The following is a 224,883-nucleotide window of genomic DNA, read 5'->3' on the forward strand; positions in this document are numbered from 1 at the left end:
GCTATAGGCTCAAGGAGGCGGCGGCGCGCTTGGTCATCCAAGCTGACGCGTCATAATCTGAGGGCGCTGCCTGGGGGAATTTGGGGTGGCCACGGGTGGGGGAATTTGGACTGACCATCAGGGCTCTGATCCACTGTTTTTCGCAGCTCTCCGCAATCCGTCAAGCAAACCACAGCCAAAGGTTTTCGTGCTCGTTCAATGAAATTTTTAAGTGCCAACACGGTTGCAACTTGCTGCGTCACAGGCACTGACATTTGAACAATCAGAATATCAGGCAATTGTGTCGTGAAGGACAGCAAAGCATCCGGCATGGATGCCCAAAAAGTCACATCGAATGATTGAGACCATTGCGCCAGCTCATTTTTGAAAGCTGCTGATGTAACTTCCTGATCGGCAATAACTTTGACAATGGGTAAGTTGACCGCTTTAGCTCTGTTGCCGTTTGGTATTTTCAGTTTGTGCTGATAGGCTAACAACGACTTCAAATCTATTCGGCGATGACCTCCTGGGGTTTTCCAGGCTTGAAACCGCCCTTGGTCAACCAACTGTTGCAACATCGTCGTAGACATACCCAACATGCGAGCAGCTTGTGCCGTGCTGACTGCGTGTCGATCATCGACTGCTTCAGTGGTTTCATTGATGGGGTTGATGAACGACATGTGAGCTTGACTTCGAATTTTTTCCGAAAATTCCATTAATTCGAAAAATTTAGCAAAGCTCAATTTTCTGGCAATCTTTACTCACAGAACATCCCATGAAAATGCTAAAAATCATGCACTAGCTAAAATGCACTCCCCATGAATAGGTGTTTTTTACACACAAAAAAACCGCCAGGCCCTTACGGGCACTGGCGGTTTTTTCATGCAGCCGAGGCTGCAATGATCACTTGGCCTTGGGGTAGTCGGAGACGACTTTCCAGCGACCCTCTTGGATCTGCGACATGCGCGAGATGTTGTTGCCCAAACGCTTGGTGGGGCTGAAGGTCATCTCGGGGCTGCCGAAGATGTCCGGTGGGATCTTCATGGTGTCCATGGCCTTGATGAAGGTCTCGGTGGTCAGATTGGCACCGGCTTTTTCCACGGCACGCAAATAAGAGTCCACCGCGCCATAACCATAGGCCGAGAAGACGGTCGGGTCTTCGTTGAACATGGTCTTGTACTTGTTGGCCCAGAAGCGGATCGGCTGCGAAGCCTCATCGAGGTAGGGGTGCTGCGAAGTCATGGTGGCATAGAAACCGTTCATGGCAGGACCGCCCAGCTTGTGGATCAGGTCGGTGTAGGCTGCGCTCGAACCCACAAAGGTGGGGTTAAAGCCCAGACGGCGCGCGGTGGCGATGCCGCCGATCGTCTCGCGGATGATGGTGCCCATGACCACGAAATCGCACTTGGCCGAAGCCAGCTTTTGCATTTGCGATGCGAAGTCGGTCGCGCCGCGTTTGTAGGTGGTGACTTCTGCGAACTGCAAGCCTGCTTCTTTCAAACCGGCTTCTGCGCCACGGAACACTTCCAGACCAAATTCATCGTCTTGGTACATGGTGCAAATTTGCTTGGCACCCTTTTCCTTGACCAAGGCAGGCACCGCTTGGCGCATTTGGTCAAAGTAGGTGGCGGCAAAAGAGTACTTGAGCTTGTGGAAGGGCTCGTACATTTCACGTGCAGCCGTCACGGGGAAGAAGTTGACCACGTTCTTTTGGAACTGCACGGGCATGGCTGCCATGTTCTGAGCGGTGCCGATGTGGGCCACCATGGCGAAAATTTTGTCCTGGTTGACCAGCTTTTGCGCGGCCAGCACGGCACGGCGTGGGTCGTAGCCAGAGTCTTCAATCAAGAGCTTGACCTTGCGGCCGTTGATGCCACCTTGCTCGTTGACTTCGTCCACGCGCAGCATCATGCCCAAGCGAACCTGTTTGCCAAAGCCGGCCAAGGGGCCCGACAAGTCCTGGATGGAACCGATGACGATTTCGTTTTTGCTCACGCCTTGCGTTTGGGCCGTGGCGCTGCCAGCGGCCAGCGCCATCGCTGCGGCGATCAGACTGAGTTGGATTTTCATGGGGCTTGTCTCCTGTTGTGAATGAAAGGTGATTCGGTCAGCGGTACATCGCTTCGATTTGAGGGGCGTATTTTTTCTCCACCAGTTTGCGCTTGAGCTTCATGGTGGGCGTCAACTCTTCGTCTTCGGCCGAGAGTTGGGTGTCGAGCAGCCAGAATTTCTTGAGCTGTTCAACCCGTGCAAACTTTTTATTCACACGCTCCATCTCGCCTTGAATGAGGGCCTGCACTTCGGCCGCATGCGTCAGGCTGGCGTAGTTGGAGAAAGGCACATCGTTGTCTTGTGCGTATTTCTCCACGTTTTCCTGATCGATCATGATGATCACGGTGAGGTAGGCCCGTTTGTCGCCAATGACCACCGCATCGGTGATGTAGGGCGAGAATTTCAATTCGTTTTCGAGTTCGCTGGGGGTGATGTTCTTGCCCCCTGCCGTGATGATGATGTCTTTCATGCGGTCCGTGATGCGGAAAAACCCTTCCTCATCGACCACACCCACGTCACCCGTGTGCAGCCAGCCATCGGCGTCAATGGTCTCGGCGGTTTTCTCAGGCAAGTTCAGGTAGCCCATGAACACATTGGGGCCGCGCACCAAAATCTCGCTGGTCACCGGATCCAAGCGCACTTCATTGAAGTCAGCGGCAGGACCAATCGAGCCGGGCTTGATGTGGCTGGCCGGCACGCCGGTGGCCGCGCCGCAGGTCTCGGTCATGCCCCAGACTTCCAGCATGGGCAAGCCCAAGGCCAAATACCAGCGCACCAGATCGGGCGAGATGGGCGCAGCACCCGTCACCAGGAAACGGGCTTTGTGGATGCCGATCATCTTGCGCACATTGTTGAGCGCCAGCCAGCGGGCCACATGGAACCGCAGCTTCAGGTGCGCGGGCACAGGCTTGCGGGCCAACACCAAGTCGGCCACCTGCTGCCCCACCCCAATGGCCCAGCCATACACGGCTTGCTGAAAGCCGCCGGCTTCCTTGAGCGCGATCATCACGCCAGAATAAAACTTCTCCCAAACACGCGGCACGCCGGTGAACACCGTTGGGGCGATCTCGCGCACGTTTTCGGGCACGGTTTCGGGGTTCTCCACGAAGTTGAGTTTGGCCCCGGTGTAGAGCGAGAAGTACTCGCCGCCCATGCGCTCGGCAATGTGGCACAGCGGCAAAAAGCACATGCACTCGTCGGTCTCGTCACGGGCGATCAAGGTGTTGTAGCCCCGCACGCTGTAGACCAGGCCCCGGTGGCTGTGCATGCCACCTTTGGGTTTGCCGGTGGTGCCCGAGGTGTAGACCAAAATGGCCAGATCTTCGGGGCGGCAAGCCGCTGTGCGTTGTGCCAGCAGGTCGGGGTGGGCCGTCAGGTGTTCGCGGCCCAGGGCGCGCAAGTCATCCAAGCTGATCACCTGCAGGTCTTTGAACTCGCGCAGACCGTCCATGTCGAACACAACGATTTTTTTGAGCAGTGGCAGCTTGTCACGCACCGCCAGGGCTTTGTCGAGCTGCTCATCGTCTTCGACGAACAAGACCGAGGTGCCCGAGTCTTCGCACAGGTAGTGGACCTGGTCTGCGGCATCGGTCGGATAAATGCCGTTGGCCACGCCACCGGCGCTGAGCACAGCCAGATCACACAAGACCCATTCGATGTTGGTGTTCGACAGGATGGAGGCGGTGTGGTGGGCCTCAAAGCCCAGCGACATCAGGCCGTGGCCGATCTCGCGCACGGCCTTGGCGGTTTCGTTCCAGGTCCAGCTGCGCCAGATGCCCAACTCTTTTTGCCGCATCCACACATTGGGGCCGCGTGCGGCCACCGCGTTCCAGAAAATCGCGGGGATGGTCTCGCCCGCCATGACGATGTTTTTGTTGGGCTGGATGCCCGAGGCGTCCCAGAGGTTGCTCATCTCTTATCTCCAGGTTTTCTTCTTTTTCCAGCGGCGGTCGGCGCGCACGCCCTCTTCCTTCATGCCCAGATAGAACTCCTTGATGTCGTCCTTCTCGCGCAGTCGGGCGCAGCTGTCTTCCATCACGATGCGGCCGTTTTCAAGCACATAACCGTAATCGGCGGCATTGAGGGCCATGTTGGCGTTTTGCTCGACCAGCAAGATGGTAGTGCCGCGCTCGCGGTTGATGCGCACCACGATCTCAAAAATCTCTTTGGTCAATTTGGGACTCAGGCCCAAGCTCGGTTCATCGAGCAAGATCAGATCGGGGTTGGCCATCAGCGCCCGGCTGATCGCCAGCATCTGCTGCTGCCCACCCGAGAGCAAGCCGGCGTCTTGCGCGGCGCGCTCGCGCAAGATGGGAAAGTAGTTGAACACTGCCTCCATGTCGCGGGCCACACCATCGCGGTCATTGCGGGTGAAGGCGCCCATGAGCAGGTTGTCGCGGATCGACAGCAACGGGAACACCTCGCGGCCTTCGGGCACATGCATCAGGCCGCGCTGCACAATCAACGCGGGGTCCAAGGCGGTGATGTTCTGGCCTTTGAATTCGACCGAACCTTTGCGTGGATCGATGATGCCGCTGATGGTTTTGAGGATGGTGGTTTTGCCCGCACCATTGGAGCCCAGCACGGTGGCGATCTCGCCATTGCGCACCTTCAGGCTCACGCCGCGAATGGCCTTGATCGGGCCGTAGGCGCTTTCGACGTTGAGCAGTTGGAGGACGACATCCTCATTGACGATGGCGTTCATGCGGCCTCCACTTTGTGGTTTTCGCGGCGCAAAGCGGACACATCGTCCACCGAGCCCAGATAGGCCTCGATGACGCCGGGGTCACTTTGCACTTGGGCTGGCGTGCCGGTGGCCAATTCCTGGCCTTGGCTCATGGCCAGCACGCGGTCAGACACTTTGGACACCAAGCCCATGTCGTGCTCAACCATCAGCACCGAAATGCCCAGCTCGTGCTGGATGTCGGAAATCCAGAAGGCCATGTCTTCGGTTTCTTCGACGTTCAGGCCCGAAGAGGGCTCGTCCAAAAGAAGCAGTTGGGGCTCGGTGCACAGCGCACGGGCCAGCTCCACCACTTTGCGCACGCCATACGGCAAGCCGGCCACCATCGAGTCGCGGTGGTGTTGCAAATCCAGGAAGTCGATGACTTCTTCGACCTTTTCGCGGGCTTCGATTTCGGCCGCACGGGTCTTGGCGCTGAAAAACATTTCGCTCCACAGACCGGTTTTGCGGTGGGTGTGGCGGCCGATCAAGAGGTTTTGCAGCACGGTGGCATGCTCGAACAACTCGATGTTTTGGAAAGTGCGCGCAATGCCCAAACCGGCAATGCTGTGCGCCGGCTGATCGGTCAGTCGCAAGGTGCCTTGAGGCCCTGCATAGTCGATCGTGCCGGTGGTGGGCGTGTAGATGCGGCTGATCAGGTTGAAGACTGTGGTCTTGCCTGCACCATTGGGGCCAATCAGGGTGAAGACTTCGCCGCGCTTGACGTCGAAGCTGACGTTGTTGACGGCCAACACACCGCCGAAGCGGACGCTCAGGTTTTGAGCGGAAAGGAGGATGTCGTCGTTCATTTGAGGCGGTCCGACTTCTGGAAGGATTTCTGGCGCTTGAACATGCCGCGGCGGTAGAACGGGAACAGCTGGAACCAGGTGCGCACCTTGAGCCAGCGGCCGTACAGGCCCAGCGGTTCAAATAACACAAAGGCGATCAACACGATGCCGTACACCGTGCCTTGCAAGCCGGCTGCACCGGCAATGGCTGCAGGCAAAAAGTCTTTGGCCATGGCAATCAGTTGGGGCATGACGATCAAAAAGATCGCGCCCAGAAAAGCCCCGTGCACCGAGCCCAAACCACCGATCACCACCATCAAGAGCAAGTCGATCGACTGGATGATGTTGAACTGGTCAGGCGACAGGAACTGGATCTTGTGCGCATACAAGGCGCCACCAATGCCCGCCAGCGCCGCCGACAAAGCAAAAGACAGGGTCTTGTAGCGGGCCAAGTGGATGCCCATGCTTTGCGCCGAAATCTCCGAATCGCGAATCGCCACAAAGGCACGGCCTGTGGACGAGCGCAGCAAATTGAGGATGGCCAGCGTGGCCCCCACCACCACCACCAGGCACAGGTAATAAAAGGATTCGGTGCTGTCCAGCGTCCAGCCCAGCATGGCCGGTGGGTTAACGCTCAGACCGGCGTTGCCGCCGGTCATGTGCTCCCATCGTGCAATGCCTTCTTCGACGATGAAACCAAAAGACAAGGTGGCCATGCCCAGGTAAATGCCTTTGACGCGCAGCGCGGGCAGACCCACGATGACACCGGCCATGGCCGAGAACAAGCCCGCACAGATCAGCGCCAACGGAAAGGGCACGCCAGCGTTGACCATCACCGCTTCGGTGTAGGCCCCCACCCCCAAAAAGGCCGCATGCCCCATGGAGAACAAACCTGTGAAACCGGCCAGCAGCATGAGGCCCAAGCCCACCACCGCGTAGATCAGCACAAAGGTCAATTGCGCCAGCCAGTATTCGGCCACCACCCAGGGTGCGGCCACCAAGAACAGCGCCAACATGCTGTACCAAAAAACGTGACCGCCATGCTTGGCCAGTGTGACGTCTTGGTTGTATTGGGTTTTGAAAATGAATCGCATGCGAAGGCCTCAGACTTTCTTGCGCAGTTTTTCGCCGAACAAGCCATTGGGCTTGAGCACCAGCATGAGCAAGACCACGATGTAAGGGGCGATGTCTTTGAAGCCTTCAGGCAGGTAAAAGCCCGACAGGGATTCCACAACACCGATCACCAAGCCGCCGACGATGGCGCCCGGCAAACTGCCAAAGCCGCCGACCACCGCTGCCGGGAAGGCTTTGAGACCAATGAAGCCCATGTTGGCGTGCACAAAGGTGATGGGCGCCAACAGCAGGCCCGCCACCGCCGCCACACCGGCGGCCAAGCCCCAGACCAAGCCGTTGAGGCTTTGCACCGGGATGCCCATGTAGTAGGCCGCCAACTGGTTTTGCGAAGACGCCTGCATGGCAATGCCCAGCTTGCTGTACTTGAACATGGCAAACAAACCCAGGCACAGCAAGGTGGTGAAAGCGATCACCACCAACTGCTCAGCCGCCACCACCAAACCGCCCATTTGCAGCACCTGACCGGCATAGGGCACGGGCATGGTGTGGGTGTCGGTGCCCACGTCGGGGATCATGGTGATCAGGCCGCGCAATACATAGCCCACACCGATGGTGAGCATGACGATGGAGAACGCGGGTTGACCCAAGATGGGGCGGATCACCAAGCGCTCGAGCAAGACGCCAAACACCCCCATGGCCACGATGGCGGCAGGCACCGAGACCCAAAATGGGAAGCCCAGCCAGGTCATGGCTCCGAGCCCGGCGAAGGCGCCGACCATCATCAGGTCACCTTGGGCAAAGCTCACCGTTTCGGTGGCTTTGTAAATCAGCACGAAACCCAGGGCGATGAGTCCGTAGATACAGCCCTGAGCCACACCGCTGATGAGCAGTTGCAGCACTTGCACGCTTGTCTCCTTGTTGTACTTCTGTCGTCCTGCCCATGCCGAGATGGAGCCTGTGGTTCATGTCTCGGCATTTGCGAACGGTCGTGCGATTGTGTCTGTCTTTCACGGGACTGACCCTAGGGGTTGTCCCCCATCCACAGTCGCCAGCGCGGCATCAAGATGAGCCCATGACAACCTCCATCCGCATCGGCTCGGGCCTTGGTTTTTATGGCGACAACTGGGAGCCTGTGGCCGCCAGCATTGAACGCGGTGATGTGCAGTACATCGCCAGCGACCACCTGGCCGAACTGACCCTGGCCATCTTGCAAAAAGACCGGCAACGCGACCCCACACTGGGCTATGCGCGGGACGTGATTCCCATGCTCATGCGCCTGTGGCCCTTGATGCACGCACGCGGTGTGAAGTTCGTGTGCAATGCCGGCGGCCTCAACCCCATGGGTGCGGCGCAAGCGGTGCAAGCGGCGCTGGCCAACAAAGGCTGGCACCCGCGCATTGCTGTGGTGTCTGGCGACGATGTGCTGGCTTTGTTGCAAGGCGAACAGACGCGCTTTGACCACATGATGAATGGCAGCGGCGTGGACAGCGTGCGCGAGCGCTTGGTGTTTGGCAATGCCTATTTGGGAGCGCAGCCCATCGTGGACGCTTTGGCGCAAGGTGCAGACATCGTCATCACCGGACGCGTGGCCGATGCGGCCTTGTTTCTGGGACCCTTGGTGCACGGCTTGGGCTGGAAGCTGGCCGATGCACAAACGCCCGAAGACTTCAACCGCTTGGCACAAGGCCTGACCGTAGGGCATTTGCTGGAGTGCTCAGGCCAAGGCAGCGGCGGCAATTTTGGCGACCAAGGCCACTGGCAAAGCATCCCGGATCTGGCGCACATCGGCTACCCGATCGCCGAGGTGCACGCCGATGGCACGGCCATCATCACCAAAGCACCGGACACCGGCGGGCTGGTGAACTTTGACACCGTGCGCCAGCAATTGCTTTACGAAGTACACAACCCGCATGCGTATTTTTCGCCCGATGTGGTGCTCGACATGGGCCAGATCCAGCTGCAAGACGAAGGCCACAACCGTGTGCGTTTGACCGGCGCACAAGGCAGCCCCCCCACCCCACAACTGAAGGTGGTGGCCGGCTTCAAGGACGGCTTCAAGGCCGACATCAGCTGGGGCTTTTCGTGGCCCGATGCTTGGGACAAAGTGCAAGCGGCCGAGCGCATCGTTCGCGAACAATTGCGCGAGCGAAAAATTCCCTTCGACGAACTGTTTGTGGAATACCCGGGCCTCAATTCAGCGCACGGGGCTTTGGCCCCTCTGCCCCCTGCGGCCGAGCTGAACGAGCGCCACGAGATCTGGGTGCGCATGGTGCTGCGCACACCCAGCAAGGCTGCAGCCGATGGCTTTGGTCGGCTTTTCCCATGGATGGCTTTGAGCGGCCCGGCCTACACCTGCGGCTTTCAGGGCCTGAACAACACCAGCGAATTGCTGGGCATTTGGCCGACCTTGATCCCGCGCGAACACGTCACCGCGCAAGTGCACATGCTGGAGGTGCCCGCATGAACCAGACCCTGCGCATACCGCTGGTGCAACTGGCCCACGCCCGCAGCGGCGACAAAGCCGACTGGGTGGACTTTGGTCTTTTCGCTTGGAACGAAGCGGGTTACCGCATTCTCGAGCGCGAAGTGACCGCGGCCAAAGTGCAGGCGCATTTCGCACCCTGGCTGCCAGGCCAGGTCGATGTTTGGGCGCTGCCCAATATCTTGGCCATCAAGCTGGTGCTGCACGGCGCCTTGCAAGGCGGCGGCGCACGCAACCTCCGCTTGGACAACCTGGGCAAAGCCATGGGCGCAGCGCTGCTTCGCATGGAGATCGAGCTCAGCGAAGAAGAATTCGAGCAGGCACAAAAAAGCCCCCGAAGGGGCTGGTGGCCAGCGGCCTAAGCGCTTTAAACGCGCTCGATGATCAGCGCAATGCCCTGACCCACGCCGATGCACATGGTGCACAGCGCGTAGCGGCCGCCCGTGCTGTGCAGGCGGTTGATGGCGGTGGTGGCCAAGCGGGCACCCGACGCGCCCAAAGGATGACCCAGTGCGATCGCGCCGCCCCAGGCGTTCACGCGGGCGTCGTCGTCCTTCAAGCCCAACATGCGCAGCACGGCCAGGCCTTGCGCGGCGAAGGCTTCGTTCAATTCGATCACGTCGATCTGGTCCAGCGTCAGGCCTGTTTGGGCCAACACTTTGAGTGTGGCAGGTGCAGGGCCAATGCCCATGATGCGGGGGGCCACACCGGCGGTGGCCATGCCGACCACGCGCGCTTTGGGTGTCAAACCATTTTTGGCGGCGGTGGCTTCATCGGCCAGCAGCAATGCGCAAGCACCATCGTTCACACCCGATGCGTTGCCTGCGGTCACGGTGCCGTCTGGACGCACCACGCCTTTGAGCTTGGCCAGCGCTTCGAGGCTCGTTTCGCGAGGATGTTCGTCGGTATCGACGATGATCGCGTCGCCCTTCTTCTGGGGAACGCTCACGCCCACGATTTCACGGGCCAGGTGTCCGGCCTTGATGGCGGCCACAGCGCGCAGTTGGCTGTTGTAGGCCATCAGGTCTTGCGCTTCGCGTTCGATTTTGAAATCGGTGGCCACGTTCTCGGCGGTCTCGGGCATCGAATCGACACCGTATTGCGCTTTCATCAGCTTGTTCACAAAGCGCCAGCCGATGGTGGTGTCGTACACCGCGTTGGCGCGGCTAAAAGCCGTTTCGGCCTTGGGCATGACAAACGGGGCGCGGCTCATGCTTTCCACACCACCGGCGATCATCAAACTGGCTTCGCCCGATTTGATGGCACGCGCTGCAGTGCCCACGGCGTCCAGGCCCGAGCCACACAGGCGGTTGAGGGTGGCACCAGGCACATCGATGGGCAGACCAGCGAGCAAGCTGCTCATGTGGGCCACGTTGCGGTTGTCTTCACCGGCCTGGTTGGCGTTGCCGTAGAGCACGTCGGTCACGGCGGCCCAGTCCACCTTGGGGTTGCGGGCCATCAGGGCGCGCAGAGGCACAGCGCCCAGGTCGTCGGTACGCACGCTGGACAAGGCACCGCCGTAACGGCCGAAAGGTGTGCGGATGGCGTCACAAATGTAGGCTTGGTTCATGGTTGTCTCTTGAAGTTGGATGAATTGTCAGGGTTTAACATGCCGTATTTGGCTGACGTCAAGATTTTATTCCATTAACCGACCGATCGGTCGGTTTTGACACGTTTAGAACCATGTTGATACAACCCTCCCAAGCCGATGTGCGGCGATTTTTTTGTGGCGTGTACGCCAAGGCCCAAACCGCGGCCCCGCTGGAGCCAATGGAAATGTTGGTGAGCCAATGGATCGACGAGCACCCCGAATACCACGCCGAACTGTCTGACGTGGACGCGGCCTTGGCCAGCATGCTCAAGGTGGACCCCAACAAAGACAACCCCTTTTTGCATTTGTCCATGCACCTGTCGATCAGCGAGCAGTGCAGCATCGACCAGCCACGCGGCATTCGCCAAGCGGTGGAATTGCTGACGCACAAGCTCAACTCACTGCACGACGCCCACCACCAGGCCATGGAATGCCTGGGACGCATGGTCTATGAAAGCCAGCGCGCTGGTCGCATGCCCGATGGTGCGGCCTACATCGACTGCGTGCAAAGACACGCCACCAAGGACTGATTTTTCAGCGGTGTGTGGCGCCGCTGAATTGCCGCTCTGCGGCCAGCCAAGTCAAGACCGGAATGGTGCCGGGCAGCACCGGCACCACGTCCACAGGCAGTTGCTGCCAAGCATGGGTTTGGGCTTCGCGCATTTGCAAATCGCCTTGCCAGTCCCACACTTTGCAAAAGTGCAAGCGCACCAGGGCGTGCGGGTAGTCCACCATCTGGGTTTTCCAGATCTGGGCTTGGCCGATCACGATGCCCAACTCTTCTTGCAGTTCGCGGCGCAAGGCCTCTTCCACCGTTTCACCTGCTTCGAGCTTGCCACCTGGGAATTCCCAGTAACCCGCATAGACCTTGCCTTCGGGGCGCGAGGTCAACAAGAACTGGCCATCGGCTTGCATCAGCACGCCCACGGCCACATCCACCACCGGACGGTCGGCCCCGCCTTCGCGTTGGCGCTCCCCATCGGCGACCAGCAGGCCGTTCATGCAGCGGCCTGACGGCCCATGTAGTCACGGGCGAACTGGTAGGCCACTCGGCCACTGCGCGAGCCGCGCTCCAGGGCCCACAGCAAGGCATCGGCGCGGGCCGCTTCGATTTGCGCGGGCGAGGCGCCCAAACTGCTGAGCCATTGGCCGGCAATGGTGAGGTATTCGTCTTGCGAGAAGGGGTAGAAGCTGATCCACAAACCGAAGCGCTCAGACAAAGAGATTTTTTCTTCCACGCCTTCACCGGGGTGCACTTCGCCATCTTCGGTGTGTTTGTACGTGAGGTTTTCGCTCATGTACTCGGGCAACAAATGGCGGCGGTTGCTGGTCGCATAGATCAACACATTGGGCGTGGCCGCAGCCACGGTGCCGTCCAAAATGGACTTGAGCGCTTTGTAGCCGGGCTCGCCGTCTTCGAAGCTCAGGTCATCGCAGTAAACAATGAATTTCTCTGGCCGCGAAGCCACCACTTCGATGATGTCGGGCAAGTCGGTCAGATCGGCCTTGTCCACTTCGATCAGGCGCAGGCCTTTCGACGCGTACGAGTTCAGGCAAGCCTTGATGAGCGAGGACTTGCCCGTACCGCGTGCGCCAGTCAACAACACGTTGTTGGACGGGCGACCGCTCACAAACTGTTCGGTGTTGCGTTGCAGCTTTTCTTTTTGCGGGTCGATTTCCTGCAGGTCTGCCAACGTCATCGCCGCCACATGGCGCACCGGCTCGAGCACGCCGTGACCCGACGAGCGCTTGCGGTAACGCCAGGCAATGGCCTGAGACCAATCGGGTGCCGTCAGGGGTTGGGGCAAAACCGCTTCGATGCGGTCCACCAATTGGCTGACTTTGGCCAGCAGTTGTTCCAGGGCTTGGCTCATGAACGGTAATCCGCGTTGATGGTGACGTAGTCGTGGCTGAGGTCGCAGGTCCAAACGGTGTCGCTGGCAGTACCACGGCCCAGCCCCACGCGCACGGTTATCTCGCTGCCTTTCATGACGCGCTGGCCATCTTCTTCGCGGTACTCGGGGCGGCGACCGCCTTGCGAGACCACGTGCACATCGTCCAGGTGCAACTCGATCAGGCCCTGGTCCAAATCGGCGATGCCGGCATAGCCCACGGCCGCCAAGATGCGGCCCAGATTGGGATCGCTGGCAAAGAACGCGGTCTTGACCAAGGGCGAATGCGCGATGGCATACGCCACCAGGCGGCACTCTTCGCCAGTGCGGCCGCCTTCGACCTGCACGGTGATGAACTTGGTGGCGCCTTCGCCATCGCGCACGATGGCGTGGGCCAACTGGCGCGCCACCTGCATCAGACCCTTGAACAATGCCTGTCCGTCTGCGCTGTCCAGCGAGGTGATCTGCGCGTGGCCAGCTTGGTGCGTGGCGATCAGCATGAAAGAGTCGTTGGTCGAGGTGTCTCCATCGATGGTGATGCGGTTAAACGACCCATCGGCCAAGGCCTTGACCAAAGCGGGCAACAAAGCCGGATCGATGTTCGCGTCGGTGGCCACAAAGCCCAGCATCGTCGCCATATTGGGGCGGATCATGCCCGCACCTTTGCTGATGCCGGTGATGTTGACGGTTTTGCCGCCAATGCTCAGCTGCACGCTGGCCGCTTTGGGCTGGGTGTCGGTGGTCATGATGCCTTCGGCAGCCTGGGCCCAATGGGCCGCTTGGGCGTCGGCCAAGGCCGCGGGCAAGCCCGCCACGATGCGGTCCACCGGCAAGGGCTCCATGATCACACCGGTCGAGAAGGGCAAGATCTGCGCAGGTGCGCATTGCAGCAAGCTGGCCAAGGCCTCGCAGGTCTGGCGGGCGTGGGCCACGCCCGGTGCGCCCGTGCCGGCATTGGCATTGCCGGTGTTGATCACCAGCGCACGCACGGCGCTGCCTTGCGTCAGATGCTCACGGCACACCTGCACAGGCGCTGCGCAATAGCGGTTGCTGGTGAACACGCCCGCGACGCTGGCACCTTCGTCCAGCAGCATGACGCTCAGGTCTTTGCGATGGGCTTTGCGCACGCCGACTTCGGCAATGCCCCAGCGCACACCGGCAACGGCATGCAATTGGGCGGGATCGATCAGGGGCAGATTCACAGGCATGGTGATCTTTCAGAAACAGGGTTGAATTCAAAGTCCATAAACAAAACGGGCCGAAGCCCGTTTCATTTGCTGAGCTAGGCTCAGGCCAACTTGCCGTGGCATTGCTTGTATTTCTTGCCACTGCCGCATGGGCAAGGGTCGTTGCGCCCCACCAGGCCCCAGTCTTGCTGGCCAGCCGCCACGGTTTGTGGCTCGCCGGTTTCGTCAGGGGCGCTGTAGGTCACGTTGCTGATGTGCTCGGCACGCGCTTCAATGTCTTGGGCGGCTTGCTCGATCTGGGCTTCGGACTCCACGCGCACCAGCATCAAGGTGCGGGTGACTTCGTTCTTGACCGAGTCCAGCAATTGGCCGAACAGCTCGAAGGCTTCGCGCTTGTATTCCTGCTTGGGCTGCTTTTGGGCGTAGCCGCGCAGGTGAATGCCCTGGCGCAGATAGTCCAAAGCGCTCAGGTGTTCGCGCCAATGGGTGTCGATGCTTTGCAGCAAGACCATGCGCTCAAAGGGCGTGAAGTTCGCAGCGCCGATCTGCTCGAGCTTGGCCTGGAACTGGGCGTGGGCGGCAGCGACCACGGCTTCGAGGATGTCCTCGTCGGTGATGGCATTGGAGGCGGCGACCATCTCGCGCAGGTTCACCTGCAGTTGCCACTCTTCGGTCAACACCTTCTCAAGCGCGACCAAATCCCATTGCTCTTCCACCGTTTCGGCCGGCACAAACTGGCGAACCAGGTCGGTGAAACAGCCTTCGCGCAGGGAAGCGATTTGGCTTTCCATGTCTTGCGCGTCGAGGATGTCGTTGCGTTGCTGGTAGATCACCTTGCGCTGGTCATTCGAGACATCGTCGTACTCCAGCAATTGCTTGCGGATGTCGAAGTTGCGCGACTCCACTTTGCGCTGGGCGCTTTCAATGCTGCGGGTCACCATGCCCGCTTCGATCGCTTCGCCTTCGGGCATCTTCAGGCGGTCCATGATGGCGCGCACACGGTCGCCCGCAAAAATGCGCATCAATGGATCGTCCAGGCTCAGGTAAAAACGCGAAGAGCCGGGGTCACCTTGACGGCCCGAACGGCCGCGCAACTGGTTGTCGATGCGGCGTGACTCGTGGCGCTCGGTGGCGATGATGCGCAAGCCGCCATTGGCTTTGACCTGCTCGTGCGTTTGCTTCCACTGCTCGCGCAGGGCCGCCACTTTGGCCTGGCGATCAGCCTCTGGCATGGACTCGTCGGCCTCGATGGCTTGCACGTCTTTTTCGATGTTGCCGCCCAACACAATGTCGGTGCCGCGACCGGCCATATTGGTGGCGATCGTGATCATGCTGGGGCGCCCGGCTTGCGCCACGATGTCGGCTTCACGGGCGTGTTGCTTGGCGTTCAAGACCTGGTGGGGCAACTTGGCTTGCGTGAGCAATTGCGAGATCAGCTCGGAATTTTCGATCGAGGTGGTGCCCACCAACACGGGCTGGCCGCGCTCGTGGCATTCACGGATGTCGGCGATCGCAGCGGTGTAACGCTCTTCGGAGGTTTTGTAGACGCGGTCGAGCTGGTCTTCGCGCTGGCTCTTGCGGTGCGGTGGGATCACCACGGTTTCCAGACCGTAGATTTCCTGGAACTCATAAGCCTCGGTGTCGGCCGTGCCGGTCATGCCACCGATCTTGTTGTACAGGCGGAAGTAGTTCTGGAAAGTGATCGAGGCCATGGTCTGGTTTTCGGCCTGGATCTGCACGCCTTCCTTGGCTTCGACAGCCTGGTGCAAACCGTCACTCCAGCGGCGGCCACTCATCAGGCGACCGGTGAACTCGTCCACGATCACCACTTCACCGTCTTGCACCACATAGTGTTGATCGCGGTGGTACAGGTGCTGCGCACGCAAAGCGGCGTTCAGGTGGTGCATCAAGGTGATGTTGGCCGGGTCATAAAGGCTGGCGCCTTCTGGGATCAAGCCCAACTGGGCCAGCACTGCCTCGGCTTTTTCATGACCGGCTTCGGTCAGGAAGACCTGGTGTGATTTTTCATCCACGGTGAAGTCACCGGGGGTGATGATGCCCTCGCCCGTGCGGGGATCGGCTTCACCTTCCTGCCGCGAGAGCATCGGAATGACCTGCTTCATGGCCACATAGGTAGCGGTGTGGTCTTCAGCCTGGCCGCTGATGATCAGCGGTGTACGGGCCTCGTCGATCAGGATCGAGTCCACCTCGTCCACGATGGCGTAGTTCAGTGGGCGTTGCACACGGTCTTGCGCTTCGTAGACCATGTTGTCGCGCAGGTAGTCAAAGCCGTATTCGTTGTTGGTACCGTAGGTGATGTCCGAGTTGTAGGCGGTTTGCTTTTCTTCGCGCGCCATCTGCGGCAAGTTGATGCCCACCGTCAGGCCCAAAAAGTTGAACAGCTTGCCCATCCACTGCGCGTCGCGGTTGGCCAGGTAATCGTTCACCGTCACCACATGCACGCCCTTGCCGGACAAGGCGTTCAGGTAGGCCGGCAGCGTCGAGGTCAAGGTCTTGCCCTCACCGGTGCGCATTTCCGCGATCTTGCCGTTGTGCAAGGCAATGCCGCCCACCATCTGGACATCGAAGTGGCGCATCTTCATAACGCGCTTGGAGCCCTCGCGCACCACCGCAAACGCTTCGGGCAACAGGGCATCGAGTGTTTCACCGGCTGCCACGCGTTGTTTGAAGCTCTCGGTTTTGCCGCGCAACTCGTCGTCGCTCAGCCCCTCAAGGCCTGCTTCCAGGGCATTGATGCGCTCCACCGTTTTGCGGTATTGCTTGAGCAGTCGATCGTTGCGGCTGCCGAAAATTTTGGTGAGCAATGGGATGGCCATGTCTACGAGATCCGACTTCAGCTGGAGGGCTGAAAAACAGACCGTCTGTCCTGTCAAGTTAAAGGGTTCAATTGAAGCCGCAACGCGCAAAACCAAGTCTTACGGCGCCAAGGCGTGGCCATGTCAGACCAATGGCTCATTTTAGCCTCTGGCGACGACACCACGGCTTGCCAAGCCTGCCCATGGCCTGCGTGCTACGCGATAATGGACCAGACCCTTTCACCATGCAAAGACGACACCACGCCATCCCCCTGCAACAAGCGGTTCAAGAGTCCCCGACTTTTGCGCTTTTGGCCAGCCGCGTGCGTGATTCCACGGAGCGCTTGCAGGCCATACTCAGCTTGCTGCCGGCCCCTTTGCGGGCCAGCGTGCAAGCAGGCCCCATCGAAGACGGGACTTGGTGCCTGCTGGTCAGCTCTAACGCCGTCGCCGCCAAACTGAGGCAAATGACACCAGCTTTGCAAGCCCATTTGAATCAAAAAGGCATGCATGTTTCGGCCATTCGCATCAAAGTGCACAACCGGACGCTTTGAAGGCCAAGACAAAAGAAAAAGCCCCTGATCTTGCGATCAGGGGCTTTTGATTTTTGGTGCCGCTTGTCGGATTCGAACTGACGACCTACCGCTTACAAGGCGGGTGCTCTACCAACTGAGCTAAAGCGGCACGGGCTAGATTCTAACGTGCCAAAGGCGGCACTTCGGTCTTAGCCTTCTTATTTTTTTACTTCACACGCGTGAGCGCAGGGCGGCCTGTGACAGGTGGCGGTGTGGGCTCATCGTCAGAGTCTTGCGACTCAGGACTGTTCACCGCCGTCAAGGCTTGCGCATCATCTTCGTTTTCAGCCACAGGAAATGCCATGCCTTGTCCGTTTTCACGGGCATAGATGGCCATCACACGCTCGACTGGCACCATGATTTCGCGGGGCTTGCCACCAAAGCGCGCTTTGAATTCAATGAACTCGTTGCCCAACTTGAGTGAGCTGGTGGCATCCATGCTGACGTTCAACACGATTTCACCACCCTGCACATATTCACGCGGCACCTGCACCGAAGCATTGACCTTCACCGCCACATAAGGGGTGAAGCCATTTTCGGAGCACCACTCGTACAGCGCACGGATGAGGTACGGACGAGTGGAGGGCAATTCGGTGTCGCTGAACATGGCGTTGAACACGCGCAATTATTTGCGCATGACCTTTTCAGAAGGTGTCAGTGCTTCGATGTAGGCAGGACGCGAGAAGATGCGTTCGGCGTACTTGAGCAATGGGGCTGCGTTCTTGCTCAGCTCGATCCCGTAGTAATCCAAACGCCACAGCAGAGGTGCAATGGCCACGTCGAGCATCGAGAAGTTGTCACCCAGCATGAACTTGTTCTTCAAGAAGACAGGGGCCAGTTGGGTCAAACGGTCACGGATGTGTGCGCGGGCCTTTTCCAAGGCCTTGTCGTTGCCTTTGAGTGTGCGGTTTTCCAGCGTCACCACGTGCGTGAACAACTCTTTTTCGAAGTTCAGCAGGAACAAACGCACACGTGCGCGGTCCACAGGGTCGCCAGGCATCAACTGAGGATGAGGGAAACGCTCATCGATGTATTCGTTGATGATGTTCGACTCGTACAAGATGAGGTCACGTTCGACCAGGATAGGCACCTGACCGTAGGGGTTCATCACACTGATGTCTTCGGGTTTGTTGTAGAGGTCCACATCACGGATCTCGAAGTCCATCCCTTTTTCAAACAGCACAAAACGGCAGCGATGAGAAAAAGGGCAAGTGGTTCCGGAATAAAGCACCATCATGGTGGGGGGCTCCTCAAAAAATCAAAAAGAGTGGGAGGCCCCAAAGGCCCACCACTCCACAAGACCCGGCAGCAAGGCCGGGTGAAAGATCAATTACTTGATGTCTTTCCAATAAGCTGCATTCAAGCGCCAAGCAACAAATGTAAAGCAAGCCAAGAACAACAGCACCCACACGCCAATGCGCACGCGGCTGTTTTGTGCCGGCTCAGCCATCCACTGCATGTAGCTGACCAGGTCACCCACGGCCGTGTCGAACTGCTGTGGTGTCATGGTGCCAGGCTTGACTTGCTTCCAACCTTTGAAAATTTGCACGGTATGACCATGCTCTTCTTTGTCTTCAAAGACGGGCTGACGCTCGCCCTGGAGTTCCCACAATGGATTGGGCATGCCCACATTGGGGTAAGCCAAGTTGTTCCAACCGGTGGGCTTGGTTTCATCGCGGTGGTAGGTGCGCAGGTAGGTGTAGAGGTAATCTGCACCGGTGCCACCATGGCCTGAGCGCGAACGGGCCATCAAGGTCAAGTCAGGAGGGTTCTTGCCGAACCACTCTTTGGCTTGCAAAGGATCGATCGCGGCCTTCATGGTGTCGCCGACCTTGGCCGATGCGAACAACAGGTTGTCCTTGATTTGTTGCTCGGTCAAACCGATGTCTTTCAGGCGGTTGTAACGCATGAAAGCAGCGGAGTGGCAGTTCAGGCAGTAGTTGACGAACAACTTGGCGCCGTTTTGCAAAGCGGCCAGGTCATTGGTCTTGGATGGGGCCTTGTCCCAGGCGATGCCACCGCCGGAAGCGTGGACACCGGACAGGAGACCGAGGGCCATCACAAAGCCCAGAGCGAGTTTCTTGAGGTTTTTCATGTTCTTGAATCTCCGGATCTCAGTGAGGCGTGAAAGTCACACGGTCAGGAACCTGCTTGGGCGTGCCCAGCTTGCTCCACCAAGGCATCAACAAGAAGAAACCGAAGTAGAACAGGGAACCGACTTGGGAGACGCGCTCACCGATCGGGGAAGGAGGTTGCACACCCAGATAGCCCAGGATCAGGAAGTTGATCACGAACACGGCGTACAGGTATTTGTGCCAGTCAGGACGGTAGCGGATCGACTTGACAGGGCTGTTGTCCAGCCACGGCAGGAAGAACAAGATCACGACGGCGCCGCCCATGACGACCACACCCCAGAACTTGGCATCGATGGCCAGCATCATGGCGGAGACCACCACAGCGGCACCGATCACAGCGCCCTTGAGCAACTGGGGCAACTTGCCCTTGGCCACGGCCAAGACGGCACCGATCACCACGCAAGCGATCAAGGCGTACATCATCTCGCTGGTGATGGCACGCAGCATGGAGTAGAACGGCGTGAAGTACCAGACAGGTGCAATGTGCAACGGTGTGGTCAGCGGATCGGCCGGGATGAAGTTGTTGTACTCAAGGAAGTAACCACCGAACTCAGGCGCGAAGAAAACGATCGCAGAGAACACCATCAGGAACAGGCTCACCGCAAAGATGTCGTGCACCGAGTAGTAGGGGTGGAAAGGAATACCGTCCAAAGGATGGCCATTGGCATCTTTGGGAGCATTGGGGCCCTTGATCTCGACGCCATCGGGGTTGTTGGAGCCCACTTCGTGCAGCGCAATGATGTGCGCCACAACCAGACCCAACAGGACCAAAGGCACAGCGATCACGTGGAAGCTGAAGAAGCGGTTCAATGTGGCATCGCCCACGACGAAGTCGCCACGGATCAACAAAGCCAAATCAGGACCGATGAAAGGAATCGCCGAGAACAGGTTCACGATCACCTGAGCGCCCCAATAGGACATTTGACCCCAAGGCAAGAGGTAGCCCATGAAGGCTTCGGCCATCAGGCACAAGAAAATCGCGCAACCGAAGATCCAGACCAGCTCGCGCGGCTTGCGGTAGCTGCCGTACATCAGGCCGCGGAACATGTGCAGGTACACCACCACGAAGAACGCTGAAGCGCCTGTCGAGTGCATGTAACGAATCAGCCAGCCCCATGGCACGTCACGCATGATGTACTCGACCGAGGCGAACGCCACGTTGGCGTCTGGCTTGTAGTGCATGACCAGGAAAATACCGGTCACGATCTGAATCACCAGAACCAACAAGGACAAAGAACCAAACATGTACCAGAAGTTGAAGTTCTTCGGTGCGTAGTATTCGCTCAGGTGCTCTTTGTACAGCTTGGATGCTGGAAAGCGGTTGTCCACCCAGTTGAGCAGCTTTTCGCCAGCAGGGGCGTTGGGAGAAATTTCTTTGAATTCAGCCATGTCTTTCTCCATCAAGCCTTCTTGTCTTCACCAATGATCAACTTGGTGTCAGACAGGTACATGTGAGGCGGCACTTCGAGGTTATCGGGTGCGGGCTTGTTCTTGAACACGCGGCCTGCCAGATCGAAGGTCGAACCGTGGCATGCGCACAGGAAGCCACCTTGCCAATCGTCAGGCAGCGAAGGCTGAGGGCCTGAAGCAAACTTGTCGCCAGGCGAGCAACCGAGGTGGGTGCAGATGCCCACAGCCACCATGATTTCAGGCTTGATCGAACGGTGACCGTTCTTGGCGTATTCGGGAACGGGGACTGCCGTGCGGTCGGAAGCCGGGTCAGCCAGTTGGCCTTCCACTTTCTTCAAGGATTCAATCTGCTCGGGTGTGCGCTTCATGATCCAAACTGGCTTACCGCGCCACTCGACAGTGAGCTTCTCCCCAGCCTGGAGGGCGGAGATGTCCACTTCCACGGCTGCACCAGCGGCTTTGGCACGTTCGGAAGGTTGGAAGCTGCTGACGAAGGGGGTGGCCACAAAGCCAGCGCCTACGGCGCCTGCGCAAGTGGAGGCAATCAGCCACGTCCGCTTGCTGCTGTCGACTGGGGTGTCACTCATGGGATTCCTCTAGCGAGTCGTTATCGGGGTCAACCCGCGATTGTAGCGGAGTGAAACAGACACTCGACTTACAAAGCCTAATGACGCGCACAGACACCCGGATGAAAATTAAACTTAATGAGTCAAATTTACAAAAGAGGATTGCCATGTCATTTTTTCGAGAATTCAAGTCCTTTGCTGTGAAGGGCAACGTGATGGACCTCGCGGTCGGTGTGATCATTGGCGGCGCTTTTGGCAGGATCGTCGATTCAGCTGTGGGCGACTTGATCATGCCTTTGATCAGCAAAGCCTTTGGGGGCTTGGACTTTTCCAACTACTACGTGGGCTTGGCCGGACAAGCGGCCGGCTTGTCCCTGATCGAAGCCAAAAAAATGGGCGCGGTTTTCGCCTACGGCAGCTTCATCACCGTCGCGCTGAACTTCATCATCCTGGCCTTCATCATCTTTGTGATGATCCGTCAGATGAACAAACTGGTGCCCCCTGCGCCAACGGAAAAAGCCACCATCGAGCCCATCACCCCCGAAAACGTTTTGCTCTTGCGCGAAATCCGCGACAGCCTGAAAAACAAGGGCTGATCGCCCTGCCGCTTAGTGCCCGCCGCTTGCCAGCTGGCGGGCCATGCGGATGGCCTGGACCATGCTGCTGGCGTCGGCCTGACCTTTGCCGGCCAGGTCCATGGCGGTGCCGTGGTCGGGGCTGGTTCTCACCAAAGGCAGGCCCAGGGTCACATTCACGCCCTGCTCCACCCCCAGATACTTCACCGGGATCAAACCCTGGTCGTGGTACATGGCGATCACCACGTCGAACTCGCGCTGGCCATCGGCCTTGCGCCTGGCCCGCATGAACACGGTGTCCGGCGCAAAGGGGCCGTGCACGTTCATGCCCTCGGTGCTGGCTTGTGCCAATGCCGGCTGCAAGATGTCGATTTCCTCACGACCGAACAAACCGCCCTCACCTGCATGGGGATTGACGCCCGCCACCGCCATGCGCGGCGCACGCCCCAAAACGCCCGACAAAGACGCATGGGTGATGCGCAAAGTCTGCAACACCCGCTCTGCGGTGATCGCATCGAGCGCCTCACGCAAAGACACATGGATGCTGACCAGCACGGTGCGCAACTCGTCATTGGCCAGCATCATGCGCACCGGCATCTGCGCCAAGGGCACCCCTGCGTGCAAGGCCGCCTGCGCCTGCAGCAACTCGGTGTGTCCCGGGTATTGGTCATAGGGTGCGCCTGCGGCGTGCAAGGCTTCTTTATGCAAGGGTGCGGTCACCAGGCCCGCCACCTCGCCGCGCAAGGCCGCACGTGTGGCCCACAACACGGCCTCTCCGGCCAACTGTCCAGCACGGGCATCGACCTGCCCCCAGGGCAGCACAGGCGCCACCGGCACCACCTGCAAAACAGGCAAGCACCCCGGCGGAACGCTCAGCGCGTCCTGCGGGGTGGCGATCTCGCACACAGGGAACGTTGGGCTGGACTGCACCAAAGCCATGGCGCGGCGCATCAGCCCCACATCGCCCGCCACAAAACACGCTCGCGTGGCTTCGGGTGCTTGACACCAAGCGCGGGCAATGATTTCCGGGCCGATCCCGCAAGGATCGCCTGGAGTGATGGCCAGTGGCAAAGGGTTGGATCGCATCAGGTATTGGGGCGTTCAAGCCGGGTTGTCAATTTCGATGAAACGGTGCTGCACACCCAGTTGCTGGGCGATGTGCGCCCCCACGGCCGGCGCACCATAACGCTCCGTGGCGTGATGGCCGCACGCCAGAAAAGCCACACCGGTCTCGCGGGCCAAATGGGCTTGTGGTTCTGAAATTTCACCGGTGATGAAAGCGTCCACGCCTTGGGCGATGGCCGCTTCAAAATAGCCCTGCGCCCCCCCCGTGCACCAAGCGACACGTCGCACGGGGCGGGTCGCGTCGCCCACACAAGTGACCGCGCGGCCCAGAACGTTCGTCACGTGCTTGGCCAAAGCCTGTGGGTTGGCCCAAGCCTGATGGGCCTGCCCCACACAGCCTAAATCCTGATCACCAAAACGGCCGTCGGCTTGCAAGCCCAACACCCGGCCCAGCTGTGCGTTGTTGCCCAATTCGGCATGCGCGTCCAGTGGCAAATGGTAAGCAAACAAATGGACGCCGTGGGTCAACAACAAACGCAAACGTTCACGCATCCAGCCCGTCACGCGACCGTCTTGCCCACGCCAGAACAAACCGTGGTGGACCAAGATGGCGTCGGCCTCGGCGTCAATGGCCGCCTCGATCAAGGCTCGGCTGGCGGTCACACCGCTGACCAGCAAGCGCACTTCGCGGTCGCCCTCGACCTGCAGGCCATTGGGGCCATAGTCTTTGAATCGCTCGGGCTGCAGCAGCGCATCGAGCGCCTGGCCCAGGGTTTTGGCATCGGTCATGTGAACTTCTCTTGGCAATGGTTTGTATTGTGGCCCAAGGTCAAAAGAGGATGCCCCTGTCGTGACACACACCGGTGCGGATCTAGGACAATCGGTCGCATGAAACGTTATTGGCTCTTTTTCTCGCAGTGGGTCACGGTCTTGATGGCGGCTTGGTTTGTGGTCGCCACGCTCAAGCCCGAATGGATCCGCAATGCCCAACGCTCTGCCGACGGCATGACGCTGCTGCAAGCCCCTGCAGGCTCGCTGCTGAACCGCCCGGCGGGCAGTCTGAGTGGCCCTGCCCTCAAAGCATCGCCCGCCGTGGTGAGCATCAACACCAGCAAAAACCGCAGCTCGGGCAAAACAGACCAATGGTCGCGCTTTTTTGAAGGGGATGCCGATGACAACTCCGGCGGCTTGGGCAGCGGCGTCATCGTCAGCCCCGAGGGCCACATCCTCACCAACAACCATGTGATCGAAGACGCCGACGACATCGAAGTCACCCTGGCCGACGGTCGACGCGCTGCAGCCAAGGTCATCGGCACAGACCCGGACACCGACTTGGCCTTGCTCAAGATCCAACTCGACAAATTGCCGGTCATCGTGTTGGGCCAGCCCCAAGACTTGCAGGTGGGCGATGTGGTGCTGGCCATCGGCAACCCGTTTGGTGTCGGTCAAACCGTGACCTCGGGCATCGTCAGCGCCCTGGGTCGCACCCATTTGGGCATCAACACCTTTGAAAATTTCATCCAAACCGACGCGGCCATCAACCCCGGCAACTCCGGCGGGGCGCTGGTCGATGTGCATGGGCACCTGATGGGCATCAACACCGCCATCTATTCACGCTCGGGCGGCAACATGGGCATTGGCTTTGCGATCCCCGTGTCGACCGCGCAGCAAGTCATGCAAGACCTGCTCAAGAACGGCAAAGTCTCGCGCGGCTGGATCGGCGTGGAGCCTCAGGACTTGTCCCCCGAATTGGCGGAAAGCTTCCAACTGCCGCCCTCGATCCACAAAAATTTACCGCAAGGCGTGGTCATCACCGGTGTTTTGCAAAACGGCCCGGCCGCCAAAGCGGGCATCCGTCCTGGCGATGTGATCGTGCAAGTGGGCAGCCAAGCCGTGGGCAATGTCTCAGAGTTGCTGACCCAGGTCGCCAGCCTCAAGCCTGGCGAGCCCACCGACTTGAAAATTTGGCGCAGACAAGGCGAATTGGTGGTCAAGCTGACCCCGGCTGAACGCCCCACCCTGCGCAAAAACAACCGCTGATCAGAGATGCCAGCGCAAAAAAGGGAGCCTCGGCTCCCTTTTTTCATGCCATCGCTGCTTTCACGCCTCAGTCTCGTCGGGCGCCTGGGTGTGTGTGATGAAAATTTTCGCGGCCCAGATGCCCAACTCGTAGAGCAAGCACATGGGGATGGCCAAGGCCAGTTGCGACACCACATCGGGCGGCGTGACCACCGCTGCGATCACAAAAGCCAGCACCACAAAGTAGCCTCGGAAATCCTTGAGCTTTTGGATGGAGACCACACCCATACGGGCCAGCACAACCACCGCAACAGGCACCTCAAATGCCAAGCCAAAGGCCAAGAACATCGTGAGCACAAAACTCAAATATGCCTCGATGTCAGGTGCAGCCGTGATGCTCTTGGGGGCAAAGCTTTGGATGAAAGCAAACACCTGCCCAAACACGAAGAAATAGCAAAACGCCACCCCCATGAAAAACAGGAACGTGCTGGACACCACCAAGGGCAACACCAGTTTTTTTTCATGGGCATACAAGCCCGGCGCCACAAAAGCCCACACCTGATAAAGCACGATGGGCAAGGCCAGCAGAAATGCAGCCATCATCAAGATTTTCAGGGGCACCATGAAGGGTGAAATCACCGAGGTGGCGATCAGGGTTGCGCCTTTGGGCAAATGCGCCACCAAGGGCTGGGCCAGAATGTCGTACAACTCCCCCGGACCCGGGAAAATCGCCAGCACCGCTGCTGCGAAACCAATGGCCGCCACGGCGCGAATCAGGCGATCGCGCAATTCAATCAGGTGCGCGACAAATGGCTGCTCAGAGCCTGCGAGCTCGTCTTGGGGATTGGTTTCTGACATAGGGGCAATAAGGTAGACAGCAGGCGAGCGGGCTCACAGGGTGTTGAGTGATTTGGGTCGGTACCGTGCAACACGCGCCGCGCCTGACAGCGCTTTGGTACGGACGCCCGCTCTGGCCTTGTACCACTGAGGCATGGCGCCTCGCTTGATGCGCCAGTTTTTGTCCGGGTTTTTGTAACTGGGAGGCGGCGTCTCCAAGGCGGGCAAATCGCTTGTCAGCCCTGCCGTGGTTTGCGCCCAGTCTTTTTCAAAATCAGAAGCCGTGGTTTGAACCGATTGCTCGACATCGCGGGCAGCCGTCTCCATGGTTTCTTTCATCTTTTTGAGCTCTTCCAGGTCCATGGACCGGTTGACCTCGGCTTTGACGTCGGCCACATAACGCTGGGCCTTGCCAATCAAGCTCCCGAGCGTGCGCGCCACGCGGGGCAGCTTCTCGGGGCCGATGACGACCAGCGCCACGACGCCGATCAGCGCCATTTTGGAGATGCCTAAGTCAAGCACAGCGGAGCGATCGGTCGTTCAAGCGATCAAGACTTGGTCTTGGCTTCGACATCGATGGTGGTTTTTTCAGCCGCAGGCGCAGGCACTTGACCGGCAGGCTTGTCTTCGGCTGTGGCGTTGCCATCTTTCATGCCGTCTTTGAAGCCTTTGACGGCGCCGCCCAGGTCGGAGCCGATGTTTTTGAGCTTCTTCGTGCCAAAAACCATGACCACGATCAGCAACACGATGAACCAGTGCCAAATGGAAAAAGAACCCATGGAAATCTCCTAAAGTGGTTGGGATTCTAAGGGGAGAGACCCCTCAGAACTGAACGGCCTTGTACAAGGCGGGAATTGAACCTTAAAAATACCGAATTAGCCCTTGAGCCAGGGGCGAGGTCCCCCCATCACGTGCATGTGCAGGTGATGGACTTCTTGCCCCCCTTCAGCGCCGGTATTGAGCACAATGCGGTAGCCACCGTCTGGATAGGGCTTGCAACCTTCTTGCAGCGCCAGCTTGGGAGCCAAGGTCATCATGTGGCCCATCAGGCCCTGGTGCTCGGGCGTCAGGTGCGCCATCGAAGGCACGTGCAGCTTGGGGATGATCAGGAAATGCACCGGGGCCCAAGGGGCAATGTCATGGAAAGCGAAGACATGCTCGTCCTCATGCACTTTGCGCGAGGGGATCTGGCCCGCGATGATTTTGCAAAAAATACAGTTCGAGTCGCTCATCGTTCAGACACTTTCGGGATCATTCGGTCACGGGCCGCTGCGCATTCAGACGCACCATGCCCAAGACAATCCGGTACAAAAACCAAATAGAAATCAGCCCCCAAGCCAACCAGCCCGGGAACAAAAAGAAAAACCACAAAGGCAAGGTGATCAGGTAAAGGACGGCCGCCCAGAGCACCGTGCGGATGCGAAAGCTGAAGTGCGTCGCCTCCCAACCACTCACATCGCCTTTTTTGACCAAGTCGATGATCAAGGCCACCACCAGCAAGGCAGGTCCGATCTGACCGCCTGGCGCGACTGCGCTGACCGCCACGATCAGGTGCAGGATGTAGCTGACCCAGCTGACGGTGAGCGTGCTGTCGTCGTTGGAAGGGGTGGTCATCGTTGGTACTTATTCGCCTGTGGCTTCGCGTGCTTGGGCTTTGCGCAGGGCTTTTTCTTCCAGACCGCTCAAGCCTTCGCGCCGGGCCAATTCATTGACCACGTCGGCAGGCGTCAGGCCGTAATGCGACAAAGCGATCATGCTGTGGAACCAGAGGTCGGCCACCTCGTAAACCAGCTTGGAAGCGTCGCCGCCATGGTCCACATCTTTGGCGGCCATCACGGTCTCGGTGGCTTCTTCGCCGATCTTTTTCAGAAAGGCGTCGGGGCCTTTGTGCAGCAGGCGGGCCACATAGCTTTTTTCGGGGTCACCACCGTTGGCCACTTTGCGGCTTTCGATGACGGCGGCCAAACGGGCCAAAGTGTCTGATGAATTGGTCGTCATGGCTTACTTGTAAATGGTTTCAGGGTCTTTGAGCACAGGATCGGCCGCGACCCAATCATCGCCTTGCAGGCTCTGAAAAAAGCAGCTGTGGCGCCCTGTGTGGCAAGCAATGCCCGGCTCGTGGCCCAGCTGCGTGACTTTGAGCAACACCACATCGCTGTCGCAATCGATGCGGATGTCATGCACGGTCTGCACATGACCGGACTCTTCGCCCTTGAACCAGAGTTTCTTGCGCGAGCGGCTGAAATACACCGCCCGCTTGAGCTCAGCGGTTTTGAGCAAAGCTTCACGGTTCATCCAGGCGAACATGAGCACATCGCCCGTGGAAGCTTCTTGGGCTATGGCCGGCACCAAGCCGTTTTCATCCCATTTGATTTGATTGAGCCAGTTCATGGTGTGCGGTCAAAGACGAACAGTGATGCCGCGCTCGCGCATGCGCTGCTTGGCTTGTTGCACGGTGTACTCACCGTAGTGGAAGATGCTGGCGGCCAGCACCGCGTCCGCGCCGCCGATGCTCACGCCGTCGGCGAGGTGGTCGAGGTTGCCCACACCGCCAGACGCAATCACAGGCACGCTCACGGCATCGCTCACGGCGCGGGTCAGTTGCAGGTCAAAGCCGCTTTTGGTGCCGTCACGGTCCATGCTGGTGAGCAGGATTTCGCCAGCGCCGTACTCGGCCATTTGGGCGGCCCAGGCCACTGCATCCAGACCAACGTTTTTGCGACCTCCGTGGCTGTACACGTCCCAGCCCGGGCCCATGGGCAAACCGTGGGTGCCGATGCGTTGTTCGTCTTCGGGCGTGCGGCGCTTGGCGTCGATCGCGACCACGATGCACTGCGCACCGTATTTGGCAGACGCTTCGCGGATGACTTGCGGATTGGCAATGGCGGCCGAGTTGAAGCTGGTTTTGTCAGCCCCGGCGTTGAGCAAGCGGCGTACGTCTTCGACGGTGCGCACACCCCCACCCACGGTGAGCGGAATGAACACTTGCGAAGCCACAGCTTCGATGATGTGGAGGATCACGTCGCGCCCATCGCTGGTGGCGGTGATGTCCAGGAATGTGAGTTCGTCAGCGCCCTGCTCGTTGTAGCGGGCAGCGATTTCGACCGGGTCTCCGGCGTCGCGCAGTTCCACAAAATTGACGCCCTTGACCACGCGACCGCCGGTCACGTCAAGGCAAGGGATGATGCGTTTGGCCAGCATGGGTTCTCTTTTCAATGTCTTTGTAGGTCGCTCAGGCGTTCAGCACTTCAAGGCTTTGCCAACCTTCCCAGCTGCCGTCGGCGGGCAAGGTGATGGGCTCGTACACCTGCGCGGCTTCCACGCACAGCATGTGACGCCACCCCCCATCGGGCATGTCGGCCAGTTTGGCACACAAAGCCTGTGCGGGGTTCCAGACCACGGTGTTGGCCCAACTGGGGCTTTGGCGGATGCGCAGTTGGCCGTTCAGCGTCATGGGCTCAGGTGTCGCTGCGTAGACCCGGTCGAACTCTGCATCAAAGCGCAAGGTGTCTGCTGCCTGTGCGTGGGTGTTGGTCAGGGCATCCCATTCCGCTTGGCCGCCCAGGCCTTGCAAAGTGGCCTGACTTGCATCGTCCACCGCGAAATACGTGTGCAAGGCGCCTGAAAATGCCAAAGGCTGGCTGTCGGTGTTGTGGATGCGCAAGGCCATGTTCAATTGGCCAGGCGAGAGGCTGATTTGGAATTCGGCTTCAAAGGCCTGCGGCCACCAGGCACGGGTCTGGCTGCTGTCGCTCAAGCGCAGTGTGAGCTTGGCCGTGTCGGCGTCCAACGCTTTAACACCGGCTGTCCAGCGAACGTTGCGGGCGAAGCCGTGCTTGGGCAAGCGGTCGGCCATGGGGCCACGTTGGTTGAACTGCGGAAAGCACACCGGCACACCCCCGCGAATGGCGGCCTGACCGTCCATGATGCTTATGGGGCTAAGGTACAGCCGCTCTTGCCCGCCAGAGACCCAGGACAGCACGTGTGCGCCGTGCAAAGACACCACCAAACGGTCACCTTGCGGCAGGGTCAACTCACAGGCCGGCAGGCCCGCGAACACGGTGTCGCGACAGCTGGCCTGCATGCGCATGCTCAGCCGTTCAGTTCGTCGGCGCGTTGCTGGGCCTGGGCAAAGTCCAGGTCGCCGGAATACACGGCGCGACCACAAATCACGCCTTCCACGCCTTCGTCTTCCACCGCGCAAAGTTGCTCGATGTCGGCCATGTTGGACAAGCCGCCCGAGGCGATCACGGGGATGGTCAGCGCCTGGGCCAGCTTGACCGTGGCGTCGATGTTGATGCCGCTGAGCATGCCATCGCGGCCGATGTCGGTGTAGATGATCGACTCGACACCCCAGTCTTGGTACTTCTTACCCAGATCCACCACTTCGTGGCCGGTCATCTTGCTCCAACCATCGGTGGCCACTTTGCCATCTTTGGCGTCCAGGCCCACGATGATGTGGCCACCAAACGCGGTGCAGGCGTCTTTCAGAAAGCCAGGGTTTTTGACGGCAGCCGTGCCAATGATCACGTACTGCAGGCCGCTGTCGATGTATTTTTCGATCGTGTCCAAGTCACGGATGCCACCACCGAGCTGCACAGGGATGTCGTTGCCGACTTCCTTGAGGATGGCTTTGATGGCGGCAAAGTTTTGCGGCTTGCCCGCGAAGGCGCCATTCAGATCCACCAGGTGCAAGCGGCGTGCGCCTTTTTCCAGCCAAGTGCGGGCCATGGCGGCGGGGTCTTCCCCAAAAGTGGTGGCTTGGTCCATATCGCCCTGCTTGAGGCGAACGCAATGGCCGTCTTTGAGGTCAATGGCGGGGATCAGAATCATGGCGAGTTAAAGACAGGTGAAAAAATCGGCAAGCCCGAAATCAAGGCTGCCAGTGGAGGAAATTGCGAAACAGCGCCAAGCCCTGGGTTGCACTCTTTTCAGGGTGAAACTGGGTGGCAAAAATATTGTCACGGGCGACCGCGCAGGCAAAGCGACCACCGTAATCGGTCTCGGCTGCCGCATGCAGGGGCTGGGCCACCTGGGCATAAAAGCTGTGGACGAAATAGTACCAGCTGCCGTCTTCGATGCCGTTCCACAAAGCGTGGCAAGGCTCGCCTTGCCAGACCTGGTTCCAGCCCATCTGCGGCACTTTGTAGCGGGTGCCATCGGGTTGCGTGCGACCTGCCAAATCAAATTTAACAACCTCACCGGGGATCAAACCCAGGCCGGGGGTGTCGCCTTCATCGCTGTGGTCGAGCAACATCTGCATGCCCACACACACGCCAAACAAGGGTTTACGGTCTGCGGCTTCGAGCACGGCCTCCATCAAGCCAGACTCGCGCAGTTCGCGCATGCAGTCGGGCATGGCGCCCTGCCCCGGCAAGACCACACGGTGCGCATCACGCACCACCTGGGGGTTAGAAGTGACGGTGACTTCGGCATGGTCCACGCTGGAGGCGGCATGCATCACCGCCTGCGCCACAGAGCGCAGGTTGCCCATGCCGTAATCCACCACAGCGACGCGATTGACGCTCATGTTCAAAGGCTTCCCTTGGTCGAGGGGATGACACCGGCCGAGCGGGGATCGAGCTCCAGGGCGGCACGGACAGCCCGTGCAAAGGCCTTGAAAATGGTTTCGCACTGGTGGTGCGCGTTGACGCCCTTGAGGTTGTCGATGTGCAGCGTGCACAGCGCGTGGTTCACAAAGCCCTGGAAAAACTCATACACCAGCTGGGTGTCGAGCGTGCCCAATGAGCCCGAGGTGAAGGTCACGTCCATGTGCAAACCGGGGCGGCCCGAAAAGTCCACCACCACGCGGCTCAAAGCCTCGTCGAGCGGCACATAGGCATGGCCGTAGCGGCGGATGCCTTTTTTGTCGCCAATGGCCTGCGCAAAAGCCTGGCCCAGGGTGATGCCGATGTCTTCCACGGTGTGATGGCCGTCGATGTGCAGGTCACCTTCGCAAGCGATGTCCAGATCGATCAAGCCGTGGCGGGCGATCTGGTCCAACATGTGGTCCAGAAAACCAATGCCAGACGACAGCTTGCACTGGCCCGTGCCGTCGAGGTTGATGGCGACGCGGATGTTCGTCTCGGCGGTCTTGCGCGTAACGGCAGCGGTGCGGTTCATAGGGAGACTTTCAGAGCGGCGAGGAGTTGGTCGTTTTCGGCAGGCGTGCCCACCGTCAGGCGCAGGCAATTGGCCAGCAATTGGTGCATTTTAGAAACGTTCTTGATCAGCACTTTGTGTGCCTTCAGACCTTCAAAGGTTTTGGCGGCATCGGGCACACGCGCCAAGATCATGTTGGCTTCGCTGGGGAATGGGGTCACGCCGGGCAAATCGGCCAAAGCATTGTGCAAGCGGGCACGCTGCTCGCGCAAACTTTTGGCCTGTGCGGCAAAGACTTCCGCATGCTCCAGCGCGAACAAAGCGCACTCGCAGTTGAGCACGCTGATGTTGTACGGTGGACGCACCTTGTCGACCTCGGCCACCAACGCTTTGGGGCCGATCATGTAACCCAATCGCACGCCGGCCAAGCCAAATTTGCTCAGCGTGCGCATCAACAGCACATGTGTATGGCGCGTAATGCGGTCCACATAGCTCTTGCTGGCAAACGGCTGGTAGGCCTCATCCATGACCACCAAGCCGCCTTGCGCCCCTTGGGCCAGCACGATTTTTTCGATCGTGTCGTCGTTCCAAAGGTTGCCTGTCGGGTTGTTGGGGTAGGCCAGATAGACAATCGAAGGCTTGTGTTCTTCAATGGCAGCCAGCATGGCGGCTTCGTCGAGTTCAAAGTCGGCCGTGAGTGGCACGCCGTGAAAGGCAAGACCTTGCAATTGGGCGCTCATGGCGTACATCACGAAACCGGGCAGCGGAGCGAGGATCGAAGCACCGGGCACATCGCAGGCCATGGCCAACAAAGAAATCAATTCATCCGAGCCATTGCCCAGCATGATGTCGAAGCCTTCGGGCATGCCCGCATATTGGGCCAGTGCTGAGCGCAGTTCGTTCACGCGCCCGTCGGGATATCGGTTCAGCGCCAAAGCGCCCAAGCGCTCGCCCAGGGCCTTTTGGAGTTCAGCCGGCAGACTGTGCGGGTTCTCCATCGCGTCGAGCTTGACCATGCCGACCGAATCCTGAATCGCGTAAGCGTGCATGGACTGCACATCTTGGCGGATTCGCTGCATGAGTTGGGGGCTGACGGTCATTGAGGCTCTCGCATGGGTGGCACAGGGTTCAATCGCAATTCGGCGGCGCGGGCGTGGGCCTGCAGACCTTCGCCATAGGCCAGCTCGGCGGCGATGCGGCCCAGCGGCTGTGCACCGGCCTCGCTGACTTCGATCAGGCTGCTGCGCTTTTGGAAGTCGTACACGCCCAAGGGGGACGAAAAACGCGCTGTGCCGCTGGTAGGCAGCACGTGGTTGGGGCCGGCGCAGTAGTCACCCAGCGACTCGCTGGTGAAGGCACCCAGAAAGATGGCGCCTGCGTGGCGCAGCAGCGGCTCCCAGCGGTGCGGGTCACGGCTGGACACCTCCAGGTGTTCGGGCGCGATGCGGTTGCTGATGTCACAGGCTTCTTCCATGCTGCGCGTGAGGATCAGCGCACCCCGGTCGTTCAAACTCTTGGCGATGATCTCGCGCCTTGGCATCTCGGGCAGCAGGCGGTCAATGGCGGCTTGCACCTCGGCGATGTAGGCCGCATCGGGACACAGCAAGATGCTTTGCGCCAGTTCGTCGTGCTCGGCCTGGCTGAACAAGTCCATCGCCACCCATTCGGCGGGCGTGGTGCCATCGGCCAAGACCAGAATTTCGGAAGGGCCCGCGATCATGTCGATGCCCACGGTGCCGAACACGCGCTTTTTGGCGCTGGCCACATAGGCGTTGCCCGGGCCGGTGATCTTGTCCACCTTGGGGATGGTCGCGGTGCCGTAGGCCAACGCGGCCACGGCCTGCGCACCCCCCACGGTGAAGGCACGGCTCACACCGGCCACACAGGCGGCGGCCAACACCAGCGGGTTGCGCACACCCTGCGGCGTGGGCACCACCATGATGATGTCCTGCACCCCGGCCACATGGGCGGGCAATGCATTCATCAGCACCGAAGACGGGTAAGCGGCTTTGCCACCCGGCACATAGATGCCCACGCGGTCGAGCGGCGTGACTTTCTGGCCCAGCAGCGTGCCGTCTTCGTCACGGTAAGACCAGCTTTCGCCTGAAGCTTTCTTTTGGGCTTCGTGGTACTTGCGCACACGGGCAGCAGCGGCTTGCAGCGCGTCGCGCTGTGCAGCGGGCAGACTGTCCAAGGCGGCTTGAAGTTCGGCTTGCGTGATTTCGAGCGCCTTCACGTCGGCGGCCTGCAAGCCATCAAAGCGCTGGGTGTAGTCCAGCACGGCTGCGTCGCCGCGCTTTTGCACATCGGCCAAGATGTCGGCCACGCGCTGCTCGATGGCGGCGTCGGTGGCGGCAGACCAATGCAGGCGTGCCGCGAAGGCCGCTTCAAAACCGGCGTCAAGCGTGCTCAGTTGCATTGGTTTGGCGTGCAATCCCATGTTCAGTCTTTCTTCACCGCACCGGCAAAGGCGTCGATGATGGCGCGGATGGGCGCCTGCTTGAGTTTGAGCGCCGCCTGGTTCACGACCAAACGCGAGCTGATGTCCATGATGCGTTCGACTTCGATCAGGTGGTTGGCTTTCAAGGTGTTGCCGGTGGACACCAAGTCCACGATGGCATCGGCCAGGCCCGTGAGCGGCGCCAGTTCCATGCTGCCGTAGAGTTTGATCAAATCGACGTGCACACCTTTGGTAGCAAAGAAGTCGCGGGCAATGGCGGTGTATTTGGTGGCGACTTTCAGACGCGCTCCGGTGCGCACCTGTGCGGCGTAGTCGTAATCGTCGCGCACGGCCACACTCATGCGGCATTTGGCGATGTTCAGGTCCAGCGGCTGGAATAGGCCTTGGCCACCGTGCTCGATCAAGGTGTCCAGCCCCGTGACGCCCAGATCAGCGCCGCCGTATTCCACGTAGGTTGGCACATCGCTGGCGCGCACCAGGACCACGCGCACATTGGCTTGGTTGGTGGGCAAGATCAGCTTGCGCGATTTTTCAGGGTCTTCGAGCACCTCGATGCCTGCGGCCTGGAGCAGCGGCAAGGTTTCGTCAAAGATGCGTCCTTTGGACAGGGCCAGCGTGATCATCGAGTCTCCCGCAGAGCCACCTCAAGGGAGACTCGCGCCCCCTTGGGGGGCAATGAATGAAATGAACGTGGGGTCATCATGCTTTCACTCTTTCAATGTCAGCGCCCACAGCGCGGAGTTTGGCTTCCATGCGGTCATAACCGCGGTCCAGGTGGTAAATCCGATCCACGATGGTTTCGCCTTCGGCGACGAGCCCGGCGATCACCAGGCTGGCAGACGCCCGCAAGTCGGTGGCCATCACCGTCGCACCCGACAGCTTGTCTACGCCTTCGATCACCGACACCTTGCCATCGATCTGGATGTGAGCACCCAAGCGCACCAACTCGTTGACGTGCATGAAACGGTTTTCAAAAATCGTCTCGGTCACCTTGCTGGCGCCTTTGGCGATGCAATTGAGCGCCATGAACTGGGCCTGCATGTCAGTGGGAAAGCCAGGGTATTCGGTGGTGCGAAAGCTCTGGGCTTTCAAGCGGCCTTCGGACTTCACACGGATGAAGCCTTCACCGGATTCAATGGTGGCCCCAGCATCGCGCAATTTGTCGATCACCGCGTCCAGGTGATCACCCCGGCCATGGCGCAGGACCACGTCACCCCCGGTAGCGGCCACAGCGCACAAGAAGGTGCCGGCCTCAATGCGGTCGGCCACAACCTGGTGCACACAACCTTGCAGGCGGTCAACGCCTTGAATGCGAATCTTGCTGGTGCCATGGCCTTCAATCTTGGCGCCCATCTTGATCAGCATTTCAGCCAGGTCGGTGATTTCGGGTTCTTGGGCGGCGTTTTCCAGCACCGTTTCGCCTTCGGCCAAAGCTGCGGCCATCATGAAGTTTTCGGTGCCCGTCACCGTGACCATGTCGGTGGTGATGCGCGCACCCTTGAGGCGCGTGCGCCCCGCTGGCAAGCTGGCCAGCATGTAGCCGTGCTCCACCGTGATCTCGGCACCCATGGCTTGCAAGCCCTTGATGTGCTGATCCACAGGGCGAGAGCCAATGGCGCAGCCACCAGGCAGCGAGACCTTGGCATGACCAAAGCGGGCCAGCAAGGGTCCCAGCGCCAGCACTGAGGCGCGCATGGTTTTCACCAATTCGTAGGGTGCTTCGGGGTTGTTCAGGCCGCCCGCATCGAGGGTCACGCGACCGTCATCGTGGTGTTCACAGACCACGCCCATGTTGCGGATCAACTTGAGCATGGTGGCCACATCCTGCAGGCGCGGCACATTGGCCAATGTCACCGGTTCGGCGCTCAGCAAGGCGGCGCACAGTTCGGGCAAGGCGGCGTTCTTAGCGCCAGCAACGTCGATCGTGCCGTTCAGGCGGTGACCGCCGCGAATTTTCAGTTTGTCCATGAGTCTTGTCGCAATCAGCGAGGCAGCGCCGCCCATTCGGCAGGCGTGTAGGTTTTCATCGACAAGGCATGCACCTCGTCGTTTTGGATTTTTTGGCCCAAAGTGGCGTACACCTTTTGGTGGCGTGCGATCAGGCGCAAGCCTTGGAAAGCTTCGGACACCACCACGGCGCTCCAGTGGCGACCATCACCATCGACTTCGAGGTGAGTGCATGCCAGCCCCGAGGCGATGATGGCGTGAAGTTGCTCAGCGTTCATGGATTTTCAGCTCCGGATTTTGTAGCCGGTGCGCAAGAGGTAAAGGGTCACACCGCTGACCACGGCCAGCGCCGTGGCCACCACGCCCAAACTGATCCAGGGCGAGACATCGCTTTGGCCAAAGAAGCCGTAACGGAAGCCATCGATCATGTAAAAGAAGGGGTTCAAGTGACTCAGCTGCTGCCAAAAACCGGGCAGGGAATGGATGGAATAGAACACGCCCGACAAGAACGTCATGGGCATGATGATGAAGTTTTGGAAAGCGGCCATTTGGTCGAACTTCTCAGCCCAAAGACCCGCGATCACGCCCAAAGCCCCCATCATGGCCGCCCCCATGAAGGCAAACGCCAAGATCCACAGGGGGTAGATGAACTGGATGTTGACCATCCATCCGGTGATGACAAAAACGCCCAGGCCCACGGCCAGACCGCGCACCACCGAGGAACCCACATAGGCCACAAACCAGCTGCGGTGCGACAAGGGCGTGAGCAATAAGAACACCAAATTGCCCATGATCTTGCTTTGCACCAAACTGGACGAACTGTTGGCAAACGCGTTTTGCAACACGCCCATCATGATCAGGCCGGGCAACAAGAACGAGGTGTAGGCGACCTGGTCATAGACCTTGACATGGTCTTCCAGCACATGGCCAAAGATCAACATGTACAAAACGGAGGTCAGCACGGGCGCGGCAATCGTTTGGAAAGCCACTTTCCAAAAGCGCAGCACTTCTTTGTACAACAGGGTTTGCCATCCGGTCATGCGAGGGCTCCCGATTGCGCCTGTTGGCGGTTCATGACTTCCAGGAACACGTCTTCCAGATCGGCTTGGCGAATCTCAACATCTTCGGCCACCAAGCCGGCCGAGCGCACAGTGTTCAGGCACGTCTCGATGTCCAAAGCGTTGTTGACCGGCACCTGGACGATGCGGCCTGTGACACGGGCCACAGCGGCCACAGCAGCGGGCAGGTCGCCATCGAGCTTGAATCGCAGCACCTGGCTGGTGGCGGACTTGAGAAGCACCGATGTCTTTTCCAAGGCCACCATCTGGCCGCGCTTGAGCATGGCAATGCGACCGCAAAGGGCCTCGGCCTCTTCGAGGTAATGGGTGGTCAGCAGCACCGTGTGACCTTGTTTGTTGAGTTTGGCGATGAACTGCCAAAGGGTCTGACGCAATTCCACGTCCACACCGGCAGTGGGCTCGTCGAGCACGATGACACGCGGTTTATGGACCAGCGCCTGGGCCACCAAAACCCGGCGCTTCATGCCGCCAGAGAGTTGGCGCATGTTGGCATTGGCTTTGTCGGTCAGGCCCAAACTGTCTAGCAACTCATCGATCCAAGCGTCGTTTTTCTTGACGCCAAAATAGCCCGACTGGATCTTCAGAGATTCGCGAACGGTGAAAAACGGATCAAAGACCAGCTCTTGCGGCACCACGCCCAAAAGGCGCCGAGCAGCTGCGTAGTCGCTTTGCACATTGTGACCATGCACCAGCACTTGGCCTTGGCTGGCACGGGTCAAGCCTGCCAGGATGCTGATCAAGGTAGTTTTACCAGCGCCGTTGGGACCCAACAAGCCAAAGAACTCGCCCTCTTGCACATCGAAGCTGACCTGGTCGAGCGCGCGAAATGCGGCTGTACCCGCCTGTTTGGCAGGATAGGTTTTGGAGACGGATTGGAATGAGAGCGCAGGCATGGGAGGGCTTTATTTTAAGTGCTGGCCCAAGGCAAGGCAGTCTGACGCCCCCGAACAAGGCAAAAAGAGGGGGATTTCACCCCCAAAAAGGCTCAGGCGGGCTCAAGCAGGTCCAGAACACCGTACAAAGTGGCCAATTCGCGCAAACGGTCGGACATGCCCTCGACAAGCACTGATCGGCCCTGGGCTTTGGCCACACGGCGCAGGCCCAGCAACACCGCCAGGGCGGAAGAATCGAAAACACTCAGCGCCGATGCGTCCACAAGAACAGGCTCAGGCTGAACAGGTCTGACCTTGCCCTGCAACTGGCTGACCCACTGCGAAAGGCAGGCATCTGCATGCTCATGCATCAGCGTCGGGGGCAGCTTGAGTGCTTCCATGCTCTTGGCTCCGTTCAATGCTCAGCCATTGCGGGCGTTGGACTTGTTGCGTGCCGCCAAGCTGGCGATCAGCGCATCAATGCCGCCGGCGTTGATTTCTTTGGTGAATTGGGTGCGGTAGTTTTCAATCAACCACACGCCCAAGACATTGAGGTCAAAAATCATCCAGCCTGCGCCTTCACCAGGTGTTTTTTCCAAGCGGTAATCCAGCTGAATCGGGTCACCCTTGCCGCGCACTTCGGTGTTGACAACCAGGTTTTTGTCCTCTTGACCAGCCTTGACAGGCTTGACCACCACGGTTTGATCACTGACTTGGCTCAAAGCGCCTGCGTAGGTGCGAACCAAGAGAATTTTGAACTCTTCTTGCAAGCGCTTTTGCTGCTCAGTTGTGGCTTTGCGCCAGGCCGGGCCCGTGGCCAAGGCTGTCATGCGACGGAAATTCACATGGGCCATGAGCCTGTCGTCCACCAACTGCATGAGCTTGTTCACATCACCGCTGCGCAATGCCTTGTCGGCTTTGATGGTGTCCAGCGTCTCGGTGGTGATGCGCTTGATGAACACATCAGGCGCTTCATCGGCGGCCCATGCAGACGCCGTGGTCACCGAAAGCAAGGCAGCCACGGTCGTCGCCAAGATCTGCCGGCGGTTCAAGGAAAAACTCATGGAAAAGAAACTCATGCAGGAAATATAAAGGTGATTGAAAGTGCGCGTGTTAACACTTGTAACGGCCATCGGGCTCAAGGCGCATCCGGATCGCTGTAATCAAAGTCTGATGGCGGGTTGCCGTCGTACACATCGTTTTGACGCTTTTGCAGGTATGCATCGCGCACGAAGGTGTAAGGGTCGAGTGAAGCTTCTTTGAGGGTGTCCACCGCCTGAAGCAAACCCACACGAACATCGGTCACGCGCAAAGTTACCAAGCCGTAACGCGTCGCTTCATCGTTGATTTGGCGAATTGGATCGCCTTTGTAATCCACTGGAAAAGCGACTGTGTCACGCAAGGTCGATGGCCCAAAGATTGGCAGCACCACGTAGGGTCCAGGTTTGACGCCCCAAAAACCCAGCGTCTGTCCAAAATCTTCCTTGTGCCGGTCCAGACGCATCTCAGTGGCGATGTCCAAGACACCGCCCAGCCCAAAAAACGTGTTCACGCTCACGCGCATGAAGCTTTCCGCCGCATGCTGCCCCTTGAGCTGCAAAGCGCTGTTGGCCATGGACCAGACATCCCCCAAATTGCCAAAGAAGTTGTGGACGCCAGTCTGTACGAATTTGGGAACCACCTTGTCATAAACACGCGCCACGGGCTTGACGGCGATCGCATCGACGGCATCGTTGAAGTTGTAAACACTTCGATTCATCGACTCCCAGGGGTCGCGCGCATCCGCACTCTTGACCGTGGCGCAGCCCTGCAAGGCCATGACAAGCAAGGCTCCCAACAACAACATGCCAGTGCGCAGTTTCAGCTTCACTTCTTGCCTTCCGTGCTGCCTGCAGGCTCAGCGGCCTTGCTGTAGAGGAATTGGCTGATCAGGTTTTCCAAAATCACGGCCGACTGGGTCGAGCCGATTTTGTCGCCAGCGACGAGGTTCTTTTCGTCGGCACCCGGGGCGATGTCCAGGTATTGCTCACCGAGCAAGCCACTGGTCAAAATTTTGAGCGAACTGTCAGCGGGGAACTGGTTTTGCGACTGCAATGCCAAGGTCACTTTGGCCTGAAAGGATTCACCGTCAAAAGCGATGGTCTTGACGCGCCCCACAACCACGCCCGCGCTTTTGACCGCAGCGCCAGGCTTCAAGCCACCGATGTTGTCGAATTTGGCCGTGACCTGGTAGTCCGAGCTGAAATTCAAGGTGAGCAAATTGGCCGACTTGAGGGCCAAAAACAGCACAGCGACAGCGCCCAGCAAAACAAACAAACCCACCCAAATATCATTTTTTGAACGTTGCATCTCGTCCCCTTCAAATGCTGAACATCATCGCGGTCAGGATGAAGTCCAGACCCAAAACCGACAAGGAAGAAACCACCACACTGCGGGTGGTGGCACTGGCCACCCCTTCCGGCGTGGGCTTGGCCACATAGCCTTGCAACAAAGCGATGAAGGTCACCGCCACCGCAAACACAATGCTTTTCACGATGCCGTTGCCCACGTCTTTGAACACATCGACACCGCCTTGCATCTGGCTCCAGAACGAGCCCGCATCGACACCGATGAGCAAGACGCCCACCACATAGCCACCGAAAATGCCCACCGCACTGAACACGGCCGTGAGCAAGGGCAAAGCAATGACACCGCCCATGAAGCGCGGCGCCAAGATGCGTTGGATCGGATCCACCGCCATCATCTCCAACGCGGTGAGTTGTTCACCCGCTCGCATCAGCCCGATCTCGGCGGTGAGCGAAGCACCGGCTCGGCCCGCATAGAGCAAGGCGGACACCACGGGCCCCAGCTCACGCACCAAACTGAGCGCCACCAACAAGCCCAAAGCCTCGGCCGAGCCGTAGCGTTGCAAGGTGTAGTAACCCTGCAAGCCCAACACAAAACCCACAAACAAGCCCGACACGGTGATGATGGCCAGCGAGTAGTTGCCCAAGAAATGCACCTGGTCACGCACCAAGCCAAAGCGCTTGAGTGCCGTGCCCGACATCTTGAGCAATGTGAAAAACAAACGGGCACCAAAACCCCAATCGGCCAGCGCCTCGCGGGTGCTTGCGCCCAATGCGCCCAACATCTGAATCAGCTTCATCCAGGCCTCCGGTCGTAGTCCTGATCGGCTGTGGGTGCGGGGTAGTGGAATGGCACAGGGCCATCGCTGAGCGCATGCACAAACTGATGAATCATGGGGTCGGTGCTGGCACGCAGCTCGGCCGGCGTGCCTTGCGCGGCCAGACCGCCATTGGCCAAGATCACCACATGGTCGGCGATCTCGAAGGTTTCGGTCACATCGTGCGAGACGATCAGGCTGGTGATGCCCAGGCTGTCATTCAGGCGCCGAATCAAGCGTGCGGCGGTGCCCAAAGAAATGGGATCCAGGCCGGCAAAGGGCTCGTCGTACATGATGAGGTCGGGGTCCAGCGCGATGGCGCGGGCCAAAGCCACACGGCGGCTCATGCCGCCAGAAATTTCCGAAGGTTTCAAATCACGTGCACCGCGCAATCCGACCGCATCGAGCTTCATGAGCACGATGTCTCGGATCAAGTCTTCCGACAGCGCGGTGTGTTCGCGCAAAGGAAAAGCCACGTTGTCGAACACGCTCATGTCGGTGAACAAGGCACCGAATTGGAAGAGCATGCCCATGCGACGCCGCGCTGCGTACAACTCGTCTTGCTGCATCACGGTCACGTCTTGACCGTCAAACAGCGTCTGCCCTTGCTGGGCGCGAATTTGCCCACCGATCAAGCGCAAGACCGTGGTCTTGCCGCCACCGGACACGCCCATCAAGGCGGTGACTCGGCCGCGCGGGATCTTGAAGCTGAGGTTCTTCAAAATCGCACGTTCACCGTAGCCAAAGCTCAGGTCGCGCAGTTCAACGAGTGTGGATGGATGAGGGGTATTCATGAAAAACAAGAGCCGGGAATGCCGGCTCTTGTGATCTTAAAGGTGCAAGGTCAACGCAGTGTTAACCTTGGTGTTCTAGGGATTGTACCTAGAACGAAACAGCCCCTCAGCGTGGCAGGTCGCTGGAGCCCATCAAGAACTCGTCGACAGCACGCGCAGCTTGACGCCCTTCGCGGATGGCCCAAACCACCAGCGACTGACCACGGCGCATGTCCCCTGCGGCAAACACTTTGTCCACATTGGTGGCGTAACCGCCCGTGAAATCGGTGCTGGCCTTGGCGTTGCCACGGGCATCCTTGTCAATGCCAAAGGCGTCGAGCACGGTGGCAACCGGGTTCACAAAACCCATGGCCAACAAAACCATGTCGGCTTTGTATTCCTTCTCGGTGCCAGGCACCTCGACCATCTTGCCGTCTTTGAACTCGACGTGCACGGTGGTCAGGCCTGTGACCTTGCCCTTTTCACCGGTGAAGGCCTTGGTGGAGATGGCGAATTCACGCTTGAGCAGGCCTTTTTCGGCGCTTTCATCGTGGCTGGAGCTGGTGCGCAGCTTCATGGGCCAGTAAGGCCAGACCATCGCTTTGTTTTCTTTTTCGGGTGGCTCGGGCATCACCTCGAACTGGGTCACGCTCACAGCGCCGTGGCGTGTGCTGGTACCCACGCAGTCGCTGCCGGTGTCGCCGCCACCGATCACGATGACGTTCTTGCCGTCAGCGCGCAATTGGCCTTTGAGCTTGTCACCCGCATTGACCTTGTTTTGCTGGGGCAGGAACTCCATCGCGAAGTGGATGCCGTCCAGCTCGCGGCCGGGCACGGGCAGGTCACGCGACTGCTCGGAGCCGCCGGTCAGCAGCACCGCATCAAAGTCTTTCTTGAGCTGTTCGGCGCTGATGGTTTCCTTGGCCCAGTTGGTGACCTTGGAATCCTTGGGCCACTCACCCACCAGCACGCTGGTGCGGATGGTCACGCCTTCGGCTTCGAGCTGCTTGACGCGGCGGTCGATGTGCGACTTTTCCATCTTGAAGTCGGGGATGCCGTAGCGCAGCAAGCCACCCACGCGGTCGTTCTTTTCGAACAGGGTCACGTCGTGGCCAGCGCGCGCCAGCTGCTGGGCAGCAGCCAAGCCTGCGGGGCCTGCGCCGATCACCGCGACTTTTTTGCCGGTCTTGACCTTGGCAGGACGGGGCGTGACCCAGCCTTCGGCCCAGGCGCGGTCGATGATGGCGTGCTCGATCGACTTGATGCCCACGGCGTCGTCGTTGAAGTTGACCACGCAAGCGGCTTCGCAAGGTGCGGGGCAGATGCGGCCGGTGAACTCGGGGAAGTTGTTGGTGCTGTGCAGCACCTCGATGGCGTTTTGCCAGTCGCCCTTGTAGACCAGGTCGTTGAAGTCCGGAATGATGTTGTTGACCGGGCAGCCGTTGTTGCAAAACGGTGTGCCGCAGTCCATGCAACGCGCCGCTTGTGTTTTCGACTGCTCGGGTGTCAAACCGATCACGAATTCGCCGTAGTTTTTCAGGCGCTCGGCAACGGGCTTGTAGCCCTCTTCGATGCGCTCAAATTCCATGAAGCCAGTGATTTTTCCCATGATGTTTCCTTCGATTCTTGTACCGTGGGTTCAAGCAGCCACAGGCTGGGCAGCCTTGGCGGCCTTCTTGGCATTGATTTCACCCAGTGCGCGCTTGTATTCGTTGGGGAACACTTTCACGAACTTGGCACGGGCGGTGGCCCAGTTGTCCAGCAACTCGCGGGCACGCTGGCTACCTGTCCACTTGTGGTGGTCTTCCAGCAGCTTTTTCAGCTGGGCTTCGTCGGCTTGGTCGCGGTGCCACACATTGCGGTCCACTTGCGCCTCTTGCTCGGCCACCGTCAGCACTTTTTCCATGCTGACCATGGCGGTGTTGCAGCGCGAAGCGAATTCACCGTCTTCGTCGTAGACATAAGCGATACCGCCGCTCATGCCTGCGCCGAAGTTGCGGCCGGTCTTGCCCAAGACAGCGACGGTGCCGCCGGTCATGTATTCACAACCGTGGTCGCCTGTGCCTTCCACCACGGCTGTGGCACCCGACAGACGCACCGCAAAGCGCTCACCGGCCACGCCAGCGAAGAAGGCTTCACCCGTGGTCGCGCCGTACATGACGGTGTTGCCCACGATGATGTTTTGTACTGCTGCGCCACGGAATTCCAGGCTGGGGCGCACCACCACGCGACCACCCGACAAACCTTTGCCGGTGTAGTCGTTGGCTTCACCAATCAGGTACAGCGTGATGCCCTTGGCCAGGAATGCGCCAAAGGACTGACCGCCTGTGCCTTCCAATTGGATGCGCAGGGTGTCGTCAGGCAAACCTTCGGGGTGCACCTTGGTCACGGCACCAGACAACATGGCACCGACCGAGCGGTTCACGTTGCGGGCGACTTCCATGAACTGGACTTTTTCGCCCTTGTCGATGGCGGCGCGGCTCTTGGCGATCAGCACGTTGTCCAGGGCTTTTTCCAGGCCGTGGTCTTGTGTGTCCACATGGCGCACGGCCACGGTAGAGGCGACCTGAGGCACGGCCAGCAGGCGGCCGAAGTCCAAGCCCTTGGCTTTCCAGTGTTCCACACCGCTCTTCATGTCGAGCAGGTCGGCGCGGCCCACCAGGTCGTCAAACTTGGCAATGCCCAGCTGGGCCATGATCTGACGCACTTCTTCGGCGATGAAGAAGAAGTAGTTCACGACGTGCTCTGGCTTGCCGGTGAACTTGGCACGCAAGACCGGGTCTTGGGTGGCCACGCCCACGGGGCAGGTGTTCAAGTGGCACTTGCGCATCATGATGCAGCCCTCGACCACCAGTGGTGCGGTGGCAAAGCCGAATTCGTCAGCACCCAACAAAGCGCCAATCGCCACGTCGCGGCCGGTCTTCATCTGGCCATCGGCCTGCACACGGATGCGACCGCGCAAGCCGTTGAGCACCAGGGTCTGCTGGGTTTCGGCCAGACCGATTTCCCAAGGCGAACCTGCATGCTTGACCGACGACCAAGGCGAAGCGCCCGTGCCGCCGTCGTGGCCTGCGATCACGACGTGATCGGCCTTGCACTTGGCAACGCCTGCGGCAATCGTGCCGACGCCGATTTCGGACACGAGCTTGACGCTGATGTCGCTGTGCGGCGCCACGTTCTTCAGGTCGTGGATCAGCTGGGCCAAGTCCTCGATGGAATAAATGTCGTGGTGCGGTGGTGGCGAGATCAGACCCACGCCTGGCACCGAGTGGCGCAGCTTGCCGATGTAGTCGGACACTTTGCCGCCGGGCAACTGACCGCCTTCACCGGGCTTGGCACCCTGGGCCATCTTGATCTGGATCTGGTCGGCGCTGGACAGGTATTCGGCGGTGACACCAAAGCGGCCCGACGCGACTTGTTTGATGCGCGAACGCAGCGAGTCACCGGCTTGCAAAGGCAAGTCGACCTCGACGTTTTCGGCACCGATCACGCTCTTGAGGGAATCACCGACTTTGATCGGGATGCCTTTGAGTTCGTTGCGGTAACGCGCCGAGTCTTCGCCGCCTTCACCGGTGTTGCTCTTGCCGCCAATGCGGTTCATGGCCACGGCCAGGGTAGCGTGCGCTTCGGTAGAAATCGAGCCCAGCGACATCGCGCCGGTGGCGAAACGCTTGACGATGTCGGCCGCAGACTCGACCTGCTCCAGCGGGATGGCTTTGGCGGGGTCGATCTTGAACTCGAACAGACCACGCAGCGTCATGTGGCGCTTGCTTTGGTCGTTGATGATCTGCGCGTATTCCTTGTAGGTGCTGAAGTTGTTGGCACGGGTGGAGTGCTGCAACTTGGCAATTGCGTCGGGCGTCCACATGTGCTCTTCACCACGGGCACGCCAGGCGTATTCGCCACCGGCGTCCAGCATGGTGGCCAGCACGGGGTCATCGCCAAAGGCGGCGGTGTGCATGCGGAAGGCTTCTTCGGCGATTTCGAACACGCCGATGCCGCCCACGCGGCTGGCGGTGCCGGTGAAGTATTTGTTGATGGTCTCGGTGTTGATGCCGATGGCTTCAAACAATTGCGCACCGCAATACGACATGTAGGTCGACACGCCCATCTTGGACATGATCTTGGACAGGCCCTTGCCGATCGCTTTGACGTAGTTGTAGATGGCCTTCTCGGCCGACAGGTCGCCTGGCAGCTCTTTGTGCAAAGCGGCCAGGGTTTCCATCGCCAAGTAGGGGTGGACGGCTTCAGCGCCGTAACCGGCCAGCACGGCAAAGTGGTGCACTTCGCGGGCGGTGCCGGTTTCAACCACCAGACCTGCAGTGGTGCGCAGGCCTTCGGTCACCAGGTGCTGGTGGATGGCCGACAGCGCCAGCAGCGCGGGCACCGCCACTTGGGTGGCGTTGACGCCACGGTCACTGATGATCAGGATGTTGTGGCCGCCCTTGATGGCGTCCACGGCTTCGGCGCACAGCGAGGCCAGCTTGGCTTCAACGCCTTCACGACCCCACAGCGCGGGGTAAGTGATGTCGAGTGTCGCGCTCTTGAACTTGCCTTTGGTGGCTTGCTCGATGTTGCGCAGTTTGGCCATGTCGGCGAAGTCCAGCACAGGCTGGCTGACTTCGAGGCGCATCGGTGGGTTGACCTGGTTGATGTCCAGCAGGTTCGGCTTGGGGCCGATGAAGGACACCAGCGACATCACAATCGCTTCGCGGATCGGGTCGATGGGTGGGTTGGTCACTTGCGCGAACAACTGCTTGAAGTAGTTGTACAGCGGCTTGTTCTTGTCGGACAGCACGGCAAGTGGGCTGTCGTTGCCCATGGAGCCAATGGCTTCTTCACCGGCGGAGGCCATGGGGGCCAACAGGAACTTGATGTCTTCTTGCGTGGTGCCAAAAGCTTGTTGCAAGTCGAGCAAAGGCACGTCGGTGGCAGGTGCGTGCACAGGGGTAGCGGCCACGTCGTCGAGCTTGATGCGCAGGTTCTCGATCCACTGCTTGTAAGGCTTGGCGCTGGCCAGGCCCGCTTTCAACTCTTCGTCGTTGATCATGCGGCCTTGTTCCAAATCGATCAGGAACATCTTGCCGGGCTGCAGACGCCATTTGCGCACGATCTTGCTTTCGGGGATCGGCAGCACGCCGGTCTCTGAGCCCATGATGACCATGTCGTCGTCGGTGATGATGTAACGCGAAGGGCGCAGGCCGTTGCGGTCCAGCGTGGCGCCGATCTGGCGGCCGTCGGTGAACACGATCGATGCGGGGCCATCCCATGGCTCCAACATCGCAGCGTGGTATTCATAAAAGGCCTTGCGGCGCTCATCCATGGTGGTGTGTTGTTCCCATGGCTCAGGGATCATCATCATCACGGCCTGGCTGATGGGGTAGCCCGCCATCGTCAACAGTTCCAGGCAGTTGTCAAATGTGGCGGTGTCGGACTGACCAGCGAAGCTGATGGGATAAAGCTTTTGCAGGTCGGCGGCCAGCACGGGCGAAGACATCACACCTTCGCGGGCCTTCATCCAGTTGTAGTTGCCTTTGACGGTGTTGATCTCACCGTTGTGCGCCACATAGCGGTAGGGGTGAGCCAATGGCCACTCGGGGAAGGTGTTGGTCGAAAAACGCTGGTGCACCAGACCCAAAGCCGAGACGCAGCGCTCGTCTTGCAGGTCCAAGTAATAGGTGCCCACTTGGTCGGCCAGCAGCAAGCCCTTGTACACCGCGGTGCGGCTGGACATGCTGGGGATGTAGTACTCGTTGCTGTGCGTCAAGTTCAAGGCTTGGATGGCGGCACTGGCGGTCTTGCGGATGACATACAGCTTGCGCTCCAAAGCGTCTTGCACGATCACGTCGGCGCCACGGCCGATGAAAATCTGGCGCATGATCGGCTCTTTTTCGCGAACGCGGGGCGACATGGGCATCTCGCGGTTCACCGGCACATCGCGCCAGCCCAGCACCACTTGACCCTCGGCCTTGACGGCGCGCTCGAGTTCTTGCTCGCAAGCCATGCGCGAAGCATGCTCTTTGGGCAAGAAGACCATGCCCACACCGTACTCACCGAAAGGCGGCAGATTGATGCCCTGCTTGGCCATTTCTTCGCGGTACAGCGCGTCGGGCAACTGGATCAGGATACCGGCACCGTCGCCCATGAGCGCGTCCGCACCCACAGCACCCCGGTGGTCCAAGTTTTCAAGAATCTTGAGGGCCTGCGTCACGATGGCGTGGCTCTTTTGACCTTTGATGTGGGCAACAAAGCCAACACCGCAGGCATCGTGCTCGTTGGCCGGGTCATAGAGACCGGTCGATTGGAAATGTTCTTTATCGGCTGCCGTGGACATGGCGCACTCCTAGGGTTTTTACGCAGGGGGGTGAGTTTACTGCACTGCAACAACAATGCCAAGACAATTAATTGGGGTCAGATCCCAATTAATTTAATCTTTGTTTTCTCAAGCTTTTAATTGGGGACAGATCAATCAATCTGTCTTCTTGAATGGCCGCCCGGCCTTGCCAGGCAAGAGGCGGCGCGGTGTCAGCTCTTTGAGCTCAGCAACGAATCTGGGGGAGCCCAGAGCCCAACCGGACAGGGCACTTCGGGTCAACTGCTCTTTTTCGGCAGCGGCCAAGCCCGTCTGGACCAAGGACAGATAAGCCGCCTCTCGAGCGAATGGCGTATTGCCCAATCCCCAAAACAGGGCATGTGGGGTCACCAATTTGTCGCTCAGCTGCCCAATACAGTGCCTGTGGCTAGACCATTTGTAATCGACCGGTTCTTGCACCATGCCCGCCCGGACCGGGTTCAGCTCGATGTAGACCATGCACGCCAAAAGATAGCGCTCACTCTCAATCAAATTGCTGCGGTAGCGCCCTTCCCACAAGGTACCCGTTCGTTGGTGACGCAAATTGAAGTAACGCACATAGCTGCGCCCCACCGCCTGCATGAGCTTGGGCAAACCCTCGTCGGTTTGGGGTGTGGCCAGCAAATGCAGGTGGTTGTCCATGACCACATAGGCATGGATGGCCACTTTGAAAATGGCCGCCTGCTCGACCAACAAGGCCCACAATTTCTCGCGATCGGCATCGTCCCGAACGATGGCCTGTCGGTCATTGCCCCGCTGAATGACATGGTGCGGGTATCCGGCAACGGTGAGTCGGGGCTGGCGGGCCATGAGAGGAATTCAGAAATTCAAAAGTCCAGTTTAATTGGGATCTGACCCCCATTAAATTTGGGGGTATCGAGAGCCCATCAAGTCTTCAATCCCAAACTCTTGGAGCAGCGCCTGCAAGCGCTCACCGGCTGAGCGCTTTTTCTGGCCGGTGTACTTGGCCAGGATCAGCTCGTTTTTCATCGAGTGTTCCCAGCCCACCAATTCGGTCACAGTGACCGAATAGCCTTGGGACTCCAAGTACAGGCAGCGCAGCACATTGGTCAGCTGGCTGCCCACTTCGCGGGTGTGCAAAGGGTGACGCCACAGCTCGGCCAGCGGGGTGCGCTGCAAGTTGAGCGCCTTGTTTTGGTTGAGCGCCCGGGCCAGCTCGGCCTGACAGCAGGGCACCAGCACCATGTACTTGGCTTTCTTTTGCAAGCCAAAGGCGATGGCGTCGTCGGTGGCAGTGTCGCAGGCGTGCAGTGCGGTGACCACGTCGATTTGCTCAGGCAACTCGCTGCTTTGCGTCGATTCGGCCACGCTCACGTTCAAAAAGCGCATGCGCTCAAACCCGAGTCGCTCGGCCAGCGCCTTGGACGACTCAACCAGTTCGCTGCGTGTTTCGATGCCGTAAATCGTGCCTTGACCCAGCGCCTTGAAAAAGAGGTCGTAAATGATGAAGCCCAGATACGACTTGCCAGCACCGTGGTCGGCCAACGTGGGGCCTGTGTCGCTGGCAGGCAATTCGAGGAGCAGCTTTTCGATGAACTGGAACAGGTGGTAAACCTGCTTGAGTTTGCGGCGCGAGTCCTGGTTGAGCTTGCCGTCTCGCGTGAGGATGTGCAGTTGTTTGAGCAGCTCGACCGATTGGCCGGGGCGCACTTCGGGGGGCAAAGTGTCTGAAGGCGATGCAATTGGCGCGTTTCGTTTTTTCATGGCGTAGGCCCCACATCCAGCTGCTTCCAGCCCTGAAGGCCCAGCTTTTCCATCGTCGCCATATTGGTCTCGTAAATCATCTCGGCTTCAGGGAATGCTTCCACCGCCCGATCAATGCTGGCTTCGCGGATCAGGTGCAGCGTGGGGTAAGGCGAGCGGTTGGTGAAGTTGGTGATGTCGTCCGGCTCGGTGTCCGCGAACTGAAAGTCGGGGTGAAAGCTCGCGATCTGGAATTCACCCTCCAGATCCAGCTCCTGCAACACGCCATCGGCTTCATCGAGGAAGTCGTTGAAGTCCAAAAAATCGCGCAGCATCTGCGGCACGATGAGCAGCACTGTCTCGCGCTCTTCGGCCGTCAAGGCGGCCAAGGCTTGCAGTTGCGCGATCAACTCATCGCGCAGGCCTTCCAGGCCTTTGGCCTGGCTCACCGCGTAATGGATTTGGCCCTTCACATGGGGGGCCTTGGCAAAGGGGCACAGGTTCAGGCCGATCACGGCGCGCTCGAGCCAGCGCACGGTGTCGGCGATCTCGATCTGGGGGTAAGAAGTCTCGGTCATGCGTTGATTGTGCCTGCGCGGCGCATGCCCTCAGACGCTTGGCTCAAACGCCTTGACGCGTCAACAAACGCGCAGCCCGCCAAGCCAAGCCCGCACCCACCACGCAGCAGCCCACCGTGACCAAGGGCGTGAACTGCCAGCCCCCGGCACGCGCCGCCACCGCAGCCACCACGGGCGGTCCCACGAACTGGCCCAAGGCCGACATCTGCTGCACCCAGCCCACGGTGGTGGCCACCTGCTGCTCGCCCGGTGCCAGCCGAACCGCCAAACTGAACAAAGTGCCCGGCACCAAGCCACCCATGCCTGAGAACAAAAGCACACCGGCAAAACGCAACCAGGGCGCGCCTTCGGTGAAATAAGCAAAGGCCAGCGTGCTGCCCAGCGCCATGGCACCAAAGCCCAGCCACAAAGTCGAGCGCGGTGCCCAGCCGCGTTGCAACAATCGGCCCGACGCCATGTTGCCCGCCATGTTGACGGCAGCAGCCAAGGCCGTGAGCACGCCGAGCAGCGCACCGCTCACGCCAGCCGCCGCGTAGATGGACGGCAGAAATCCCACCACGGCCAACCACTGGCCGGAATACATGCCAAAAGTCAGCGCCACCCACCAGGGGCCTGGGGCGCTCAAAGTCAGGCGCAATCGGGTCCAAGCGCCCTGCCCGCCTTGGGCCACGTCGGCCACTGGGTCTGCAGGCACCACGCGGTATAGCCAAAGCGCCATGGCCAGCGACACCGCCGCAAACAACCACCACCAAGCGCCCCAACCCCACACCGGAATGAACAAGGGCCCCAGCAAGAGCGCCAGCGCCGTGCCCGTGGGCATGTAAGCACCCCACACACCCAGCATGCCGGGCAACTGCGCAGGCGAAACCAAACGGCGGATCAAAGCCGGTGCTGGCAAAGCCACCAGCAAAAAGCCCAAGCCCTCAACGGCCCGCAACAGCAGCAAGGCCTGAACCGAGGAGGCCAACCCGCCCAAACCGCTGGCCAGCGCCAGCAGGCACAGCCCGCGCACCATGCTGCGCTTGAGCCCCATGCCATCGGCCAGCAAACCCATGAAGACCGCCAGACTCAAGCCCGCGACCTGCACGGTCGACAACAAAAAACCGGACTGCACCAAAGTCAGGCCCAGCTCGGCCTGCAGCGCGGGCAAAGCCGGGGGCAATTTACCCACCTGCAAGGCCGCCACACCACCGGCCCAAACGATCAGCCAGGCGGTCGATTTAGAAGGGTTCATGAAAACTGCTCACAGCAGCTTGCGCCCCGTCAGGCGCTCGTGTTCGCGCAAGGCAAAGCGATCGGTCATGCCCGCGATGTAGTCCGCCACCGAGCGGTGCGCATCGGCACGCAAGGCAAAGTCTTCGCGCATCTCGCTGGGACTGGCCACATAAGCCGCAAACAATTCGCGCACGCCCTGCTGGGCTTGCCCGGTGGTCTGCATCACCTGCGGGTGGCGGTACAAATGGGCAAACAAAAATTTCTTGAGCTCTGCGCTGCGGGCCTTTATGGCAGGACTGAAACCCACCAGCGGCCCCGCCAAGCGCGCCTCGTCCACCGACTGCACACCGGCTTGCGCCACCGCTTGGCGTGTGGTGTCGATCACGTCATAGACCTGGTCGCTCAGCATGCGGCGGATGGTCTCGTACAAAAGCCGGCGCGGCTTGCCCAACAAGTCGGGATGCTCGCCCAGCGCTTGCCGGTGGTAATGCGCGAACAGCTCCACTTCCAACAATTGCTCGGTGCTGATCAGGCCCGAACGGACGCCATCGTCGATGTCGTGCGCGTTGTAGGCAATGGCATCGGCCAAATTGCACAGCTGCGCCTCCAGGCTGGGTTGGGTGCGGTCGATGAATCGCCGCGCCACGCCGCCTGGCTCGGCCTGCTCCAGTTGCTCGGCATTCGTTTTGGAGCAGTGCTTGAGCACGCCTTCGCGGGTTTCAAAACTCAGGTTCAGGCCATCAAAGGCCGGGTAGCGCTCTTCCAATGTGTCCACCACCCGCAGGCTTTGCAGGTTGTGCTCAAAGCCGCCGTGTTCGGTCATGCATTCGTTGAGCGCATCCTGGCCAGCGTGGCCAAAAGGCGTGTGGCCCAGGTCATGCGCCAAGGCAATCGCCTCGACCAGGTCTTCGTTCAAGCCCAAAGCACGGGCGATCGACCGGCCCAACTGCGCCACCTCCAGCGAATGGGTCAAACGGGTGCGAAACAAATCGCCTTCGTGGTTGAGGAACACCTGCGTCTTGTAAACCAGCCGCCTGAAAGCGGTGGAGTGCACGATGCGGTCGCGGTCGCGCTGAAAAGCATTGCGCGTGGGCGCAGGCGGCTCGGCATGCCGACGGCCACGGGATTGAAAAGGATCGCACGCCAAATGGGCCAAACTGCCCGGGTGCTCGGCTTGCAAATGCAGCGTGGACACCATCGCCTCAGGCGCAGCAGGCGTTGATCACGTCGCGCACCAGGGCATCGGGTGCGCCGCACACGGTGGCCTGACCGGGCCCGTCGATCACGACGAACTGGATGTCGCCGCCAATGGCTTTCTTGTCCAGCCGCATGTGTTCGATGTAGTGCCCGGCGTTGTCGGCTGCATCGATGACGGGGCCACGCACCGGCAAGCCGGCCCGCTCGATCAGGGCTTTGAGGCGCGCCACAAAAGCCGCGTCCACTTTGCCCAAGCGCAGCGACAACTCGGCCGCCATGACCATGCCGCAGCCCACGGCCTCGCCGTGCAGCCAGGTGCCAAAGCCCAGACCGGCTTCGATGGCGTGGCCGAAGGTGTGGCCAAAATTCAGGATGGCGCGCAAGCCCGCTTCGCGCTCGTCTTGGCCGACCACCCAGGCCTTGATCTCGCAGCTGCGCTTGACGGCATGGGCCAGTGCTTGGGGCTCTTGCGCCATGAGCGCACCGATGTTGGCCTCGATCCAATCGAAGAACGCCATGTCGGCGATCGGGCCGTATTTGATGACTTCGGCCAGGCCCGCGCTCAGCTCTCGTGCGGGCAATGAGGCCAGGGTGTTCAGGTCGCACACCACACGCACCGGTTGGTAAAACGCGCCGATCATGTTTTTGCCCAGCGGGTGGTTGATGGCGGTCTTGCCGCCCACTGAGGAGTCCACTTGCGACAGCAGCGTGGTGGGCACCTGCACAAAGGGCACGCCGCGCATGTAGCTGGCGGCTGCAAAACCGGTCATGTCACCGACCACACCACCACCCAAGGCATACAGCACCGTCTTGCGGTCGCAGCCCTTGCCCAGCAGCGCATCGAAAATCAGGTTCAGGGTCTGCCAGTCCTTGTGCGCCTCGCCATCGGGCAGCACCACGGTGTGGACTTGTTGGTAATGCGGGCTGATCGCGCTGCGCAAAGCGGCTTCGTAGAGCGGCGCAATGGTCGCATTGGTCACGACCATGGCGGTCTGCGCCTTGGGCAAGCCCGTCCAGGTTTCGGGCCGGCTCAGCAGGCCTTGGCCAATGTGGATGTCGTAACTGCGGTCGTCCAGTGAAATGGCGACCTGTTCAAGGGCGTGTGTGGTCTCAGACATAGCCCTCAAGTGTAGGGCTTTGCCATGACGCTCAGCTGGCAGCTTGGGGGGCAGGGCTCTGTGGCTTGGCGGGCAACTGGCCCGAGAGTTCGAGCTGCATGATGATCATGTTGACCAAGGTGGCCACCGAGGGGCGGCCCGTGTCGATCACATGGTGCGCTGTGGCGCGGTACAGCGGGTCGCGCGATTCAAACAAGGCGCGCAGCCGAGCCATCGGGTCGTCGACCTGCAACAAGGGGCGGCCGGTGTCGTGGCGCACGCGGCGGTAAACGTCTTCGGGCGCCGAGCGCAGGTAAATCACGTGGCCGCGGTCGTGCAGGTGTTGGCGGTTGACTTCGCGCAAGACGGCGCCGCCACCGGTGGCCAGCACGCCCTGATGATTCAGGCTCAGGTCGTCCAGCACTTGCTGCTCAACATCGCGAAAATTCTCTTCGCCTTCGCGGGCGAAAAATTCCCTGATCGAGCAACCCAGACGGGCTTCAATCACATGATCAGAATCCACAAATGGCAATCCCAAGCGACGCGCCAACTGCCGCCCGATGGTGGTTTTGCCCGAGCCCGGAAGGCCCACGAAGATGATGCTCAAAGGGAAATCTCACACAGAAAATTCGGCCCGCCACAGCGAAAAACGGCGTGCCAAAAGAGGCCCCAAGTGTATTCGACCCCAGCACCGCTGTCCCCAGCGGGGACTCAACGGGCTGCAGTAGAGGCTTGATCTGTCACCACACGCGGCGTCAGGAAGATCAACAACTCCGACTTGCGCCGGGTGGTGTTGCGGTTTTTGAACAACCAGCCCAGCCCCGGCACATCGCCCAAGCTGGGCAACTTGGCCTCGTCATTGCGGTCGGCATCTTCGTAAATGCCGCCCAGCACCACGGTGCCACCATCGTCCACCTGGACCTGGGTTTTGACGTGCTTGGTGTTGATGGCGTAGCCCGCCGGAGTGAGCTGCCCCACGCTGTCGCGGTTGACGTCCACGTCGAGCACCACCGCCCCCTCGGGTGTGATTTGCGGGGTGACTTCGAGCTTGAGGTTGGCCTTTCGAAAAGTGATGGCCGTCACGCCTATGCCCGAAGACATCTGGTACGGCAGCTCGGTGCCCTGCTCGATCAGCGCCTTGGTCTGATCGGCCGTGATGACCCGAGGGCGCGACACCACCTTGCCCCGGCCGTCGGCCTCCAGCGCAGAGATTTCGACATTGAGGAACCGGTCTGCCGCCGCATTGAACAGGGACACCGCAAAGCTTGAAGGCACGTTGAGCGTTTGACCGGCCTGGCCCGCAGGCAGGTTGACTTGGTTGCCCGTCACCACCCCTGCGCCGGTGGTGGCGTTGGTGGCACCCAATTGGCCGCTCTTGCCTGCCGCCCCAACACCCCAGCGCACCCCCAGCGATTGGCCAAACTGGTCATCGGCTTCGACGATCTGCGCTTCGATCAGCACTTGGCGCACGGGCACATCCAGCTTCTGGATCATCTGCCCCACCTCGGCCAGCCGGGTGGGCACGTCCATGATGAACAGTTGGTTGGTGCGCGGTTCGGCCAGGGCAGTGCCTCGAGCGCTCAGCCAGCGCGAGGGCGTGGCCCCTTGACCAGCACCGCCGACCAAACGCTGCACCACTTCAGTGGCGCGGGCGTATTTAAGGCGCAAAGACAGCATCTGCAAAGGACTGACCGATTCGAGGGCTGTTTGCGATTCCAGATGCTTTTTCTCACGCAAGGACCATTCATCTCGGGGCGCGACCCACATCACCGTGCCCTCGCGTCGGGAGGCCAGGCCCTTGGACTCCAGCACCACGCCCAGCGCCTGCAGCCAAGGCACTTCCCGCAGCCGCACCGAGACCTGGCCGCTCACCGCATCGGAAATCACCATGTTGAGACCGGTGAATTCGGCAAACACCTGCAGCAAGGACCGGATGTCGATGTTCTGGAAATTCAGGCTGATCGGCTGTCCATCGGCCGTGATGGCGGAACGGATCGCGGGGCTTGCGCCGTCCAGATCCACAACAGGCGGGGTCTGTGCGGGGGCGGCTCCCACGGCCAGGCTGGCCGCCAAGCCCAACAACATGCCTTGACGTCTCATCGACTACCCCCTTTGAGTTCGACCCGCTGCCCTTGTGGCGTTCGCAGCACCAAGCCATCGGGCACGATGGCCGCCACTTTGTGGCCCTCCAGACTGACCCTTTGGCCCACCCGCACCGCGATCCAAGCGCCGCCTGCGCTGAGCACCGCTTGCGGGTCAGCGCCCTGCTGCCAGGAGCCCAGCCAGCGAATGCGCTCCATTGGCCAGGTCAGGGGGTCATCGGTCTGAACGATCGGCTCCTTGGCCTTGGCTTCAGCCGCAACTGGCGGCCAGTCCACGCCTGTCGCCAAGGCAAAGATGTCCGCACCAGAAGCCGCCACAGGTGCCAATGGGTTGTCCGAAGGCCATGACACATCCCCAGTTGAGCCGGGCATGGACCACAGGTTCAGCACCACCTCGATTTGCTCACCTGAAGGCTGGGCCAAGGACAAAACACTCATGCGTTCGATCGACATCACTGGACCGGATGTGCTCAAGATTTGCCAAGCACGTGTCCAATTGGCATAAGCGCCCATCATGCGAACGGCCAGACTTTGCCCTTTCAGGGGCCCGGCGACGACATCGGGCAAAACGCGCAAAGCCACGACCTGAAGGCGCTGGCCGATCAAAAACTGCCGCAGTGACGCCGCCGAATCAGGCGGCCAGCGGCCAGGCAAGCGGCGCCACAGCAGCCCAGCACCCTGGGCCAGGGGGTCCAAGGCTTCAGGCACCGTGACCACGGCGCCTTGAGCGGACCATTGCGCCTGGACTGCTGCCAGTTTTTGCCCCGCTTCGTCATGGGCATCCCACACCTCGCTGAAAGCCCACATGAGCAACGCGGCACCCAAGCAGGCCCCCAGCAAGGTCAAGGCCTGGCGTTGCAGTTGCCGCACACACCAAGTCCCCACAGCAGACCCATGCCAGTGGCCATGCCACAGTGAAGCAAGGCTTGACGCCATCGCGGTCATGGTTGGCCTCGCTGGGGTGGCCCAGAGCCATCGAAAAGTGCCGACCAGCTGGCTTGCCAAGCAAAGGTCACTGCTGGTGCTTTGGTGGCATCTGCCTCGAGGCTTTGAAGCGCCAAGGGTGCACCCCAACGCTCAGACAAAGACTGAGCGGCCAGACCGATGTCTTTGGCATCCAGAGCCTGCCCTTGAAGATTCAGGCGCCCCGCCTCCACCTGCAAGCGTTGCACGCGAAGTCCATGCTGGGACAGCACCGACTGCAGTTCACTTTGCAGCAGCACCCATGCCTTTTGGTGCGTTTGCACTTGGTCCAACTGGCCCAAGACCTTTTGAAGCTGTAGGTTCTGTGCTTGCCGCTGCTGACGCGCAATCACCCGACGCTGTCGTTCATCCCACTGGGCCTGAATGGACTTTGTTTCGGCTTTCAACGCATCGGTGTGCCACGACATGGCACACAACACCAAAGTCGCCAGCAAAATGCCCACCCCCAGCCCGATCACGCCCTGGCGGCTTTGCCGGCGCCAACGTTGCTGACGCTCCAGTGCGGGGTACCGCAGCAGGTTCAAGCCCACCTTCATGGCCACCCCCTCAAGGCCAACCCGCAAGCGACCAAGCGAGGCGCGACGGGCGATGCCATGATCTCCTGGAGCGGCGGATAGGCAAGCTCAGAGAGAACTTTGGGGTCATCCAAGGCTGGATCTTGGACATCGGACACAAAGCGAAATTGCCAGTCCTGAGGCGCCTGTTGCATCAAACTGGGTAAACCGCCCACCAGCATCTTGGACGCGCGTTCAGCCGCACACAAAGCGGGCTCCACACTGCGCAACTGCCAACCCGCCTGTGCGGTCCATTTTTGCAACTCTGCCACCTTGGCTTTGGGGCAACCGGCCCAACGGATGTGTCTGACCCATCCTTGCACGATGGCTTCTGCCTCGAAATCAAAATTGACTTCATCGGGCGGCAGGTTCAAGGCTTGCGCGACCTCCAGTTGAACCTCGGCGGGCCAGGACTCCTCGGGCACATCATCAGGACAGGCCAGTCGCCCTGTCACCAAGTCGGGGGCATCCAGACTCATGGCGACTTTGAGAGGCCAGCCCATCTTGCGTTGGTCAGCATCCAGCAAAACCTGGCGCAAACCGTGTTCACCCGCTTGTCCTTGGAGCCATGTCGTGGATTGAACCTTCAACAAATCGGTGCCCGCTCGGGACAATCCAACCAAGACCCACTCAGGACCATCCGAAGCCAAACCCCAAGCCTTACGGGACGAGGGGGCCGCCATCTTTTGCCAAAGCCGCATCAAAGCTTGCATTGCTTGTCTCCCTGACGGAGCCTCTGGGGCCCTCTGTGCTGGTTTTGTAGCACGGCCACTTCAATTGATCAACTCTTTATGTTTTCTTAAATACTCATTTTTTAAACAAAGATCCCCACAAGCGGGTCAGGTTTTTATAATGCGCTGTGGTGGCCGACCGGCTTGCCCAGCCCATGTCCCTTATGCCATCCCAAGACCCCAACCCTCCATCATCTGACCGCGCCAGCCGCATCCCGTCTTCTGCCTCTGTGCCTGCCTGGCTGATGAAGCTGGCCTTGTGGGGCCTGGGCCTACTGGTCGCCTGCTTGTTGTCCATTTTGTTGGTGGTCGGCGTCGCCATGGTGGTGGCCTACCCCAACTTGCCTGACATTTCGGACTTGGCCGACTACAAACCCAAGTTGCCTTTGCGCATCTTCACGGCAGACGGCCAATTGATGGGCGAGTTTGGCGAAGAGCGCCGCAACCTCACGCCCATCAAAGACATTCCTGATGTCATGAAGAACGCGGTGCTGTCGATTGAAGACAACCGTTTTTACCAACACGGCGGTGTGGACTATCTGGGCATCTTGCGCGCGGGCGTGGCCAACATTGGTCGGGTCAAGAGCCAAGGCGCTTCGACCATCACCATGCAGGTGGCCCGCAATGTGTACCTCTCGTCCGAAAAAACCTACACCCGCAAAATTTATGAAATTTTGCTGACCTACAAACTCGAGCACATGTTGACCAAGGACCAAATCCTTGAGATCTACATGAACCAGATCTTCCTGGGCAACCGCGCCTATGGCTTTGCATCGGCCGCTGAAACCTACTTTGGCAAATCGCTCAAAGAAATCACCATTGCCGAAGCGGCCATGCTCGCGGGCCTGCCCAAAGCGCCCTCAGCCTACAACCCGATCAGCAACCCCAAACGCGCCCGTTCGCGCCAGCTTTACATCATCGAGCGGATGGAAGACAACGGCTACATCACCGCCGCACAGGCCAAAGCCGCCAAAGCTGAACCCTTGAGCTTGCGCTCCTCCGGAGACAAACGCACTTTGCACGCCGAATACTTGGCCGAGACGGTGCGTCAAATGGTTTTTGCCCAATACGGTCAAGAAACCTACACACGCGGTCTGAATGTGTACACCACCGTGCAGTCCACGGAGCAAATGGCCGCCTACAAGGCCCTGCGCCAGGGCATCATGGATTTCGAGCGTCGCCAGATTTACCGTGGGCCAGAAAAGTTCGTGGACCTGCCGTCGGACCCCAAGAAAATGGAAGATGCCATCGATGATGCACTGGAAGACCACCCTGACAATGGTGACCTGATGTCCGCGGTGGTGCTGGAGGCATCCCCCCGCAAAGTGGTGGTGGTGCGCCAAAACGGCGAACAAATCTCCATCATTGGCGATGGTCTCAAGCCCGCGCAATCGGGTCTGTCCGACAAAGCGCCCCCGGCCAAACAATTGCGTGCGGGTGCCGTCATCCGCATCGTTCAAATGCCCAAGGGCGGCTACGAAATCACCCAACTGCCCGAAGTGGAAGGTGCCTTTGTCGCCATGACGCCCCAAACCGGCGCCATCCGGGCCCTGGTGGGTGGTTTTGACTTTGCCAAAAACAAGTTCAACCATGTGACCCAAGCCTGGCGTCAGCCGGGCTCAAGCTTCAAGCCCTTCATTTATTCGGCCTCACTTGAAAAGGGTTTCGCCCCAGCGACCGTGATCAACGACGCGCCCCTGTTCTTTGACGCCGGGGTGACCGGAGGCCAACCCTGGGAGCCCAAAAACTACGACGGCACCTTTGACGGCCCCATGACCATGCGCAAAGGACTGGCCAAATCGAAGAACATGATTTCGATCCGCATTTTGCAATCGGTCGGTGCGCGCAATGCCCAAGAATGGATTGGCCGATTCGGATTTGACGAAGACAAACACCCGGCTTACCTGACCATGGCCCTGGGTGCGGGCTCGGTCACGCCCATGCAAATGGCCACGGGCTACTCGGTGTTTGCCAATGGGGGCTACCGCGTGCAACCCCACCTGATCACCCGCATCTCCGACCACAAGGACCGCGTGCTGGTGGACAGTCCAACGCCCACACAAATGGATGACGCCCAGCGCGCGATTTCCCCGCGCAACGCCTATGTGATGACCAGTTTGCTGCAAGAGGTCACCCGTTCGGGCACGGCCGCTCGGGCTCAAGCGACGCTGCGCCGTCCTGACCTTTATGGCAAAACAGGCACGACCAACGATTCAATGGACGCTTGGTTTGCAGGCTACCAACCGAATTTGACCGCCGTGGTCTGGATCGGTTATGACACGCCACGCAAACTGGGCGATCGGGAAACCGGTGGCGGCTTGAGCCTGCCGGTCTGGATCAGCTTCATGGAGGCGGCCCTGCGCAGCGTTCCTGTCACAGAACCCGCCGTCCCCGAAGGCCTGGTCCATGTGAACGGAGACTGGCTGTACGAAGAATTTGCCAAGGAAGGCAGCATCACATCACTGGGCTTAGGGTCCGGGAGTTCCGCCGCCAAGCCTTCGGCCGTACCACCTGGGGAAGAGAGAAGCCGCATTCTGGACCTGTTCCGCAATTGAAAAAGGGCCTGCAAGAATGCAGGCCCTTTTCGTTGGAGGGATTGGAGATCAGGCGCTGAAGTTCAGCGACAAGCCCGACTGCTCTGAGGCATAGCGCGACAAACTGGTCCAGAACTCGCCTTGGCCTTTGGTGTCTTGCCAGGCCTGGCCATCGAAGCGGTAATGAAAACCGCCACAACGTGCAGCCAGCCACACCTCGTGCAAAGGCTTTTGCAAATTGATGACGATTTGGCTGCGGTTGGCAAAGGTCAAAGTGACCATGCCCCCCACGCGCTGGTTGTCGATGTCGGCATCGGTGTCGTCGTTCAGGCGATCGCAACTCGTCTCTACGCCCGCCAAAAGGCGCTCGGCTTGGTCCATGAATTCAAGGTCGGTCATTACAATCGCTGCATGTTGAAAGTACCGTGGATTCTAGTCAGGACGCTTGCCCTTGTCGGCGGCGCGGTTGCATTGTGCGCCTGTGGCCAAAAAGCCCCCCTGAAAATGCCCAACACGCCGGCCTCGCAAGGTCGTGCCACTTTGCCGCAGAGCTTGAACCCTTGGCATGTGGCGCCTGCACGCGCCCAACGCAATGCCCCTGCGGCCGATGTCACCCTGCCTGCCGACCTGCCGCCCCGGACTGAATCCGACAACGACACCACCCCCTCTTCCTCTTACCTCAAGCCATGACCGCAACTTTCAACGCCATCGCCTTGCCTGGCCAACCCCACATCGCCTACCAAGGCAGCGATCTCATGGTCGAAGGCGTGCGCCTGTCCGATCTGGCCCGCGCGCATGGCACCCCGCTGTTTGTGTACTCGAAAGCCGCCATGCTGTCGGCCCTGGCCGCCTACCAGCGCGGCTTTGCCGGTCGCCAGGCGCAAATTTGCTACGCCATGAAGGCCAACTCCAGCTTGGCCGTGCTGCAGGTGTTTGCCAATGCCGGTTGCGGTTTTGACATCGTGTCGGCGGGCGAGTTGGCCCGCGTCTTGGCCGCAGGCGGTGACCCAGCCAAGGTGATTTTTTCGGGCGTGGGCAAGACCCGCGCCGAGATGCAACAGGCCCTCAAAGTGGGCATCGGCTGCTTCAACGTGGAAAGCGAAGCCGAACTCGATGTGCTGAGCGATGTGGCGGCTTCCTTGGGCCTCAAAGCCCCCGTCAGCCTGCGCGTGAACCCCAATGTGGATCCCAAGACCCACCCCTACATTTCAACCGGCTTGAAAGGCAACAAATTCGGTATCGCGCACGAAGAGGCCCTGCGCGCCTACCGCCATGCGGCCAGTCTGCCCGGCCTGAAGGTCGTGGGCATTGATTGCCACATTGGCTCGCAGATCACCGAGATGACGCCTTATTTAGACGCGATGGACCGTGTGCTGGACCTGGTGGCCGACATCGAAGCGGCGGGCATCCCCATCCACCACATCGACTTTGGCGGCGGTCTGGGCATCAACTACAACGGCGACACGCCGCCCGAAGCCGACGCCTTGTGGGCGCAGCTGCTGGCCAAGCTGGACGCACGCGGCTACGGCCAGCGCCAGCTCATGATCGAGCCCGGCCGCTCGCTGGTGGGCAATGCAGGTGTGTGCCTGACCGAGGTGCTGTACCTCAAGCCCGGTGAGCAAAAGAATTTCTGCATCGTCGATGCGGCCATGAACGACTTGCCCCGCCCGGCCATGTACCAAGCCTTTCACCAGATCGTGCCCGTGACAGCCCAAACGGGCGAAGGCACGGTGTACGACATCGTGGGCCCCGTGTGCGAGAGCGGCGACTGGATTGGCCGTGACCGCCAGTTGCAAGTGCAAGCAGGCGACACGCTGGCCGTGCTGTCTGCGGGCGCTTACTGCATGAGCATGGCCAGCAACTACAACACCCGTGGCCGCGCCGCCGAAGTGCTGGTGGACGGCACCCAAGTCCACCTGATTCGCCAGCGGGAATCGGCGTTCGACACCTTTGCACTGGAGCAGCTGGTCGACTGAACGGCCGTGCATTGCCAAACAAAAGGGGCTGAATTTTCAGCCCCTTTTTTCATGCCGACTGGACCGATCCATCCAGCAAAGCGACCTGCACCAAGCAGTCGTAAAACACTGGGGCACGCCCCAGGTCGGTCAATTTCTGACTGGTCAGCTCATTCACATTCGTGCCGTTCAGGCCCAGCTTGCGCCACCAGATGCCCAAGCCATTGACCACCCCTGGGCGCGCCCGCTGGCTCACCCGCGCCTTGCAGTGGTAGCTGCCGCGGTCATTGAAGACACGCACCACCGCGCCATCGGCAATGCCGCGCTCGGCCGCATCGTGGGGGTGCATCTCGAGCACCGGTTCGGTTTCGATGTCGCGCAGGCTTTTGACGTTGACAAAAGTCGAATTCAAGAAATTCCGGGCGGGTGGCGAAATCATGGCCAGCGGGTAGCGGCCCCCAGCTTGCGGCTGTTCGTAATTGGGCACATGGTCGGGCCAGCCGTCCAGGCCTTGGTCCACCAAGCGCTGGCTGAAAAATTCACAGCGCCCCGAGGGCGTCGGGAAAGCACCTTGTGCAAAGGGCGCATCCGGTACCGGCAAAGAGGCAAAGCCGTGCTTGAGCAGCTCCTCGAAATCCTGCGCATCGCCGATGGCGCTGCGGCAAAGGCTCTCGTCGCTTTCGGCAAAACACGGATCTTCAAAACCCATGCGCTGCGCCAAAGCCCGAAATATGTCGGTGTTGGTCCTCGCCTGCCCCACCGGCGCAATGGCCGAGCGATTGAGCAAGACATCGGTGTGGCCATAGCTGGTGTGGATGTCCCAGTGCTCCAGCTGCGTGGTGGCGGGCAAGATGAAGTCGGCATGATCGGCCGTGTCGGTCTGAAAATGCTCCAGTACCACGGTGAACAGGTCTTCACGGCCAAAGCCCTGCACCACCTTGCCCGACTCGGGGGCCACCGCCACCGGGTTGCTGTTGTAGACGATCAGGGCTTCGATTTGGGGGCCGAAGTCGGGCGATGAAGGTCGCAGCAAATCGTCCCCGATGGTGGACATGTTGAGGGTGCGTGGGCGCCGATCGCCCAGCAAGTCAGGCCGTTGCAAAGCGGCACGCCGCACCGGGAAATGCCCTGAACTGCTCATGAGCAAGCCGCCGCCAGGGTGGCGCCATGCGCCCGTGAGCGCAGGCAGGCAGGCCACGGCCCGCACGGCATTGCCGCCGCCGCGCACCCTTTGCATGCCGTAGTTCAAACGGATCGCGGCAGCTGCAGTGGTGCCCCAATCACGCGCGAGCTGGCGGATCTGCTGGGCCGGCACGCCGCACACCTCTGCCGCCCGCTCCACGGGCCACTGCAGGGCCCGTGCTCGCAAGCCGTCCCAGCCCAGGGTGTAGCGGTCGATGTAGTCCTGGTCGAGCCATTGGTTCACGATCAATTCGTGCATCAAGGCCAAGGCCAAGGCCGCATCGGTGCCCGGACGCAGGGCGATGTGTTCGTGGCATTTGTCGGCTGTCTCGCTTTTGCGCGGGTCGATGCACACCAGCTTGGCCCCCAGGCGCTTGGCCTCTTGGGCGATGCGCCAGAAATGCAAGTTGCTGCCCACCGAATTGCTGCCCCAGATCACGATCAGTTTGGACTGGGCGAACATGCGCACCGGCATGCCCACTTTGTTGCCCAACGTCTGCGTCAGCCCCTCGGCACCGGCGGATGCGCAAATGGTGCGGTCCAGCAAGGAGGCACCCAATTGGTGAAAAAACCGAGCAGCGATCGATTCGCCCTGCACCAAGCCCATGGTGCCTGCATAGCTGTAGGGCAAGATGGCCTGAGGATCGCGGGCTGCAATGGCTTGAAGCCGGGTGGCAATTTCAGCCAGCGCCTCATCCCAACCCACCGGCTCAAACTGACCCGAGCCTTTGGGGCCCACACGGCGCAGTGGTTGCAGCAAGCGCTCCGGGTGGTAGCTGCGCTCGGCATAGCGCGAGACCTTGGTGCACAAAACGCCATCGGTCGCGGCGTGTGCGGCATTGCCCTGCACTTTGATGGCACGGCCGTTTTCAACCGTGGTCAACAAGGCACAGGTGTCTGGGCAGTCGTGCGGACATGCGCCGCGCACCACCTGCGTGTCCACCGCCATCGCTGCATTCATGAGGTCTCCCCTACAAGCTCTTGGGTCAAGATTGTGACCCACTCTGGCCGAAGAAATTCCAAGTCCCCCAAGTGCACAGGGGTGATGGCAAGTGCCATGAAGTCCCGCTAGACTGTGGTGATGAAAATCATCGACGCCATCCTCCACGACGCGGCCAGCATCGCGGCCATTCGCAAAGACATCCACGCCCACCCTGAGCTGTGCTTTGAAGAAGTGCGCACGGCCGACGTGGTGGCGCAGAAACTGATCGATTGGGGCATCCCTGTGCACCGGGGCATGGGCACCACCGGCGTGGTGGGCATCGTGCACGGCCGCGACGGCGGTGCCTGCGGACGCGGTATCGGGCTGCGTGCCGACATGGACGCGCTGCCCATGCAGGAGTTCAACACTTTTGCCCATGCCAGCCAACACCACGGCAAGATGCACGCCTGTGGCCATGACGGCCACACCGCCATGCTGCTGGCTGCGGCCAAACATTTTTCCAAACACCGTGATTTTGACGGCACCGTTTACCTGATCTTCCAGCCTGCCGAAGAAGGCGGCGGGGGCGCCCGCGAGATGATGAAGGACGGCCTGTTTGACCAGTTCCCGATGCAAGCCGTTTTTGGCATGCACAACTGGCCCGGCGCCGAGGTCGGCACCTTTGCGGTCAGCGCAGGCCCGGTCATGGCCTCCAGCAACGAATTCAAAATCACCATCCGCGGCAAAGGCAGCCATGCGGCCTTGCCGCACAACGGCATCGACCCTGTGCCGATCGCCTGCCAAATGGTGCAAGGGTTTCAGACCATCATCACCCGCAACAAAAAGCCGGTGGACGCTGGCGTGATCTCGGTGACCATGATCCATGCAGGCCAAGCCACCAACGTGGTGCCCGATTCGTGCGAGCTGCAAGGCACTGTGCGCACCTTCAGCTTGGAGGTGCTCGACCTGATCGAGTCGCGCATGAAGCAGGTGGCCGAGTCGATTTGCACCGCCTTTGATGCGCAGTGCGAATTCGAATTCGAACGCAACTACCCGCCCACCATCAACAGCGAAACCGAAGCCCAGTTTGCACGCCAGGTCATGACCGGCATCGTGGGTGAGGCCAACGTGCTGGTGCAAGAACCCACCATGGGGGCGGAAGATTTCTCCTACATGCTGCAGGCCAAACCCGGGGCGTATGTGTTCATCTCGAACGGAGATGGCGCGCACCGCGAGATGGGGCACGGCGGCGGCCCTTGCACCTTGCACAACCCCAGCTACGACTTCAACGACGAGCTGATCCCCTTGGGCGGCACCTACTGGGTCGAGTTGGCCACGCAGTGGCTGGCCGCGCCCACGCAAAAGGCATGACCGTGGCACGCCGCATTCTGGTTTTGGGCGGCACGGGCTTTGTGGGCCGGCAAGTGTGTGAGCAATTGGCCCGTTTGGGCTGGCGCGTGACCGTGCCCACACGCCGCGCCGTGAAGGCCGCAGCCATCCAGAACTTGCCCGGTCTCACGGTGGTCGAGGCCTCGGTGCACAGCGATGCCGATCTGGCCCGACTGATGCCCGGCCACGATGCGGTGGTCAATTTGGTGGCGGTTTTGCATGGCGGCGACAAGCGTTTTGAACAGGTGCATGTGGATTTGCCCAAGCGCATCGCCCAGGCCATGCAAGAAGCCGGCATCCGGCGCTTGGTCCACATCAGTGCCCTGGGGGCCGATGCCCAGGGGCCCTCGATGTACCAACGCAGCAAAGCGCGGGGTGAACAAGCCTTGCAACAGACGGGCCTGGACCTGACCGTCTTGCGCCCGAGCGTGATCTTTGGCGCTGAAGACCGCTTTCTCAACCTCTTTGCCGATTTGCAAGCGATCGCGCCCTTCATGCCGCTGGCGGGTGCCAACACCCCGTTCCAGCCCGTGTGGGTGGGCGATGTGGCCCGTGCGGTGCTGCGGTGCTTGCAAGATGAGCACACCACAGGGCAGACCTACGAACTGGCCGGCCCCGATGTGATGACGCTGGGCGAGTTGGTCCACAAATCAGGCCAATGGGCTGGCGTGCGCGGCGGCCTTGGCCGACCTGTGCTGCCTTTGCCCCATTGGGTGGGTTACCTGCAAGCCCTGCTGATGGAGCAGTTGCCTGGCGAGCCTTTGATGAGCCGCGACAACCTCGCTTCGATGCAAGTGCCCAACACGGCCTCAGGCAGTTTGCCCGGCTTGCAAGCGCTGGGCATCACGGCCAGCAGTGCCGCAGGTGTGGCCCCCACTTATTTGGGCCACAAAGGCCCTCGCAGCCGCCTGGATGGCTGGCGAGCCCGCAGCGACCGGCGCTGATCAACGCACCTACCTGCGCACCGATCAACGCGCAGAGGTGCGCCAACGGCGATGCCCTCGCCAAGCCAGCAAACTGCCCAAAATCAAGGCGTAGACGATCACCTCGTTGAAGTTGCTTTTGGCGGCGCGCATCCACCAAAAGTGCAGCACCGCCATGGCAGCCACCGCATACACCACGCGGTGCAAAGCACGCCAGCGCACGCCACCCAGCCAACGCACGGCGCGGTTGAAAGACGTTGCCGCCATTGCACTCAGCAAGAGCCAAGCGCCCACACCCACCCAGATGAACGGTCGCTTGAACACGTCCTTGACGATCTCAGGCCAGTCCAGCCCCATGTCAAACACCAAGTAACAGCTCAGGTGCAGGCAGGCATACAGGTAAGTGAGCAAGCCCACCATGCGGCGAAACCGCGCCAACTCGGGCCAGCCCCATTGCACGCGCAGCGGCGTGATGGCCAAGCCCAGACACAGGCCCCGCAGTGTCCAGTCGCCCGTCGCGCGGATCAGAAACTCGGCCGGATTGGCCCCCAAGCCATCGTTGGCCATCAGCCACAGCAAGTGCGCCAAAGGCCACAAGCCAATGCACAACACCGTCCACCACGCACCGCGCGTGAGCAAGACCTTTCGCCCCCTGGTCAATCTCAAAAGTCCTTCTTCAGGTCCATGCCGGCATACAGCTGCCCCACCTGGGCTTCGTAGCCGTTGAACATCAAGGTTTTGCGCTTTTTGGCCAGCAGGCCGTCTTCACCAATGCGGCGCTCGGTGGCCTGGCTCCAGCGGGGGTGGTCCACCAGCGGATTGACGTTGGAATAAAAGCCGTATTCCTGTTGCGCGGCCTTGGTCCAAGACGATGTGGGCTGCTTGTCCACAAAGCGGATCTTGACCAGGCTCTTGGCACTTTTGAAGCCATATTTCCAGGGCACCACCAAGCGCAAGGGCGCACCGTTTTGTTTGGGCATGACTTCGCCGTACATGCCAAAGGCCAACAGGCTCAAGGGGTGCATGGCTTCGTCCAGGCGAAGCCCCTCCACATAGGGCCAGTCGAGAACGCCCGAGCGCACGCCGGGCATGGTCTTTTCGTCGGCCTGGGTGTAGAACTCGACAAATTTGGCGCCGGGCATCGGCTCCACACGGCGAATCAACTCGGCCAGCGAATAACCCACCCAAGGGATCACCATGGACCAGCCTTCGACGCAGCGCAGACGGTAAATGCGCTCTTCCATGGCGCCCCACTTCATGAGGTCCTCCAGGTGGTAGCGGCCGGGTTTTTTGACCAGCCCCTCGATATCCACGCGCCAAGGATCGGTCTTCAAGGTGTGCGCTCGCCGCGCCGGGTCGGACTTGTCGGTGCCGAATTCGTAGAAATTGTTATACGTTGTGGCGTCTTTGTAGGGCGTGGTTTTGTCCATCACCAGAGCACCTGCGATCGTGGAGGGTACCGCGTTCAGCGCAGGCAAAACGCCCGGGCGCAAGGTTTGCGCCATCGCCTCTCGCGCAGACCAACTGGCCAGACCTGCGGCCGCAGCGTGAAGGGCCAGCCCGCGTATGATGCTTCTGCGTGAAAGGTAGGCTTGCTGGTTGGTGATTTCACTGGCCAGCGGATGGACAAAGCCATCTTCATGTGAGCGAATGATCATGAATGCGTTTCCTAGACAAGATTCAGGTTCATCGCATTGTGACGGTTCGCTTCAGTCCTTGCATTCAGATGCCCATCCCACGGTGAACACATGCACCCAGCGCACGAATTATTGATCCTGCTCGTATTGATTCTTCACATCGCCTTGCCTTTGGCCGCGTGGATCATGCTGACAGGCTATCGCGACACCCCTACCCGGTTTTGGCTGACGGGCATCAGTTTGTACTGTGCGGGCGTCATCATGGCGGCGTTCAACACGGCGGCTTACAGCCACGCCAAGTTCATTCTCCAGGCCCTGCTGTTCATCGCAGCCCTCTTGTTGATGTTGGAAGCCCTGCTGCGCGACCTGAAAAAGACCGAAAGAAGTCCCCAAGTGCTTTGGTTGGCCTTGCTGGTCGGCGGCATCTACTTCAGTTTCATCGCTTTCAACGGGCTTTATCAAACCGCCGGTCTGATGAGCATTTCAGCCATGTTCCTGGCATTTGGGCTCACAGCCATGAACATCACTCGACAATTGATTCAACGCGACCGCAGCCAAAGCATGTGGCTGATCACGCTCGCCCTGGCGCTCATGGTTTCTGGCCATGTCCTGCGCCTGTCCAAAATGGCCATGGGGGCATCACCCTCCCAATTTCAAGTGATTTCCTACACCTGGAACAGTAATTACCTGTTTTTGACCACGGTGATCACCATGATCTTGATCTCGTTTGGCTATTGGGGTTATGTGCTGGACAAGATGGGGCAAAAAAACCAGCGCATGCAGGCCCAAAAACTGGCGGCCGAAATGTTGACCCAAGAATCTCAGGCCTTGCTCCAAGAAAGAGAGCACTTGTTGATGGTCAATGCCAGGGTTTCAGCCATCAGCAGCCTGTCCTCGTTCTCGGCCATGCTGGTGCACGACATCAGCCAACCGCTGCAAGCCTTGGAATTTGGTTTGCATGATTTGCAAAGTCAAGCGACCCCCGATCAAACGGCCGATCGTTTGTTGGAAAACATCCACGAGTTGCAACATCTGTCCAGCAAAGCTGGAGAAATGGTCAGCCACCTGCGTCAATTGATGGGCAAAGGACAAGAACAGGTCAGTGCGATCGGGCCTGACGAGTGCTTGACGGCCATTTTGCCGATCTTGAAAGGCGAAGCAAAACAGCGCGGCATCGCCCTGAACTACTGTGCCCAGCTGCCTGCCCAACCGCAGGTGATGGCCAACGCCGTCATGCTGCAACGCATTTTGTTCAACTCGGTGGGCAATGCACTGGATGCATTCCAAGGTCTTGATCGCAAAGATCCCACCATTGACATTGAGATTCATGAACAAATGGAGGATCAGGCGCCCGGCGTGCTGTTGAAAATCATGGACAACGGACCGGGTTTCTCCCTTGAAATGCTCTCACAACTGGACAAACCCATTCCATCCTCGAAACCCCATGGCTTGGGGCTGGGCTTGTTGCTCATGCAAAGCATGGTTCGAATGTGGGGTGGGCACACACGGATTGGCAACCGCCCGTCAACACAAGGCCCCGGCGGCCTGATCCAAATTTGGTTGCGCGCTGAGCCCATAGAAAATTCACATAGAATTTGAATATGTTGTTTTTATCAATTTAACCCATGAGCAACCCTGTGCTCATTGATGTGATCGACGACAACCCAGACATTCGTCGCATGCTGGGTTTGGTGCTCAAAGCTCAGGGTTACCAAGTCAGAACCCATGAGAGCGCAAACGCTTTCCTGAAGAGCGAGGCAAGCTCTGAACCGAGCCTGTTGATTCTGGATGTCAGGATGCCAGGCATGTCGGGGCTGGAGCTTTACCGCCAGCTGCTGGCCCAAGACCAGAAACACGCGGTGATTTTCATGAGCGGCGAATCCCAACCCCATGAAATCGCAGCGGCCAATTCATCTGTGCCGGTGGATTTTTTGTGGAAACCCTTCAGCACGCAGCAACTGTTGCAAGCCATCGACAAAGGCATCCAACAACTGCGCCAGGCCCATTGAGGCCACCAAGAAGCAGCTTACTGCCATCAAAAAACCCCGCACAGCGGGGTTTTTTGATGGGCGAAAAACACCTTCAAAGCGTGCCGTAACTGTGCAAGCCGCTCAGGAACATGTTCACCCCCAAGAATGCAAAGGTGGTCACCGCCAAACCCGCCAGCGCCCACCAAGCGGCCACGGTGCCGCGCAAGCCCTTCATGAGGCGCATGTGCAGCCAGGCGGCGTAATTGAGCCACACGATCAAGGCCCAGGTTTCCTTGGGGTCCCAGCTCCAGTAGCCGCCCCAGGCCTCGGCCGCCCACAAAGCCCCCAACACGGTGGCGATCGTGAAGAAGGCGAAGCCGACCGCAATGGATTTGTACATCACGTCGTCGAGCACCTCGGGTGAGGGCAAACGCTCGGCAATGCGTCCACGCGCGGCCAAAATGCCCGCCGTGATCAGGACCGACACAGCGGCATAGACCAGCCAGTAGCTGCTGCCGGACTCGGCCACCGCACGCACCCTGAAAGCGATAGGCACAAAGCACATGGCCACGCCCAGCAGCCAGATCGGGGTCAGCTTGTGCCAACGGGTTTCATTGGCCTGCTGCTTGATCAGGTAGGCAAACGCCACCATTGCGGCCAATGCAAAGGTGCCGTAGCCAATGAAGTTGGCAGGCACATGCAGCTTCATCCACCAGCTTTTGAGGGCCGGCACCAAGGGCTGTATGGCGTGCGCCTCACGCACCAAGGTGTACCAAAGCAAAAAGCCCACGGCCGCACTGACCACCAACATCACGAAGGCGCCCATGGCGCGGGTTTTGTAGTGGTCTTCGTAGTACAGGTAAAAGCCCGTCGTCATCCAGCAGAACATGACGAACACTTCGTACAAGTTGCTCACCGGGATGTGGCCCACGTCGGGTCCAATCAGATAGCTTTCGTACCAACGCACCATGGTACCGATCAGCGCCAGCGCCACACCCACCCAAGCCATGCGCGAACCCAACGACTCCATCTGGTCGCCCTGGCCTGGCAAGAGCAGGCCTGCCGCATAAAAAATGGTGCTGATGAAAAACACCATGCTCATCCACAAAATGGCCGACTGGCTGGACAGGAAATACTTGAGCCAAAACACCTGCTCGGCCCGCGCCAGATCGCCTTGGTAGGAATAGATGGCCAGCAAGGACAAGGCGGCGACCACCAGCATCAATGTGCGGGTCGATCGCCAAAACCAGGCCAAGGCCACCGCAGCGGGCACGCTGGCCACCAAAATACCTTGTTCGTACACGTCCATCGCCTGGCTGTAGCGCGCAAAGGCCCACACCATGCCCAGCACGGCCAACAGGGCAAAGCCCCAATCGGCCAAGCTTCGCTTGGCAAAATACCCAGGGTTCAAAGTCACAGTAGAGGTCATGAAGTGCTCTCAGAGCGACCCAGCAATCGGGTCGCCAATTGGTCAAATTCTCGGTCAAGGTCCAGTGTCTGGCGGTTGGCCGACAAGGCCATTTGGGCGTGTGCACCCCCACCCTTGGCAGACAGCCAGACCCACAGGCGCCGCTCGCGCACATAGAGCATCGCAAAAACGCCCAAGATCAGGAAAAAGCAGCCCAGATAAACCACGTTTTTGCCGGGGGCTCTGGCCACCTGAAACACACTGGCCTGCACCTGCTGGAAGTCCTTGAGCAAGAAGGTCATGGGTGCAGGGTAAAAAGGTGCATCGCTGAGCGCCAGCACCGACTGGGACATGAAGCCCTGTATCTTGTCTTCAGGCAAAGGTTGGGCCTTGGCCTGTTCACGCGCCACCTTGTCGAGTTCGAGCAAAGCGCCGTTCAAGATGCGGACAAACATCTCGCCAGCGCGGGCTCGCTCAGCCTCCGGAACGTTGCTTTCCAAAAAGTCCGACAAGGCCTGCAAGCCCGAAACTTGCTGCCCCTTGACCTTTTCCAGGCCCGCAAACAAGCCCAAAGCCCGCGCCGCCGAATCGGCCAGCTGACGGCTCAGGTCCGGCCGCTTGGGGTCCACCGCCTTGAGGGCGTAACGCTGCACAGCGCGCTCACGCAGGGCGGCATCTTCCAAAGCGGCACGCAAGCGGATGAATCCGGTCAGCTCCCCGTTTTCGTCAGCAGGCGGGCGCAAGTAACGGTATGGCTCGCCTGGGTTCTCGCGCATGCCCAGCAAAAACACCGGCACGCCGTCGCCCGCGTCCACAGGCACCATGTAGTTGTTGTATTCACGCGCTTGGCCAGCGGCATCGCGCAGCTTGTAACTCACGCTCGGCCCCACATTGCGCAGCTCTTTGGTTTCGCTGGTTTTGTGGCCTGCGCCCATGCGCTGGTCGATGGCACTGCGCAAGTCCACCTTGCGCACATCCACGGCCTGCCCGGTGCTGCCGGCCATGTTCTCCACGTTGATCACGCGCAGGCCGGTGAACTCCAGACGCATCTTGTCTTTGCCGTTGCTCAGTTCGGTGCTGCTGCCAATGACGCCTTCGACCTCAAAAGGCACGGTGGCGGCCGACATGGGCACGGCCTGAAGTTTGACGGTGGAGCCGCCATCGTCAAAGCTGGACTGGTAAATCTCAATGCCTTTGTAGCTGGCCGGGTGGTTGACTTCGACGCGGGCCTCTTGCTTGGCGCCGCTGGCATGGTCATGGATGACGATGTCGCTGGCAAACAGCTTGGGCATGCCGGTGGAGTAGTACTCGACGATGAACTTCTTCAGCTCCACCGAAAAGGGCAACTCCTGCAACAAGATGCCATCCGACTGGCTCAAGATGGCGGTGCGAGAGGCCGTGTTTTCGGCCACCATCAAATTGCCTCGGAAGGCCGGGTTGCGTTCGGACAGGCGGTGCTGCTCGGGCACATCGGCGATCAAGCCTCCGCCGTTGTAGATGGCTTTGCCGCCAAACCACATTTGGGCGCGCACCATCAAGTCGCCATCGAGCAAACCGCCCACACACACCAACACAATGGCCGAGTGCGCCGCGATGTAACCGAGCTTGTTGGCCGCGCCGGTTTTGGCCGCGATCATCCAGCCTGGGCCCTGAGGCGTGTCGCGGGACTGCAGCTTGACCTTCCAGCCACCGGTGGCCAGCAATTGGCCCAGTCGGTGGGCCGCCGCTTCAGGCGTTTCGTTCAAAACACCTTCTGCTTTGTGGTGAAACGCCTTGAGGCTTTGCTCTCGGATGTTTTCTTTGAAGGATTTCAGGTCCGTCAGGATTTTGGGGGTGTTGCGGGCAATGCACAGGCTGGTGCTGGTGACCAAAAAAGCGAGGATCAACAAGAACCACCAGGCGCTGTAGACCGAATGCAGCTTGAGCGCGGCAAACACCTCGGCCCAAAAGGGGCCGAACTGGTTGACGTAATTGCCAGCGGGCTCGTTTTGCTTGAGCACCGTGCCAATCACCGAGGCGATGCAAATGATGGTCAGCAGCGAGATGGCGAAGCGCATCGACGACAACAACTCCATCACAGCTTGCCTGCGAGGGGAGCCGCGTTCGGATTCGGGACGGGAAGAAACGGTCGTCATGGAGGCGCCAGAAATAAACAAAATAAGACGAGGGCCAGAAACGACAAAGGCCGGAAAACCGGCCTTGTCAGTTCAAGTTCACAGCCGGGTGCCCGATTGTGACCGAGCCTCGCGCTGAAGGGCCAAAGCCCCCATCACCTCAGGGGCGACCCTGAGGCCATGCCATCAACGCAGACCTGCCATGTAGTCGGCAACGGCCTTGATTTCGCGGTCGTTCATCTTGGCGGCCACTTGGGTCATCTGGACACTGTTCTTGCGAACGCCGTCACGGAACTGAACCAACTGGGCAGCGGTGTAGTCCGCATGCTGACCCGACACGCGGGGGTATTGGGCAGGCATGCCGGCACCGTTGGGCGAGTGGCAGCTGGCGCAAGCAGCGATCTGACGGTCTGGGATGCCGCCACGGTAGATGCGCTCACCCAAGGCCACGGTGTCTTTGTCTTTGGCAAAGCCGGGCTTGGCTTGTTTGGAAGCGAGCCAGTAAGCGATGTTGCGCATGTCGTCATCGCTCAAGCCAGCGGCCATGCCGCTCATCACGGCATTGGCGCGCTTGCCAGATTTGAATTCGTGCAATTGCTTGATCAGGTATTCGGGGTGCTGCTGAGACAGCTTGGGGTTGACCGGTGTGGTCGAGTTGCCATCGGCGGCGTGGCAGGAGGCGCACATCGCGTAAGCGGCTTCACCTTTGGCCAGATCGGGCTTGGCAGAAGCAGGTGCAGCAGCGGGGTTGGCCAAAGCAGAACCGGCCACCAAAGCAGACACGGTGGCGGACATCAGGATAGAAACAATTGACTTCATGGGGCGTCGTCCAATAGTTGGAAATGTGAGCGCAAAACCCAAGGATTCTACAATGAGGTCTGCGTCAGTTTCCTGACGACACAAGGTTCCCCCTACTTATGAGCTCCAGCCCCCGCGTTTCCAAGCCCAAGCCCCCAAGCACCACACCCACGCCTGCCACCCCGGCCGCCGTGACCCCCATGGGCTGGATGCACACCGCACGTTTTTTGACCACCGCCGCGCAACTGCACCATTTGCCCGCGCTGGACACCCCCGAGATCGCCTTTGTGGGCCGCTCCAATGCCGGCAAATCCACCTGCATCAACACGCTGACCCAGCAAAAACAGCTGGCTTTTGCCTCCAAAAAACCGGGGCGCACCCAGCACATCAACCTGTTTGCCCTGGGCAAGCAGGGCATCACCGACGCCGTGCTGGCCGACTTGCCCGGCTACGGGTACGCCGCTGTGGCCAAGATGGACAAACTGCGCTGGCAGCAAGTCATGGCCAACTACCTGGTCAGCCGCGAGAACCTGACGGGCATCGTCATGATGTGCGACCCACGCCATGGCCTGACCGATCTGGACGACATCTTGCTGGAAGTGATTCGCCCCCGGGTGGAGCAGGGCCTGAAATTCCTGATCATCCTGACCAAGGCCGACAAGCTCACCCGCGCCGAGCAGGCCAAGGCCCTGTCGATCGCGCGACTGCAAGCCGGCGGGGGTGAAGTCAAACTGTTCTCGGCCCTGAAAAAACAAGGGGTGGACGAGGTGGCCAAACTGCTGTGGGACTGGACCCATCCGGTCGAAAGTGCTGCAGCCCCCGCCCCGGCAGAGCCCCCCGAAGACGAACCCGAAGCGCTGGACGAGTGAGCTGAGTCACCCACGGCGGCTTCATGCACATGGAGCAAGCCATTGAGCCCGAACATCCAGACTTGGCAGCAAGCGCTGCCCCACGGCATCACCCTCAGCTGCCGCGCCTGCGGCGACAAGGGCCGACCCGTGCTGATGTTTTTGCACGGCTTCCCGGAAGCGGCCTTCGTGTGGGACGAACTGCTGGTGCATTTTGCCCGCCCCGAAAACGGCGGCTACCGCTGCGTGGCGCCCAATTTACGTGGCTATGAGCGGTCCAGCGCCCCGGCCGAAGTGAAAGACTACCGGGCCAAATTTCTGGTGCAAGACATCGTGGCCTTGATCGATGCCGAATGTGACGGGCAGCCGCTGGCCGCGCTGGTCGCCCACGACTGGGGTGGTGCGGTGGCCTGGAACGTGGCCAACCAGCACCCAGATCGCATGCGTCAGCTCGTGATCATCAATTCGCCCCACCCTGCGCCCTTCCTCAAGGCCATGCAAAGCGACCCGGCGCAACAAGCGGCCAGCGCGTACATGAGCTTCTTGGTGCAGCCCCACGCCGCGGCTCAGCTCTCGGCCAATGGCTTTGCACAGTTGTTGGGTTTTTTGCGGGGCGACGACGACCAGCTCAGTGGTGCGCACAGCTTGGCCGCCAAAGCCGCGCCTTGGCTCACACCCGAGGTCGAGGAACGCTACAAGTTTGTCTGGTCACAGGGTCTTGACGGGGGCTTGAATTACTACCGCGCCTCACCGCTGCGGCCCGTCACAGCCACCGAAGATTTGATCTCGGACATGGTGCTGCCGGCCGAAATTTTGCGCATTGATGTGCCCACCTTGGTGCTGTGGGCGCAAGACGACATCGCCTTGCGGCCGTGCTTGACCGAGGGGCTGGACCAGCATGTGCCGGACCTGACTTTGGTGCCGATTGACAACGCCACGCATTGGGTGGTGCATGAGCAGCCCGCGCGGGTGATCTCAGAGATCAGCCGCTTCTTGAAGCACCCCGGTCAGTAAACGCTCGGCTCGCCCTCGGGCCGGGTCTTGAAGCGCTTGTGGACCCAATAGTATTGGGCCGGCTCCAAGCGGATGATCTCGGCCAAGCGTTCGTTCATCCGCTCGGTGTCGGCCTTGGCGTCGTCGCTTGGGAAGTCGGACCAAGGCGGGCCCACTTCGATGTCGTAGCCTTGCGCGGTCAGCCGCGTGACCACCGGCACCACTTGAGCGCCCACCAATTTGGCCATGCGCGAGAGCGAGGGCACGGTGGCCGCGGTCACGCCCATGAAAGGCACAAAGATCGAGTCTTCGCGCCCCAGGTCCATGTCGGGCGAGAGGTGCAAACGCTCGCCCCGCTTGAGGCCGACGATGATTTTTCGGATGCCCTCGTGGCGGAAATAAGGTTTGACATGGCCCCAACGCTCACGCCCTTGGCGCACCCAGGCTTCGAGCTCGGGGTTGGTCTGGGTCACATAAATGAAGGCCACGGGCTGCTGCGCATTCATGGCCACGGCAGTGCCACCGGCATCGAGCCCGACAAAATGCGGCGCAAACAAGACCATGGGCGTTTGGGCGGACAGCACCTCGGGCGCGCCGCACCATCGCAAACGCGAACGCACCACCGCTTCAGGGGCATGCCACAACCAGGCGCGATCGATCAAAGTCTGCCCCACCAGTCGGAAGTGTTCACGGGCGAGGGCCAAGCGCTCGGCCTCGGTCAGCTCGGGCATGCACAGCCGCAAATTGGTCAGCACGATGTGGCGGCGAGAGCGCGCAAAGCACCACAGCAACCACCCCAAGCCCGCGCCCACCGCACGCACCCATGACAGCGGCCAGCCGGCCATCCCGCGCATGCAGGCAATGAAAAATGAAATCATGAATCTTGCCGAGGCGATTTGTAGCGGGCATAGCCCCACAGGTACTGCTGCGGGCACGTCAAGATCAACTGCTCCATCGCCTGGTTGATTTGCACCACGGCCACGTCCAGATCGGCCGACAAGTCATGGCCCAGCGTCTGGGTGTGCAAACGAAAACCTCGGCCCCAGCTCAAACGCTCGCCCCAGATCAGCACCACTTGGGCACCGGTTTGTGCTGCCAAACGGGCCGCCAAGGTCATGGTGTAGGCCGGCTTGCCGAAAAACGGGGCCCATTGGCCCATGCCATCCGGCGGCACTTGGTCGGGCAACAAACCCACAGCATGACCCGAACGCAAAGCCTTGATCAACTGGCGCACGCCCGCCAAGGTGGTGGGCACCGCCTCCAGCCCTGGGCGGTTGCGGGCCACATCCATCACCGCGCCCAAGCCCGCGTGGCGCGAGGGTCGGTACAAAACGGTCAAAGGGCCATGGTCACCACCAAAACGCGAAGCCAAGGCCTGCGCCGTGATTTCAAAGCAGCCCATGTGAGGGGTCAAAAACAAGACCCCCTTGCCAGCGGCATAGGCCTGGGCGGCCGCTTGGTCCTCAGCCCATTGCACCGGCGCAGGGCGGCCCAGCCACAAGCGAGGCAACTCGGCCGACATGCACCCAGCCTGCCCCACGGCACCCAGCACGGTGCGCCAACCCAAGCCAGCCTGCTGGATGTTGTCCAGAAAACGGCGGCGGTAAGTGGGCGACAAAGCCCAAGCCAGCCAGCCACCCAGCCAGCCCATGGCATGCAGGGCCCACAAAGGCCAGACCGAAAAGAAACGGAACCATCTCAACATAGGGGGTGATTTTGCCTTGAACTGGGCCACGTCTTGGGGCAACTGGGACAGGCAGCCAGAAAGGCCTACCGGTTTTCAACACAGCGCTACCGGTTCGGCACCCCCACAAACAGGCGCGCACTGCATAACATCTAAACAGGCAAATGCATCCAACACGGCATTTCCATCCACCCAGCAGAGGACACCCCATGAAAAACGACAAACTCTCACCCGCTTACTTCAGCACCAGCGAGGTCGCCAAGGTGTTGGGGCTGTCCGTTGGGACCGTGCAGCGCATGGTCGAAACGGGGGTCTTCAAAGCCTTTGTGACGCAAGGCGGGCATCGCCGGATTTTGGCCAGCTCACTCGACCAGTTCTGCCAAGCGCAAGGCTTTGCCTGCCCCCAAGCCTCGCATGGAAAGCCCTTGATTTGCATCTTGCATGCCAGTGACCAAATGACCCGTGCATTGGCGCAACTGAGCCAGTGGGGCGATGTGCGGGTCATCACGCAACCCCTGGACCTGATGGGCATGCGCCGGGACATCGGGGCTTTGTTCATCGATGCCCGCATCGCCTGGGTGCACGAGGCACCGCTGCACCTGCAAGACACCAGTGCACGGGACGCCCGCATCGTCGTCTACAACAGCGACCACCTGCCCGCGTCGAGCGCCTTGCATGCCGCCGCCCATCTGTTGACCGTGCCTGGCGATATCAGCACCGATTTGGTGTTCGGCTACCTCATGGGCAGCACCGACCGGCACCCGCTGTCGATCGCCACACGCCCCGTTTTGCCCTTGGGCGATTCGGCTCACTTGCAAAGTGCCCATGCACATCACAAGCCATCGCTCACTGTGGCCTCTTGAAAACCGCGCAAAAGGCCTTATGATTAGCACTCGATGGAGTTGAGTGCTAACAACACCCCTCCACAGCGTTCAACGGCACCCTGTGGGTGCTTTCGTTTTAAACCCTTGTTTCAAATCCAGGAGATTCCATGAAACTGCGTCCTTTGGGCGATCGCGTGATCGTCAAGCGTATCGAAAGCGAAACCAAAACAGCTTCGGGCATCGTGATCCCCGATTCCGCTGCTGAAAAGCCCGACCAAGGTGAAGTCTTGGCCGTCGGCCCTGGCAAGACCAACGACAAAGGCGAGACCAAAGCCCTGAGCGTGAAAGTCGGCGACCGCGTCTTGTTCGGCAAATACAGTGGCCAGACCGTCAAGGTCAATGGCGACGAGCTGTTGGTCATGAAAGAAGAAGACCTGTTCGCCGTTGTCGAATAAGTCACCCTTTTCCATTTTTTAAATACATTCAGGAGCTACTCACATGGCAGCAAAAGACGTCATTTTCGGCGGCGAAGCCCGCGCACGCATGGTTGAAGGCGTGAACATTTTGGCCAACGCGGTCAAAGTGACCCTCGGCCCTAAGGGTCGTAACGTGGTTCTGGAGCGTTCTTTCGGCGCCCCCACCGTGACCAAGGACGGTGTGTCCGTGGCCAAGGAAATCGAACTCAAAGACAAGTTGCAAAACATGGGCGCCCAGATGGTCAAGGAAGTCGCTTCCAAGACTTCTGACAACGCGGGTGACGGCACAACGACTGCCACGGTGTTGGCCCAAGCCATCGTGCGCGAAGGCATGAAGTACGTGGCCGCCGGCATGAACCCCATGGACTTGAAGCGCGGCATCGACAAGGCTGTTGCAGCCCTGATCGAAGAGCTCAAGAAAGCCACCAAGGCCACCACCACCAGCAAAGAAATCGCCCAAGTCGGCTCGATTTCTGCCAACTCAGACACCAGCATCGGCGAAATCATCGCCAACGCCATGGACAAAGTGGGCAAAGAAGGCGTGATCACCGTGGAAGACGGCAAGAGCCTGCAAAACGAACTCGACGTCGTTGAAGGCATGCAGTTCGACCGCGGCTACCTGTCTCCTTACTTCATCAACAACCCCGAAAAGCAAGCCGCTTTGCTGGACAACCCCTTCGTGTTGTTGTTCGACAAGAAGATCAGCAACATCCGCGATCTGCTGCCGACGCTGGAAGCCGTGGCCAAAGCTGGCCGTCCTTTGCTGATCGTGGCTGAAGAAGTCGACGGCGAAGCCTTGGCGACTTTGGTGGTCAACACCATCCGTGGCATCTTGAAGGTGGTGGCTGTGAAGGCTCCAGGCTTTGGTGACCGTCGCAAAGCCATGCTGGAAGACATCGCCATCCTGACCGGCGGCAAAGTGATCGCTGAAGAAGTGGGCCTGACCCTCGAAAAAGTGACTTTGGCCGATCTGGGCCAAGCCAAGCGCATCGAAGTAGGCAAGGAAAACACCATCATCATCGACGGCGCAGGCGCTGCTGGTGATATCGAAGCCCGCGTCAAGCAAATCCGCGTGCAGATCGAAGAAGCCACCTCCGACTACGACCGCGAGAAGCTGCAAGAGCGCGTGGCCAAGTTGGCTGGCGGTGTGGCCGTGATCAAGGTCGGCGCTGCCACCGAAGTCGAAATGAAAGAAAAGAAAGCCCGCGTGGAAGACGCCCTGCACGCCACCCGCGCTGCAGTGGAAGAAGGCATCGTGGCTGGCGGCGGCGTGGCTTTGCTGCGTGCACGCCAAACCGCTGGTGTCATCAAAGGCGACAACGCTGACCAAGACGCTGGCATCAAGCTGGTGCTCAAGGCCATCGAAGCGCCTCTGCGCGAGATCGTTTACAACGCCGGCGGCGAGCCATCGGTGGTGGTGAACGCCGTCTTGGGTGGCAAAGGCAACTACGGCTTCAACGCTGCCAACGACACCTACGGCGACATGATCGAAATGGGTATTCTGGATCCTACAAAAGTGACCCGCACTGCTTTGCAGAACGCCGCTTCTGTGGCCAGCTTGATGCTGACCACCGAGTGCATGGTCTCCGAAGCCCCCAAGGACGATGCCCCAGCCGGTGGCATGCCTGACATGGGCGGCATGGGTGGTATGGGCGGCATGGGCATGTAATGCGCCCATGACACCGATCAAGCCTCGGCTTGATCCCAGTGCCACAATCAACCCTGCAGGTGCCAACCTGCAGGGTTTTTTTCTGTCTGAACGGATCGCTCATGAATTTTCAGCAACACCACAGCGCGATGCTGCTCAAGTACTCGGGCATCAGCTTCATTTCAGGGGCCGTGAACCACGGCTTTTTCAGCGGTGAGCGCTCGCTGTGGACCGCCGCCATCGGCATGGTGCTGTTCGTGCTCGGGGCCTGGATGGAACACCGCCTGAACGCGTCGTCCACAGACAGCCAAGCAGCGGGTTTGTTTCAAACCTTGGTACTCGGGGCCTTGCTGTCGATAGGCTTGGGCTTTTTCACCGGCGGTCTGCAACACTTTCCAGACTCACCCGCCCGCAGCGCATGGGTGGTGCCACTGGGGTTTATGGTCTCGGTATTGGCTTTGGCGTTGAGCACGCCTGAGGCCTGGCGGCGCAGTACCACGGTGTATGTGGCCCTGGTGGGCTCCTTGGTGGCTGTGGGCAGTTATGGCGCTTGGCAATGGCTGGCGCAGCACCCTGAGTGGGCAGCGACGGGCCACGCGCATGGCGAGGCCCCGGCTGCAGAACACAGCCATGGGGAACCCACTCATGACGGACATGCGGCTACAGCTGGCCCCTCGTTCATGCTGATCACGCGCAGCATCGGGTTGACGATGGACGACCAGATGCGCTTTACGCCTTCACAGGTGGACGTGCGCGAAGGCGAGACCATCCGCTTTGTGGTGCGCAATGCGGGCCAAACCGCCCACGAAATGGTGCTGGGCTCAGACGCCGAGATCCAAGCCCACGCCCAAGCCATGCAGCAAGGCCAAGCACATGATCAAAGCCACAGCCACGGCAGCGGCGCTGCCATCACGGTGGCGGCAGGCCAAACGGGCGAGATGGTGGTGAAGTTCGATCAAGCCCAAACCCTGCAGATGGCTTGCCTGATTCCAGGCCACTACGAGGCGGGCATGCGCGGCACGCTGAATGTGCGCAAGGCAGGCGCAGCCTCGATGACGCCAGTGCCCGCAGCGCACGACCACAGCACGCACAAGCACTGAGACCTCTGGGCCCACTAGGCCCAAGCCTCAAGCATCGACGATGTCAAAGCTGGTGGTGATCTCGGCCGTCTTGCCCAGCATGATGCTGGCCGAGCAGTATTTGTCGTGGCTCATGGCAATCGCCCGCTCGACCGCGCTGGCGGGCACGCCCTTGCCGGTGACGGTGAAGTGCATGTTGATTTTGGTGAAAACTTTGGGGTCGACTTCGGCACGCTCACTGCTGAGCTTGACGCTGCAGCCGCGCACATCGTGGCGACCGCGCTTCAAGATCAACACCACGTCATAAGCGGTGCAACCGCCTGTGCCGGCCAGCAAAGTTTCCATCGGGCGTGGGGCCAGGTTTTGCCCACCGTTTTCAGGCTTGACCGCATCGGGCGCGCCATCCATCGCGATGACGTGGCCGGAGCCGGTCTCGGCCAAAAAGCCCATGCCGGAGCGGGTGCCGGCAGCGCCGGTCCAAGTGACTGTGCATTCCATGATCGGTTCCTTGTGTTGCTGTGTTCACTTGATCGGGTCAAGCTTCGCGTTTGGCAGCGATCGTAAACGGAATTTCAGGGCGGGCTTTACATGATTTTTGCAATTTGAGACAGGCAACTTGCTGCATTGCAACAAAACGCCGCTACAATTTCGCACATGCGTGCTTTTTTGCATGCACCGTTTGTCTCCTCCACCCTCCGAAAAGGTGGATTTGCCCCGAACCGCAAGGCTCGGGGCATTTTTTTTGCCCCGTTATCATCAGGGTCAGTCCACACTGAATGCGGCAGCCCCATGCTGCCAACTGCACGCCATGTCCAAACACCTCAAGCCCGCCGACTACCTCAAGAAAATACTCAACGCCAAGGTCTACGACGTGGCGACCGAGTCGGCCCTGGAAACCGCCAAGAACCTGTCACGCCGCCTGCACAACAAAGTGCTGCTCAAACGCGAAGACCAGCAACCGGTGTTCAGCTTCAAGCTGCGCGGCGCGTACAACAAGATGGCGCACCTGACACCCGCGCAGCTCCAAAAAGGCGTCATCTGCGCTTCAGCAGGCAATCACGCCCAAGGCGTGGCGCTCAGCGCCAGCAAACTGGGCACACGCGCCGTGATCGTGATGCCCACCACCACACCACAAGTGAAGATCGATGCGGTCAAAGGCCTGGGCGGCGACGTGGTGCTGTTTGGCGAGAGTTATTCCGATGCTTACAACCACGCCGTGCTGCTCGAGAAAAAACAAGGCCTGACATTCGTTCACCCTTTTGACGACCCGGACGTGATCGCAGGACAAGGCACGATCGCCATGGAAATGCTGCGCCAGCACCAAGGCCCCCTGGATGCGGTGTTCGTGGCCATTGGCGGCGGCGGCCTGATCAGTGGCGTGGCCAATTACATCAAGGCGGTGCGCCCCGAGGTGAAAGTGATCGGCGTGCAGATGAACGACTCGGACGCCATGATCCAGTCGGTCAACGCCAAAAAACGCGTCACACTGCCCGACGTGGGCCTGTTCTCCGACGGCACTGCGGTGAAACTGGTGGGCGAAGAAACCTTCCGCGTTTCACGCGCCTTGGTCGATGAATACATGACGGTGGACACCGACGCAGTGTGCGCCGCCATCAAAGACGTTTTTGTGGACACGCGATCGATCGTCGAGCCTGCAGGCGCTTTGGCTGTGGCCGCCATCAAAAAATATGTGGCCCAGCACAAGACCAAGGGCGAGACCTATGCCGCCATCTTGTGCGGCGCCAACATGAACTTTGACCGCCTGCGCTTTGTGGCCGAACGCGCCGATGTGGGCGAAGAAAAAGAAGCCCTGTTTGCCGTGACCATTCCCGAAGAGCGCGGCAGCTTCAAGCGCTTCTTGGAGCTGATTGGCAGCTTGCCCGGCGGCCCGCGCAATGTGACCGAGTTCAACTACCGCATGAGCGACACCGACAAGGCCCATGTGTTTTTGGGCTTGTCCACCCACGGCAAAGGTGAGAGCACCAAGATCACGGGCCACTTCAACAAACAAAAATTTGCCGCCATCGACCTGACACACGACGAGTTGGCCAAAGAGCACATCCGCCACATGGTGGGCGGTCACTCGGCCTTGTCACAAGACGAGCGCTTGCTGCGCTTTGTGTTCCCCGAGCGTCCAGGGGCTTTGCTCAAGTTTTTGAGCCTGATGCGTCCGGGCTGGAACATCAGCTTGTTCCACTACCGCAACCAAGGCGCCGACTATGGCCGCATCCTGGTGGGCCTGCAGGTGCCGCCCAAGGACGACAAAGCCTTTGCCAAATTCATGGACACGCTGGGCTATCCCTACGCAGAAGAGACGAACAATCCGGTCTACAAGATGTTTTTGCGGGCATAAAAAAACGGGCATAAAGCCCGTTTTTTCAAGTCATTTCGCCGATCAAAACGGTGTGCCGTCCTGTTTGCGCGGCTGGTACCAGTTATACGAGCGCATCAAGTTGCGTTGCTCTGCGTCCTTGCCCCAAAGCTCGGAATAGGTCATCCATGTGCGTGGATGAAAATCACCCAACGCATTGACCGCTACCCCAGTAGCGCAATGCGCATCTGCAAGGGATTGCCGACTGCATTTGATCTCGGCAGCACGCAAAGTAGACCGCACGCCCAATTGGTCATCCCAGCCCGTTGCATTCGTGCCTGAGATCCAGGTTTTGTTAGCGTTTTCTTCATTGCGACGACCACTGATCCAAAGCGATGTCATCGGCACAATACTGTCCGTCCATGACAGGCTATAACCCCCAGTCGCAGGAACCGGCACCGGCGATTGCGCTGCATCACATGTCGCATCCCCCGAAAAACAAGGTGTCAGCAAGTTGGAGGACTGCATCTTCAAAGCCTTGATCCCGGCCAAAGCAGCATCGGTATACCTTGGCATCACCGCTTCAGGGCCATTGGAGCCCATCAACTCTTCGACCGTCATCGGACGCGCCACAGACCATGTTTTCTGTATTTTCGTGGTCCCGTCCATGAATACATATTCAATTTCCCACATACCCATGCTGGGATATTCAGCCAATTCTGCCGAAGTCGGGGTAAATGGCTGACCCGAATCATCCAAAGGTCGCATGATTCCCACGTCCTTGATGTCAGACGGCAATCTGGTTTCAGTATCGGAAATGAATTTCTGGGCAAAAGTCAAAGACTTGCTGGTGCCCGAGCAATGGTATTTCGGACTGTTCACCCCATATGTCGTTGTTTCTGTATTTTTGGGGGTCGATACTTGGTTGTCGCTTCCAAAATTCACTTCCGAAACCTTGCAAATAGCAAGATCACGAGAAGCCCCGCCAAGCGCCGATGCCATCAGGATTTTCTTGCGCTTGGGCGTGGTGACTTTGGCATAGTTCACAACGGACTTGCCGCTTTGAATCAAATCACGCACTGAAATCAGATACTGACTTTGCACATAATCGAGCGACCGGTCACTGCGCAAGGGAAACTCGCGCTTTTGACTGTGGGAGACCACCGTCCAAGGATAAATATTCCGATCCCCGGAAAGCCCCAGAATTTCCTCACCGTTGTATGTGTACTTGGTTGTATAGAGCATGATGTTTTCCCGATTGCCCTGCTCATTCACCCATGACATTGCCACGATGGCGCGGCCCACACCATCGCCACGACGAACACCCATCAAATCCTGAACCAAATAAGGCTTAGGCACTGGCTTGAATTCAACAGAACCTGCGTACGTGAACAAGCCTGCAAACTGGGCACTGGCACCCAAACGTTGACCAAAATTCAAATATTGCGTCGGATCATTGTTGAGAAACACTTTTTTGCATGGCGCCGACAACACCGCACTGGCACCATCGGTTCTGACAGACGGCAAGTCCCGGTAGCATGCATTCAGATTGGCAATCAATCCCGTGTAAAGAACCGACGCATTGTCTGGCGTGAGTTCATTCGCATTGAGCGTCCCTAGCCTGACACGCTCTGCATTGGCCTCGGCAAGAGAAGAACGGGAAGTCAAGTTCACAACAGGCAATTGACTCGCAGGATTTTCCGGATCAGTCGCCACCTTGACAACAAATTGAACGTTAGCTGTTTTGACCGTTCCATTCGCGGCATTGGACACAACAGAAATCGAATCAAGCAGTTTGTCTTGTCCCTTTCCATTCGCAACGAACGCCGAAGTAAAAATATCAGCTGAAGCCCCTACGGCGCTACTTACAGGAGAAAGCGCTGCTGAAATGATCTGCCGTTTCTCTTGCACAAGTTCCTTGGTCGGCGCAACGGCATTGGTTTGCAAAGCAGCAACAAGTCCTTCAGCTGCACCGGTCGGGGAGACGAAAGCCGCCACAGCATCAGAAAGAGGTGTGATATTTGACACACCACTTGATGCATCCGTGTGGATGGCATGGAGCACAATTTCATCTTTAGCAAGTTTTAAGGTGTACGGGGCAACACCTTTGGTCGTCAAAGTGACACTGAAAACACCACCCTCACCCGTATTGCCGGATCCAACGACTGCGCCAGTGGCGTCATAAACCGTTATCGATCCAGCTTCAATGGGCGCCCCAACTGCGGCCGTTCCCGATATCACAACGGACTGAGCAGACGTACCAACTCCATTATTCGAGGACCCACCCCCACAAGCCACCAACACCGCCGCCGCAGGCAGCAAGACCAATTTCATCGTTTTCTTCAACATAACGACCCTTTAGGCGAAAAATTACTAAAAAATCATTTTGAAACTGAAAAATATTTTTGAGAAGCATTTATTCTCAGTAGTTACCCTCGAACAACGAAATTGATAAAATCAGCGCTTATGGTTTATTCAAGGGCGGAAGGTTGAGTGTGACCTGTGAACCAAGTGAGGCAAGCCGGGCCTGGCGGTTAGTCAACGCTTCGAGCGTCCAGCCATCAATCACCACTTGCCCCACGCGAAACGGCTTGGGCGCTTGGCCATCGATGGCCAACAGGGCGCTGCCCTCGCCGCTGGGTGCGGCAATGACCCCGAGCAACTGAATGGACTTGTCGTCCGCGCTGGGCAAGCCCTCTTTCACCCGGGTAGCGCCCAAAATGCGGGGCAGCGCGTCCGCTGACGCCCCCAAGGCTCCTTGCGGTGCATCCACCAGCGCAGTCTTCGCCAAAGATGGCCCAGACGGAAAACTCCAGATCCAATAGCCTGCGCTCAAAGCAGCAGCGAACCATATCAGGCCCGTCAGCCAAGGGGTCCATCTGGAACGCGGGGCAAGAGGTAGGCGAAAAGTGGTCATACAGAGATTATGATGGATGGCATGCAAACCTCACAGTCCTCCCGCTCACGCCGTCAACGCGGCTTCACCCTGATTGAACTCATGGTCGTGCTGGCCATCATTGGCGTGTTGGCCGCCTTGATCGTGCCGAATGTTCTGGGGCGCGCCGACGATGCCCGCATCACCGCCGCGCGCACGGACGTGGGCAACCTGATGCAGGCGCTCAAGCTCTACAAGCTGGACAACCAACGCTACCCCAGCGCCGAGCAAGGCCTCAAAGCCCTGATCGCCAAGCCCACCTCCGAGCCTGTGCCGGTCAACTGGAAATCTTATTTGGACAAATTGCCCAACGACCCTTGGGGCCGCGCTTACCAATACATGAACCCTGGCATCAAGGGCGAGGTGGATGTGCTGTCCTTTGGCGCTGACGGTCAAGCCGGTGGCGAGGGCAACAATGCGGACATCGGCAGCTGGCAATAAGCCAGCTCAGACCTCATCCCAAGGCTTTACCCTGCTGGAACTTTTGGTGGTGGTGGCGCTGATCGCCATCGCCACAGCCGGGGTGAGCTTGTCCTTGCGTGGCAGTGCCGACAGCGCCTTGGAGCGCGACGCCACACGGCTGGCCGCCTTGATGGAAACCGCCCGAGCCCAATCGCGCGCCAGCGGCTTGACCGTGGTGTGGCGCAACACACCGACAGGGTTTGTGTTTGAAGGCTTACCGCCTCCTGGCTTGCCGCAAAACTGGCTGAACGACAGCACACGCGCAGCCCAGCCACTGGCGGTGGTGCTGGGCCCCGAACCCTTGATCGCGCCACAAAGCATCGCCTTGGTGAGCACGCAGGGCACGAGCAGCATCTGGCTGGTCAGCGATGGCCTCAGTCCTTTTCAGGTGCAGCGCAGCCCTGGCCGGACGCCGCCATGAAACGCTTGTCCAAGGGCTTCACCCTGATCGAGGTGCTGGTGGCGCTGGGCATTGTGGCCGTGGCGCTGATGGCTGGCCTCCAAGCCACGGGCTCGCTCAGCCGCAACGCTGAACGGCAAAGCCTGAGCATGTTGGGCCAGATGTGCGCCGACAACGAACTGATCCGCTTGCGCCTGCGCAGGCAATTGCCCGACACGGGCAGCAGCGATGTGGAATGCCTGCAGGCCGGGCAAGCCTTGCAGGTCAATCTGAACATCAAGACCACGCCCAACCCCAACTTCCGGCGGGTGGACGCCCGGGTGCTCCAGCAAGGCGAGTTCATCTTGCAAGTGTCCACCGTGATGGGGCGCAACTGATGCACTTCGCGCCTCAACGCCACGCGGGCTTCACCTTGATCGAGGTGCTGGTGGCCATCACCGTCATGGCGTTGATGTCGCTCATGGCTTGGCGCGGGCTGGACGGCATGCTGCGCTCGCAAAGCGGCTTGCAAAGCCGCGCCAACGAGGTGCGCACACTGCAAGCGGGCCTGGCCCAATGGCAAACCGACCTGGACCAGATGGCCGAACTGAACAACACCCCCAGTTGGCTGTGGGATGGCAAGGTCTTGCGGCTGACGCGCCGCGCCAATGCCCAAGACGAAGCCATTCAGGTGGTCGCCTGGACCTGGCGCAGCGATGCGGGCCGGCCCGGTGGTGGCGACTGGCAGCGCTGGCAATCGGCCCCGCTGACCAGCCAAGCCGCCTGGCGTCAAGCCTGGGGCCTGGCAGAGCAGTGGAGCCAAACCCCCACCGAAAACAACCGAGCCCAACAGGTGCAGGTCCACCCTCTGTCGGGATGGCAAATTTTTGTACACCGTGGCGGCAGCTGGGCCAACCCCTTGTCCAGCGATGTGGTCACGGCAGGCAGCACCAATGCACCCACCGCCAAACAGGGCACCCCACCCGATGGCGTGCGCTTGATCTTGAGCCTGCCCCAAGGCCCCGTCGGCACTGGTCCGCTGACGCTCGACTGGATACGGCCCACCTTGTCAGGAGGCACCCCATGAGGCACCAAAAAGGCGCGGCATTGCTGGTGGCCATGTTGGTCATGGCCCTGGTGGCCACCTTGGCCAGCGCCGCCTTGTGGCAGCAATGGCGCCAAGTCGAGATCGAATCGGCCGAACGTGGCCGCAGCCAAACCGGCTGGATGTTGACCGGTGCACTCGATTGGTCGCGCCTGATCTTGCTCGAAGACGCCAAGTCCCAACAAAGCGGCAACGCCGACCATCTGGGTGAACCCTGGGCCTTGCCGGTGCAAGAGTCCAAACTGTCTACCTTTTTGTCGCAAGACCAAAAATGGCAAGAGGGCGACGCCGAAGTGTTTTTGTCGGGCTACATCACCGATGCCCAATCTCGGCTCAACCTGCGCAACCTGATGGACCAAGGCACACTGTCGCTGCCTGATCTGGCTGCTTGGCGCCGCTTGTTTGAGCAATTGGGCCTGCCGCTGGAAGAGCTCAACACCATGGTCCGGCTCTTGCCTTTGGCGTTGACCAGCAACAACACGCCCGATGCCACGCCATCATCGACTGCCCCCCTCATGCCGCAGCTTACGGCGCAGCTGGTCTGGCTGGGCATGAGCTCCCAAACGGTCGCAGCCTTGGAGAACTTCGTCACCGTCTTGCCGGAGCCCACCACCATCAACCTGAACACCGCGCCCGCTGAAGTGCTGATGGCCTGCCTGCCCGGCCTGGACATGGTCAGTGCACGGCAGCTGCTGACGCAACGCCAGCGAGCCCACTGGACCAATCTGCAGGACGTGCGGCAAATCCTCGGGCCTCTGGGCACGTTGTTGAACAACAATAGACACGGCGTTCAAAGCAGCTTTTTCGAGATCAACGGCCGCATGCGCATTGACCAAGTGATGCAACAAGAACGCGCTCTGGTCAAACGTGAAGGCAGCAACGCAGTTCGCATGCTCTGGCGTGTGCGAACACCTTTGTTGATGCCCTCTGCGCCCCTACAATGAATTCCACATGCGCACACTGATTCTTCAACTGCCAATCGGACCGCCTCAGGCCAACACCCTCTACCCGCACGCCTGGGCAGAAGGCGCTTCGCAAACTTCTCCCTTGGCGCTGAAGTGGGCCAGCAGCGCATTGCTTCCCAAACTCGACCGGACATCGGAGTTGGTGGTGATGGTGCCGGCACTGGCGCTGTCCTGGCACCGCGCAGAACTGCCCCCTGGGCTGCACAAACAAAAAGCTCGGCTGCTGGCGGCCCTGCAAGGTCTGCTTGAAGAGCGTTTGCTGGACGACCCTGCCCAATTGCACATGGCGCTGCCCAGACAATGGAAGAACGCCCCATCGGCATGGGTCGCGGTGTGCGACAAAGCCTGGCTGCAAGCCCACCTGAGCGCACTCGAATCCGAAGGGCTGACCGTTCACCGCATCGTGCCGGAATTCAGCCCCGATACGCCTTCACTCCAAATCACAGCCACCGGTGATGCCGAGACCGGATGGCTCTGGACCTGCCAGGCCGAACGCGGCGTTTGGGGCACCCCCTTGGCGAGCGTTGACGCCTCGACATGGCCCCCTCAAGTTTTGGAAGCTGCAGACATCCAGGCCGAACCTGCCGTGGTGGCGCTGGCTTCGCAAAAATTGCAAACGCCGGCTCGTTTGATGTCGCCAGCCCAACATTGGTTGACTGCCATCGCCAGCGACTGGGATCTGGCGCAATTTGAGTTCCAGTCCGATGCACGTGCTCGCCAATGGAAAACCGTGCAACGGGTGACCAGCGATCTCTTGCAGCACCCGCAATGGCGCTGGGCACGTTGGGGCCTGGGCCTGCTGATGTGCAGCCAACTGATCGGCCTCAACGCTTGGGCTTGGAAGACCCGCGCCCATTGGCAAGCCCAACAGCAAGCTTGGTCACAGATGTTGCGCGAGACCCTGCCTGACACCCGCGTGGTGGTCGATGCCCCCTTGCAAATGCAGCAAGCTGTGGCCCGCCTGCGCCAAAATGCCGGGGCTTTGACGCCAGGGGATCTCGAATCGATGCTCCAGGCACTCGGTGAGGCCTTGCCGCCCCAAGTGGCGGGCCCCCGCCAATGGCGCTTGAACGACGGCCAATTGCGGCTGGGCGGCTGGACACTGCCAGATACAGAACAACAAGCCATTCAAAAAGCCTTAGGCCAACAAGGCTACCAATGGCGCGCCGAAGGCGAGGAATGGTTGATGAGCCCACGAGGTACGCCATGACACCGTTGATTCAAACCTTGATGCCCCCGCTCAAAGCATTCTGGCAAGCGCGCAGTTTGCGCGAACGCCGCGCTTTGCAATGGGCCGCAGTGGTCCTTGGCCTTGCCGCCGTCTGGTCAGCGGCATTGGCCCCGGCCTTGCGCACTTGGCAGGACGCCCCCGCCAAACAGACCGAGCTGGACCGCCAAACACAGCACATGCTGCAATTGCAGGCGCAAGCGCGCCAGTGGCAGGCCTCACCGGCGATCAGCCGAGCCCAGGCCATCACATGGCTGCAAGCGCACGCCAAGGATTTGGCCCCCGACGCCAAGCTCCAAGTGCAAGGCGATGTGGTGAACCTGAGTTTTCAAGCCGCACCGGCCGACGCGCTGGCCACTTGGATCGCGCAGGCCCGCGAACATGCCCATGCCCGACCTGTCCAAGCGCAAATGCAGCAAACACCCTCACCCACAAAATCGGGCGCAGCGAGCGCTGCTGCGCAGGTGATGTGGGGCGGAACCTTGCAACTGAGCCTGCCCGGATGAGCCGCCCATGAAACGCACACCATTGCGCACTGCCGCGTCATCGGCCAGCCCTTGGGGCTGGGCGCTGTCGGGCGCTTTGCTGGGGGCCTTGTTGGCCAGTGCCATCTGGGCACCCTCACGCTGGCTGTCTGAGTCCTTGCGCCAAGGCACACGACAACAGGTTCAATTGGACAGCCCGCGCGGCACAGTCTGGCAAGGCTCGGCCCAACTTACCCTCAGCGCAGGGGCTGGTAGCCGCGGCGCGCAAACTTTGCCAGGGCGCTTGCATTGGCGCATCCAGCCGGGCCTGACCACCTGGAAGCTGGAGCTGCTCGCCGATTGCTGCATGGACCAAGCCGCACAAGCCACCGTGCGTCTGGGCTGGGCCACCCAACAAATTCAGTTGGAAGATCACCAATCGCGCTGGCCAGCTGCATTGCTGTCGGGCCTAGGGGCCCCTTGGAATACGCTTCAGGCCGAAGGACAGCTGCAGTTGCGCACCGAAAGCTTGCAATTGCAATGGGCCGACGGTCGACTGCAAATGCAGGGGTTGGCCGAATTGGATGCGCAGCGAATGTCCTCACGCCTGAGCACCTTGAAACCCATGGGCAGCTACCGCGTGCAAGTGCGTGGCACACCGCAAGGCAGCGCCACTCCCCAGGTGCTTTTGAGTACCCTGCATGGTCCGCTGCAATTGCAAGGCCAGGGCCAATGGGTAGGCCAGAGGCTCCATTTTTCTGGCGAAGCCAGTGCCGACGCTGGCACTGAAACCGCTTTGTCCAATTTGCTGAACATCATCGGCCGCCGTCAAGGCACGCGCAGCCTGCTCACTTTGGGATGAACCCATGCACACACTCAACACACTTTTCAGATCAGGCCGCTTGTCGGTCATGGCGCTGGCGCTGACCCTGGGCAGCTCGGGCTTGGCTTGGGCGCAAACGCCTGGGCAAAAAGCCAAAGGCAAAGAGCCCATCACGCTCAACTTTGTGAATGCCGACATCGAAGCCGTGGCCCGCACACTGGCCAGCTTGTCCGGTCACAACGTGGTGGTGGATCCGCGGGTCAAAGGCACCCTGTCACTGTCAAGCCAAGTGGCCGTGCCGCCTGCGCAGGCCCTGCACCTGTTTGCCACCCAGCTGCGCACGCAAGGCTTTGCACTGATCGAATCTGCAGGCCTGTACACCGTGCTGCCCGAATCCGAAGCCAAGCTGCAAACCGGCACGGTTTCTGCCGGCCCAGTGGCCGCCAGCAGCGGTCAGGTGATCACGCAGATTTTTCGACTGAACCACGAAAACGCCAACAACCTCGTGCCCATCTTGCGGCCGCTGATCAGCCCCAACAACACCATCAACGTCAACCCCGGCACCAACGCGCTGGTGGTCACCGACTACAGCGACAACCTGCAGCGCCTGGGCCGCATCATCGCAGCGCTGGATGTGGCCAACGCCACCGGCGTGGAAGTGATCCGGCTGCAACACGGCATCGCCGCCGACATGGCGGTCATGGTGCAGCGCCTGATCGACTCGGGCGCCGCAACGGGTGCCGCCGGTGTGGCCAATGCGGGGCCTGCACAATCGGATGCAGGCTTCAAAACCACGGTGTTGGCCGAAGCCCGCACCAATGCCCTGATCGTGCGCGCCGCCAACCCGGCCAAGCTGGCCTTGACGCGCAGCCTGATCGAGCAACTGGACCAACCCAACGCCACGGGCGCCCGAGCGGCCAGCGGCAACATCCATGTGGTGTATCTGAAAAACGCCGACGCCACCAAACTGGCCGCCACACTGCGCGCCGCCATCAGCAGCAGCGCCATGGGCGGCACCTCCGGTGGCAGCTCGGGCAGCGTGGCGAGCGGCATCAACACCCCCAGCTTGCCAGCCCCCCAGGGCGGCAACGCCACTGCCAACAGCAGTCAGCCCTCCACCGGCGGCCAGATCCAGGCCGACCCGGCCACCAACTCGCTCATCATCACCGCACCTGAGCCGCAATACCGCCAACTGCGCAGCGTGATCGACATGCTCGATCAACGCCGCGCGCAGGTCTTCGTGGAAAGCCTGATCGCCGAAGTCAGTGCCGACAAAGCTGCCGAGTTTGGCGTGCAGTGGATGAGCGGCACAGGCACGGGCAGCAACACCGTCGGCGTGATGGGCACCAACTTCTCGGTGGGTGGCACCAATTTGCTGTCCTTGGCAGCCAACGCAGCCAAAGGCACTTACGCCGCATCCCCCGGCTTCAACATCGCCGCTGGTCAGCAACGCAACGGTGTGCTGGCCTTGGGTGCCCTGGCGCGCTTTTTACAAACCAATGGCGATGCCAACATCTTGTCCACGCCGAATTTGCTGACGCTCGACAACGAAGAAGCCAAGATCGTGATCGGCCAAAACGTGCCCTTTGTGACCGGCCAATACACCGCGAACAACAACACCACCAATGGCGCGGTCAATCCCTTCCAGACCATCGAGCGCAAAGACGTGGGTTTGACCTTGCGTGTCAAACCCCAGATCAGCGAAAGCGGTACCGTGAAGATGCAAATCTTCCAAGAAGTCAGCAGCATCGACAGCAAAAGCTCCAGCACCTCGGGTCTGATCACCAACAAGCGCTCCATTGAATCGAGCGTGCTGGTCGAAGACGGCTCCATCGTGGTGCTGGGCGGCTTGCTGCAAGACGACACCAGCAGCAGCCAAGAAAAAGTGCCCGGCATTGGCGACATCCCCTTCCTGGGCAATTTGTTCAAGGCCGAAACCCGCAGCCGCAAGAAAACCAACCTGATGGTGTTCCTGCGGCCGGTGGTGGTGCGCGATGGTGCGGCCACCGAAGCCCTGTCTTTGGGCCGCTACGAACAAATGCGCCTGAACCAGCTGAACAACCAGCCGGTCGCCACCCCCGCCATGCCGATCGAAGGCGCTGCCGTTTTGCCCAGCCTGACGCCTGTGGTTCCACCGGCTAACAAGCCCTGAGCCATGCGCGCCACGCACCCCCTGCCCTACACCTTTGCACGCAGCCACCGGCTGCTGCTGGAAGGCTCCTCACAAGGCTTGACCTTGTGGCTGTGCGACAGCAGCGAGCATTCCGCACAGTCTGAGGTCACCCGCAAATACGGGCCCCAAGGTCTGAGCTTTCAACACACGAGCTTGTCTGACTTACAAGAACGCATTCACCTGGCCTATGCCGGAGGGCAGGCCCATGGCGCGTCCACGGCTGCCGATGTGGTCAGTGAAGTCGAGTCCGATGCCGACCTCTCGCGCATGATGCAAGAGCTGCCCGCGGTCGAAGACTTGCTCGAAGCCAGCGACGATGCGCCCATCATCCGCATGCTCAACGCCTTGCTCACGCAGGCGGCGCGCGATGGGGCCAGCGACATCCACATCGAGCCCTACGAGCGCCACTCCAGCGTGCGCTTTCGCATCGACGGCAGCTTGCGTGAAGTGGTGCAACCCAACCGGGCGCTGCATGCCGCCTTGATTTCGCGCCTGAAAATCATGGCCGAACTCGACATCGCCGAAAAACGCCTGCCGCAAGACGGCCGCATCAGCCTGCGCTTGGGCAGCAAAGCGGTGGACGTGCGCGTCTCGACTTTGCCCAGCGCCCATGGCGAACGCGCTGTGCTGCGTTTGCTCGACAAGAGCGAGGCACGCTTGACGCTCGAAGCCGTGGGCATGCAAGGCCGGGTCTTGCAACAAATCGAGCAACTCATCGCTCAGCCCCATGGCATCTTGCTGGTCACCGGCCCTACGGGTTCGGGCAAAACCACCTCTTTGTACGCAGCACTGCAAAGGCTGGACGCGGCGCACAACAACATCATGACCGTGGAAGACCCGATCGAGTACGAACTGTCTGGTGTGGGCCAGACCCAGGTCAACAGCAAGATCGATCTGACCTTTGCCAAGGCCTTGCGCGCCATCCTGCGCCAAGACCCCGATGTGATCATGATTGGCGAGATCCGCGACTTTGAAACCGCGCAAATCGCCATCCAGGCCTCGCTCACCGGTCACCTGGTGCTGGCCACGCTGCACACGAACGATGCGGCCAGTGCCGTCACGCGCTTGACCGACATGGGCGTGGAGCCCTTCTTGCTCAGCTCTTCGCTGCTGGGCGTGCTGGCCCAGCGCCTGGTGCGCCAGCGCTGCAAGGCCTGCGCCGGTGCAGGGTGCGACGCCTGTGGCCAGACCGGCTATGCAGGCCGTACCGGCATTTTTGAATTGCTGGTGGCCAGCGACGAAATCCGTGCCCAGATCCACCAAGGTGCTGCCGAGTCCGAACTGCGTGCCACTGCTTTGCGACAGGGCATGGTGCTCATGCGTGACGATGGCCAACGCCTGGTGGATGCCGGCATCACCACCACCGAAGAGCTGCTGCGCGTGACACGCGACTGAAGCCCATGCGCGCTCAAAGCCCCATCACTCGCTCAACGGCCCTGCAGGGCCTGGTGTCAGTGCTCCTTGGGGGATGGGCTTTGAGCAGCTGGGCGCAAGATCCAGCACCAGAAACACCGCCTCCTGCGGCCAGCCCAACACCTTGGACCTACAGCCTGGGGCTTCGCAGCGACATCGCCGACTTGCGCCACCCTGGCACACAAAAACTGCACCTCAACCTCGGCCTGCGTTATGGCCGATGGCGCATTGGATCCACCGATGGCAGCAACTGGCACCGCTTTGGCCAGGTGCTGCAAGACAGCGGCCTGGCTTATGACCTGCGACAAGACTCCAAATGGAGCTTGGCGGTCTCCGGCAGCATCATCAACCTGGACCAGAGCGGCCAATTTGACGCCATCAAAGCCGGGCGCAAAACCCTGCGCGCCAAGGCAGGCGTGGACTACCGCTTGCCCAACCGCTGGTCCGTGGGGCTGATCGCCACGCAAGATCTTTTCATGCGTGGCGATGGGACCACTTTGTCGCCCACACTCACGTACCGCCACCCCCTCAGTGAGGTCAGCACCTTGATGCTGAGCCAATCCATGACCTGGGCGAGCAGCGCCCACTGGCAGACGCAACAAGCCCTCGACCCCTTGGCCAGAACCCACCAAGGCACAGGCCTTGGGGAATATGCCGTTCAACTGGCCTACCGCCAACGCCTGTCGCACCATTGGGCTTTCTTCAGTCAGCTGGGGGCGCAACACACCTTGAGCCCTGTACACCCATCCTCTTTGAACACCATCCCCAGCTGGAACTATTCTGGCCAGTTCGGTGTGGTGTATTTCGCCCATTGATCGCCCATGCCCGCCTACCGTTTTGAAGCCCTGCAAGCCGATGGCGCCACGCGCAAAGGTGTGATCGAGGCCGACAGCCTCAAAACTGCGCGCAGCCAATTGCGCGCTCAATCCTTGGTGCCCCTGAGCGTGGAAGCCATTGCCAGTGGTTCGGCCGATCCCAACACCGCACTGCCCTGGTGGCAGCGACCCGTGGGCCGCTCACGCGCCTTCAGCGGCAGCCAGCGTGCGGTCTGGACCCGTCAACTCGCGGGCCTGGTGGGCAGCGGCCTGCCCATAGAGAGGGCCTTGACGGCCTTGGCCGAAGAAGCCGACGACGACAAGCAGCGCCAGCTGATGGCCGCCATCCGGGCCGAAGTCAATGGCGGCAGCAGCTTGGGCCATGCGCTGGCGCAACACCCCGGTGAATTTCCGGCCATCGACCGGGCGGTGATCGCTGCCGGTGAGCAAAGTGGTCATTTGGGCATGGTGCTGGAGCAACTGGCCAATGACCTCGAAGATCACCAAGCCTTGCGCGCCAAATTGATGGGCGCTGCGCTGTATCCGGCCATTGTTTGCCTGGTGGCGTTGGCCATCGTGATTTTTTTGGTCACCTCGGTCGTGCCGCAAGTAGCCGGCGTGTTTGCAGGCACCAAGAGACAACTGCCCATGCTCACCGTCGCCATGCTGGGGCTGAGCGATTTTGTGCGGCAATGGGGCTGGTTGATGCTGGGCTTGGCGGTGGCGGGGCTTGGGGCCTTTCGCATGGCCTTGCGCCAGAGTGCCTTTCGGCTGCGTTTTGATGCGGCGTTTTTGCGCTTGCCCCTGATCGGCCGTTTGGCGCGGGGCTACAACAGCGCCCGCTTTGCCTCCACCTTGGCCATGCTGACAGCCGCTGGTGTGCCTATCCTCAAAGCCTTGCAGGCGGCAGCCGACACCTTGTCCAACCAGGCCTTGCGCGCCGATGCCCTCGAAGCCTTGGTGCGGGTTCGCGAAGGTGCACCTCTGGGCAATGCCTTGGCACAGCATGCGCGCTTTCCGGGGCTGCTGAGCATGTTCGCCAAGCTGGGCGAACAGACTGGCCAGTTGCCCGTGATGCTGCAACGCGCCGCACAGCAGCTGTCTTCTGAGGTGCAGCGCCGCGCCATGGCCCTGGCCACCGTGCTCGAGCCTTTGCTGATTGTGGGCATGGGTGGTTTGGTCATGTTGATCGTGCTGGCCGTTTTGATGCCCATCATGGAGTTGAACCAATGGGTGAAATGACGCCCCCACGCTCGCCCACTGCGTGTGGCTCTCTGCCCCCCAAGGGGGCCTTCGCGCCTTGGGGCGGCCCGGCGGCGCTCAGAAGACGCCCCCACCCTCGCCCACTGCGTGTGGCTCTCTGCCCCCCAAGGGGGCCTTCGCGCCTTGGGGCGGCCCGGCGGCGCTCATCTTTCAACCCATGAGGTGAACCATGCCCATCACACTTGAAGGCCAATTGGTCGTTGCCATTTCGTCTCGTGCCTTGTTCGACTTTGAAGAAGAAAACGAAGTCTTTGAGCAAGGCGATGACCGCGCCTACATGAAGCTGCAGCTCGACCGACTGGAAGAGCCAGCGCGGCCTGGTGTGGCGTTTTCGCTGGTCCGCAAGCTCTTGGCCTTCAACGATGCGCAAGCCCAGCGCGTGGAGGTCGTGATCCTCTCGCGCAACGACCCGGTCTCGGGCATGCGGGTGTTCCGCTCGGCGCAGCACTACGGCCTGCCCATCCAGCGCGGCAGCTTCACACGCGGGCAATCGCCCTGGCGTTACCTCAAGCCCCTCAACGCCAACCTGTTTTTGTCCACCCACCTGTCCGATGTGCGCGCGGCCTTGGGTGCAGGCGTTCCCGCCGCGCAGGTCTATCCGCATTCGGCCTTGGCCTCTGAGGCGCATCCGCACGAAGTGCGCATCGCATTCGACGGAGACGCGGTCTTGTTCTCCGACGAGGCCGAGCGGGTGTTTCAGTCTGAGGGCCTGTCGGCCTTTCAAAAGCACGAAAGCGACAAAGCGGCGCAGCCCCTGCTGGCGGGGCCCTTCAAACCCTTGCTGGCGGCGCTGCACCGCTTGCAGCAAGAAGGCACACCGGCGATGCGCATCCGCACAGCGCTGGTCACCGCCCGCAGCGCACCCGCACACGAACGCGCCATTCGCACCTTGATGGACTGGAACATCGAAGTGGACGAAGCCATGTTTTTGGGCGGTCTGCCCAAAGGCGAGTTTTTGCGTGAATTTGAGCCCGACTTTTTCTTTGACGACCAGACCGGCCACATCGAATCGGCCGCGCGCCATGTGCCTGCTGGCCATGTGGCCTCGGGCATCTCCAACGACTGACGCTTCAGTCGGGCAAGGCCACGGGCCTGCGACCCTCGCGCCGGGCGATCCACACCGTGGCACCCAAGATGACAACGGCCCCCAGCCAGGTGGACTGGCTGGGCACATCGCCAAAAATCAACCAGCCCAGCAAGGACGCCCAGACCATGTCCAGAAAGCGCAGCGACTGCGTGGATGAGATGTCCACCATGGCAAAGGCACGTGTGAGGCAGTAATGCGCCAAAGACCCGAAAATGCCGGTCAAAAAGAAGCCAAACCATTGCCACAACGTCGGCATCTGCCAATGCGGCAAGGCCATGGGCAAGCTGAGCACGGTCACCGTGATGGCTTGCCACAGCACAATCACGCCCGGCTTTTCATAACGTGTCAGCGCCTTGGTGATGAGGAAAGACGCGGCAAACACCGGCGCCGAGGCCAGCATGACCAGGTTGTACCAACCGCCCGTGCCCGACATCTTGGGCAAGACCACCACCAACACACCGGCAAAGCCGATCAGGGCGGCGATCCAGCGGTCCCCGCGCATGGTTTCGCCCAGAAACCATGCCGCGCCCAACATGATGAAGATCGGACCCGTGAACCCAATGGCCGTCATGTCGGCCAGTGGGATTTGCGGCAAGGCGGTGAACCACAAGATCAAACCCAGCGTGTGCACCGCACCACGCCAGAACTGCCCTTGGATGTTGACCGGCTTGTAGGCTTGCCAGCCGTCGCGGTAGACCCAAGGCAAGATGACCACAATGCCCATCAGGTACCGCAAAAATTGCGCTTGGTAAACATCCAGCTGCATGGACAGGCCACGCGCCACGGTGTTGAGCAACGAAAACAAAATCCCCCCGGCCACCATCCACAGCATGCCGCGCACGGCCACCGGCCAACGGCCCCATTGGCGCAGGCCACGGCGATGAAAGTGGGAGAGGATGCGGATCACCGGCCGATGATAGGCGGGGCCGGTGATGCCGTCAGTCGCTCGCGTTACCCCGCCCCAGCGGGGCGGGCCTCAAGCCTGATTTTGCAAAGCGGCGATGCGCTCTTCGATGGGTGGGTGGGTGCTGAACAGCTGGCCAATGCCGCCGGCAATGCCCATGGCGGCCACGCTCTTGGGCAATTCAGCCGTGTGCACACCGCCCAGACGGGCCAAGGCATTGATCATCGGCTGCTTGCGGCCCATCAACTTCGCGGCACCCGCATCGGCGCGGAATTCACGCTGGCGGCTGAACCAAGCCACCACGATGGCAGCGGCGAAGCCCAACAAGATATCGAGCACGATGGTGGTGATGTAGTAGCCCATGCCCGGGCCAGAGCTTTCCTCGTCGTTCTTGCGCAAAAAGCTGTCCACCGCGTAGCCGACCACACGCGAGAGGAACACCACGAAGGTGTTCATCACACCTTGGATCAAGGTCATGGTCACCATGTCGCCGTTGGCGATGTGGGCCACTTCGTGACCGATGACGGCTTCGATTTCTTCGTGCGTCATGTTTTGCAGCAAGCCCGTGGACACGGCCACCAGGGCCGAGTCACGGAAAGCGCCGGTGGCAAAGGCATTGGGGTCGCCTTCAAAAATACCGACTTCGGGCATGCCAATACCCGCCTTGTCGGCCAGCTTGCGCACAGTGTCCACAATCCAAGCTTCGTCGGCGTTTTGCGGTTGGTCGATCACGCGCACGCCAGAGGTCCACTTGGCCATGGGCTTGCTGATGAGCAAAGAGATGATGGCGCCACCAAAGCCCATGATCAGGGCATAACCGAGCAAAGCGCCCAGGTTCAAGCCATTGGCCGTCAAGAAGCGGTTCACGCCCAGCAAACTGGCCACAATGCCCAGCACCACCACCACGGCGATGTTGGTCAAGACAAAGAGAAAAATACGTTTCATTTCAGGTTTTCCAGGACGCTCTGTTCGGTAGAGCGCTGGGCGAATGTTAGGGGCTCACCGGCCAAAATCAAACGGACGGATCGATTTCCTCAGCGGCGTACGGTTTTTCTGAAGTGCGTTGCGGGCGCTTGGGCCTGAACACCGCGGTGTCGTCGTAAAACGCGGCGACTTCGTTGGCCGCCCACCAGCCGGGCACGCCCAAAACAGGCAAAGGGCTGAAGGGCTTTTGGGCCAATTTATCGGGCGATAAATCCTGCGCCAGCCAGGCGTCCAGATCGGCTGCCTGCACCGTTTGGGGCACACGCCAGAGGTGGGCGGTGATCGACTTGTAGGGTTGCACCAATTTTTCGAGGGCCGCATGGCCGAAGGTCCACAGACGCGTGTTCGCCCATTCACTGCGCCGATCCATCAGGGCTTCTTGCCAGCGGTGCGCGGTCAACGCCGACCACACCGCATCGCTGGCCTGGATCAGCAAGGCGTTTTCATCAAACACCGTGGCCGCATCACGCACCGGGCCGCGCACCTGGCCCACGCCAGCGCGGGCGATCTCGGTCGCCTGCAATTGGTTCAGCCGCTTTTTGGCCAGCGGGAAATGCATCCAGCACAGCGCATTGAAAAAATCGTGCAAGCCTTCTCGCGTGGGCACTTGGCCATGGGCATAGATGAAGTCTTCGTAGGCCTGGCCTTCGGGCAAGTCGGCCTGCGGCACAAAACCGACGGGGGCATGGCCCGCATTGTTCAAGGCCTGGGCTTGCGGGACACCCGCCACCACGCGCTGCGCGATGGGCTCACCCAGCGCACGCCAACGGGCCAGCCAAGGCGCATCCCAATCGATGTCGGCCACACCCAAGGTGGTGGCCGGCTCGCAACGGCCACCAGGGCGGTTGGGGTTCAGGCGCTCACCAGTCGCCACGGCAAGCTCTCGCCCGAGCGCAGGGGTTTGAGTTCGGCCTCGCCAAAGGCAAAGCTCTCGGCGGGCGTCCAGTTTTCGCGGCGCAGTGTGATGGTGCCGCTGTTGCGTGGCAAGCCATAAAAATCGGCGCCATTGAAACTGGCAAAGGCTTCGAGTTGGTCAAGTGCCCCGGCCTGGTCAAAGGCCTCGGCATACATCTCGATGGCCGCATGCGCGGTGTAGCAACCGGCGCAACCGGTGGCGTGTTCTTTCAGGTGCGCAGGGTGCGGTGCGCTGTCGGTGCCCAAGAAGAATTTGGCATGGCCACTGGTCGCAGCCTTGACCAGCGCCAAGCGGTGCGTCTCGCGCTTGAGCACGGGCAGGCAGTAGTAATGCGGCCGAATGCCGCCGGTGAAGATGGCGTTGCGGTTGTAAAGCAGGTGGTGCGCGGTGATGGTCGCGCCCAGCAAATCGTCACCTTCGGCCACGTACTGCGCGGCTTCTTGGGTGGTGATGTGCTCCATCACGATTTTCAAGCCCGGAAAGTCGCGGCGCATGGGCTTGAGTTGCTGCTCAATGAACACGGCTTCGCGGTCGAACAAGTCGATGTCAGAGGAGGTGACTTCGCCGTGCACCAAGAGCAGCACACCTTCGCGCTGCATGGCTTCGAGCACGGGGTAGATGTTGCGCAAATCGGTCACGCCCGCATCGCTGTTGGTGGTAGCACCCGCCGGATAGAGCTTGCACGCCACCACACCAGCGGCCTTGGCGCGGGCGATTTCTGAGGGGGCCAGGTTGTCGGTGAGGTACAGGGTCATCAAAGGCTCAAAGCGCATGCCTTGGGGCACGGCCGCCTGGATGCGCGCTTTGTAGGCCAGCGCCTGCTCGGCCGTGGTCACGGGCGGCTTGAGGTTGGGCATGATGATGGCGCGGCCAAATTGCGCCGCCGTGTGCGGCACCACGGTGGCCAGTGCGGCCCCGTCACGCACATGCAGGTGCCAGTCGTCAGGGCGGGTGATGGTGATTTCTTGGGTCATGGTTGGATTTTCCCATGTCCAAGCGTCAATCCTTGGCGAGCGATCTCTTTAATCCAATCATTCCAGCCTATTTGATTGGTGAAACTTGCTTTTGGTCGAACCGCTGCATGGCCCTAACGGCGAAAAATTCGGCTGGACTCACGCACGATGATTTCAGCCTCAATCAATATGGTTGAAGGTGTTTTCTTTGACAGCAGGTCAATCATGGCTTTTGCAGCACTCGCGCCAATTTCGTAGACTGACTGCCTCACTGTTGTCAGAGGTGGCAATGTGAAAGCCGAGTGGGGCAAATCATCAAAGCCAACAAGGGAGATGTCGTCTGGCACACGCAAACCTGCTCGGTGCAAAGCGAGCCTCGCGCCGTAAGCCATCTGATCGTTCGCTGCAATGACAGCACTGAAATTCACACGCGATTCTAGTAACTGATTCATGGCTCTGAAACCGCCAGACTCTTGGAAATCACTGTAAACCACCAAGGCATCGTCTGACGGCATATCTCGACGCGCCAACTCGGCACGGTAACCCATCAGCCTTTGTTCTGCGTCAGGATGATCAAGCGGTCCAGAAATGAACGCAACGTTCTGATGACCGAGTGCGTGCAGGTGCTTGACCGCCAGGCCTGCGCCTTCAATGTTGTCGAAATCAATGCTGAAAAGGTTGGGCGCCGAGAGTTGTCTGCCCGTCACCACAACAGGCAATTGATTGGCCATGTCAACCAATGTCTGATCCGCCAGCTTGCCCGTGAGCACGATGATGCCATCGACCTTTCGGTCCTGCAACAAGCCAAGTCGTGACCGTTCTTCTTCTTGATTCCAATGGCCACTGACAAACAGGGGTGCGTATTCAGCCTGATGCAGCACATCCTCGATGCCGCGCAGAGCCTCGCCATAAAACGGGCTGTCGATGTACTGAGTCAGCACACCGATGCTCATGGTTCGACCACCAGCCAGACTGCGCGCGGTGGGGTCAGGCCGAAAACCCAGCTCCTCGATCACCTGACGCACCAGGGTCTGTTTGTCTTCGCTGACCTTGGCTGTGCCATTGAGGATTCGCGAAACTGTGCTGGGGGAGACCCCAGCACGCTGCGCCACCATACCCAAGGTTGCCCTGCCTTTGTAAAGAGGTTGTACTTCCGCCCCTTGGCTTGGGGCAGCGGTACTTCCATTGGCTGCCGAAGCTGGTTGTTTAAGCATTTTTCCAAATTTACCGTTGATTTGATCAAGTCATATTAACCTGAGCATGCATCAACGGCTCCAGAAAATATCATCAATGAGGATGGGCGTCGTATCGTTGGTCCAGTTCGCCTTACCTGTCTTTTCATAACGATCAGCCAGAATGAAGGCATTGCTCACACGCCCCATTTGAAGCGCTGCAGGCGGCGAGTTAGAGCCAAAGGAAGATGCGCCGCTCTTGGTCAGTTCAGCGATCGGTATGGAAACCGATTTCCATGTTCCATCGTTGCCATACCCATACTGTCCCGGGCTGAGCACCATCAGCACATCCCAAGCATTGAACTCAGCATCAGCACCGGTTTTGAATCCCACTTCAATCTTGCCCTGGTACTGCGTCTTGATTTTGAAATTTAAATAACCTCCGGAAAACTGGGACAAATCGATCTCTTGCGTACCGAGTGTCCATGCCAGCCCCCATCCCCATTCTGCAGGACTGGGCGTGACTTGCCAGGCTGATGAGCCATCGCCCGAATTTTGCCCGGACACAGACTGCCCCTGCCATCCTGTCCAAGGACCCATCGTCAGCCCACTGATCCGGGTTTCGTCTGAATGGGTCATGTCCGCATAAATGGTGTAGCGCGATGTGGATACCGTCCCCTGATTAAATGGAGCGGTGTAGTACTTGGCATTGACCTCAGCGCAAGCATTGCTCGGGTTGTTGGTGAGTGCCAGAGCAGTGCAACGTGCCGCACGATCACGATCAAACAATCCCCAGCCATCATCGCTCGACTTCCAGCGTTCATCGAATGCCGCGAAGTAGAAGATCGTCTTGGGTCCATTGCTTTCCTGCTTCCAAGCACGCAGCCGATCAAAGTACATCTTCTGGTTCACAGGGCTTGCCCACAAACTTTCACCGCCTGTGGCAACGGCCTTCCAACCTGTTTCGCCCACGATGACAGGCAAACGTCCATAGCCATTGGTGTCGAGATGATTGCGAACCGCTTGGTAATCGGCCTTTGCTTTGCCGATGGCTGCGTCCATCATGGCCACAGCACGCTGTGGGCCTGCCGGTGTTGCAGTCTGTTTCCAGTCCCAAAGGCCATACTTGATGTCTTCGGCAGGGTAGGTATGAAGGGATATGAAATCGATCTGATTGAAGACTGGATGAGGATCTTTCTCATTGCGTTGAGAAGCAAAAAATGCCCAATTGTCGTCGGTCGTAACAGGCTGGTTAACCTGATCGCGAACGCTGCGAAGATACACCGCCATGTTCTGGGTGCTTTGTGGATTCCAACCGTTCCAGGACACAAGGGTTTCATTGCCAACGCTAATGGCCTTGACCACATTCGGATAAGCATTTGCCAGTGCGACAGCACGTGCGATTTCAGCGTTGTTGCGCGCCGAGTTGGCCTCATTGGTTGCAGTGTTAGTGCCGGTGGTACTGGCAATCCACACCCCCATCATCACCTTCATGTCCAATGCTGGCGCCTGCTCGATGGCCGCGACTGTTTTTTGCGCCACTTTGGCATCAAAGACTCGCACCGCGCCAACTCCTGCATTGCTGAGTCATTCAAGATCAGAGCGAATCTGCGAAACGGGCATCGTATCTAACTCCGCCGCTAGGCCTGCCTCAGAAGTAGCCGTCCTGTATGGCGAGTATGCAACTGCCAAACGACTGGTGAAATCAGCGTCCAAACTGCGGACATTGACACCAGGCCATGGCACCTCACCACCACCACCGCAAGCCGTAAGTACCAATGCAGTCAGCCAAGCCAGAATACCCGTACAGAGGGCTGTCCATCGATTGAGTTTTGTTTTCATGTTGATAGATCTGTTGTGTTGCATCAAAAGACGTAGACCGTGCCCAGACCGATCCAATTGCCAGAGCGTGCGATCCGAGAGTCAACCCCAGAGAAAGCGCTGTTAGAAGGCATGGACATGGGGGCCAAACCCAGACGGTCGTACTGAACAATTCCTGCCATTGCATAGACCCGCCATCCCTGACCCAACTCTTTGCCTACACCGGCCGTCATCAAGGTCAAGCCGTTGCTTTGACCACGCTCCGATGGGTTGTTGGTGCTGGCTTTGCCCAATCGCACCAGACCTGCCGAGTAGCTCCACTCCCCCTCTTTGTGCCGCAAACCCAACGACAAGTCTTGCGACGTAGCGGCATAGCCTGGGTTGCCGACACCCCTCAAGGTCCCATTCCAGTTCACGTTGAACATGTTGTTCCACATAGCCGAAGTGGTTGTGGTCGCAGGCTGCGTGATGACCGCGTAGGCACCGCTCCACCGGTTGAATCGCACGCCTGCCGACACCTGCCAGCGCGGGTTGATGTCGTAGCGGACCATCGCCATCGCGATCGCCTGCCCAGACCCACCCAATTTGCTGTCATCTGCGCCAAACGGCGTCAGGCCTGTGAATGGGCTTTGACCCCATGCTGAGGGTGTGCCATTGCGTGAATCCTGCAACACGCCGTCCAAAGCCAAATCACCTTTGCGGTACTGGGCCCACAGCTCCATAAATCGCGGCTTGTTGATCTTGAAATCGGTATTGCCTCGGTCGTAAGTGCCCTCCAGCACCAAATCACCTGAGAAGAGGTCATAGGGTCGGCTGGTGTACCGCACAGCATTTGTCATCAAACCGTAGCCCGCACCACTGCTGGCCCACGGGTAAGCAATGCCAATGTCCGTGCCATAGGGGTAATCCGCCACACTCCATGCACGGGAGGTCATGGCACCGACTCGGATACTCCCCCACTCTTCATGGCTGATGGCCGCATTTTTTTCGAACCACTTGATGCCTTCAACATCGGGCTTGCCATCACGCCAGCGTTGGCTCAGTAAACCGTTGAGTTTGAAGCCCTGCCCCAGATCGAAATTGGCGCCTAACCACGGCTGCATCAAAGCGACACTGGTGTTTTGTGTGCTGTAGGCTTTGCCGGGCACCATTTCATCTGCCCAAATTCTTTGTTTACCCTCAGACGGAAAGCGCTGACAGTCTGTACATTGATTACTGCTGCGCGAAGCCTCCAATTTAACGAAGCCGTTAAGGGTAAATGGCCCGAACTCGACCGCCTGAACACCCCCCACCAAAAGAGTTGTTGTCAATCCGATAACGAGGCGCAACAGAGGTGACGCAGGAGACCGTTTCAATGTTTGTTTATTCATGTGAGCTCATTTTGTTGAAAGCGCTTTCAAATCTTATCAATACCAACTTTGCAAATCAATCGTCTGAGCATCCGTGCTTACCCTTAATTCACTCATCATGTTTGCAAATAATGGTTTACCCCAGCTTATTATGAAAGCGCTTTCATTATGATCTACCACCATACTTCTATGGAGTCTACGAATGCACCGCATGGTTTGGCGATCAATAACTTTCTGTCTGATTTCTGCTTGCATCGGCTTTGCCCAAGCACAAGACGCGGTGACAGCAGGGACCGCGAAATTACTCTCCTCGCCCAAATCTGGTGACAGATCCGCCCCATCTGCGCATGGGCGGGAAGGCGTCATGCTCACCCGTGCAGCCCCCACCAACCAGTGGTATTCGAGCCTTTTGTTCAGCAAGGACCCTCAGCCGCTTTATGCCCAGCCGCTCACGGGACGCGCTACAGCTCAGGGCTTTGAGATGGCTTTGCCCATCAAGGCTGTCGTACCCACCGAACGCAAAGACAACGAAATTCATTACCCTCACCGCCCGGCCCTGACCGTGCGACCCATGGCCTTCGAACCCACCATCGGGCGGCTGGCCCAAGCCAGCGACTGGGCCATCGATATCGCCATGGGGCAGTCTGGTCAGCGCTTTGACCTGACCATGGCGCATGGCAGCCCCTATGTATGGGGCCACATCAGCTCGGGCAACTTGCGCATTGACACCCAAGCCCCTGGACAGCGCATGCCCCACGATGACACTCGCGTGCTGCTTCTGCAGATTGAGGGGCAACGTTATGCCGTTTTTGGACCAGAAGGCGTGCGATTCGAAGCCGTGACACCCCAACGATGGGTTGCCCACATGCCTGCTGACAAGCGTCACTTCGTCCTAAGCGCCTTGCCCGATGACAGCGCAGAAAGCCTTTCGCTGATTTCGCGGCATGCGTACGTCCGTACCAGCGACACACGAGTCAATTGGCATTACGACGCTGCTGATCAGCAGTTGCGCACTCGATATCACATCACGCCGCAGGTCTTAGAAGGTGAAGAACAGCGCCCATTGCAAGCCCTCTACCCTCACCACTGGCATCAGAACACCAGCTTCACACAGTCACTCGGCCCCGCATACGCCACGGTACGCGGCCCACTCAAACTCTTGGCGAGCGCCGAATTCGAAACTCGCCTGCAACACAAAGGCTTTGTGCCATGGTGGCCATCAACCCCCTCAAGCTCGCACAGCGAAACCCTTGTGAACCTGATCAACCAAGACTTGCGTGATGCCCGTCGCAACATGCTACACATCGGCAAAGGGCCCTACTGGCAAGGAAAAGGGCTTCTGCGCACCACCAAACTTCTGGATGTGGTTCAGGTGCAAGGCAGCAAAGAACAAGAGTTGCGCCTGATTGACCTTCTCAAAGGCCGGATCGAGGAGTGGTTTGCGGGGACTGATCGACAACGCTACTTTCACCTGGATCGTTCACTGGGCACCGTGCTGGGTTACCCGGAAGAATATTTTTCGATCGAGCAGATGAATGACCACCACTTCCACTACGGCTATTGGATCCGCGCCATGGCCGAATTGGCCTTGCGTGATCCGGACTGGGCCAGCCCTGAGCGCTGGGGGGGCATGGTGCCGTGGCTGATCAAAGACATTGCCACCGCCGAGCGCGGCAGAGCGGACTTCCCTTTCTTGCGGCACTTCGATGTTTATGAAGGCCACTCCTGGGCCTCTGGCGTTGCACTTGGAGATCTGGGAAACAACCAAGAGTCATCATCAGAGGCCATCAATGCCTGGGTGGGACTGATCCTTTGGGCCGAAATCCATGGCGACACGGCGCTGCGTGATCTGGGCGTGTATTTATACAACACTGAAATCGAGGCCATTCGGCATTACTGGTTCGATGTGAATCGTCTGGTCTTCCCACCTGAATACCCGCACATTGAAACCAGCATGCTCTTCGGCGGGGGTTACAAGCACAACACTTGGTGGACCGATGAACCCCGTCAAATCAAGGGCATCAATTTGTTGCCCATCACCACGGCATCAACGTACCTGGGCCTAGACCCCAAACACACACTGCAAAGCCTGGCCACGCTACCCAAGGACACCGCCATGTTTGAGTCTCGTGGCAAAAAAGCCAATCCCAAGGACATCTGGCAAGACCTGTTTGCGAAATACATGGCGCTGACTGATCCCGCAAAAGCCCTTTCGCAATGGGAACGCTGGGGCTCGGTGGAACTGGGCGAATCACGCACCCACACCTTGCACTACCTGATGAGCCTGCAGTCCATGGGCACGCCGGATTTCAGCATCCACGCCGACACACCCTTGCACGCCGTTTTCAAACGCCCTGACGGGGCACGGCACTACTTGGCCTTCAATGCCGACCGCAAAGCTCCTCGCACGGTGCGTTTCAGCAACGGCGTCACGCTCACCGCACCGCCTGGCACCCTCGCGCAAACATCGCGCTGATTTAAGGGTAAGTCCTAGCCATTCGCTGTTGCATTCAAGATGGCACTTGCATACCATTATGAAAGCGATTTCAGAAAGCGGTTTCATTTCATTCACCATAAGGTCTAAGGAGACAAGCATGCAAGACATCCACAGCAAATTCAAACTGACTGCGACTGCCACAGCACTGGCGGTCTCGGCACTTTTGGCCGCGTGCGGCGGTGGCGGTAGTGCCTCAGCGCCAGCGGACACCACTGCGCCCACGGTCACCATCACGGACAACGTGAGCGGCGCCACCGCCAGCGGCAACGTCACTTTCACCTTCACCTTCAGCGAAGCCGTGACAGGCTTCACGGCAGACGACGTGACCGTGACCAATGGCACCAAGAGCACCTTCACCATGGCCAACGATGGACTGAGTGCCACCTTGGTGGTCATCCCGACCGCCAACGCGGCCGCCACCATGACCGTGGCAGTGGCTGCCAACACCTTCAGCGACCAGGCCAGCATCAACAACACCACCACAAGCTCTGGCTCTCAGGCTTTCGACACCGTAGTCAATGCCCTGTCCTTTGCCAGTGGTTACTCAGCCATCAATCCCGCCAGCGTAGGCTATGCCTACCAAGGCTTGACCACCGAAGGCGGCGCATTCAATTGGACAGTCGCGACTCCCGGCACCTACGTCTGGGACGGTGGTGTCGACTTCTGGTGGTCAGGTGTCGCCGGCAGCGATGCCACCCCCAACTTCTTTTGGGGTGGCAAGGGCAAAGCGGATCAGGACTACATGGAAAGCTGGGTCAATGCACAGTCCAATTCGACCATCACGCTGACGGGGCAAACCGTGCTGCGGATCGCCGTCTGGGGCAACGATGAATTGGTGGGCGCCCCTCGCTTCACCCCGGTGGTGCAACTGGCTGGCAACAACGGTTGCTATGCCCGCGCCGAAGCCCCTGCGCTCACGCCCGCAGCCACCGGTGTTGCCACTTACAACGTTGCGCTGAGCACGTTCACGGTGGTAGAGAACTGCGGCACGGCAATGACCACGGCCCAATTTTTCACCAATGCGATCGGCTCGGTGCGGGTCCGGATCTACAAGGCGAACTACTTCAACGATGGAGGCACCTACACATCGCCCAACGGCATCAACCTCGGCCCCATTTCCTTCCAGCCCTAAACTGCAAAGCGCGCCAGCGCTTTGCGTGTTCAATGACATGGGTCGCCCCGGGATCTTCCGGGACGACCCGTTTCACTGCCTTCTGTAGACCCTGACGAAATCGACCTCCATGCTTGCAGGCAGGCGGCTGTCATCCACCCAGCCGCCCAAAGTGCCGCCTATCGCCACATTCAGCAGCAGGTATTGAGGACGATCGAAAGGCCATTGAGCATACTGACCGTTGTGGGGGTTGGCATAGCTTTGATAGTCGGAACCGTTGACGCCAATGACAATGCGGTTTGCATCCCAAGTCATGTGATAAATGTTGAAGTCGGTGCATGCATTGGGCAAAGACCGAACAGCACTGGGACCTGAACCACCAAAAGCCCCTCGCATGTGCAAGGTGCCCAGCACTTGCTGCTTGTCGGCGTTTGAAAACCCATTTTGCTCCATGATGTCGATTTCACCGTCATCGGGCCACACGCCACCGGTGCCCAGCGTCCAAATGGCCGGCCAGGTGCCCAGGGTGCAGGGCAGCTTGGCACGGATTTCAAAGCGACCATAAGTCCAGCTGGCTTTGCCGCGTGTGATCAGCCGCGCCGAGGTGTAGTTTTGCCCGCCGAAATCCCAGGCGGTGCTCAGGCGCTGGCGACGAGCGGTGATGTGGAGCTTGCCGTCGGCCACCCGGGCGTTGTCCTCGCGATTGCGGCTGTAATACTGAAGCTCGTTATTCCACCAGCCTCGTTGGTTGTACTCCGTGTCGTAGTCCCACTTGGACGCATCGGGTAAACCGGGCACATCAAACTCATCGTTCCAGACAAGGACCCAACCGGGCAAATTGGGCACTGCCCCAGTACTGCCTGAGCTTGGGTTGTTGGGCGAGACCGGGGTTATTGGCGACCGTATGACCGGCGATGAATTTGGGGCATCCCCCCCGCCACCACACCCACACAGCGCGGCGCCTATGGCCACGCACCAAGCTGTCAGGGCGGTACTTTGAACGCGAACACGCTGCGGTGATGTTTTCACGTCGAAACACGCAGACCATCCACAGCAAAAACAAGGCCCCCAATCAAAGGCTGCACACCGACCACGTCGCCGATTTGTACACTGGCCTGTTCACCCGTCAGTTTGACGGTCAGCATTTCCTTCATGACGGGGCTGCGGACGTAAAGCACGCACACATCGCCCAAGTTTTCGATGAATTCAATGACCCCTGGTAAGCCAACACCCGGCTGTGACAGTCGCATGTCTTCAGGACGCCACCCCACGATGTCGCCGCGTTGCAGTGCGTGGACATCGCCATGCATCGGTTGGACAGCCAAAGCACAACCGCCCTGGAAAATCATTTCGGAACTCGATACATTCCAGCGGTAAGGCAACATGTTGATTTTCGGCGATCCCAAGAACTCCGCCACAAACCGGTTGGCCGGATTGCGGTAAAGGTCCATCGGGCGCCCCACTTGCTCAATGCGGCCTTGGTTGAAAACGGCGATGCGGTCGCCAAGGGTCATGGCTTCAGTCTGGTCGTGCGTCACATACACCATCGTTGTACCCAGATCGGCATGGAGCTTGGCCAATTCGATGCGCATTTGCACACGCAAGGCAGCATCCAGGTTGGACAGCGGCTCGTCAAATAGAAACACCTTGGGTCTGCGCACGATGGCACGACCGATGGCCACGCGTTGACGCTGCCCCCCAGAGAGCTGTTTGGGAAAGCGGTCAAGCAGCGCGGTGAGCTGCAATTTTTCTGCAACGTCGTTGACTGCGGTTTCGCGCTCGGCCTTGCTGCGCCCCGACATGCGCAGCGCAAAGCCCATGTTCTCAGACACGGTCATGTGAGGATAAAGCGCGTAGCTTTGGAACACCATGGCGGCGCCTCGATCAGCCGCCGCAGTGTCGTTGACACGTTGCTTGTCAAAGAGGACATCACCGCCGCTGATGGTTTCCAGACCAGCCAGCATGCGCAGCATGGTGGACTTGCCACAGCCCGATGGCCCAACGAAGACCATGAACTCCCCCTCTTCGATGCAAAGGTCAACACCAGGAATGACCAGGTTGTCGCCATAGCGCTTTTGCACTTGCCTCAATTCAATGCGAGCCATGGTTCAGGCTTTCAAAAACTGTTGGTACCACTTGGCACTGCGCTTGGGGGTGCGTTTCAAACTGGGGTAGTCCACATGGATCAGGCCAAACCGCTTTTCATAACCACTGGCCCACTCGAAGTTATCCATCAGGCTCCAGGCAAAGTAAGCGTCCACCGGCACACCTTGAGCCATCGCATCATGGGTTGCACGAATGTGCTCGCGCAAGTACGACTCTCGGCGCTCGTCATCGATTTGCCCATCGACCATCTCATCCTTGAATGCCGCACCGTTCTCGGTCACCCTCAGGCATTGGATTCCGTATTCTTGGTGCAGACGACAGAGCAACTCGGTCAACCCTTCGGGGTAGACCTCCCAACCCATGTCGGTGACTTCGTTGCCGGTGCTGTTCACATCCCAAGGATTCCCGCTCGAGGAAAAATTGCGTGTGTAGTAATTGACGCCCACAAAATCCATCGGCTGCGCGATGGTGGCCATATCCTCAGGGCTGAAGGTGGGCGCATCATCGCCCAAGTGGCTCAGGACGTCTTCGGGATAACGCCCGTAGCAAAGCGGGTCCAAATACCAACGTGCATTCAAACCATCGTCGATTTTGGCTTTTTGCAAATCGGCTTCGCTGTCAGAGGCCGGGTAAATAGGCGAGAGGTTAAGCACAATGCCCAATTCCAGCTTGATACCCGCTTCGCGGATGGCTTTCACCGCCATGCCATGGCTGAGCAGCAAGTGGTGCGACACCAGCATCGCGGTCTTGCGCGATTTCAAGCCAGGTGCAAAAACGCCAAGCTCATGACCCAAAACAGCGATCACCCAAGGCTCGTTATGGGTGCACAAGCTTTGGGTGTAGCGTCCAAAGCGCCGCGCCACTTCCAAGGCGTAGGCCACGAAGTAGCCACATGTTTCCCGGTTGGCCCAACCACCCGCTTCTTGCAAGGCTTGGGGCATGTCCCAATGGTTGAGTGTGATGTGGACTTGAATCCCTCGTTGCAACAAACCCTGAATCAACCGCTCATAGAAGGCAAATCCCGCTTCATTCCATGCACCGCGACCATCTGGCTGAACACGCGGCCAGCTCATCGAAAAGCGGTAAGCATTGACGCCCAGCCTCGCCATCAAATCCAGGTCTTCTTCATAGCGGTGATAGTGGTCACATGCAATGCTGCCATTGCTGCCATCTGCAATGGCACCAGGTTGCTCGCAAAAGGTATCCCATACTGAAGCGCCGCGGCCATCGGTATGCGTAGCCCCCTCAATTTGGAAAGACGAAGTAGCCACTCCCCAGGTGAAGTCGGTCGGGAAATCTTCGCGTGACAGGGTCAGATTGGGTTTGGTTTGCATGAGCATGGCTTAACTCTTCACTGCGCCAGCCGTGAGGCCAGCGATCAGTCGTTTGGATGAAAAAATGAAAATCACCAACAAGGGAAGAACAGCAACCACGGCGCCAGCCATGAGTGCTGCACCCCTTGAACAGGGTCCCAGGCGTTGAACACCAAGTACAGCGAAAAAGCAATGGGAAACAGTCCAAAGACCAGAAACAACAATACAAAGGGCAGGACAAACACATAAGGTGCCCAGTCCTGATGCCAGCGAATCGGGCTCATCGTTGCGCCCGCCTCTGAATCAGTCGATGTGCATCGGCCAGAGCCTGGTCAATCGCCTTCCCCTTGGTCAGCACCAAGTCGAGTTCGGCATTGACAATTTCTTCGGCAATCGGGTCATTGCGAAAAACCTTGGTCGGGGTGATTTTCTGCGCTGTCTCGCGCCATTCGGCACGCGCTTTTTGCCCACCCAGATACTCAACGGCCTGATCAAAGTAAGCGCCAGATTGGGCCTCTTTGAGTGCAGGAAAAGCGTTGAATTTTTGGAGCGCCAATTGCTGCTGCGTTTTGTTGAGTGTGAGGTGCTGAACCAAGTCCCAAGCGAGAGCCTTGTTGCCAGCCTTCTTGGGTATGGCATAGAACGTCCCGCCCCAGGATGTGGCCAAGCCTTCGGGCAGTCGAGTGCTGCGCCACTTGCCTGCCGATTCGGGAGCCAGCCAGTTTTGCAGGTGACCGCCCAACCAAGCGCCCATCATCTGCACCGCCACATTGCCGCGTTTGAGTGACTCCCCCCACTCATTAGACCAAGCGTTGACCTTCGCATCGAGGCCGCCCTGCCGAACTTGTTTGGCCAGTTCGAATGCGCGTTTGAACCGTGGCGAAGTGCCCACCACCGACTGCCCTTGCTGGTTGTAGTAAATACCCTCGCCAGCCGTCAGGCCAGAGCGGATCACGATGTCTTTGATATCCCGTGCATGCGCCACCAAATAGACACCCGTACGAGCCTTGATTTGTTGGCCAGCGGCGATCAGATCCTCCCAACGCCCAGACAATTGCTTGGGTTCGACCTGCGATTTCTGCAAAATGTCTTGCCGGTAGAACATGGCCCCGGGCCCGATGTCTGTAGGTACGGCAGTTTGCTCCTGACTGCCGAACTGGCCCTGTTGCCATGCAAAAGCAACAAATTTATCGGCGTTCAAATCAGCCCTATAAGGTTCAGCTGCGAGGTTTTCCAACCCGCCGCTTTGCGAAAAACGCCCCAGATAACCGTATTCAATGGTCATCACATCTGGCAATCCAGATGAAGCAGCCAAAGCCGTTGTCATGGCCGTGTGATGGTCTGCATATTCCCTGCCCACCACTTTGACTTGGACATTGGGATGTTTTTTTTGCCATTCGGGCAAGGCGTTCTTGATGATTTCGTCAACAGCGGGATAGGCCGACACGGTCAGCACGGTTTGCGCCAAGGCAGGCTTCACTGCGCAAAGCAACAATCCAATCCAAACTGAGGCGATGTGTTTCTTCATATTGAGGTCCTGAAAGCGCTTTCATTTTACTTTCAATAGAACCTCAACCTCTTGGTGTTATCCCTGATTTAAGACTTTTGTTGAGTCAAACGCCGACTCTCGAAGAAGCTCATGGCCAGCTGTGGCCATGCTCAACAGAAAAGATCAGTGTTGCAGGATCTTGTTCAAGAAGTCCTTGGTGCGCGGCTGGCGGTTTTCGGGGTGGTTGAAGAACTCGTCTTTGGAGCAGTCTTCCAGAATGCGGCCACCCACGTCAATGAAGATCACGCGGTTGGCCACTTTGCGGGCAAAGCCCATCTCGTGCGTGACCACCATCATGGTCATGCCTTCATGGGCCAGTTGCACCATCACGTCCAGCACCTCCCCCACCATCTCGGGGTCGAGGGCCGAGGTCGGCTCGTCAAACAACATCACCATCGGGTCCATCGACAGGGCGCGGGCAATCGCCACGCGCTGCTGTTGGCCCCCCGACAGTTGCCCCGGGAACTTGTCCTTGTGCGCCATCAGGCCCACGCGGTCGAGCATTTTCAGGCCCCGCACTTTGGCGTCGTCCAGGCTTCGGCCCAGCACCTTGACCTGCGCGATCGTCAGGTTCTCGGTGACCGACAGGTGCGGGAACAGCTCAAAGCTTTGGAACACCATGCCCACGCGCGAACGCAGCTTGGGCAAGTCGGTGTTCGGGTCGTGCAAAGCAACGCCATCGACGGTGATCTCGCCTTTCTGGAAAGGCTCCAGCGCGTTGACGGTTTTGATCAGGGTAGACTTGCCCGAACCCGAGGGTCCGCAGACCACCACCACATCGCCTTTGTTGATGCTCACCGAGCAGTCGTTGAGCACCTGCACCGGGCCATACCACTTCGACACATTTTTGATTTCAATCATTTCTCTTCCCCCAGTTCAACGCACGATGGCGATCTTGGCCTGCAAACGCTTGACGCTCCAGGACAGTGCAAAACAGATGACGAAGTAAACCACCGCTGCCAGCAGGTAAGCCTCTTCGGTGCGGCCATAAATCTTGCCCGCATTGGTGAAGCCCTTGAGCAGGTCATAGGCACCGATGGCATAAACCAGCGAAGTATCCTGAAACAAGATGATGGTCTGCGTCAGCAGCACCGGCAGCATGTTGCGAAAGGCCTGCGGCAAGATGATCAGGCGCATGTTTTGTGCATACGTCATGCCCATGGCTTGGCCTGCAAACACCTGGCCACGCGGGATGGACTGGATGCCCGCCCGCATGATCTCGCTGAAATAAGCCGCCTCAAACGCGATGAAGGTGATGATGGCCGATAACTCGGCCCCGATGGGTTTGCCGATCAAAAACGGGATCAGCAGATAAAACCACAGGATCACCATGACCAGCGGCACCGAGCGCATGCCATTGACGTAAAACGCCGCAGGGCCCATGAGTGCGGCTTTGCCCGACAGGCGCATCAGCGCCAGCAAGGTGCCAAAGAAGATGCCGCCCAAGGTGGCCACGATGGTCAGCTGCACGCTGAAGATGAAGCCGCCGACGACAAACTTTTGCAGGATGTCCCAGTTGATGAAGGAAAGGTCGAGTCCGAACATCTCAGTGCCCCCCGCCTGTGCTGGCCGCGACAAAGCCGGGCACACGCATCTTGAGCTCGATGAAGGCAAACACCCGGTTCACCGCAAACGCCGACAAGGCATACAAAGCGGTCACGGCCAAGTAAATCTCAATGCCGCGCGAGGTCTCTTCCTGGGCCTGCATGGCGAACATGGTCAGCTCGGCGATCGACACCGCAAAGGCCACCGAAGAGTTCTTGAGCAAGTTCATGGACTCGCTGGTCAAAGGCGGCAAGATGATGCGAAACGCCATGGGCAAGAGCACGTAACGGTAGGTCTGCCAAGTCGAAAAGCCCATGGCCATGGCCGCATAGCGCTGCCCCTTGGGCAAGGCCTGGATGCCCGCACGGAACTGCTCTGCAATGCGCGCAGAGGTGAAAAAGCCGAGCCCAAACACCACCAGCACAAAGCCGGGAACCTTTTGGAAGGCCGGAAAGATTTTGGGCACCACGAAGTACCACAAGAAAATCTGCACCAAGAGCGGAATGTTGCGAAACAGCTCCACCCACGCGTTGCCTAATTTCACCAGCACCGGACGGTCTTGCAAGGTGCGCATGGTGCCCACCACAGCGCCCACCACCATGGCCACCAGCCACGATGAACCCGCCACGGCCAGCGTCCAGCGCCAAGCCTCGAGCATCCACTCGAGGTAGGTGCGGCCACTGCCGTCATCGGTCAGAAAAATCTGCCAATCCCATGTCATGTTCAAACTCCCTCCACGGGCAATTTGCTTGCCCCAATAAGAAACCCCGCCCAAGTTGCCTCGGCGGGGTTGGCCTGGCTGAAGCTGCGAATTACTTCTTGGCGTAATCTTCTGCAGGCTTGTCGTTCAGGTTCGCCCATGCGGCCTTGGTGGCATCGCTGGCTGGCAGGCCCACACGGGTGTTCTTGGGTGGGATGGGTTGCACGAACCACTTGTCGTAGATTTTGGCCAGCTCGCCGCTCTTGGCCAAAGCGGCCACGGTGTCATCGGCCAATTTCTTGAAGTTGGGGTCGTCCTTGCGGATCATGATGGCGATCGGCTCGACGTTGAGCACTTCGCCCACGATCTTGAAGTCAGCTGGCGCCTTGGACGTTGCGATGTTGCCCGCCAGGATCTGTCCGTCCATCACAAACGCGTCAGCACGGCCCGATTCCAGCAGCAAGAAGCTGTCGGCGTGGTCCTTGCCAAAGACTTCTTTGAAGTCGATGCCATTGGCACGCTCGTGCTTGCGCAGCAGCTGGACCGAAGTGGTGCCGGTGGTGGTGGCCACGTTGCGGTCTTTCAATTGTGCAATAGAGGTGATGCCCGAATTGGCTTTTACGGCGATGCGCACTTCTTCCACATAGGTGGTCACCACAAAAGCCACGTCTTTTTGGCGTGCCGTGTTGTTGGTGGTCGAGCCGCACTCGATGTCCACAGTGCCGTTTTGCACCAATGGGATGCGGTTTTGAGAGGTCACAGACTGGAATTTCACATCCAGCTTCTTGCCCACAGCTTTTTCGGCATTGGCGATGATGCGCTGGCAAACTTCGTAGTGGTAACCGGCGTACTTGCCGTCACCCAAGGTGTAAGACAAAGCGCCCGACGAGTCACGCACACCCATGGTGATGGTGCCCGAGGCTTTGACTTTGGCCAAAGTGTCTTCGGCTTGTGCGCCGACGCAGGCCAATGCGGCCACGGCCACAGCAATGAGTTGTTTTTTCATGGGTTACTCCTAATGGGTCGCCAAAGGCGAGGGTTGCGTCACGCACCGTCTTGGGCCGTGACTGTCGTTTCATCCGTGACTTGCACAATCTGTGCCCGACACTTGATACGATCCTACTATAGTCAGCCCGCTGTCAGACGGCCATCAGGGTGTTCCCCATGCTGGTGCGCCGCCTCAAGCCGGTGCACCAGCACTGGCCTGCTTCAAAAATGCCCACAGCTCTTGCGCAGAACGTTTGGGGTTGTGCCGCAAACCGGTTTTTTCACGGTAGGCACGCACTTCCATGGTCAAGGCCAGCGTTTGCCCTGGAGGCAAGATGACCTCGGTCAAGGCCCCGGCTTGCAGCTCTTTCTTGACGGCGCTTTGCGGCAAAAAAGCAATGCCATGGCCTTCCAGCGCCATGACCTTCAGGCCTTCGGCCATGTCGGTTTCGTAAACACGGTCCAAATGGATGGGCGTGACCGCCTGCTTCAAGATCCAATCGGTCACGCCGCCCAGATACGCCCCGGGGGCATAGCCCAAATACGGCAATGGCTTGTGGGCCGCGCCGGGCAGATCCCACACCGGCTTGCCGCCAGTGGTCGCCTTGGCATAGGGCGCGATCACTTCTTGCCCCAAGACCACCATCTCGTAGCGTTCGGTGTCGATTTGCAAGGGCTGTGATGGGTGGTGGTAGGCGATCAGCAAATCACAACCACCTTCCATCAAACGCATGGCCGCATCGTGCACGTTCAGGGCGATCAGTCGGCTTTTGATCGGGCCAAAGCCCTCCCGCAGGCTGGCCACCCAGGCCGGGAAAAACGTGAACGCCAGCGTGTGGGGCAAAGCGAACTCGATGAAGTCCTGCCCGGCCGCGTCATGCCCGCGCAGCATGGCCCGGGTGTTTTGCAGCGACTGCAGCAACTCCAGCGCCTGGGCATACAAGGTCTCGCCCGCAGGGGTGAGGGTGGTGGGGTAAGAACTGCGGTCCACCAGGTCCACCCCCGCCCAAGCTTCGAGCGACTGGATGCGCCTGGAAAACGCCGGTTGCGTCACGTGCCGCAACTGCGCCGAGCGACTGAAACTGCGGGTCTCAGCCAGGCTCACAAAGTCTTCAAGCCATTTGGTTTCCATGCAGGGATTATGGCTTCACACCCATCAATCGGCCGACTGCTGCAGCGCCCACATGCTGGCGTAACGCCCTTGCAGGGCCAGCAGTGCCGCATGGTTGCCGCGCTCGATGATGCGCCCGGCCTCCATGACCAAAATCTCATGCGCATCCACCACGGTGGAGAGGCGGTGGGCAATCACCAGTGTGGTTTTGTTTTGGGACACCCCCGCCAACTCGGCCTGGATGGCCCGCTCGTTGGCCGAATCCAGTGCCGACGTCGCTTCGTCAAACACCAAGATCGGCGGGTCTTTCAGCAAGGTGCGGGCAATCGCCACGCGCTGCTTCTCGCCGCCCGACAGCTTCAGGCCCCGCTCGCCCACCGAGGTTTCATAGCCCTTGGGGGTGGACGCGATGAAATCGTGAATGCGTGCGGCCTTGGCCGCGCCTTCGATCTCTGCCTGGCTGGCGCCGGGGCGGCCATACGCGATGTTGTAGGCCACGGTGTCGTTGAACAGCACGGTGTCTTGCGGCACGATGCCCAAAGCCTGACGCACAGTGGCTTGCTGGACCTGCTTGATGTCTTGCCCCGCCATGCGGATGGTGCCTTGCTGCACATCGTAAAAACGGAACATCAAGCGTGCCAAGGTCGATTTGCCCGAACCCGAAGGGCCGACCACCGCCACGGTTTTGCCGGCGGGGATGGTGAAGCTGATGTCCTGCAAGATGGGGCGATCGCTCTCGTAGGCAAACGAGACACGGTCGAACACCACATCGGGCGCACCGCCCAAAGCGAGCGGCAATGCACCCGGCACATCGGCGATTTCGCGCTCCCGGTCCATCAGCGTGAACATCTTGTCCAGATCGGTCAAGCTTTGCTTGATCTCGCGGTAGAGCACGCCCAAAAAGTTCAGCGGGATGTACAACTGGATCATGAAGGCATTGATCATGACCAAGTCGCCCAAGGTCATGCGGCCATCCACCACGCCTTGGGTGGCACGCCACAACATGGCCACCAGCGCGGTGGCAATGATCAGTTGCTGCCCGGTGTTGAGCAAACTCAAAGAGGTTTGTGCCTTCAGGCGCGAGCGGCGCAAGCGCTCCAAGCTTTCGTCGTAGCGCCGGGCTTCAAACGCTTCGTTGCCAAAATACTTGACCGTTTCGTAATTCAGCAAAGAGTCCACCGCCTTGGTGTGCGCGGCCGAATCAAACTCGTTGGCCTGCCGGCGGTATTTCGTGCGCCACTCGGTGATGCGCACCGTGAACAAGATGTACAGCGACAGAGCGGCCACCGTGATCCATGCAAACCAGACGTCGAACTTCACCGCCAAGATGGTCAGCACCAGCCCCACCTCGATCAGCGTGGGCACGATGCTGTAGAGCGAATAGGAAATCAAGGACTCGATGCCACGCACGCCGCGCTCGATGTCGCGCGTCATGCCGCCGGTCTGCCGCGCCAAGTGAAAGCGCAAGCTCAAAGCATGCAAATGCTCAAAGGTTTGCAGCGCAATGCTGCGGGCGGCGCCCTGGGTGGCTTTGGCAAACACCAGTTCGCGCAGCTCGGTGAATGCCGAGGTCATCAAGCGCAAAGCGCCATAGCCCAGCAACAAACTGGCAGGCACCACCAAGACCAGCTTCGGGTCGCCGGGTCGGATGCTCATTGCGTCGATCAGTTCTTTGAGCAAGAGGGGCACGCTCACATTGGCCAGCTTGGCGCCGACCATGAGCGCCAGCGCGATGATCACGCGCCATTTGTATTGCCACAAATAAGGCAACAAGCGGGACAAGGTGTGCCAGTCGCCAGAACGTTGAGCCGAGGGGACCGGTGGGGAGCTTTCGCCGTGGTGGCGCATAAGGGACAATCCTGTGAATCTTCAACCTTCGATTGTGCCCATGTCTGACGTCGCCCGCCCCTTCACCGTTGCCTTGCCCACAGACCAAGAGTTGGTGCTCAAAGTCATCCCCATGCCGGCCGACTGCAATGCCAGCGGTGACATCTTTGGCGGCTGGGTCATGGCGCAAGTCGACTTGGCCGGTGCGGTGTTGCCAGCGCGGCGCGTCAAGGGCCGCATCGCCACCGTGGCGGTCAACGAGTTCATCTTCAAGCAAGCGGTCAAGGTGGGCGACATCTTGTCCTTTTTTGCCCGCATCGTGAAAGTCGGCCGCACCTCGGTGACCGTGCAGGTCGAAGTGTTTGCCGAGCGCTTTGCGCTGCAAGGCCAGTACATCAAAGTGACCGAAGCCCGCCTGACCTATGTGGCCATCGACAAGCAGGGCAAGCCCTGCCCGGTGCCAGAAGCATGAACCACTCAGGAAACGATGTAGGCCCCTGCGCCGGTGGACATCAAGGTGCCATCGGGTCCGCAAAACTCCATGCGCGATGAACCCACGCGGGAGCCCACACGCAAGGCGTTGGCGGTGATGGTGAAGTGCTCCCCAATGCCAGGGCGCAAATAGTCCACCCGCAAGTCGATGGTGCCCAGCTTGGCAAAGCGCTCCAGGCGTTTGGCAGGTGTCTCGTCCATGTGTTTGGCCGCCAGCGCCGCCATCACGGCCGCGCTGCCGATGGCGTCCAGCACCGCGCTGATGACGCCGCCGTGGATGCGGTTGTAGGCAAAGTGGCCCACCAGTTCTGGCCGCATGTCGATGCGGGCCTCCACCCCCTCGGGCGTGACTTTGACCAGTTTCAGGCCCAAGGTTTTGTTGAAAACGATTTTTTCTTCGTAGATTTCGCGAAAGCCCTCGATGTATTCGGGCTCAAGGATGACGGGGGTGGGGGTGCGGTGGGGCATCCGATCATTTTATCGATGAGCGGACCAGTGCCGTCGGTGTGCATAACCGTCGGGGGCTTCAGCCCCAACACGGGCCTGAGCCGAAGCCGACTATGTCGGACCTGAAGTTACCGACCTGCGGGCTCAGGGCATCACAGCTTGGAAAAATCAGGCTTGCGCTTTTCCATGAAAGCACCAAAGGCTTCGCGGGCAGCAGGTTCACGCAGCATGCGGCCAAAGCTTTGGCCCTCTTCGTCCATCTTGGCCAGCACTTCTTGTTGGTAGCCGCCCTTCATCAAGCGCTTGGTCTCGATCAGCGAGGACAAAGGCTTGCCCGCCAGCTTGCGGGCTTGGGCTTGGGCGTAGCCGTTCACTTCGGTCGGCGGCACCACGCGGTTGACCAAGCCGACTTCTTGCGCGGCCTCGGCAAAGAAGGGATCACCCATGAGCAAGGCTTCTGCAGCACGGTGGTAACCAAACATGCGCGGCGCCAGCACACTCGAGGCCGCTTCGGGGCACAGACCCAGATTCACAAAGGGCATGGAAAATGCCGCGTTGTCGCCGGCATAGACCAAATCGCAATGGAAGAGCATGGTGGTACCGATGCCCACCGCAGGGCCGGCCACCGCGGCCAGCAGCGGTTTTTCAAACGTGGCGATGCCACGCAAAAATCGGAACACTGGCGACTCTTGGGTGCTGGGTGGTTGGTTCAAAAAGTCACCAATGTCATTGCCCGCACTGAAGATGCTTTCATGGCCCTGGAACAGCACCACGCGCACCGACGCATCGGCCGCGGCTTGCGCGACCGCATCGGCCATGGCCGCGTACATGGTGGAAGTGATGGAATTCTTTTTGTCCAGTCGGTTGAAGGTGATGGTCATCACCCCTGCGTCGATGTGGGTCAGGATGTCAGACATGTTGCTCTCATTCCAAATGAAAAGGCCGCCCCAAGGGCGGCACGGTGATGAAAAATCGCGGGCTCAAGGGGCCTTGACCCACAACTGGTTGCGCCAGAACGGGCCCAGAAAACCGCGCACCTGCAGTTTCGCGCCCCCCTCGACGGGCGTCAGTCGCACGCGGTACAGCTTGCCCTCTTCCGGATCGAGGATCTCTCCGCCTTCCCAATACTCGTTGCCCGCCGACTTCTTCACACCGCGGATGATCTCCATGCCGAGGATGGTCTGGCCCTTGCGGTCGTCCGCGCATTTGTCGCACTTGGCCGCAGGGTCTGCGCCCTTGCGCAGGATCTGGCTGACCTTGCCTCGCAAGACGCCACCTGCGTCTTCGATGGTGACAACACTCTTGGTCTCTCCGGTTTTGTCATCAATGGTGTGCCAACGACCCACCGGACTGTTGGCCTGAGCGGCCAAGGCCAAAAAGCCCATGCCGGCCAGCGTCATCGTGCGCAATATGTTTTTCATGGTTCAACTCCTGAAGTGCGCAATCATGCCAAAGCGGCTTCGGTGTCCATCAACGCCTCGCTGCCCGCACGGATGCGGCGCATCAAGGTCGACGTCTCGGGCATCATGCGCGAGAAATAAAAACGTGCCGTCTGCAACTTGGCTTGGTAGAAGGGATCGGGCCGCTGTGCGGCCTCTTCGGCTTCGGCCAGTTTGGCCAAGGCCACTTGGGCCGAGCGCGCCCAAAAATAGCCCATCACCAAGTGACCCACCACCCGCAGGTAGTCCACCGCAGCAGCGCCCACCTCGTCGGCATTGCTCATGGCCTTCATACCGACTTCGCCGGTCAGCTGGGTCAGCTTACCGCCCAGATCGGCCAAGGGCTTGATGAACTCGCCCATGGCTTCGTTGGCCATCTCGGCCTTGACCAATTGCTCGACCAGCTTGCCAAATTTCTTCAGGCTTGCGCCCTGGTTGCCCAGCACTTTGCGACCCAGCAGATCCAGCGACTGGATGGCGTTGGTGCCTTCATAAATCATGTTGATGCGGGCATCGCGCACGAACTGCTCCATGCCCCACTCCTTGATGTAGCCGTGGCCGCCAAACACCTGCTGGCACTCGGTGGTGGACTGCCAGGCATTGTCGGTGGTGAAGGCTTTGACGATGGGCGTGAGCAAAGCCACCATCTCGGCCGCTTCCGCACGCACCGTTTCGTCGGGGTGGTTGATCTCTTTGTCCAGCAGCAAAGCACAAAAGCAAGCCAGCGCACGGCCACCTTCGGCGTAGGCTTTGGCCGTCATCAAGGCGCGACGCACTTCGGGGTGCACGATGATCGGGTCGGCCGGTTTGCCAGGCGCCTTCACGCCAGTGAGAGAACGCATCTGCACGCGGTCTTTGGCATAGGCCAGCGCATTTTGATAAGCCACTTCGGTCAGACCCAGCGACTGGTTGCCCACGCCCAAACGGGCGGCGTTCATCATCACGAACATGGCGGCCAGGCCCTTGTTGGGCTGCCCCACCAGGGTGCCGACCGCGCCGTCGAGCACCATCTGGCAGGTGGCATTGCCGTGGATGCCCATCTTGTGTTCGAGGCCGCCGCAGTAAATGCCATTGCGCTCGCCGATCTGACCGTCAGCCGACACTTGGAACTTGGGCACCAAAAACAAGCTGATGCCTTTGCTGCCCGGAGGCGCGTCGGGCAAACGGGCCAGCACCAAGTGCACGATGTTGGCGGCCAGGTCGTGCTCACCCGCGCTGATGAAAATCTTTTGGCCGGTGATGCGGTAGCTGCCGTCGGCCTGGGGTTCGGCCTTGGTGCGCAACATGCCCAAGTCGGTCCCGCAATGCGGCTCGGTCAGGCACATGGTGCCGGTCCATTCGCCGCTGGTCAGCTTGGGCAAGAACAAAGCTTTTTGCTCGGGCGTGCCGTGCGCGTGCAGGGCTTCATAAGCGCCGTGCGACAAGCCGGGGTACATGGTCCAGGCTTGGTTGGCCGAGTTGAGCATTTCATAGAAACACTGGTTCACCACAAAAGGCAGGCCTTGGCCGCCGAAGTCTGGATCGCAGCTGAGCGAGGGCCAGCCGCCGGCCACGTACTGGGCATAGGCTGCCTTGAAGCCATCGGGAGCCTTGACATCGTGCGTGTCGCGGTTGAGCTGGCAACCTTGGGTGTCGCCCGAAATGTTCAAAGGAAAAATCACCTCAGCGGCGAATTTGCCACCTTCTTCCAGCACCGCGTTGATGGTGTCGGCATCGGTGTCGGCGTGCTTGGGCAATGCTTTGAGTTCGTCGGTGACGTTGAACAATTCATGCAACACAAATTGCATGTCGCGCAGGGGTGGGTTGTAAACGGGCATGGTGTTTTCCTGAAAAAATCAAATGTTGCTGGGTTTGCGTGCGCGTTTGGCGGCAGGCTTTTGGGAAGGGGTCATGGGAGCCTCTGCATAGCGGTCCAGGATGTGGGCAAAGCCCTGGCGTGCACGCTCTGTGGCTGCAGGGTTGCGCAAAAACCGGGCTTCGTAATGCAGCGCCAGGATAAGGCCGTGGATCTCAAAAGCGATCTGCCGCGCATCGGACTGGCGGCTGAGCTGTCCTTCCACCTGGGCCAACTCAACGGCGCGGCGCAATGCCGTTTGCCAACTGGCCACGGACGATGCCAAGGCATCGCGCACCGGACCGCTGCGGTCATCGAACTCGACCGCGCCACTGATGTAGATGCAGCCCGAATCGATCTCGGCCGAGGTCTGCACCATCCAGTTGTCAAACAGGGCTTGCAGGCGTGGCAAGCCCCGGGGCTTTTGCATGGCCGAATAGAAAACATCCGCCTCAAAACGCGTGTGGTATTCGCGGATGACGGAAATCTGGAGTTCTTCTCGCGAGCCAAAATGGGCGAACACGCCCGATTTGCTCATGCCGGTGACTTCGGCCAAAGCGCCTATCGACAAGCCTTCCAAGCCTATTTGCGAGGCCAGGCGCAGCGCCGCATCGATGATCACCGACTTGGTCTGCTGGCCTTTGATGAGCACGCGCCGGCCAGGTTCGGCCACGGGCAGGCTTTGAACTTTGGATGAGATTGGAGATTCGGACATGGTGAATCAAAAAAGAACGATCGTTCTATTTTGCACCAAAACCGGATCCGATCACACAAGCCCTGTACATGTCAGGGTAAATCGGGAGGTCAGCAAACCGTCGGGGCTAAAGCCACCAACCTACAAGACCCTGTAGGTCGGCGACTTCAGCCCCGACATGGTTTTTCTAGATGGCTTGGGTTCAGGCTTTGAATGCCACCACTTTCTGGGTTTGCTCGCCCAGACCGTCAATGCCCAAGCGCATCACGTCACCGCGCTTGAGGAAGACTGGCGCTGGTTTGCCATCGACCTTGACGCCCATGCCCACACCGGGAGGGGTGCCGGTGGTGATGATGTCGCCTGGCTCGAGCGTCATGAACTGGCTCACATAGCTAACCAGCTTGGCCACGCCAAAGATCATGGTTTTGGTGTTGCCGGTTTGAAAGCGCACGCCGTTCACATCGAGCCACATGCCCAAAGCTTGGGGGTTGGGCACTTCGTCGCGCGTGACCAGCCATGGGCCGACGGGGCCGAAGGTGTCGCAACCCTTGCCCTTGTCCCAGCTGCCGCCCAATTCCAATTGATATTCGCGCTCGCTCACATCGTTGACCACGCAGTAACCGGCCACATGGCTGATGGCGTCTTTTTGGGTCACATAACGTGCGCGTGTGCCGATCACGATGCCCAGCTCGACTTCCCAGTCAGATTTTTTGGAGCCTTTGGGCAGCATGACGTCATCGTCCGCACCCTGGATGCAAGAAATCGCCTTGGTGAACACGATGGGCTCTTTGGGGATCGGCATGCCGGACTCGGCCGCATGGTCGGCGTAGTTCAGGCCAATGGCAATGAACTTGCTGGTGGACGAAATGGGCGTGCCAAAACGCTTTTTGCCGCGCACCAAAGGCAGCTTGTCGGTCTTGACCTTGGCCAGCTTGGCCAGCGCCTTGTCGTTCAGCAGATCGGGTGTGATGTCTTTGACCACGCTGCTCAGGTCGCGCAAGCGGCCATCGGCGTCAATCAGACCAGGTTTTTCCTTGCCGGCTTGGCCATAGCGAACGAGTTTCATAAATGCCTTTCAGTTTTCAAAAGAATCAATAGGTGGAACGACCACCCGACAGGTCAAAGACCGCGCCGGTGGAGAAGGAACATTCTTCGGTGCTCAACCAGGTCACCATGGCCGCCACTTCTTCGGGCTCGCCAAAACGGGCCATCGGAATCTTGGACAACATGAATTGGATGTGCTCGGGCGTCATTTGATCAAAAATCGCCGTCTTCACAGCCGCCGGGGTGACACAGTTCACACGCACCCCGGTGTCGGCCAGCTCTTTGCCCAGCGATTTGGTGAGCCCGATGACCGCAGCCTTGCTGGCACTGTAAGCGCTGGCGTTGGGGTTGCCGTCTTTGCCCGCGACAGAGGCGATGTTGACGATGCGGCCGTAGTTGCGCGACTTCATGTGGGCACTCAGTTCGCGGCAGCAGTGGAACAGGCCGTGCACGTTCACATCGAACACCTGCTTCCAGGCGTCCACCGGGTACTCCCAAACTTTGACGTTGGGGCCGGTGATGCCCGCGCTGTTGACCAGCACATCGACGCCTGCCAGCGCGGTGGTTTGCGCCGTGGCCTGCACCACAGATTCGTGGCTGGCCACATCGACCTGCACCGTATTGACCACAGCCCCTGACTGCGCCGCCCGCAATTGTTCGGCGGCGGCGCCCATGCCGGCCGCATCGCGGTCCCAGATGGTGACGCGTGCGCCAGAAGCCAGCATGCGCTGGGCAATGGCGAAACCCAAACCGGTGGCACCACCGGTGATGACCGCGTGGCGGCCTTTCATGTCGAGCAAATTCATAGGGTCTTTCTGAACCATCAAATGGTCATGCCACCATCGACCATGTAGGCGTTGCCTGTGGCGAAGATGGATTCGTCGGAAGCGAGGAAGGTCACGATGGGCGCAATCTCTGCCGCCTGGGCCAAACGCCCCATTGGCTGGCGGTTGATGAAGTCCTTGCGGGCCTGCACCGGGTCGGCATAGCTGTTGATGCGGTCTTGCAGCGAGGGCGTGTCCACGGTACCGGGGCAAATGCAGTTGCACCGGATGCCCTGACGCACATAGTCGGCAGCCACGCTTTTGGTCAGGCCAATGACGGCCGCCTTGCTGGTGCCATAGATGAAGCGGTTGGGCAAGCCCTTGACGCTGGAGCAGACGCTGGCCATGTTGATGATGCTGCCGCCATGACCGTCTTTTTCGAACTGCGCCACCATTTTGGGAATGGCCGCCTGGATCATCCAAAACTGCGAGCGCACGTTCAGGTTGAACGCAAAGTCCCAGTCTTCATCGGTGGCCAGTTCGATGTTGCCGTTGTGCACAAAACCAGCGCAATTGAAGATGATGTCGATGCGCGGCAAGCTGGCCACTTGCGCGGTGATCGCACTCTTGTCGAGCACATTCAGCACTGCGGTGTGCACATTGGCCACGCCCTCGTAACTCTTGAGCAATGCGGCATTCACATCGGTGGCATACACGGTGGCGCCTTCTGCGGCCATGGCCAATGCAGCGGCCTGGCCGATGCCTTGCCCCGCGGCCGTGACCAGCGCGATTTTTCCTTTGAGTCTCATGGGGTTTTGATCTCCAGATGGGTGGTTTGTCTGTGGTTGATGGCGGGCCAGTCCCAGGCGATGCCAAGGCCTGGGGTTTCGGGGGGATGGGCAAAGCCATCCTCGACCTTCATGCGTGAGGTGGTGATGTCGTCAAGCTGTGGGATGTATTCCACCCAAGTGGCATTGGGCACGGCGGCGCACAGGCTCACGTGCAGCTCCATCAAGAAGTGCGGACACACCGCCACATCAAAAGTCTCCGCCAAATGCGCCGTCTTGATCCACGGCGTGATGCCACCGATGCGCGCCACATCGGGCTGCACGATCGAGCAGGCGCCCTGCTCGAGGTATTCACGGAACTGCATCGGGTGGTACATCGACTCGCCCACTGCCACCGGTATGGTCGTGTGCTCGCGCAGCTGCCGGTGCCCCGACACATCTTCGGCAGGCATAGGCTCTTCGATCCAAGCCAGGCCCAGCCCGTCAAAAGCCCGTGCACGACGCACCACCTCGGCCCGGTTGAAGCCTTGGTTCGCATCGGTCATCAGCTCAAAGCTTGGCCCCACCGCGTCGCGCACCGCAGACAGGCGGGCCACGTCTTCGCTCACATGCGGACGACCAATCTTGATCTTGGCGCCTTTGAAGCCTTGGGCTTGCGCCGCCAGTGTTTGGTCCACCAGCGCCTGGGGTGACAGGTGCAGCCAACCGCCCTCGGTGGTGTAAAGCGGCACACGCGTTTGCGCCCCGCCCAGCAAGCGCCACAGCGGCAGGCCTTGGCTTTGCGCCCGCCAGTCCCACAAGGCCGTGTCCACGCAGGCCAGCGCCAGGCTGGTCATGGCCCCCACAGCGGTGGCGTGGGTGTGAAAAAACAGGTCTTTCCAAATCGCCTCGACCCTGACCGGGTCCCGCCCGATCAGTCTCGGCGCCAAATGATCCTTGAGCAAGGCGATCACCGAAGAGCCACCGGTGCCGATCGTGTAGGCATAACCCGTGGCCTCGATGCCATCGCTGCAGTGCAGCGTGAGCAACACCGTTTCTTGCGTCACAAAGGACTGGATCGCATCGGTGCGCAAAACCTTGGGCGGCAAGTTCACTTGCCGAAGGCTCACGCGGTCAATGGTGACTGAAGACATTTGAATTCAAAGCCAGTATTGGGCGCATCAAAGTTTGTGAGCATGCAGGCAGGATGCGCTGCACAGCGTCGTTCTTGCGACAGTCGACATGCGGGTTTGTGTGGAGTCAAAAGCGCTTGACCCATGAATTGGGAGCGTGTGATGATTGTGCGACTGGTCTGACCACTTGTCCAATTCACGTTATCCCTGATCCTGCGCATGCCCATCCAAACCGTCGAACCCCAGCGCCTGTACCGCCAGATTGCCGAGCAACTTCGGCAGCTGATGGCCTCGGGCGAGTTCGCAGTGGGCTCACGCTTGCCCGCAGAGCGCGACCTGGCGCTGCAGCTGGGCGTGAGCCGCCCTTCGGTGCGCGAAGCGCTGATTGCGCTCGAAGTCGAAGGCATGATCGAAGTGCGCACGGGCTCGGGCATTTATGTGCAAAGCACCGCCAAACCCAAGACCCGAAAAACCCCTGCCCAGGCCGACAGCTCAGCCGAATGGGGCCCCCTCGAAGTGATGAGCGCCCGCATTTTGGTGGAATCGGAAGTGGCCGCACTGGCCGCGCAAAACGCCCAGAAAAAAGACATCAAAGCCATCCGCGCCGGCTTGCAGCAAATGAAGCAAGAAGCCGCCCGCCATGAAATGCCACGTGAAGGCGATGAAGCCTTCCATGAAGCCATTGCACAGGCTTGCGGCAACAGCGTTTTGCTCGACACCGTGCAGCGCTTTTGGACGGCCCGCAAAGGCCCTCTGTTTGAGCGCTTAGGCGACTACTTTGAACATCCTGCCTCATGGCAAGCGGCCATTGCAGAGCACCAAGCCGTGTTCGATGCCATCGAGGCGCGCGACGCGCCCGCCGCCCGCAAGGCCATGCAAAAACATTTGAAACAAGCCCACAAAAGATACAGCGCGAGCTGGCGCCGCGCTCCTGCCCGTTAGCTGGCCGCTAAGGGGGTATGCAGTTTTTTTCGCGTCAGTAATTTTCCAACACCATTGAGGAGACAACGATGAGCAAACGATTCACCCTGAAGACCCTGGCCGCCCTGGGCGCCGTCGCCATGGGCACCTTGCTGATGAGCACCGGTGCACAGGCCCAGCAAAAACTCAAATGGGCCCACGTCTATGAAACGTCGGAGCCGTACCACACCGAGTCGGTTTGGGCGGCCGATGAAATCAAAAAGCGCAGCAACGGCAAGTTCGACATCCAAGTCTTCCCGGCTTCCACACTGGGCAAAGAAACCGATATCAACCAAGGCCTGACCCTGGGTACAGTGGACATGATCATCAGCGGCCCCTCTTTTGCGGCCCGCACTTACCCCCGCTTTGGCATTGCCTACTACCCCTTCATCTTCCGCGATGGCGACCACCTGATTGCTTACTCCAAGAGCCCCGTTTTCCAGGAAATGGTGTCCGAGTTCCGGGCCAAGACGGGCATCCAAGTCACGGCCTACACCTACTATGGCGCTCGCCACACCACCGCGCAAAAAGCCTTCACCAACTGCGCTGGCATGAAGGGCATCAAGATCCGAGTGCCCGACGTGCCTGCCTACCGCGCCACACCTGAGGCCTGCGGCGCCAACCCCACGCCCATTGCTTTTGCCGAGGTCTATCTGGCCCTGCAAAACGGCACGGTGGAAGCCCAAGAGAATCCATTGACCACCATCGAGGCCAAGAAGTTCTTCGAGGTGCAAAAAGCCATCATGCTCACGGGTCACATCGTGGACGGTTTGACCACGCAAATTGCACCGCATCTCTGGAACAAGCTCAGCGATGCTGAAAAGAAAATGTTCACCGATGTGACTCAAGAAGCCGCTGTGCGCGCCACCGCCAAGATCAAGGCCCGTGAAGCCGAGTTGGTGGACGAGTTCAAGAAAAAAGGCCTGCAAATCGTGCAGGTGGATCGCAAGTCATTCCAAGACGCCGTCCTGAAAAACAAACCCCTGACCTCCATGGGTTTCACGCAGTCTGACTTCGACAAGATCCAGGCGGCCAAGTAAGGCGCTCTCACATCAGGTTTTGTGCCGATCGCACAGGTCTGATGCTTTGGCTACCTGTTGCAGACCGAACTCACTGAGTTCGGTCTGCACATGCGGCCAAGTTTTCGATCCCAAGGACACCCTATGAGCAACCTACCCGACCTCGATGCCATGCCCAAAGTCATGGGTAACGATGGCCAGTTTCACGCCACCGACGACGAAGTCGACCTCTCTGGCACCCCCATTGAAGCCTGGGTGGCACTGGCTTTCTTTTGGGCTTTGGGTCTGACGGTTTTTTACCAATTTTTCACACGCTACGTGATGAACAACTCGGCGTCGTGGACCGAGGAGATTGCACGCTATCTGCTCATTGCCACCGTCTTCACGGGCGCCACGATTGGCGTGGCCAAAAACAACCACATCCAAGTGGACTTCTTCTTTCGATTCATGCCCGACTGGCTAGGCCGCGCCATGGGGGTGGTGGTCGATGTGATGCGCATCGCCTTTTTTGCTGCCGCCACTTTCCTCACCGGCCAGATGATGGAGAAACTGGGCAGTTACAAGATGACCATCATTGATTTGCCGATGAACCTCGTCTATGGCGTGGTGATGGCCGGGTTTGCCGCCATGTGCTTGCGCGCCGTGTGGGTGGCCAAGGTTCATTGGCAGCGCGGCTACACCGTGCTGCAACGCCCCGAATCCGAAATGACAGACCGCTGAAACGCCCTTAGAAAGTTCTCCATGTTGAAGATCCTTTTCCTCATCCTCATGAGCGGCGGCATCCCGGTGGCCATTGCCATGGCGGGTGCGTCCTTGCTGTATTTGCTTTTTGTCGAAAGCTCGCCACCCTTTGTGGTCATCCACCGCATGGTCTCGGGCATCGACAGCTTCCCCCTGTTGGCCGTGCCCTTCTTCATTCTGGCTGGCAACCTGATGAACAACGCGGGCATCACCAACCGCATTTACAACTACGCGCTGGCCTTGGTGGGCTGGCTCAAAGGCGGCCTTGGCCACGTCAACGTGGTCGGCTCGGTCGTGTTTGCGGGCATGAGCGGCACCGCCATTGCCGATGCGGCGGGCTTGGGCACCATCGAGATCAAGGCGATGAAAGACCATGGCTACAGCACCGAGTTTGCGGTGGGCGTCACGGCGGCCTCGGCCACGCTGGGCCCCATCATTCCGCCCAGCCTGCCCTTTGTGATCTACGGCATGATGGCCAACGTCTCGGTGGGGGCCTTGTTCCTTGCCGGCATCTTGCCCGGCATCTTGATGGCGCTGCTCATGATGCTGACAGTGGCCTATTTCGCACACAAAAACGGCTGGGGTGCCGACGTCAAATTTGAATGGCCCAAAGTCATCAAGGCCCTGGCCGAAACGGCCGTGGTGGTGGGCTGGCCCCTGTCGATTTGGTGGTTGGTGAACACCATGGGCACGCCCGCCCAAATGACGGTTTTCTTGGCGCTGATCGTTTTGTTTGCCGCCGACAAGTTTTTCAACTTCCAGGCCGTCTTGCCCATCATGACGCCGGTGATCCTGATTGGCGGCATGACCACCGGTGTGTTCACCCCCACCGAAGGCGCGATCGCCGCTTGCGTTTGGGCCATTGCGCTGGGCTTCTTTTGGTACCGCACGCTCAACTTCAAGATGTTCGTGAAAATCTGCCTGGACACGGTGGAAACCACCGCCACCGTGCTGTTCATCGTGGCCGCAGCCAGTATTTTTGGCTGGATGCTCACTGCCACAGGGGTGACCACGGCCATCTCCAGTTGGGTGCTGGGCTTTACCAAAGAGCCTTGGGTGTTCTTGCTCTTGGCCAATGCATTGATGTTGTTTGTGGGTTGCTTCTTGGAGCCCACCGCCGCCATCACCATTCTTGTGCCGATTCTGGTACCGATCTGCCAACAACTGGGCATTGACCTGGTGCACTTCGGTTTGGTCATGGTGCTCAACCTGATGATCGGCTTGCTGCACCCGCCCATGGGCATGGTGCTGTTTGTGTTGGCCCGCGTGGCCAAGCTCAGTGTGGAGCGCACCACCATGGCCATCTTGCCCTGGCTGTTCCCCTTGCTGGGCAGCTTGGCCGTCATCACCTACTTCCCCAGCCTGGTGCTGTGGTTGCCCAAGCAGTTTTATTGAGGAATGTCCATGAGCAGTTTCATCCGCTTGCATCCCGCCGATGACGTGGTCATCGCTCGCAGCCAACTCATGAGCGGCAGCGCTGTCGAAGGCGTGCCCGTGCGCGGCCTGATCCCGCCGGGCCACAAGGTGGCCACCCGCGCCATCGCCGTGGGCGAGCCGGTGCGCCGCTACAACCAGATCATCGGCTTTGCCTCGCAAGCCATTGCGCCGGGCGAGCATGTGCACACGCACAACCTGAACATGGGCGCCGAGAAAGGCAACTTCGAACGCGACTACGCCATCGGTCAAGACGTGAAGCCCGAGCCCGCGCGCAAGCAGGCGACTTTCATGGGCTACAAGCGCTCGGATGGCCGCGTGGCCACGCGCAACTACATCGGCGTGTTGTCGAGCGTGAACTGTTCAGCCACCGCCGCCCGCGCGATTGCCGACCACTTCTCCAAACGCAACAACCCGCAAGCACTCGCCAACTTTCCCAATGTGGACGGCGTGGTGGCTTTGACGCACGGCACCGGCTGCGGCATGGACACCGAAGGTCTGGGCATTCAGTTGCTGGAACGCACCTTGGCCGGTTATGCCACCCATGCCAACTTTTGGGGCGTGGTGGTGGTGGGCCTGGGCTGCGAGGCGAACCAGCTCAACACCTGGCTGGCGCACAGCAGCTTGCGCGAGGGCGACACGCTCAAGGTGTTCAACATCCAGGACACTGGCGGCACGCGCCTCACGGTGGAAAAAGGCATTGCCTTGATCGAGGAAATGCTGCCCCGCGCCAACGCCATCAGCCGCGAGCCTTGCAGCGCCGAACACATCACGGTGGGCTTGCAGTGCGGCGGCTCGGATGGTTATTCGGGCATCAGCGCCAACCCAGCACTTGGGGCGGCCGTGGACCTGCTGGTGCAGCACGGCGGTACCGCGATCCTGAGCGAAACGCCCGAGATTTATGGGGCGGAGCATCTGCTCACCCGCCGCGCTGTGAAGCCCGAAGTGGCGCACAAACTGATCGAGCGCATCCGTTGGTGGGAGAACTACACCGCCATCAACGGCGGCGAGATGAACAACAACCCCTCGCCCGGCAACAAGGCAGGTGGCCTGACGACCATCCTAGAAAAGTCACTCGGCGCGGTGGCCAAGGGCGGCACCAGCAACCTGCAAGCGGTCTATGAATACGCCGAGCCGGTCTCCGCCAAAGGCTTTGTCTACATGGACACGCCGGGCTACGACCCGGTGAGCGCCACAGGCCAGGTGGCCGGTGGCGCCAACCTGATTTGCTTCACCACCGGGCGCGGCAGTGCCTATGGCTGCGCGCCCTCGCCCAGCCTGAAGTTCTCGACCAACACCGCGCTGTGGAAAAAGCAAGAAGAAGACATGGACCTGAACTGCGGCGAGATCGTGGACGGCGGCGTGAGCATCGCCGACATGGGTCAGCGCATCTTTGAAATGATCCTGGCGGCAGCTTCAGGCGAGCCCACCAAGAGCGAGCGCCACGGCTACGGCCAAAACGAATTCGTGCCGTGGCAAGTCGGCGCGGTCATGTGAGGGCAGCGTCATGAGCCACACCATTTCTGCAAGCGACCTGCGCGACAAAGTCGCCCGCATCATCGAACAAGCAGGCAGCACGCCTGCCGAAGCCGCACAGGTGGCCGACAACCTGGTCATGGCCAACCTGAGCGGGCACGACTCCCACGGCGTGGGCATGGTGCCGCGCTATGTGGACGCGGTGCTTGAAGGGGGCTTGTCGCCCAACACCGGCGTCAAAGTTTTGCTCGACACCGGTCCCTTGCTCAACTTGGACGGCCAACGCGGCTATGGTCAGATCACCGGCGTTCAAGCCATGCAAATGGGCATTGAACGCGCCAAGCAACACGGTGTGTGCACTGTGGCGCTCAGCCGCTCACACCACTTGGGCCGCATCGGCCACTTTGCCGAAATGGCCGTGGCCCAGGGTCTGGTGTCGGTGCATTTTGTGAACGTGCTCTCGCGCCCCGTGGTCGCCCCCTTTGGCGGTGGCGATGGCCGCTTTGGCACCAACCCCTGCTGCATCGGCGTGCCCATGGGCAACCGCGAACCCTTTGTGCTGGACTTTGCCACCAGCCGCGTGGCGCAAGGCAAGATGCGCGTGGCCCACAACAAAGGCGAGCAAGTGCCCCCCGGCTATTTGATCGACGAACACGGTCACCCCACCACCGACCCCGGCGTGGTGGTGGTGCCGCAGTCCAACGGCCTGTTTGGTGCGCTCATGACCTTTGGCGACCATAAAGGCTTTGGCATGGCCATGGCCTGCGAACTGTTGGGCGGTGCCCTCACTGGCAGCGGCACTTGGCACCGCGAGGCTGATCATCAACGCGCCGTGCTCAACGGCATGTTGACCATGCTGATCGACCCGGTGCGTTTGGGCACGCAGGCCATGTTTGAACAAGAAGCCCTGGCCTTTGCCGACTGGCTGCGCCAAAGCCCCGATGCCCCAGGCAGCGATGGCGTCAAGCTGGCGGGCGAGCCCGAACGCGCTGCACGCACCGAACGTGAGCACTCGGGCATCTGGATCGACGACGCCACCTGGGCCGAAATCGAAGCGTCAGAACACAAGCTCCAAGCTCGATCCTCGATTTGAAGATGACTGGATGTCTTGTAGGAGCCAGCCCTGCTGGCGATGCCATCGCTTGTGGCCTGCAGGCATATCGCTTGCAGGGCAAGCTCCTACAAAGCCCGCGCTGATTGACTGTGTTGTTTTGACCTTCTTTTAAAGATTCACCATGTCACTCTCCTCACTCGCCTTGTCAACACTGCCACCTCATGTAGGCATCCCCCGCTATGCGCGCAACGCTGACGCCCCTGGCGTGGTGCACCTGGGTCTGGGGGCTTTTCACCGCGCCCACCAAGCCATGGTGTTTGACCAACTGCTGGCCAATGGCGACATGCGCTGGGGCATCCATGGCGTGGGCATGACGCGGCCTGACCTGGTCAACCAGCTGAGCGCACAAGACGGCCTGTACGCCGTGCGCGTGGCCGACGGCACAGGGGTGAAGTGGCAAGTGCCCGGTGCGCTGTGGCGCATGAATGTTGCCGCCACCGAGCGCGATGCGGTGGTGCAAGCGATGGCCGCGCCCAGCACCCGCTGGGTCACCCTCACCGTGACCGAAAAAGGCTACACCCCCGCTTTAGGCCAGCTGCTGCTGGACGGCTTGCGCCTGCGCCAGCAAGCAGGCTTACCCGGCATCACCATCGCTTCGTGCGACAACTTGCAAGGCAATGGCCACAAGCTGCAGGCCTTGGTCAAGGCTGCGGCCAATGCCCAAGACACCGCACTGCTGCAATGGCTGGACACGCACTGCGCCTTCCCTTGCAGCATGGTGGACCGCATCGTGCCCGCCGCCACGCCCGAAGTGATGGCCGCCGCCAAAGAGGCGCTGGGCGTGCCAGACCACTGCGCCCTGAGCACCGAAGGCTTTTGGGAATGGGTGATCGAAGACCGCTTTGCCGACCCGACAGACGCCGCCCTGCTGCAAAGCGCCGGTGTGCGCGTGACAGGCGATGTTCACAGCTACGAAGAAGCCAAGCTGCGCATGCTCAACGGCAGCCACACGGCCATGGCGCTCATGGGCGCCATCACAGGCAGGCCCTTCATTGCCAGTTGCATTGGCGCACCGCATATCCGCGAGTTTGTGTTCCGCTTGATGGGCCGAGAAGTCGCGCCGCATCTGAGTCGCAGCGACTGGGCCGATTACCGAGACGCGCTGATCGCCCGATTTGGCAACCCGTATTTGAAGCACAGCGTGCACCAGATCGCCACCGACAGCTCGCAAAAAATCCCGCAGCGCTGGCCACCTTCGGTGCTGGGGCAAATCGCGCAAGGCGCTTCGTTTGAACACCACGCACTGGCTGCGGCCGTGTTCGTGCGCTACACCCTGGCCGTGGACGAAAACGGCCAAGCCTATGCCCTGAACGACCCCCAAGCCGAAAGCCTGATGGCCCTGGGTGCAGCCCAGCGCACCGAACCCGAGGCCTGCGTGCGTGCCCTGCTGGCCCGCGAAGACCTGTGGGGCAGCGCCCTGCCCCAACACACAGGCTGGATCGCCCGCGTCATTCACTGGCATCAACACATCCTGCAGCACGGTGTGGACCACGCCGTCCAGCAACTGACCGAGGCCTGAGCCATGAAAATCACCGCCGCCCGTGTCATCGTCTGCAGCCCCGGCCGCAACTTCGTCACCCTCAAAGTCGAGACCGACCAAGGCGTGTACGGCGTGGGTGACGCCACGCTCAACGGGCGCGAGTTGGCCGTGGTCAGCTACCTCGAAGACCACGTCATCCCCTGTCTGATCGGGCGCGACCCGCAGCAAATCGAAGACATCTGGCAATACCTCTACAAAGGCGCTTACTGGCGGCGCGGCCCGGTGACCATGAGCGCCATTGCCGCCGTGGACACCGCGCTGTGGGACATCAAAGCCAAGATGGCGAACATGCCGCTGTACCAGCTGCTGGGCGGGCGCAGCCGCACCGGGGTGATGGTTTACGGTCACGCCAACGGCCGCGACACCGCTGAAACCGTGAACGAAGTCTTGCGCCACAAGGAAGAAGGCTACTTGGCGATCCGCGCCCAAAGCGGCGTGCCGGGCCTGAACAAGGTTTACGGCGTGAGAGGAACCAACCGCCTGTACGAACCCGCCGACGGCAACTTGCCCAGCGAGCACGACTGGAGCACCGAGAAGTATTTGCGCCACACCCCCGGCTTGTTTGAAGCGGTGCGCGAAGCCGTGGGCCCCGACATCCATTTGCTGCACGACGTGCACCACCGCCTGACGCCCATCGAAGCGGGCCAGCTGGGCAAAGCACTGGAGCCCATGCGCCTGTTCTGGATGGAAGACCCGACCCCGGCTGAAAACCAGGACGCCTTCCAGTGGATACGCCACCACACCACCACCCCGATTGCGGTGGGCGAGATTTTCAACAGCATCTGGGACTGCAAGACGCTGATCGAGAAACAGCTGATCGACTACATCCGCACCACCGTGGTCCACGCGGGCGGCATCACCCACCTGCGCCGCATCGCCGACCTGGCCAGTCTGTACCAGGTGCGCACCGGCTGCCACGGCGCGACCGACCTGTCACCCGTGTGCATGGGCGCGGCGCTGCACTTTGACACCTGGGTGCCCAACTTTGGTGTGCAAGAGTTCATGCCGCACAGCGAGGAAATGCTCTCGGTCTTTCCGCACGACTACCGCTTTGAGCGCGGGATGATGCACTGCGGCGAGTCACCCGGCCACGGGGTGGACATCGACGAGAAGTTGGCTGCGAAGTACCCCTACCAAAGGGCCTATTTGCCGGTGAACCGGCTGCAGCACGATGGGACCTTGTGGAACTGGTGACAGCCCTCAGCCACAGGCCTTAGCCCATGCTTGGGCGCGCCACCGGCTGCACCGATTCGTAGGCCCGCGCCGCACGCAGCACCAAGGCATCGCCAAACATCGGGCCCACGATCTGCAAGCCCATCGGCAGTCCGGCCTTCGTGAGGCCGCAGGGCACGGTGATGGCCGGTTGCTGGGTCAGGTTGAAGGGGTAGCTGAATGGCGTCCAGCCCAGCATGCTGACCGGGTCCATCGGCACGGCGCCCGCAGGGCGCGCCTCAAAAGCCGGAATGGACACCGAAGGCGTGACCAACAAGTCATAGCGCTGCATGAATTGGCGCATGTGCGAACCGAGCACGCCCCGGCGCTGGTGAAGTTGCTGCACCTGCTGCGCACTGAGCTGTGCGCCCAATTGCGCCTCGGCCCGAAAGTCGGGGTCGGCCACCTCCTGCTGCGCGGCCGTCAGGCCCGACCAGACCGTGTAAGCCCCCAGGAACCACAGGCCAGTGGTGATGTCCAGCGGGTCTTCAAAGCCCGGGTCCACTTGCTCGACATGGGCGCCCAGGTCTTGCAGTTTTTGCACCCCTTGCGCCACCGCTGCTGCGATTTCGGGATGCACGTTTTGGGCGTAACCCAGCGTGGGCGAATAGGCGATGCGCAGGCCGCGGATACCGTCTTCCAGACCCACGGTGTAGTCCGTGCCATCGGGCGGCAAGGATGTCCAGTCGCGGGCGTCGGGCTTTTTGAGCACGTTCATCATCATGGCCGCGTCGCGCACGCTCAGGGTGTGCGGGCCCAAGTGCGCCACCGAGCCAAAGGGTGACAAGGGGTAGGCGGGCACGCGGCCAAAGCTGGGTTTGTGGCCCACGTTGCCGCAAAACGCGGCCGGGATGCGCACACTGCCCGCGCCGTCGGTGCCCACGGCCAGCGGCCCCAGACCTGCGGCCACGGCAGCGGCTGCACCACCCGATGAGCCGCCGGGGGTGTGGTTCAGATTCCAAGGATTGCGGGTGATGCCGGTGGCGGGTGAGTTGGTTTCGCCCTTGCAGCCAAATTCGGGCGTGGTGGTTTTGCCCAGCAACACCGCGCCCGCTTCGCGCAGCCGCGCTGTGGCCGGGGCATCCACCTCCCAGGGCTGCTTGGGGTCCACGGTGCGACTGCCGCGCAAGGTGGGCCAGCCTTGGGTGAGGATCAGGTCTTTGATGCTGGTGGGCACACCATCGAGCTCACCCACAGGGGCTTGGGTGTTGCGGTGCGCTTGCCAGCGGGCTTCGCTGGCACGGGCGCTGGCCAGGGCACGGTCGGCATCGACCAGACAAAAGGCATTGATCTGCGGGTTGATGCGCTCGATGCGCGAGAGCACCGCCTGCGTGGCCTCCACCGGGCTGGCCTGCCCGGTGCGGTAAAGCTGCAGCAATGCGTGCGCAGTGCATTGGGTCAGGTCGGTGGTGCTCATGGCGGTCTCCTATCAGTGTGGTGTCACGTTGAACCCGTCAAGGCCATGCATCAAGGTCTGGTGCGTGTTTGGGGGCTGAGTTTTTTCCAGGGCAAATCGCCCGGGTCGGCGGCCATGGGGCCTGCGGCTTTGGCCACCAGCACACGGCTGGCGATGGGGGTGAAGTCTGCCCGAAAATGGTTGGAGCTTTTGACCACCAGCAGCTTCATCTGCTCGGGGTGAATGCCCACGGCGCGGAACAGTTCGCGGTCGAGCATCTGCATCTTGCCGCTGGCCACCGCCACCAGCACGCCGTCGATTTCGAGACATGCACAGGGGCCGATGTGGACCCTCACGCCGGTCATCATCGGGCCTTTGAGTTCGCAAGCATCCGGCCCCAAAGCCCTTACCGTGAAGCGCCCTTGCACAGGCGGGTCGCTCGCCACGCCGGTGAAGGTGGGCACGGCCTTGCCCAACGCCAATTGCAGGCTGGCCCCCACCCCGGCAGCATGTGCCATGCGGGCGGCTTCGGGGTCGCACAACAAACCCAGCGCCACCTGGCCGGGCCATCGTTGGCCCGCACCTTGTTGCAGCAGCGCATGCAGCATGCCGGTGGTGTTGCTGTCGCCCCCAGCGCCCGGGTTGTCTTGGGTGTCGGCCATGACCACAGGGGCAGCAGACACCTCGGCCGTGGCCAGGGCTTGCGCAACGGCCTCACGGGCGGGCAGCACATCAGGGCGCCACTGGCCGGGCTCGGCCACGCGCTCAAACAAGCGCTGCACCGCCGCTTCAGCCTGTGGGCCGTGGCCCCAAACCACGGGGCCACACTCGGCAAAATCAGACGCAGGAAAACCCATGCAAAAACTGAGCATGCAAGCAGTTTGCGACTCCAGCGCGATCATCTCGTCGTACAGCTCTTTGGCAGGGGCCATCCAGGTGCTTTGCGCGTTGAGCGGGATCAAAAACGGCAGACGACGGGCCTGCATGGGGCGCTTGCCACCCGCACGCAAATGTTCACGCAGCAGCAGGGCGGCACGCTCGCCGGTCTCGGCCATGTCGATGTGCGGGTAGGTGCGGTAGGCCACCAAACCATCGGACAGCTTCAACATGCGTTCGGTCACGTTGGCGTGCAAATCGAGGCTGGCCACGATGGGCAGCTTGGGGCCGACCACCGCACGGATGCGGGCGATCAACTCGCCTTCGCTGTCGTCGGCGTTTTCGGCCACGGCCGCGCCGTGCAGATCGAGGTACACCCCGTCCAGACCCTGCACCAGGGCCGCGCGAACATCTTCGACGATGGCCGCGCAGATGCGCTCAAACGCGTCGTGCGTCACATACGACGAAGGTGTGGCCCCGGCCCAAGCCGAGGGCACAAGCTGCCAGCCTTCGCGCCGGGCCGCGTCGATGAAACCGCCTGCCGGGATGTTCACGCCCGACATCTGGTCGATCAGGGTCTGCCCGCGCACATAGGCCGGAAAGGCCTCGCCGCTTTGAAAGGCGGCCCAATCGGCCAAGCTGGGCGCAAAGGTGTTGGTCTCGTGCTGGTAACCAGCGATCAGGATGCGGGTCATGGGTTTTCAAGCTCGGGCAATGCGGCCGGAGCAGCATCAAACAGGCGCCGGGTGTAGTCCTGTTGCGGGTTGGCGTAAAGCTCAGCGGTACGGCCCTGCTCCACGATGCGGCCTTGGTGCATCACGATCACGCGGTCGCACAGCTGGGCGGCCACGCGCAGGTCGTGCGTGATGAACAGCAGCCCCAGCCCCAGTCTCGACTGCGCCTCGCGCAGCAGGTTCAGGATCTGGGCTTGCACACTCACATCGAGCGCACTCACGGCCTCGTCGGCCACCAGCACCTGCGGGCGGCAGGCCAGGGCACGGGCAATCGCCAGGCGTTGGCGCTGGCCACCGCTGAACTGGCTGGGGTAGCGCTTCAAGGCCTCCACCGGCAACCGCACCTGCGCCATCAACTCAACCGCCAGTGCTTCGGCCTGCTCACGCGTCTGGCCAAAGTTCATCGCGCCTTCGACCATGGACTGGCCCACGGTGCGGCGCGGGTTGAGCGAGCGGTTCGGATCTTGGAAGACCACCTGCACGCGGTGGCGCAGTGGTCGTAACTGGCCCTCGGACATGCGGGCCACGTCATCAGCACCCCAAAAAATCTGGCCTTCGGTCGGGTCGATCAAGCGGATCAGGCAGCGCGCAAAGGTCGACTTGCCCGAACCCGACTCGCCTACGATGCCCACCGTCTCACCGGCACGCACAGCCACCGCGGCCTCCATGAGGGCGGCCGTGGGTCGGCTGCGGCCCAGCCAGTCGTGGCTGATGTAGGTCTTGCCCACGCCTTGACCCGACAGGAGCGCAGGGCCTTCGGGCTCGGGCTTGGCAGGTGGCGGCGTCATGCCCGGCACGGCGGCCAACAACTGGCGCGTGTACTCGGCGCGGGGGCGGCGCAGCACCTGGTCGCAGTCGCCACTTTCCACCGCCTGGCCCTGGTTCATGACCAGCACCTGGTCGGCGATCTCGGCCACCACGCCCATGTCGTGGGTGATGAAAAGCACCGCGCTGCCCTGCTCGCGTTGCAGGTCGGCGATCAATCGCAAGATTTCTTTTTGGGTGGTCACATCGAGCGCGGTGGTCGGCTCGTCGCAAATCAGCAATGCAGGCTTCAAGATCACGGCCATCGCGATCACGATGCGCTGACGCTGACCGCCACTGAGTTGGTGCGGGAAGCTGCGCAGCATGCGGGCCGGCTCGGGCAGCTTGACCCGCTCGAACACGCGCAAGATTTCGGCACGGCGCTTTTCGGCGGGCCAGTCGGTGTGGGTGGCCAGCAACTCGTCCACCTGGTCGCCGCAGCTCATGACCGGGTTCAGGGCCGTCATGGGCTCTTGGAACACCATGCCCATGGCCTTGCCGCGCAACTGGCGCAGCCGCAATGGGGACGCCTGCAACAAAGACTCGCCTTGCAGGGCAATGCTGCCCGCCACGGCTTGCAGCTCTTTGGGCAGCAAACCCATCACGGTGGTGGCCATGACGGACTTGCCCGAACCGGACTCGCCGACCACACACAAGGTCTGGCCCGGCAGAATGTCGAGCGACACCTTGGTGATGGCATGGGCCCGGTCACCGCCCGCAGGCAGGGCGACCGACAAGTCACGGATGGACAGAACGGGGGGGGTCATACCCCGCTCCGTTTGGCAAATTTGGGGTCCAACACATCGCGCAAGCCGTCACCCAGCAGGTTGATGGCCAGCACGGTGGGCACCAAAAACATGGCTGGGAACAACACATTGCCCGGGTACTGGGTGAACTGCACCCGGCCCTCGGCCATGATGTTGCCCCAGGTCGGAATATCGGCTGGCAGGCCCAAACCCAGGAAGCTCAAGATGGCTTCGGTCAGCACGGCGCTGGCCGCAATGAAGGTGCCCTGCACGATCAGCGGCGCCATCGCGTTGGGCAAAATGTGGCGCAGCAAAATGACCGGTGTGGGCGTGGCCAAAGCGCGGGCCGCTTCCACAAAAGGCTCTTCGCGCAAGGTCAACACCAACGAGCGCACCAAGCGCGTAACACGGGGAATCTCGGGGATGGCGATCGCCACCACCACGGTCCAGATCTGCGCGCCCAGGGCCGCCACCAGCGCAATCGCCAGCAAGATGGCGGGAATCGCCATCAGGCCGTCCATGAAGCGCATCAGCACCGCGTCTGCCAGGCGAAAGTAGCCAGCCAACATGCCCAACACGCCGCCCACAGCCAAGGCCACCGTGGCCGTGAACAAACCCACCAGCAAAGACACGCGGGTGCCAAACAGCACGCGGCTGTAGATGTCGCGGCCAAAGTTGTCTGAGCCCATCCAGAAGGTGTGGGTGACACTGACGCCACCCGGCAAAGCAAACTGCCCCACCACCCCGGCAGCGGTGTTGATGTTGGCCGAGTCCATGGCCGCAGGGTCCACGGTACCCAGCCATGGCGCCACCAAAGCGATCAAGATCAGCAAGCCCAGCACGCCCAAGCCCAAACGGACGGTGGTGTGCGCCAGAAGTTTTCGGAAGGTGGCGTTCATCAGTAACGGATCCGGGGATCGAGCCACAGGTAGCTCAAGTCCACACACAAATTGATCAAGACATAGAGCACACTGAAAAACAGCACCACGCCCTGGATGACCGGAAAGTCGCGGTTGAGCACCGCATCGACGGTGAGCGAGCCCAAGCCCGGAATGGCGTAAACCGTCTCGGTCACGACCACACCACCGATCAAGAGCGCAATGCCGATGCCAACCACCGTGACGATGGGCACGGCCGCATTGGCCAGCGCGTGGCGCAGCAAAACCGCTTGCTCGGTGATGCCCTTGGCACGCGCTGTGCGGATATAGTCTTCGGTCAGCGCTTCAGACACGCTCGCCCGCGTGACCCGCGCAATCAGCGCCACATAGATGGTGGCCAAAGACAACCACGGCAGCACCAGCTGGTAGGCCCAAGCGCCCACCCCTTGCGAGAACTCGCCCAACAAGCGGCGATAGCCTTGCACCGGCAACCATTGCAGCTGGATCGCAAAAATGTAAATCAGCACGTAGCCGATCACGAACACTGGCACCGAGAACCCCGCCACCGCAAAGCCGGACAAGATGCGGTCCAGCCAGCCCCCCATGCGCCAAGCGGCCAGCGTGCCCAAAGGCACGGCCACCAAAACGGCCAACACCATCGTCCCAGCGGCCAAGGACAGTGTGGGCTCGATGCGCTGAGCGATCAGCTCGGTCACCGGTTTGCCGAGGTAAAAGGAATAGCCCAAGTCGCCCTGCAACACCCCCCCCAACCAGATCATGAACTGCGTGAGCAGGGGCTTGGTCAACCCCAGCTGTTCGCGGATGCGGTCGATGTCTTCGTTGGTGGCGTTGTTGCCCGCGATCACAGCGGCCGGATCCCCCGGCGTGAGCCGAAGGATCAGAAACACGATGACCGCGACCGTGAGCAGCACAGGGATCAGCGCCAGCAGGCGCTGAAGCAAGAACCTCAGCATAAAACTTCAGCTGCTTTTGACTTCAAAAAGTCAGTTCTTCTTGATGTTCCAGTACACCTGAGCACCGCCGGGCACCAGGCCCGAGATGTTCTTGCGCAGGGCTGCGGGGTTGAAGTACTGACCCAGCGGCACGTGGGTGGCCGTTTCCATGGCGCGCAGCTGGATTTGCTCAGCGATCTGCTTTTTCTGCGCATCGCTGGTGGCCTGGGCGAACTTGACCTTCAGGTCTTCGATCTGCTTGTCGTCTTGCCAACCGAACCAGCCCTTGTCGCCTGCAGCGTTCATCATCGCCATGGTCAAGGGGTTCAAAATGTCACCTGCCGTCCAAGCGGTCATGAAGGCGTTCCAGCCACCTTGGGCGGGGGCGTCTTTCTTGGCTCGGCGCGCCACCAAGGTGGCCCAGTCCATTTGCTGCATGTCCACTTTGAAGCCGGCGGCTTCAAGCTGCTGTTTGGCCACCAATGGCAACTTGGCAATCGCAGCCAGGTCGGTCGGGCGCATCAGCACCACAGGAGTGCCGTCGTAGCCGGCCTCTTTGAGCATCTCGGCGGCTTTCTTGGGGTCGGCCATGCCGTTGTAAATGCCCGTCTTGTCACTGGCAAACGGTGTACCGCAGGGGTACATGCTCTTGCAGAAGGTGTACATGCCAGGGGCGCCGACCTGTGTTTTCAGGTGCGCTTCTTGGCCCAGCGCCACCATGGCGGCCTGGCGGATCTTCACGTTGTTAAAAGGCGCATGCAGGTGGTTGAAGCGCAAGATGAACTGCAGGCCTGCAGGCTGTGCGTCCACCAGCTGGATGTCTTTTTGCGCTTTGAGCGAAGCGTACTGCTCAAAGGTGGGTTGCTCGACGATGTCGACTTCACCGGCCACCAGGGCATTGAACTGGGTTTGCGGATCGCGGATGATGACCCACTCCACGCGGTCCACGTTCACATGCTTGCCCCCCGTGGTGCCGTCTGGCGCTTCACTGCGGGGCTTGTATTTGTCGTTCTTCACATAGACCAGGCGCTCGCCGGGCTTGTATTCGCCGGGCACAAACTTGTAAGGGCCGGAGCCGATGTTTTCCTTGATCTGCTCGCTGCCAGGTGTGGCAGCAATGCGCGCGGGCATGATGAACAGCACGTTGGACGAGGGCTTGCCCAGCGCTTCGAGCATCACGCCAAAGGGTTTGTTGAGTTTGATGACAAAGGTCTTGGCATCGGGCGCGGCGTAGCTTTCCACGCTTTTGGCCAGCACCCCGCCAAAGCTGTCGCGGCTGGTCCAGCGCTTGATGGAGGCCACCACGTCTTCGCTGGTCACGGCTTTGCCATCATGAAACTCCAAGCCATCACGCAGCGTGAACGTCCAGGTCAGGTTGTCCTTGCTGACGTTCCACTTGTCCACCATCTGCGGCTTGACCTTGCCGGCCAGATCGGTGCCAAACAGCGTGTCATAAATCATGTACCCGTGGTTGCGCGTGACAAACGCTGTGCTCCAGATCGGATCGAGGATGGTGATGTTGGCATGCGGCACGACACGCAAAGTTTTGGCCTGGGCTTGCGCAGCAAAGGGGGCCAACAAGGCGGCTGAAAGGGCGGCCACAGCAAAAAGGGAACGACGCTTCATCGGATACTCCATTCAAGTCGATGAAGACCACTATAGGGCTAAATACAAGCGTCGCTTATCAGGGCATGCCCCAATTCGAGCGCATTATTATCCGTACCTCCCAGCCACCGAACACGCCGAAAAAAGGCCATTTGGCGCAGCAGTGGCTGCGGTCTGTTACAGCACCCGCGCCAGCGCCGCTTGCAAATGCTCAGAGGGCAGCCGCTTAAAACCCGAGCGGGCAAAACGCTGCAAGCGCCCTTGCATGAAGGCCACCAGCACCGAAGCGGCCACCTGTGCGTCCGCCGTGGGTGTTTCGGACGCCAAGCCCTTGAGCGACTGGCGCAGCTGCGATTCGATCTTGTCAAACAGCAAATTGATGCGCTCTTGCAGGCGCTCGTGCTCCAGCACCAGCGCATCGCCGGTCATGACACGGCACATGCCAGGGTTCTTTTCGGCGAACTGCAAAAGCAGCGCCACGATGCGAGCGGCCTGGTTGGGGCCCACAGGTTCGCGGTCAGTGACCTGACGGATCAAGCCGATCACCGACTGGTCCACAAAGTCGATCAGGGCCTCGAACATCTGCGCCTTGCTGGCGAAGTGGCGGTACAAGGCCGCTTCGCTCACACCGATCTTGGCGGCCAAGCCTGCCGTGGTGACCCGCTCAGCGCCTGGCGCCTCCAGCATGGACGCCAAGGTTTGCAGGATCTGCAAGCGCCGCTCACCCGGGCGCGGGCGTTTGCGCACCGGTGCTTCTTCGGTCGGTTCGGTGTTGTCGTTGTGATCGTTCATGTCTCCCCCCTTTGGCATCGGACCGCTTCAGCGGCTCTTGATCATGGTGCCGAAGGCCTGCTCTGACAGGACTTCCAGCAGCATGGCGTGCGGCACGCGGCCATCGATGATGTGCACCGCGTTCACACCACTCTTGGCCGCATCCAAAGCGCCTGCAATCTTGGGGATCATGCCGCCGCTGATGGTGCCATCGGCGCACAGCTCGTCGATGCGGTGTGGTGTCAGCTCGGTCAGCAAGTTGCCTTCTTTGTCGAGCACGCCTCGGATGTTGGTGAGCATCAGGAGTTTTTCGGCCTGCAACACCGTGGCCAGTTTGGCGGCCACCACGTCGGCGTTGATGTTGTAACTCTCATTGTCCACACCAAAGCCGATGGGGCTGACCACCGGAATGAAAGCGTCGTCTTGCAGGGCTTTGAGGATGGACGGGTCGATGCTTTCGATGTCACCCACCTGGCCCACGTCGAGCTCTTTGCTCGGGTCTTGGGCATCCAGCAAGCGCAGTTTTTTGGCGCGGATCATGGCGCCGTCACGGCCTGTCAGGCCCACGGCCTTGCCGCCTGCGCGGTTGATCATGCCCACGATGTCTTGCTGCACTTCGCCGCCCAACACCCACTCGACCACCTCCATGGTCTCGGCATCGGTCACGCGCATGCCTTGCAGGAACTCGCCTTTTTTGCCCAAGCGGCTCAAGGCATTCTCAATTTGCGGGCCACCGCCGTGCACCACGACCGGGTTCATGCCCACGAGCTTGAGCAGCACCACGTCTTCGGCAAAGGCTTGCTGCAAGGCCGGATCGGTCATGGCGTTGCCGCCGTATTTGATGACCAAGGTCTTGCCGTGGTATTTGCGGATGTAGGGCATGGCCTGCGCCAGGATCTGGGCCTGGTCGCGAGGGGAAACGGCAGCGGTGGTATCGGTCATGGCGCGTTACGGAATTGAAAGGTCATCAAAGTTGAAAGCGATTGTGCCGCAAGCGTCTGACGCTCAAAGGATCTCGGCCATCAAGCGGTCCACGCCCTGCTGCCAATTCGGCAAGGTCAGGCCAAAGCGGTTTTGCAGGCGCTGGGTGTTCAAGCGGGAGTTCAAAGGGCGGCGGGCGGGCGTCGGAAATGCAGACGTCGGCACGGGCGAGATCTCGGTCACTTTCCAGGGGGCGTCGGGTTGGATCTGACGAGCCCGCTCAATTGCATATGAGGCATAGCCATGCCAACTGGTCTCGCCTGCGGCCACCAGGTGGTAAATGCCCGAGAGATGCGCGTCTTGCGCGTGGAGGACGTGACGGATGGCATGCGCCGTCACATCGGCGATCAAATCCGCGCCCGTGGGTGCGCCGCGCTGGTCGTCGATGACCGTCAGGCGTTCGCGCTCTTGGGCCAGGCGCAGCATGGTGCGGGCAAAGTTGCCGCCGCGTGCCGCATAAACCCAGCTGGTGCGAAAAATCAGGTGCTTGCAGCCACTGCCCGCAATGGCTTGCTCACCTTCAAGCTTGGTCTGGCCATACACGCCCAAGGGGCCTGTGGCATCGCCTTCTTGCCAAGGCGTCTGGCCTTCGCCATTGAACACATAGTCGGTCGAGTAATGCACCAGCCAAGCCCCCACATCGGCCGCCGCTTGGGCCAAGGCGGCTGGTGCCGTGGCGTTCAGGGTGCGGGCCAACTCGGGCTCGGACTCGGCCTTATCTACCGCGGTGTGGGCCGCGGCATTGACGACCACATCGGGCCGCATATCGCGCACCGTTTGAGCCAATTTTTCAGGGAACGACAAGTCACCGCAATGCAGCGTGCTGTGGCGGTCCAACGCGATCAACTCGCCCAAAGGGGCCAAGCTGCGTTGCAGTTCCCAGCCGACTTGGCCGTTTTTACCGAGGAGAAGAATTTTCATGAAAGCCCGAATCAGGGTGAGAGGCTGTGAGCTGGCCACAGGGTGCGCGACAAGCGCAGATTTTAGAAGCAATGCCCCATCGCTCAGGTTACAGTGATGCCCATATCAGGAGTTCCCCCCATGGCCAAATCACCTGCCTCAGACAAGACCACCGCTTCGACCGATGCCACCGCTGCCGCCGCCCCCACACACCAGATTTGGCTGGCGGGTTTGGGCGCCATGGCCAAAGCGCAAGAGCAAGGCAGCAAAGCCATCGAAGCCTTGGTCAACGATGGCTTGGCCTTCCAGCGCAAAAGCCAGGCCGAAGCCCAACAACGCTTGAGCGAAGCCACCGAACGCCTGACCCACTTGGCCAGCGACTTTGGCCAACAAACCACGGTGCGCGTGGACCGCTTGGAACACCTGTTTGAAGACCGCGTGGCCAAAGCCTTGCAACGCTTGGGCATGCCCACGCTGTACGACCTGCAAGCCCTGACCGAACGCGTGGCCCAACTGGAAGCACAGTTGGCCAAGGCCACGGCCAAATCCAGCAGTGCAGCGCCAGCCACGCCGAAGCCGAAGGCCCAACCAGCCGCCAAAGCCGCCGGCAAAACGGCCACCAAGGCCACCAGCCCCCGCCGCAAGGCCTGAGCGCACGCTGTTTACCCATGGCCAAAAAAGCCCCACGCCGCACCGCCCAGCGCATCGCTGAGGTCACGCTGGAGCTGTTCAACCGCTTTGGCGAGCCCAATGTCTCGACCACGCTGATCTCGTCCGAGCTCAACATCAGCCCCGGCAATCTGTATTACCACTTCCCCTCCAAAGACGCGCTGGTCAACCACCTGTTTGACGACTACGAAGCGGCCATGCTGGGCTTGCTGGATGCAGCCGCCGATGTGCACGATGTGGAAGACGCCTGGTTCTTTTTGCACTCGCTGTTTGAACAGGTTTGGAACCATCGATTTTTGTACCGCGACCTGAACAACCTGCTGTCGGGCAACCGGCATTTGGAGACGCATTTCCATGCGGTGCTGGAGCGCAAAACACAGGCGTTCAGACACCTGCTGGAATCGCTGGCGGCAGCGGGTTTGATGCGCATCGACCCCGACAGCATCGAGACCTTGTCGGCCAGCATGTCGGTGATGGTCACTTATTGGCTCAGCTACGAATACGTGCGCAACCCACGCCAAGCGCTGGAGCCCGCCAGCGCCAGCCTGGCCTTGAGCCGGGGTGCCAAACACGTGCTGGCCTTGCTCACGCCCTACATGGCCAGCGCCGATCTGCAGGCGCACCTGCAGTCATTGACTGCGGTCTACAGCGACCCAGCGGCTTGAGTTTCGGGCTCAGCCCTTGGCGGCAAAACGCTGTTCGGCCATGGTCAGCAGGCCGTCAAAAATCAAGTTGTCCACCAGCTCAAACTGCAGCGACATGCTGGGCGCCATCTTCCAGCCTGCGCCCCCCGTCATCACGCACATCGGCTCTTGGCCCGTGTGCTCGCGCAGGTGCTGCACCATGCGCTCACAAGCGCCCGCAATCGCATAGGTGCCGCCACTGGTCAGTGCGTCGCTGGTGTTGGTCGGGAAAGGCCGCACTTCACCTGTAGGCACATGCAAACCGGCCGTGCCCGACTCCAGAGCGCGCAGCATGATGCCGTGCCCTGGCAAGATGAAACCACCTAAAAAACGGCCTTCGGTGTCGATGGCCTCGACAGTGACCGCTGTGCCCACCATCACCACCACCAACGGCCGGGCAGGCCCTTGGGCCAGCATGCGTTGACGCGCACCGATCATGGCCACCCATCGGTCTGAGCCTAAACGGGAGGGGTGGTCGTAACCGTTGGTCAAGCCCGCTTCTGAGACACTGGGCACGACCCACTGAGGGCTCACATCCCACAGGTCCATTTGCTCTTGCACACGGCGCTTGATGGCGTCGCCCGCCACAATGCAGCCCAGCATGCGCTCTGGCACGGGCAAATCAGCCCAAGGCCCGTCGGCCAAGCGGTCGATGTTTTCCAAAAATTCCGCACCCTGCGCCAGCAGTTGGGCAAGGGGGTGCGGCCGGTCGTACAACGCCCATTTCAAACGGGTGTTGCCCACATCGATGGCTAAGAATGTCATGCCGTGATGATAATGATTTTCACGGTTTGACCGGGCGAGCCTGTTTGCGCTTGACCAAAGCCAATGCCCTCTAGGCTCTTTTTACTCAGACACACCGGCACTTTGGGCCTTGCGGATGGCATCCTTGGCCTGATTTTGCGGCTCCTGTGGCCCATTCGCATCCACTTGCAAAAGCAATCCCAGCAAGCGCGCACCATGCTCCACCGCGATGGAGCCGTACTTCACATCGCCTTGCACCAACGCGCTGGCAAGCATTTCCACGCGCTCATGGGCATCGATGTTGCCCGAGACCTTGCCCGCCACGATCACTCGGCTGGCGATCACATCGCCTTGAATTTCACCTTCTTGCCCCACCACCACGGTGATCGCCTGGTCTTTGGGCGCCTCGATGTTGCCCACCAACTTGCCATCGATGCGCACACTTTGCATCACGCGCAACGTGCCATGGATTTCCGTTTGTCTGCCAATCAAAGTGTCAAAGCGCTCTGGGCTTTTCACGAGTGGGGTGTTGTTTGTTTTTTTGTTGCCGAACATGCGGGTCTCCTCCTTTAATTCAATGCCCCATCAAGGCTTCAGGTTGAGGCGCGCCCATGCCGCAAATGCCTTGGCAGGATGCATCGCCTGCCCCTGGTACATCACCTCGTAATGCAGGTGGGGTCCCGTTGATCGTCCGGTGTTGCCCAGCAAACCGAGCAATTGGCCTCGTTCAACCTTGTCCCCCTCGTTCACATGGCGGCGGCTCAAATGGGCATAGCGCGACACAAAGCCATCGGCGTGCAACACATCGACCATTTCACCGTAAGCCCCCGAAAAACCGGAGCGCAGCACTTTGCCATCTGCGGTGGCCAACACCGGGGTGCCCACGGGTGCCACAAAGTCGATGCCTTCGTGCATGCTGGGTTGGTGCGTCATGGGGTCGGCACGCACACCAAAGCCACTGGTGATGGAAAAATCTTGTGCCAATGGCAAAGCCGTTGGCAGCTTGCTCACCCGATCAAGGTCCCGCTGCCACTGGGCCTGCTTCGTGATCAACGTCTCTTCGAGTTGCTGAATTTGTTGGGCGGCGAACGCCAGCTCGCTGTGCAGATCAGCCGGGTGCGAAGGCCCAATCGGTACAGCCTTCAACGGACCACCTCGGCCATCGGTCGCTTCAGCCTTGCTGCGCACGCTGCCTGGCACCAGGCTTTCTATGCCAAAACGGCTCAGAAAGCTTTTTCTTTGCTGATCGATGTCACGCAAAAGGCCCGTTACCGAGGAGATCTGACCATGCAAACCCTCGAGCCTGGCACGGTAGTGGGCTTCAATTTTCATTTGTTCGGCCTGACTCGTCACGCCGCCCATGCGGTGCGCCAGTTCGGGGGCATATTCAACCGCCACGCGCAAGCCGATCAAATGGAACAAAGAGCCCAGCAACAACAAGGTCATCGCCACTGCGGCCACCGAGAGCAAGACCTTGCGAGCCGTGATGGACACAGCGACCACCCGGGCTGTGGGCCCGGACACCCAAATCAATTGCATAAACACTCCAGAGACCCGTCCGCAGACGTCCCCAATGGGGCTGATTGAAGCGCCAAAAAGCCCCAGCAAAACCGTTCGGGGTTGACGGCAAGGGGCGTATCTTAAGGTAGCGGCTTGATGAAGATCGAGTCATTTCAGCCAGAAAAAGCGTATTTAATAGTTATTCGACCATTACAAAAGTTTTTTTTGAATTAATTTTGAAAATACGCGTGTGCGCTGACAACTCAAGCCTCAGCGCCCATGCAAGTCCATCGATTGACGAAGCCAGACCTATCCAAAATGCGCGGGACTGCTCAAGCGCAATGCGGCCAAAGCCATGACCTTGGCCGAGTCCACCAGCTCCTGGATGCCCACATATTCATCGGGCTGGTGCGCCAGATCCAGAATGCCGGGGCCATACGCAATGCAGTCGCGCAACTTGCCGCTGCGCACGATGTGCTTTTGGTCATACGTGCCGGGGCTGGCGATGTAGCTGGGCTCACGCCCCAGCACGCGGGCGATGGCCCGGGCCGTGGCATCGACCACCGGCGCGTCCTTGGGTGTGGCCGTGGGCACAAAACTCATGATGTCGCGGATGCCGTAATCAAATCCCGGCCGCGTGCGCTTGAGTTCTTCGAGCATGTCGACGATCTCTTGCTTGACAGCTTCGAGGTTTTCCTCGGCGATGAAGCGCCGGTCCAGCACGGCCTTGCACAAGTGCGCCACCACAGGCGCGGGCAAATCGCCTGTGGGCCAGCCGCGTTCGTCCAGGCTGTAGCGCTGCTCGACTTGACCGCCGTGGATGCTGTTGATGTTGAGCGTGCTCACCCGTGCGCCTGGGGGCTCCACCGGCTCGGCCGTGTGCCGCCCTTGCAGGCGTGGCTGCAGTTGCGTTTCGAGCAAATGGATGAAGGCGCTCATGTGGTTGATGGCGCTGTCACCCAAAAATGGCATGGAGCCGTGCGCGATGCGCCCCCGCGTTTCCACCTCGCCCCACCACACCCCTCGGTGGCCCAAGCAAATGCGGTCCACCCCCAAAGGCTCGGGAATGATCACATGGTGCACCTTGGGCTTGCTGAAATATCCACGCTCCGCCAAGTAACCCACACCGGCAAATCCGCCCGACTCTTCGTCCACCGTGCCGCTGATCTCCAGCGCCCCAGACATGGGCAAGCCCGACTCGATCAAGGCCTCGCAAGCGATGATGCTCGACGCCAGCCCGCCCTTCATGTCGCAGGTGCCTCGGCCGTACACACGCCCGTTGGCCACTTGCCCGCCAAAGGGCTCATAGGTCCAACCCGGACCGGGTTCGACCACATCGATGTGGCTGTTGAAATGCACGCACTCGCCCGGCTGAGGGGCTTGCCAACGCGCCACCACATTGGTGCGGGGGTGGCTATCGCTGTCGCCAGGCGCACCGACAGCCCGCACGTATTCGACCGCAAAGCCCTTGCGGGCCAGGCGCTCACCAATCAAGTGGGCGCACGCCTCGTAGGCATCGCCCGGTGGGTTGATGGTAGGGATGCGCACCAGGTCTTGCGTGAGCGCAACGACCTCATCGCGCTTGGCGTCAATGCTTTGCAGCAGGCGGTCTAGGGTAGGCGTCATTGGGCCAGTTTATCGCTGGCCCTTGCGCGGCTGGTATCACTTAAAGCACAGGGCGGCCACTTGTTGTCTGAGTGCCTGCGATGCGTGTACCGGCGTCGCTGACCATCGCCAGCAGGGCTGGCTCCCACGTGCGGTCAATCTTGGACCATCGCCAGCAGGGCTGGCTCCTACGGGGTCTAGTCAGCTGCGAACGCGTTCCAGCAAGGTGGCCGTTGAGGCGTCCAGCCCTGACGCATCGCCCGAGACGATGCGGGCATGGATGTCCTTGGCCAAGACCTTGCCCAGCTCCACGCCCCACTGGTCAAAACTGTTGATGCCCCAAACCGAGCCGCTGACAAACACGCGGTGCTCTTGCAAAGCGATCAAAGCGCCCAGGCTGGCCGGCGTCAGCTCGTCAAGCAACAAGAAGGTGCTGGGGCGATTGCCGGTGAAATGCTTGTGCCCGCCTGCGTCTGACTTGCCCAGCATCAGCGCCTGGGCCTGCGCGATCACATTGGCCAACAACAATTCTTGGTGGTCCTTCAGGCTGTGCGTGGGCTTTTTGACGGCGATGAACTCCAGCGGCACGATGTCTGTGCCCTGGTGCAGCATCTGAAAATAGGCATGCTGGCCATTGGTGCCGGGCTCGCCCCACAGCACGGGCGAGGTGCCATAGGACAGCGCCTGTCCATTGCGGTCCACGCGCTTGCCATTGCTCTCCATCTCCAGCTGCTGCAAATACGCAGGCACACGGCGCAAAGCGCTGTGGTACGGCGCAATCGATCGGCTGGTGAAGTTCAAGAAGTTGCGGTACCAAACATCCAGCAGCCCCAAGCGCACCGGCAAGTTGGCTTCCAAAGGCGCGGTCTGGAAATGCTGGTCCATGGCGTGCGCTCCGGCCAACAAGTCTTGGAAGCCTTTGGCGCCAATGGCGATGGCCACGGGCAAACCAATGGCCGACCACATCGAATAGCGCCCACCCACCCAGTCCCAAAAACCAAAGGTGGTGGTGATGCCGAATTCAGCGGCAGCCGAAACGTTGGTGGTCAGCGCCGCAAAGTGAAGCGCCACGTCGGTGCCGCCCTGCGCTTGGAACCAGGCCAGCGCCGAGCGCGCATTGGTCATGGTCTCGATGGTGGTGAAGGTTTTGGAGGCGATCAAAAACAGCGTGTTCTCGGCCTTGAGGCCTTTGAGCACGCCCGCCAGTTCATGGCCATCGACGTTGGACACGAAGTGAAAGCGTTTGCCGGGCAACACAAAGTCTTGCAGCGCCAGCACCGCCATTTGTGGCCCCAAGTCCGAGCCGCCGATGCCGATGTTCACCACGTCGGTGATTTGCGCATCGGCCCGCACCTGCTCGGCATAAGCCAGCATGGGCGCAAGGGTGCCGTGCACCAGCGCCAGCGGCTCGGCCAGATCGCCTGGCAAAGAGCCTTGTGGCTGGCGCAGCAACCAGTGCATCACGGCGCGATCTTCGGTGTGGTTGATCGCCTCACCCCGGAACATCGCATCGCGGTGGGCGGTCAAACCGGTCTGACGGGCCAGCTCCAGCAGCAAAGCCTCGGTCGCGGCATCGGTGTGGTTTTTAGACAAGTCCGCAAACACATGCGGCGCGGCCTGGCTCAAGCGGGCCACACGGGTGGCGTCACCTGCAAATGCGTCTCGCAAATCGAAGCCGGCAAAACCTTCGGCATGTTGCTGCAGTTGCTTCCAGGCAGCGGTCTTGTCACAACGCATCTCAGGCTTTCTTCATCAATTCTTCAAGTTTCACGGCATCGGCGCAGAAGGCGCGGATGCCTTCGGCCAGCTTCTCGGTGGCCATGGCGTCTTCGTTGAGCGCCAGACGGAAAGACGCTTCGTTGTAGGACACGGCAGGCAAGTCCATGCCTTGCGCTGCTTTCGCGTCCAGCGCCGCCGCCAAAGGCGCTTCGGTCGCTGCCAATTGCGCCAACAGCTCGGGGCTGATGGTCAGCAAATCGCAACCGGCCAGCGCCGTGATCTGTCCGATGTTGCGGAACGACGCGCCCATGACTTCGGTGGCGATGCCGTGTTTTTTGTAATGGTTGAAGATGGCCCGCACCGACTGCACGCCGGGGTCGTTGGCACCGGCCTTGGCGGCCTCGTCCCAGGCCGCACCGGCGGTTTTTTTGTACCAGTCGTAAATGCGGCCCACAAAGGGCGAGATCAACTGCACCTTGGCTTGGCCACACGCCACCGCTTGGCAAAACGCGAACAGCAGCGTCAGGTTGCAGCGGATGCCCTCGCGCTCCAGCTCGGCCGCAGCTTGAATGCCCTCCCAGGTTGACGCGATCTTGATCAGCACCCGCTCGCGGGCAATGCCTTTCGCCTCATAGAGCGCCATGATCCGGCGCGCACGGGCCACGGTGGCGGCGGTGTCAAAGCTCAAACGCGCATCGACTTCGGTGGACACACGGCCCGGGATGGTGTTCAAAATCTCGCAGCCAAAGCGCACCAGCAGGTGGTCCATCACCACGTCCAGCGGTTGGCCCCGGTGAGCGGCCACGGCTTCGGCCAACAAGGGGGCGTATTCGGGCTTTTGCACCGCCTTCAAGATCAAGGACGGGTTGGTCGTCGCGTCTTGCGGCTGAAACTGCGCCAGCTGTTTGAAGTCGCCGGTGTCTGCGACCACGGTGGTGAATTTTTTGAGGGCGTCGAGCTGGTTCATGTGATTTTTTCCTGAAGACGCTTGAATTATCCGTGAAACAAAGTTACATTACAAATCAATTTTTCATGTAACTCAAGAACATCATGGCTTTTGATTTGGTTTTCTTCGGCGGCACGGGCGATCTGGTCTGGCGCAAACTCATGCCTGCCCTGTTTCAGGCTTACCGCCACGGCACCCTGCCCGAAGGCGGTCGCATCATCGGCGTGGGCCGCGACGACCTGAACGATGCGCAATACCGCCAGCAAATCCAATCGCGCTTTGAGCAAGTCGAAGGCGACAAGCGCCCCAACAGCGAAGAGTTCGCCCGCTTTGCCGACCTGCTGTGCTACGTGCGCATGGACCTGTCCAAGCCCGAGGCCTATGCCGCACTGGCCGCCCGCCTGGCCGAACGCGAGACCGACCATGTGGTCATGTACCTGTCCACCGCGCCCAGCCTGTTCACCACCGTGTGCGAGCAACTCGCCGCCAGTGGCCTGAACACCCCCAAAACCCGCATCGTGCTGGAAAAGCCGCTGGGCCACGACCTGGCCTCCAACCGCGCGATCAACACCGCCGTGGGCAAGGTCTTCAAAGAGCAGCAGATCTTTCGCATCGACCACTACCTGGGCAAGCCCGGCGTGCAAAACCTGTTTGCCATGCGCTTTGGCAACGCCCTGTTCGAGCCCCTGTGGCGCCGCGAGCACATCGCCAACATCCAGATCACCATGTCCGAAGAGCTCGGCGTGGAAAAGCGCGGTGGCTTTTACGAAGGCACGGGCGCCTTGCGCGACATGGTGCAAAACCACGCGCTGCAACTGCTGTGCGCCATCGCCATGGAGCCGCCCATCAACGCGCATGCCGATGCGATCCGCGATGAAAAACTCAAGGTGCTGCGCGCCCTGAAGCGCTGGACGCCCGAGACCTTGACCCAACACGTGATCCGCGGCCAATACGCCGCAGGCAATGTGGACGGCCATGCTGTGCCCGCCTACCGCGACGAGCCAGGCGTCAGCCCCAGCAGCAACACCGAAACCTTTGTCGCCCTGCGCACCGAGATCGCCAACTGGCGCTGGGCGGGCGTGCCGTTTTACATCCGCACCGGCAAGCGCATGGCCTCGCGCGAAGCGCACATCGAGATCAACTTCCGCCCCACGCCGCACGACATCTTCAAAACGCCGGTGGGCCAAGTCAACAAACTGGTGATCCACCTGCAGCCCAAGGACGGGCTGGAGCTGCACCTGTTTGCCCAAGGCCAAAGCAAGCGCGGCCAAGGCGGCAGCGGCACCTTGAGCCCGGTGCACCTGGACCTGGACTTTGACAAACGCTTTGGTTCGGAGCGCGTGGGCGCTTACGAACGGCTGTTGCTCGATGTGCTGGACGGTCGCCTGAACCTGTTTGTGCGCAGCGACGAGCAAGAAGAAGCTTGGCGCTGGGTGGAACCCATCTTGCAGCACTGGGCCGCCGACCCTGTGGGCCCCCGCCCTTATGCCGCAGGCACCTGGGGCCCCAGCGCCTCGAGCGCCATGATCGCGCGCGACAGCTTCTGCTGGAGCGAAGAGATCTAATTTCCACCTCTACCGGAGACACGCCATGCTCGATCGAATCAAAGCTTCCCTGCCCTCCTTGGCCCCGGCCGAGCAACGTGTGGGCAAGCTCGTGCTGGCCGACCCCCGGGCCTTTGCCAACCTGCCCGTGACCGAGCTGGCAGACCGGTCCCATGTGAGCAAGCCCACCGTGGTGCGCTTTTGCCGCAGCATGGGTTACGACGGCCTGTCGGACTTCAAACTCAAGCTGGCCGGCAGCGTGAGCGAAGGCGTGCCGTTCATCCACCGCAGCGTGGATGTGGACGACAAGACCAGCGACATCGCGGTGAAAGTCATCGACAACACCGTGGCGGCCTTTTTGAAGTACCGCAACGACGCCAGTTCTTTTGCGCTGGAGCATGCGGCGCAGGCCCTGGCCGCCACCCAAAAGACCAACCGCCGCATCGAGTTTTACGGCGTGGGCAACTCCGGCATCGTGGCGCAAGACGCGCAGCACAAATTCTTCCGCCTGGGTGTGAACGCCATCGCCTACAGCGACGGCCACATGCAGGTCATGAGCGCATCGATGCTCAAGCCCGGCGACTGCGCCGTGATCATCTCCAACTCGGGCCGCACCCGCGACCTGATGGACGCCTGCGACATCGCCAAAAAGCAAGGCGCCACCACCATCGTCATCACCGCCAGCGGCTCGCCACTGGCCAGCGCAGGCCACATCCACCTCACGGCTGACCACCCCGAGGGCTATGACAAATACAGCCCCATGGTCTCGCGCCTCTTGCACCTGCTCATCATCGACATCTTGGCCACCACCGTGGCCCTGCGCATCGGCGAAGAGCTGCAGCCCACGCTGCGCGACATGAAAAACAACCTGCGCAACAAGCGCTACACCTGACAGCTCACCGCCTCACTTCGCGACTCAAAGCAAAAGACCTGGCAAGCCAGGTCTTATTTCATGCAGCGTCAATTGATCACTCGGGCTCGATCTTCGCGTCGCGCACCACCTTGGCCCAGCGCGGCGCCTCGGCTTTGATCAGTGCCGCAAACTGCTCGGGCGTGCCGCCGCCCACCTCGTTGCCCTGGCTCAAGATCTTTTCTTTCAAGTCCGGGTCTTGCAGCGCCTTGTTGCCCACCGCACTGAGCTGCTTGATCAAATCGGCCGGCATGCCTTTGGGGCCAATCAGGCCTTGCCAGTTGAGCACCTCGACCTCGGGGTAGCCCTGCTCGGCCATGGTCGGAATGTCTGGGGCCAAAGGCGAACGCGTTTTGCTGGTGATGGCCAAGGCCCGCAACTTGCCGCCCTTGAGGGCGGGCATGGCCGAATACATCTGCTCGAACATCAAGTTCACCTGCCCGCCCATCAGATCGGTGGCCCCGGCCGCGCCGCTCTTGTAGGGGGCATGGATCATGTCCATGCCTGCCGCATGCTCAAACAATGCCCCGCTCAAATGGTGCGTGCCGCCGATGCCGCCCGAGGCATAACTGAGCTTGCCCGGCGCGGCCTTGGCAGCCGCCACCAAATCCTTGACCGACTTGTAAGGCGAGTCGCTGCGCACCATCAAGATCAAAGGCCCTTTTTCGATCAGCATGATCGGCACCAGATCGGTAAACGGGTTGAAGTTCAGCTTCTTGAACAGCGCGTGGTTGACGGCCAACGGCGCAAAGTTGCCCATGCCGATCGTGTAGCCATCGGGCTTGGCCCGGGCAATCGCCTCGGTGCCGATGTTGCCGCCAGCGCCCGCCTTGTTGTCGATGACGATGGATTGCCCCAGCAAGGCGCTCATGACCTTGGCCACCTGCCGCGAGCGGTTGTCGGCATTGCCGCCTGCGGCATACGGACACACCCAGGTGATCGACTTGCTCGGGTATTTGTCTTGCGCCCAGCCCAGCGCAGGTGCGCCCAAGGCAGCAGCCATTTGGATGACGGATCTGCGCTTGATCATGTCGCGCTCCTTGTGTCTCTTTTTTGGAAACCGACAGCTTACCCCTTTTGTTTGCGGCGGCTTTGCAGCATGGCGACATGAAAAGTCAAAAACCCACCGTGGCAACACGGTGGGTTTTTTCATGGGTGCTTGCTTTTCAATGTGCTAATCGAGTTTGATGTTCCCGTACCACGCCCGCACATTGCCTTGGGTGTTGTCGCTGTCGGTCATGATGGCCAGGGCGACCAGTTTGCCGGGGGGCTCGCCAAAGGCTTTTTCAAAATCAGCGCGGATGTCGCGCCGGTATTGCCGCCACTGGTTCAGATGCTGTGGCCCGGACTCGACCACCCATTTGCGCACACGGTCGGTTCTCGGGTTGATGATCACGGCATCCACAGGGTGCTGGTTGCTCCAGACGTACATCAAAGTGGCATAGGGCAATGGTTCTCCGGTCAGGGCCTGGGTCAGCTCACTGAGCATGGCGTTTTTGGGTGAGAACTGGCTGCGTTCGCCCTCAAACGCGAGGATCACCCGTACAGGTGAATCCTCAAGCTCGCGCACCGACATGTCGGCTGTGGCCATGAGGTTTTCCACCTGCCATTCAAACTGAAGGCGCCCCAATTGCTCGGGCGCAATGTTCAGGCGCTGGCGCAACATGCTGGCCGATGATTGGGCATGCGCCAGCACCGCGGGGCGTTGTTCACGCTGCTCCAGCCTGAAGGCGGTGCGCAGCTTGCCTGGCAGCGTCACCACCTCCCATTGGGCCTTGTCTTGCGGCTTGAAGACCAGTGCGCCTTGTGGCGGTTTGGACACCACCGATGGCGCTGGCGCACCGTGCCAAGCGCAGCCGCCGAGCATGACTGCACTGCCGAGCAGCAGCTTGAGATGGAGTGAATGCAGCCGTCCCATGGTTCTCCCGAATCAGACATTGGGGATGGACCGTGTATAAATGGCCCACGCTTGAATGCGTCAAATTGTCAGCGCATTTCATTTTCATCATTTCCAAAGGTTTATTCATGATCCGTCGCCGTTCATTGATCCAGATGGCCGCACTGAGCGCCTTGCCCGCCGCTTCTGCCATGGCGCAAAGCTTCCCCAGCAAACCCCTCAAAATCGTGGTGCCCTTTGGCGCGGGGGGTGTGGCCGATTTGACGGCGCGTGCCGTGGCGCAAAAGCTGTCTGAGAGCTTGGGGCAAGCCGTGGTGATCGACAACCGCCCCAGCGCAGGCGGCATTGTGGCGGGCGAGCTGGTGGCAAAGGCCGAGCCCGATGGCCACACCTTGCTGCTCATGTCCAACGGCACAGCTGTGAGCGCGGGCTTGTTCAAGTCTTTGCCTTTCAACCCACGCACCGACTTTGCGCCAGTGTCCTTGTTGGGCCTTTTTGACATGGCGGTGGTCGTCCCCGAGAACTCACCATTCAAAACGCTGGCCGAGTTGATCAGCTTTGGCCGAGCCAACCCTGGCAAGCTGAATTTGGGCACCATCAACATCGGTAGCACCCAGAACCTGGCGGCCGAGTTGTTGCGCACGCAAGCCAATTTGATCGCGCAGATCGTGCCCTACAACGGAACACCCGCCGTGATCAATGCCTTGCGTGGCGGCCAAATCGATGCGGCGGTTGAAATCTTGGGTCCGATGAAGCCGCAGATCAACGCCAAGGCGGTTCGCCTGTTGGGCGTGATGGGCGAGAACCGGCCCAAGGACCTGCCGCAAACACCGGTGGTCCGCGAGTTGCCAGGTCTGAGCAACTTCAACGTGTCGTCTTGGAACGCCTTGGCCGCACCCGCCAAAACACCCAAGGCGGTGGTGGACCGCCTGAGCCAAGATCTGGCCAAAATCTTGTCACAGCCCGAGATGGTGCAACGCTTGGCCGGTTTCAACGTGCAAGCCAAATCGAGCACCCCTGCGCAACTGGCCCAATTGCTGGACAGCGACATCAAACGTTGGAGCGATGTGATCGCCAAGGCGGGCCTGACGCCGCAGTAAATTCCTGTTTGAATCAAACGCCCATGAAAAAACCCACCGTGTTGCCATGGTGGGTTTAGATCTTCAAATCCATCACTGACTTTTTTGCCTGCAGTTCAGCTAAAACTGAGCTCACCTGCGGAAATAGAACTCGCCCACCACTTGGTCATAAATGGCTGGCACCTGATCGTGTCCCACGGAGCGCGCTAACTTCACCACCTCGGTGCGGACGGAGCGCACAACACGGTCTATGGTCACACTGGGTTTTTGCATTTCCCTGGCGAAAATTCTGGTGAACAAGCCATTCTTGTCCGGGTCACTGGGCCCCAATTTGTCCAAAGCTTGCTGACCCGAGCCCGCCGAGAAAACCACCATTTGACCTGTGGCAGCTGTTGTTGGCGCCAAACCACGCAACCCCCCACCAATGGCACGGCCATTGTTTTTAAATGGGTTGTCCCGGCAAGCATCGATCATGGCCAAGGTGAACTTGACCTTTTTGTCGGTCATGTCGTCCAGCAGCCTTTGCAAGGCAATGCCTTCGTCTCTGACTTGCTCTTCATCTTGGCCGGCCACATCGATGGGGATCAGGTAATTGGCGTTGGCCAGTTGCACCCCATGACCGGCATAAAAGATGGCCACTTCGTCGCCGGCCACAACTTGGGACTTGAAGCCCCGCAAGGCCGCTTTCATCTCTTTTTCAGTCAGGTCCAATTTCAAGGTGACTTGATAGCCCACATGGGTGAGGCTTTTGGCCATGAGTCGGGCATCTTCTCGCGCGTTCTCCAACTTGGCCACCACTTTGTAACTGTCATTGCCGATCACCAGCGCCTTGCGGTTGGCGTAAATCGGCTCAGGAGGCAAGGCTTCTGGTGTGGACGCTGACACAGGCAAGGGGACGGCAACAGACACCGCTGAAGTGGCTTTGATGGCTGCCGCAGCGGCTGCAGCTGCCGCCGCTTCTACCCTCAGTCGGGTCAATTCGCTGGACAGTTGCAACAACAACTCACGGTCTTTTCGCCGCTCGTCCTGATCGGCCTTGGCCAACTCCTGGCTTTTCTGAAGCTCAACCAACCTGACGCGGTCTTTTTCGGCAGCTTCACGTGCAAACCGTTCTTCTTCGCGGGCCTTGGTCTCTTGCGCCACGCGCAATTGCTCTTTGACCCGAGCCTCTTCTTCAAACTTGCGCTGCATGCGCAAAGCCTCGACCTCTGCCAGCAACTGTTGTTCGCGTTGCAGGGCTTGGGCCTGCTGGGCAAGCCTTTGCTTGCGTATGACTTCTTCAGCCTGCGCTTTTTCGGCGTTCAAACGTTCCTGTGCCTGAACTTGGTTGCTGGCCAAGGTGGTTTTGGCGTCACCGCCCCCCAAAGCCATGGCCAAACTGCGGGGCAAAAGCACTTTGCCATCGTTGACCACCACCGTGCAATCGCACTCCTTGGGACAGGAGGCGATGTATTTCTCCGCATCGCGAACAATGCGGTCTTTGAACATCAACACCTGTGCTGGTTGGTTGTTGTTGGTCGAGAAAATTTCTGCGTTCGAACAACTGGAAGCCGCCACCACCATATAGAAACTGGAGGTCTGCGCCACTTTGTCAATGGTTCGACCCCAGGCGGAGGATATTTTGGAAGCCAAGGGCAAATCCCCCAGACAACCATCTTGGCCATCTGAGTAAAGAATCTTGGTTCGAAAATTGCAGGATTGCGCATGACTGAGCCCCGCGCCAAACAACAGCACGGACAAGAAAATCAGCCGCAAAAGCACATGCGGTCGCATCGTTTTGGCTCCAAAAGCAGTCATCAACTTTGACATTTCACACCGAGACCTCATTTGGCCGCCCCTGAAGTCTCAAGAACACGGCGCATTCGTCATGAAAAAACCCACCGTGTTGCCACGGTGGGTTTTTTCTATCTAAATCTCAAGCTGTCATACGACAGCGCGGGATCAGAAAGCGTGACGCACGCCCACGGCGGTACGGGTACGCTTGTCGTTACTACCCACCAAAGTGGTCGGGTTAGCAGCAACACCGGCTTTGTCGTCGATAGACTCGTAACGAGCGTACACAGCAGTGCGCTTGCTCAGTGCATAGTCAGCACCCAATGCGGCCAGTTTGGACTTGGCGCCAGCTTTGTTTTCGAAAGTACCAGCAGAAGCCATCAAAGTGGTGGCGCCCATGGTGTAAGTGCCCGACAGTGCAACGTAGCTGTTGTCAGTAGTACCAGCGCTGTTCTTGGTGTTTTGCAGCAAAACGAACAACTTGGCGGCGCCCAGAGCGTAGTTTGCGCCCAGAGTGTCATAAGTTGTGCTCGTGCCAGCAGCAGCTTTTTGCTTCAAGTTGGTGTAAGAAGCAGCGATAGGGCCGTTGTTGTAGCTCACGTTGACTTCATCAGAGCCTGTGAAGTCGTAGGCACCGAAGGTGGCGCTGTAATCAGAGCCAGTGGCTTTTGTCTGTTTCTGAGCGTTGTACAAAGAAACAGTCAAACCGCTGAAAGAAGGCGATTTGTAGTTGATGGAGTTGTCCGAACGAATCAGACGAGCAGAAGTTGCGCCAAAGCCCGAACCGATGGCGGTGCCGAAAGGCTGGCCAGTCAAGCCAGAGATCAGGGAGTTGTAGTTCACAGCGCCAGCGTCGATGGTGCCGAAGTTGCCAGCCAAGCCAACGCGCAGTTCGCCGTTACCGAAGGTACCAGCAGTCGAGTTCACGGGGGTGGCAATTGTCGAGGCAGTGCCAGCGTTGGCGTTGTTGGACACGGTGTTCCAGTCGGTTTCCACGCGGAAGTTGGCCTTCAAGCCACCGCCCAGGTCTTCCGTACCGCGGAAGTTGATCTGGCTGGTCGAAGAACCGTTGTTAGCGATACCGCTGACCTTTTGGCCTTTGTAGTCGATGGATGTAACAGCCACGTCCATCACGCCGTCGATTTGGACGGAAGATTGAGCGAAAGCACCAGTTGCGGCCAATGCGGCCAGAGCGATCAGAGATTTTTTCATTGCAAGTTTCTCCAAGGTTAAACAAAGGGTCCAGAAGATTTAGCCAGTGCTTGGCACCAAACGCACTTCTGAGCCAACCCCCAATCAAGAAGGTTGAAGCTATTGCACCAGAGCAAATGGCCTTTTCCAAGGCTTTTGCAAAAGAAAAGGCTTTTCCGTTGCACGAATGCAACAAACATCAGGGTCAACCCTGTGTTTGGCGTGATTTTTTGATGGTTTTTCTAACAAATACAACAACTTCGACACGTTGTTGCATGCGCTACTTGACATGGATTTGGCGGATTTTGGCCCTGAAATTGTCCCCTGACAGTCTGTTTGTGCTGCGCTTGCTCGGGTTTGTCATGATTAAACTCGCTGCATGAGCCTCAATGCCTTGATCCTTGCCGCCGACAGCGCCTTGCGCACCCTGTGGGCCGACCCCCGCGCCAGCCGCCCCACGCCGCAGACCGCCACGGCCGAGCTGGTGCTCAGCGATGCCGAGCGCCGCGAAGCCGCTGCGCTGATGCGGGTGAACCACGTGGGCGAGGTTTGCGCACAGGCCCTGTACACCGGCCAGGCCCTGGCTTGCCAAGACCCAGCCTTGCGCGCCCAGCTCTCAGAGGCCAGCCGCGAAGAGACTGATCACCTGGCTTGGACCAAACAACGCTTGGATGATCTGAACGACCGACCGTCGCTCTTGAACCCGCTTTGGTATGCGGGGGCTTTTGCCATTGGCTACGCAGCGGGCAAGCTGGGCGGTGACAAGGTGAGCCTGGGCTTTGTGGTCGAGACCGAGCGCCAGGTGGAGGCCCACCTGCAAAGCCACATGGACCTTCTGCCTGCGGGCGACAACGCTTCGCGGGCCATCGTGGCGCAAATGAAGGCCGATGAGATCGCCCATGCGCAGATGGCGCAAAAGGCTGGGGCGGTGGAGCTGCCCGGCGCCGTCAAAGCCCTGATGCAATCCGCCGCCAAAGTGATGACGACGGTGGCCCATCGGATTTGATTCAGCTTTGACGCCAAGGCAGGCCGCGCATGCGCCAGCCGCCCATCAAGCCTCGGTGGGCGTTGGCATCGGGGTCGCCTTCAAAGCCTTCGAGGATGTTGTACGCCTGCAGCCCCAGTTCGGTGGCGCGTTGCGCGGCGGCAATCGATCGCACACCGCTGCGGCACAGCAACACCAGTTTTTGACCGCCTGCGCCCAGCGTCTGAATGCCTGCGTCAAATTCGGGATTCATGGCCATGCCGGGCCATTGCTTCCAGGCCAGGGCGTGGGCGTCGGGCACAAAACCGACCCAGGTGCGCTCGGCATCGGTGCGCACGTCCACCAACTGAGCCTCACCAGCTTGCACCCAGGCCCAGGCCAATTGAGGGCTCACATCGCCGGCATAGCCTTGTGCAGGGCGAACAAGCATGAGCGCATCGCCACCCGCGTCTTGGCGCAGACCCGACAGCCGATTGGCAGGCACCGCTTCGTCAATGCGTTGAGGTTTGGGCAGGTTGAGGTTGTTCATGATGTTCACAAATTCAGCCAGTGATTTGCCCGCGATGCGGGCGTTGTTCTGCTTTTCAGCGCCAATGCTGCTGTGCGTGCGGCCTTGGTAGTCGTGACCGGGCCACACGGTGGTCTGGTCAGGCAGGGCAAACAACACTTGCGTGATGCTGTGGTGCAAGGCTTCAGGACTGCCCGACTGGAAGTCGGTCCGCCCACAGCCCTGGATGAGCAAGGTGTCGCCCGTGAAGACGTGATGCGCCGAGCCGTTCTGCCAAACAAAGCACATGCTGCCAGCGGTGTGTCCTGGCGTGTGCAGGGCCAGCACTTTTTGCGAGCCAAACGCGAGCTCTTGGCCGCCTTGCAATTGCACGGCAGCGGTGCCGATGTCACAGCCTTCAGGCGCGGCAGATCGTGCACCCGCATGCTCCACCAGCAGACCAGCGCTGGTCACATGGTCGGCATGGGCATGGGTTTCGATGGCCCAACGCAAGGTCAGGCCGTGTTCGCGCAACACGTCCAGGTCACGCTGCAGCTGTTCGGCCACAGGGTCAATGATCAAGGCGTCGCGGCTGGCTTCGTCAAACAGGATGTAGGTGTAGGTGGACGAGACAGGGTCAAACAACTGGATGGGGTTCACAACAAGACCTCAGGCAAATTTGGTCAGCATTTTGGCCACGTGTTCGGCCGATTGGTCGCCCTGCTCGATCATGCAGCCGACCATGGAAAAAAAGGACTTGTCGAGCGCCTTGCGGGCAGCGGCCATTTGCTGGGCAATTTTTTCGCAGTCGGCATCCTCGTCGATCAGGCGCTGCAATCCGCGCAACTGCCCCTCGACACGGGCCAGACGGGTGCGCAAGGCTTTTTTCTTTTCGGGGTCGTCGATGCGGCTCATGGGACTCTCCGGTCTGATGTCGGTGGAGGAAACGTCAAGCTTTGGGCTTTTTCTGAGGCCTTGCCCAGTTGGCAATGCTCACTTGCTTGCCACGCGCCACGCTCAAGGCGCCCGGCTGGGTGCTTTTGGTGATGGTAGAGCCGCCGCCCACAGTACCGCCAGCGCCAATGGTCACGGGGGCGACCAGCACGCAGTTGCTGCCGATGTGCACGTCGGCTTCGATCACGGTGCGGTGTTTGTTGGCGCCGTCGTAGTTGGCGGTGATGCTGCCCGCGCCGTAGTTGACGCGCTCGCCCACGGTGGCGTCGCCCAGATAGGCCAGGTGGTTGGCTTTGGCGCCTTGGGCCATGGTGGCGTTCTTCACTTCGACAAAGTTGCCAATATGAACCTCGGCCCCGAGCTGTGCACCAGGACGCAGGCGGGCAAAGGGGCCGATCAAAGCGCCCTCTCCCACCGTGACGCCGAGTTTTTCGCCGTCGATGTGGGTGAAGGGGTGGATCACCGCACCGGCTGCGATGGTGCAGTTGGCGATGACGCAGTTGGCGCCAATCTGGACGCCTTCGCCCAGCGACACTTGGCCTTCAAACACGCAATTGACGTCAATCTCGACGTCTTGTGCGCAGACCAGTTGGCCGCGCAGGTCAAAGCGGGCGGGATCTTTGAGGCGCACGCCTTGTTCCATCAGGCGGTGGGCTTGGCGCAGTTGGTGGGCACGCTCCAGCTCGGCCAGCTGCACCGGGCTGTTGATGCCGGCCACTTGCAGGGCATCGGTGATTTTGTGGGCCACCACGGGCACGCCATCGGCCACCGCGAACTTGACCACATCGGTCAGGTAGTACTCGCCTTGGGCGTTTTGGTTGTCCAAACGGGCCAGCCAAGTTTTGAGCAAACGGACGGGCACAGCCATGATGCCGCTGTAAACCTCTTTGATTTGGCGCTGTGCATCGCTGGCGTCTTTTTGCTCGACGATGGCTTGCACGGCATCGCCCTGACGGACGATGCGACCATAGCCCGTAGGGTCAGCAAAGTCGATGGTGAGCAGGGCCAACTGTGTGCCGCCGCATTGGGCAATCAGCGCCTGCAAGGTGTCTGCCTGGGTCAGGGGCACGTCGCCCGACAGGATGACCACGATGCCATCGTCGGCCAGCGCGGGCACGGCTTGCTGCACGGCGTGGCCGGTGCCCAGCTGGGGCTCTTGGCGAACGCACTGCACCGCCAACACTTGGCCGGGGGCCAAGAGCAATGGCTCCACCTGGTCGGCCCCGTGCCCGGTGATGACCACGGCCGAACGCGCCTGCAGCTGGGCGGCGGTGTTCAGCACGTGCTGCACCAGCGGCACACCCGCCAGGCGCTGCACGACCTTGGGCACACGGCTTTTCATGCGTGTGCCTTTGCCAGCAGCCATCACAACAACATCTACGGGTTCAACTCGGGTCATGGAAATCTTTCAGGGGGACCGCATTCGGAATGCCGCAATTATCGCCAGTCGAGAGGGGCTTTGAATGCGCTGCGCCGGGGCTGAGGCCACCGGCCTCCAAAATGCACGCAGAGCGCCCACACGCCACCCCAACGGTGTGGCAGCGCACCCTGCATGAAGGCGCCCTGCCCAATAAAACAGACAATGGTCCGAAAGGGCGCATTTCAACATGACGATGTTTCGGATTTCCAAATGGTTTTTGCTGGCGATGCTACTTTGGCTGCAAGGCTGCAGCGCCGTCAAGCTGGGCTACCAGCAGCTGCCCAATTTGTCTTATTGGTGGCTCGACAGCGCCGTCTCGTTCAGCGATGCGCAGAGCACCCCAACCAAAGAGGCGCTGGGCCAATTGCACCGCTGGCACAAGCGCGATGAATTGCCCGCCTATGCCGACTTGGTCCAGCGCCTGGCCGCACAAAGCGCCGAGCCGATTCAGGCGGCACAGGTCTGCGCAGTGTGGTCGGACGTTGACAAAGCCATGGACCGCACCATGCGCCAAACGGTGCGGGTGGCCGCCCCCGTGGCCATGGCGCTGGGGCCTGAGCAACTGAGCCATCTGAACCAATACTGGATCGGCAAAAACAAGGACTGGGAAAAAGAGTGGCTTAAAGGCAGCGCCAGCGAACGGCTGGAGCGGCGGCTTGGCAAAACCCTGGAGCGCTACAGCGACTTTTACGGGTCCTTGACACCGACGCAAACGGCGATGGTCAAAGCGCAAATGCAGCAATCGGTTTGGACGCCCGAATGGGGTCAGCGCGAGCGGCTGCGCAGGCAGCAAGATTTGCTGGGGGTGCTGCAAAAGGCCTCTCAGAGCAATCCGTCGGCCACGGCACAGGTGGAAGCCGATTTGTGGGGCGTGTGGCAACGCTGGCTGGAGCCGCCCGATGCGGCCGGCAAAGTCGTGATGCAAAAGATGGTGCAACAAGGCTGTGAGAACCTGGCCCAGCTGCACAACAGCGCCAGCCCTGAGCAACGCCAGCGCGCATCCCGCAGGCTGCGCGCTTATGAACAGGACTTGAGGGACTTGCTCAGACCCTGAACAGGGGTCAGCTTTGCAGCGCCTTCCACATCTCCATGTCGCGCTCAGCGGTCCAGATGCGGGGGTTCTTGATGCCGCTGGCTTCGTCGTAGGCGCGGGTCACGTCAAAGGGCAGGCAGTGCTCGTAAATGAACACATGGCCAAACACCGGGTCCATGCTCTTGCGGGTGTGGGCCATGGCGGCTTTGAGGTCCATCTTGCCGGCCACGGCTTCCTTGCCAGCCTGGAACAGGGTGGTCACCCAACGCTGGGTGTAGTCCAAAGCCTTGTTGACGTTGGCGTTGCCCTTCATGGCCTCGCCACGGCCGGGCACGATGAACTCGGCCTTCAGATCGCGCAGGGCTTCCAGCGTGGCAGGCCATTCTTCCAGCTGCGCGTCGCCGGTGTACACACCGGCTTCGTACTCGACCAAGTCGCCTGAGAACAGCACTTTTTCTTCTTCCACCCAAGCAATCGTGTCGCCGCGGGTGTGGCCAGGGCCTGGATGCCAGATCTGAACCACCACGCCACCCAGGTTGATGCTGAGCTTGCCGGGCACTTCGCCTTGGGTGGGGTTGCCGCCGCCGACCACCATGGTGGGCCAGGTCAGGCCGGGGATGCTGTCGGCACCACGGAACAGGCGCGGAAAACGCTCCATCTCGCTTTTCATGTCTTGTGCGCCGCGCTCTTTGATCAGGTCCAAAGTGCCTTCACTGGCGATGATCTCGGTCGCGCCTTCGGCGGCGTAGGCATAAGCACCCAGCACGCGCACCGCGTGGTAATGGGTCAGCAGCACGTATTTGATGGGCAAATCGCTGACGGTGCGGATCTTCTTGATCAGGTCTTGCGCCATGGCGGGCGTGGCGGTGGCGTCACTCACCATGATGAAACGGTCACCGATGATCACGCCCGAGTTGGGGTCGCCTTCGGCGGTGTAGGCCCAGCAGTGCTGGCTGAGTTGCTCAAAGGTGATCTTTTTTTCGCTCAGGTCGGCTTGGCTGGCGAAGGCTTTCGTGGGTGCGCTGGACATGGGATTTGCTCCGGTCGATGAATGGGCGGGATTTTACCTAAACGAAATGCGTTACGGATTGGTAAATGGTCAGCCCAGGCCTTTTTCGAGCATGGCCACCACTTCTTCAGCGAATTGGGCATAGCTCATGGAGCCGCCCGGACGCAACCAGGTGAAGGTCCAGTTGATCATGCCCAGCAGCATCATGGTGACCGCCGTTTGGTTGGCGGGGGTCAAGCGCTGCGGGTAGGCCCGCTTGAGAAAGCGGGTCATAGCGGCCACGATGTCGCGCTGGCGGTTGAGGATCAACTCGCGGGCCGAGACGGGTGCGGCACCCAAGGCAGCATCGGGTGCGTTGCTCAAGAACTGTGTGTCGTTGAGCAAGGCCGCATGCCGCGTGGCCGAGGTTTCGTACTCTTGCAAAAAGGCGCGCACCAGCTCGTGCAGGGCGGCGCGGTCGTCCAGGTTTTTGCGCTGGGCGGTGGCCTCGGTCTGCGCGATCAGCCCCAGCAGGCGCTGGGTGTGGCGGTCCAACAAGTCAAAAAGGATGGCTTCTTTGCTCTCGTAATAGTGGTACAGACGCGCTTTGGAGGTGCCGCAGGCGGCGGCAATCTCATTCATGCTGGCGGCGGGGTAGCTGCTTTGCGCAAAGCACTGCGCCGCGATGTCGAGGATCGCGTCGCGCTTGATGTCGTGGGAGGCGGATTTAGGGCGGGCCATGGTGTTTCAGTTCAAACGGGCCACACAACGCCGTTGTCGTTCAAGATGGCGTCCAGCGGCTCGTCGTGCGGTTCGGGCTCGAAGTCGTCCACGTAGCCTTGCGTGTAGCCCAGGCCCACGGTGAAGGGCTTGGGTTGCAAGGTGGCCAAGGTACGGTCGTAAAAGCCGCCGCCATAGCCTAGGCGGTAGCCGCCAATGCCGTAGCCGACACAGGGCACAAACAACAAGGTGGGCACGATGACTTCGGTGTCTTTGGGTTTGGGGATCCCGTAGGCGTCTTCCTCCATGGGGCAGCCGGGGTACCAGGTGTGGAACGTCAAGGTCTTGTGCTGTTTGTTGACCACCGGCAGGCCGATGCGGCGGCGCTGGGGCTCGCCGTGCAGCTCGCCGTCTTCTTTCCAGCGGTGCAAAACGGGCAGCGGGTCAAACTCGCCCTTGATGGGCCAGTAGGCGCCGATCACGGTGTCGGGGCGGTCGAACAGCCAAATGCGCATGACGCGCTGCAAAGCCTCGGCACGCGCCAGGCGGTCGGGCAGGTTCAATCTTTCTTCGATCAGGGCCTTTCGCAAGGCTTTCTTGGCGTCCGCTTTGTCCATAATCAACCCATGCACCTATTCAAGCAACTGACACAGATTCTGACATTGGTTGGCGCCTTGGCCGTGACCGGCCTGACCTGTTTTCCTGCGCAAGCGCAAAACAAGGGCGACGAGGCCCTGCTGGAGATGGCTCAGGCCTTCCGCAAAAACGACAAGGCCCGCCTGAGCGCCTTGCTGCCACAAGCCCGAGGCCATGTGCTCGAGCCCTTGGCTGCCTATTGGGAACTGCGCCCACGCCTGGACACGGCCTCGGAGTCTGAGATCCGCAATTTCCTGACCACTTACGCAGGAACTTATTACGAAGACCGCCTGCGCACCGACTGGCTGCTGCAATTGGGCCGCCGCCGCGACTGGGCCACATTCACCGCCGTATACCCGTACTACCGCATGCGCGACGACCGCGAAGTGCGTTGCTACGCGCTGGTGACCGAGGCCATCAACAGCAAAGCCAATGTGACCGAAGAAGCCAAGCGGCTTTGGTACTCGTTGCGCGAAGCTGAAGACGGCTGCACTTATGTGGCCGAGCACCTGCACTCGGGCAAGCAGATCAATGGTGTCGATTTGTGGCGCAAGGCCCGCATTGCCATGGACGCCAACCGCCCGGCACCCGCCAAAGCGGCGGTGGACATCGAGGCTCCCCGTTTGTCCGAGCAAGTGGCTTTGATCCATGCCGATCCGGCCAAATATTTGGACAAACGCATCATCGCCATTACCCGCAACCGCAAAGAACTGGCGGTGCTGGCCCTGATCCGCCTGGCCGCCAGCGACCCGGACAAAGCTGCGCAATTGCTGGACCACCGCTGGGAGATCCAGCTGAGTGCCGAGGAACGCAACTGGACCTGGGCCGTGATTGGCAAACAGGCCGCCCAAAAGCTGCAGGACAACGCCAGCAGCTACTTTGCCAATGTGCGCAAAGACAGCGACCTGAACGATGACCTGCTGGGCTGGAAAGTGCGCGCGGCTTTGCGCATGGGCCAATGGAAACAGGTGCTCAGTGCCACACAAGCCATGTCACCCGAAGCCCGCAAGGACCCCACCTGGACGTATTGGCAAGCCCGCGCTCTGCTGGCCACGGCTGGCAACGATACCGCGCAAAAACAAGAAGCCCAAAACCTGTTGCGCAGCATCGCCAGTGTGCGGGGCTTCTACGAACAACTCGCCCTCGAGGAACTGGGCCAAAGCATCACCGTGCCCGATCGCCCTGTGGCTTTGACAGCGCCCGAAAAATCACAGGCCCAAGCCAACCCCGGCCTGCAAAGGGCCTTGTATGCCATCGGCATCGGCCTGCGGGCCGAGGGCAACCGCGAGTGGAACTACAGCACCAACTTGCACACCCCCGGCGGCATGAACGACCGCGAGCTGCTGGCTGCGGCCGACTTGGCCTGCCAACGCCAGGTGTGGGACCGCTGCATCAACACCAGCGACCGCACCAAAGAGGCGATCGATTTTGACCAACGCTTTCCGATGCCCCTGCGCGACATCGTGGTGCGTCGCGCTGGCGAGATCAAACTCGACCCGGCCTATGTGTATGGCCTGATCCGCCAAGAAAGCCGCTTCATCATGGATGCCCGATCGCATGTGGGCGCCTCGGGCCTGATGCAAGTGATGCCGGCCACCGCCAAATGGACCGCCAAAAAGATCGGCCTGACCAGCTTCACACCCGACCAGATCACCGACAAGGAAGTCAACGTGGCCATTGGCACCGGCTACCTCAAGCTGGTGCTCGACGACTTCGAAGGCTCCATGGCCTTGGCGGCCGCTGCTTACAACGCTGGCCCCAGCCGTTCGCGCAATTGGCGCAACGGCCCCGTGCTGGAAGCGGCCATCTGGGCCGAGAACGTGCCGTTTCAAGAGACACGTGACTATGTGAAGAAAGTGCTGTCCAACACCACCAACTACGCGGCGATCCTGACGCGCCAGCCTCAGTCGCTCAAAAGCCGTCTGGGGCAAGTGGGCCCGCGCAACAAAGCTTTGGTCGAAGTCAACACCGATTTGCCATGACGGTCTGACGCAGAAAAACACAGGGAGGAAAAAATGATCCAGCTTTACATCGGCAACAAAAACTATTCATCGTGGTCCATGCGCCCCTGGGTGCTGCTGCGCCAAGCGGGCATTGATTTCGCAGAAGTCTTTGTTCGCTTCGACGGCTTTGGGTCGACATCGCAGTTCAAAGCAGCGCTCAAGGACATCAACCCCGTGGGCAAGGTGCCCGTGCTGGTGCACGACGGCCTGGCGGTGTGGGACACCCTGGCCATCGCGGAATATGTGGCCGAGCAGTTTCCCGAAAAGCAGCTGTGGCCACAAGACCGCGCCGCCCGTGCACGGGCCCGCAGCATCTGCGCCGAAATGCACAGCGGCTTTACGGGCCTGCGCAGCGCCTGCCCTATGAACATCGAGGCCCAGCTGCCCGATGTGGGCGCACTGGCACTGCGCGACAAGCCCGCGGTGCGCGCCGATCTGGAGCGCATCTGCAGCCTGTGGAGCGGCCTGCTCCAGGAACACGGTGGCCCGATGCTGTTTGGCCACTTCACCGTGGCCGATGCCTACTTTGCCCCAGTGGTGATGCGCCTGAAAACCTATGCTCTGCCGGTGCCCACCGATGTGGCCGCCTACATGGCGCGCGTGTGCGCCCTGCCCGGCGTGAAAGCCTGGATCGACGGCGCTTTGGCCGAACAAGATTTCATCGACTTTGAAGAGCCTTTCCGGCTCCAGCGCTAAGGCCATGAAAACCTACGCCGTCGGGGGAGCTGTGCGCGATGCCTTGCTGGGCTTGGCCGTGCAGGACCGCGACTGGGTGGTGGTGGGCAGCACGCCCGAGGCGATGGCGGCTTTGGGATACGCGCCGGTGGGCAAAGACTTTCCGGTGTTTTTGCACCCCCAAACCCGCGAGGAATACGCCCTGGCCCGCACCGAGCGCAAGACGGCCCGTGGCTACAAAGGCTTTGCGGTGCAGGCCGACCCCAGCGTGACGCTCGAAGAAGACCTGGCCCGGCGCGACCTCACCGTGAACGCCATGGCCGTGATCGAGGCCCTGGCGCACGAGCCCCCCAGTGCCTGGACGGGCCAGATCGAGGATCCTTTTCATGGGCAACGCGATTTGCAAGCCAAGGTGCTGCGGCATGTGACCGGCGCTTTTGCCGAAGACCCGGTGCGCATTTTGCGGCTGGCGCGGTTTGCCGCGCGGTTTGCAGACTTTTCTGTCGCCGATGAAACCATGGCGCTGATGCGCCAGATGGTCGAGGACGGTGAAGTGGACCATCTGGTGCCCGAGCGCGTCTGGCAGGAACTGGCCAAGGGGCTGATGAGTGAGAAGCCCTCGCGCATGTTCGAGGTGCTGCGCGCATGCGGCGCGCTCAAAGTCCTGCTGCCCGAACTGGACCGTCTTTGGGGTGTGCCCCAACGCGCCGAACACCACCCCGAGGTGGACACCGGCGTGCACATGATGCTGGTGATGGACATGGCCGCGCAATTGAACGCCCCGCTGGCCGTGCGCGTGGCTTGCCTGCTGCACGACTTGGGCAAAGGGACCACGCCCGCCGACGTGCTGCCGCGCCACATTGGGCACGAGGGCCGCAGTGTGAAGCTTTTGCTCAAAGTGTGTGATCGCCTGCGGGTGCCCAGCGACTGCAAAGAGCTGGCTGAGGTGGTGGCGCGTGAACACGGCAACATCCACCGCAGCGACGATTTGAATGCCGAAGCCCTGATGCGCCTGTTGGAGCGCTGCGACGCCATCCGCCAGCCCGAGCGCTTTGCGCGGGTGCTGCAAGCGTGTGAATGCGATGCGCGGGGGCGACTGGGGTTTGCCGATGCGGCTTATTCACAAGCAAGCAGGCTGTTGAAGGCCCAACAAGCAGCCCTGTCGATCGAGACGGCCCCCATTGCCCAAGCGGCCGCGCAAGCAGGCCTCAAGGGCCCGCAAATTGGCGATCGCATCACCCAAGCGCGGGTTCAAGCCATCCGAAACCTGTATCCGTAGGTCGGCCCTCAGGCCCGACCAGGGTCACTCACAAGTGCGAACGCGCCCACTGGGCGATGTCGGCTGCCGAGCGGAAGGCACCGGCTTGGCGGGCGATTTCTTTGCCGCCGACAAACAGCGCCAGCGTGGGGATGCTGCGGATGTTGAAGCGGGCGGCGATGGCTTGGGCCTCTTCGGTGTTGAGTTTGGCCAGGCGCATTTGCGGCTCCAGCATCTGCGCCGCTTGCTCGAAAGCCGGGGCCATCATGCGACAGGGGCCGCACCAAGGGGCCCAAAAGTCCACCAGCACGGGCAAGTGGTTGCGCCCGATGTGACGGTCAAAAGAGTCAGAGTCCAGCGCCAGCGGATGGCCATCAAACAGGGTTTTGTGGCATTGCCCGCAGTCGGGGCGGCTGTGCATATCGGCCACACGCACCCGGTTGGTGGTGTGGCAATGCGGACAAACAATGTGCAAGGCCTCGGCGGATACGGTCATGAGATAACTCCTGTGTTCAAGAACACGTGGGGGTCATGGCCAGCGCTTCAAGAGCTCTTGCAAAAGGACGGCAAGGGCCGCCCGGCAACCTCAGCGGGGGGTGCGTGGGGTCATGGGGGGGCGACCGGCCAGGTGGCGGAAGCTGATGCGGCCTTTGCTCAGGTCGTAAGGCGACAGCTCCAAGGTCACGCGGTCACCGGCCAGGATACGGATGTGGTTCTTGCGCATCTTGCCGGCCGAGTAGGCGATCAGCTGGTGGCCGTTGTCCAAGGTCACGCGAAAACGCGTGTCGGGCAACACTTCGTTGACCACGCCCATCAATTCAATCAGTTCTTCTTTAGCCATGAGTTCTCTCTCAAAACAAAATGAGGTTGGACGTCTGACGTTGCACCCAAAGCACACCCTCGTCGAGGGCGTACTGGCTGGCAGCGGCAGGCGTTGCAAATTCGGGCACAAACCGCATCACGCGGTCGGTGCTGGCGCTTCCGCGGCCACTGGCCACAGACACTTGCGCGCCAAAAGCCCCGTTGGGCAGCGCCCGGGAGCAAGGTTGGATTCGGTACTTGCCCATCGAGATGGACTTGTGCAAACAATGGTGAATCGACATGGATTTTATCTAATGGAGGTCGGCCCGCTTTTCCTGCCTCTTCGGGGCGGTCTTGTGGGCTGGGGTTTGGCACGTCCTGCTGCCAAATGCGCCTCCGATCAATCCACGCGGTGTGGACCACAGTGCACCGTGCAGAGGTGCATCAAAAGGAAGCAAAAAATCGTCTGGGCCCAGCTTTGAAAAGCATGGCGGGCGATGTGCACAGTGGAGGACAAGACTGGCATCCCTCTGCCGGGATGCGCTATCGGCTCGCGAAGAGCTAGATGGGCATAAGTCGCCAATGGCGTGACGCACTGTAACACGTTCAGGCTTGCAGCGTTTGTGCGCACCCACTCACAGCCACTTGGCAATCGCAGCGGCCAGCATGCTCAGCAGCAAGGTGCTGGTGATCGGGATGAACCACTCGCGCCCGAACAGGCGGAAACGCAAGTCCCCCGGCAGGCGACCAAAGCCCAGCTTTTGCAGCCAGGGCTGCAAACCACTGAAGATGATCAGGGCCAGCAATACGACGATGAGCCAACGGAACATGGGCGGCCTTGAAACGGTTTACAGCCGGTGCGAGCGGTCACCCCGCTCAAAGCCCTGGGCCATCCAGGCGTCCGAAGTGGCCAGGCCGACCACCTTGAACAGCTCACCCATCTCGTGCTCGTTGACCAGGCGTTGGGCCTGGCTGCGCTCGGCCAGAGAAGCCTCGGCCATGCGTTCGGCAAGCCCTAGGTTCAACAAGAACCAAGCTTGGCTGGTGTAGCCCAGCACGTGCAGCCCGGCATTCTGTGCGGCCAGCGCCACGCCGGTGAAATTGACGTGGGCGGTGATGTCTTTTTGGCCCACGGCCACCAGCGGATCGGCATCGGCCTGGTGCAGCTGGTGGCACATGACGGTGCCCATGTGGCGTTGCGGGTGAAAGTATTCACCCTCCGGGAAACCGTAGTCCAGGAAAAAAGCCGCGCCGCCACGGCCCGCTTTGAGCCGTTCGGCCAAGCTGGCGATGAAGGCCTCGCCTTGTGGGTGGATTTCGGTCAGGTAGTCGTGCTCGCCCTCGATGGCCATTGGCGGGCGCAAGTCGGTGGGCCGGTCTTCCCAAGCGAAAGCATCGCCTGCGCTGACCACACCCCGCTCATGCCAAACCCCGCCTGTGCGCTGCAAGAGCTGCACCGGCATGGCGTCGAGCACCTCGTTGCCCACCACCACGCCCTCGATGGCCTCAGGCCAGACGTCCAGCCAGCGGACTTTGTGGGCGTGTGCCGCCAAGGTATCGGCCTGGCGAGCGCGCAAGGTGCCCGACAGATCGATGATGGTGTAGCGCGTCACGGCATCGCCCAGGCTGTCCAGCAGCTGCAAGGCCAAGGCGCCAGTGCCAGCACCAAACTCCCAAACCTCGTGCGTGCCGGTGGCTTGCAAGGCCTGTTTGACCTGCACCGCCAGGGTGTGGCCAAACATGGGGGTCAAACCGGGCGCGGTCACGAAATCGCTGCCTGACGAAGGCATGGCGCCGAACTTTTGCAGGGCGTTGGTGTAGTAGCCCAGACCCGGCTCGTACAGCGCCATGGCCATGAAACGGTCAAAACCGATCCAACCGCCCGCTTGCGCGATGGCTTGGTGGATGCGTAGGTTCAATTCAGAGGAGGTGTTGGGCGTCGTCACACTGCGATTGTCGCCCAAGCCGCGCGGGGTCTTGGGTGCGGGCCCGCCCTGGATGGGGCGGCTTGCCCGATAATTCAGGGCTTACCACCTCTCACCCACGGGGCTTTGCCCGCACGACATGAAACAAGTTCTGGTCACCGGAGGCGCTCAACGCCTGGGCGCAGAGATCGTCCGCCAATTTGCGGCGGCGGGCTGGCGCGTGTGGTGCCACTACCAACGCTCTGCCGATGCCGCCCGCGCACTCCAAGCCGAACTGCGCACGGCAGGCGCTCAAGTGGACTTGGTGCAAGCCGACCTGGCCCAAAGCACCGATGTGCAGCGCATGGTGGACCACATCGCCCAGACATCTGGGCCGCTGGACTGCCTGGTGAACAACGCCTCGCTGTTCGAGCCCGACACTGGGGCCGCGATGGACCCGAACGGCACCCGCCAGCAGCTGGAAGTGAACCTGATCGCGCCGCTGGCCCTGGCATCCCTGATGGCTCAGCAAGCTGCGCCCAAGGCCCTGCCCGGCCAGCGCAGCGTGGTCCACATCTTGGACCAGAAGGTGTTCAACCTGAACCCCGACTATTTTTCGTACACCGTCTCCAAATTGGCGCTGGAGCGTTCGGTGGCTTTGCAAGCGCAAGCCCTGGCCCCTTTGCGGGTGTGTGGCGTGGCGCCGGGCTTGATGTTTTTGAGCGGCCCGCAAACCCAAGAGAACTTTGACCGCGCCAGCCGCGTGAACCTCTTGCGTGAGCCGATCGACCCGGTGCAGGTGGCGGCGACCTGCCTGTTTTTGGCGCAAAACCCCTGCATCACCGGCACCACGGTCTGTGTGGACAACGGCCAACACCTGGTGCCTTTGGCACGTGACGTGATGTTCTTGGCCGACGCGAAAGACAAGGCATGAGCGACCTGATGACCGATTTGGCGCTGAACTGCCGCCGCCTGTTTTTGCGCAACCACACGGTGGACGTGCGCATCGGCGCGCACGACTTTGAAAAGCTCGGCCCCCAGCGCATCGTCTTCAATGTGGAGTTGTTCGTGCCCTACAGCGCATCCACCCCCACGCAAGACGACCTGGCCGAGGTGGTGGACTACGACTTCATCCGCGAGGTGATTGCCCGGCGTGTGGCGCGTGGCCATATCGTTTTGCAGGAAACCTTGTGCGATGACTTGATGCGCGAGCTGATCGCGCACCCGCAGGTGCAGGCGGTGCGCCTGTCGAGCTGCAAACCCGATGTGTACCCGGACTGCGAAGCCGTCGGGGTTGAAATCTTTCAGACCAAACTTCCGACATGAAAACCCCAGCCGGACACCAAACCCTGGAGCTGACCGGTTTGCGCTTTGACGCCAACCTGGGCATCCTGGAACACGAAAAAACCGATCCACAGCCAATTCAAGTGGATGCCGAGCTGAACCTGGGCACGCAGCCCTTGCTGCCCAGCGACGACGACATCCACTCGGTGCTGGACTACCGCAAGGTGCGCAAGATCATCATCGATGAATGCACCGCCGAGCACATCAACCTTCTGGAAACGCTGATCGGCAAACTCTCCAACCGCCTGATGCAACTGCCGGGTGTTTTGGGGGTGCGCGTCAAGATTGCCAAACTTGAAATTTTTGAAGACTGCGAAGTGGCCATTCGCATGGAAACCGGACAGTGGTGAACCTCATGAACACAGACACAGCAGCAGACAACGCATGGGTACAAGCACAAGCCGAATCAGAGGCCGCCAAGGCCGTCAAAATTGAGCGCGAAACCCACAAACTCGAAAAGCGCCTGTGCCGCCAGATGGGCCAAGCGATTTCCGACTTCAACCTGATCGAAGCGGGCGACCGCATCATGGTCTGCATGTCGGGCGGCAAAGACAGCTACGGCATGCTGGACATCCTGCTCAAGATGAAGGCCCGCGCCCCGGTGGATTTCGAGTTGGTGGCGGTCAACCTGGACCAAAAGCAGCCAGGCTTTCCCGACCACATCCTGCCCGCATACTTGAAAGAGCTGGGTGTGGAGTTCCACATCGAGACACAAGACACCTACTCGATCGTGAAAGACAAGATCCCTGAAGGCAAGACCATGTGCAGCCTGTGCTCGCGTCTGCGCCGGGGCATTTTGTACCGCGTGGCGCGCGAGCTCAAATGCAACAAGTTGGCGCTCGGCCACCACCGCGACGACATGCTGCAGACCTTTTTCTTGAACATGTTCTTTGGCGGCAAGCTCAAGGGCATGCCCCCCAAACTGGTCAGTGACAACGGCGAGTTCATGGTGATCCGTCCGCTGGCTTATGTGGCCGAATCGGACCTCATCCGTTGGGCAGAGCACCGACAGTTCCCCATCATCCCCTGCACCCTGTGTGGCAGCCAAGAAAACCTGCAGCGGCTGCAAGTGGGCAACATGCTGCGCGAGTGGCAAAAGAAACACCCGGGCCGGATTGAAAACATGTTTGCGGCTTTGCAAAATGTGGTGCCCTCGCACCTGATGGACGCCAAGCTGCATGGCTTCAAAGACTTGAAAATCACCGGCATCGAATCCGACGATGGCGACAAGGCATTTGACGAAGAAGAATTCACCGAAGCCCAATTGCCAGGCATTCAGGTGATTTCGATTTCATAAGGGAGGCGCTCATGCGCATGGTTTGGCTTTGCAGTGTTTTGCTTGTGGGGCTTTTGTCGGGCTGCGCCACCGTGCGCCGGATCGACAGCGACGTGGTGTCGGTCTCGGCCGCGCCTGCGGGCATGAATTTGCAAGGCGCCAAATACCGTTTTGAGCGACTGCCCTCGCAAGCCAACAACCCCGAAGCGGGGTTGGCCGAGCAACAGGCCGAAGCGGCCATGACGGCCGTGGGCCTGGTGCGAGACGACGCGAACGCGCAGATCAGCGTGCTGGTGGGCTTTGCGGGCACACAGTACCTGGCGGACGCGTGGGGTCGCCCTTTGCCACCGGGCGCTTGGTCGCCTTATTACGGCAGCATCTCGGTCGGTCGTGGCGTGGGCCCCCACATGGGCCTGGGCATGGGCATGCGCTTTCCCCCGCCCACGCAGTACCGCCGGGAGGTCAGTCTGCTCATGCGCGACCTGAGATCGGGCCAAGTGGTCTACGAAACCCGCGCCATGCACGATGGCGTCTGGAGCGACAGCACGCCCGTGTTTGCCACGCTCTTTCAGGCCGCCTTGGCCAATTTCCCGAACCCGCCCGCCGGTCTTCGCCGGGTGAACATCGACATCCCCCGTTGAACGCCATGGAAGCCACGCGCATCCTGGCCATCCGCCATGGCGAGACCGCCTGGAATGTGGACACCCGCATCCAGGGTCATTTGGACATTCCGCTCAACGAGGTGGGACTGCGGCAAGCCCAGCACCTGGGCCAGGCCTTGGCGCTGCGTGACGCGGTCGATGCGGTGTATGCCAGCGATTTGTCGCGCGCCCACACCACGGCCAGTGCCATTGCGCAGGCCATGGGCCAAGCCGTCACAGCGCACACCGGTTTGCGCGAGCGGCATTTTGGTGACTTTCAAGGCCGCACTTTTGCCGAGATCGAAGCCCAATTGCCAGACGACGCTTGGCACTGGCGCAAACGCACACCCGAATGGGTGCCGCCCGGCGGCGGCGAGTCTTTGGTGATGCTGCGCGAACGCATTTTGAGCACGGTGGACGCCTTGGCCTCACGCCACCCCGGCCAGCAAATCGTGATGGTGGCGCATGGCGGGGTGATGGACATCCTCTACCGCGCGGCGACCCGCCTGGACCTGCAAGCGCCGCGCACCTGGCAGCTGACCAACACCGCCGTCAACCGCCTGTTGTGGACGCCGCAAGGCCTGTCTCTGGTGGGCTGGGGCGACACCTCGCACCTGGATGCGCTGGGCCAAGACGAAACGACCGCCTGAACTGGCATGGCCCGCACCCGCATGTCATCGGCTTTGGCCCCGACATGGATTGATGGAGGATGGGAACCGTCGCAGCTGAAGCGCCAACCTACCCAGCCCTCATCACTGCCCAAAGGACTTGGGCGGCGTCACGCCCAAGTGTCGGAACGCGGCCAAGGTGGCCATGCGACCGCGCGGAGTGCGCTGCAAATAGCCTTGCTGGATCAAATACGGCTCGATCACGTCTTCGATCGTGTCGCGCTCTTCGCCGATGCTGGCGGCGATGTTGTCTAAGCCCACCGGACCGCCGTCAAAGCGGTGGATCACCGCCTCCAGCAGTTTGCGGTCCATCAGGTCGAAGCCTTCGGGGTCCACGTCCAACATGACCAAGGCCTTTTGGGCAATGGCCTTGTGGATGGTGCCGTCGCCTTTGACATCGGCATAGTCGCGCACCCGTCGCAGCAAGCGGTTGGCGATGCGCGGCGTGCCGCGTGAACGGCGGGCAATTTCAAAAGAGCCTTCGGGGTCGATCGGGGCTTTGAGCAGACCCGCGCTGCGGGTCACGATGCGGCTCAACTCTTCGGGGGTGTAAAACTCCAACCGCGACACGATGCCAAAACGGTCACGCAGCGGGTTGGTCAACATGCCCGCCCGCGTGGTGGCGCCCACCAAGGTGAAGGGCTGCAAATCGAGCTTGATGCTGCGGGCCGCCGGGCCCTCGCCAATCATGATGTCGATCTGGTAGTCCTCGAGGGCAGGGTACAAAATTTCTTCGACCACAGGCGACAGGCGGTGGATCTCATCGATGAAGAGCACATCGTTGCGCTCCAGATTGGTCAAGAGCGCGGCCAGGTCTTTGGGCTTTTCAAGCACCGGGCCACTGGTCTGGCGCAGGTTCACGCCCAGCTCGGCCGCGATGATGTGGGAGAGCGTGGTCTTGCCCAAACCAGGCGGGCCAAACAGCAGCACATGGTCCAGCGGCTCCTCGCGCATCTTGGCTGCGCTGATGAAAATCTCCAGCTGCTCGCGCACCTTGACCTGGCCCACGTATTCGTCGAGCAGCTTGGGGCGCAGGGCGCGTTCAATGGCCTCTTCGCTGTGCGACACAGGCGCGGCAGACACCACTCGGGGTGTGGGCTCTGGCAAAAAGTCGTCGGTGCGGATGCTCATGACTTGCCTCGTTTATTTGTTCAAAGCCTTGAGCGCCAGCTTGATGCCCTCGCTCACGCCCACATCGGCGGGCAGGCTCTTGAGGGCGGCAGCCGCTTCCTTGTCGCTGTAGCCCAGCGCCATCAAGGCTTGCTGGATGTCGCTGGTCGCATCGCTGGCGTTGACGGCGAACAATCCGCCCAGGTCGCCGCCCAATTTGCCTTTGAGCTCCAGCAAAAGTCGCTCGGCCGTTTTTTTGCCGATGCCCGGCACTTTGACCAAACGGCCCGCCTCTTGGCTGGTGATGGCCTGGGCCAGATCAGCCACGCTCATGCCCGACAGCACAGACAGTGCTGTGCGTGGGCCCACGCCCGAGATCTTGATCAGCTGGCGAAAGGCCTCGCGCTCGCTCAAGGTGGCAAAGCCGTAGAGGATTTGCGCGTCTTCGCGCACCACAAAGTGCGTGACCAGACTGACCTTTTCACCGGTGGCGGGCAGGTTGTAGAAGGTGCTCATGGGCACATTCACCTCGTAGCCCACGCCATGGCAGTCCACGATCACCTCGGGAGGGTTCTTGTCGCTCAGGATGCCGGTCAGTTTGCCAATCATGGAAAGGGGTGCTTTCAAATGCCTATCATGGGAGAAAATGCGCGCTGACCGATGACCCGGCAACGCGCTCACCTAGGATTATCAACTTGATCGTCAGACACACCTTCATCCCGCACAACAATACCCGGCTGTCGCACCTGTGCGGCCCGATGGACGCGCACCTGCGCACCATCGAAGCGGGACTGCAAGTGAGCATCGCGCACCGCCACGAGCAGTTCAAGGTGGACGGCCCCAAGGCGGTGGCCATGCGGGCCATGGAGATATTGCAGGCGATTTACGAGCGGGCCGACCGACCCATTTCGCCCGACATGGTGCAACTCATGTTGGTGGGCGACAGCGCGGGCGAAGAGGCCGATCTGCCCGCACTGCAAACCCGCCGCGCCGACCTGAAGGCCCGCACCCCCGTGCAGGCGGCCTATCTGGAGAGCATCGCCACCCACGACATCAGCTTTGGCATTGGCCCAGCCGGCACGGGCAAGACCTATTTGGCGGTGGCCTGCGCAGTGGACGCGCTGGAGCGCAGCAGCGTGCAGCGCATTGTGCTGACGCGCCCGGCGGTGGAAGCCGGTGAACGCCTGGGCTTTTTGCCAGGCGACTTGTCGCAAAAGGTGGACCCTTATTTGAGACCTCTTTATGACGCGCTGTACGACCTGATGGGTTACGACAAAGTGCAAAAAGCCTTTGAACGCAACGCCATCGAGATCGCGCCACTGGCCTTTATGCGCGGTCGCACGCTGAACAACGCCTTTGTCATCTTGGACGAAGCGCAAAACACCACCACCGAACAAATGAAGATGTTCTTGACACGCATTGGCTTTGGCGCCAAGGCGGTGGTCACGGGCGACGTGAGCCAGATCGACTTGCCCAAAGGGCAGCTGTCTGGCCTGATCGATGCCGAGCGCGTTTTGAAACGCGTCAAGGGCATCGCTTTCACACGCTTTTCAAGTGCCGATGTGGTGCGCCACCCCCTGGTGGCCCGCATCGTGGACGCCTACGAAGCCCAAGGCAGCGCGGTCATGCGCGCCGGCATCAGCACCCGCCGCAAGCCTTTGCCCACTGACGATTGAAAACCGACATTCATGGCTCTGCAAAAACTCCAACTCTCGCTGCAATTTGGCGACTTTCCGTACAAAGCCCGCCACCGCGCCGCCCTGCCCCGCCATGCGGTGAGCCGCGCCATTCGCCATGCCTTGGCCGATGACGCCGAAATCACAGTGCGCATCGTGGGCGAGGAAGAAGGCCGCGAGCTCAACAAGAGCTACCGCAAAAAGGACTACGCCACCAATGTGCTGACATTTGACTATGCGCAGGAACCTGTGGTGATGGCCGACTTGGTGCTGTGCGCCCCGGTGGTCGCGCGTGAGGCCAAAGAGCAGGGCAAGACGTTGGCGGCGCATTACGCACACTTGCTGGTGCATGGCACGTTGCACGCCCAGGGCTGGGACCACGAGACCAGCGAGGCCGATGCCGAAGAAATGGAAGCCTACGAGATCGACATCTTGGCGGAGTTGGGCTTGCGTAACCCCTATCGGTGAATTTGTGAGGTCTCGGCTTGGGTGGGGCCGGGTTCCTCATAACGGGGGACCGACAAATCGTCACCCGGCCCCACCCAAGCCGACACCGTGGTGCACCACATGCAAGCCTGATTTTTTGAACAACCACTCAGGTGAATGGGGGGATACGGCGGGCGACGATTTCTGTGTACCCGCAGTATGAGGAGCCCGCCGCATCCCCCCATTCACCGTTTTGAAAAAATCAAATCAACCGCACCTTGACCGTCTTGCCCTTGATCTTGCCCCGAGACAACTGCGCCTCGACCTTCTTGGCCACATCGGCCTGCACCGCGACATAGGTTGAAAATTCGTTCACGTTGATCTTGCCGACCTGCTCGCGGGTCAGGCCGCACTCACCAGCCAAAGCGCCCATCACATCGCCCGCGCGGATCTTCTCCTTGCGACCGCCCACGATCTGCAAAGTGCGCATCGGCGGCAGCAAAGGGCCACCGGCTGTGGGCGTGAGCATGGACAAAGGCTGCCAATCGGACTCGCGGCCTTGCAAGACCTCGATCTTGCCGACCGAGCCCATCTCGTCCATGCTGGCCAAAGTCAGCGCCAGGCCTTCGGCATCGCCACGGCCCGTGCGGCCAATGCGGTGTATGTGAATTTCGGGGTCAGGCGTCACGTCAACGTTGATCACGGCTTCGAGGCCTTGCACGTCGAGCCCGCGCGAAGCCACATCGGTGGCCACCAGCACCGAGCAACTGCGGTTAGCAAACTGCACCAGCACTTGGTCGCGCTCGCGCTGCTCGAGCTCGCCATACAAAGCCAATGCGCTCAGGCCCTGCGCTTGCAGCACGGCCACCACATCGCGGCATTGCTGCTTGGTGTTGCAAAACACCAGCGTACGCTCGGGGCGGTAATGCGCCAGGATGCTGGACACCGCATGCAAACGCTCGTGCTCGGCCACTTCAAAAAAGATCTGACGGATCTTGTGTGCGCTGTGCTGCGCCTCGACCTTGATGGTCTGCGGCTGGCGCATGAATTGCGCGGCCAGCTTGTCGATGCCTTCGGGGTAGGTGGCCGAAAACAGCAAGGTCTGTCGGTCCTTGGCGCACTGGCGCACCACCTTGGCGATGTCGTCAAAAAAGCCCATGTCCAACATGCGATCGGCTTCGTCCAGCACCAGCGTGTTCACGCCCGCCAAGCTGAGCGAGCCACGCTCGAGGTGGTCCAAGATGCGGCCGGGTGTGCCCACCACGATGTCGGCGCCGTGCTCCAAGCTCACGGTCTGGCCGCGCAAAGCCACGCCGCCGCACAGGGTGACCACTTTCACGTTTTGCCGTGCACGCGCCAAGCGTCGGATTTCCATCGTCACTTGGTCGGCCAACTCGCGTGTGGGACACAAGATCACCGCCTGCACCGGGGCGCTGGGCGAGCCTGCGCTTTGGAGACGCTCGATCAGGGGCAGGCCAAAGGCCACCGTCTTGCCGCTGCCGGTGCTGGCTTGGGCGATCAGGTCTTGCCCCGCCAAAGTCAGGGGCAAGGTGGCAGCCTGGATGGGGGTCATCTGGGCATAGCCCAGTTGCTCGAGGTTTTGAAGGGTGGCAGAAGCCAGCGCAAGCTGGTCGAAGCGAGCCGACTTGGACGTCGGGGTCGCGGCAGAAGAAGTTGCAGTCATGCGGGGATTATCGACGGCTTGCATCGCCGAGCGGCATTCAGCGCCAACATGCCCCATGCGAGAGGCTTGAAACCGTGGAAGCTGATCGGTGTTCAGCGATGACCGAGGCGCAAGAGCCTCAGCTCAAGCCGTCATGCGCATCGGGATGGTGATGGGGCCATCGTTGACCAGCGAGACTTTCATGTCGGCGGCAAAGCGCCCAGTTTGCACCATCGGGTGCGCTGCCATGGCCTGTGCCACAAAGTGTTCGTAAAGACGGCGGCCTTCGTCGGGGGCCGCAGCTTGCGTGAAGCTCGGGCGGTTGCCACCGGCCACATCGGCGGCCAAGGTGAATTGGCTCACCACCAAGAGACCGCCGCCGATGTCTTGGAGGCTGCGGTTCATCTTGCCGGCCTCGTCGCCAAAGATGCGCAGCTTGAGCATCTTGGCCAGCATCTTGTCGGCCACAGCCTCGGTGTCGCCTTTTTCAGCGCACAGCAGCACCAACAGGCCGGCGCCGATTTGGCCAATGGCTTGGCCATCGACCCGCACACAGGCTTCGCTCACGCGTTGCAAGACGGCGATCATTTCAGGTCACGCGGATCGTCAAAGTGCGCTTCCACATCGCTGGGCAAGAGCTGGATGCTGGCGCGAAGGCCAGGAACCTCGCTCATGAGCGCTTCCTCGACACTGGTGCGCAGCGCCGCAGCGCGGCCCAAGGTCCAGCTGGCAGGCATGTGCATGTGCACGTCCACAAACCGGCGTTGGCCGGCTTTGCGGGTGGTCAGATGGTCAAAGCGGATGATCTCCACATCACCCCGGTGGTGGGCAAAGCCTTCGAGTACGGTTTGGATCTGCGTGAGCACTTCGGGCTCCACGGCTTCGTCCATCAGGCCCTGCGAGGACTCCCAGACCAAGTGCGCACCTTCCTTGAGGATGTTTAGCGCCACGCCAATGGCCACCAAGGCATCGAGCCACAACCAACCGGTGACGCTGACCAGGCCAATGCCGATCACCACGCCAGCGGACGTCCAGACATCGGTCACCAAGTGGCGGGCATCCGCCTCTAGCGCCAGCGAGCGGTGTTGTTTGGCGGCCCGAAACATCAACCAGGCCAGCAAGCCGTTCAGAGCCGAGCTGCCCACCGACAGGGCCAGGCCAAAGCCAACTTGTTCCAGCGGTTGCGGATCAAAAATGCGGTGAGCGGCGGCCCAGACAATGCCCAGCGCCGCGACGATGATCAGAATGCCTTCAAAGCCCGATGAAAAATATTCGGCCTTGTGGTGGCCGTAGGGGTGGTCTTGGTCAGGCGGCATTTCGGCCACGGTGACCATCATCAGCCCAAAGACCGCGCTGGCCAGGTTGACCAAGGACTCCATCGCATCGGACAACAGCCCGACCGAATCGGTGAGCCACCAGGCCAGGGTTTTCAAACCGATGGTGATCAAGGCCACCACCACCGATGCCCAAAGCATGCGCTTGGGGTTCATCCAGGCATCGAGTTGTTTCATGCTTTGAGCATACTCCGCCGAGTCTTCACGCCATGGGTGCGCCAGCGCACAGAGCCGGCCATCAAGACAAGATGACCTTGGCGAACTTGCGCTTGCCCACTTGGACCACGTAGGTGCCGGCTTCGAGCTTGAGGCCCTTGTCGCTGATCACGCTGGAATCGACACGCACACCACCGCCTTCGATCAAACGACCGGCTTCTGTGGTGGACGGCGCCAGGCCCGCCGACTTGAGCAAAGCGCCGATGCCCAAAGGTGCACCGGACAAGGCCACCTCGGGGATGTCATCGGGCACGCCGCCCTTGCTGCGGTTGATGAAGTCCTGCTCGGCCGCATCGGCAGCGGCTGCGCTGTGAAAACGTGCCGTGATTTCCTTGGCCAACATGACTTTGGCGTCTTTGGGGTTGCGACCGCCTTCGACTTCTTTTTTCAAGGCTTCGATCTCGGCCATGGTCTTGAAAGACAGCAAGGTATACCAGCGCCACATCAGGGTGTCCGAGATGCTGAGCACCTTGGCGAACATGGTGTTGGGCTCTTCGGCAATGCCGATGTAGTTGTTCTTGGACTTGGACATTTTGTCCACGCCGTCCAGGCCTTCGAGCAAAGGCATGGTCAAGATGCACTGCTGGTCTTGCCCGTATTCAGCCTGCAAGTGGCGGCCCATGAGCAGGTTGAACTTCTGGTCGGTGCCGCCCAACTCCAGATCGGACTTGAGCGCCACCGAGTCGTAACCTTGCATCAACGGATACAAGAACTCGTGCACCGAGATCGGTGTGCCCGCCTTGAAGCGGTCATGGAAGTCGTTGCGCTCCATCATGCGGGCCACGGTGTATTTGGCCGCCAGCTGGATCATGCCCATCGAGCCCAAGGGCAAGGACCATTCGCTGTTGTAGCGGATCTCGGTCTTGGTCGGGTCCAGCACCAGGCTGGCTTGTTTGTAATAGGTCTCGGCATTGAGCTTGATTTGCTCGGGCGTGAGCGGCGGGCGGGTGCTGTTGCGGCCCGAGGGGTCGCCGATCAGGCTGGTGAAGTCACCAATCAAGAAGATGACTTGATGCCCCAGGTCTTGGAGCTGGCGCATTTTGTTGAGCACCACGGTGTGGCCAATGTGGATGTCGGGTGCTGTGGGGTCCAAACCCAATTTGATGCGCAAAGGCACGCCTGTGGCTTCGGATTTGGCCAATTTCTGCAGCCAGTCCTCTTTGGGGATCAATTCCTCGCAGCCGCGCAAAGTGACTTCTAAAGCATTCGAAACCGAATCCGTTATGGGAAATTTTGTAACAAGCGCTTGATTCATAAGGGGTTTTTCTGGCGTCAAAGGGGGCTCGGGCGGTAAAATCAGTACCTTGCCGACCCCTCCATTTTAGGTGGAAGGTACGCTACTCCCGTTTTTTGAGCCGCAGCGCATGCCGCTGTGGCCAACAGTTTTCTTTTGATGACTTTTTTGAACCCCCTCAAAGCTCGACTGAGCGCTCTGACGATCTCGCTTTTGCTTCAAGGCACTGCCGCCTTGAGCGCGGGCCTGTCTGCAGCGCAGCGTGCTTTGACTTGGCTTGACGGTCAACACCCTCAGCTGGCTCAGGCCCTGGGCGCCATCCGCCAAGGCCTGATGCGCCACCCCAAGGCCATTGGCCTGAGCTTGGCTTCCGTCCTGTTGGCCGGTGGCGGCGGTGCTTTCGCCATCGCCAATCTGGGGCCGGACATCTCAGACCAGCCTGTGGTGAGCGTGACCACCCCAGTGACCGTGGCTGGTCTGGCTGACCAGGCACAAGCCATTGACCAACACGTGCTGAACTTGATCCGCACGGACCTGACCCGGTCATCGGACACCCCTGAAAGCTTGCTGCGCCGAATGGGCGTGGTGGACACGCAAGCGGCCGCTTTCTTGCGCAAAAACCCCTTGGCCAAGCAAGCCTTGCTGCGCTCTGGCCGCACCGTTTCAGCCGAAGTCAACAACCAACAGCAACTGCGCCAACTGAGCGTGCGCTGGTTGAGCAACGAAAACGATACGGCCTTCCAGCGTCTGGTGGTCAAACGCACCGACAAAGGCTTGGAAGCGAGCCAAGAGTCTTCCGAATTGAGCACCAGCGTGCGCATGACCGGTGGCACCGTGGCCAGCTCTTTGTATGCCGCCGCTGATGAGGCCCGCTTGCCGGACGCCATCATCAGCCAACTGACCGACATCTTTTCGAGCCAGATCGACTTTCACCGCACCTTGCGCAAAGGTGCGCGCTTCTCGGTGGTCTATGAAGTGCTCGAAGCCGATGGAGAGCCCATTCGTACAGGGCGCGTGTTGAGTGCCGAGTTCAACAACGAAAACAAGCTGTACCAAGCCATCTGGTTCCAAGAAAACGGCCAAAAAGGCAGCTATTACGCCCTGGACGGCAAGAGCCTGCGCCGTGCCTACCTGGCTGCGCCCGTGGCCTTCTCTCGCAAAACCAGTGGCATGGGCATGCGCTTGCACCCCATATTCCAGACCTTGCAAAAACACAACGGCGTGGACTATGCAGCTCCGACCGGCACGCCAGCCATGTCTGTGGGCGATGGCGTGGTCGAGTTTGCTGGCGTGCAAGGTGGATTTGGCAATGTGGTCATCGTTCGCCACGGCGGCAACCACACGACCGTTTACGCTCACCTGAGCCGCATCCACGTGCGCCCAGGTCAAACCATTCAAAAAGGCCAAACTGTCGGCGCTGTGGGCTCCACCGGCTGGTCCACCGGCCCCCACTTGCATTTTGAATTCCGTGTCAACGGCGTGCACGTGGATCCCCAGAGCGTGATCCAGCAAGCCCAAAGTACACCGGTTTCACCGGCCTCGATGGCCCGCTTCAATGCCTCGGTGAAATACGCCAAATCCCAGTTGCAAGCGGCCGCGCAGATGCGCGACACCAGCGAGCAGTGAGAAAGGGCCTTCGGGCCCTTTTTTGATGGCATCATCACGGGCTTATTCACCCCCACCCGTGTCACGCCCCATGTCTTCCCATCTTTTTATTGGCCTGATGTCGGGCACCTCACTGGATGGCGTGGATGGCGTGCTGTCGCGCATCGACGAGCAAGGGCAGATGCAGGTGCTGGCCCACGGGTTCACCCCCTTTGAGGCGTCTTTTCGCGAGGCCCTGATGGTGCTCAATCAAAGCGGGCCTGACGAGCTGCACCGCAGCGCACTGGCGGGCAACACGATCTCACGCCTTTATGCACTTGTGGTGAAAGACCTGCTGGCACAAGCGCAGTACACCGCATCGGACATTGCCGCCGTGGGCGCACACGGCCAAACCGTGCGGCACAGGCCCTTGGAGTTCGACGGCACCTCGCAGCAAGCCGCTGTGGGTTACACGATTCAATTGATCAACCCTGCGCTGCTGGCCGAGTTGACGGGCATCGATGTGGTGGCCGATTTTCGCAGCCGCGACCTGGCGGCCGGCGGGCAGGGTGCGCCGCTGGTGCCAGCATTCCATGCGGGTGTGTTTGGCCGCCCAGGTCAATGCGTGGCCAGCATGAACATCGGCGGCATTTCCAACATCAGCGTCTTGAACGCGAATGGCACGGTGCAAGGCTGGGACTGCGGCCCCGGCAATGCCTTGATGGATTTTTGGTGTCAGCTGCACACCGGGCAAGCCTTTGATCGCGATGGAGCCTGGGCGTCAACAGGCACGATCCATACGGACTTGCTGCACAGCTTGCTGAGCGAAGATTTCTTGAGCCGTACACCCCCAAAAAGCACCGGGCGTGATCTGTTCAATCCGGCCTGGCTGGAACAGCATCTGAGCACTTTCAGCAAGCTGCCTGCGGTGGATGTGCAAGCCACTTTGACCGAGTTCACGGCCTTGGCTTGTGCCATGGATGTCAGCTTGCATGCCACCGAAGCTCGAACACTGATCGTGTGCGGTGGCGGCGCTTTGAATGGGCACTTGATGCGCCGACTGTCGGCGCACTTGCCCGACGTGGACGTGGTCAATAGCGAACAGCGCGGTCTGCCGCCCCTGCAGGTGGAGGCCGCGGCCTTTGCTTGGCTGGCCTTCAAGGCCTTGCGCCGCGAAACAGCAAGCCTCCAAAGCGTCACGGGCGCCAGAGGCGCCCGTGTACTGGGGGCGCTTTATCCACGCTGACCCCCGTTGACTTGGAGCGAGCCATGCTCGCCAACTGGTCCAATCAGGTCGAGAAAGACGAACCGCAACCGCAAGTGGAGGTGGCATTCGGATTTTTGATCACGAATTGCGCGCCTTGCAGGTCTTCCTTGTAGTCGATTTCAGCACCGATCAGGTATTGGTAGCTCATCGCATCAATCAGCAATGACACACCGTTCTTGCTCATGGTGGTGTCGTCTTCGTTGGTGATCTCATCGAAAGTGAAGCCGTACTGGAAACCCGAGCAGCCGCCACCCTGCACGAACACACGCAGTTTCAAATCAGGGTTGCCCTCTTCTGCGATCAGATCGGCCACTTTGGCGGCAGCGCTGTCGGTGAAGACAATCGGTGCGGGCATTTCGGTCTGGATGTTTTCTGCAACAGCGCTCATGGTGTTTCTCCGGGGACAATGGCTAATAGTATAGCGCCGCAGTGGGTTATTCCCCGTCAACGCACCATTAACGTTACTCACGTTGGGGGTATGCCACAAGTGGACGGCCAATAAAAAAGCCGCAGCGGCGAACCGATGCGGCTTTGGACAAAACCAGAAAGCGGATTAACGCTTCGAGAATTGCTTGCGGCGACGAGCAGAGTGCAAGCCGACCTTTTTACGTTCCACTTCACGTGCGTCGCGAGTGACGAAACCAGCTTGGCTCAGCACGGGCTTGAGCGATGCGTCGTAGTCAATCAGGGCGCGGGTGATGCCGTGGCGCGATGCACCGGCTTGACCGGATTCGCCGCCACCGTGGACATTGATCTGAATGTCGAAAGATTCGGCATTGTTGGTCAACATCAAAGGTTGCTTGGCAATCATGATCGAAGTTTCGCGGCCGAAGTAGGCTTGGATGTCCTTGCCGTTGACCGTGATCTTGCCAGTGCCTTTTTTCAGAAACACGCGGGCGACGCTGGATTTGCGACGGCCTGTGCCATTGTTCCATTCACCAATCATCTCAAGACTCCTTAGATGTCCAGCACTTTAGGCTGTTGGGCTGTGTGGGGGTGCTCAGCGCCGCCATACACTTTGAGTTTCTTGATCATGGCGTAACCGAGTGGGCCCTTGGGCAGCATGCCCTTGACAGCCTTCTCGAGTGCGCGGCCAGGGTGCTTGGCTTGCATGTCGCGGAAGTTGGTTGCAGTGATACCGCCGGGATAGCCCGAATGACGGTAATACACTTTGTCGAGTGTCTTGGTGCCAGTCACTTTGAGCTGGGCAGCATTGATGATGACGATGAAGTCACCGGTGTCGACGTGAGGCGTGTAAATGGCCTTGTGTTTGCCGCGCAAACGGAGAGCAACTTCGCTGGCTACTCGTCCGAGGACCTTGTCGGTCGCGTCAATCACAAACCACTCGTGCACGACCTCAGCGGGTTTTGCGCTGAAAGTTGTTGTCATGAGTTTTCTCTTTGAAAGAAAGGTTTGTCGGGCCCTTTTCCACGGTCGGTGCTCCTCTTTTGGGAGCCTCTTAGGTGGGAGTGTGCCGGCCTTTTGAGGGGCTTGGCGTCTTCGCCGCGGGACCACAAAACGCTGCGAAGCCTTACATTATACGAAAAATCAAGGACTTGCGGGGATATTGGTTACCATCGGTGCATGTTCAGTTATCGACACGCCTTCCACGCCGGCAACCATGCGGATGTGCTCAAACACATCACCTTGTTGGCCACCATGCGCCACCTCATGCAAAAAGAGGCCGGCATCACCCTGATCGACACCCACTCCGGCGCAGGCTTGTACCGCCTCGATGGGGATTACTCCCAAAAAGGTGCCGAGGCTCAGGACGGCCTGTTCAAATTGCTGGGCGCCTTAGAAAAACTCGACACCATTCCCGAGCCCATTGAAGACTATTTGGAACAAATCGCCAGCTTCAATGCCAACGGTGAAGCCCGCATTTACCCCGGATCGCCTTTTTTGATGCAGCGCCTGATGCGTCACGAATCTCGTGACCGCTTGCGCCTGTTTGAGCTGCACCCCACCGACAGCCGCGCCCTGATGTCCAACATCGCCCAGCTGGAAGCGGGCCGCACCGTCACCGTCAGCCGCGAGGATGGCTTCGAAGCCCTCAAGAAGTTGTTGCCACCACCCGCTTCGGCCACCGGCTCCAAGCGCGCCATGGTGCTGATCGACCCGAGCTACGAAATCAAGTCGGACTACATGAAAGTGGCCAACGTGATTCAGGAATACCTCAAACGTTTTTCGACGGGCACCTACTTGGTCTGGTACCCGATCATCCCGCGTCCCGAAGCGCACGATTTGCCCCGCCGACTGCGCACCTTGGCCAATCAGGCACAAAAGCCCTGGCTGAACGCCACCTTGGCGATTGGCCGCGGACCTGGCGACGAAGGGGGCCTGGTGGCCAGCGGGATGTTCGTGATCAACCCGCCCTTCACGCTGAAAGACCAGCTCCGCAAGGCCCTGGAAGTGATCGGCCCAGCGCTGGCCCGTGGCAATGGCAAGGAATGGAAAGTCGAAGCCTCTTCCTGAAGCTGACCAGGACTCAGGGAAAGTCCTGATCTGAAAAACTTTAATTAACCGACCGATCGGTCGGTTAATTGGTATACTGGCAACCGCGCCGCGATCATCCCATCCTGTTCGGCGCAGGAGAAGCCCATGTACACGCAATCGTTCAGCGTTTCCGACCAGGACGACGCCAAGTCCGCCGGCCTGAAGGCCGTGCCCAAACAAGCCAGCGCAAGCGAGCAAGCGCTGCAAGCCCAATTCGACGAGCGCATCGACGCCGATGGCCGCATCGAGCCCCGCGAGTGGATGCCAGAGGCCTACCGCAAGACCTTGGTGCGCCAGATCAGCCAGCACGCCCACAGCGAAATCGTCGGCATGCTCCCCGAGGGCAACTGGATCAGCCGAGCCCCAAGCCTCAAGCGCAAGGCCATTCTGATCGCTAAAGTGCAAGACGAAGGCGGCCACGGCCTGTACCTGTACAGCGCCGCCGAAACCCTGGGCACCAGCCGCGACCAGATGCTCGACGCCCTGCACACCGGCAAAGCCAAATACAGCTCCATCTTCAACTACCCCACCCTCAACTGGGCCGATGTAGGTGTGGTCGGCTGGCTGGTCGATGGCGCGGCCATCATGAACCAGATCCCGCTGTGCCGCTGCTCCTATGGCCCGTATGCCCGCGCCATGGTGCGTGTGTGCAAAGAAGAAAGCTTCCACCAGCGTCAAGGCTACGAAGCCCTCTTGGTGATGATGCAAGGCACGGCCGAGCAAAAAGCCATGGTGCAGGACGCCGTCAACCGCTGGTGGTGGAAGTGCCTGGCCATGTTCGGGCCGCCCGACGCCGACAGCTCCAACAGTGCGCAAGGCATGCGCTGGGGCATCAAGCGCATCAGCAACGACGACCTGCGCCAAAAGTTTGTGGACGCCACCGTGCCCCAAGCCAAGGTTCTGGGCGTGACCTTGCCCGACCCCGACCTGAAGTGGAACGAAGAGCGTCAAGCCCACGACTACGGCCAAATCGACTGGGACGAATTCTGGGCCACCGTCAATGGCAACGGTCCCTGCAACAAGGAGCGTCTGGGTGCCCGCGTCAAGGCCTGGGCCGATGGCGCCTGGGTGCGCGAAGCGGCTGTGGCCCACGCCCAAAAACAACAAGCGCGTCAACTGAAGGAAGCAGCATGAGCACACCCGCACTCAAAGAATGGCCCCTCTGGGAAGTTTTTGTCCGCTCCAAGCAAGGCTTGGAGCACAAACATTGCGGCAGCCTGCACGCTTCGGATGCGCAGCACGCCCTGCAAATGGCGCGCGATGTTTACACCCGCCGCCAAGAAGGCGTGAGCATCTGGGTCGTGCCCTCTGCCACCATTTCGGCCAGCGAACCCAATGACAAAGGCGAGTTCTTCGAGCCCGCCAGCGACAAGGTGTACCGTCATCCGACTTTTTACGTGATTCCCGACGAAGTCGGGCACATGTGAGCGCGCCAATGAATGCACCTACCGAATACCTCTTGCACCTCGCCGACAACGCCCTGATCCTCGGTCAGCGCAACGCCGAATGGTGCGGCCACGGCCCCATCCTGGAAGAAGACATCGCGCTGTCCAACAACAGCCTCGACCTGATCGGCCAGGCCCGCATGCTGTACCAGCATGCCGCCGTGCAAATCGGCAACGGCGCGACCGAAGACACCTTGGCGTATTTCCGCGACGTGCCGGATTTTCGCAACTACACACTGTGCGAATTGCCCCACATGCCGCTGATGGCCGGCACATCGGCTGGCGACCGCGACTTCGCCACGACCATCGTGCGCAACTTTTTGTACAGCAGCTTGATGGTTCTGGTTTGGGATCAACTGCAAAGCTCCAAGGACGCACAACTGGCCGCGATCGCCGCCAAGTCGCTCAAGGAGGTGCGCTACCACCTGCGCCACTCGCGTGACTGGTTGGTTCGCTTGGGCGATGGCACCGAGGCTTCGCACACCAAGGCGCAAACCGCGCTCGACCAGTTGCTGCCCTACACCCAAGAGTTCTGGAGTACCAGCCCACAAGAAGCGGCGGCACTGGCCAACGGCACTGGCATTGACATGGCCACGCTGCAGGCCGACTGGAACCGCATCGTGGACGAGGCCCTGACCGAGGCCACGCTGCAACGCCCAGCTGCTGGCGGCTTTGTGCCCACCGGCAAACAAGGCATCCACTCTGAGCATTTGGGCTTTGTGCTGGCCGAAATGCAAAGCCTGGCACGCAAGCACCCCGAAGCCATCTGGTAAGCCCATGACCACCACCATCCTGTCCCCTGCCGAACGTGCTTGGGCTGTGCTCGAGCAGCTGAGCGATCCGGAAATTCCGGTCGTCACCCTGCGCGAGCTGGGCATCCTGCGCGACGTTCGAGAGGTGGCTTCAGGCCTGGAAGTGGTCATCACCCCCACCTACAGCGGCTGCCCCGCCATGGGCCAGATCGAAGACGACGTGAAAGCCGCCTTGGCCACAGAGGGACTGCAAGCGACCGTGGTCACCCAGCTGGCCCCCGCCTGGACCACCGACTGGATGACCGATGCGGCCAAAGACAAGCTGCGTGCCTATGGCATTGCCCCGCCGCATGCTTGCGCCAGCGCGCCCTCTGGCTCGGCCAACGTGGTGCAGTTTGCATCGCGGGGCACGCAAGCTGCTGTGGTGAACTGCCCGCAATGCGGCTCGGCCAACACCACCGAAACCTCCCATTTCGGCTCCACCGCCTGCAAAGCCCTGTACAGGTGCCTCGATTGCATGGAACCGTTCGACTACTTCAAACCCTACTGAAGCTTCTTGAGAAAGCCCGCCATGACCGCCTTGCGTTTTCATGACCTGACCGTCGCCCGCATCACGCCCGAAGCCGCAGGTGCCGTGGCCATCACCCTGGCCGTGCCTGCCGATCTGCGCTCAGCCTTTGACTTTGCGCCCGGCCAGTTCCTCACATTGCGCGCCAGCATTGGTGGCGCTGACGTGCGCCGCAGTTACTCCATCAGCTCGGCCCGCAGCCAGCTGCAGCGTGGCGAACTCGAACTGGGCATTCGCCCGGTCGAAGGTGGCGTGTTCTCTAACTGGGCCGCAAGCCAACTCCAAGCTGGCGACACACTGCGCGTGATGCCGCCCGATGGCCGCTTCACCGTGCAAAAGCAACGCGCCATCCACCGCGTGGGCTTTGCCGCAGGTTCGGGCATCACGCCGATTTTGTCGATCCTCGCGACCACACTCGAAGAACAACCCGAGTCCAAATTCACACTGGTCTACGGCAACCGCCGCATGGACAGCGTGATGTTCAACGAAGCGCTGCAAGATTTGAAGGACCGTTACCCTTCGCGCCTGACGCTGATCCACATCCTCTCGCGCCAATCGCAAGAGGTTCCCTTGCTCGAAGGCCGCATCGACGCGGCCAAAGTGCAAGCTATCATCGACGCCTTCTTGCCCGTGGGCAGCATGGACGAAGTCTTCATCTGCGGCCCAGAAGCCATGATCGAAGAGACCGAGAAAACCTTGCTGACGGCTGGCGTGAAAGCCGACCGCATCCGCACCGAGCGCTTCACCTCGCCCACGCTGGAAGCCTTGAGCCCTGAACAACGCAGCCAAGTCGTGCTGGGCCACAAAGGCACACGCGACGGTGGCGAAGTGCAACTCACCGTGGTGCTGGATGGCAAGCCCTACGACATGCCGATGAACAAAAACGAGAAGATCCTCGACATTGCATTGGCCCTGGGTCTGGACCTGCCCTACTCGTGCAAGGGCGGCGTGTGCTGCACCTGCCGCTGCAAGGTGATGGAAGGCTCCACCGAGATGGACAAAAACTTCACCCTGGAAAAACCCGAGGTTGATCAAGGCTTCGTGCTGTCCTGCCAAGCCCGCCCCACCAGCGACCGCGTGGTGGTGAGCTTCGACGAACGCTGACCCAAGCAGCGAGGCCCGTTCTGGGCCCAATCGCCAGCAAGGCTGGCTCCTACGAATACCTCAAGCGTGGCCCTGTAGGAGCTTGCCCTGCAAGCGATCAGAAGCGGTAGCCGATGCCTGCGCCGACCAAGACGGGGTCAAGTTTCAGGGTGCCCGCATTGACGCCAGCGGCATACACACGGGTCTTGATGTAGACCTTCTTCACGTCGAAGTTGAGGGACCAATTCTTGTCCAGCGGAATGTCCACACCGGCTTGCAGCGCGCCACCCCAGCTGTCTTTGTCCAAAGTCGCGGCACCGCCCAGCAGGTTGACTTTGCTGATGTCGGTGTAGTTGATGCCCGCGCCCACATAGGGCTTGTAACCAGTCAAACCCGTGAAGTGGTACTGCATCAGCAAGGTGGGCGGCAGGTGTTTGAAAGTCCCAATCGATGTGCCGTTGCTGGAGACCGTCTGCTTTTGCGGCACCGTCAAAATCAATTCCGCCGCGACGTTGGGCGAGAAGAAGTAACTCACATCCACTTCAGGGATGGTTTTGTTGTTGACCGACAGGCCCAGGCCCGTGCTGTCATGGTTGGACATGTCCAAGTGCACGGCGCGCGCGCGCACCATCCAAGGGGTTTCTTGCGCCTGAACAGCGCCCATGCCACAAGCGGCCAATGCAGCGATCACGATCCATTGTTTTTTCATATTTCTTTCCTTTAAGAGCGAAGCTTTTCGCCTCAAAGTCATTGGACGCCCATGCGCAAGCGCCATGCTTGCGTTGCGTCAAACCGGCCGTGCCACTGTGTGCCGATCAGCGCTGTTTTTGCGTCAGATCAAAAACCGATCATGAGGGCAAAGGCGTGTGTGCTGCCTCACCGACATACAGCTTCACACGTGCTTTGCCTGCGCGGCGCATGCCCAGGATTTCAGCCGCTGCTTCGCTCAGATCGATGATGATTTTGCCGCCCTTGGGCACGCGATCGTTGATGCGCACCCACACCTCGCGGCCATTGCTCAGATTGACCACGCGCACGCGCGTGCCCAATGGCAATGTCCGGTGTGCCGCCGTCAAGGCTTGAGGATCGAAGCGTTCTCCGCTGGCCGTGCGCCGTCCATGCCAATGGTGGCCACCATACCAAGTGGCCCAGCCTTGAGCCAGGGGTTGGTTTGATGCCGAAGGCGCCGCCCCGTCTGCCGAAGGCGGAGAGACGCGCTGCGCATCGGAGGCGTGGGCATGGCGTGAAGGCGCAGCAAGGCCTGCACCGCAACACACCGCCAAGCACAACGTCAGCGCTTTCAACGGCTTTGCAGACCCGCCAAAATGGCCATCGTGGCAGCACTCTGGTTCATGGTGTAGAAGTGGATCGCAGGCACACCGGCGCGGATGAGCTGCTCGCACAAATCGGTCACCACCTCCAAACCAAAGGCCTTGATCGACTCGATGTCGTCGCCATAGCCTTGCAAGCGCAAGCGGATCCAGCGCGGGATTTCGGCACCGCACGCATCTGAAAAGCGCAGCAACTGCGACGAGCTGGTGATCGGCATGATGCCCGGCACCACGGGCACATCCACGCCCAGCTTGTGCGCATCGTCCACAAAGCGGAAGTAGGCGTCAGCGTTGTAAAAGTATTGGGTGATGGCCGAGTTGGCACCGGCCTTGACCTTGGTGGCAAAGGCCTGCAAGTCGGACTCGGGGGACTTGGCTTGTGGATGGATCTCAGGGTAGGCCGCCACCTCGATGTGAAAGTCGTCGCCCGTTTCTGCACGGATGAAGCTCACCAGATCGCTGGCGTAGTGGAACTCGCCGCCCGCGCCGTAGCCACTGGGCAAGTCGCCACGCAAAGCCACCAAGCGCTTGACGCCCATGGCTTTGAGGGTGGACAGCTCTTGCCGCACCGAAGCCTTGGTCGCGCCGATGCACGAGAAGTGCGAGGCGGCCGCCACGCCCTCGTTTTGGATCGCGCCCACGGTGGCAAAAGTGCCTTCTTGGGTAGAGCCGCCTGCGCCATAAGTGACCGAGCAGAACTCGGGCTTCAAGGCATACAGTTGCTGGCGCACCAAGCGCAGTTTCTCAGCGCCTTCGGGCGTCTTGGGTGGGAAAAACTCCAGACTGATGGGCAAATTCAAAGCACGCATCACATCTCCTTCCATTCAATAGTCATTCGCCTTGGCATAGGCCCTGGCTGCCAAATCGGCTTCATGCGCCGCCCGCGCTTTTTCGCGGGCAGGCAGCACCGCTGCCGGGTCAGGCCAGCAGGCCTGCACAAAAAATTCACGGTTGCCATCGCCGCCTTCAATGGGGCTGTCGATCCAGGCCGTCACCTTCATCCCCAGATCGGTCAACGCCGTGCGCAAACGATCCTCGATGAAGGGGTAAAGGCTTTCGTCTTTGACGATGCCGCCCTTGCCCACCTGGCCCGGTTGCAACTCGAACTGGGGTTTGACCAGCATCAGCAACTGGCCGGTGGGCTTGAGCAAATGCACCACACCCGGCAGCACCAGCGTGAGCGAGATGAAGGAGACATCGCCCACCATCAGGTCAAAGCCTTCGAGTGCCTCCGGAATGCGCTCGTCACCGGGCTCCAGCTCGCGGGCGTTGACGCCTTCGATACAAATTACCCGCTCGTCTTCGCGGATGCTGTCGTGCACCTGCGCGTGGCCCACATCGATGCCCACCACCTGCGCCGCGCCGTGCTTGAGCAAACAGTCGGTGAAGCCTCCGGTGCTTTGCCCCACGTCTAAGCAGCGCAAGCCTTGCGCCGAGACGCCCGTAGCGCGCAAAGCGCCTTCAAGCTTCAGGCCGCCGCGCGACACATAGCGCGACTCGGCGTCGTCGAGCAGCTGCAAGGCCGCGCTTTCGGGCACGTCGTCACGGTTCTTGCCGACCTGGCGCCACTCCCCGTTGGACTGCTGCCACTGAACGCCGGCGGCAATCAGTCGCTGAGCCTGTGAGCGAGACACGGCCAAGCCACGCTCGACGAGAAGTTGATCAATGCGCATGCGGTGGAGTCAGTCCAATGAGGTGTCTTGCAAGAAACTATCGCCAGCAGGGCTGGCTCCTACGAACTCAAGCACTGTAGGAGCTTGCCCTGCAAGCGATAAGAGCCGATCAATAGCGGTAGCTGTTGGCCTTGTAAGGACCATTCTTGGACACACCGATGTAAGCGGCTTGCTCGTCGGAAAGTTCGGTCAACATCGCGCCGACTTTCTTCAGGTGCAAACGGGCCACCTTCTCATCGAGGTGCTTGGGCAGCACATAGACCTTGCCGGACTCGTACTGGTCTTGCTTGGTGAACAGCTCGATCTGGGCGATGGTCTGGTTGGCAAACGAAGACGACATCACAAAGCTGGGGTGGCCAGTGGCGCAGCCCAGGTTCACCAAACGGCCTTTGGCCAGCAGGGTGATCTTCTTGCCATCGGGGAAGATGACGTGGTCAACCTGCGGCTTGATCTCGTCCCACTGCAGTTTTTCCAGCGAAGCCACGTCGATCTCGTTGTCGAAGTGACCGATATTGCAAACGATGGCTTCGTCTTTCATGGCAGCCATGTGTTCGTATCGGATCACGTTCTTGTTGCCGGTGGCCGACACGAAGATGTCGCACTTGTCAGCAGCGTATTCCATGGTCACGACCTTGAAGCCTTCCATGGCGGCTTGCAGGGCGTTGATCGGGTCGATCTCGGTCACCCAGACTTGGGCGCTCAGGGCGCGCAGCGCTTGGGCCGAGCCCTTGCCCACGTCACCGTAACCGGCGACCACGGCCACTTTGCCGGCGATCATCACGTCGGTGGCGCGCTTGATAGAGTCCACCAAAGATTCGCGGCAGCCATACAGGTTGTCGAACTTGCTCTTGGTCACCGAGTCGTTCACGTTGATGGCTCGGAACATCAGGCTGCCTTTGGCAGCCATTTCGTTCAGGCGCAACACGCCGGTGGTGGTCTCTTCGGTCACGCCGATGATCTGGGCGCCCTTGCGGCTGTACCAAGTCGGGTCCACAGCCAACTTGGCCTTGATGGCGTTGAAGAGGCAGGTCTCTTCTTCGCTCGTGGGGTTGGCGATCAGGCTGGCGTCGGTTTCAGCGCGCTTGCCCAGGTGCATCAGCAAGGTGGCGTCGCCGCCGTCGTCCAGAATCATGTTGGGGCCTTCGCCGGGTGTGCCTGCGGCGCCAAAGTCAAAAATGCGGTGGGTGTAGTCCCAGTAGTCAGCCAGGGTTTCGCCCTTGATGGCGAACACCGGTGTGCCCTTGGCGGCAATCGCAGCCGCGGCGTGGTCTTGGGTTGAGAAGATGTTGCATGAAGCCCAGCGCACGTCAGCGCCCAAGGCTTGCAAGGTCTCGATCAGCACGGCCGTCTGGATGGTCATGTGCAGCGAGCCGGTGATGCGGGCGCCCTTCAAAGGCTGGGCCTTGTTGAACTCTTCGCGGATGGCCATGAGGCCGGGCATTTCGGTCTCGGCGATTTTGATCTCTTTGCGGCCCCAATCGGCCAGGCCGATGTCGGCGATCACGCAGTCTGCGTTGACGGTGGAAGGCATACGTGCATTCATGAGAAAAGCTCCAAAGCAATGTGAATAAGCCACACGCGTGGATGAAAGCACTGGATGGAAGGTGCAGGCTCACCGCACGTCGAGTGGATGAGCGTCGTTGCTGTTTGAAGGTTCCGAGCCTCACGCCTGCTGCCAGCCTTGGGAACTGGTGGGCGCTGCAACGCTCCTCGGAATGGGTGTGATTCTAACCCATCCGATTTTTCGCCTGCGACAGGGGTGATCAGCGTTTGATCGCTTGCAGGGCAAGCTCCCACGGGGGAACGGACACGCTGAGGCTGTTGGAGTTGCAGGCGCCAGCCCTGCTGGCGGTGGTGCGGGTGCGGGGCCGGTAAAATCCTCCCATCGCGGCCACGCTTGGCCGCCCGCTTGGCGCGTCTGCGCCGCACTCCCGATCAGGACCCCTTTGTGACTTACGCCAACGAGACCCGGCGCCGCCGGACCTTTGCCATCATTTCTCACCCCGACGCGGGTAAAACCACCCTGACGGAAAAGCTGCTCTTGTTCTCGGGCGCGATCCAAATTGCTGGGTCTGTGAAAGCCCGCAAGGCCTCACGCCACGCCACCAGCGATTGGATGGAAATCGAAAAGCAGCGTGGCATCTCGGTGGCCTCATCCGTGATGCAGATGCTCTACCGCGAGCACGTCATCAACCTGCTCGACACGCCTGGCCACAAAGACTTCTCGGAAGACACTTACCGCGTGCTCACCGCCGTGGACTCGGCACTCATGGTGATCGATGCGGCCAACGGTGTGGAAGCGCAAACTCGGCGACTGATTGAGGTGTGCCGGCAACGCGACACGCCCATCATCACGTTTGTGAACAAGATGGACCGCGAAGTGCGCGACCCGCTCGATATTCTTGATGAGGTTGAGCGCGAGCTGGGCATGCCTTGTGTGCCCATGACCTGGCCTGTGGGCCAGGGCAAATCTTTTGGCGGCATCGTCAACCTGCGCACCCAGGCCATGACGGTGTTCGACTCCGGCTCTGAGCGCCTGCCACAAGACTTTGAAACCATCCCGCTCACCGAGCAAGCCCAACTGGCCGAACGCTTTGGCTCCGAATGGACAGCCGCCATGGACAGCATGGAATTGGCCACGGGCGCCTCCCCCACGTTTGACGAAGCAGCATTTTTGGCGGGCAAACAAACGCCCGTGTTCTTTGGCTCCGGCGTCAACAACTTCGGTGTGATGGAAGTGCTGGACGCCTTGGTCGATCTGGCCCCTGCACCCAAGCCCCGCACCAGCAACCTGATCGTCAACAAGCAACCCGTGGTCAAAGAAATCCAGCCCGAAGACAGCGCGTTCTCGGGTGTGGTGTTCAAGGTGCAAGCCAATATGGACGCCAACCACCGCGACCGCATCGCCTTTGTGCGCATGGCGTCGGGCAAATACACACCCGGCATGAAGCTCAAAGTGCAGCGCACCGCCAAGGAACTGCGCCCTACCAGCGTGGTGACTTTCCTGTCGCAACGCCGTGAAGCGGTGGACGAAGCCTATGCAGGCGACATCATTGGCTTCACCACCCATGGCGGCGTGCAGCTGGGCGACACCATCACCGATGGCGCCAACCTGCAATTCACAGGCCTGCCCTTCTTTGCGCCCGAACTCTTCATGACCGTGATCCTGAAGAACCCGCTGCGCACGAAGCAACTGCAAACCGGTCTCGACCAATTGGGCGAAGAAGGCGCGATCCAGGTTTTCAAACCCGAGATCGGTGGCCCCATGCTGCTGGGCGCGGTCGGTCAGCTGCAGTTTGAAGTGGTGCAGCACCGTCTCAAAGCCGAATACGACTGCGACGTTCGCTTGGAGGGCTGCCAGTACACCGGCGCCCGCTGGATCACCGCCGATACCCCGGCCGAGTTGCGCGAGTTCACCAACGCCTACCCGCAGCGCATGTCGCTCGACGCGGCAGGCACACTGGCGTACTTGTGCACCAGCCCTTACGACGTGCGCCTGGCGCAAGAGCGCTTTCCTAAAATCCACTTTCACCCATTGCGAGAGCATGCCGGGTTGACCCTTGGGTCGGCCAACTGACGGTCGCTTTCCTTTTTGGAGGACACCCCCCAGGCGGCCCAAGGCATTGGGGAAAGCCTGTGCACAATGAGGGCATGAGAACCCCCATCCCCTTCATCGCCCCCGAAGTTTTTGACAACGCCGATGCAGCATTGGCCCGTGTGCAGGCCATTTATGCGCAAAGCGTGACGCACCTGCGCCAGGCCATGCAACGCTTTGTGGCCGGGGAGGACCTCCAAGACCGTGTGCGGGCGTGTTACCCCTATGTCCGCTTGGACACGGCCACCGACTGGAGGCCGCCGGAGGACAACGAGACCGAGCTGCTGAGCTACGGCTTTGTGGCCAGCGCTGGGCAATACGCCACCACCCTCACCCGCCCCGATTTGTTTGCGCATTACCTGCGCGAGCAGTTTGCGCTGCTGATCCGAAACCATGGCGTGCGGCTGGAGGTGGGCACCAGCAAGGAGCCGATGCCGGTGCATTTTTCGTTTGCCGAAAACGAGCACATGGAAGGCGAGATGAGTGCCGCACGGCGCGCCCGCATGCGCGATGTGTTCGACTTGCCCGATTTGACGGCCATGGACGACAGCATCGCCAACGGCACCTGGCGCGGCGCTCAAGGGCAGCCGCAGCCCCTGTCGCTGTTCACCGGGGCGCGGACCGACTATTCGCTGCACCGCTTGCGGCACTACAGCGGCACCAGCCCGGCGCATTTTCAAAACTACGTGCTGTTCACCAATTACCAGTTTTACATCGACGAGTTCATCGCACTCGGCCGCGCCGAGATGGCCAAACCCGACAGCCCTTATGTGGCTTTTGTGGAGCCGGGCAATGTGGTCACGCGCCGGGTGGGCTTGCCCGCTGAAGCGGACGATGCGCTCGGCCAGACACCGCCACGTTTGCCACAAATGCCCGGCTACCACCTGGTGCGCGAGGGGCACAGCGGCATCACCATGGTCAACATCGGCGTGGGCCCGGCCAATGCGAAAAACATCACCGACCACATTGCCGTGCTGCGCCCGCACGCCTGGCTGATGGTGGGCCACTGCGCGGGGCTGCGCACCACCCAGCAGCTGGGCGACTATGTGTTGGCCCATGCCTATGTGCGCGAAGACCATGTGCTGGACGAAGAGCTGCCGCTGTGGGTGCCGATCCCGGCCTTGGCAGAGATTCAAGTGGCCCTCGAGAAGGCCGTGGCCGACATCTCCGGCTGCCAGGGCCCCGAGCTCAAGCGCTTCATGCGCACCGGCACCGTGGCCAGCACCGACAACCGCAACTGGGAGCTGCTGCCCGACAACACGCCCCAGAGGCGCTTCAGCCAAAGCCGCGCCGTGGCGCTGGACATGGAAAGCGCCACGATTGCGGCCAACGGCTTTCGCTTTCGGGTGCCCTACGGCACGCTGCTGTGTGTGAGCGACAAGCCGCTGCACGGCGAGATCAAATTGCCGGGCATGGCCAACCACTTTTACCGTGAGCGGGTGAACCAACACTTGCAAATCGGCATCCGAGCCCTCGAATTGCTGCGCGCCGCAGGCCCAGCCCAGCTGCACAGCCGCAAGCTGCGCAGCTTTGCCGAAGTGGCTTTCCAGTAAGCCATGACGCTGGTCCTGCTGAACCCCCACGCCCAAGGTGGCCGCGCAGCGCGGATGCGGCCCGCACTCCACTCCTGGCTGCAGGCGCATGCCCCCGGCGTGACGCTGGCGGCCCCCAACACCCTGGCCGAGTGTCTGGCGCTCTTGCGCAGCTTGCCCTCCGGCAGCCGCGTCGTGGCGGTGGGTGGCGACGGCACGCTCAACCGCTGGCTGCCTGCCGTGCTGGAGCGCCAATTGACCTTGGGCCTGGTGCCCATGGGCAGCGGCAACGACAGCGCCCGAGGTCTGGGCCTTTATGGCCTGCCTTGGGCCAAAGCCTTGGCGCACGCCCTGACGGCCGCGCCGCAAGTGGTGGACACGGGCCATGCGCGCTGGACCGACATGCAAGGCGACGAACACCACACCCCGTTTTTGTCGAGCCTGACGGCAGGGTTTGATTCCGCCGTGGGCCTGCGCGCCCTGAATGGCCCGCGTTGGCTGCGGGGGCTGCCGCGCTATTTGTGGGCCACGCTGAGTGAATTGCTGCACCTGAAGGTGTGGGATCTGCATGTGCACAGCGATGGCCAATGGCTTCACGAGGGGCCTGCACTGTTTGCATCCAGCCTGAACACGCCGACCTTTGGCTCGGGCATTCCGGCGGTGCCACAAGCCCGCATGGACGATGGCCAACTGGACCTGCTTTTGGCCGGGCCCTTTTCACGTGTTGGGGCTTTGCTGATGCTCCCAAGACTGCTAATGGGCTGGCATTTGAGCCACCCACGCATCGACAGCCGTGCTTTTGAAACCTTGACGATCGCCTGTGCCAGCGGCGTGCCCCTGGCGGCCGATGGCGAGTACCTCGGGGTGGCCAGGCAAGTGACCGTTTGCAACGGTCCGGCCAGTTTGCCCATCGTCTCGCACCCTGGGACACGGGCACGCTGAACGCAGGCGGGCTGCTTCTGCCCCAACATGAAGCGCTCACCAAGCCCCGCCCCTGTCGGACCTGAAGGTCCCGACCTACAATGCCCAGCATGAAAATCCTCTTTGTCGCCGACCCCCTCGAATCGTTCAAGATTTACAAGGACACCACCTTTGCCATGATGCGCGAGGCGCAAAAGCGCGGGCACCAGGTGAGCGCTTGCGAGATGACCGATGTGCGCTGGCAGCGCGGCGAATCGGTCTCGGCCGTGGTGCGCGAGATTCGCCTCACGGGCGAAGCCGATGTGTGGTTTGTCGAGGCCGGCAAACAACGCGCTGACTTGAAGGATTTTGACGCGGTGCTCATGCGCAAAGATCCGCCCTTTGACAGCGAATTTTTTTACGCCACCCACCTGCTGAGCCAGGCCGAGCGCGAAGGCGCCAAGGTCTTCAACAGCCCAGCGGCTTTGCGCAACCACCCCGAGAAGCTGGCGATTTTGGAGTTCCCCCAGTTCATTGCACCCACGCTGGTCACGCGAAGCGAAGCGGACATCCGCGAGTTCCACGCCACGCATGGCGACATCATCTTGAAGCCGCTGGACGGCATGGGTGGCATGGGCATCTTCAAGGTGGGGGCCGACGGCCTGAACCTGGGCGCGATCATCGAGACGCTCAACCGTGACGGCGCACAAACCGTGATGGTGCAAAAGTTCTTGCCCGGGATTGCGCAAGGCGACAAGCGGGTGCTGCTGATCGGCGGCAAGCCCGTGCCGTTTTGCCTGGCCCGCATTCCACAAGGTGGCGAGGTGCGTGGCAACCTGGCCGCAGGGGGCAAGGGCGTGGCCCAGCCGATTTCGGCACGCGACCGCGAGATTGCGGAAGCCCTGGGCCCCATCCTGATGACGCGTGGCCTGATGCTGGTGGGCCTGGACATCATTGGTAACAGCCTGACCGAGATCAACGTGACCAGCCCCACCTGCTTTCAGGAAATCACCGACCAGATGGGCTGCAATGTGGCGGCGCTGTTTGTGGATGCGGTGGAGCAAGCGCTGGCGGCATAAGACGCCGCATGAGGCACCCTGTCATCGGGCCTTCATGCCCACGCGCTAGGATCGTGGTGTTGCATGATTTCACACTGCCCATGATTTCTTCTTTGATCCGGTTTTTACTTTGCGCAAGCCTGGTCGGCTGCAGCTGGACTGCCTGGGCGCAGGACACTGAAAACACCTCGGCCCGCTACCAAAGCACCTACAACTGGCAGCAGCACCCCGGCTTTGCGAGCAGCGGCAGCACCTCGGCCTTCAGTCTGCGTGCGCCGCGCGAGAAGATGTACACCTTCTCGCTGACGGGTCATTGGGGCTTGCGCCTTGAATCGGGTGCGGAGGTCTATGCCAACGTGGAGCTGGCTTCGGGCGTGCCCTTCACCGGCAATCTGGTGGGCATGGGCAGCTACACCAACGGTGAGATCACTCGGGCTGCGGGCACCACGCCCAAGCCCTATTTGCAGCGCCTGTTCTGGCGCAAGACCTGGAACCAGGGCGGCGAGACAGAACAAATCGCCTCCGACTTCAACCAGATGGCGCAGGTGGTGGACAAGAACCGCTTTGTGCTGACGGCGGGCAATTTCTCGACGCTGGACGTGTTCGACGACAACGCCTATGCCAAAGACCCGCGCACCCAGTTCATGAACTGGAGTCACTGGACCTATGGTGCCTTTGACTACGCGGCCGATGCCCGTGGCTTTGGCTGGGGCGTGGCCGGCGAGTGGTACCAAGGCGATTGGGTGTTTCGTGCAGCCCGCATGACCGGCCCCCAAAAGCCCAACGAGCTGAAGGTCGACTGGGATTTGCTGCGCCACTACGGCGACCAGGTCGAGGTGGAGCATGCCCACACCTGGATGAACCAGCCCGGCAAGGTGCGTGTGCTGGCCTGGCGCAACCGCGCCGTGACGGCCAGCTTCCAAGAAGCCACGGCCTACTTGCAAGCGAACCCCGGCACCGACCCGCAGGCGTTTTTCAAGGTGCGTTCGGGCGAGAAAATCAAATACGGTTTGGGTGTGAACCTGGAGCAGGCGCTGAGCGATCAGGTGGGTGTGTTCATGCGGGCCATGAAAGCCGATGGCCGCACCGAGACCTATGCCTTCACCGAGATCGATGCCTCGCTGTCTGCCGGTGTGCGCGTCAACGGCGCGGCTTGGCAGCGCGGTCAGGACAGCGTGGGACTGGCCTTCATGGAAAACCGCTTGTCACCGGACCGGCGCAATTACCTGGCCGCTGGCGGCATTTCGTATTTCATTGGCGATGGCCAATTGCCATACAAACCCGAGCGCGGGCTGGAGACCTTCTACAGCTGGGGCATCACGCGACACACCTGGCTGACGGCCGATTACCAGTACATCCAAAACCCCGCCTACAACGCGCTGCGCGGGCCGGTGCAGGTGTATGCGGTGCGACTGCACGCACAGTTTTAAACGCCCGCGCGTTCAGCCTTTCAAATCACCGTCTTCAAAGGTGTAGACCCGACCGGGCTCAAACGCCACCCAACTCTCGTTGGTGGTCAAAGGCTGGGTGACGACGACGGCCACGCGGTCCGTCTCGCGGGTGTGCTCGGCAAAATTCACGCTCAGGTCTTCGTCACTCAAGGTGGCTTGGCTAAAGGGGTGACGACGCAGCACATAGTGCAGGTGGGTGCTGGCATGCGCCCACAGCGCCTGGCCGTTGGACAGCAAGAAGTTGAAGGTGCCATGCTTGGCGATGTGCGGCACCAGCTCGCGCAGCGTAAGCGACAACTCTTGCACGCTGGGCACGTTGGCGTGTGACTTGGCCAGCTCTTGCATGAGCCAGCAAAAGGCGCGTTCGCTGTCCGTCTGGCCCACGGGTTTGAAGTTGCCATGCAGGCGCGGGGCAAAGTCCACCAAATTACCGTTGTGCGCAAACACCCAGTAACGGCCCCAGAGCTCGCGCACAAAGGGGTGGCAGTTTTCCAGGCTCACCTCGCCTTGCGTGGCCTTGCGGATGTGGGCAATCACGTTGGTGCTTTTGATCGGGTAACGGCGCACCAGCTCGGCCACCGGCGAGGTGCTGGCGCTTTGGTGGTCCACCATGTGGCGCACGCCGCGCCCTTCAAAAAAGGCGATGCCCCAGCCGTCGCTGTGGTGGTCGGTCACGCCGCCGCGCTGCGCAAAGCCGCTGAAGCTGAAAGTGACATCGGTGGGGGTGTTGCAATTCATGCCGAGCAGTTGGCACATGGGTCAGTCTTTCTTGTGGACGGGCGCCGCCATCAGCCAAGCCGGGATGATCGCCAAGGCCGTGAGTACCGCCAAAAACCAGAACGTATCGTGAAATGCGTCCAAACGGGCATGCACATCACCAGGCCCCAGCAGCGCCACATCCATGACGCCCAAGCGCCACTCGAGCACGATGGCGCACAGGCTCACGCCGACCGCACCACCCAGCATGCGCAAGAAGTTCACCACGCTGGCGCCTTGTGGAATCAAATGTGCGGGCATGCCCTGCATGGCGCCGAGGTTGAGCGAGGGCAAGATGAAGCCCAAGCCCACACGGCCCACCATGGTCCACAGCCACAGCGTGAGCAAACCTTTGTCCGGGTCCACCGTGCTCATGAGCGCAAACGAGCTGGCCAGCAAAGCCAGGCCCACCAACACCAGACGCCGTTTGTCGGTGCGGTCGGCCCAGCGCCCCACCAAGGTGATGGTGATGGCCAACATGAAGCCCGCAGGCAACAAGGCCGAGCCCACATACGAAGCCGACAAACCCAAGCCGCTTTGCATGAACACCGGCAATAAATAGGTTGAGCCAAAGAGCGCGGTGCCATAGGTCATGGCCACCAAAGACCCCATGAGGAAACTGCGGTGGGTGAACACGCGCAAGTCCATCAGCGGCGCTTGCGCGCTCGTGGCGTGGTGCTGAAAGCGCCGCTGCAAGCGCATTTGCCAAACCACAAAAGCGGCAGCCATCAAGGCGGCGCCCACCAGCAAAGGCAGGCCTTGCGCTGTACCCGATTCGCGCCATGCGACCATGCCGTTGAGCAAAAGCACGGTGCCCAACAGCGCCATCGACAGGCCCCACCAGTCCAGGCGACCCGAAGCGGCATTGGCCTGCACGCCACCGGGTGCGGTGGTGGGCACATAGCGCCGCGCCAGCCAAAGCGCCGCCAGCGCCAGCGGCACGACCATGAAGAAAATCGAGCGCCAACCAAACGCATCGACCAGCAATCCGCCCACGCTGGGGCCAATGGCCGGGGCCAGCACCACGCCGGTGCCAAACAAGCCGCTGGCGCGGCCACGTTCCTCGGGGGCAAAGGCGTTCATGATGATGATCACCGGGATCGGCTGCACCACACCTGCGGCCAAGCCTTCCACAATGCGCGCCACCAAGACCCAGCTGTAATCGTTGGCCAGCCCACCGCCAATGCCACCGCCCAGCAGCAAGAGCATGCAGATCTCATAGGTGCGGCGGTAACCAAAGCGCGCAAGCAACCAGGGCGTGGTCAACATGGACACCGTCATGGCCACCATGAAGCCCGAGCTGACCCACTGCACCCGCGTCTGGCCCAGCGTGAAATGCTGGCTCATGTCGGGGATGGCCACGTTCATGATGGTCGACGACATGACCGACGCCATGGTGCCCAGCATGACCGACAAGAGCAGCAGCCAACGGTAACGGTCGCCATAGCGCGCCTGCAATGCCCGGAGACTGTTTGCGTCGTGGCTCATGTCGTTTGTACGGCTTTTTGAACACAGGCTTGGCAAATGCAGGCCTTGCCTTGGGCTGCTTCTGGAATTTGCCGCAGCAAGGCGGCGCTGAATTGTTCGCGTGTGCACCAGCAAGCCGCTTGCGCATTCGCTGGGGCCTTTGCCTCCATGGCGCAACGGTTGTCTTGCCCGCACAGGGGGCAACGGCAAGGGTCAACAGTCAAACAAACGCTCATGGCCAGTATGGATGCGGTAAAGCCTCAAGTTTAGGGCGTGGAGGCGATGCGTTTGGGTTTGTGCTGGTGAAAACAAGTCGGGGCTGAAGCCACCGACCTACAAGACAAGCTGTAGGTCGGCGGCTTCAGCCCCGACAGAGGTCCCTGAAAGTTCAGGGACAGCAGAACATCAGGCCGCTTTGACCTTCAAGCGCCAAGCGTGCAGCAGTGGCTCGGTGTAGCCGCTGGGCTGGGCCTTGCCCTTGAAGACCAGATCGCACGCGGCTTTGTAGGCGGCAGACTTGGCGAAGTTGCCGGCCATCTTCACGTAGGCGGCGTCGCCTGCGTTTTGGGCATCGACCACCGCAGCCATGCGTTCCATGGTTTGCTTGACCTGCTTTTCGGTGACCACACCGTGGTGCAGCCAGTTGGCCATGTGCTGGCTGCTGATGCGCAGCGTGGCACGGTCTTCCATCAGGCCCACGCCGTTGATGTCGGGCACTTTGGAGCAACCCACGCCCTGGTCCACCCAGCGCACCACATAACCCAAGATGCCTTGGGCGTTGTTGTCGAGTTCCTTTTGTTTGTCTTCAGCCGACCAGTTGGCCGCGTCTTTAGACACCACAGGGAACTGCAGCAAAGCGTTGAGCGTGTCTTCGCGCAAGGCTTTGGCGTCTTGCTTGGCGACCGCTTTTTCCATCTGCTTTTGCAGCGCGGGCACGTCCACCTGGTGGTAATGCATGGCGTGCAGCGTGGCGGCGGTGGGGCTGGGCACCCAGGCGGTGTTGGCACCGGCCAGGGGGTGACCGATCTTGGCTTTGAGCATGTCGGCCATCAGGTCGGGCATGGCCCACATGCCTTTGCCGATCTGGGCACGGCCGCGCAGGCCGCAGGCCAGGCCCACGTTGACGTTGTTCTTTTCGTAAGCGCCCAGCCAAGTGCTGTTTTTGATGTCGCCCTTGCGCATGACGGGGCCGGCCAACATGCAGGTGTGCATCTCGTCGCCTGTGCGGTCCAAGAAGCCCGTGTTGATGAAGGCCACGCGGCTCTTGGCGGCGGCGATACAGGCTTTGAGGTTGGCGCTGGTGCGGCGCTCTTCGTCCATGATGCCCAGCTTGACGGTGGAGGGCTTCATGCCCAGCACTTTTTCGACGCGGCCAAACAGCTCGTCGGCAAAAGCGACTTCGGACGGGCCGTGCATTTTGGGCTTGACGATGTAGACGCTGCCGGTGCGGCTGTTGCGCAGGGGGTGCGAGGACTTTTTCTGCAGGTCCACCAGTGCGCAAGTCACGGTGACCATGGCGTCCAAGATGCCTTCAGGGATCTCTTGGGTGCTGCCGTCGGCGGCTTTGTAGAGGATGGCGGGGTTGGTCATCAGGTGACCGACGTTGCGCACAAACATCAGTGAGCGGCCGTGCAGCTTGACGGTGCCTTTGCCCGTTGGCTTGGTGTACTCGCGGTCACCGTTCATGGTGCGGGTGAAAGTCTTGCCGCCCTTTTGCACTTCTTCGCTCAAGGTGCCTTGCAAGATGCCCAGCCAGTTGGCATAGGCCAACACTTTGTCGTCCGCATCCACAGCGGCCACAGAGTCTTCTAAGTCCAAGATGGTGGACAAGGCGCTTTCAGCGATCAAGTCGGACACGCCAGCCGGGTCGGTCTTGCCGATGGCGGTGCTCTTGTTGATTTGCAGGTCCAGGTGCAGGCCGTTGTGCACGAACAGCACCGAGGCAGGCGCCTTGGCGTCGCCGGTGTAGCCCACGAACTGCTTGGCGTCGGCCAGCGTGGTGTTCTTGCCATTGGACAAGGTCACCACCAGCTTGCCGGCTTTGACCACATAGCCCTTGCTGCCCACGTGCGAGCCGGTCTTCAGGGGTGCCGTGCGGTCGAGCACGTTGCGGCAGTAGTCGATGACTTTGGCGCCCCGCTTGGGGTTGTAGCCCGATCCTTTTTCGCAACCGTCGGCTTCGCTGATCGCGTCGGTGCCGTACAGCGCGTCGTACAAAGAGCCCCAACGGGCGTTGGCAGCGTTCAGGGCGTAGCGGGCGTTCAAGATCGGCACCACCAGCTGAGGGCCAGCCAGCTTGGCCAATTCGGCGTCCACGTTGGCGGTGGTGGCTTGGGCATTGCGGGGCTCGGGCACCAAATAACCGATCTGGCTCAGGTATTTGCGGTAGGCCTTCATCGCTTTGCCTGCGGGCACTGGGCCAGGGTTGGCGGTGTGCCACTGGTCCATGGCGGTCTGGATGCGGTCACGCTCGGCCAGCAGGGCGATGTTCTTGGGGGCCAAGTCGGCCACGATGCTGTCAAAGCCTGCCCAGAACTTGTCTGGGTTCACGCCGGTGGCGGGCAAGAGGGTGTCGTTGATGAAGCTCAGCAGCGGATTGGCCACTTGCAGCTTGTGGATCGTGGTGCGTTCGGTCATGGAAACCTCGGAGGTTGGGATAAAAGAATCTGTCGCTCTGCAAGCCCTGCGTCGGGAGCGCGGTTGAACTTGCAGCTTGTAAAAGACTTTATTCTAAGTTTCGATGGGGATAAAGACGGCAAAAATTCATTAACCCATGACTTTTTTGCACAAATACACGGCAAGTCAGCATAATTGCCCCATGGACAAGCTCAAAGCCTTCGACACCTTTGTCTCTGTGGCCACCAAAGGCAGCCTGACCGCCGCCGCCCGCGGCGAAGGCGTGGCCCCGGCCATCATCGGGCGCAGGCTCGACGCACTGGAAGAGCACTTGGGTGTGAAGCTCTTGGTGCGCACCACAAGGCGGATCACCTTGACCCACGAGGGCAGCGCCTTTCTGGAAGATTGTCAGCGCTTGCTCTCTGACGTGGCCAATGCCGAGGCCAGCGTCTCGGCAGGTGGCGTCAAGGCCAGCGGGCATTTACGCATCACCGCCCCGGCCGGTTTTGGGCGTCGCCATGTGGCGCCCCTGGTGCCCAAGTTCCGCGAGCTCCACCCCGATGTGACCATCTCACTGAACCTGTCCGACCGCGTGGTGGACCTGGCCGGTGAAGGTTTTGACTGCGCGGTGCGGGTGGGCGACTTGCCAGACTCGTCTTTGGTCAGTGTGCGCATGGCCGACAACCGCCGCTTGTGCGTGGCCACCCCTGCTTATTTGGCGCGGCGCGGCACGCCCCAACAACCGGCCGACTTGCTGCAACACGACTGCCTGACTTTGTCGAGCGATGCCTCGCAAACCCGAGGTTGGGCTTTTCGCACGGATGGCGGCAGCGAGGTGATCCACCTGCGCCCTGGCGGCCCACTGGACTGCTCGGACGGCCAGGTGTTGCACGACTGGTGCCTGGCCGGCTACGGCATTGCCTGGCGCAGCACTTGGGAGGTGGAAGCCGAGATCCAAGCAGGCCAGCTGGTGGCGGTGCTGGAAGACTTTGCCGCACCGCCGAACGGCATTTACGTGGTGTTCCCGCAGCGCAAGCACTTGCCATTGCGGGTGCGCTTGTGGATCGACCATCTCAAATCACATTACGGCAACGCCGAATTTTGGCAACGCGCCGGGGCCTGAGGCTTGCCAGGCCCTGTGCAGCGACACACACAAAAGCCACACACCACCGCTCTTTGAGGGCGCAACGCAGCCGCGCCCCGTAAAATCACCCCATGCTTTCTGCCAAACAACATTTGCTCGCGGCCTTGTCGGCCGAACTTGAAAAACTCCAACCCGGCGCAGGCAGCCGTGCGGCTTTCGAATCCCCCAAGGTGGCCGCCCATGGTGATCTGGCCTGCACAGCGGCCATGCAACTGGCCAAGTCCCTGAAACAAAACCCTCGCCAATTGGGCGAGACTTTGCGCGCCGCTTTGCTGGCCACCCCCGCTTTTGAGCGCTGGGTCGATGCCATCGAGCTGGCCGGCCCCGGCTTCATCAACATCCGTCTGAAAGACGCGGCCAAACAAGCCATCGTGCACGAAGTGCTGCAAGCGGCCGAGTGCTTTGGCGACCAACCCGCGCAAGCCAACAAAGTGCTGGTCGAGTTCGTCTCGGCCAACCCCACCGGCCCGCTGCACGTGGGCCACGGCCGCCAGGCGGCTTTGGGCGACGCGATCTGCAATTTGCTGGCCACCCAGGGCCAGCAGGTCTACCGCGAGTTCTATTACAACGACGCGGGTGTGCAGATCGGCACCCTGGCCAACTCCACCCAGCTGCGCGCCAAAGGCTTCAAACCCGGCGACGCCGAATGGCCCGAGGCGGCCTACAACGGCGACTACATCCAGGACATTGCCAACGACTTTTTGGCCCAAAAGACCGTCAAGTCGGACGACCGCGAGTTCACGGCCAGTGGCGATGTGAACGATCTGGACGGCATGCGCCAGTTCGCCGTGGCCTATTTGCGCCACGAGCAGGACCTGGACCTCAAAGCCTTTGACGTGAAGTTCGACAACTACTACCTGGAGTCGAGCCTGTACACCAGCGGCAAGGTCGACGCCGCCGTGCAAAAGCTCAAGGATGCAGGCAAGACCTATGAACAAGATGGTGCACTCTGGCTGAAATCCACCGACTACGGTGACGACAAAGACCGCGTCATGCGCAAGGGCGACGGCACTTACACCTACTTTGTGCCCGACGTGGCCTACCACATCACCAAGTGGGAGCGCGGTTTTTCGCGCGTGGTGAACATCCAGGGCACCGACCACCACGGCACCATTGCCCGCGTGCGCGCGGGCCTGCAGGCCGCAGGCGTGGGCATCCCCGAGGGCTACCCCGACTACGTGCTGCACACCATGGTGCGCGTGATGCGCGGCGGTGAAGAGGTCAAGATCTCCAAGCGCGCCGGCAGCTACGTCACGCTGCGTGACCTGATCGAGTGGACCAGCAAGGACGCGGTGCGCTTCTTCTTGCTCTCGCGCAAGCCCGACACCGAATACATCTTTGACATCGACTTGGCGCTGGCGCAAAACAACGACAACCCGGTGTACTACGTGCAGTACGCCCACGCACGCATCTGCTCGGTGCTGGCCGCATGGGGTGGCGACAAGGCCAGCCTGACGCACGCCGACCTGTCGGCCTTGCAAAGCCCGCAAGCGCAAGCCCTGATGTTGGCCTTGGCCAAATACCCCGAGATGCTGACGTCGGCCGCCAACGATTTTGCGCCGCACGATGTGACCTTCTACCTGCGCGACCTGGCCTCGCTGTACCACAGCTACTACGATGCCGAGCGCATTTTGGTGGACGACGAAGCCATCAAGAAAGCCCGTCTGGCATTGATCGCGGCGACGGCCCAGGTCATCCAAAATGGCCTGAAAGTTCTGGGCGTGTCTGCGCCCGCCAAGATGTAATCGATGATGAAAAACTCTCAACGCGGCGGAACATTTCTGGGCTTCATCATGGGCCTGGTGCTGGGCCTGGGCCTGTCTCTGGCGGTGGCCATTTATGTGACCAAGGTGCCCACCCCTTTTTCCAATAAAAACCAGCCCCGGTCATCGGAACAAGACAGCGCAGAGAATCAAAAAAACAAGGACTGGAACCCGAACACGGTCTTCCAACCCAAAGCCCCAGCCGAAGTGCCGGCTGCGCCGGCCTCCACGGCAACGCCTTCTGCGACCGACAAGCCCGCAGAAAAAGCCTCGGCTGAAGCGCCCAAGGCAGAGCCCCGCCCGGCCGTCACGGCTGACCCGCTGGGCGACCTGGCCAAAGCCAAGGCTGGCCTGTCCACCCCGGCCACCAACAGCAACACCACCGATCCGTTTGATTACGTGATTCAGGTGGGCGCTTACCGCACCACGGCCGATGCCGACACCCAAAAAGCCAAGCTGGCCATGATGGGTCTGGATGCCAAAGTGTCTGAGCGCGATCAAGGTGGGCGCACCGTCTACCGCGTACGCTTGGGGCCTTACGATGACAAAGGGGCGGCCGAGAAAGTGCGTGCCAAACTCGAAGCCAACAGCATTGAAAACACCTTGGTGCGGGTCCAGCGCTGAGCGCCCTCACTTTTTGAAAAACCCACGGGAGTTGCCATGAAACGCCGTCTTTTCTCTTCTGCCTTGCTGGCCACCTCTGCCTGGCTGAGCCAATCCAGCGCTTGGGCGCAGGCCCTGTTCAAACCCGGCAAGGACTACCTGCCTTTGGAGCGTCCCGTCGCCACCGAAGCGGGCAATGGCAAGATTGAGTTGATCGAATTCTTTTGGTACAGCTGCCCGCACTGCAATGCGTTTGAGCCCACCTTCGCGCAATGGATCAAAACCGCTCCGAAAGATGTGGTGGTGCGCCGTGTGCCCGTGGCCTTCCGCGAGGATTTCGTGCCACAGCAACGCCTGTTCTTCGCCCTGGAAGCCATGAACTTGCTGGAGAGCTTGCACGCCAAAGTGTTTGCCGCTATCCATGTAGAAAAGCAGCCCCTCAACACCGAAACGGTCATCGCCGACTGGGTCGCCAAACAAGGCGTGGACAAGGCCAAGTTTCTGGAAACCTACAAATCCTTTGGCGTGGCCAGCAAGCTCAAGCGCGCTGTCCAGCTGCAAAATGATTACAAAGTGGAGGGCGTGCCGTCCTTTGGCATTGCCGGGCGCTTTTACACGGATGGTTCAATTGCGGGCAGCATGGAGCGCGCCATCAAGGTGGCCGAATCCCTGATCGCGCAAAGCCGCACCCGCACCTGAAGCTCGGCGAGCACCACCTCGGTGCCCAAGCCCGCCACGGCAAGTGCTTGGCGGGCTTTTTTCTGGGCAACCGTAGGCCCCATGTCAGGTCAAGAGACCGCTTAGCGCCTACAATCCAAAGCCTTCACCAGCAAGATTCATGCCCTTGAACACATTTCTCCGCTTCTTCGCCTTCACCGCCCTGGGGGTCGGACTGCTGAATGCGCCTGCGCACGCGGAAAAAGCTGACAAGGACAAACCCATGAACATCGAGGCGGACAACATGCGCCACGATGAAAACCAAAAGCTGACCAAGTTCAGCGGCAAAGTGGTGGCCCTCAAAGGCACGCTGGTCATGCGGGCCGACCGCATGGAAGTGCAAGAAGATGGCAAGGGCCAGCAGATCGCCAAATTCTGGGCCGCCCCCAAAGAGCGCATCTTCTTTCGCCAAAAACGCGAAGGCGTGGACGAGTACACCGAAGGCGAAGCCGACATCGCCATCTACGACAAGCAAGCCGATCAGGTGACCCTGATCCAGCGCGCTGAAGCCCGCATCTTGCGTGGCACCGAAGTGGCCAACCAAGTGACTGGCGACAAGATCGTGTTCAACAACACCACCGAGGTGATGACCGTGGACGGTCAGCCCAAAGGTCAGGCGGCAGCGGGTCGTGGCGAGCGCGTGCGCGCTGTGCTGACGCCGCGCAAAGAGGCCTCGGCCTCAGCCCCCACGACCACACCGGCGCTGCGCAGCAGCCCCGCCTTGGTCGAAAGCAAAAAGCCATGAGCGACACACCCACCAGCCGCCTGCAAGCGCGGCACCTGAAAAAAGCCTATGGCAGCCGCAAGGTGGTGCACGATGTCTCGATGCAGGTGTCCAAAGGCGAAGTGGTCGGCTTGCTCGGCCCCAACGGCGCGGGCAAAACTACATCGTTTTACATGATCGTGGGCCTGGTGCGCGCCGATGGCGGCCAGATCCTGATCGACGGCGAAGACGTGACCCGCATGCCGATTCACAAACGGGCCCGCATGGGCTTGTCGTACCTGCCGCAAGAAGCCTCCATCTTTCGCAAGCTCACGGTGGCCGAAAATGTGCGCGCCATTTTGGAGCTGCACACCGACGAACAAGGCCGATCGCTCGGCCACGAGGAAGTGGAAAAACGCCTGGACGCCTTGCTGGCCGACCTGCGCGTGGACCACCTGCGCGACTCGCCCGCTGTGGCGCTGTCGGGCGGCGAACGCCGCCGCGTGGAGATTGCCCGCGCCCTGGCGACCGACCCGCGTTTCATCTTGCTCGACGAGCCCTTCGCTGGCATCGACCCGATTGCGG

At 60.4% G+C, this 224,883-nt stretch carries 226 protein-coding genes, 1 tRNA gene, 2 pseudogenes and 1 riboswitch (1 of these 230 only partly in view); of the genes and pseudogenes, 82 read left to right on the plus strand and 147 right to left on the minus strand.

The window, feature by feature from the left end; translation table 11 throughout:
• Positions 1-50 precede the first annotated feature (50 nt).
• The 7 genes from QLQ16_RS07775 to QLQ16_RS07805 all read right to left on the minus strand — a co-directional run bounded on the left by QLQ16_RS07775 (position 51) and on the right by QLQ16_RS07805 (position 7,520).
• A complete protein-coding gene (locus QLQ16_RS07775; protein WP_283224128.1) occupies positions 51-722 on the minus strand; it encodes a helix-turn-helix domain-containing protein in 672 nt (223 codons plus the stop codon).
• A 160-nt stretch (positions 723-882) separates the two neighbouring features.
• Complete coding sequence (locus QLQ16_RS07780) at positions 883-2,049, minus strand: ABC transporter substrate-binding protein (protein WP_283224129.1); 1,167 nt, start codon at positions 2,047-2,049, stop codon at positions 883-885.
• A gap of 37 nt (positions 2,050-2,086) precedes the next feature.
• Positions 2,087-3,943, minus strand: a complete 1,857-nt coding sequence (locus QLQ16_RS07785; protein WP_283224130.1) for an AMP-dependent synthetase/ligase — start codon at positions 3,941-3,943, stop codon at positions 2,087-2,089.
• A 3-nt stretch (positions 3,944-3,946) separates the two neighbouring features.
• Positions 3,947-4,735, minus strand: a complete 789-nt coding sequence (locus QLQ16_RS07790; RefSeq protein WP_283224131.1) for an ABC transporter ATP-binding protein — start codon at positions 4,733-4,735, stop codon at positions 3,947-3,949.
• The gene (locus QLQ16_RS07795) at positions 4,732-5,562 is read right to left on the minus strand and encodes an ABC transporter ATP-binding protein (protein ID WP_283224132.1); all 831 of its coding nucleotides are present in this window, start codon (positions 5,560-5,562) and stop codon (positions 4,732-4,734) included. The genes QLQ16_RS07790 and QLQ16_RS07795 overlap by 4 nt, the downstream gene beginning before the upstream one ends.
• Positions 5,559-6,635: a branched-chain amino acid ABC transporter permease gene (locus QLQ16_RS07800; protein WP_283224133.1), complete on the minus strand. Its 1,077-nt coding sequence runs from the start codon at positions 6,633-6,635 to the stop codon at positions 5,559-5,561. Before QLQ16_RS07800 ends, QLQ16_RS07795 begins: the two co-directional genes overlap by 4 nt.
• A 9-nt stretch (positions 6,636-6,644) precedes the next feature.
• Complete coding sequence (locus QLQ16_RS07805) at positions 6,645-7,520, minus strand: branched-chain amino acid ABC transporter permease (protein WP_283224134.1); 876 nt, start codon at positions 7,518-7,520, stop codon at positions 6,645-6,647.
• A 167-nt stretch (positions 7,521-7,687) separates the two neighbouring features.
• Between QLQ16_RS07805 and QLQ16_RS07810 the strand changes: the two genes are divergently transcribed.
• Both QLQ16_RS07810 and QLQ16_RS07815 read left to right on the plus strand, forming a co-directional pair.
• Entirely contained in the window at positions 7,688-9,079 is a 1,392-nt protein-coding gene (locus QLQ16_RS07810; protein ID WP_283224135.1) for an acyclic terpene utilization AtuA family protein, read from the plus strand.
• Positions 9,076-9,459, plus strand: a complete 384-nt coding sequence (locus tag QLQ16_RS07815; RefSeq protein WP_283224136.1) for an AtuA-related protein — start codon at positions 9,076-9,078, stop codon at positions 9,457-9,459. The genes QLQ16_RS07810 and QLQ16_RS07815 overlap by 4 nt, the downstream gene beginning before the upstream one ends.
• Before the next feature lie 5 nt (positions 9,460-9,464).
• Here the strand turns inward: QLQ16_RS07815 and pcaF are convergent, their stop codons facing one another.
• Positions 9,465-10,667 (minus strand): 3-oxoadipyl-CoA thiolase, encoded by a 1,203-nt coding sequence (gene pcaF, locus QLQ16_RS07820; protein ID WP_283224137.1) that lies wholly within the window; start codon positions 10,665-10,667, stop codon positions 9,465-9,467.
• A 116-nt stretch (positions 10,668-10,783) separates the two neighbouring features.
• On the opposite strand from pcaF, the gene QLQ16_RS07825 reads away from it, so the two are divergent.
• Positions 10,784-11,218 (plus strand): DUF1841 family protein, encoded by a 435-nt coding sequence (locus tag QLQ16_RS07825; RefSeq protein WP_283224343.1) that lies wholly within the window; start codon positions 10,784-10,786, stop codon positions 11,216-11,218.
• A gap of 4 nt (positions 11,219-11,222) precedes the next feature.
• Here QLQ16_RS07825 and QLQ16_RS07830 read toward each other — a convergent pair whose 3' ends face one another.
• The 4 genes from QLQ16_RS07830 to secA all read right to left on the minus strand — a co-directional run bounded on the left by QLQ16_RS07830 (position 11,223) and on the right by secA (position 16,604).
• On the minus strand, positions 11,223-11,690 hold the full coding sequence (locus QLQ16_RS07830; RefSeq protein ID WP_283224138.1) for an NUDIX domain-containing protein: 468 nt from the start codon (positions 11,688-11,690) through the stop codon (positions 11,223-11,225).
• Entirely contained in the window at positions 11,687-12,562 is an 876-nt protein-coding gene (locus QLQ16_RS07835; RefSeq protein WP_283224139.1) for an ATP-binding protein, read from the minus strand. Before QLQ16_RS07835 ends, QLQ16_RS07830 begins: the two co-directional genes overlap by 4 nt.
• Complete coding sequence (gene argJ, locus QLQ16_RS07840; protein WP_283224140.1) at positions 12,559-13,788, minus strand: bifunctional glutamate N-acetyltransferase/amino-acid acetyltransferase ArgJ; 1,230 nt, start codon at positions 13,786-13,788, stop codon at positions 12,559-12,561. The genes QLQ16_RS07835 and argJ overlap by 4 nt, the downstream gene beginning before the upstream one ends.
• An 80-nt stretch (positions 13,789-13,868) precedes the next feature.
• Positions 13,869-16,604 (minus strand): preprotein translocase subunit SecA, encoded by a 2,736-nt coding sequence (gene secA, locus QLQ16_RS07845; RefSeq protein WP_283224141.1) that lies wholly within the window; start codon positions 16,602-16,604, stop codon positions 13,869-13,871.
• A gap of 224 nt (positions 16,605-16,828) precedes the next feature.
• On the opposite strand from secA, the gene QLQ16_RS07850 reads away from it, so the two are divergent.
• The gene (locus tag QLQ16_RS07850) at positions 16,829-17,137 is read left to right on the plus strand and encodes a DciA family protein (RefSeq protein WP_283224142.1); all 309 of its coding nucleotides are present in this window, start codon (positions 16,829-16,831) and stop codon (positions 17,135-17,137) included.
• 54 nt (positions 17,138-17,191) lie between these two features.
• Here the strand turns inward: QLQ16_RS07850 and QLQ16_RS07855 are convergent.
• The 6 genes from QLQ16_RS07855 to petA form a co-directional block, all read right to left on the minus strand.
• A tRNA-Thr gene (locus tag QLQ16_RS07855) sits at positions 17,192-17,267 on the minus strand.
• 57 nt (positions 17,268-17,324) lie between these two features.
• The gene (locus tag QLQ16_RS07860) at positions 17,325-17,765 is read right to left on the minus strand and encodes a ClpXP protease specificity-enhancing factor (RefSeq protein ID WP_283224344.1); all 441 of its coding nucleotides are present in this window, start codon (positions 17,763-17,765) and stop codon (positions 17,325-17,327) included.
• Between the two features lie 18 nt (positions 17,766-17,783).
• Entirely contained in the window at positions 17,784-18,395 is a 612-nt protein-coding gene (locus QLQ16_RS07865) for a glutathione S-transferase N-terminal domain-containing protein (protein WP_283224143.1), read from the minus strand.
• A 93-nt stretch (positions 18,396-18,488) separates the two neighbouring features.
• Entirely contained in the window at positions 18,489-19,253 is a 765-nt protein-coding gene (locus QLQ16_RS07870) for a cytochrome c1 (RefSeq protein ID WP_283224144.1), read from the minus strand.
• Positions 19,254-19,272: 19 nt separating this feature from the next.
• Positions 19,273-20,682 carry a cytochrome b gene (locus QLQ16_RS07875; RefSeq protein ID WP_283224145.1) on the minus strand — a complete coding sequence of 470 codons (1,410 nt, stop codon included), beginning with the start codon at positions 20,680-20,682 and terminating at the stop codon, positions 19,273-19,275.
• Positions 20,683-20,693: 11 nt separating this feature from the next.
• The gene (petA, locus tag QLQ16_RS07880) at positions 20,694-21,290 is read right to left on the minus strand and encodes a ubiquinol-cytochrome c reductase iron-sulfur subunit (protein WP_283224146.1); all 597 of its coding nucleotides are present in this window, start codon (positions 21,288-21,290) and stop codon (positions 20,694-20,696) included.
• A gap of 146 nt (positions 21,291-21,436) precedes the next feature.
• On the opposite strand from petA, the gene mscL reads away from it, so the two are divergent.
• Entirely contained in the window at positions 21,437-21,865 is a 429-nt protein-coding gene (gene mscL, locus QLQ16_RS07885) for a large conductance mechanosensitive channel protein MscL (protein WP_283224147.1), read from the plus strand.
• A gap of 12 nt (positions 21,866-21,877) precedes the next feature.
• Here mscL and pdxA read toward each other — a convergent pair whose 3' ends face one another.
• Both pdxA and QLQ16_RS07895 read right to left on the minus strand, forming a co-directional pair.
• The gene (gene pdxA, locus QLQ16_RS07890) at positions 21,878-22,930 is read right to left on the minus strand and encodes a 4-hydroxythreonine-4-phosphate dehydrogenase PdxA (RefSeq protein ID WP_283224148.1); all 1,053 of its coding nucleotides are present in this window, start codon (positions 22,928-22,930) and stop codon (positions 21,878-21,880) included.
• A 15-nt stretch (positions 22,931-22,945) separates the two neighbouring features.
• Positions 22,946-23,698 (minus strand): Nif3-like dinuclear metal center hexameric protein, encoded by a 753-nt coding sequence (locus QLQ16_RS07895; RefSeq protein WP_283224149.1) that lies wholly within the window; start codon positions 23,696-23,698, stop codon positions 22,946-22,948.
• Positions 23,699-23,797: 99 nt separating this feature from the next.
• On the opposite strand from QLQ16_RS07895, the gene QLQ16_RS07900 reads away from it, so the two are divergent.
• Positions 23,798-24,949 carry a S1C family serine protease gene (locus QLQ16_RS07900; RefSeq protein WP_283224150.1) on the plus strand — a complete coding sequence of 384 codons (1,152 nt, stop codon included), beginning with the start codon at positions 23,798-23,800 and terminating at the stop codon, positions 24,947-24,949.
• Positions 24,950-25,009: 60 nt separating this feature from the next.
• Here the strand turns inward: QLQ16_RS07900 and tatC are convergent, their stop codons facing one another.
• The 38 genes from tatC to QLQ16_RS08090 form a co-directional block, all read right to left on the minus strand.
• Complete coding sequence (tatC, locus tag QLQ16_RS07905) at positions 25,010-25,786, minus strand: twin-arginine translocase subunit TatC (protein ID WP_283224151.1); 777 nt, start codon at positions 25,784-25,786, stop codon at positions 25,010-25,012.
• Positions 25,787-25,819: 33 nt separating this feature from the next.
• Entirely contained in the window at positions 25,820-26,287 is a 468-nt protein-coding gene (tatB, locus tag QLQ16_RS07910) for a Sec-independent protein translocase protein TatB (RefSeq protein ID WP_283224152.1), read from the minus strand.
• Positions 26,288-26,313: 26 nt separating this feature from the next.
• Positions 26,314-26,544, minus strand: coding sequence for a Sec-independent protein translocase subunit TatA (gene tatA, locus QLQ16_RS07915; RefSeq protein WP_283224153.1), 231 nt, complete (start codon positions 26,542-26,544; stop codon positions 26,314-26,316).
• Between the two features lie 96 nt (positions 26,545-26,640).
• Positions 26,641-26,997, minus strand: coding sequence for a histidine triad nucleotide-binding protein (locus QLQ16_RS07920; RefSeq protein ID WP_283224154.1), 357 nt, complete (start codon positions 26,995-26,997; stop codon positions 26,641-26,643).
• A gap of 19 nt (positions 26,998-27,016) precedes the next feature.
• Complete coding sequence (locus QLQ16_RS07925; protein WP_283224155.1) at positions 27,017-27,379, minus strand: DUF4870 family protein; 363 nt, start codon at positions 27,377-27,379, stop codon at positions 27,017-27,019.
• Between the two features lie 9 nt (positions 27,380-27,388).
• Entirely contained in the window at positions 27,389-27,763 is a 375-nt protein-coding gene (locus QLQ16_RS07930; protein WP_283224156.1) for a phosphoribosyl-ATP diphosphatase, read from the minus strand.
• Between the two features lie 3 nt (positions 27,764-27,766).
• Entirely contained in the window at positions 27,767-28,156 is a 390-nt protein-coding gene (gene hisI, locus QLQ16_RS07935; RefSeq protein WP_283224157.1) for a phosphoribosyl-AMP cyclohydrolase, read from the minus strand.
• Between the two features lie 9 nt (positions 28,157-28,165).
• The gene (hisF, locus tag QLQ16_RS07940) at positions 28,166-28,966 is read right to left on the minus strand and encodes an imidazole glycerol phosphate synthase subunit HisF (protein WP_283224158.1); all 801 of its coding nucleotides are present in this window, start codon (positions 28,964-28,966) and stop codon (positions 28,166-28,168) included.
• A 31-nt stretch (positions 28,967-28,997) separates the two neighbouring features.
• Positions 28,998-29,849 carry a D-hexose-6-phosphate mutarotase gene (locus QLQ16_RS07945; RefSeq protein ID WP_283224159.1) on the minus strand — a complete coding sequence of 284 codons (852 nt, stop codon included), beginning with the start codon at positions 29,847-29,849 and terminating at the stop codon, positions 28,998-29,000.
• Positions 29,850-29,857: 8 nt separating this feature from the next.
• Entirely contained in the window at positions 29,858-30,598 is a 741-nt protein-coding gene (gene hisA / locus QLQ16_RS07950) for a 1-(5-phosphoribosyl)-5-[(5-phosphoribosylamino)methylideneamino]imidazole-4-carboxamide isomerase (protein WP_283224160.1), read from the minus strand.
• Between the two features lie 40 nt (positions 30,599-30,638).
• Positions 30,639-31,295, minus strand: a complete 657-nt coding sequence (gene hisH, locus QLQ16_RS07955; RefSeq protein WP_283224161.1) for an imidazole glycerol phosphate synthase subunit HisH — start codon at positions 31,293-31,295, stop codon at positions 30,639-30,641.
• 2 nt (positions 31,296-31,297) lie between these two features.
• Positions 31,298-31,888: an imidazoleglycerol-phosphate dehydratase HisB gene (gene hisB / locus QLQ16_RS07960; RefSeq protein WP_283224162.1), complete on the minus strand. Its 591-nt coding sequence runs from the start codon at positions 31,886-31,888 to the stop codon at positions 31,298-31,300.
• Entirely contained in the window at positions 31,885-32,967 is a 1,083-nt protein-coding gene (gene hisC, locus QLQ16_RS07965) for a histidinol-phosphate transaminase (RefSeq protein ID WP_283224163.1), read from the minus strand. Before hisC ends, hisB begins: the two co-directional genes overlap by 4 nt.
• Positions 32,964-34,307, minus strand: a complete 1,344-nt coding sequence (gene hisD / locus QLQ16_RS07970) for a histidinol dehydrogenase (RefSeq protein ID WP_283224164.1) — start codon at positions 34,305-34,307, stop codon at positions 32,964-32,966. The genes hisC and hisD overlap by 4 nt, the downstream gene beginning before the upstream one ends.
• Positions 34,308-34,309: 2 nt before the next feature.
• Positions 34,310-34,951, minus strand: a complete 642-nt coding sequence (gene hisG / locus QLQ16_RS07975; RefSeq protein WP_283224165.1) for an ATP phosphoribosyltransferase — start codon at positions 34,949-34,951, stop codon at positions 34,310-34,312.
• Positions 34,952-35,027: 76 nt separating this feature from the next.
• Complete coding sequence (gene murA, locus QLQ16_RS07980) at positions 35,028-36,296, minus strand: UDP-N-acetylglucosamine 1-carboxyvinyltransferase (protein WP_283224166.1); 1,269 nt, start codon at positions 36,294-36,296, stop codon at positions 35,028-35,030.
• 14 nt (positions 36,297-36,310) lie between these two features.
• On the minus strand, positions 36,311-36,553 hold the full coding sequence (locus tag QLQ16_RS07985) for a BolA family protein (RefSeq protein ID WP_283224167.1): 243 nt from the start codon (positions 36,551-36,553) through the stop codon (positions 36,311-36,313).
• Between the two features lie 6 nt (positions 36,554-36,559).
• Complete coding sequence (locus QLQ16_RS07990) at positions 36,560-37,315, minus strand: ABC transporter permease (protein ID WP_283224168.1); 756 nt, start codon at positions 37,313-37,315, stop codon at positions 36,560-36,562.
• A complete protein-coding gene (locus QLQ16_RS07995) occupies positions 37,312-38,247 on the minus strand; it encodes an ABC transporter ATP-binding protein (RefSeq protein ID WP_283224169.1) in 936 nt (311 codons plus the stop codon). The genes QLQ16_RS07990 and QLQ16_RS07995 overlap by 4 nt, the downstream gene beginning before the upstream one ends.
• Before the next feature lie 92 nt (positions 38,248-38,339).
• Positions 38,340-38,627 carry an STAS domain-containing protein gene (locus QLQ16_RS08000; protein ID WP_283224170.1) on the minus strand — a complete coding sequence of 96 codons (288 nt, stop codon included), beginning with the start codon at positions 38,625-38,627 and terminating at the stop codon, positions 38,340-38,342.
• A gap of 21 nt (positions 38,628-38,648) precedes the next feature.
• Positions 38,649-39,290, minus strand: coding sequence for an MlaC/ttg2D family ABC transporter substrate-binding protein (locus tag QLQ16_RS08005; RefSeq protein ID WP_283224171.1), 642 nt, complete (start codon positions 39,288-39,290; stop codon positions 38,649-38,651).
• Positions 39,291-39,364: 74 nt separating this feature from the next.
• Positions 39,365-40,072, minus strand: coding sequence for an MlaA family lipoprotein (locus tag QLQ16_RS08010; protein ID WP_283224172.1), 708 nt, complete (start codon positions 40,070-40,072; stop codon positions 39,365-39,367).
• A 20-nt stretch (positions 40,073-40,092) separates the two neighbouring features.
• Entirely contained in the window at positions 40,093-40,575 is a 483-nt protein-coding gene (mlaD, locus tag QLQ16_RS08015; RefSeq protein WP_283224173.1) for an outer membrane lipid asymmetry maintenance protein MlaD, read from the minus strand.
• Positions 40,576-40,585: 10 nt separating this feature from the next.
• Entirely contained in the window at positions 40,586-41,356 is a 771-nt protein-coding gene (gene mlaE / locus QLQ16_RS08020; protein ID WP_431310399.1) for a lipid asymmetry maintenance ABC transporter permease subunit MlaE, read from the minus strand.
• Between the two features lie 11 nt (positions 41,357-41,367).
• On the minus strand, positions 41,368-42,183 hold the full coding sequence (locus QLQ16_RS08025) for an ABC transporter ATP-binding protein (RefSeq protein ID WP_283224175.1): 816 nt from the start codon (positions 42,181-42,183) through the stop codon (positions 41,368-41,370).
• 106 nt (positions 42,184-42,289) lie between these two features.
• A complete protein-coding gene (locus QLQ16_RS08030) occupies positions 42,290-43,771 on the minus strand; it encodes a glutamate synthase subunit beta (RefSeq protein WP_283224176.1) in 1,482 nt (493 codons plus the stop codon).
• A 30-nt stretch (positions 43,772-43,801) separates the two neighbouring features.
• Positions 43,802-48,496 carry a glutamate synthase-related protein gene (locus QLQ16_RS08035; protein WP_283224177.1) on the minus strand — a complete coding sequence of 1,565 codons (4,695 nt, stop codon included), beginning with the start codon at positions 48,494-48,496 and terminating at the stop codon, positions 43,802-43,804.
• A 135-nt stretch (positions 48,497-48,631) separates the two neighbouring features.
• Entirely contained in the window at positions 48,632-49,324 is a 693-nt protein-coding gene (locus tag QLQ16_RS08040; RefSeq protein ID WP_283224178.1) for a transposase, read from the minus strand.
• Positions 49,325-49,375: 51 nt separating this feature from the next.
• Positions 49,376-50,239: a class I SAM-dependent methyltransferase gene (locus QLQ16_RS08045; protein ID WP_283224179.1), complete on the minus strand. Its 864-nt coding sequence runs from the start codon at positions 50,237-50,239 to the stop codon at positions 49,376-49,378.
• On the minus strand, positions 50,236-50,796 hold the full coding sequence (locus QLQ16_RS08050; RefSeq protein ID WP_283224180.1) for a DUF1415 domain-containing protein: 561 nt from the start codon (positions 50,794-50,796) through the stop codon (positions 50,236-50,238). Before QLQ16_RS08050 ends, QLQ16_RS08045 begins: the two co-directional genes overlap by 4 nt.
• Before the next feature lie 43 nt (positions 50,797-50,839).
• Positions 50,840-52,030: an MFS transporter gene (locus QLQ16_RS08055; protein WP_283224181.1), complete on the minus strand. Its 1,191-nt coding sequence runs from the start codon at positions 52,028-52,030 to the stop codon at positions 50,840-50,842.
• Between the two features lie 9 nt (positions 52,031-52,039).
• On the minus strand, positions 52,040-53,209 hold the full coding sequence (locus QLQ16_RS08060) for a deoxyguanosinetriphosphate triphosphohydrolase (protein ID WP_431310396.1): 1,170 nt from the start codon (positions 53,207-53,209) through the stop codon (positions 52,040-52,042).
• 4 nt (positions 53,210-53,213) lie between these two features.
• Positions 53,214-54,326 (minus strand): 3-dehydroquinate synthase, encoded by a 1,113-nt coding sequence (gene aroB, locus QLQ16_RS08065; RefSeq protein WP_283224182.1) that lies wholly within the window; start codon positions 54,324-54,326, stop codon positions 53,214-53,216.
• Between the two features lie 31 nt (positions 54,327-54,357).
• Positions 54,358-54,912, minus strand: a complete 555-nt coding sequence (locus QLQ16_RS08070) for a shikimate kinase (protein WP_283224183.1) — start codon at positions 54,910-54,912, stop codon at positions 54,358-54,360.
• A 104-nt stretch (positions 54,913-55,016) separates the two neighbouring features.
• Entirely contained in the window at positions 55,017-56,405 is a 1,389-nt protein-coding gene (locus QLQ16_RS08075; protein WP_283224184.1) for a type IV pilus secretin PilQ, read from the minus strand.
• Positions 56,402-57,343, minus strand: a complete 942-nt coding sequence (locus QLQ16_RS08080) for a hypothetical protein (RefSeq protein ID WP_283224185.1) — start codon at positions 57,341-57,343, stop codon at positions 56,402-56,404. The genes QLQ16_RS08075 and QLQ16_RS08080 overlap by 4 nt, the downstream gene beginning before the upstream one ends.
• 5 nt (positions 57,344-57,348) lie before the next feature.
• A complete protein-coding gene (locus QLQ16_RS08085) occupies positions 57,349-57,927 on the minus strand; it encodes a hypothetical protein (RefSeq protein ID WP_283224186.1) in 579 nt (192 codons plus the stop codon).
• Entirely contained in the window at positions 57,924-58,658 is a 735-nt protein-coding gene (locus tag QLQ16_RS08090) for a hypothetical protein (RefSeq protein ID WP_283224187.1), read from the minus strand. The genes QLQ16_RS08085 and QLQ16_RS08090 overlap by 4 nt, the downstream gene beginning before the upstream one ends.
• Positions 58,659-58,840: 182 nt before the next feature.
• Between QLQ16_RS08090 and QLQ16_RS08095 the strand changes: the two genes are divergently transcribed.
• A complete protein-coding gene (locus tag QLQ16_RS08095) occupies positions 58,841-61,231 on the plus strand; it encodes a penicillin-binding protein 1A (protein ID WP_283224188.1) in 2,391 nt (796 codons plus the stop codon).
• A 48-nt stretch (positions 61,232-61,279) separates the two neighbouring features.
• Here QLQ16_RS08095 and cyaY read toward each other — a convergent pair whose 3' ends face one another.
• A complete protein-coding gene (cyaY, locus tag QLQ16_RS08100) occupies positions 61,280-61,609 on the minus strand; it encodes an iron donor protein CyaY (RefSeq protein WP_283224189.1) in 330 nt (109 codons plus the stop codon).
• A 105-nt stretch (positions 61,610-61,714) separates the two neighbouring features.
• Between cyaY and QLQ16_RS08110 the strand changes: the two genes are divergently transcribed.
• Together QLQ16_RS08110 and lysA are read left to right on the plus strand one after the other, a co-directional pair.
• On the plus strand, positions 61,715-61,900 hold the full coding sequence (locus tag QLQ16_RS08110; RefSeq protein ID WP_283224352.1) for a hypothetical protein: 186 nt from the start codon (positions 61,715-61,717) through the stop codon (positions 61,898-61,900).
• A complete protein-coding gene (gene lysA / locus QLQ16_RS08115; RefSeq protein WP_283224190.1) occupies positions 61,897-63,186 on the plus strand; it encodes a diaminopimelate decarboxylase in 1,290 nt (429 codons plus the stop codon). Before QLQ16_RS08110 ends, lysA begins: the two co-directional genes overlap by 4 nt.
• Positions 63,187-63,235: 49 nt before the next feature.
• Here lysA and QLQ16_RS08120 read toward each other — a convergent pair whose 3' ends face one another.
• Positions 63,236-65,308 (minus strand): molybdopterin-containing oxidoreductase family protein, encoded by a 2,073-nt coding sequence (locus QLQ16_RS08120; RefSeq protein WP_283224191.1) that lies wholly within the window; start codon positions 65,306-65,308, stop codon positions 63,236-63,238.
• Positions 65,309-65,428: 120 nt separating this feature from the next.
• On the opposite strand from QLQ16_RS08120, the gene QLQ16_RS08125 reads away from it, so the two are divergent.
• On the plus strand, positions 65,429-66,640 hold the full coding sequence (locus tag QLQ16_RS08125) for a M20 aminoacylase family protein (RefSeq protein ID WP_283224192.1): 1,212 nt from the start codon (positions 65,429-65,431) through the stop codon (positions 66,638-66,640).
• Positions 66,637-67,602 carry a complex I NDUFA9 subunit family protein gene (locus tag QLQ16_RS08130; protein WP_283224193.1) on the plus strand — a complete coding sequence of 322 codons (966 nt, stop codon included), beginning with the start codon at positions 66,637-66,639 and terminating at the stop codon, positions 67,600-67,602. The genes QLQ16_RS08125 and QLQ16_RS08130 overlap by 4 nt, the downstream gene beginning before the upstream one ends.
• Before the next feature lie 24 nt (positions 67,603-67,626).
• On the opposite strand, the gene msrQ is transcribed toward QLQ16_RS08130, so the two are convergent.
• Positions 67,627-68,247: a protein-methionine-sulfoxide reductase heme-binding subunit MsrQ gene (gene msrQ / locus QLQ16_RS08135; RefSeq protein ID WP_431310397.1), complete on the minus strand. Its 621-nt coding sequence runs from the start codon at positions 68,245-68,247 to the stop codon at positions 67,627-67,629.
• On the minus strand, positions 68,244-69,239 hold the full coding sequence (msrP, locus tag QLQ16_RS08140; RefSeq protein ID WP_283224194.1) for a protein-methionine-sulfoxide reductase catalytic subunit MsrP: 996 nt from the start codon (positions 69,237-69,239) through the stop codon (positions 68,244-68,246). The genes msrQ and msrP overlap by 4 nt, the downstream gene beginning before the upstream one ends.
• 90 nt (positions 69,240-69,329) lie before the next feature.
• Between msrP and QLQ16_RS08145 the strand changes: the two genes are divergently transcribed.
• The gene (locus QLQ16_RS08145) at positions 69,330-70,817 is read left to right on the plus strand and encodes an ATP-binding protein (protein WP_283224195.1); all 1,488 of its coding nucleotides are present in this window, start codon (positions 69,330-69,332) and stop codon (positions 70,815-70,817) included.
• A 26-nt stretch (positions 70,818-70,843) separates the two neighbouring features.
• Positions 70,844-71,227 (plus strand): response regulator transcription factor, encoded by a 384-nt coding sequence (locus QLQ16_RS08150; RefSeq protein ID WP_283224196.1) that lies wholly within the window; start codon positions 70,844-70,846, stop codon positions 71,225-71,227.
• A 73-nt stretch (positions 71,228-71,300) separates the two neighbouring features.
• Here QLQ16_RS08150 and ccsB read toward each other — a convergent pair whose 3' ends face one another.
• From ccsB to QLQ16_RS08165, 3 genes are all read right to left on the minus strand, one after another.
• Positions 71,301-72,617, minus strand: a complete 1,317-nt coding sequence (gene ccsB / locus QLQ16_RS08155; RefSeq protein ID WP_283224197.1) for a c-type cytochrome biogenesis protein CcsB — start codon at positions 72,615-72,617, stop codon at positions 71,301-71,303.
• On the minus strand, positions 72,614-74,731 hold the full coding sequence (locus tag QLQ16_RS08160; RefSeq protein WP_283224198.1) for a cytochrome c biogenesis protein ResB: 2,118 nt from the start codon (positions 74,729-74,731) through the stop codon (positions 72,614-72,616). Before QLQ16_RS08160 ends, ccsB begins: the two co-directional genes overlap by 4 nt.
• A 165-nt stretch (positions 74,732-74,896) precedes the next feature.
• Positions 74,897-75,529, minus strand: a complete 633-nt coding sequence (locus tag QLQ16_RS08165) for a c-type cytochrome (protein WP_283224199.1) — start codon at positions 75,527-75,529, stop codon at positions 74,897-74,899.
• 98 nt (positions 75,530-75,627) lie between these two features.
• Here QLQ16_RS08165 and yihA point away from each other — a divergent pair, with 98 nt between their 5' ends.
• A complete protein-coding gene (gene yihA, locus QLQ16_RS08170) occupies positions 75,628-76,377 on the plus strand; it encodes a ribosome biogenesis GTP-binding protein YihA/YsxC (protein WP_431310398.1) in 750 nt (249 codons plus the stop codon).
• Between the two features lie 42 nt (positions 76,378-76,419).
• Entirely contained in the window at positions 76,420-77,370 is a 951-nt protein-coding gene (locus QLQ16_RS08175; protein WP_283224200.1) for an alpha/beta fold hydrolase, read from the plus strand.
• Here QLQ16_RS08175 and QLQ16_RS08180 read toward each other — a convergent pair.
• Positions 77,364-78,227, minus strand: coding sequence for an LpxL/LpxP family acyltransferase (locus QLQ16_RS08180; protein ID WP_283224201.1), 864 nt, complete (start codon positions 78,225-78,227; stop codon positions 77,364-77,366). The two genes, QLQ16_RS08175 and QLQ16_RS08180, sit on opposite strands and share 7 nt — an antisense overlap.
• Positions 78,224-79,054: a lysophospholipid acyltransferase family protein gene (locus tag QLQ16_RS08185; protein WP_283224202.1), complete on the minus strand. Its 831-nt coding sequence runs from the start codon at positions 79,052-79,054 to the stop codon at positions 78,224-78,226. Before QLQ16_RS08185 ends, QLQ16_RS08180 begins: the two co-directional genes overlap by 4 nt.
• A 188-nt stretch (positions 79,055-79,242) precedes the next feature.
• Here QLQ16_RS08185 and QLQ16_RS08190 point away from each other — a divergent pair, with 188 nt between their 5' ends.
• The 4 genes from QLQ16_RS08190 (at position 79,243) to QLQ16_RS08205 (ending at position 83,081) form a co-directional block, all read left to right on the plus strand.
• Positions 79,243-79,896, plus strand: a complete 654-nt coding sequence (locus QLQ16_RS08190; RefSeq protein ID WP_283224203.1) for a helix-turn-helix domain-containing protein — start codon at positions 79,243-79,245, stop codon at positions 79,894-79,896.
• Positions 79,897-80,024: 128 nt separating this feature from the next.
• The gene (gene groES / locus QLQ16_RS08195) at positions 80,025-80,312 is read left to right on the plus strand and encodes a co-chaperone GroES (protein WP_191817946.1); all 288 of its coding nucleotides are present in this window, start codon (positions 80,025-80,027) and stop codon (positions 80,310-80,312) included.
• A 43-nt stretch (positions 80,313-80,355) separates the two neighbouring features.
• Positions 80,356-82,002 carry a chaperonin GroEL gene (gene groL, locus QLQ16_RS08200; protein WP_283224204.1) on the plus strand — a complete coding sequence of 549 codons (1,647 nt, stop codon included), beginning with the start codon at positions 80,356-80,358 and terminating at the stop codon, positions 82,000-82,002.
• Positions 82,003-82,103: 101 nt separating this feature from the next.
• A complete protein-coding gene (locus QLQ16_RS08205; protein ID WP_283224205.1) occupies positions 82,104-83,081 on the plus strand; it encodes a cupredoxin family protein in 978 nt (325 codons plus the stop codon).
• A 27-nt stretch (positions 83,082-83,108) separates the two neighbouring features.
• Here the strand turns inward: QLQ16_RS08205 and QLQ16_RS08210 are convergent, their stop codons facing one another.
• Positions 83,109-83,558, minus strand: coding sequence for an OsmC family protein (locus tag QLQ16_RS08210; protein WP_283224206.1), 450 nt, complete (start codon positions 83,556-83,558; stop codon positions 83,109-83,111).
• A gap of 310 nt (positions 83,559-83,868) precedes the next feature.
• On the opposite strand from QLQ16_RS08210, the gene ilvA reads away from it, so the two are divergent.
• Positions 83,869-85,413, plus strand: coding sequence for a threonine ammonia-lyase, biosynthetic (ilvA, locus tag QLQ16_RS08215; protein ID WP_283224207.1), 1,545 nt, complete (start codon positions 83,869-83,871; stop codon positions 85,411-85,413).
• 42 nt (positions 85,414-85,455) lie between these two features.
• Here the strand turns inward: ilvA and QLQ16_RS08220 are convergent, their stop codons facing one another.
• Positions 85,456-87,720 carry an Ig-like domain-containing protein gene (locus QLQ16_RS08220; protein WP_283224208.1) on the minus strand — a complete coding sequence of 755 codons (2,265 nt, stop codon included), beginning with the start codon at positions 87,718-87,720 and terminating at the stop codon, positions 85,456-85,458.
• Positions 87,721-87,835: 115 nt separating this feature from the next.
• Positions 87,836-88,144, minus strand: coding sequence for a hypothetical protein (locus QLQ16_RS08225; protein ID WP_283224209.1), 309 nt, complete (start codon positions 88,142-88,144; stop codon positions 87,836-87,838).
• 165 nt (positions 88,145-88,309) lie between these two features.
• Here QLQ16_RS08225 and gspG point away from each other — a divergent pair, with 165 nt between their 5' ends.
• The 13 genes from gspG (at position 88,310) to QLQ16_RS08290 (ending at position 100,462) form a co-directional block, all read left to right on the plus strand.
• Complete coding sequence (gene gspG, locus QLQ16_RS08230; RefSeq protein WP_283224210.1) at positions 88,310-88,747, plus strand: type II secretion system major pseudopilin GspG; 438 nt, start codon at positions 88,310-88,312, stop codon at positions 88,745-88,747.
• Positions 88,722-89,189, plus strand: a complete 468-nt coding sequence (locus tag QLQ16_RS08235; protein ID WP_283224211.1) for a prepilin-type N-terminal cleavage/methylation domain-containing protein — start codon at positions 88,722-88,724, stop codon at positions 89,187-89,189. Before gspG ends, QLQ16_RS08235 begins: the two co-directional genes overlap by 26 nt.
• On the plus strand, positions 89,186-89,545 hold the full coding sequence (gspI, locus tag QLQ16_RS08240; protein ID WP_283224212.1) for a type II secretion system minor pseudopilin GspI: 360 nt from the start codon (positions 89,186-89,188) through the stop codon (positions 89,543-89,545). The genes QLQ16_RS08235 and gspI overlap by 4 nt, the downstream gene beginning before the upstream one ends.
• Positions 89,545-90,234, plus strand: coding sequence for a PulJ/GspJ family protein (locus QLQ16_RS08245; protein WP_283224213.1), 690 nt, complete (start codon positions 89,545-89,547; stop codon positions 90,232-90,234). The genes gspI and QLQ16_RS08245 overlap by 1 nt, the downstream gene beginning before the upstream one ends.
• Positions 90,231-91,196: a type II secretion system minor pseudopilin GspK gene (gene gspK / locus QLQ16_RS08250; RefSeq protein WP_283224214.1), complete on the plus strand. Its 966-nt coding sequence runs from the start codon at positions 90,231-90,233 to the stop codon at positions 91,194-91,196. The genes QLQ16_RS08245 and gspK overlap by 4 nt, the downstream gene beginning before the upstream one ends.
• Positions 91,197-91,203: 7 nt before the next feature.
• Positions 91,204-92,427, plus strand: a complete 1,224-nt coding sequence (gspL, locus tag QLQ16_RS08255) for a type II secretion system protein GspL (RefSeq protein ID WP_283224215.1) — start codon at positions 91,204-91,206, stop codon at positions 92,425-92,427.
• Complete coding sequence (locus tag QLQ16_RS08260) at positions 92,424-92,951, plus strand: type II secretion system protein M (RefSeq protein ID WP_283224216.1); 528 nt, start codon at positions 92,424-92,426, stop codon at positions 92,949-92,951. The genes gspL and QLQ16_RS08260 overlap by 4 nt, the downstream gene beginning before the upstream one ends.
• Before the next feature lie 7 nt (positions 92,952-92,958).
• Positions 92,959-93,771 (plus strand): type II secretion system protein N, encoded by an 813-nt coding sequence (gspN, locus tag QLQ16_RS08265; RefSeq protein ID WP_283224217.1) that lies wholly within the window; start codon positions 92,959-92,961, stop codon positions 93,769-93,771.
• Positions 93,772-93,775: 4 nt separating this feature from the next.
• On the plus strand, positions 93,776-95,884 hold the full coding sequence (gene gspD / locus QLQ16_RS08270; protein WP_283224218.1) for a type II secretion system secretin GspD: 2,109 nt from the start codon (positions 93,776-93,778) through the stop codon (positions 95,882-95,884).
• A 3-nt stretch (positions 95,885-95,887) separates the two neighbouring features.
• Complete coding sequence (locus tag QLQ16_RS08275) at positions 95,888-97,300, plus strand: GspE/PulE family protein (protein WP_283224219.1); 1,413 nt, start codon at positions 95,888-95,890, stop codon at positions 97,298-97,300.
• A 5-nt stretch (positions 97,301-97,305) separates the two neighbouring features.
• Positions 97,306-98,133: a MipA/OmpV family protein gene (locus tag QLQ16_RS08280; RefSeq protein ID WP_283224220.1), complete on the plus strand. Its 828-nt coding sequence runs from the start codon at positions 97,306-97,308 to the stop codon at positions 98,131-98,133.
• A gap of 6 nt (positions 98,134-98,139) precedes the next feature.
• A complete protein-coding gene (gene gspF / locus QLQ16_RS08285) occupies positions 98,140-99,375 on the plus strand; it encodes a type II secretion system inner membrane protein GspF (RefSeq protein WP_283224221.1) in 1,236 nt (411 codons plus the stop codon).
• Between the two features lie 190 nt (positions 99,376-99,565).
• Positions 99,566-100,462: a 5'-nucleotidase gene (locus tag QLQ16_RS08290; protein ID WP_283224222.1), complete on the plus strand. Its 897-nt coding sequence runs from the start codon at positions 99,566-99,568 to the stop codon at positions 100,460-100,462.
• Positions 100,463-100,466: 4 nt separating this feature from the next.
• Here QLQ16_RS08290 and QLQ16_RS08295 read toward each other — a convergent pair whose 3' ends face one another.
• The 8 genes and pseudogenes from QLQ16_RS08295 to QLQ16_RS08325 form a co-directional block, all read right to left on the minus strand.
• On the minus strand, positions 100,467-101,390 hold the full coding sequence (locus QLQ16_RS08295) for a DMT family transporter (RefSeq protein ID WP_283224223.1): 924 nt from the start codon (positions 101,388-101,390) through the stop codon (positions 100,467-100,469).
• Between the two features lie 69 nt (positions 101,391-101,459).
• A complete protein-coding gene (gene htpX, locus QLQ16_RS08300) occupies positions 101,460-102,332 on the minus strand; it encodes a protease HtpX (RefSeq protein ID WP_283224224.1) in 873 nt (290 codons plus the stop codon).
• Positions 102,333-102,399: 67 nt separating this feature from the next.
• The gene (locus QLQ16_RS08305; protein WP_283224348.1) at positions 102,400-103,176 is read right to left on the minus strand and encodes a DUF3025 domain-containing protein; all 777 of its coding nucleotides are present in this window, start codon (positions 103,174-103,176) and stop codon (positions 102,400-102,402) included.
• Positions 103,177-103,223: 47 nt separating this feature from the next.
• A complete protein-coding gene (gene pyrC, locus QLQ16_RS08310) occupies positions 103,224-104,261 on the minus strand; it encodes a dihydroorotase (protein ID WP_283224225.1) in 1,038 nt (345 codons plus the stop codon).
• 113 nt (positions 104,262-104,374) lie between these two features.
• Positions 104,375-105,454 carry a LacI family DNA-binding transcriptional regulator gene (locus QLQ16_RS08315; RefSeq protein ID WP_283224226.1) on the minus strand — a complete coding sequence of 360 codons (1,080 nt, stop codon included), beginning with the start codon at positions 105,452-105,454 and terminating at the stop codon, positions 104,375-104,377.
• Between the two features lie 51 nt (positions 105,455-105,505).
• On the minus strand, positions 105,506-106,051 hold the full coding sequence (locus QLQ16_RS15840) for a hypothetical protein (protein ID WP_488801402.1): 546 nt from the start codon (positions 106,049-106,051) through the stop codon (positions 105,506-105,508).
• 174 nt (positions 106,052-106,225) lie between these two features.
• Positions 106,226-106,981, minus strand: a pseudogene (locus QLQ16_RS15845) (glycoside hydrolase family 17 protein); the annotation flags it as partial.
• 296 nt (positions 106,982-107,277) lie between these two features.
• Positions 107,278-108,384: a porin family protein gene (locus QLQ16_RS08325; protein WP_283224228.1), complete on the minus strand. Its 1,107-nt coding sequence runs from the start codon at positions 108,382-108,384 to the stop codon at positions 107,278-107,280.
• A gap of 562 nt (positions 108,385-108,946) precedes the next feature.
• Here QLQ16_RS08325 and QLQ16_RS08330 point away from each other — a divergent pair.
• Both QLQ16_RS08330 and QLQ16_RS08335 read left to right on the plus strand, forming a co-directional pair.
• The gene (locus QLQ16_RS08330) at positions 108,947-111,058 is read left to right on the plus strand and encodes a glycosyl hydrolase (protein WP_283224229.1); all 2,112 of its coding nucleotides are present in this window, start codon (positions 108,947-108,949) and stop codon (positions 111,056-111,058) included.
• A gap of 118 nt (positions 111,059-111,176) precedes the next feature.
• Positions 111,177-112,211, plus strand: a complete 1,035-nt coding sequence (locus tag QLQ16_RS08335; RefSeq protein ID WP_283224230.1) for an Ig-like domain-containing protein — start codon at positions 111,177-111,179, stop codon at positions 112,209-112,211.
• Between the two features lie 72 nt (positions 112,212-112,283).
• On the opposite strand, the gene QLQ16_RS08340 is transcribed toward QLQ16_RS08335, so the two are convergent.
• From QLQ16_RS08340 to QLQ16_RS08390, 11 genes are all read right to left on the minus strand, one after another.
• A complete protein-coding gene (locus QLQ16_RS08340; protein WP_283224231.1) occupies positions 112,284-113,036 on the minus strand; it encodes a glycoside hydrolase family 16 protein in 753 nt (250 codons plus the stop codon).
• Between the two features lie 179 nt (positions 113,037-113,215).
• A complete protein-coding gene (locus tag QLQ16_RS08345) occupies positions 113,216-114,295 on the minus strand; it encodes an ABC transporter ATP-binding protein (protein ID WP_283224232.1) in 1,080 nt (359 codons plus the stop codon).
• A 3-nt stretch (positions 114,296-114,298) separates the two neighbouring features.
• Positions 114,299-115,636 carry a GH1 family beta-glucosidase gene (locus QLQ16_RS08350; RefSeq protein ID WP_283224233.1) on the minus strand — a complete coding sequence of 446 codons (1,338 nt, stop codon included), beginning with the start codon at positions 115,634-115,636 and terminating at the stop codon, positions 114,299-114,301.
• A gap of 65 nt (positions 115,637-115,701) precedes the next feature.
• Positions 115,702-115,893, minus strand: coding sequence for a hypothetical protein (locus tag QLQ16_RS08355; RefSeq protein ID WP_283224234.1), 192 nt, complete (start codon positions 115,891-115,893; stop codon positions 115,702-115,704).
• Complete coding sequence (locus tag QLQ16_RS08360) at positions 115,890-117,137, minus strand: ABC transporter substrate-binding protein (protein WP_283224235.1); 1,248 nt, start codon at positions 117,135-117,137, stop codon at positions 115,890-115,892. The genes QLQ16_RS08355 and QLQ16_RS08360 overlap by 4 nt, the downstream gene beginning before the upstream one ends.
• A 144-nt stretch (positions 117,138-117,281) precedes the next feature.
• On the minus strand, positions 117,282-118,019 hold the full coding sequence (locus tag QLQ16_RS08365; RefSeq protein ID WP_283224236.1) for an amino acid ABC transporter ATP-binding protein: 738 nt from the start codon (positions 118,017-118,019) through the stop codon (positions 117,282-117,284).
• Positions 118,020-118,034: 15 nt separating this feature from the next.
• Positions 118,035-118,703, minus strand: a complete 669-nt coding sequence (locus QLQ16_RS08370) for an amino acid ABC transporter permease (protein WP_283224237.1) — start codon at positions 118,701-118,703, stop codon at positions 118,035-118,037.
• A 1-nt stretch (position 118,704) separates the two neighbouring features.
• A complete protein-coding gene (locus tag QLQ16_RS08375) occupies positions 118,705-119,424 on the minus strand; it encodes an amino acid ABC transporter permease (protein ID WP_283224238.1) in 720 nt (239 codons plus the stop codon).
• A gap of 91 nt (positions 119,425-119,515) precedes the next feature.
• Entirely contained in the window at positions 119,516-120,409 is an 894-nt protein-coding gene (locus tag QLQ16_RS08380) for a transporter substrate-binding domain-containing protein (RefSeq protein ID WP_283224239.1), read from the minus strand.
• A gap of 174 nt (positions 120,410-120,583) precedes the next feature.
• Positions 120,584-121,522, minus strand: a complete 939-nt coding sequence (locus tag QLQ16_RS08385; RefSeq protein ID WP_283224240.1) for a LysR family transcriptional regulator — start codon at positions 121,520-121,522, stop codon at positions 120,584-120,586.
• A 24-nt stretch (positions 121,523-121,546) separates the two neighbouring features.
• Positions 121,547-123,349: an ABCB family ABC transporter ATP-binding protein/permease gene (locus QLQ16_RS08390; RefSeq protein WP_283224241.1), complete on the minus strand. Its 1,803-nt coding sequence runs from the start codon at positions 123,347-123,349 to the stop codon at positions 121,547-121,549.
• Between the two features lie 40 nt (positions 123,350-123,389).
• Between QLQ16_RS08390 and QLQ16_RS08395 the strand changes: the two genes are divergently transcribed.
• The gene (locus QLQ16_RS08395; RefSeq protein WP_283224242.1) at positions 123,390-123,800 is read left to right on the plus strand and encodes an acyl-CoA thioesterase; all 411 of its coding nucleotides are present in this window, start codon (positions 123,390-123,392) and stop codon (positions 123,798-123,800) included.
• Between the two features lie 5 nt (positions 123,801-123,805).
• Here the strand turns inward: QLQ16_RS08395 and QLQ16_RS08400 are convergent, their stop codons facing one another.
• The 9 genes from QLQ16_RS08400 to QLQ16_RS08440 form a co-directional block, all read right to left on the minus strand.
• A complete protein-coding gene (locus QLQ16_RS08400) occupies positions 123,806-124,288 on the minus strand; it encodes a thioesterase family protein (RefSeq protein ID WP_283224243.1) in 483 nt (160 codons plus the stop codon).
• A gap of 131 nt (positions 124,289-124,419) precedes the next feature.
• A complete protein-coding gene (locus QLQ16_RS08405) occupies positions 124,420-125,184 on the minus strand; it encodes an enoyl-CoA hydratase (RefSeq protein WP_283224244.1) in 765 nt (254 codons plus the stop codon).
• Between the two features lie 63 nt (positions 125,185-125,247).
• Positions 125,248-125,688 carry a DUF2147 domain-containing protein gene (locus QLQ16_RS08410; protein WP_283224245.1) on the minus strand — a complete coding sequence of 147 codons (441 nt, stop codon included), beginning with the start codon at positions 125,686-125,688 and terminating at the stop codon, positions 125,248-125,250.
• A 23-nt stretch (positions 125,689-125,711) separates the two neighbouring features.
• Entirely contained in the window at positions 125,712-127,523 is a 1,812-nt protein-coding gene (locus QLQ16_RS08415) for an acyl-CoA dehydrogenase C-terminal domain-containing protein (RefSeq protein ID WP_283224246.1), read from the minus strand.
• Positions 127,524-127,541: 18 nt separating this feature from the next.
• Complete coding sequence (locus QLQ16_RS08420) at positions 127,542-128,255, minus strand: TetR/AcrR family transcriptional regulator (RefSeq protein ID WP_283224247.1); 714 nt, start codon at positions 128,253-128,255, stop codon at positions 127,542-127,544.
• 181 nt (positions 128,256-128,436) lie between these two features.
• The gene (locus tag QLQ16_RS08425) at positions 128,437-129,300 is read right to left on the minus strand and encodes a fumarylacetoacetate hydrolase family protein (RefSeq protein WP_283224248.1); all 864 of its coding nucleotides are present in this window, start codon (positions 129,298-129,300) and stop codon (positions 128,437-128,439) included.
• A 25-nt stretch (positions 129,301-129,325) separates the two neighbouring features.
• A complete protein-coding gene (locus tag QLQ16_RS08430) occupies positions 129,326-130,084 on the minus strand; it encodes an SDR family NAD(P)-dependent oxidoreductase (protein WP_283224249.1) in 759 nt (252 codons plus the stop codon).
• Between the two features lie 17 nt (positions 130,085-130,101).
• On the minus strand, positions 130,102-130,851 hold the full coding sequence (locus tag QLQ16_RS08435; RefSeq protein WP_283224250.1) for an SDR family oxidoreductase: 750 nt from the start codon (positions 130,849-130,851) through the stop codon (positions 130,102-130,104).
• Positions 130,848-131,963 (minus strand): mandelate racemase/muconate lactonizing enzyme family protein, encoded by a 1,116-nt coding sequence (locus QLQ16_RS08440; protein WP_283224251.1) that lies wholly within the window; start codon positions 131,961-131,963, stop codon positions 130,848-130,850. The genes QLQ16_RS08435 and QLQ16_RS08440 overlap by 4 nt, the downstream gene beginning before the upstream one ends.
• Positions 131,964-132,161: 198 nt before the next feature.
• Between QLQ16_RS08440 and QLQ16_RS08445 the strand changes: the two genes are divergently transcribed.
• The 8 genes from QLQ16_RS08445 (at position 132,162) to manD (ending at position 141,420) form a co-directional block, all read left to right on the plus strand.
• The gene (locus QLQ16_RS08445; protein ID WP_283224252.1) at positions 132,162-132,884 is read left to right on the plus strand and encodes a FadR/GntR family transcriptional regulator; all 723 of its coding nucleotides are present in this window, start codon (positions 132,162-132,164) and stop codon (positions 132,882-132,884) included.
• Positions 132,885-132,952: 68 nt separating this feature from the next.
• Positions 132,953-133,942, plus strand: coding sequence for a sialic acid TRAP transporter substrate-binding protein SiaP (locus QLQ16_RS08450; protein ID WP_283224253.1), 990 nt, complete (start codon positions 132,953-132,955; stop codon positions 133,940-133,942).
• A gap of 123 nt (positions 133,943-134,065) precedes the next feature.
• Positions 134,066-134,641: a TRAP transporter small permease gene (locus QLQ16_RS08455; RefSeq protein WP_283224254.1), complete on the plus strand. Its 576-nt coding sequence runs from the start codon at positions 134,066-134,068 to the stop codon at positions 134,639-134,641.
• A gap of 21 nt (positions 134,642-134,662) precedes the next feature.
• On the plus strand, positions 134,663-136,057 hold the full coding sequence (locus QLQ16_RS08460) for a TRAP transporter large permease (RefSeq protein ID WP_283224255.1): 1,395 nt from the start codon (positions 134,663-134,665) through the stop codon (positions 136,055-136,057).
• A gap of 9 nt (positions 136,058-136,066) precedes the next feature.
• Positions 136,067-137,593, plus strand: a complete 1,527-nt coding sequence (locus QLQ16_RS08465; protein WP_283224256.1) for a UxaA family hydrolase — start codon at positions 136,067-136,069, stop codon at positions 137,591-137,593.
• A 10-nt stretch (positions 137,594-137,603) separates the two neighbouring features.
• A complete protein-coding gene (locus QLQ16_RS08470) occupies positions 137,604-138,665 on the plus strand; it encodes a malate/lactate/ureidoglycolate dehydrogenase (protein WP_283224257.1) in 1,062 nt (353 codons plus the stop codon).
• Positions 138,666-138,807: 142 nt separating this feature from the next.
• Complete coding sequence (locus QLQ16_RS08475) at positions 138,808-140,205, plus strand: mannitol dehydrogenase family protein (RefSeq protein WP_283224258.1); 1,398 nt, start codon at positions 138,808-138,810, stop codon at positions 140,203-140,205.
• Between the two features lie 3 nt (positions 140,206-140,208).
• Positions 140,209-141,420 carry a D-mannonate dehydratase ManD gene (gene manD / locus QLQ16_RS08480; protein WP_283224259.1) on the plus strand — a complete coding sequence of 404 codons (1,212 nt, stop codon included), beginning with the start codon at positions 140,209-140,211 and terminating at the stop codon, positions 141,418-141,420.
• A 19-nt stretch (positions 141,421-141,439) separates the two neighbouring features.
• Here the strand turns inward: manD and QLQ16_RS08485 are convergent, their stop codons facing one another.
• The 9 genes from QLQ16_RS08485 to rfbD form a co-directional block, all read right to left on the minus strand.
• Entirely contained in the window at positions 141,440-142,855 is a 1,416-nt protein-coding gene (locus tag QLQ16_RS08485; protein WP_283224260.1) for an amidase, read from the minus strand.
• A gap of 50 nt (positions 142,856-142,905) precedes the next feature.
• On the minus strand, positions 142,906-144,405 hold the full coding sequence (locus tag QLQ16_RS08490; RefSeq protein ID WP_283224261.1) for a M81 family metallopeptidase: 1,500 nt from the start codon (positions 144,403-144,405) through the stop codon (positions 142,906-142,908).
• Positions 144,402-146,015, minus strand: a complete 1,614-nt coding sequence (locus tag QLQ16_RS08495; protein WP_283224262.1) for a dipeptide ABC transporter ATP-binding protein — start codon at positions 146,013-146,015, stop codon at positions 144,402-144,404. Before QLQ16_RS08495 ends, QLQ16_RS08490 begins: the two co-directional genes overlap by 4 nt.
• Positions 146,012-146,893: an ABC transporter permease gene (locus QLQ16_RS08500; RefSeq protein ID WP_283224263.1), complete on the minus strand. Its 882-nt coding sequence runs from the start codon at positions 146,891-146,893 to the stop codon at positions 146,012-146,014. The genes QLQ16_RS08495 and QLQ16_RS08500 overlap by 4 nt, the downstream gene beginning before the upstream one ends.
• Positions 146,893-147,846, minus strand: a complete 954-nt coding sequence (locus QLQ16_RS08505; RefSeq protein ID WP_283224264.1) for an ABC transporter permease — start codon at positions 147,844-147,846, stop codon at positions 146,893-146,895. Before QLQ16_RS08505 ends, QLQ16_RS08500 begins: the two co-directional genes overlap by 1 nt.
• A 30-nt stretch (positions 147,847-147,876) precedes the next feature.
• Positions 147,877-149,451, minus strand: a complete 1,575-nt coding sequence (locus tag QLQ16_RS08510; RefSeq protein ID WP_283224265.1) for an ABC transporter substrate-binding protein — start codon at positions 149,449-149,451, stop codon at positions 147,877-147,879.
• A 156-nt stretch (positions 149,452-149,607) separates the two neighbouring features.
• Positions 149,608-150,222 carry a nucleoid occlusion factor SlmA gene (slmA, locus tag QLQ16_RS08515; RefSeq protein WP_283224266.1) on the minus strand — a complete coding sequence of 205 codons (615 nt, stop codon included), beginning with the start codon at positions 150,220-150,222 and terminating at the stop codon, positions 149,608-149,610.
• A 27-nt stretch (positions 150,223-150,249) separates the two neighbouring features.
• Positions 150,250-151,143, minus strand: a complete 894-nt coding sequence (argB, locus tag QLQ16_RS08520; protein ID WP_283224267.1) for an acetylglutamate kinase — start codon at positions 151,141-151,143, stop codon at positions 150,250-150,252.
• Positions 151,144-151,206: 63 nt separating this feature from the next.
• Positions 151,207-152,103: a dTDP-4-dehydrorhamnose reductase gene (gene rfbD, locus QLQ16_RS08525; RefSeq protein ID WP_283224268.1), complete on the minus strand. Its 897-nt coding sequence runs from the start codon at positions 152,101-152,103 to the stop codon at positions 151,207-151,209.
• A gap of 120 nt (positions 152,104-152,223) precedes the next feature.
• Between rfbD and QLQ16_RS08530 the strand changes: the two genes are divergently transcribed.
• Both QLQ16_RS08530 and QLQ16_RS08535 read left to right on the plus strand, forming a co-directional pair.
• Positions 152,224-152,733 (plus strand): phasin family protein, encoded by a 510-nt coding sequence (locus tag QLQ16_RS08530; RefSeq protein ID WP_283224269.1) that lies wholly within the window; start codon positions 152,224-152,226, stop codon positions 152,731-152,733.
• 17 nt (positions 152,734-152,750) lie between these two features.
• On the plus strand, positions 152,751-153,416 hold the full coding sequence (locus QLQ16_RS08535) for a TetR/AcrR family transcriptional regulator (protein ID WP_283224270.1): 666 nt from the start codon (positions 152,751-152,753) through the stop codon (positions 153,414-153,416).
• A gap of 9 nt (positions 153,417-153,425) precedes the next feature.
• Here the strand turns inward: QLQ16_RS08535 and QLQ16_RS08540 are convergent, their stop codons facing one another.
• From QLQ16_RS08540 to tal, 6 genes are all read right to left on the minus strand, one after another.
• Entirely contained in the window at positions 153,426-154,199 is a 774-nt protein-coding gene (locus QLQ16_RS08540; RefSeq protein WP_283224271.1) for a type III pantothenate kinase, read from the minus strand.
• A gap of 81 nt (positions 154,200-154,280) precedes the next feature.
• Positions 154,281-154,733, minus strand: coding sequence for a bactofilin family protein (locus tag QLQ16_RS08545; protein WP_283224272.1), 453 nt, complete (start codon positions 154,731-154,733; stop codon positions 154,281-154,283).
• A 30-nt stretch (positions 154,734-154,763) separates the two neighbouring features.
• Positions 154,764-155,717, minus strand: a complete 954-nt coding sequence (locus tag QLQ16_RS08550; protein WP_283224273.1) for a M23 family metallopeptidase — start codon at positions 155,715-155,717, stop codon at positions 154,764-154,766.
• Between the two features lie 270 nt (positions 155,718-155,987).
• Positions 155,988-157,304 (minus strand): acetylornithine deacetylase/succinyl-diaminopimelate desuccinylase family protein, encoded by a 1,317-nt coding sequence (locus QLQ16_RS08555; RefSeq protein WP_283224274.1) that lies wholly within the window; start codon positions 157,302-157,304, stop codon positions 155,988-155,990.
• 180 nt (positions 157,305-157,484) lie between these two features.
• Positions 157,485-159,020, minus strand: a complete 1,536-nt coding sequence (pgi, locus tag QLQ16_RS08560) for a glucose-6-phosphate isomerase (protein ID WP_283224275.1) — start codon at positions 159,018-159,020, stop codon at positions 157,485-157,487.
• 1 nt (position 159,021) lies between these two features.
• Positions 159,022-159,969 carry a transaldolase gene (gene tal, locus QLQ16_RS08565; RefSeq protein ID WP_283224276.1) on the minus strand — a complete coding sequence of 316 codons (948 nt, stop codon included), beginning with the start codon at positions 159,967-159,969 and terminating at the stop codon, positions 159,022-159,024.
• Between the two features lie 83 nt (positions 159,970-160,052).
• Between tal and zwf the strand changes: the two genes are divergently transcribed.
• On the plus strand, positions 160,053-161,513 hold the full coding sequence (gene zwf, locus QLQ16_RS08570) for a glucose-6-phosphate dehydrogenase (RefSeq protein WP_283224277.1): 1,461 nt from the start codon (positions 160,053-160,055) through the stop codon (positions 161,511-161,513).
• A gap of 25 nt (positions 161,514-161,538) precedes the next feature.
• Positions 161,539-162,384 carry a MurR/RpiR family transcriptional regulator gene (locus QLQ16_RS08575; RefSeq protein WP_283224278.1) on the plus strand — a complete coding sequence of 282 codons (846 nt, stop codon included), beginning with the start codon at positions 161,539-161,541 and terminating at the stop codon, positions 162,382-162,384.
• A 76-nt stretch (positions 162,385-162,460) separates the two neighbouring features.
• Here QLQ16_RS08575 and QLQ16_RS08580 read toward each other — a convergent pair whose 3' ends face one another.
• Both QLQ16_RS08580 and QLQ16_RS08585 read right to left on the minus strand, forming a co-directional pair.
• Positions 162,461-163,432: a Bug family tripartite tricarboxylate transporter substrate binding protein gene (locus QLQ16_RS08580; RefSeq protein WP_283224279.1), complete on the minus strand. Its 972-nt coding sequence runs from the start codon at positions 163,430-163,432 to the stop codon at positions 162,461-162,463.
• Positions 163,433-163,576: 144 nt separating this feature from the next.
• Positions 163,577-164,320: a DUF3047 domain-containing protein gene (locus tag QLQ16_RS08585; RefSeq protein ID WP_283224280.1), complete on the minus strand. Its 744-nt coding sequence runs from the start codon at positions 164,318-164,320 to the stop codon at positions 163,577-163,579.
• 107 nt (positions 164,321-164,427) lie between these two features.
• On the opposite strand from QLQ16_RS08585, the gene QLQ16_RS08590 reads away from it, so the two are divergent.
• Positions 164,428-165,399, plus strand: a complete 972-nt coding sequence (locus QLQ16_RS08590) for a Bug family tripartite tricarboxylate transporter substrate binding protein (RefSeq protein WP_283224281.1) — start codon at positions 164,428-164,430, stop codon at positions 165,397-165,399.
• A gap of 111 nt (positions 165,400-165,510) precedes the next feature.
• On the opposite strand, the gene QLQ16_RS08595 is transcribed toward QLQ16_RS08590, so the two are convergent.
• Together QLQ16_RS08595 and QLQ16_RS08600 are read right to left on the minus strand one after the other, a co-directional pair.
• Positions 165,511-167,010, minus strand: coding sequence for a caspase family protein (locus tag QLQ16_RS08595; RefSeq protein WP_283224282.1), 1,500 nt, complete (start codon positions 167,008-167,010; stop codon positions 165,511-165,513).
• Between the two features lie 309 nt (positions 167,011-167,319).
• Positions 167,320-168,363, minus strand: coding sequence for a porin (locus QLQ16_RS08600; RefSeq protein WP_283224283.1), 1,044 nt, complete (start codon positions 168,361-168,363; stop codon positions 167,320-167,322).
• Between the two features lie 50 nt (positions 168,364-168,413).
• Here QLQ16_RS08600 and QLQ16_RS08605 point away from each other — a divergent pair, with 50 nt between their 5' ends.
• Entirely contained in the window at positions 168,414-168,725 is a 312-nt protein-coding gene (locus QLQ16_RS08605) for a hypothetical protein (RefSeq protein ID WP_283224284.1), read from the plus strand.
• Positions 168,722-169,348 (plus strand): 2-polyprenyl-3-methyl-6-methoxy-1,4-benzoquinone monooxygenase, encoded by a 627-nt coding sequence (gene coq7 / locus QLQ16_RS08610; RefSeq protein ID WP_283224285.1) that lies wholly within the window; start codon positions 168,722-168,724, stop codon positions 169,346-169,348. Before QLQ16_RS08605 ends, coq7 begins: the two co-directional genes overlap by 4 nt.
• Before the next feature lies 1 nt (position 169,349).
• Here coq7 and QLQ16_RS08615 read toward each other — a convergent pair whose 3' ends face one another.
• From QLQ16_RS08615 to glmU, 4 genes and pseudogenes are all read right to left on the minus strand, one after another.
• A complete protein-coding gene (locus QLQ16_RS08615) occupies positions 169,350-169,757 on the minus strand; it encodes a rhodanese-like domain-containing protein (protein WP_283224349.1) in 408 nt (135 codons plus the stop codon).
• 204 nt (positions 169,758-169,961) lie between these two features.
• Positions 169,962-170,474: pseudogene (locus QLQ16_RS08620) on the minus strand (MBL fold metallo-hydrolase); the annotation flags it as partial.
• Positions 170,475-170,483: 9 nt separating this feature from the next.
• Complete coding sequence (locus QLQ16_RS08625; RefSeq protein WP_283224286.1) at positions 170,484-170,729, minus strand: metal-sensing transcriptional repressor; 246 nt, start codon at positions 170,727-170,729, stop codon at positions 170,484-170,486.
• Positions 170,730-170,763: 34 nt separating this feature from the next.
• Positions 170,764-172,167: a bifunctional UDP-N-acetylglucosamine diphosphorylase/glucosamine-1-phosphate N-acetyltransferase GlmU gene (gene glmU, locus QLQ16_RS08630; protein WP_283224287.1), complete on the minus strand. Its 1,404-nt coding sequence runs from the start codon at positions 172,165-172,167 to the stop codon at positions 170,764-170,766.
• A 214-nt stretch (positions 172,168-172,381) separates the two neighbouring features.
• On the opposite strand from glmU, the gene QLQ16_RS08635 reads away from it, so the two are divergent.
• Positions 172,382-173,242, plus strand: coding sequence for a DUF6279 family lipoprotein (locus tag QLQ16_RS08635; RefSeq protein ID WP_283224288.1), 861 nt, complete (start codon positions 172,382-172,384; stop codon positions 173,240-173,242).
• A gap of 7 nt (positions 173,243-173,249) precedes the next feature.
• On the opposite strand, the gene QLQ16_RS08640 is transcribed toward QLQ16_RS08635, so the two are convergent.
• The 3 genes from QLQ16_RS08640 to QLQ16_RS08650 form a co-directional block, all read right to left on the minus strand.
• A complete protein-coding gene (locus QLQ16_RS08640; RefSeq protein WP_283224289.1) occupies positions 173,250-174,251 on the minus strand; it encodes an MBL fold metallo-hydrolase in 1,002 nt (333 codons plus the stop codon).
• Positions 174,252-174,320: 69 nt separating this feature from the next.
• Positions 174,321-174,950, minus strand: a complete 630-nt coding sequence (locus tag QLQ16_RS08645) for a TetR/AcrR family transcriptional regulator (RefSeq protein ID WP_283224290.1) — start codon at positions 174,948-174,950, stop codon at positions 174,321-174,323.
• An 11-nt stretch (positions 174,951-174,961) separates the two neighbouring features.
• Entirely contained in the window at positions 174,962-175,546 is a 585-nt protein-coding gene (locus QLQ16_RS08650) for a 5-formyltetrahydrofolate cyclo-ligase (RefSeq protein ID WP_283224291.1), read from the minus strand.
• A gap of 9 nt (positions 175,547-175,555) precedes the next feature.
• Here QLQ16_RS08650 and QLQ16_RS08655 point away from each other — a divergent pair, with 9 nt between their 5' ends.
• Genes QLQ16_RS08655 through QLQ16_RS08665 form a run of 3 tightly spaced genes read left to right on the plus strand, consistent with a single transcriptional unit; the run spans position 175,556 to position 179,522 of the window.
• Positions 175,556-177,547 (plus strand): lytic transglycosylase domain-containing protein, encoded by a 1,992-nt coding sequence (locus QLQ16_RS08655; RefSeq protein WP_283224292.1) that lies wholly within the window; start codon positions 175,556-175,558, stop codon positions 177,545-177,547.
• 33 nt (positions 177,548-177,580) lie between these two features.
• Positions 177,581-178,264 carry a glutathione S-transferase family protein gene (locus tag QLQ16_RS08660; RefSeq protein ID WP_283224293.1) on the plus strand — a complete coding sequence of 228 codons (684 nt, stop codon included), beginning with the start codon at positions 177,581-177,583 and terminating at the stop codon, positions 178,262-178,264.
• Between the two features lie 4 nt (positions 178,265-178,268).
• Entirely contained in the window at positions 178,269-179,522 is a 1,254-nt protein-coding gene (locus QLQ16_RS08665; RefSeq protein WP_283224294.1) for a multifunctional CCA addition/repair protein, read from the plus strand.
• Positions 179,523-179,550: 28 nt separating this feature from the next.
• Here the strand turns inward: QLQ16_RS08665 and trxC are convergent, their stop codons facing one another.
• The 5 genes from trxC to QLQ16_RS08690 all read right to left on the minus strand — a co-directional run bounded on the left by trxC (position 179,551) and on the right by QLQ16_RS08690 (position 182,248).
• The gene (gene trxC / locus QLQ16_RS08670) at positions 179,551-179,997 is read right to left on the minus strand and encodes a thioredoxin TrxC (RefSeq protein WP_283224295.1); all 447 of its coding nucleotides are present in this window, start codon (positions 179,995-179,997) and stop codon (positions 179,551-179,553) included.
• Between the two features lie 90 nt (positions 179,998-180,087).
• Entirely contained in the window at positions 180,088-180,342 is a 255-nt protein-coding gene (gene infA / locus QLQ16_RS08675; protein ID WP_108324509.1) for a translation initiation factor IF-1, read from the minus strand.
• Between the two features lie 10 nt (positions 180,343-180,352).
• On the minus strand, positions 180,353-180,604 hold the full coding sequence (locus QLQ16_RS08680; RefSeq protein ID WP_283224296.1) for a DUF6566 family protein: 252 nt from the start codon (positions 180,602-180,604) through the stop codon (positions 180,353-180,355).
• A 333-nt stretch (positions 180,605-180,937) separates the two neighbouring features.
• Positions 180,938-181,132, minus strand: coding sequence for a DUF2905 domain-containing protein (locus QLQ16_RS08685; protein WP_283224297.1), 195 nt, complete (start codon positions 181,130-181,132; stop codon positions 180,938-180,940).
• Between the two features lie 18 nt (positions 181,133-181,150).
• Entirely contained in the window at positions 181,151-182,248 is a 1,098-nt protein-coding gene (locus QLQ16_RS08690) for a class I SAM-dependent methyltransferase (protein ID WP_283224298.1), read from the minus strand.
• 118 nt (positions 182,249-182,366) lie between these two features.
• On the opposite strand from QLQ16_RS08690, the gene QLQ16_RS08695 reads away from it, so the two are divergent.
• The 6 genes from QLQ16_RS08695 to QLQ16_RS08720 are packed head-to-tail and all read left to right on the plus strand — an operon-like array spanning position 182,367 to position 186,117.
• Entirely contained in the window at positions 182,367-183,140 is a 774-nt protein-coding gene (locus QLQ16_RS08695) for an SDR family oxidoreductase (protein ID WP_283224299.1), read from the plus strand.
• The gene (locus QLQ16_RS08700; protein ID WP_283224300.1) at positions 183,137-183,532 is read left to right on the plus strand and encodes a dihydroneopterin aldolase; all 396 of its coding nucleotides are present in this window, start codon (positions 183,137-183,139) and stop codon (positions 183,530-183,532) included. The genes QLQ16_RS08695 and QLQ16_RS08700 overlap by 4 nt, the downstream gene beginning before the upstream one ends.
• Entirely contained in the window at positions 183,529-183,900 is a 372-nt protein-coding gene (locus QLQ16_RS08705) for a dihydroneopterin aldolase (RefSeq protein ID WP_100173549.1), read from the plus strand. Before QLQ16_RS08700 ends, QLQ16_RS08705 begins: the two co-directional genes overlap by 4 nt.
• A 5-nt stretch (positions 183,901-183,905) precedes the next feature.
• A complete protein-coding gene (ttcA, locus tag QLQ16_RS08710) occupies positions 183,906-184,847 on the plus strand; it encodes a tRNA 2-thiocytidine(32) synthetase TtcA (protein WP_283224301.1) in 942 nt (313 codons plus the stop codon).
• Between the two features lie 11 nt (positions 184,848-184,858).
• Positions 184,859-185,467, plus strand: coding sequence for a DUF4136 domain-containing protein (locus tag QLQ16_RS08715; protein ID WP_283224302.1), 609 nt, complete (start codon positions 184,859-184,861; stop codon positions 185,465-185,467).
• Between the two features lie 5 nt (positions 185,468-185,472).
• On the plus strand, positions 185,473-186,117 hold the full coding sequence (locus tag QLQ16_RS08720; RefSeq protein WP_283224350.1) for a histidine phosphatase family protein: 645 nt from the start codon (positions 185,473-185,475) through the stop codon (positions 186,115-186,117).
• 102 nt (positions 186,118-186,219) lie between these two features.
• Here the strand turns inward: QLQ16_RS08720 and ruvB are convergent, their stop codons facing one another.
• Positions 186,220-187,266, minus strand: a complete 1,047-nt coding sequence (ruvB, locus tag QLQ16_RS08725; RefSeq protein WP_283224303.1) for a Holliday junction branch migration DNA helicase RuvB — start codon at positions 187,264-187,266, stop codon at positions 186,220-186,222.
• Between the two features lie 12 nt (positions 187,267-187,278).
• A complete protein-coding gene (gene ruvA, locus QLQ16_RS08730; RefSeq protein WP_283224304.1) occupies positions 187,279-187,854 on the minus strand; it encodes a Holliday junction branch migration protein RuvA in 576 nt (191 codons plus the stop codon).
• An 86-nt stretch (positions 187,855-187,940) separates the two neighbouring features.
• On the opposite strand from ruvA, the gene QLQ16_RS08735 reads away from it, so the two are divergent.
• Positions 187,941-188,921 carry a PhoH family protein gene (locus tag QLQ16_RS08735; protein ID WP_283224305.1) on the plus strand — a complete coding sequence of 327 codons (981 nt, stop codon included), beginning with the start codon at positions 187,941-187,943 and terminating at the stop codon, positions 188,919-188,921.
• A gap of 12 nt (positions 188,922-188,933) precedes the next feature.
• Positions 188,934-189,389, plus strand: coding sequence for an rRNA maturation RNase YbeY (ybeY, locus tag QLQ16_RS08740; RefSeq protein WP_283224306.1), 456 nt, complete (start codon positions 188,934-188,936; stop codon positions 189,387-189,389).
• A gap of 220 nt (positions 189,390-189,609) precedes the next feature.
• Here ybeY and dbpA read toward each other — a convergent pair whose 3' ends face one another.
• The 4 genes from dbpA to tyrS form a co-directional block, all read right to left on the minus strand.
• Entirely contained in the window at positions 189,610-191,031 is a 1,422-nt protein-coding gene (gene dbpA / locus QLQ16_RS08745) for an ATP-dependent RNA helicase DbpA (RefSeq protein WP_283224307.1), read from the minus strand.
• 123 nt (positions 191,032-191,154) lie between these two features.
• Entirely contained in the window at positions 191,155-191,598 is a 444-nt protein-coding gene (gene dtd, locus QLQ16_RS08750; protein ID WP_283224308.1) for a D-aminoacyl-tRNA deacylase, read from the minus strand.
• A complete protein-coding gene (locus tag QLQ16_RS08755) occupies positions 191,595-192,521 on the minus strand; it encodes a cation diffusion facilitator family transporter (RefSeq protein WP_283224309.1) in 927 nt (308 codons plus the stop codon). Before QLQ16_RS08755 ends, dtd begins: the two co-directional genes overlap by 4 nt.
• A gap of 61 nt (positions 192,522-192,582) precedes the next feature.
• On the minus strand, positions 192,583-193,815 hold the full coding sequence (gene tyrS, locus QLQ16_RS08760; protein ID WP_283224310.1) for a tyrosine--tRNA ligase: 1,233 nt from the start codon (positions 193,813-193,815) through the stop codon (positions 192,583-192,585).
• A 138-nt stretch (positions 193,816-193,953) separates the two neighbouring features.
• Between tyrS and QLQ16_RS08765 the strand changes: the two genes are divergently transcribed.
• Both QLQ16_RS08765 and QLQ16_RS08770 read left to right on the plus strand, forming a co-directional pair.
• Positions 193,954-195,420, plus strand: coding sequence for a M23 family metallopeptidase (locus QLQ16_RS08765; RefSeq protein WP_283224311.1), 1,467 nt, complete (start codon positions 193,954-193,956; stop codon positions 195,418-195,420).
• A gap of 70 nt (positions 195,421-195,490) precedes the next feature.
• On the plus strand, positions 195,491-196,624 hold the full coding sequence (locus tag QLQ16_RS08770) for an anhydro-N-acetylmuramic acid kinase (protein ID WP_283224312.1): 1,134 nt from the start codon (positions 195,491-195,493) through the stop codon (positions 196,622-196,624).
• A gap of 43 nt (positions 196,625-196,667) precedes the next feature.
• Here QLQ16_RS08770 and erpA read toward each other — a convergent pair whose 3' ends face one another.
• The 3 genes from erpA to rplM all read right to left on the minus strand — a co-directional run bounded on the left by erpA (position 196,668) and on the right by rplM (position 198,034).
• Entirely contained in the window at positions 196,668-197,033 is a 366-nt protein-coding gene (gene erpA / locus QLQ16_RS08775; RefSeq protein ID WP_090137811.1) for an iron-sulfur cluster insertion protein ErpA, read from the minus strand.
• Between the two features lie 165 nt (positions 197,034-197,198).
• Positions 197,199-197,591, minus strand: coding sequence for a 30S ribosomal protein S9 (gene rpsI / locus QLQ16_RS08780; RefSeq protein WP_283224313.1), 393 nt, complete (start codon positions 197,589-197,591; stop codon positions 197,199-197,201).
• A gap of 11 nt (positions 197,592-197,602) precedes the next feature.
• Entirely contained in the window at positions 197,603-198,034 is a 432-nt protein-coding gene (gene rplM / locus QLQ16_RS08785; RefSeq protein ID WP_053172306.1) for a 50S ribosomal protein L13, read from the minus strand.
• Between the two features lie 195 nt (positions 198,035-198,229).
• Here rplM and QLQ16_RS08790 point away from each other — a divergent pair, with 195 nt between their 5' ends.
• From QLQ16_RS08790 to paaE, 6 genes are all read left to right on the plus strand, one after another.
• Positions 198,230-199,120 carry a 23S rRNA (adenine(2030)-N(6))-methyltransferase RlmJ gene (locus QLQ16_RS08790; protein ID WP_283224314.1) on the plus strand — a complete coding sequence of 297 codons (891 nt, stop codon included), beginning with the start codon at positions 198,230-198,232 and terminating at the stop codon, positions 199,118-199,120.
• Positions 199,121-199,246: 126 nt separating this feature from the next.
• Positions 199,247-200,275: a 1,2-phenylacetyl-CoA epoxidase subunit PaaA gene (gene paaA, locus QLQ16_RS08795; RefSeq protein ID WP_283224315.1), complete on the plus strand. Its 1,029-nt coding sequence runs from the start codon at positions 199,247-199,249 to the stop codon at positions 200,273-200,275.
• Positions 200,272-200,568: a 1,2-phenylacetyl-CoA epoxidase subunit PaaB gene (gene paaB, locus QLQ16_RS08800; protein ID WP_283224316.1), complete on the plus strand. Its 297-nt coding sequence runs from the start codon at positions 200,272-200,274 to the stop codon at positions 200,566-200,568. The genes paaA and paaB overlap by 4 nt, the downstream gene beginning before the upstream one ends.
• An 8-nt stretch (positions 200,569-200,576) precedes the next feature.
• Positions 200,577-201,359, plus strand: coding sequence for a 1,2-phenylacetyl-CoA epoxidase subunit PaaC (gene paaC, locus QLQ16_RS08805; protein WP_283224317.1), 783 nt, complete (start codon positions 200,577-200,579; stop codon positions 201,357-201,359).
• 4 nt (positions 201,360-201,363) lie between these two features.
• Entirely contained in the window at positions 201,364-201,888 is a 525-nt protein-coding gene (gene paaD / locus QLQ16_RS08810; RefSeq protein ID WP_283224318.1) for a 1,2-phenylacetyl-CoA epoxidase subunit PaaD, read from the plus strand.
• A gap of 21 nt (positions 201,889-201,909) precedes the next feature.
• Positions 201,910-203,010, plus strand: a complete 1,101-nt coding sequence (gene paaE / locus QLQ16_RS08815) for a 1,2-phenylacetyl-CoA epoxidase subunit PaaE (protein WP_283224319.1) — start codon at positions 201,910-201,912, stop codon at positions 203,008-203,010.
• A gap of 97 nt (positions 203,011-203,107) precedes the next feature.
• Here the strand turns inward: paaE and QLQ16_RS08820 are convergent, their stop codons facing one another.
• The 5 genes from QLQ16_RS08820 to ahcY form a co-directional block, all read right to left on the minus strand.
• Complete coding sequence (locus QLQ16_RS08820; RefSeq protein WP_283224320.1) at positions 203,108-203,698, minus strand: OmpW/AlkL family protein; 591 nt, start codon at positions 203,696-203,698, stop codon at positions 203,108-203,110.
• A gap of 139 nt (positions 203,699-203,837) precedes the next feature.
• A complete protein-coding gene (locus tag QLQ16_RS08825; RefSeq protein WP_348534197.1) occupies positions 203,838-204,293 on the minus strand; it encodes a septal ring lytic transglycosylase RlpA family protein in 456 nt (151 codons plus the stop codon).
• Positions 204,290-205,129, minus strand: a complete 840-nt coding sequence (metF, locus tag QLQ16_RS08830; RefSeq protein ID WP_283224321.1) for a methylenetetrahydrofolate reductase [NAD(P)H] — start codon at positions 205,127-205,129, stop codon at positions 204,290-204,292. Before metF ends, QLQ16_RS08825 begins: the two co-directional genes overlap by 4 nt.
• 15 nt (positions 205,130-205,144) lie before the next feature.
• Positions 205,145-205,993 carry a TlyA family RNA methyltransferase gene (locus tag QLQ16_RS08835; RefSeq protein ID WP_283224322.1) on the minus strand — a complete coding sequence of 283 codons (849 nt, stop codon included), beginning with the start codon at positions 205,991-205,993 and terminating at the stop codon, positions 205,145-205,147.
• Between the two features lie 109 nt (positions 205,994-206,102).
• A complete protein-coding gene (gene ahcY, locus QLQ16_RS08840; RefSeq protein WP_283224323.1) occupies positions 206,103-207,536 on the minus strand; it encodes an adenosylhomocysteinase in 1,434 nt (477 codons plus the stop codon).
• Positions 207,537-207,618: 82 nt separating this feature from the next.
• A riboswitch (S-adenosyl-L-homocysteine riboswitch) is annotated at positions 207,619-207,711 on the minus strand.
• Positions 207,712-207,941: 230 nt separating this feature from the next.
• Here ahcY and QLQ16_RS08845 point away from each other — a divergent pair.
• From QLQ16_RS08845 to QLQ16_RS08865, 5 genes are all read left to right on the plus strand, one after another.
• Positions 207,942-209,570, plus strand: coding sequence for a peptide chain release factor 3 (locus QLQ16_RS08845; RefSeq protein WP_283224351.1), 1,629 nt, complete (start codon positions 207,942-207,944; stop codon positions 209,568-209,570).
• A gap of 74 nt (positions 209,571-209,644) precedes the next feature.
• On the plus strand, positions 209,645-211,141 hold the full coding sequence (locus QLQ16_RS08850) for an AMP nucleosidase (RefSeq protein ID WP_283224324.1): 1,497 nt from the start codon (positions 209,645-209,647) through the stop codon (positions 211,139-211,141).
• Between the two features lie 3 nt (positions 211,142-211,144).
• A complete protein-coding gene (locus QLQ16_RS08855) occupies positions 211,145-212,062 on the plus strand; it encodes a diacylglycerol/lipid kinase family protein (RefSeq protein ID WP_283224325.1) in 918 nt (305 codons plus the stop codon).
• 89 nt (positions 212,063-212,151) lie between these two features.
• Positions 212,152-213,099: a glutathione synthase gene (gshB, locus tag QLQ16_RS08860; protein ID WP_283224326.1), complete on the plus strand. Its 948-nt coding sequence runs from the start codon at positions 212,152-212,154 to the stop codon at positions 213,097-213,099.
• An 80-nt stretch (positions 213,100-213,179) separates the two neighbouring features.
• Complete coding sequence (locus QLQ16_RS08865; protein WP_283224327.1) at positions 213,180-214,508, plus strand: carbohydrate porin; 1,329 nt, start codon at positions 213,180-213,182, stop codon at positions 214,506-214,508.
• Between the two features lie 12 nt (positions 214,509-214,520).
• On the opposite strand, the gene QLQ16_RS08870 is transcribed toward QLQ16_RS08865, so the two are convergent.
• From QLQ16_RS08870 to QLQ16_RS08885, 4 genes are all read right to left on the minus strand, one after another.
• Positions 214,521-215,285: a class II glutamine amidotransferase gene (locus QLQ16_RS08870; protein WP_283224328.1), complete on the minus strand. Its 765-nt coding sequence runs from the start codon at positions 215,283-215,285 to the stop codon at positions 214,521-214,523.
• A gap of 3 nt (positions 215,286-215,288) precedes the next feature.
• Positions 215,289-216,773 (minus strand): DHA2 family efflux MFS transporter permease subunit, encoded by a 1,485-nt coding sequence (locus QLQ16_RS08875; RefSeq protein WP_283224329.1) that lies wholly within the window; start codon positions 216,771-216,773, stop codon positions 215,289-215,291.
• Positions 216,770-216,988, minus strand: coding sequence for a cysteine-rich CWC family protein (locus QLQ16_RS08880; protein ID WP_283224330.1), 219 nt, complete (start codon positions 216,986-216,988; stop codon positions 216,770-216,772). The genes QLQ16_RS08875 and QLQ16_RS08880 overlap by 4 nt, the downstream gene beginning before the upstream one ends.
• 169 nt (positions 216,989-217,157) lie before the next feature.
• Positions 217,158-219,389 carry a malate synthase G gene (locus tag QLQ16_RS08885; RefSeq protein ID WP_283224331.1) on the minus strand — a complete coding sequence of 744 codons (2,232 nt, stop codon included), beginning with the start codon at positions 219,387-219,389 and terminating at the stop codon, positions 217,158-217,160.
• A gap of 181 nt (positions 219,390-219,570) precedes the next feature.
• Here QLQ16_RS08885 and QLQ16_RS08890 point away from each other — a divergent pair, with 181 nt between their 5' ends.
• From QLQ16_RS08890 to lptB, 6 genes are all read left to right on the plus strand, one after another.
• Positions 219,571-220,491 carry a LysR family transcriptional regulator gene (locus QLQ16_RS08890; protein ID WP_283224332.1) on the plus strand — a complete coding sequence of 307 codons (921 nt, stop codon included), beginning with the start codon at positions 219,571-219,573 and terminating at the stop codon, positions 220,489-220,491.
• A 92-nt stretch (positions 220,492-220,583) separates the two neighbouring features.
• Complete coding sequence (argS, locus tag QLQ16_RS08895) at positions 220,584-222,257, plus strand: arginine--tRNA ligase (protein WP_283224333.1); 1,674 nt, start codon at positions 220,584-220,586, stop codon at positions 222,255-222,257.
• 6 nt (positions 222,258-222,263) lie between these two features.
• Complete coding sequence (locus QLQ16_RS08900; protein WP_283224334.1) at positions 222,264-222,899, plus strand: SPOR domain-containing protein; 636 nt, start codon at positions 222,264-222,266, stop codon at positions 222,897-222,899.
• Positions 222,900-222,935: 36 nt separating this feature from the next.
• On the plus strand, positions 222,936-223,577 hold the full coding sequence (locus QLQ16_RS08905) for a thiol:disulfide interchange protein DsbA/DsbL (protein ID WP_283224335.1): 642 nt from the start codon (positions 222,936-222,938) through the stop codon (positions 223,575-223,577).
• 145 nt (positions 223,578-223,722) lie between these two features.
• Entirely contained in the window at positions 223,723-224,340 is a 618-nt protein-coding gene (lptA, locus tag QLQ16_RS08910) for a lipopolysaccharide transport periplasmic protein LptA (protein ID WP_283224336.1), read from the plus strand.
• On the plus strand, positions 224,337-224,883 hold the 5' portion of the coding sequence (gene lptB / locus QLQ16_RS08915; RefSeq protein ID WP_283224337.1) for an LPS export ABC transporter ATP-binding protein. The gene runs 209 nt beyond the window's last position; the window shows 547 of its 756 coding nt (coding positions 1-547); the start codon lies at positions 224,337-224,339; the stop codon falls past the right edge of the window. Before lptA ends, lptB begins: the two co-directional genes overlap by 4 nt.

It is taken from the genome of Limnohabitans lacus, from assembly GCF_030053395.1.
Taxonomy (GTDB): Bacteria; Pseudomonadota; Gammaproteobacteria; order Burkholderiales; family Burkholderiaceae_C; genus Limnohabitans_A; species Limnohabitans_A lacus.

Coding starts and splice junctions, on each gene's coding strand:
- QLQ16_RS07780 (WP_283224129.1), bottom strand. CDS start 2,049: ATGAAAATCCAACTCAGTCTGATCGCCGCAGCGATGGCGCTGGCCGCT.
- QLQ16_RS07785 (WP_283224130.1), bottom strand. CDS start 3,943: ATGAGCAACCTCTGGGACGCCTCGGGCATCCAGCCCAACAAAAACATC.
- QLQ16_RS07790 (WP_283224131.1), bottom strand. CDS start 4,735: ATGAACGCCATCGTCAATGAGGATGTCGTCCTCCAACTGCTCAACGTC.
- QLQ16_RS07795 (WP_283224132.1), bottom strand. CDS start 5,562: ATGAACGACGACATCCTCCTTTCCGCTCAAAACCTGAGCGTCCGCTTC.
- QLQ16_RS07800 (WP_283224133.1), bottom strand. CDS start 6,635: ATGCGATTCATTTTCAAAACCCAATACAACCAAGACGTCACACTGGCC.
- QLQ16_RS07810 (WP_283224135.1), top strand. CDS start 7,688: ATGACAACCTCCATCCGCATCGGCTCGGGCCTTGGTTTTTATGGCGAC.
- QLQ16_RS07815 (WP_283224136.1), top strand. CDS start 9,076: ATGAACCAGACCCTGCGCATACCGCTGGTGCAACTGGCCCACGCCCGC.
- pcaF (WP_283224137.1), bottom strand. CDS start 10,667: ATGAACCAAGCCTACATTTGTGACGCCATCCGCACACCTTTCGGCCGT.
- QLQ16_RS07830 (WP_283224138.1), bottom strand. CDS start 11,690: ATGAACGGCCTGCTGGTCGCCGATGGGGAGCGCCAACGCGAAGGCGGG.
- QLQ16_RS07835 (WP_283224139.1), bottom strand. CDS start 12,562: ATGAGCCAAGCCCTGGAACAACTGCTGGCCAAAGTCAGCCAATTGGTG.
- argJ (WP_283224140.1), bottom strand. CDS start 13,788: ATGCCTGTGAATCTGCCCCTGATCGATCCCGCCCAATTGCATGCCGTT.
- secA (WP_283224141.1), bottom strand. CDS start 16,604: ATGGCCATCCCATTGCTCACCAAAATTTTCGGCAGCCGCAACGATCGA.
- QLQ16_RS07850 (WP_283224142.1), top strand. CDS start 16,829: ATGCAAAGACGACACCACGCCATCCCCCTGCAACAAGCGGTTCAAGAG.
- QLQ16_RS07860 (WP_283224344.1), bottom strand. CDS start 17,765: ATGTTCAGCGACACCGAATTGCCCTCCACTCGTCCGTACCTCATCCGT.
- QLQ16_RS07865 (WP_283224143.1), bottom strand. CDS start 18,395: ATGATGGTGCTTTATTCCGGAACCACTTGCCCTTTTTCTCATCGCTGC.
- QLQ16_RS07870 (WP_283224144.1), bottom strand. CDS start 19,253: ATGAAAAACCTCAAGAAACTCGCTCTGGGCTTTGTGATGGCCCTCGGT.
- QLQ16_RS07875 (WP_283224145.1), bottom strand. CDS start 20,682: ATGGCTGAATTCAAAGAAATTTCTCCCAACGCCCCTGCTGGCGAAAAG.
- petA (WP_283224146.1), bottom strand. CDS start 21,290: ATGAGTGACACCCCAGTCGACAGCAGCAAGCGGACGTGGCTGATTGCC.
- mscL (WP_283224147.1), top strand. CDS start 21,437: ATGTCATTTTTTCGAGAATTCAAGTCCTTTGCTGTGAAGGGCAACGTG.
- pdxA (WP_283224148.1), bottom strand. CDS start 22,930: ATGCGATCCAACCCTTTGCCACTGGCCATCACTCCAGGCGATCCTTGC.
- QLQ16_RS07895 (WP_283224149.1), bottom strand. CDS start 23,698: ATGACCGATGCCAAAACCCTGGGCCAGGCGCTCGATGCGCTGCTGCAG.
- QLQ16_RS07900 (WP_283224150.1), top strand. CDS start 23,798: ATGAAACGTTATTGGCTCTTTTTCTCGCAGTGGGTCACGGTCTTGATG.
- tatC (WP_283224151.1), bottom strand. CDS start 25,786: ATGTCAGAAACCAATCCCCAAGACGAGCTCGCAGGCTCTGAGCAGCCA.
- tatA (WP_283224153.1), bottom strand. CDS start 26,544: ATGGGTTCTTTTTCCATTTGGCACTGGTTCATCGTGTTGCTGATCGTG.
- QLQ16_RS07920 (WP_283224154.1), bottom strand. CDS start 26,997: ATGAGCGACTCGAACTGTATTTTTTGCAAAATCATCGCGGGCCAGATC.
- QLQ16_RS07925 (WP_283224155.1), bottom strand. CDS start 27,379: ATGACCACCCCTTCCAACGACGACAGCACGCTCACCGTCAGCTGGGTC.
- QLQ16_RS07930 (WP_283224156.1), bottom strand. CDS start 27,763: ATGACGACCAATTCATCAGACACTTTGGCCCGTTTGGCCGCCGTCATC.
- hisI (WP_283224157.1), bottom strand. CDS start 28,156: ATGAACTGGCTCAATCAAATCAAATGGGATGAAAACGGCTTGGTGCCG.
- hisF (WP_283224158.1), bottom strand. CDS start 28,966: ATGCTGGCCAAACGCATCATCCCTTGCCTTGACGTGACCGGCGGTCGC.
- QLQ16_RS07945 (WP_283224159.1), bottom strand. CDS start 29,849: ATGCAGGCCAGCTGTCGCGACACCGTGTTCGCGGGCCTGCCGGCCTGT.
- hisA (WP_283224160.1), bottom strand. CDS start 30,598: ATGATTCTGATCCCCGCCATTGACCTCAAAGACGGCCATTGCGTTCGC.
- hisH (WP_283224161.1), bottom strand. CDS start 31,295: ATGAGCGTCAATCGCGTCGCTGTGGTGGATTACGGCATGGGCAACCTG.
- hisB (WP_283224162.1), bottom strand. CDS start 31,888: ATGAACCGCACCGCTGCCGTTACGCGCAAGACCGCCGAGACGAACATC.
- hisC (WP_283224163.1), bottom strand. CDS start 32,967: ATGACCGTCAGCCCCCAACTCATGCAGCGAATCCGCCAAGATGTGCAG.
- hisD (WP_283224164.1), bottom strand. CDS start 34,307: ATGGGATTGCACGCCAAACCAATGCAACTGAGCACGCTTGACGCCGGT.
- hisG (WP_283224165.1), bottom strand. CDS start 34,951: ATGATCACGCTGGCCCTGTCCAAAGGACGCATCTTTGACGAAACCTTG.
- murA (WP_283224166.1), bottom strand. CDS start 36,296: ATGGACAAACTGAAAATTCGCGGCGGTCACCGCCTGAACGGCACGATC.
- QLQ16_RS07985 (WP_283224167.1), bottom strand. CDS start 36,553: ATGAACGCTGAGCAACTTCACGCCATCATCGCCTCGGGGCTGGCATGC.
- QLQ16_RS07990 (WP_283224168.1), bottom strand. CDS start 37,315: ATGACCGGATGGCAAACCCTGTTGTACAAAGAAGTGCTGCGCTTTTGG.
- QLQ16_RS07995 (WP_283224169.1), bottom strand. CDS start 38,247: ATGCCTGCGCTCTCATTCCAATCCGTCTCCAAAACCTATCCTGCCAAA.
- QLQ16_RS08000 (WP_283224170.1), bottom strand. CDS start 38,627: ATGGAAGCACTCAAGCTGCCCCCGACGCTGATGCATGAGCATGCAGAT.
- QLQ16_RS08005 (WP_283224171.1), bottom strand. CDS start 39,290: ATGAGTTTTTCCTTGAACCGCCGGCAGATCTTGGCGACGACCGTGGCT.
- QLQ16_RS08010 (WP_283224172.1), bottom strand. CDS start 40,072: ATGTTGTTGTTGGGAGCCTTGCTTGTCATGGCCTTGCAGGGCTGCGCC.
- mlaD (WP_283224173.1), bottom strand. CDS start 40,575: ATGCAACGTTCAAAAAATGATATTTGGGTGGGTTTGTTTGTTTTGCTG.
- mlaE (WP_431310399.1), bottom strand. CDS start 41,356: ATGTTGGGCGCATTGGGCGCAAGCACCCGCGAGGCGCTGGCCGATTGG.
- QLQ16_RS08025 (WP_283224175.1), bottom strand. CDS start 42,183: ATGAATACCCCTCATCCATCCACACTCGTTGAACTGCGCGACCTGAGC.
- QLQ16_RS08030 (WP_283224176.1), bottom strand. CDS start 43,771: ATGGGAAAAATCACTGGCTTCATGGAATTTGAGCGCATCGAAGAGGGC.
- QLQ16_RS08035 (WP_283224177.1), bottom strand. CDS start 48,496: ATGTCCACGGCAGCCGATAAAGAACATTTCCAATCGACCGGTCTCTAT.
- QLQ16_RS08040 (WP_283224178.1), bottom strand. CDS start 49,324: ATGGCCCGCCAGCCCCGACTCACCGTTGCCGGATACCCGCACCATGTC.
- QLQ16_RS08045 (WP_283224179.1), bottom strand. CDS start 50,239: ATGAAAAAACGAAACGCGCCAATTGCATCGCCTTCAGACACTTTGCCC.
- QLQ16_RS08050 (WP_283224180.1), bottom strand. CDS start 50,796: ATGACCGAGACTTCTTACCCCCAGATCGAGATCGCCGACACCGTGCGC.
- QLQ16_RS08055 (WP_283224181.1), bottom strand. CDS start 52,030: ATGAACCCTTCTAAATCGACCGCCTGGCTGATCGTTTGGGCCGGTGGT.
- QLQ16_RS08060 (WP_431310396.1), bottom strand. CDS start 53,209: ATGGTGTCCACGCTGCATTTGCAAGCCGAGCACCCGGGCAGTTTGGCC.
- aroB (WP_283224182.1), bottom strand. CDS start 54,326: ATGTCTGAGACCACACACGCCCTTGAACAGGTCGCCATTTCACTGGAC.
- QLQ16_RS08075 (WP_283224184.1), bottom strand. CDS start 56,405: ATGAGACGTCAAGGCATGTTGTTGGGCTTGGCGGCCAGCCTGGCCGTG.
- QLQ16_RS08080 (WP_283224185.1), bottom strand. CDS start 57,343: ATGGCGTCAAGCCTTGCTTCACTGTGGCATGGCCACTGGCATGGGTCT.
- QLQ16_RS08085 (WP_283224186.1), bottom strand. CDS start 57,927: ATGAAGGTGGGCTTGAACCTGCTGCGGTACCCCGCACTGGAGCGTCAG.
- QLQ16_RS08090 (WP_283224187.1), bottom strand. CDS start 58,658: ATGCAAGCTTTGATGCGGCTTTGGCAAAAGATGGCGGCCCCCTCGTCC.
- QLQ16_RS08095 (WP_283224188.1), top strand. CDS start 58,841: ATGCCATCCCAAGACCCCAACCCTCCATCATCTGACCGCGCCAGCCGC.
- cyaY (WP_283224189.1), bottom strand. CDS start 61,609: ATGACCGACCTTGAATTCATGGACCAAGCCGAGCGCCTTTTGGCGGGC.
- QLQ16_RS08110 (WP_283224352.1), top strand. CDS start 61,715: ATGCCCAACACGCCGGCCTCGCAAGGTCGTGCCACTTTGCCGCAGAGC.
- lysA (WP_283224190.1), top strand. CDS start 61,897: ATGACCGCAACTTTCAACGCCATCGCCTTGCCTGGCCAACCCCACATC.
- QLQ16_RS08120 (WP_283224191.1), bottom strand. CDS start 65,308: ATGAATGCAGCGATGGCGGTGGACACGCAGGTGGTGCGCGGCGCATGT.
- QLQ16_RS08125 (WP_283224192.1), top strand. CDS start 65,429: ATGAAAATCATCGACGCCATCCTCCACGACGCGGCCAGCATCGCGGCC.
- QLQ16_RS08130 (WP_283224193.1), top strand. CDS start 66,637: ATGACCGTGGCACGCCGCATTCTGGTTTTGGGCGGCACGGGCTTTGTG.
- msrP (WP_283224194.1), bottom strand. CDS start 69,239: ATGATCATTCGCTCACATGAAGATGGCTTTGTCCATCCGCTGGCCAGT.
- QLQ16_RS08145 (WP_283224195.1), top strand. CDS start 69,330: ATGCACCCAGCGCACGAATTATTGATCCTGCTCGTATTGATTCTTCAC.
- QLQ16_RS08150 (WP_283224196.1), top strand. CDS start 70,844: ATGAGCAACCCTGTGCTCATTGATGTGATCGACGACAACCCAGACATT.
- ccsB (WP_283224197.1), bottom strand. CDS start 72,617: ATGACCTCTACTGTGACTTTGAACCCTGGGTATTTTGCCAAGCGAAGC.
- QLQ16_RS08160 (WP_283224198.1), bottom strand. CDS start 74,731: ATGACGACCGTTTCTTCCCGTCCCGAATCCGAACGCGGCTCCCCTCGC.
- QLQ16_RS08165 (WP_283224199.1), bottom strand. CDS start 75,529: ATGAAGTCAATTGTTTCTATCCTGATGTCCGCCACCGTGTCTGCTTTG.
- yihA (WP_431310398.1), top strand. CDS start 75,628: ATGAGCTCCAGCCCCCGCGTTTCCAAGCCCAAGCCCCCAAGCACCACA.
- QLQ16_RS08180 (WP_283224201.1), bottom strand. CDS start 78,227: ATGATTTCATTTTTCATTGCCTGCATGCGCGGGATGGCCGGCTGGCCG.
- QLQ16_RS08185 (WP_283224202.1), bottom strand. CDS start 79,054: ATGTTGAGATGGTTCCGTTTCTTTTCGGTCTGGCCTTTGTGGGCCCTG.
- QLQ16_RS08190 (WP_283224203.1), top strand. CDS start 79,243: ATGAAAAACGACAAACTCTCACCCGCTTACTTCAGCACCAGCGAGGTC.
- groES (WP_191817946.1), top strand. CDS start 80,025: ATGAAACTGCGTCCTTTGGGCGATCGCGTGATCGTCAAGCGTATCGAA.
- groL (WP_283224204.1), top strand. CDS start 80,356: ATGGCAGCAAAAGACGTCATTTTCGGCGGCGAAGCCCGCGCACGCATG.
- QLQ16_RS08205 (WP_283224205.1), top strand. CDS start 82,104: ATGAATTTTCAGCAACACCACAGCGCGATGCTGCTCAAGTACTCGGGC.
- QLQ16_RS08210 (WP_283224206.1), bottom strand. CDS start 83,558: ATGGAATGCACAGTCACTTGGACCGGCGCTGCCGGCACCCGCTCCGGC.
- ilvA (WP_283224207.1), top strand. CDS start 83,869: ATGTCCAAACACCTCAAGCCCGCCGACTACCTCAAGAAAATACTCAAC.
- QLQ16_RS08220 (WP_283224208.1), bottom strand. CDS start 87,720: ATGTTGAAGAAAACGATGAAATTGGTCTTGCTGCCTGCGGCGGCGGTG.
- gspG (WP_283224210.1), top strand. CDS start 88,310: ATGCAAACCTCACAGTCCTCCCGCTCACGCCGTCAACGCGGCTTCACC.
- QLQ16_RS08235 (WP_283224211.1), top strand. CDS start 88,722: ATGCGGACATCGGCAGCTGGCAATAAGCCAGCTCAGACCTCATCCCAA.
- gspI (WP_283224212.1), top strand. CDS start 89,186: ATGAAACGCTTGTCCAAGGGCTTCACCCTGATCGAGGTGCTGGTGGCG.
- QLQ16_RS08245 (WP_283224213.1), top strand. CDS start 89,545: ATGCACTTCGCGCCTCAACGCCACGCGGGCTTCACCTTGATCGAGGTG.
- gspK (WP_283224214.1), top strand. CDS start 90,231: ATGAGGCACCAAAAAGGCGCGGCATTGCTGGTGGCCATGTTGGTCATG.
- gspL (WP_283224215.1), top strand. CDS start 91,204: ATGCGCACACTGATTCTTCAACTGCCAATCGGACCGCCTCAGGCCAAC.
- QLQ16_RS08260 (WP_283224216.1), top strand. CDS start 92,424: ATGACACCGTTGATTCAAACCTTGATGCCCCCGCTCAAAGCATTCTGG.
- gspN (WP_283224217.1), top strand. CDS start 92,959: ATGAAACGCACACCATTGCGCACTGCCGCGTCATCGGCCAGCCCTTGG.
- gspD (WP_283224218.1), top strand. CDS start 93,776: ATGCACACACTCAACACACTTTTCAGATCAGGCCGCTTGTCGGTCATG.
- QLQ16_RS08275 (WP_283224219.1), top strand. CDS start 95,888: ATGCGCGCCACGCACCCCCTGCCCTACACCTTTGCACGCAGCCACCGG.
- QLQ16_RS08280 (WP_283224220.1), top strand. CDS start 97,306: ATGCGCGCTCAAAGCCCCATCACTCGCTCAACGGCCCTGCAGGGCCTG.
- gspF (WP_283224221.1), top strand. CDS start 98,140: ATGCCCGCCTACCGTTTTGAAGCCCTGCAAGCCGATGGCGCCACGCGC.
- QLQ16_RS08290 (WP_283224222.1), top strand. CDS start 99,566: ATGCCCATCACACTTGAAGGCCAATTGGTCGTTGCCATTTCGTCTCGT.
- htpX (WP_283224224.1), bottom strand. CDS start 102,332: ATGAAACGTATTTTTCTCTTTGTCTTGACCAACATCGCCGTGGTGGTG.
- pyrC (WP_283224225.1), bottom strand. CDS start 104,261: ATGACCCAAGAAATCACCATCACCCGCCCTGACGACTGGCACCTGCAT.
- QLQ16_RS08315 (WP_283224226.1), bottom strand. CDS start 105,454: ATGCTTAAACAACCAGCTTCGGCAGCCAATGGAAGTACCGCTGCCCCA.
- QLQ16_RS15840 (WP_488801402.1), bottom strand. CDS start 106,051: ATGACCCATTCAGACGAAACCCGGATCAGTGGGCTGACGATGGGTCCT.
- QLQ16_RS08325 (WP_283224228.1), bottom strand. CDS start 108,384: ATGGTGCCCGGCAAAGCCTACAGCACACAAAACACCAGTGTCGCTTTG.
- QLQ16_RS08330 (WP_283224229.1), top strand. CDS start 108,947: ATGCTCACCCGTGCAGCCCCCACCAACCAGTGGTATTCGAGCCTTTTG.
- QLQ16_RS08335 (WP_283224230.1), top strand. CDS start 111,177: ATGCAAGACATCCACAGCAAATTCAAACTGACTGCGACTGCCACAGCA.
- QLQ16_RS08345 (WP_283224232.1), bottom strand. CDS start 114,295: ATGGCTCGCATTGAATTGAGGCAAGTGCAAAAGCGCTATGGCGACAAC.
- QLQ16_RS08350 (WP_283224233.1), bottom strand. CDS start 115,636: ATGCTCATGCAAACCAAACCCAATCTGACCCTGTCACGCGAAGATTTC.
- QLQ16_RS08355 (WP_283224234.1), bottom strand. CDS start 115,893: ATGAGCCCGATTCGCTGGCATCAGGACTGGGCACCTTATGTGTTTGTC.
- QLQ16_RS08360 (WP_283224235.1), bottom strand. CDS start 117,137: ATGAAGAAACACATCGCCTCAGTTTGGATTGGATTGTTGCTTTGCGCA.
- QLQ16_RS08365 (WP_283224236.1), bottom strand. CDS start 118,019: ATGATTGAAATCAAAAATGTGTCGAAGTGGTATGGCCCGGTGCAGGTG.
- QLQ16_RS08370 (WP_283224237.1), bottom strand. CDS start 118,703: ATGTTCGGACTCGACCTTTCCTTCATCAACTGGGACATCCTGCAAAAG.
- QLQ16_RS08375 (WP_283224238.1), bottom strand. CDS start 119,424: ATGACATGGGATTGGCAGATTTTTCTGACCGATGACGGCAGTGGCCGC.
- QLQ16_RS08380 (WP_283224239.1), bottom strand. CDS start 120,409: ATGAAAAAACAACTCATTGCTGTGGCCGTGGCCGCATTGGCCTGCGTC.
- QLQ16_RS08385 (WP_283224240.1), bottom strand. CDS start 121,522: ATGGAAACCAAATGGCTTGAAGACTTTGTGAGCCTGGCTGAGACCCGC.
- QLQ16_RS08390 (WP_283224241.1), bottom strand. CDS start 123,349: ATGCGCCACCACGGCGAAAGCTCCCCACCGGTCCCCTCGGCTCAACGT.
- QLQ16_RS08395 (WP_283224242.1), top strand. CDS start 123,390: ATGTCTGACGTCGCCCGCCCCTTCACCGTTGCCTTGCCCACAGACCAA.
- QLQ16_RS08400 (WP_283224243.1), bottom strand. CDS start 124,288: ATGCCCCACCGCACCCCCACCCCCGTCATCCTTGAGCCCGAATACATC.
- QLQ16_RS08405 (WP_283224244.1), bottom strand. CDS start 125,184: ATGTCTGACATCCTGACCCACATCGACGCAGGGGTGATGACCATCACC.
- QLQ16_RS08410 (WP_283224245.1), bottom strand. CDS start 125,688: ATGAAAAACATATTGCGCACGATGACGCTGGCCGGCATGGGCTTTTTG.
- QLQ16_RS08415 (WP_283224246.1), bottom strand. CDS start 127,523: ATGCCCGTTTACAACCCACCCCTGCGCGACATGCAATTTGTGTTGCAT.
- QLQ16_RS08420 (WP_283224247.1), bottom strand. CDS start 128,255: ATGTCCGAATCTCCAATCTCATCCAAAGTTCAAAGCCTGCCCGTGGCC.
- QLQ16_RS08425 (WP_283224248.1), bottom strand. CDS start 129,300: ATGAAACTCGTTCGCTATGGCCAAGCCGGCAAGGAAAAACCTGGTCTG.
- QLQ16_RS08430 (WP_283224249.1), bottom strand. CDS start 130,084: ATGAATTTGCTCGACATGAAAGGCCGCCACGCGGTCATCACCGGTGGT.
- QLQ16_RS08435 (WP_283224250.1), bottom strand. CDS start 130,851: ATGAGACTCAAAGGAAAAATCGCGCTGGTCACGGCCGCGGGGCAAGGC.
- QLQ16_RS08440 (WP_283224251.1), bottom strand. CDS start 131,963: ATGTCTTCAGTCACCATTGACCGCGTGAGCCTTCGGCAAGTGAACTTG.
- QLQ16_RS08445 (WP_283224252.1), top strand. CDS start 132,162: ATGCCCATCCAAACCGTCGAACCCCAGCGCCTGTACCGCCAGATTGCC.
- QLQ16_RS08450 (WP_283224253.1), top strand. CDS start 132,953: ATGAGCAAACGATTCACCCTGAAGACCCTGGCCGCCCTGGGCGCCGTC.
- QLQ16_RS08455 (WP_283224254.1), top strand. CDS start 134,066: ATGAGCAACCTACCCGACCTCGATGCCATGCCCAAAGTCATGGGTAAC.
- QLQ16_RS08460 (WP_283224255.1), top strand. CDS start 134,663: ATGTTGAAGATCCTTTTCCTCATCCTCATGAGCGGCGGCATCCCGGTG.
- QLQ16_RS08465 (WP_283224256.1), top strand. CDS start 136,067: ATGAGCAGTTTCATCCGCTTGCATCCCGCCGATGACGTGGTCATCGCT.
- QLQ16_RS08470 (WP_283224257.1), top strand. CDS start 137,604: ATGAGCCACACCATTTCTGCAAGCGACCTGCGCGACAAAGTCGCCCGC.
- QLQ16_RS08475 (WP_283224258.1), top strand. CDS start 138,808: ATGTCACTCTCCTCACTCGCCTTGTCAACACTGCCACCTCATGTAGGC.
- manD (WP_283224259.1), top strand. CDS start 140,209: ATGAAAATCACCGCCGCCCGTGTCATCGTCTGCAGCCCCGGCCGCAAC.
- QLQ16_RS08485 (WP_283224260.1), bottom strand. CDS start 142,855: ATGAGCACCACCGACCTGACCCAATGCACTGCGCACGCATTGCTGCAG.
- QLQ16_RS08490 (WP_283224261.1), bottom strand. CDS start 144,405: ATGACCCGCATCCTGATCGCTGGTTACCAGCACGAGACCAACACCTTT.
- QLQ16_RS08495 (WP_283224262.1), bottom strand. CDS start 146,015: ATGACCCCCCCCGTTCTGTCCATCCGTGACTTGTCGGTCGCCCTGCCT.
- QLQ16_RS08500 (WP_283224263.1), bottom strand. CDS start 146,893: ATGAACGCCACCTTCCGAAAACTTCTGGCGCACACCACCGTCCGTTTG.
- QLQ16_RS08505 (WP_283224264.1), bottom strand. CDS start 147,846: ATGCTGAGGTTCTTGCTTCAGCGCCTGCTGGCGCTGATCCCTGTGCTG.
- QLQ16_RS08510 (WP_283224265.1), bottom strand. CDS start 149,451: ATGAAGCGTCGTTCCCTTTTTGCTGTGGCCGCCCTTTCAGCCGCCTTG.
- slmA (WP_283224266.1), bottom strand. CDS start 150,222: ATGAACGATCACAACGACAACACCGAACCGACCGAAGAAGCACCGGTG.
- argB (WP_283224267.1), bottom strand. CDS start 151,143: ATGACCGATACCACCGCTGCCGTTTCCCCTCGCGACCAGGCCCAGATC.
- rfbD (WP_283224268.1), bottom strand. CDS start 152,103: ATGAAAATTCTTCTCCTCGGTAAAAACGGCCAAGTCGGCTGGGAACTG.
- QLQ16_RS08530 (WP_283224269.1), top strand. CDS start 152,224: ATGGCCAAATCACCTGCCTCAGACAAGACCACCGCTTCGACCGATGCC.
- QLQ16_RS08535 (WP_283224270.1), top strand. CDS start 152,751: ATGGCCAAAAAAGCCCCACGCCGCACCGCCCAGCGCATCGCTGAGGTC.
- QLQ16_RS08540 (WP_283224271.1), bottom strand. CDS start 154,199: ATGACATTCTTAGCCATCGATGTGGGCAACACCCGTTTGAAATGGGCG.
- QLQ16_RS08545 (WP_283224272.1), bottom strand. CDS start 154,733: ATGTTCGGCAACAAAAAAACAAACAACACCCCACTCGTGAAAAGCCCA.
- QLQ16_RS08550 (WP_283224273.1), bottom strand. CDS start 155,717: ATGCAATTGATTTGGGTGTCCGGGCCCACAGCCCGGGTGGTCGCTGTG.
- QLQ16_RS08555 (WP_283224274.1), bottom strand. CDS start 157,304: ATGACGCCTACCCTAGACCGCCTGCTGCAAAGCATTGACGCCAAGCGC.
- pgi (WP_283224275.1), bottom strand. CDS start 159,020: ATGCGTTGTGACAAGACCGCTGCCTGGAAGCAACTGCAGCAACATGCC.
- tal (WP_283224276.1), bottom strand. CDS start 159,969: ATGAACCAGCTCGACGCCCTCAAAAAATTCACCACCGTGGTCGCAGAC.
- zwf (WP_283224277.1), top strand. CDS start 160,053: ATGGCTTTTGATTTGGTTTTCTTCGGCGGCACGGGCGATCTGGTCTGG.
- QLQ16_RS08575 (WP_283224278.1), top strand. CDS start 161,539: ATGCTCGATCGAATCAAAGCTTCCCTGCCCTCCTTGGCCCCGGCCGAG.
- QLQ16_RS08580 (WP_283224279.1), bottom strand. CDS start 163,432: ATGATCAAGCGCAGATCCGTCATCCAAATGGCTGCTGCCTTGGGCGCA.
- QLQ16_RS08585 (WP_283224280.1), bottom strand. CDS start 164,320: ATGGGACGGCTGCATTCACTCCATCTCAAGCTGCTGCTCGGCAGTGCA.
- QLQ16_RS08590 (WP_283224281.1), top strand. CDS start 164,428: ATGATCCGTCGCCGTTCATTGATCCAGATGGCCGCACTGAGCGCCTTG.
- QLQ16_RS08600 (WP_283224283.1), bottom strand. CDS start 168,363: ATGAAAAAATCTCTGATCGCTCTGGCCGCATTGGCCGCAACTGGTGCT.
- coq7 (WP_283224285.1), top strand. CDS start 168,722: ATGAGCCTCAATGCCTTGATCCTTGCCGCCGACAGCGCCTTGCGCACC.
- QLQ16_RS08615 (WP_283224349.1), bottom strand. CDS start 169,757: ATGCTTGTTCGCCCTGCACAAGGCTATGCCGGCGATGTGAGCCCTCAA.
- QLQ16_RS08625 (WP_283224286.1), bottom strand. CDS start 170,729: ATGAGCCGCATCGACGACCCCGAAAAGAAAAAAGCCTTGCGCACCCGT.
- glmU (WP_283224287.1), bottom strand. CDS start 172,167: ATGACCCGAGTTGAACCCGTAGATGTTGTTGTGATGGCTGCTGGCAAA.
- QLQ16_RS08635 (WP_283224288.1), top strand. CDS start 172,382: ATGTTTCGGATTTCCAAATGGTTTTTGCTGGCGATGCTACTTTGGCTG.
- QLQ16_RS08640 (WP_283224289.1), bottom strand. CDS start 174,251: ATGTCCAGCGCACCCACGAAAGCCTTCGCCAGCCAAGCCGACCTGAGC.
- QLQ16_RS08645 (WP_283224290.1), bottom strand. CDS start 174,950: ATGGCCCGCCCTAAATCCGCCTCCCACGACATCAAGCGCGACGCGATC.
- QLQ16_RS08650 (WP_283224291.1), bottom strand. CDS start 175,546: ATGGACAAAGCGGACGCCAAGAAAGCCTTGCGAAAGGCCCTGATCGAA.
- QLQ16_RS08655 (WP_283224292.1), top strand. CDS start 175,556: ATGCACCTATTCAAGCAACTGACACAGATTCTGACATTGGTTGGCGCC.
- QLQ16_RS08660 (WP_283224293.1), top strand. CDS start 177,581: ATGATCCAGCTTTACATCGGCAACAAAAACTATTCATCGTGGTCCATG.
- QLQ16_RS08665 (WP_283224294.1), top strand. CDS start 178,269: ATGAAAACCTACGCCGTCGGGGGAGCTGTGCGCGATGCCTTGCTGGGC.
- trxC (WP_283224295.1), bottom strand. CDS start 179,997: ATGACCGTATCCGCCGAGGCCTTGCACATTGTTTGTCCGCATTGCCAC.
- infA (WP_108324509.1), bottom strand. CDS start 180,342: ATGGCTAAAGAAGAACTGATTGAATTGATGGGCGTGGTCAACGAAGTG.
- QLQ16_RS08680 (WP_283224296.1), bottom strand. CDS start 180,604: ATGTCGATTCACCATTGTTTGCACAAGTCCATCTCGATGGGCAAGTAC.
- QLQ16_RS08685 (WP_283224297.1), bottom strand. CDS start 181,132: ATGTTCCGTTGGCTCATCGTCGTATTGCTGGCCCTGATCATCTTCAGT.
- QLQ16_RS08695 (WP_283224299.1), top strand. CDS start 182,367: ATGAAACAAGTTCTGGTCACCGGAGGCGCTCAACGCCTGGGCGCAGAG.
- QLQ16_RS08700 (WP_283224300.1), top strand. CDS start 183,137: ATGAGCGACCTGATGACCGATTTGGCGCTGAACTGCCGCCGCCTGTTT.
- QLQ16_RS08705 (WP_100173549.1), top strand. CDS start 183,529: ATGAAAACCCCAGCCGGACACCAAACCCTGGAGCTGACCGGTTTGCGC.
- ttcA (WP_283224301.1), top strand. CDS start 183,906: ATGAACACAGACACAGCAGCAGACAACGCATGGGTACAAGCACAAGCC.
- QLQ16_RS08715 (WP_283224302.1), top strand. CDS start 184,859: ATGCGCATGGTTTGGCTTTGCAGTGTTTTGCTTGTGGGGCTTTTGTCG.
- QLQ16_RS08720 (WP_283224350.1), top strand. CDS start 185,473: ATGGAAGCCACGCGCATCCTGGCCATCCGCCATGGCGAGACCGCCTGG.
- ruvB (WP_283224303.1), bottom strand. CDS start 187,266: ATGAGCATCCGCACCGACGACTTTTTGCCAGAGCCCACACCCCGAGTG.
- ruvA (WP_283224304.1), bottom strand. CDS start 187,854: ATGATTGGCAAACTGACCGGCATCCTGAGCGACAAGAACCCTCCCGAG.
- ybeY (WP_283224306.1), top strand. CDS start 188,934: ATGGCTCTGCAAAAACTCCAACTCTCGCTGCAATTTGGCGACTTTCCG.
- dbpA (WP_283224307.1), bottom strand. CDS start 191,031: ATGACTGCAACTTCTTCTGCCGCGACCCCGACGTCCAAGTCGGCTCGC.
- dtd (WP_283224308.1), bottom strand. CDS start 191,598: ATGATCGCCGTCTTGCAACGCGTGAGCGAAGCCTGTGTGCGGGTCGAT.
- QLQ16_RS08755 (WP_283224309.1), bottom strand. CDS start 192,521: ATGAAACAACTCGATGCCTGGATGAACCCCAAGCGCATGCTTTGGGCA.
- tyrS (WP_283224310.1), bottom strand. CDS start 193,815: ATGAATCAAGCGCTTGTTACAAAATTTCCCATAACGGATTCGGTTTCG.
- QLQ16_RS08765 (WP_283224311.1), top strand. CDS start 193,954: ATGACTTTTTTGAACCCCCTCAAAGCTCGACTGAGCGCTCTGACGATC.
- QLQ16_RS08770 (WP_283224312.1), top strand. CDS start 195,491: ATGTCTTCCCATCTTTTTATTGGCCTGATGTCGGGCACCTCACTGGAT.
- erpA (WP_090137811.1), bottom strand. CDS start 197,033: ATGAGCGCTGTTGCAGAAAACATCCAGACCGAAATGCCCGCACCGATT.
- rpsI (WP_283224313.1), bottom strand. CDS start 197,591: ATGATTGGTGAATGGAACAATGGCACAGGCCGTCGCAAATCCAGCGTC.
- rplM (WP_053172306.1), bottom strand. CDS start 198,034: ATGACAACAACTTTCAGCGCAAAACCCGCTGAGGTCGTGCACGAGTGG.
- QLQ16_RS08790 (WP_283224314.1), top strand. CDS start 198,230: ATGTTCAGTTATCGACACGCCTTCCACGCCGGCAACCATGCGGATGTG.
- paaA (WP_283224315.1), top strand. CDS start 199,247: ATGTACACGCAATCGTTCAGCGTTTCCGACCAGGACGACGCCAAGTCC.
- paaB (WP_283224316.1), top strand. CDS start 200,272: ATGAGCACACCCGCACTCAAAGAATGGCCCCTCTGGGAAGTTTTTGTC.
- paaC (WP_283224317.1), top strand. CDS start 200,577: ATGAATGCACCTACCGAATACCTCTTGCACCTCGCCGACAACGCCCTG.
- paaD (WP_283224318.1), top strand. CDS start 201,364: ATGACCACCACCATCCTGTCCCCTGCCGAACGTGCTTGGGCTGTGCTC.
- paaE (WP_283224319.1), top strand. CDS start 201,910: ATGACCGCCTTGCGTTTTCATGACCTGACCGTCGCCCGCATCACGCCC.
- QLQ16_RS08820 (WP_283224320.1), bottom strand. CDS start 203,698: ATGAAAAAACAATGGATCGTGATCGCTGCATTGGCCGCTTGTGGCATG.
- metF (WP_283224321.1), bottom strand. CDS start 205,129: ATGCGTGCTTTGAATTTGCCCATCAGTCTGGAGTTTTTCCCACCCAAG.
- QLQ16_RS08835 (WP_283224322.1), bottom strand. CDS start 205,993: ATGCGCATTGATCAACTTCTCGTCGAGCGTGGCTTGGCCGTGTCTCGC.
- ahcY (WP_283224323.1), bottom strand. CDS start 207,536: ATGAATGCACGTATGCCTTCCACCGTCAACGCAGACTGCGTGATCGCC.
- QLQ16_RS08850 (WP_283224324.1), top strand. CDS start 209,645: ATGAGAACCCCCATCCCCTTCATCGCCCCCGAAGTTTTTGACAACGCC.
- QLQ16_RS08855 (WP_283224325.1), top strand. CDS start 211,145: ATGACGCTGGTCCTGCTGAACCCCCACGCCCAAGGTGGCCGCGCAGCG.
- gshB (WP_283224326.1), top strand. CDS start 212,152: ATGAAAATCCTCTTTGTCGCCGACCCCCTCGAATCGTTCAAGATTTAC.
- QLQ16_RS08865 (WP_283224327.1), top strand. CDS start 213,180: ATGATTTCTTCTTTGATCCGGTTTTTACTTTGCGCAAGCCTGGTCGGC.
- QLQ16_RS08870 (WP_283224328.1), bottom strand. CDS start 215,285: ATGTGCCAACTGCTCGGCATGAATTGCAACACCCCCACCGATGTCACT.
- QLQ16_RS08875 (WP_283224329.1), bottom strand. CDS start 216,773: ATGAGCCACGACGCAAACAGTCTCCGGGCATTGCAGGCGCGCTATGGC.
- QLQ16_RS08880 (WP_283224330.1), bottom strand. CDS start 216,988: ATGAGCGTTTGTTTGACTGTTGACCCTTGCCGTTGCCCCCTGTGCGGG.
- QLQ16_RS08885 (WP_283224331.1), bottom strand. CDS start 219,389: ATGACCGAACGCACCACGATCCACAAGCTGCAAGTGGCCAATCCGCTG.
- QLQ16_RS08890 (WP_283224332.1), top strand. CDS start 219,571: ATGGACAAGCTCAAAGCCTTCGACACCTTTGTCTCTGTGGCCACCAAA.
- argS (WP_283224333.1), top strand. CDS start 220,584: ATGCTTTCTGCCAAACAACATTTGCTCGCGGCCTTGTCGGCCGAACTT.
- QLQ16_RS08900 (WP_283224334.1), top strand. CDS start 222,264: ATGAAAAACTCTCAACGCGGCGGAACATTTCTGGGCTTCATCATGGGC.
- QLQ16_RS08905 (WP_283224335.1), top strand. CDS start 222,936: ATGAAACGCCGTCTTTTCTCTTCTGCCTTGCTGGCCACCTCTGCCTGG.